Raw genomic sequence first — 227898 nt, 5'->3', positions numbered from 1 at the left:
CGGTCAACGCCAGCACCGAGGAGCCGCTCGGCCAGGTCCCCGAGGGCGCCGAGGCCGACATCGACGCGGCCGTCGCCGCCGCCCGGCGGGCCTTCGACGACCCGTCCGGCTGGGCGAGCTGGGAGCCCGCCCGGCGCGCCGACGTCATGGACCGCCTGGCCGACGCCATCGACCGGCGGGCCGACGGCTTCGTGGAGCGGGTCAGCGCCCAGAACGGCATGCCGGTCGCCGTCGCCCGCCAGCTGGAGACCGGCTACCCCAGCGCCGTACTGCGGTACTACGCCGGACTGGCCCGCGCGGCCGAGTTCACCGAGACCAGGGACGGACTGTTCGGCGGCTCGATCCAGGTGCGGCGGGTGCCGGTCGGGGTCGTGGCAGCCATCGTGCCGTGGAACTTCCCGCAGGCGCTGACCATGTTCAAGATCGCGCCGGCGATGGCGACCGGGTGCACGCTCGTCATCAAGCCGTCGCCGGAGACCGTCCTGGACGCCTACCTGCTGGCCGAGGCCATGGAGGAGGCCGGCGTCCCCGCCGGGGTCGTCAACATCGTCCCCGGCGGACGCGAGGTCGGAGCCTATCTGGTCGCCCACCCGGACGTGGACAAGGTGGCCTTCACCGGCTCCACAGCGGCCGGCCGGATGATCGCCGAGACCTGCGGGCGGCTGCTGCGCCCGGTCACTCTGGAGCTCGGCGGCAAGTCCGCGGCGATCGTGCTCGACGACGCCGACCTGGACCTGGCCAAGATCGGCGAAGGGCTGTTCGGGTCCACGCTGCTCAACAACGGCCAGACGTGCTTCCTCGGCACGCGGGTCCTGGCCCCGCGCAGCCGGTACACCGAGGTCGTCGACGCCTTCACGGCCCTGGCCGGCTCGCTGACCGTGGGCGACGCCGGTGACCCCGCGACCCAGATCGGGCCGATGGCCACCGCCCGGCAGCGCGACCGGGTCGAGTCGTACATCGCCAAGGGGCGTGGCGAAGGGGCCCGGATCACGGTCGGCGGCGGACGTCCGGCCGGACTGGACCGGGGCTGGTTCGTGCAGCCGACCGTCTTCGCCGACGTGGACAACGGCTCCGTCATCGCCCAGGAGGAGATCTTCGGCCCCGTCCTGTCCCTCATCCCGTACGACGACGTCGACCACGCCGTCCGCATCGCCAACGACTCCGACTTCGGGCTCGGCGGCACGGTGTGGACCAGCGACCCCGAACGCGGCGCCGCCGTCGCCCACCGGGTCCGTACCGGCACCATCGGGGTCAACCGCTACATCCCCGACCCCGCCGCCCCCTTCGGCGGCGTCAAGGCCAGCGGCCTCGGCCGCGAGCTGGGCCCGGAGGGACTGGCCGGCTACCAGCAGATCCAGACCGTGTACGTGTAACCCCCTGCCCACGCCGCCCGCCTGCTCGCCGGCGGGCGGCCACGGTCGGGCGGGCTCAGACCGGCACCCAACCTATTGGTGAGTCACGTCTGAGGCGGGCAGCGGCGACTAGCTTGGGAATGTGCGAACCGTCGCTTGAGACCACCTTCGCAGGTCCGCTGCCCCTTGCCGCGGAGGCCACTACCAAGGCATCTACCACGCACTCGTGCCCGTCCAAGCCGGCGTCATCCAGCAACAAGCCGGCCAGGTCCGCAACTCCTTCCGTCATGGGCAGCACGGTCAGGTGCACGCGCTGCCAGATGAGACGCTTTCCGACCACTCCGGTACGACGCACCTCAGCCAGCGTCACGGCGCTGATCGCCGGGATGAAACCTTCATCCCTGGCAATGGCTATCCGGGCAACGATTCGGGCATCGTCCTCACCGAGCAGGGAGAACGGCTGGGCGTCGAGCACGAGCATGGGCGTGGGGAACTGAACGTCCGCGCGCCTTACTCTGCGGACCACGCCCGCCTGGCTTCCTCCATGACATCGTCGGACAGTGGGCCGACCCTCCGCTCATGGTCGGCCACAATCTCTTCGGCCTTCAACAACGCCAAGCCGTACTCGGCGGCCTGATCAACAAAACGTGAGAACCCCCGGGGACCGGTCCGGCTCTCGATCTCCTCGGCGAGCGAGCGGCGAAGGGTCACCGACTTCTTGATCGTCGGATCTGTGGGCTGTGTCAAGGCCATGGCCTCATTATGCTACTTGAAGTCGCATAATGAGGCCATGGATCACACCAGGTCCCGCAGATGAGCGCCCGCCGTAGCCCAAGCCAAGCCGAACGGGCGGCAGGGCGTGCGTGCCTCGTTAGCGCGCGGACACCCTGTACGTGCGGCCCGGCCTGGTCGGGAAGGAGAACGTCGTCTCGCCGGTGTCGGCGTCCCGGCCGAAGGTGAGCGGCACGGGACGGTTGGTGGAGCGGTCGATCACGACCGGCCGCCCCGTACGCCACGGGCTGGCGAGCGTGGCCGTGCCGCCCTTCTCGCTGGTCACCTCGATCTCCGAGACCTCCCTGCCCGCCTTGCGCTCGGCGGACACCAGGAAGGCGCCCTTCGCGCGCAGCCGGACGAACTTGCCGTCGCGGCCGGCCGGCCAAGCCGGGAAGACCCGGATGACGTTCTCGAACGTCTGCAGGAACATCGAGTTGACCGTCTCCAGCGACCCCGAGGTCTCCTGGGCGCCGCCGCCCTGCCGGACGGTCAGGTTCGGCCGCCACAGGCGGTTGATCACGGCCGAGAACTTGCCGATCAGGTCCTCCGGGTCCCAGCCCGCACGTGCGGCGATGGTGAACGTCTTCGGGAAGCCGTTGATGGACGAGCCGCGCGAACCGGGCAGGAACGGGTCGACCCACTGCAGGGTGTCGCGGACCTTCCGCAGCTGCTCAGGGTCGCCGCCGATGGCGAGGTTGTCGCTGGGGTGGACGACGCCCTCAAGATTGATCGGCTGGTCGTTCTTGTTGAGCAGCGCGTTCCCCTTGATCGAGTTCTCGATCTTGCTGGCGAGGAGGATGACGTCCAGTCCGTCCATGGTCGCCGTCGGGTAGGGGGCCAGGTCGTCGAGGTAACTCTGCCAGAGCGGCCGCAGCTCCGCGTCCACGCCGAGCACCTTGCTGTATTCGATCAGCGCGGTGAGCGTACGCCGGATGTAGCCGAGGTCGTAGACCGAGTCGACGTCATCGCCGCCCTCGTTCACGGCGCTGTGCAGAACGTGGTACTTGCCGTCCTCGCCCTTCACCACGAAGTCCATCCAGAACTCGCCGAGCTCCTTCAGGAACGGGTAGGTCCGGGTGCGCAGGAACTCCTCATCGCGGGTGTACTCCCAGTTCCACATGAACGGGATCGCGGCGAAGGTGCCGTTGGTCTTCTGGTCGCTGAGCTTGCCCGGCGACTTCGGCCCGCTCACCGGGACCTCGGCCGGCGCAGGACGGGTCGCGTTGTACGGGGAGAAGGTCCGGCTGAAGGTCATGCCTTTGTATCCGGCCGCGTGGGTCGTGTTGCGGACATACGGGAGCTCGGCCCACACCGCCTTGTAGTACGGCGCGGCCAGCTCGGGCCGGTTCGACGAGTACACGCCGTAGTACTGGGATTCGGTGTTGTAGTTCATCCAGTACCGGTTCGCGCCGCCGGTCTGGTCCATTGTGCGCCACGGCGAGTAAGTGCCTGGCAGGAAGAAGCCTTCGCGGCTGGCCGCGCCCATGGCGTACAGGGCGCCGTAGTAGAACTTGTTCAGGGTCGAGTCGCCAGTGTCCACGTACGACTTCAACCAGAACTGCTTCCACCACTCGCGGTGCGCGCCCCTGGCTCGGTCGAGGGCGCGGTCGTCGAGCGCGGCCACGCGGTCCACCGCCTTGGTGACGAAGTCGGCCAGCGGCGTGGGATTCGCGTAGCCGCCGTTGCCGTGGATCGAGGTGACCAGCCGCACGGGCCTGCCGGGAGCCAGCTCGAAGGATAGGCGGGCGAGGTTGCTCGCCGGTGTGCCGGCGGTGACCGGGGTGCGCGAGCCGACGATCTTGACGGACGCGGCGGCCTTGGACGCCCAGCCGGTCGAGCCGTCGGCGCCGGTCGTGCGGGTGATCCACACCTGACCGTCGGCGGCTACGCCTGTCGTCCCGGCCGTGGCGACGGTCAGGTCGATCTGGAGCGGCAGGGGTTGTGCGTCGTCGGGGATCGACAGCTCGGTGACCAGGAGGTTCTCGCCGTCGGCGGTCCACGAGCGGGTGCTCAGCACCTGGCCGCCGACCGTCTGGGAACCCTGAACCTCGGCGTTGAGTAAGTCCTGCCGCTGAAGGTAGTTCGGGTCGACGCCGGTCGTGCCGTCGATGACGTTCGTCTGCCCGTTGAACACCATCAGGTCGCGGATGTAAGCCTTCTGGTTCGGGTCGGCGGGGTCGCGTACCGCGCCGGCGATGTGGAGCCGGACGTACCGGGCGGTGAAGGCGGGCACGGTGCGGTCGGTCGACTCGGCCGTGTTGCCCGTGACGACGTCCACGTCGGTCCAGGTGGCGCCGTCGGCGCTCTTCTGGAGGGCGAAGTTCTGCGTGTTGAGCTTCTGGAAGTTGTCGGCTCTGCCCTGGTAGCCGTTGTGCCTGACGACCCAGCGGTCGATCGTCTTGGCCTGGCCCAGGTCGACCGTGACCCATTGCGGGTCGGGGGCGCTCGCATTGGTCTGCGAGACCCAGCGGGTCTCGGGGTCGCCGTCGATCACGCAGGCCGCCGTGCATTCCAGCGCGTCCTTGACCGCGGCGGCGGCGGTGGCCTGCTGCGCCGGGCTGATGGAAATCTTGCCGAAGGGCATCTGCCCGTTGCCGCTGTGCCAGAAGTCGGACTTGGACAGGTAGTACGTCTGCCGCTGGTCGCGGGCGTCGGCGGCGACGTGCAGGTCGCCGTTGCCGAGGAGCAGGCCCGAGGTGTAGCCCGTGGTCTGCACGGTGTTGATCGCGGGCGGAGCGGTGTAGGCGTCGTCGATGGCCGACAGGAGCCTGCGGATGTCCTGCCACTGCGACGAGTCGGCCTGGGCGGGAGCCGGGCTGACGGCGACCATGGTGGAGGCCAGGAGGGCGAGGGCGAGCAGGGAACGTTGCCTCATGGGGGGTGTCTCTCCGTTCAGAAGGGATCAGAGGGTCTGTACGGTGGCCGTGCGCCGGGCCTGTTCGGCGGCGAAGACGACACGGTGGCTGTCGACGCTTTCCTGGATGCCGGACAAGATCAGCTCGGGCCGGCCCTCGTGGAGGGCGGTGACGAACGACTCGATCAGCGCGGCGTCACCGCCGGCGTGGCCCTCGGCCGCGCTGGAGCCGTCCAACGAGGTGTCGATGGTGGTCGTTTCTTCCGACAAGAAGTCATAAATGCGGATAAAGCGGCCGTCGCCGGTCAGCTGCCCTTGGGTGCCGAACAGCTTGGTGTGCCGGTTCTCCAGCGGCGTGAAGGCGGTCATCGTGAACGCTGCGGTGATCCCGCCCTCGTACTCGATGGTCACCACTTGGTGGTCCACCACGTCGTTGTCGCTGGCGTACACGCAGCGCCCGTAGGGGCCCTCGGCGAGTGCCCTGGTGACCGCCTCCTCGGTGAGCACGCCGCCGGTCGCGACGCGGGTGAAGTACTGCTTGGTGCCGCCATGACGCAGCCCGTCGCGGTAGAGCCGCACGGCCGAGTACGCGCATGCGCGCTCGATCGGGCACTCCAGGCACCGGTCCGCGGCACCGGCCGGCCGGCGGTCGGCGCGGAAGTGGCGCAGTCCGCCGAAGGAGGAGACCCGCTCGGCCCTGCGGCCCACGACGTGGCCGAGCCAGTCGATGTCGTGGCAGGACTTGGCCAGCAACGCGAAGGTGGTCTCGTCCTCGCGCCGCCAGTTGCCGCGGACGAAGGAGTGGGCAAAGTGGTACCAGCCGATGGGCTCCAGGTGCTCAATGCTGACGATGTCGCCGATCCTGGGCAGCACCTCGCGCAGTTTGCGCGTGTAGGGGGTGTAGCGCATGACGTGACAAACCGCGATCATGGCGCCGGTGCGGGCGGCCGCCTCGCCGATCGCCACGGTCTCCGACTCGGTGGGGGCGATGGGCTTCTCCAACAGGATGTCGTAGCCCTGCCCGGCGAAGACCTCCGTGGGCGCCAGATGGTCGGCGTCCAGCGTCGCCACGATCACCGCGTCGGCGATCCTGCCGAGGTCGGCCAGCTCCTTCCAGCACCGGAAGACCCGCTCGGGCGGCAGCTCGTGCCGGGCCGCGAACTCCTGGCGGACGCCGGCCCGCGGCTCTGCCACGGCCACCACCCGCACCCGGTCGGGCCACCGCGCGGCCAGTTCGGCGTAGGCCGTGCCGCGTGCGCCCGCCCCCACCACGGCCAGGGTGATCGGCCGGTCGAGGGCCTCCCCGATGTGGTCCCTCAGGTTGATCATCCTTTGACCGCTCCCCCGGTGAGTCCTTTGACGAAGTGCTTCTGCAGCAGGAAGTAGAAAATGAGGATGGGCAGGGCCGACAGCACCATCAGGCCGAACATGCCGCCGTAGTCCCGCTGGAACTGGCCGAGCGCGCGGTAGACGCCCACGGTGACCGTGGTGCCGCCGGCCGGGCCGAGAATGATGAGCGGGTTGAGGAAGTCGTTCCAGATCCACACGCCCAGGAAGATCAGCACGCTGGCCGTGGCCGGCCGCAGCAGCGGGAAGACCACCCGCCAGAACGTGCCGAACCGGCCCGCCCCGTCGATCGAGGCGGCCTGCTCGAGCTCGACCGGGATGGCCCTGATGAAGCCGGAGAAGACGAACACCCCGAACGGCACGTAATAGCCGACGTTGAACAGCACCAGCCCGCTGATCGTGCCCATCAGCCCGGTCACGTTGAGCACCTGCGTGACCGGCACCAGGATCACCTGGGGCGGGATCATGAGCCCGGCCAGCAACACCAACAGGGTGATCCGGGCGAAACGCGACGGCGTGCGGCAGATGTAGTGGCCGAGCATGGCCGAGACGACCGTGAGGAGCACGATCGACAACAACGTCACGGTGACGCTGTTGATCAGGCCGTTCCAGAACAGGTTGTCCGGGCGGGTGAGCGCCTGCGTGATGTTGTCCAGCGTCGGCGGGATCGGCAGCGCGGCCGGCGACGCGGTGATGTCCGGGCCGTGCTTGAAGACGTTCGCCGCGACCAGGTAGAGCGGCAGGAAGAAGGCACTGGCCACGGCGATCGCGACCAGCGGGCGCAGCTGCCTCATAGGTCCACCTCCCGGCGGTTGAGCACGCGCAGCACGATGCTGGACACCGTCGCGATGATCACCAGCATGAGGATGGCCATCGCCGACGACTCGCCCGTGCGGTTGGCGGTGAAGCCGATCTGGATGACGTTGAAGGCCACGGTCGCCGTGGTCCCCAGCCCGGGCCCGCCTGCGGTCAGGACCTGGATGTGGTCGTACGCCTTGAAGCCGGTGATCAGCAGCATCACCGTGTTGGTGGTCAGCGCGGGCGCCAGCAGCGGCCAGGTGACCTTGCGGAAGCGGGTCCACGTGCCGGCGCCGTCGATCGAGGCGGCCTCCAGCAACGACTGCGGCACGCCCTGCAGCGCGGCCAGGTAGACCACCGAGCAGAAGCCGAGCATCTGCCAGCTGATGATGAAGCCGATCGAGTACAGGGCCAGATCGGGGTCGGACAGCCAGCCGACGCGGACGCCGAGAAGCTGGTTGATCAGGCCTTCGTCCTGCAGCATGGCCATCCAGACCACGCTGACGACCACCGAGCTGAGCACGACGGGGATGAAGAAGACGCTGCGCAGCACGCGGTAGAGCCAGCCGGTGCGGTCGAGCAGCACGGCCACGCCCACGCCGGCCACGTTCGGCACGATCACGATGATCAGCGTCAGGATCGTGGTGACCTTGAGCGAGGTCAGGAAGGCGGGGTCGCCGAGCAGGCGCACGTAGTTGTCCAGCCCGACGAAGCGGGTCCGCGTCGCGAAGAGGCTGGCGTTGGTGAGGCTGTAGCCGAAGCTGAGCAGGATCGGCGCGAGCACGAAGCAGGCGTAGACCAGCACGCCGGGCGCGACGAAGCTCAGCAGGTACGGCAGCCGTCCCGACGAGGCGGCCGCCCGCAGGTGGCGCAGGGGCATTTACTGGCCGCCCGCCTTGACCCACTCCTCGTCGAGCGCCTTGGCCGCGGCGGCGCCGTCGGTCTTGCCCGCGATGATCTCCTGTGCCAGCGCGAACACCTTGTCGCCCACCCCGGGCAGCAGGGAGTCGTCGCCCGTCTCGACCGTGAAGGCGTTGACGACCTGGCCCGACTTGAACACCTCGAGCGTGGCGTTGTAGACCGGGCCCATCTGCGGCGGCTGGTAGCCGTTGATCGCGATGATGGCCGCGTCGGTCTTGACGAGCACGTCGTTGTTGGCCGCGTTCTGGTTGAACTCCAGGGCGAAGGTCCTGGCCGCCTCCAAGTTCTTGGACTTGGCGTTCACGATGGGCCCGCCTCCGGTGTACGACGGCACGACGACCTTGCCGTCGTCCGTGGGCCAGGCGAACACCCCGATGTCGAACGGCGGCTTGTTGGCGTCGGCCGAGGCGGCGAACCACGACCCCATCGGGTACATCGCGCCCTTGCCGTCCAGGAACGCCTTCTCCGTCGACGGGTAGTCGCGCGACAGCCCGGCTTTGTCGATGTAGCCCTTGCCAACCAGGTCGGCGAACTTCTGCGTGGCCTTGGCGAAGACCGGATCGCTGAACTTCGCCTGCCCGCCACGCCGCTTGACCAGGAAGTCCGGCTGCTGGGCGTAGACGTCGGCGCCGACGAGCGCGATCCAGATGTAGCCGGCCGCGAACGCGTCCTTGCCGCCGCCGCCCACCACGAATGGGTTGACGCCCTTGGCCTTGAGCTTGGCGGACACCTCCAGCAGCTCGGCGTACGTCTTCGGCGGCGCGGTGACGCCGGCCTCGGCGAACAGCGTCTTGTTGTAGTAGACCAGCGGGGTCGGCTGGGAGTTGTAGGGCAGCTGGTAGATCTTGCCGCCCAGCGGGTTGGAGCGCGGGTAGGTGTAGTTCTTCAGCTCCTCCTCGCTCCAGGCGTACAGGTTGCCGCTCTCGGCGAGCCCGCTGGGCGCGATGGCCTGCAGGACGTCGGGGAGCTGGCCGGAGGCCAGCAGCTGCTTGGCGTAGGCGTTGCGCTCGCCCGCGCTCGGCGCCACCAGCTTCTTGACCGCGATGTCCGGGTGCTTGTCGGTGACGCGCTTGATGGCCGCGTCCCAGTACTCCGGCGTCAGGTTGGGTGTCTCGAACACCAGGAAGGAGATCTCCTTCTTGCCGCTCGCCGCGGGTTGTTGCGACCCTGCCGGCGCACACGCGACAAGCGCCAAGGCAGCGGTGGTCAGCACTATGGCCTTCTTCACCTGGGGGTCCTCTCTCAAGGGGTGCAGATATATTTTTAGGGGTTCCTCTAATAATTCGCAATGCCCTACCATCACTTCGTGACCTTGACCGGACAGGACCCGGCGCTCCTTCGCCGCCTCAACTCCGCAGCCGTGCTGCGCGCGCTGCACGGCGCGGACGAGCTGACGCTCACGCAGCTCGTGAAGACCACCTCCATCTCCCGCGCGACCGTCGAGGACGTGATCGCCGGGCTCGACGACCTCGTCGAGGAGGTAGGGCGCAAGGAGGGGGATCCCCGTCCGGTCGGCCGGCCGGCCAGGCGCTACCGATTCCGCGCCGATGCGGGACACGTCGTCGGCCTCGACATCGGCCCCCACAAGGTGCTGGCGCTCACCGCCGACCTCAAAGGGCGCATCGTCGACCGCAGGCGCACCGTCGTCACGCCCGAGACCAGCACCGGCGACCGCATCGCCGCGGCGAAGTCGGTGGTGCGCAGGACCCTGCGTGCCGCCGGTGTCGAGCCAGGCGGGGTGCGGGCGCTGGGCGTAGCCACGACCGGCGTGGTCGACCCCGCCACCGGCACGATACTGATCAGTGACCGGCTGCCCGGCTGGGCAGGTGTCGATCTGCCTGCCACGCTCTCCGGCCTGGCCGACGGGCCCGTCCTGGTGGGCAACGACACCAACCTGGCCGCGCTGGCCGAGCACTGGTGCGGCGCCGCGGTCGGGGCCAAGGACGTGATCTGCATCCTGGCCGGGCGCAGCATCGCGGCCGGGCTGCTCATCGGCGGCAAGCTCCACCTGGGCCGCAACGGCGCCGCCGGCGAGATCGGCGTCATGCGGGCCTTCGGGTGGTACACCGCGTTCGACCGTTTCCTCGCCTACGGCGGCGACGTCCCGGCGGCGGAGGCGGCCGAGCGGGTGTTCGAGGCCGTGCGGCAGGGCGACGCCGAGGCGGCGGCCATCGTCCGCGCCTTCGCCCGTGACCTGGCCAAGGGCGTGGGCGCGGCCGTGCTCACGATGGACCCCGAGCTGGTCGTCCTGGGCGGCGGGCTCTCAGGCGCCGGTGAGCTGCTCGCCAAGCCGCTGCGCGAGGAGCTCGCCGAGCTCTGCCTCTTCCCGGTGCGGGTGGAGACCTCCGAGCTGGGCGGGGAATCCGTGGCGCTCGGCGCCGTGCGTCTGGCCCTCGATCACGTCGAGCACACGCTCTTCGACGTTTGACCAAATCCCCATGACGAAGGGCACATGATCACGGCGCCGGACGGTGTGCTGAGGCCGGTATAACGTGCCGGCGCCGAGAAGGTGATTACGGGAGGCCCCAGGCGGGGGCTGTGCCGTTTGCCGGCACGTCGCGCGGGCCGGACGGGCGCCGGCCTTGCCGGGTGATCACCGCCATCTCCCCTCTGCGCAGCGGAATCTCGATGGTGTCCGTCCCCCGATACTGCAGCGTCCTGCCGTTCTCGTCGCGGACCTCGAACGGCCCCTCGATGCCGTGCCGCAGCCGCAACGGCTCCCCCGCCTCACTCCGCACCCTGACCCAGTCCGTACGCCCCGCACTCCGCGAGGCGTCCACCACGAACGCCCCCTGCGTGCGCAGCCGTTCGACCGAGACGTCGGCCCAGGTCGCGGAGACGGCGGGGAACACCTTGACCACCCCGCCATGGCTCTGGGTCAGCATGTCGAGCATCGACTGGGCGGCGGCCAGTGGGCTCTCGATGGCGAAGTTGCTGCCCTCCCGGTACATGGTGTTCGGGGTGATGGCGCAGTTGTCCACGACGTTGCCGTCGATGAAGAACCGCAGGTAGGACAGCGCCTCTTCCGGGTTGCCGAACAACGTCTCCATGGAGGAGGCCGCCGCGAAGCTGTAACCGTGCCACCGTTCGCGCATGCTCGTCCAGTGGTCGAAGCTGCGCCTGTCGAGCGACTCCTGCAGCGGGTACAACCACAGCAGGTGCGAGTAGTGCCGGTGCGAGTCGGCCAGCGGCACGCTTGCCCCGATCATCACCCCCTGATCGTTTCTGTGGTACGGCACGAGCCGCGCGAGGATCTCCTGCCACCGGCCCTTGCGCGGGTCGTCGATGCGCAGTCGCTCGGCGCTGTCGAGGAGGGTGCGGCAACCCCACCGGATGAGCGAGAGGTCGTAGGTGGCGTCGGAGGCGTTCGCGTACTCGGGTGAGCGGGTCTCGGGCAGGTGCAGCCGGCCGTCCGCCCCCTCGACGAGGAAGCGCTCGTAGTAGGTGATCGCCCCGGTGAGGATCGGGAACAGCACGTCGCGCAGCACCTGATCGTCCATGTTGTGGCGGTACGCGAGCCAGACGTTGTGCATGCCCCACGTGAGGTTGCCGGTGTGGTCGTTCGGGCTCACCCCGGGCACGCCGACGTAGCGTGGGCCCGGGCGGAGCATGCGGTCGCCTGGATGGCACAGCGCGTACGACTTCCCGTCGCGGTAGGCCGGGTTGACATTGAGCTCAAGATTCTCGTGATATTTCCGGAATGTCGTCGTCACGGCGTCCAGTTCCGGGTGGTTCGAGCCGTTGATCAGCGGATAGGCGACCTGGACGTTGAGGTTCCACCAGATGTTGGTCCAGCTGTTGCCCACCTCGGGGAACCACGGTCCCCACTCGGTCACCACCGGCGCTCCGTCCCTGGTGGCCGAGGCCATCTTGTAGAGCTGGATCCAGTAGAAGCGCTGCAGCTTCTTGTCCGGGACCGACAGCAGGCTGCGCCGGTAGAAGCGTTGCCACCAGAGCCGGTGGACGACGACCTGCGCCTCCGGGTTGCCGTCGAGGACCTGGCGTACGGCCCGTACCGCCTCCTCGACGCCCGTGGAGTCCGGGTACCCATACGCGATGGTGGCCGCGAGCACCCGCGCGCTGCCGTTCCTGACCTCCCGCCAGGCCGTGGTGTAGCCCCCTCCGGCGTGCATGGGTTGCTCCACGTGCCCGTCGGCGACCGTCGGCTCGGGGTTGCCGGTGTAGTCAGGCGGGCGCCGGATCGTCCTGGTGGTGTGGGACGGCAGCGGGGTGAAGCCCCACGCCACCGCCTCCTCCCCCGGGGTCGGCGTCATGGACACCAGCAGCAGGCTGCGGTGGTTGAGCACGAGCGCGCTGAACTCGACGCCGCCCTGCGTGGTCGTCACGGTCCCGGTCAGCTCGGCCCGCTCCAGGTCGAGCCGCCAGTCCACCGCCGTGATGGTCCCGGCGAAGGTCAGCGTCAGGTAGCCGATGGGCAGCCGCGAGTACCCGATCGCCGCCTCCCACTGTCCTCGCTGGTCCTGCACGACGGAGTGGTTCAGCATGAAGCGCAGGACGTTTCCCTCGCCGCCCTTGTTGTAGAGGTGCACGCCGAGGAAGCCGTTGCCCAGGAACGGCCCGCTCTGCCAGCCGGTGGGCAGCCGCTTCCACACCATGGCGGCGTCCCGCAGCACGTCACCGTGCACGTCGTCCTTGCCGTCCGCCGTGGCGTGAGCCCATGCGGTGGGCGAGGTCGCGACCACGGCGGAGGCTCCTGCGGCGGCTCCGGCGGCGACGACGAACGCGCGCCGCGTGATTCCGGTCATCGGGAGGGTCCTTCCAGGGAGAGGGCGAAGAGGTGGAGCTGGGGACGGGCGAGAACCGGCAGGGTCAGCGAACGCAGCTCCTTGGACGGGTCCACGGTGACGGGCACGGCGAAGAGCGCGACCTTCGACGTACTGGCCCCCGCCTGGCCGTGCCGGTGCGTGCAGCGCACGGCCTCGAATCCGCCCGCCGGCGGCTGGCCGGTCCAGTTGGGCACGGTGAACGGCACCTGACCGGTCGAGCCGTCCGCGTAGGTCGCGGTCAGCGTCCCGGAGGCGTCGCCGAAGGTAGCCGACCCGAGCAGCCAGGCCCTGGCGTAGCGGCCCGGCGGGACGGCGATGGTCTGCCCCTGGGCGGTCACGTTGTTCTTGGCGCCGTCGCCGTGGGCCGGGAAGGTGAAGGTCAACCCCTGCAGCGTGTACGGCCCCGCGGGCGGGAGCTCCTCTCCCGGGTAGGTGTAGCCCGACCCGTCGTAGTCCCCGTCGGTCATGGACTCGTGGGCCGAGACGCCGTCGTTGTCGAAATGGGACGACAGGTCGGCGGGTGTGGTGGGGCCGGGCGGCGGGATCGGCGGCAGGCCCCAGGGTTCACCGGGGACGGTGATCTTCACGGGGGCGATGGTGAAGTCGCGGACTCCCTGGGCGGACACCAGCGCCTCCTGGTCCTTGGGAAGGTCCAGGTCGATGACGCCGTCGCCCAGATCCTTCCAGCGTGCGCCGAGCACGGTGACCCGGCCGCCGATGCCGTGCCGGAGCCGGCACGGTTGCCCCGCCAGGCTGCGGACCCGCACCCATCGGGTGACGCCGTCCTCCCGTACCGCTGAGACGAGGAACGCGCCTTCGGTGCGGAAGTTGTGCACGGTGACGTCGGCCCACTCACCGGGCACGGCGGGAAAAACGCGGATCAGTCCGCCCCAGCTCTGCACCAGCATGTCGTGCATCGACTGGGCGGCCGACAGCGGGGTCTCGATGACGGGCCCGCCGCCCTCCCGGTACATGGTGTTGGGCCTGATGAAGCCCTGGCGCATGAGCTCGCGCAGGTAGTGCAGGCTGTCCTCGCCCTTGCCCTGCTGGGCGGCGATCGAGGCGGCGCCGGTGAAGCTGTAGCCCTGGAGCGCGCCGGTGAAGCCGATCCAGTGCTTGAGCGACTTCTCGATGAGGTCGCGTTTGTCCGGCTGCTCCCAGGTGATCTCGTAGAGCGGATAGATCTGCAGCAGATGCGAGTAGTGCCGGTGGGACTTGGCGAACGGCACCCCAGTGCCGATCATGTAGCCGTTCTGGTCCACCGGGTAGTCGGCGAGCGTGTCGAGGACCTCCCGCCAGCGGCTCTTGAGCGGGTCGTCGATCTTCAGCGTCTCCGCCGACTCCAGCAGCGTCTTGCAGCCCCACCTGATGAGCGCGAGGTCGTAGGTGCAGTCGGGCGCGCCGCCGTACTCGGGAGAGAAGGTCGTCGGCAGGTGCAGCCTGCCGTCCGCTCCGGGGGCGAGGAAGTGCAGGTAGTAGTTGATCGACCGGCGCAGCAGCGGGAACAGCACGTCACGGAGCACGTCGGTGTCCATGGTGTGCCGGTAGGACAGCCAGACGTTGTGCAGGGCCCAGGTGAGGTTGCCGATCTCGGGCGCGCCCTGGCCGGGGATGCCGAGCCGGGCGCCACGGGCGTACATGTCGGAGCTGCGCGAGACGCCGGCCGAGTCGGATCGGTACGGCTCGGGCACGTGGTCGATGAGCACCCGCCGGTTCTCGTCGAGCGTGCGGGTGAGCGCGTCGAGTTCGAGGTGGTTGGAGCCGTTGATCATCCAGTATTCGAGCTGGACGTTGAGGTTCCACCAGATGTTGGGCCAGCCGGTGGGCTGCAGCCACGGCCCGGTGGTGGCCATGACGGGGGCGTGCTCGCGGGTGGCTGAGGCGATTTTGTACAGCTGGATCCAGTAGAAGCTCTGCAGCCGTTGGTCCGGCAGCGAGATGAAGCTCTTGGGGTAGAACGCGTGCCACCAGTCGCGGTGCGTCTTCGCCAGCAGGCTGGGCGGGCGGCTCAGGGCGCTCTTGATCGTCTGTACGGCGGGGGCCTCGGCGGTCTCCTCGGGGTGAGAGTGGGCGACGGTGACGTACAGGCAGCGTTCGTCGTCGCGGGTGACCTCCTGGTAGGCGGTGACGTAGTGGCCGCCGACGAGCAAGGGCTGGACGCAGAGGTGGACGTCGCCGTCCTGCTTGAGCGTGCTGGGCGGGTTCGGCTGGTAGTTCGGATCCGGGTTGGTGATCTGGCGGGGACTGATCGAGGGCAGCGGGGTGAACGTCCAGGCCGTCTCCCGCTCGGCGGCGTCCGGCTTGACGCGGATCAGCATGATTTCGCGCTCGGCGTGCACGAAGGCAGTGAACGCGATCGTGCCGAGGTCCGTGGTGACGGTGCCCTTGAGCTCGACGTTCCACAGGTCCAGGCGCCAGTCGACGGCCTTGATCGTGCCCTTGGGCTGGAGGGTCAGATAGCCGATGGGTAAGCGGCACAGGCCGTATTTGGCGTCGATGTCGGGGCGGTGGTCCTGCACCTCGCTGTGCTGGACGTCGAAGCGGACCCCGTTCTGACCGTCGGGGATGTAGATCGTGGAGGCCAGCAGACCGTTGCCGAGGAACGGGCCCTCGTGCCACTGGCGCGGCAGGCGTGCCCACACCAGGTCCTGGTCACGGAGGAACTTTGCCCAAGGGCCGTCGTTGCGCATCTCATCGCGAATCGGCAGGAGACCAGTCCGCTCGAACAGCTCGGTGGTGGACGCGGCGGCGGGCGATGCGGGAGAGAGTGCGGCTGCGGCGCCTCCTAACACCAGACCTCCGAGGAATGTACGTCGAGAGCCAGGATTTTCCGACATCGCTCCTCCGAGGGGCTGTCGTGACGGGGCGATACAACCGATGACTGAGAACATCTAATCGGACGACCGCCTCTGTCAAGACCCTTCTCACCACTTGACTACGCCTGTGTGAACCGCCTAGGGACTAGGAAAACGTTGTCTGGATCGGTGCGGCAGCACGAGCCGCCCCGTTCCCGCCCACAGTAGAAAACGTTGTCTATACTGCGGGCGCACGCCACCCGGCAGCGGTGCAATGGGCCGTCAAGGAGCTCAACTACGTCGCGAACACGCATGCCCGGGCGCTGGTGGCGGGCAGCACCCAGACGGTGGCGTTCATCATCAACGACGTGCGCGGGCCCGCCTTCGCCGCCGCCGTGCACGGCGCCGAGCAGGAGGCGGGCCGCCCGCGTTCACCACGACCGCGGGCAGGCTCGCGGGATACCGGCGGGCGCTGGAGGACAACGGCGTGCCTGTCGACGTCGCGGGCGGCGCCATGGCGGCGATCTTCGAGGCGGGCCTGAGCGTGCCCGAGGACATCTCGCTCGTGGCTACGACGACATACCGCTGGAGACGGACCTGCGGCCGCAGCTGACCACTGTACGCGTGCCGTACGAGGAGCTGGGCCGCAGCGCCGTGCGGCTGGCGTTGGAGCTGAAGGAGGGGCGGGCGCGCAGCGGCTCGGAGCAGCACGTCGTGTTCGGCACCCACGTCGTGGTGCGCCAGTCCGTCGCGCCACCCGCCCGCGAACCGGTCAGGCCCAGGCGGTGACGGCCGTGAAGGAGCTGTCGTCGCGGAAGCCGCTCGTGCCGTCGTCGGCGTCCACCCAGAGCTCGTAGTTGCGGTGCCGCAGGTAGCGGCCGGGGTAGTTGCTCGATTCGAGGCGCACCGAGCCGCTCGTGACGCCGGGGACGGCGTAGAAGGTGGCGTCGCTCTTGAATGTGGCCGTCCCGTCGTCGGCGGCCAGGCGCACCCGGAAGTCGTAGTGGCGCAGATATTGCCCGTTGGCCGCGCGCAAGGAGTAGCCGTTCGGCGCGGCCAGGCCGGGCACGAGGGTGAAGGTGGCGTCCTGCCGGGTCTGGGCGTCGCTGGAGGCGCTCACCTCGTGCAGGTAGCCGAGGTAGTTCTGGTGCCTGATGAAGCGGGCCGGATAGTTGACCGACCGTAATGATCGCGTCGTCCCCGTCGGGAGGGTGGCGGCGCCGGCGGCTCTCGCGTGCGTGAGCGTGCCGAACCCGAGCTGGTCGAAGCCGCCGCTGGTGGTCCCGTAGTCACCGCCGCCGCCTTCGGGCCGCAGCTGGGCGACGAACGAGGCCGCGTAGGGCATGGGCAGGCCGCGCCTGACCGCGTAGTGGTTGTAGACCGTCTCCCAGACGGGGCGCACGTGGCCGCGGCCCGCCGAGGAGATGACGGTGTGCGTCTGCTGGGCGCAGTTCTGGCCGGTGCCCCAGGTGTAGGCGGTGAACGGGACGTCCTCCCCCAGGTTGTACTTGGCAATGTACTCGCACGCCTTCATGAACCGGTTGTCGGCGTAGCCGTACAGGTCGATGCCCTGGTTCCAGGCCATCTCGCAGAAGGCGCCCATCTGGCCGACGCCCATCACGGTGTGGCCCTGGTCGCGCCCGCTCTCCTGCCACTGCGCGAGACCGCCGCTGTGCAGGAACGGCATGGCGTGCATGATCGAGCCGTTGCCCGCGCCGGTCCTGAAGTACGTGACCGCCCGGTCGATGAGGTCCTGCCGGTCGCACAGCACGCCGATGGCCAGAACCGAGTTCATGGTGCACAGGTCCCAGTTGGCCCAGTAGTTGGTGATGCAGGCGTCGTTGTGGTTGCGCAGGAAGGAGTCGTTGAGCGGGTAGAAGACGTTGAGCATCATGCGCTGGAAGCGGGCCAGGTCGAAGCCGCTGTATCCGCGCATGATCTCGCCGACGTTGGCGAACTGGTAGCCGTAGATGCCCGCGGCCAGGAACCTGTCGGCGTTGCCGGTGATCGTGGTGAGCGTTCCCGACCAGGCGTTGAGGATGTCGCGGGCCTTGTTGCCGTGCGCCGTGCTGCCGCTGATCTTCCAGCGCAGCGCGTTCTGGTAGGCGGCGTGGATGTCGTTGTAGAGCTGCGGGTAGTTCTGGCCGTCCCCGCCCCGGATGATCGTCGCGGTGGGGCGGGGCGTCCAGGTGCTCTGGGAGTGGGCGTTGGCCACGAGCCGGTCCCAGCCCGCCTTCCACGGCTGGGCGCCGGCGTTGACCTGGGCCCGCATACGGTCGAAGTCGGCTTGCGTGTGCAGCAGGCCGGGGTGGGTGGCCGCGGCGGCGGGCTCGGCGCGGGTGAGCAGGGCCGCGCCGACACCGGCGGCGAGCCCCGTCTTGAGCGCTGTCCGGCGGCTGATGTGGGGCGTGCGAGCGGACATGATCTCTCTCCTTCGGACGTGCTCCTTAGGGGTGTGGAGTGGCGGTACGGCCCGGAGCGGGCCGTACCGCCGGTGGATCACAGGTTCGCGAGCGCGACGCGCAGCCGCTCGGCCGCCGCGTCGATCTGGTCCTGGCCGGCCAGGTCGGAGCGGGCGTGCTCGAGTGCGGCGGTCAGCTCGGCGGTGCGCCGGCTCGGGTCGATGGCCTCGGCCTCCTCGACGAGCAGGTCGAGCAGGGTACGGTCGTCGGTCATGGACAGGAACTCGATCTCGGCCACGTTCGTGTTGCCGGTCGGGAAGGCGAGGCGCAGCCACGGGTAGGCGGCGGTCCGCGGGATGGCGACCGTGTACCACTGCGCGGCGGCGACCCCGCTCACCGTGTGCAGGTCGGTCCAGGTGGCGCCGCCGTCGGGGGATGCCCTCAACACGGCCCCGTTCAGCCTGGTGACGTGCGTGACCCGGGGGTGGTAGCGGAGGGCGTCCAGGGCCACGGCCTTCGGCAGGCGCACGTCGATCCAGCCCGACGACGTGGTCGTGTCGGTGGCGGTGGCGAGGTCTCCGTCGAAGGCGCGCCAGCCGTTCTGGGCCTTGGTGCCGCCGCCTCCCCACGCCTCGGTGGACGCCTCCACCATGGACGGCTCGACGGTCACCTTCTGCAGCAACGCACCGATGGGCACGAGTTGCTCGACGGCGGCGTAGAGCCGGTCGATCAGCTCGTCCTCATCGCCGCCCGCCTTGGCCTCGGCGATCGCCTTGGTCAGCAGGTAGTGGCTGCCCTTGGTGTAGTCGGCCGCGGGCAGCTTCTCCGCCTCGGCGATCACCGCGGCGAGCGGCTCGGCCGTGGCCATGAGCAGGCCCGTGCCCGGTCGCTCGACGCCGTCCGCGCCGATCGTCGTGATCCGGTAGAAGCGGGTGCCGTGCCGCAGCGGCTCGTCGGTGAAGGAGAAGGTCAGCGCGTTGGACAGGATCGGGCGCCAGGCGGCGGCCGCGCCGTCCTTGCGGTAGACCATGAACCGGGCGGCGGTGTCCGGCTTGCTCCAGTGCAGCGTCACCTGGTCCCTGACCCGCTCCACCCGGGCGTACAGGGTGCCGTCGCGGTCGGGCGAGACCGTGACGTCGGTGAACGTGGCCGCGGTGGCCGCCACGACCCCGGCGTACACGCCTTCGGGGAAGGGAGTGAACAGCTCGGCCACGAACGACCACGACCGGCCGTCTTTGCTCGCCCACGCCCGCACGATGTGGGCGTCGGCGTCGCGCACCAGCTTGACGAACGGGTACTCGGCCGCGGTGTAGCCCTGGATGTCGGGGTTAATGGGGCTGCGCCGGTCGTCCTGCCAGTCGTGGCGGGAGTCGCGGGTACGGTTCTGCAGGACGAGCCGGCCTTCGGCGTCGGCGCCGAAGTAGATGTAGCGGGCGTCGGCCCGGAGCATGACCCCGCTGGCCGGCCCCTGCGCCTGCTCGATCCTGGCGCTGACCGAGCCGCTGCCGGTGAGCACCTCGTTGGAGAACAGCAGGGTGTCCTGGATATCGCGCTTGTCCAGGTAGTAGTCGTCGCCTTCGCCGAGCCCCTTGCCGTTGCCGCCGGTGAGCTCGACGCGCTGCTTGCTCGCCTTGACGTGGCCCGTGATCTCGCCGATGCGATCGACCGGCTCGGCGGGCGGCTCGACGGCCTGCGACGCCCACCCTTCGCCGTACCGATCCACCCCGGTCACGGTGTAGACGCCCTGTTTGTCAGCCGGGAACGTCGTGCCGCGGACGCCGGTGGCGATCACCTTGCCGTCGCGCCTGATCGTGTACGACTCCGCGCCGGCGGCGGGCTTCCAGGTGAGGGTGACGCCGTCGCGGTCGCGCAGCGCCTGCACGAAGTCCACGTGGTGCGGCCTTGGCCGCTCGGCCGAGTCCAGCTTCAGCACCATCGCGGTCTCGGGTGACACGCTCACCGCGCCCTTGGCCACCTGCTTGCCGGACACCAGGTCCACCGCGTCGCCGGGCACGTCCAGGGTGAACGACCGCTCGTTCCCGTAGACGTCCCTGGTGGTGTTGAACGCGAACAGGTAGCTCCCGTAGCGGGCGGTCAGGAAGTCGGCGTAGCCGGAGTAGGGGGTGTCGAACTCGTAGTTCTCCCGCCGCACGGTGCCGACGCCCGGCTGGTGGGCGGCGGGCAGGATCTCGCCGGCCAGGGCCTGGGGCAGCCCGCCGTCACCCTTCTGCTGGTCCTCCATGAAGTCGACGTCGATGTTGTCCATCCGCAGGTTGTAGTCGCGGAAGGTGAACTGGGTGTCCGTGGCGACCTGCACGATGGCGTGGTGGTCCTGGTGCAGGACGTGTAGCCGGCCGTTGCCGGCGACGCCGCGCTGCCGTTCGAACAGCGAGCCGAAGATCCTGGTGTCGCCGTCGCGGAGGGAGACGAACATGTTGTCCACGTCCGCGAAGGCGAACCGCTCGTAGCGGGCCGGATTGACGCCCAGCGCGGCGAGCTGCTCGGACGTGTACGCGGCGAAGTCCGTCTGCGGGAGCACGACCCCGGCCGCGGGCCTGCCGCGCAGGTAGGCGTAGGTCTCGGGCAGCCACAGGTCGTACTTCCGCTTGGCCTCCACGGAGGAGAACGTGTTGAAGTACTGGTTGTCGGCGAGCTGCTGCTGGACGAATCCGACCGCCTCGTTCGCGTAGCGCCGGTACGGCTCCCACTCCGCGCCCGCGTAACGCTCGGCGTGCTCGGCCATGTGCTTGTCGAGCGTGACGTACTCCATCGTGCGGCCCTCGGTGTTGCGCAGGGCGTAGGCCGGCCAGCCGGGGTAGCTCGCGTTGCGCTCGTCGACGACCATCTCGGCCAGGGCCACGCGCTTGCCGACCGTGTCGACGCCGGTGTAGCGGGTGTAGCCGCGGGCGTGCAGGTTCTTCAGCGCCAGCTTGAGTATCTCGTCGTTGAGCTTCTCGTCGCCCTTGTGCCCCCAGGTGCGGAAGAACCACTCCGGCAGGTAGTTGGTGGCCTCGCCGTAGTTGGCGACGAAGGTGTTCTCCCTGGTCAAGCCCGCTTTGGTCATGCCGGTGTAGTGCTCGCCGTACGGCAGCCGGCGCACCACCTCGCCCTTCGCGTCCAGCTTCGACTTGGCCAGGCCCTTCGCGACGATCTGCGCGAAGTCGTCGGTGAAGCGGGCGGTCTGATCGTGGTAGAAGAGCGAGTGGTAGAGGTCCAGGTCCTTGCCGTCAGGCCCCACCAGCACCTCTTCACCGAGGAAGGGCTCGGCGCCGAGCGACTCCAGCAGGATCCGGTGGCTCCTGGCCTTGCCCTCGTAGAACCGCGACCCGATGACCCGCAGGCCTTCGTGCGCCTCCCACGCGCCCTCGTAGGTGTACATGACCTGGTTGTAGATGTAGGACAGGCGGGCCCGGGCGAAGTCGAAGTTGGCCTTGAGCACCCGCTCGTACGCCTCGCGCCGGGACAACTCCCCGCCGTCCCAGTCCACGCCCTTGAGCGAGGACGGCCCGTCCTGCGTGCCGGTGACGAAGGGCTCGTCCAGGAACGCCGCGAACTCCTGCGTGCCGTAGACCTCGGGGATCAGGTTCTCCACGATGTAGAGGGCCTCGCCGAGTGCCCCGTAGTAGCCGCCCCAGTCACCCTGGTGGCCGCCCCGCAGCAGCAGCCGGGTGTTGGCGTAGTAGTCCTTGACGTGGTTGTCGATGGCCTTGAACAGCCGACGCAGCGCCGCCTTCCTGGGCTCGGGCGTGTTCGCCGGCACCCACGGCTCCAGCAGCGCCGAGGCGTAGAAGCGCAGGTCCTCCTGGTAGCGGACGATCGACAACTTGGCGCCCGGCGAGGCGTCGAGCTGCGTGCTGTACTGGTTGAACAGATCGATCTGGCTCTTGCGGTAACGATCGACCAGCGCCTGCTTCTCGGCGTCGGACGAACCATCCGCGGGCGTGGTGTCCGGAGCGTCGGTCCCCTGCTTCTCCCCGGAGACGTCCAGGTGAGCGGTGGTGTGCGTGTAGGCCTTGTAGTAGCCGCGCGAGTCGGCGGTCACCGGCTGGCTGAACCCGCCGTCATAGGTCCTGACGGTCATCTCCGCCACCCGCCGGCCCCGCGTGTGCTCCAGCGGCAACATGATCGTGTTGTAGGAGAACCGGCCGGGCAGCGGTCTGCTGGAGCCGAGATTGATCGCTTCGTAGTCGCCGGAGCGGCGGTAGCCGATCTGCTCGCCGTTGATGTAGGCGATCGTCTTGTACGGCGAGACGTCGCCGCCCCAGAACTTCAGCGTGAAGTAGTTCTGCGCGACCGGGTCGACCGCCACCCTGAACCGCAGCTCACCACCCTTCACGCTCGGCGGGTCGGTCGGCTTGGCGACCCTGGCCGGCTCTCCCAGGGCCCCGTCCACCACCGCGGTGGACGCCGCCTGCAGCGCGTGCGCGCTCTCGGACGCGGTGTCGCCGAACGTGACCACGTCCACGTATCCGGCGGGCAACGGGGCGGTGGTTGTGGCCGCGGCGGGTGCCGGGACATGAAAGGGCAGCAGCAGGATCGCGGCCAGGAGGCCGCGTAAAGGGTGCCGTAGGCGCATGGGGGTGCTTTCGGGCTAGATAGAAACCGTTCTCCTGGAGATTAGGCCGGAAGTTAGCCGACCGACAAGAATACGTTACCTAGGCGTTACATAGATGCATGGCCGACATAGCCGCGTTTTCGCAGCTAGCCGCACGGGTATGGGCCACAGGTCGCGGTCGAATATGTCCACCCTCTTACCACCCTGCCCCGCTGACGCCTGCTCGAGCGCACTCCCGATAGAGACCGATAACTACACTGCGGCGATCCGCCCGAAGGCGGCGAGGTGGAGCCGGCGCGCGACGTGGAGGCTGCTCTCGGCGATGACTCACGGTGCCACCCATGGCCGCATCGGCGCCGGCAAATCCGGCACGCCCATCTGGACACCGGAGTGGGTGTCGACCTGCGGTATCAGATCTCATGGACATGTGTCCGACAAGTACTGGACATGTGTCCGATACCTTTCTAGAGTGTCCGGCATGGCTCTCACCGGAGTTCCCCCGGCGGCGTTCATGCGCACCGGCGACCTGGCCGATCCTCGGGCACAACGGACCCGCGCTTTACTCCTGGCCGAGTTCGAGCGCCAGCTCGCCCTCACGGGTCAGGTGCCGACCGTGGCCTCTCTCGTGCGCGAAGCCGGGGTGAGCCGCAGCGCCTTCTACTGCCACTTCACCTCCATCGAGGAGCTCGGCATCGCCGCGGTCCGCACCGCGCTGGATGAGCTGGGCGAGCGGGACACCGCGATGCGGCGGGCCAACGACCTGTCCGGCGCGAGCGTCACCCGGATGACGTACGGCGCCTTCTTCGCGCACATCGCCGGGCATCGGCACCTGTACGCGACGCTGGTGGCCGCGGCCGGCGACGGCTCGGCCCGCGATGAGCTGCGCGAGGCGCTGGTACGCCAGACCCAGCAGTCGATCGAGGCGGTGCCAGGACGCCCGGAGAGGCTCGACAGCCGGCGGGCGGCAGCGTTCGTCATCGGCGGCGTCCTGGCCGTGCTGTCGGAGTGGCTGGCCGATCCCGACCCGTGCAGTCCCCATGAGCTGGCCGAAGCGATCACGGCGCTGATGCCGCCGTGGCTGGTCGGCAGCGGCAACGCCCTGCCGGCGCTCCAGGTCGACGTCGGCCCGCAAACACCCGCCACCCAAGCCGACATCGCCACACAGACACTCCCCACCCCAGCCGACATCGCCGCACAGACACCCCCCGCTCCGCCACCCCCCACAGGAGGAACCCATGACGATGACGCTTGACCCGGAGATCGCGGCCGTATTGATGGCCCAGGCGCAGACCATGGCCGACGTCACCCTGCCCGAGCGGGGTGACGCCATCGGCCTGCGGGCGATGATCGACGAGACGTTGAAGATGGCCTTCGACGCCCTGCCGGACACCCCCGACGTGACCATGACGCCGTGCACCGCGACCGCCACGGACGGCGCCGCCATCCCCATGCGCTGGTACACCCACGCCGGGTCGCGTACCGGCGCCGCCGTGGTCTACATCCACGGCGGCGGCATGATCTGCGGGTCGCTGGACAACTACGACCGGCTGGTGCGGCACTACGTCCAGCTCACCGGGGTTCCGTTCCTCGCCGTCGGCTACCGCCTGGCGCCGGAGTTCCCCGGCACCACGCCTGCCGAGGACTCCTTCGCCGGGGTCAGGTGGCTGTTCGACCACGCCGGCGAGCTGGGAGTCGATCACGCGCGCATCGCGCTGATGGGCGACAGCGGCGGTGGCGGCGTCGGCGCGGCCGCGGCCATCCTGGCCCGCGACAACGGCGTGCGGCTGGCCAGGCAGATCCTGATCTACCCGATGCTCGACGACCGCAACACCAAGCCCGACCCGGTGCTGGCGCCCATGGCGGTGTGGACCTACGACAACAACTACACCGGCTGGAAGGCCCTGCTGGGCGACGCGCTCGGCACGCCGTCGGTGCCCCCGGTGGCGGCGCCGGCCCGCCTGCGCGACTTCGCCGGGCTGGCGCCTGCCTACATCGAGGTGGGCGACCTGGACATCTTCCGCGACGAGAGCATCGTGTACGCCGGGAAGCTGCTGGCCGCGGGCATCTCCTGCGAGCTGCACGTCCACCCCGGCGCCCCGCACGCGCACGACTGGCTCAACCCGAACGCGGACATCAGCAAGCGCGTGGTCGCCGACCGCGTACGGGTCATCGCCGCCCTCTAGGGGCAACCGCACTGAGCTCACCTTTCCCCGCCCGCCCCGATGACCGTGCCGAAACCCATTTAGAACACACGACCTGATCACTGGCAACAAAACACTCGCAGACTCACCTCCGACCAATCATGGAGGTGCGTGTTGGGGAACAGCAGACGCGAGTTCCTGTCCGCAGTGGGGTTGTCCGGCGGAGCAGGCGCGCTCTTCGCAACCATGGGGGCGCTCGGGCTCGCGCCGACCGCCGAGGCGTCCGCGAAGGCCGCCTTCGACCCACCGCAGTCATCCGACTTCTCGCTCACCGGGCGGGCTGCGAAGAAGGTGGTGATCCTCGGCGCGGGAGTGGCCGGGCTGGCCACGGCATACGAATTGGGCAAGGCGGGCTACGACTGCACGATCCTGGAGGCCCTCGACCGGGTCGGCGGGCGCAACTGGACCATCCGCGGCGGCGACCGCGTCACCGAGTTGGACGGCTCCACGCAGGTCGCGCGCTTCCGGGACGGCGCCTACCTCAACGCGGGACCGGCGCGGCTGGCGCAGTGGATGGTCACCATGGACTACTGCCGCGAGTTGGGCGTGGACCTGGAGGTGTTCACGAACTCCAACGCGCAGTCGTACATCTATCACCAGGGCATGCCGGCTCCCGTCCGCTGGCGCACGGCCAAGGCCGACGTCTACGGGTACGTGTCGGAGCTGCTGTCGCGGGCGACCGACGCGGGCGCGCTGGACGGGGCGCTGACCGCGCAGGACAAGGAGCGGCTGATCGCGTTCCTGTCGAGCTTCGGGGCGGTGGGCAACAAGGCGAGCGGGTTCAAGTACTCCGGGAGCTCACGCCGCGGCTACGGCGTGAACCCGGGAGCGGGCGAGCAGCCGGGCACGGTGCTCGGGCCGGTGCCGTCGCTGTCGGAGGTGTTGTCGAGCGGCATCGGGCAGCGCTTCGCGTTCGAGTTCGGCTACGACCAGGCGATGCTGATGTTCCAGCCGGTGGGCGGCATGGACCAGATCCCGCGGGCGTTCGCCGACAAGATCGGGCGGCAGCGGATCAAGCTGCGGGCCGCCGTCACCAAGATCACCGACCTGCCGGACGGCGTGGAGGTGGAGTACACCGACCGGCACGGCCGTACGCAGAAGATCAAGGCGGACATGTGCGTGGCCGCGATGCCGCCACACATCCTGGCCAAGACCCCGCACAATCTGGGTGCGGAGGTGCAGGCCGCGCTCACCACGCCGACCGTGGCCAGCTCGGGCAAAATCGGGCTGGAATACCGCCGCCGCTGGTGGGAGACCGACGAGGACATCTACGGCGGCATCACCAGCACCGACCTCGACCTCGCCACGATCTGGTACCCCTCCTACGGGTACGGCTCGGCCCGCGGCCTGGTCGTCGGCTACTACAACTTCGGCGCGCAGGCCGACGCGTACGCCGCGCTCAAGCACGCCGACCGCGAGCGCCGCGCGGTCGAGCAGGGCATGCTCATCCACGGTGCGAAGTACCGCGACGAGCTGGCGTCGTCGGTGTCCGTCGCCTGGAAGCTCCAGCCGCACATCGAGGGCGCCTGGGTGGGGTGGCCGTCCAGGCAGGGCGCATACCAGCTGCTCAACAAGCCCGCCGGCCATGTGTACTTCGCGGGCGACTGGCTGAGCTACATGATCGCCTGGCAGTCGGGTGCTCTGGAGTCGGCCCGCAAGGTCGTCACCGAGCTGCACCAGCGCGTCCTGAGCACCTCCTGAGAGGAAACCCTCCCCTATGAAGATCCGCACCGCCGCTCTCGCCGCGGCCGCCGTCCTCGTCCTGGGCTCGGGTACGGCCGCCGCCACCACGTGGTGGTCACCCAAGCCCACCGAGGTCAAGCCCTTCCTCCCGGCGGGCAACACCAACCCGGCGATCGCCGACGGCGTGGCACTCGGCAAGCTCGTCGCCACGTACACCGCCAGCGGGCTGGGCCCGGCGGCGGCCAACCCCGCGGCCCCGGCCGACTCCCCCGAGCGCTACATCGACTTCCCCGGCGCAGCGCTCCCGCCCGGCGTCACGATCACCGAGGCGCAGGCCCTCAACGTGCTCAAGCGCATCAAGGCCAACCTCACCGCGGCCGGCCTGGGCCTCGGCGACGTGGTCTCGATGCGCGCCTACCTGGAGAAGCCGCCGGGCGCGGCGGAGGCGGACTTCGCCGGCTGGAACCGCGCCTACCGCCAGTTCTTCGCCAACGTGGACCTGGCCACCGGCAAGCCCGTCCCCGTCCCGCTGGGCACGGCGCCGCCCGCCCCGCCGATGGAGGCCAACGCCGCCCGCCCGGCCCGCGTGACGATCGAGATCGCGAACCTCCCCGTGGCGGGGTGGCTCGTCGAGGTGGAGGTCGTCGCCGCCTACAACCGCTGACCCAGCCGTCCCGGGACCCCGGTCCTGTCCTGGCAGGACCGGGACCCGCGCCTCATGTGCTCAGGACCGCCGGCCTGGTGGAGTGCTCGGCATGAACCGACAGCTCACCACCTTCGCCGTGGCGCTCCCCGCGCTGGTCCTGCCCAGTGTTGCCCTGGCCATCGCCCAGGGTGCGAACATCGCCCACCTTGACCAGGCCCCCGTCCCCGCCCAGATCGCCCTCTTCGGTCAGGCGTTCCTCCCTGCCCTGGCCGCTCCGATCGCCACCCGCCGCCTCGACTGGGGCTTCCGCCGGGTCCCGCTGCGCGTGCTGGCCCTGGCCTGGCTCCTGCCGATGCTCTGCGTCGGCGCCGGGTACGGCGTCGCCTGGGTAACCGGCCTGGCCGCATTCGTCCCCGGGTCGCCGCTGGACGTGCTGATCGGCCTGGTCCCCGGCGTCGTGCCCTTCCTGGTGCTGGCGCTCGGCGAGCAGCTCGGCTGGAGCTCCCTGCTGACCGTGCGCCTGGCCGAGACCCGTGGCCCCGACGCCACCGCACTGATCGTCGGGCTTGCCTGGGCCGCGTTTCACTATCCGCTGATGCTGTTCGTGCCCGGCGCGGTCGAGCCCGGCGTGCCCGCCGCCTACGCCATGGCGATCTTCACCGTCGAGGCCGTGGCGCTGGCGTTCCCGCTGGTGTGGCTGCGGCTGCGGACCGGCAGCATCTGGCCGGTCCTGCTCTTCCACGCCACGCTGAACGCCTCCATCTACTTCGTCGCCCAGCCGATGACCGGCCCCGGCACGGCATCGGCATGGCTGCTGGGCGAGGGCGGCCTGCTCACCTCCGCGGCCACAGTGCTCGTCGTGCTCGCCACGGCTCGTCTGTGGCGGATCAAGACAACGGCAGCGGAACGTCGAGCTTCAGGGGCTGGGGTGTGACGATCAGCTTGACCACCCTGTCGCTCTGCGACACCGCCCGCCACACCAGCCAGTCCGAGCCCACCGCGTCGGCGGCGATGGGTTCGTACCTGACGAAGGCGCCCTTCCTCCCGTCGGCGAAGAACGTCGAGGAGCGGGGGGTCGTCCTCACCAGCTCATAGACGACCTGCAGGTCACGCTTGCGTACCTCGTCGAGCACCTCGCCGACGGTGCGATCCTCCAGCCGCACGCCCTCGAGCGCCTCCCCCGGCATCGTAGCCTTGGCCGCCGCCTGGTAGACCTCGCCGGACTCCGCCGGCCGACCGAGCTGGGCACGTACGTCGCCCTCGAAACCGACGGGAACCCGGAATGCCAGATGACATCCCGCCTCGCCGATCCTGCAACCGCTGGGTTCGAGGCCGCCCTCGAACGTCCCCTCGGGCGTCGGTCCGGGCCGTGCCCGGACCAGATCACCGACGAAGCTGGGCGAGACGGGCACGAGCTGCAGGTCGACGTTCAGCCCGACGGCACGGAAGGCCTTGGCGTATTCGGCATGCTCGGCCAGCGGATCCTTGATCCTGGCCACCCACTTCCCGTTCTCCTGCCTGACGTCGATGGCCGAGCTGGCATAGGACGTGGCGCTTCCCCCGATCCCGGCCACGACGCTCGGGCCGACCACGGCGGCCGCTGCGAGCCCGGCCGTCACGACCGCGCCGGTAACCAGCCGACGCCACCGATGAGGTCGCCGCGTCTTCGCCGGCTCCCCCGGCCGCCAGCCAATGGCCAGGGCGAGCTCGTCGGGGTCCCGCAGGGCGATCTGCGATCTCATCTTCTCCAGCAGTTCAGTCTCGTTCATCGAGCGCCTTCCGAACTTTGGTGCGGGCGCGGTTCAGCCGCGACCGCACGGTGCCCACGGGAATGTCCAGGACGTCGGCCACCTGCTGGTAGCTGAGCTCGCCCCAGGCGATCAGCAGCAGCACGTCACGATCTCCTTTGCGCAGCCCGGCCAGCGCTGCCGCCAGGTCCGAGGTCCCCGCGGCGGCGGTGACCTGTTCGGCGACCAGGTCGGCGTGGCCTTCCAGCACGGGGTCCACACCGGTGCGGGCCAGCGCGCGGTACATCCGCGACTCCGACCGGTGGTGACGGCGCATCAGGTTCGTCGCGATGCGCCACAACCACGGCAAGGCATCACTCCGCGCCTGGTCGTAGCTCTCCCGCTTGCTGAACGCCACGTGGAACGTCTCCGCCACGATGTCGTCGGCGAGATCGCCACCGAGCCGGCGGGCGGCGTAGCGGTGCAGGGGCGGGGCGTGTCTCCTGAACAGCTCACCGAAGTATTGGGGGTCGTCGAAGGAGCGCGCGATTAACGTCGCGTCGTCACTCTCCGAACGCATCACATCAGGTAGGGGCATACGCGTCCTTCTCACCGTGACCGGCTTACACCCAGTACTAGCCCGGTATGGCGCCAAGAGTTCACGCCTGCTGAACATCCTGGGGCCGGCCCGCGTATCTCCCCATGGATCGGCACCACAGTCCACTCGGACGAGGAGGCATGGTCGTGGCCGCGGCGACATGGCGTGGGCGAACAGCAGCAGCATTAGCGCTGGCCTCGGTCGCGCTGGCCGCCACCCCTGGGGTCGCGCGGGCCGATCCGTCGCCCGCCCAGGCCAGGGCCCGGCTGGTGAAGCTGAACGAGCAGGCCGACCAGCTGGTCGAGAAGTACAACCAGGCCACCGAGACCTACAAGACGGCCAAGAAGAAGTACGACGTGCTCAAGACCGAGCTCGCCGGCAAGGACGCCCGAGCCGACGCCCTGCGCCGGGACCTCGTCACCCTTGCCGTGAACGACTACAAGTTCGGCCCGTTCGGGAGCTGGGCGCCGCTGACCGCCCCGAGCAACCCCGAGGCGATCCTGGGCACGATGGCCTCGCTCGAGGAGATGGCGCGAGCGCGGGCGGCGAAGGCGGACGCCTACGAGGCGGCCATCAAGGAATTGCGCGACCGGCACGCCGAGGCCAAGACCGTCCTGGCGGCGGCCGAGGCCGCCCGCGACAAGGTCCGCGCGGAGAAGTCCAAGGTCGACAAGATGGTCACGGCGCAGACCAGGCTCATGCGCCGGCTGGGCCTCTTCCGGACCGGCAACCCCGAAAGCCCTGGGATCCAGTACACCGGCCCGGCCTCCGGGAACGCCCGATCAGCACTCGAGTTCGCCTTCGCCCAGGTGGGCAAGCCGTACCGGTTCGGCGGCACCGGGCCGGGCTCCTTCGACTGCTCCGGCCTCGTCCAGGCCGCCTGGCGCACTGCCGGCGTCTCCTTGCCGCGCACGACCTATGACCAGTGGAGCTGGGGCGCCGGCCGTCGTGTCTCCATGGACACGATCGAGCCGGGAGATCTGCTCTTCAGTAAAGGGCTCGGGCACATGGGCATGTACGCCGGCGACGGGAAAATGGTCCACGCGCCCCAGACCGGGGACGTCGTCAAGGTGGTCGACCTCGACGACTACTGGCGTACGCGCCTGCTCGGCGCCGTGCGCCCATGACGGGCCGGCCGTCTTGACCTGGAGTGCGCTCCAGCAGACAGGGTGGACCCATGAGAACACGTGCCTTGGGAAATCACAGCGTGGGCGTCATCGGGCTTGGGGCCATGCCCATGTCCGTGGCCGGTCACATGCCGGACGAAGCCCAGTCGATCCGTACCATTTTGGCGGCCCTGGACGCGGGCGTGACGTTGATAGACACGGCTGATGCGTATACGCCGTCGCACACCGACGTCGGACACAATGAGCGGCTGGTCGCCCGGGCGCTGTCCTTGTGGGCCGGGGACGCCGGCACGGTGCTGGTCGCGACCAAGGGCGGGCACACCCGCGTGCCGGACGGCTGGGACGTGGACGGCCGCCCGTCGTACCTGAAGGAGGCCTGCGACCGGTCGCTCAAGGCGCTCGGCGTCGACAGCATCGGGCTCTACCAGCACCATCGGCCGGACCCGCGGGTGCCGTACGAGGAGACGATCGGCGCGCTGAAGGACCTGCACGACGCCGGCAAGATCCAGATGGCGGGCATCTCGAACGCTAACCCGGAGCAGATCAGGCTCGCCCACGAGATCCTCGGTGACCGTCTGGTGAGCGTCCAGAACGAGTACTCACCGCGGTTCCGCTCCAGCGAGCCCGAGATCGACGTCTGCGCCGAGCTCGGCCTGGCCTTCCTGCCGTGGTCGCCGCTGGGCGGCATCAGCCGTACCGGGGAGCTCGGCCGGCACAACACCGCCTTCAACGAGATCGCCGAGGAGCGGGGCGTGTCGCCGCAGCAGGTCTGCCTCGCGTGGGAGCTGGCCCGCAGCCCCGTCGTCATCCCCATTCCCGGCGCCAGCCGCCCGGAGACGATCCTCGACTCCGTCGGCGCCGCCACTCTGGAGCTCAGTAAGGAGGAGCTCGCCCGCCTCGGCTGACCCAGGGGCACGACGTGACGGTACCTGCCGTGGCGAGGTTGGGGCACGTGTCGGACACCGGTCGCGGGGTAGGCCGGGGTGCATGATCGGACAGCGACTTCCCCCGCACGTCCGGTGTTGTGGCCACTGCGCCCCGCCGAGTCGGCGAAGGTGTCCCGCACCGCCCATGACGGTCAGGTCGTGGTCAGCATCGAGCACGCCCCGCTCAGCGGGGTCACGCCGGACATGCTCGCCTGGTGGTACGCCCACGTCCCGGGAACCATGGCCTACGCTGGCGACGTCTACCCCCGCTACCTGGTCTGGCACCCGCTGGACCACATCTTGTACCAGGTGATCCGGCCGGCGGCGGGCGGCGGCGTCGGCCCGGGCGCGCAGCTGCACATCACCGAGGCCCTCGGGCGCGACCCCGGCCGGCTGATCGACATCCGCGTCCAGGTCGAGGAGCTGGGCGCGGCGGGCGCGATCATCGCCAAGCGGGTCGCGGGCACCCACCTGGTTCGCTTGGAGAACGAGTTCGCCGCCGCACCCGAGGGCGTGCGGTACGTGACCCGGATGCGCCTGGGTGACCATTCGCCGCTCGGCCGCCTGGCGTTGAACCGGGTCGCGACGACCCGGGCTTTCCCTCCGGCGAAGCTGCAGGCGTGGACCCGCCACCACATCGAAGAGATCGGCAATCTGGAGCACTTCCTGCCCGCGCTCTACGCCGAACGCGCCCCCCACGAGTCATGAGGCCGATCGCCACCGGGCGAGCCGCAGGACACCGGCGCCGGCGAAGTAGGCGATCAAGGTCGTGGCGGGCCAGCCGTGCGCGCCCGGGCCGGTCAGCGCGACCCCGAGCAGGCCCGCGAGCACCCCGCCCACACCGAGGACCGTGAGGGCGCCAGCTATCGCGCCGGCCACGGCGCCCGCCGCGGGGCGAGGGCCGGCGCGCCGTTCGACACGACCGAACACCAGCACCAGCACGCCGAGGATCAGCGTCAGCACGACCAGCCAGGGCAGCCGCATCAGCACCCACGCGGACGACCCGGGCGGCTCCGCCAGCACGGCCGTCCGGTGCAGCGCCAGGGCGCCGAGCACGGCGGCCGTCATGTGCCACAGGAACAGCGTCATGATGACCAAGTTGACCGCCACGATCACCGTCCAGGGCCGCGGCCGTCGCAGCCACCGGGTCGCCGGAGCGCGGAACGCCAGGGCGAGCCCCGTCTGCGTCACCGCCAGCGCCAGCAGCGCCACGGTGGGAGGCGAGGTGTTCTGGATCTCCTCTCCCGCGATCCCCACCATGCTGATCGGGTAGGGGCCCGCCACGGTGAGCACCACCAGCGCGATCAGCCCGGCGGCGGCCATCGGCAACCCCACAGCGGGCCTGGCCGGCAGCCGCCCGTCCTGCCAGGCGAAGCCGAGCTGGTGAACGGCCAGCCAGGCGAGCAGGAAGTTCCCGTCGGCCGCGACGGGCATCTTCAGCGCCAGCCGGGCCGCGTCGCCGACGCCGACCAGAACCGTCAGCGCGATCGGGACGGCCAGGCCGTAGCGGCGGTGGAGGGCGTGGGTCAGCGGGGTGAGGACGACCACGGCCAGGTAGGCGACCAGGAACCACAGCGGGATCCCGGCCGCCCACACCGCGGTGCCGACCAGTGCGGGATCGGCCCCCAGTGCCCGCGCTGCCAGGGCGGATCCGGCCAGCACGGCCAGCACGACGGTGGTGGGCCGCACGAGCCGGTCGGTACGGCGCAGCACCCATGCGGCCGCGTCGCCGCCGCGGTCACGGTGGGCGGTCAGCGAGACGGCGTTGGCGTAGCCGCCGACCAGGAAGAAGACGGGCATGACCTGGAACAGCCAGGTCAGGGGACGCGTCCACGGCACGATCTCCAGCACGGTGCCGGCTTGGACGCCCCCGGCGGGGGTTGCCTGCACGTGCACCGCCAGCCAGTGCCCGACGACGACGGCCGTGATGGCGATCGCGCGGAGCAGATCGACATGGCGCTCCCGCTCCGGTGGCGTCCCCTCCGCCAGCCGCCGCATTTCCCGCGATCAGCCCTGGATCCCGGCCATGGACTCCAGCCGGCGGATCCGATCGGCGATGGGCGGGTGCGTGGAGAACAGCCGCCCGAGACCGCCACCGCGGAACGGGTTGGCGATCATGAGGTGGGAAGTCGACTCCAGCCGGGCGTTCTGCGGAAGCGGCACCTGCCGCGTACCGGCATCGATCTTCCGCAGCGCGCTGGCCAGCCCCAGCGGGTCCTGCGTCAGCCGGGCGCCCGATTCGTCCGCCTGGTACTCCCGCGCCCGCGAGATGGCCATCTGGATCATCGCGGCGGCCATCGGCCCGAGAATCATCAGCGCCAGCACCCCGAACACCCCCGGCCCGTTGTTGTTGCGGCCGCCGCCCCCGAAGAACCCCACCATGTAAGCCAGGTAGGTGATCATCGTGGCCAGCGCGCCCGCGACCGAGGAGATCAGGATGTCGCGGTTGTACACGTGCGACAGCTCGTGACCAATGACGGCGCGCAGCTCGCGTTCGTTCAGCATGTGGGTGATCCCGTAGGTCACGCAGACGGCCGCGTGCTCAGGATTGCGGCCGGTGGCGAACGCGTTGGGCTGCAGCATCGGCGACATGTACAGCCGTGGCATGGGCTGGCCCGCCCGGTCCGACAGCTCGCGGACCATCCTGTGCAGTTCCGGCCAGTCGGACTGTCCGACCGGCTGCGCGCGCATGGCCGACAGTGCGATCTTGTCCGAGAAGAAGTAGGCGACGGCGTTGCTCGCGAGCGCGACGAGGACCGCAATCTGCACCCCGCGCCCGCCGCCGAGCCACCACCCCACCAGAATGATCAAAGCGGACAGCGCACCGAGGAGAACCGCGGTACGCAGGCCGTTGTGCTGCATGACGGCCTCCTTTCCCCCTGCGCACCCCCTACCCCCTCCGGGCCCGCGGATGCCGGGCCCGGAGAGGGCAGGGTCCCGAGACCGCCTCCATCGGCTCGGGCCCCGCGCCGTCTACCGGCCGGCCGGGACGATCGGGTGCCGTCTACCGGCCGGCCGGCACGATCCGGTAGTCCCCGCCGGGCCGGGTACGGAAGGTCACGATGTCGCCATCCGTGGTGTGCGCGACCGGCCGCCCGCGATCCGTCGTGACCCGGACCCCGCCGCGGAACGCGTCACTCCGCAGGGTGACCGTGCCGCCCTCATCGGCCGTCAGCCGCGCCTCGGACAACCGCTTCGACGCCCACGTCAGCCCGAGGGTGTGGCCGCCGCGGGCACGCAGCCCGGAAACGCTGCCGTCGGCCCAGGCGGCGGGCAGCGCGGGCAGCACGTCGATCACCCCGAGGTGGCTCTGCAGCAACAGCTCCGTCATGCCGGAGGTGGCGCCGAAGTTGCCGTCGATCTGGAACGGCGGGTGCGTATCCCAGAGGTTGGCCAGCGTGCTGGTCTTCAGCTGGTCGGCCAGCAGCTTGTGCGCCCGGTCGCCGTCGAGCAGCCGCGCCCAGAAGTTGATCTTCCAGGCCTTGCTCCAGCCGGTGCCCGCGTCGGTGCGGGCGTTGAGCGAGACCTTGGCCGCCTGCGCCAGCTCCGGCGTCGTACGCGGCGAGACCTGCCGCCCCGGGTGCACCGAGAACAGGTGGGAGACGTGCCGGTGGGTCTCCGCCGGGTCGTCGATGTCCTCCTTCCACTCCTGCAGCTGCCCCCACTTCCCGATCCGCAGGCCGGGGTCGAGCTTGGCCAGCACGTCGGCGGCGGCGGCCGCCTCCTTCTCGTCGCCCACCAGCTCCGCGGCCTCGCGCAGGTCGGTGAACAGGTGCCAGAGGATCTGCTGCGACATCGCCGCCCCCGCCGTGGTGGGGCCGATCTCGGGAGATCGGCTGGGGATGGCGACGAGCTTGCCGTCCCTGGGGTCGGTCTGCAGGAAGTCGTGCCAGAACGCCGCGGTCTCCTTCATGACCGGGTACGCGGTCCGCTTCAGGAACCGCTTGTCCAGCGTGAACCGGTAGTGGTCGTAGAGCTGGAGGGACAACCAGGCGCCCGACTCGGGGAAGAAGTAGGCGGGATGGTCCCATGCCCCGGTGTGGCCGAAGATATTCGAGGCGTGGTGGGCGACCCAGCCGTCCGCCCCGAACATCTGCTTGGCGGTGACCCGGCCGGGTTCGCGTAGCCCGTCCACGTATGTGTGCAGGGGTTCGGCCAGCTCGGCCAGGTTGGTCATCTCGGCCGGCCAGTAGTTCATCTGCAGGTTGATGTTGAGGTGGTAGTCCGCCTGCCATGGCGGGGCCTCGAGCACGTTCCACACGCCCTGGAGGTTGGCCGGCAGCGACCCGGGGCGGGAGGAGGCGATCAGCAGGTAGCGGCCGTACTGGTAGAAGAGCTGCTCCAGCGCCCGGTCCGCGGCCGGGGCGGTGCCGTACTGGGCGAGCAGGTCGTCGGTCGGCACGGCGGGCAGGCTGCCGCCGAGGTCCAGCCGTACCCGGTCGAACAGGGCGGCGTGGTCCGCCCGGTGCGCGGACAACAGCTTGGCGTAGCCGCGTGCGGCGGCGGCGTCGACCCGTGCCGTGAGCTTGGCGTGCGGGTCCTCGCCCTTGTAGGTGGGGTAGTCGGGGGCGTAGTCGGTGCCGGTGCCGAGGATGAGGACCACGGAGTCCGCGCCGGCCACGGAGACGGTCCCGTCGGAGTTGTCGGTCCTGGTCCCGCCCTGGTTGAGGACCTGGAGCTGGGCCTCGTACGCCATCGCGTTGCTGGTCAGCGCCCCCTTGACGGTGACCCGGCCGCCGGCGGCCGTGGCGGTCGCCGAGCGGTTGGCGGGCACGGCGATCCTGGCGGTGAACGTCACCCCGCCGGGCCGGTCGGCGGTGACCCGGGCCACGACCACGCCGGCCGGCGCGGAGGCGAAGTACTCGCGGGTGTGGCGCACGCCGCCGGCCGTGAACGACACGCCGGCCACGCCGCGCGCGATGTCCAGCTCCCTGCGGTAGTCCGCCACCTGCGCCGGCAGTTCGGGGAAGGCGAGGCGCACGTCGCCGAAGCTCTGGTACGCGCCGAACCTGCGGTGTCGCGGCGTGTCCGACTTGTGCCCGAGCGCGGCCAGCACGTCATTGGGCGAGATGCCGCCTTCCTTCCAGATCCGCTCCCTGATGGCCTCCAGCGCGCCGGGCCGAGGGGCGTCCCAGTTGCCGTAGGTGTAGTCGGAGACGCCGGGGCCGCCGGTCCACAGGGTCTTGTCGTTGAATTGGAGCCGCTCGGCCTGCACGCCGCCGAACACGGTGGCGCCCATGGCGCCGTTGCCGATCGGCAGCGACCTGGTCTCCCAGCCTTGGTTGGAGTCGGGGGCCGGCTCGTCGTACCACAGCGTGTACGGCTGCGCCGCGTGCCCGGCCTGCGCCTGCGTGGCCGGGACCACGGTCAGCGCCGCGCCGAGTGCGAGGGCGATCGGCCCTGCCAGTAACCGTTTCTTCATGAGGGTGCACCTATACATCGGATGTGTGTCGGATGGCAGATCGGAGGTCTATCGGTCGCACGTGGTGATCGCGGCGTGCCGGCGGCAGGCGATCGCCGCGTACCCGCCCTCGGCGGGCACCGCCACGCTCAGCCGGTCGCGCGGCCCGTCGATCACGTGGCTCTCCCGTACCAGGCCGTTCGCGCCGTCGCGGACGACCTCGACCAGCCACCGGCCGTGGAGCATGCTCAGCGGGACGTCCAGCGTGCGGGCCGCGCCGGACACTCCGGCCCCGATGAACCACCGGTCGCCGCTGCGCCGGGCCAGCACCACGTGGTCGGCCGGGCGGCCGGACAGCAACCGCGTCTCGTCCCAGGCGGTGGGCACCTGCTCGAGGAACCGTTCGGCCTCGGGCCTGGCCTCGTAGGACTCGACGGTGCCGGCCAGGTTCTGCAGGCCGGACTCGTACGTCACCGCCAGCCCCAGCTCGTGCGCGTCGGACGTGGGCCGGCTCGGCCGGTGGAAGGCCATCGGCGTGTAGTCCATGGAGCCGATCACGTTCCTGGTGAAGGGCAGGGTGGTCACGTGCGCGGTGGTGAGCGTGCGCTTCTCGCCGCCGTGCACGCCTTCCATGGTCATCACGTGCGGCCAGGTGCGGTGGATGCCCTTGGGGACGGTCGAGCCGTGGAAGTTGACCAGGAGCCGGTTCGCGGCGGTGGCGGGCAGGATCTCGTCGTACCAGCGCAGCCGCTCCTGCGACTCGGCGTCCATGAAGTCGATCTTGACGCCGCGTACGCCCCAGCGGTTCAGCGTGGGCAGCCACAGGGCGCGTTCCTCGGGGGTGTCCAGGTCGCGGAAGTGCACCCAGACCAGGATCTCCACGCCCTTGCCGCGGCCGTACTCGACGAGTTGCGGCATCCAGCTGGTCGTCGGCCAGTCGGGGTCGGTGACGTCCCACTGGTCCCGCAGGAAGTACCAGCCTGCGTCCACCGCCACGTAGGGCCAGCCGCGCTGGGCGGCGTAGTCGACGTACCCCTTCTGGATCTCCAGGCTCTGCCCGGCCTCCCTGCCGCCCGCCAGCCACGTCCAGAGCACCTGGCCGGGCCGGATCCACGAGGTGTCGCGCACCTCGGAGTCAGGAGCGAGGTCGTCGACCAGCGTGGACGCGGTGACCGTGGCCAGGTCCCCCATGACCAGCACCCGCCACGGAGTCTCCCCCGCGGCCTGGACCTGCTGGTCCCACAGTTGCAGCCGGTAGGTGCCGGTGCCCTCCTCATGCGTCAGCCGCGGCCCCGAGTAGCCCCCGTCCAGGGCCGACTCGATGATCAGGAGGTGGCCGCCGCCGGTCTCGAACAGGGCGGGCACCATGAAGTCGGCCGCGGGCGCGCTCTGCGCCGTGTACTGGACGAAGGGGTTCTCGTAGTCGCGGCGGTGCCGGGCCAACCAGGCGGTGGCGTCCGGGCGGAGGGTGAACGCCGATGTCTCGCGCAGGACCGGCCCGTGGTCGCCCGGCCACTGATACCGGTAGGCGACGCCGTCCCCGGCGACCCTGACGACCAGGTCGAGCCGGGCGCCGACAGCGTTCTCGAAGGCGAACGTGGCCTCCCGCATGAGCGCCGACCGCTTGAGCCGCTTGCCGACGGTGGTGGTGTAGTGCTCGGTCACCACGCGTTCGCTGCGGTGCAAGAAGCGCAGCCCTTGGGACAGGTCGGCCCGCTCGGTGACGAGGCCGACCGGGCTGGGCTCCAGGACCCGGGCGCCGTGGCGCTCGGCGGCCAGGGTGAGCGTGCCCGCGTCCGAGTCGAGCGCGAGCTCCGCCGCCGGGCCGCCGGGGAGACCTGAGATCTTCCAGCTCTGTTCGGCGGCCCGGGCGGGAGAGGCGGGGAGGAGGAAGAAGGAAAGGAGAAGTGCGGCGCACAGACGTAACGGCGTGGCGGTCGGCATGAGGGCTCCTGCAGCCGGATACATCGGACCTGTTTCCGGATCGTAAACCCTCCGTTTCGGTATGGCCAGGAGGAGATCCGATCTCTTTCGCCGATCAAACAGGCCGTCAGAGGGTGAACAGCAGCTCGGCGAGCTCCGTCCGGTTGCTCAGGCCGGTCCGCTCGTAAACCTGAACCAGCGTGTTGGCGACGGTCCGCCGGGAGAGCACCAGCTGGTCGGCGATGTCCTGGTTGCTCATCCCGGACGCGGCCAGGTGGGCGATCTGCCGCTGCCTGGGGGTCAGCTCCGGCGTGGCCAGGCCTGTCAACACCGGAGTACGCGCGCCTGCGCAGCGGCGGGCCAGCTTCCAAGCGCGGGTCTCCGCGGCTCGCTGCTGCCGCACCATCCCTTGCCGCCCGTACGCCGCCGCCGACTGGGCGGCCGCCTCCGCCGCGTGCAGCAGCATGCCGAGCCCTTCGAAGGCGAGCGACACCGCCTCCAGCTCCTGGGGATCATCCATGGCACCCGCGTGCCGGGCGAACAGCGGGGCCAGGTCGCCTTCGACGGTCGCGGCCAGCCGGGTGAGCCGCTCCGCGGCCCGGTCCGCGGCACCGAGCCGGACGGCGTCGTGCAGGGCGTGCAGCTCGTAACCCGGCAGCCCGTCCGCCGCGTCGGCGGCCTCCAGCGCCGCCTCGACCGCTCCGGCCACGTCACCGGCGGCGGCGAGCATCCACGTCCGGGCCGACCGGAAGGCGAAGTCGACCTGGTAGCCGATGCGCCGGCCCAGCTCGCCGGCCAGCTCCATGGCGGCCCGCGCCGCGGCCACGTCACCGGTCAGGGCGTACGCGTGAGCCAGCTCGGCCAGGCACAACGCGCCCTGCGGCGTCCGGCCGCGCAGCCGCACCGCCGCCTGCCTGCACAGCCGGACGGCCTCGGCAGGCCGGCCCTGGAGCCTGCACACCCAGGCGCGTAACGTGCCGAACAAGACCAGTGCGCGGTCCCAGCTCACATAATCCTCGCCGATGCGGTATCCGGCGTCTGCGAACCTGCGCGCCGCCACCAGATCACCTGCCGCCACGGCGGCGACGACGCCGGCGTCCGCCACGGCGGCCGTGAGTGCCGGCAGCCCCGCCGGCTGCGCGTCGACGGCGTCGAGCCCTTCGCCGGCGCGGGCCATGGCCTGGCGAACCCGTCCCTCGTGGATGAGGAGGCGCGCATCCAGTGACCCCAGGCCGATCTCGAGCCGGGTGCTGAGCGGGCCTATCCGGCGGATCTGCTCCACGGTCGCCCTGACCTCGTCGAACATGCCCATCGCCTGCTCGACGGAGGTTCTGATCACCAGGACGCCCTGGCGCGGCTCCGGCTCGGTCATCGTGTCGTACGCGTCCGTCAGCGCGGCCCGCGCCTCGGCCTCCCGGCCGAACCCCCAGAAGAGGTTGAGCCCGTGCACGGACACCAGCTCGGCACGCGTCATGTCGTCGAGCGGCTCGCCCGCGACCTCACGCAGGACCGCCTCCGACTCTTCGTACCGGTCGGCGTAGTTGAGCACGGCGGCCAGCGCGGTGACCGCCGCGAGCCCTCCTCCGGCCGCCAGCGCGGCCCGCCCGAGTCTGGCGGCCAGATCGAGCGCGCGTACGCTCCGCGCGACCTGGCAGGCCTCGATGAGCAAGGCAGGGTCGCCGGCCGTCCCACTGTCGAGCCGCCAGAGCGCGACCCGGAGCACGTCCTCGCCGCCGCGGGACTCGGCCTCCTCGACCGCGTCGGCCAGACTCCGCAGCACTTCACGGGTGCGCAACGTGCCGCACCCGGCCCGGATCACCTCGCTGTAGAGGGGGTGCGCGAGCCGTACCATCATCCGCTGCCTGGACACGGTCACGAGCTGACGATCCTCCAGCCGCCCCAGCGTCGCCGGCGGGACCAGCGTGGTCAGCACGTCCGCGGCCAGCGGCTCACCGTGGGCGAGCAGTTCGAGCGCCGCCCGTTCACCGGCGTCGACATCGCCGATCCGGCCCTCGATCAGCTCGCGCAGCCGCATCGTCACCGGGACCTCGCCCACCCAGTGCCACACCCCGTGCCGCTCGGCGAGCACGCCGCCCGCCTCGCCGGCCAGCACGAGCTCACGCAGGAACAGCGCGTTGCCGTCGCTCGCCCGCCACAGGCGCCTGACCGTCGGGGCCTCCACCTGCCCGCCCAGCGCTCCGGCCAGGACGAGCCCCGTCTCCTTGAGCGTCATCGGGGCCAGATCCAGGCGCGGCAGCAGGTCGTCCTTCCACAGCGCCGTCACCGCGTCGGGTGCTCGCTCGCCGCTGCGCGTCGTCGCCAGCACGCGTGCCCGGCCACCGGCCACCATGTGGTGCACCAGCGCGGCCGACACCGGATCCAGCAGGTGGGCGTCGTCCACCATGAGCACCTGGTGCTCGCGCCGCAGGACGTCGGCGGCCCAGCGGATCACGTTGCCGCTGGGCGGCTGGTCGGGCAGCAGATGTGCCATCGCGCCCAACGGGACCTCCGAGGCCGCGGCCGTGGCCATGATCCAGGCCACGCCGCCGGTGTCGCGCAGCGCCTCGGCCGCCAGGCGGCTCTTGCCCGCGCCGGCCGGCCCGGCCACGACGGCGCCTCCGGATTCCAGCGCCGATCGGATGGCCGCGAGCTGGGTTTCCCGGCCGGCGAAAGGCCACGAGGAGCGCACATGGGGATGGTACGGGGGATGATTTGAGTAGGCCATGCTCTACCCGGGATCGTGCCGAGCAAGAGACCGTGGTGCCCATGACCCCGATCACCCCGCTTGTACGGAAATATCTGGACGATGAGCGTGCAGAGGTGGCCTCCGTCCGGGTGGAGACGATGGACCACGCGGCCGGCACACCGTCCAGCGGCGGGCTGCGCCGGGTCAGCGGCACCACCACCTGCGGCCGTCCGTGGTCCTTCGTCGTCAAATCCATCCATTCCGCCCGGCACTGGCCGCACATCGACTCCCTCCCCGAGCCTTTCCGTACGGAGTTCATCGGCGAGTTCCCGTGGCGAACCGAGGCCGACGTCTACACCGCACGCCTCCGGATGCCGGCCGGGCTGCGACTGCCCCGCCTGTTCCTCGTGGAGGACCTCGGGGACGACCGTCTCGACCTGTGGCTGGAGGACGTGCGCCCCGCGCCCGGCGGATGGGACCTGACGAGGTACGCCGGCGCGGCACGGGCCTTGGGCCGGCTCGCCGGCCTGCGACCGGCCGGCGGGCCGCACACCGACACGGCGCTACGGATCTACGTCACCAAGCGGATCATGAACCATGCGGTGCCCGCCCTGCTCGAGCCCGCCGTCTGGCGGCATCCCCTCGTCGCCTCGCACGCCGACCCGCTGCTCCAGATGGATCTGGACGCCTTGGCCCGCCGCATCCCCGCGCTCCTCGCAGCCGCCGCGTCCCTGCCTCACACGATGGCCCACGGCGACGCCAGCCCGCAGAACCTGATGGTGCCCGCGGACGCACCCGATGAGTTCGTGGCCATCGACTGGGGGTGGCAGGATCCCGTGCCGATCGGCTTCGACCTCGGACAGCTGCTCGTCGGCCTGGCCCATCTGGGAGCCACCGAGCCCGGAGAGCTGCCGGTGATCCATCGGACGATCCAGGAGGCGTACACACGGGGCCTGGCGGACGAAGGAGTCGCCAGCGATCACGTCGCCGCCGGGTACGTCACCACGCTGGTGCTGCGCAGCGCCTTCACGGCCATCCCCGTGGAGCGCCTCGGCGACCCGGTCACCGACGGCCTGCAGGACCTGTTCCGCAAACGTGTCGGCCTCGCCCGCTTCATCGCCGATCTCGGCCTCGCCCTCTGATCCGGGGCTCGTCACCGCCCGGCCGCGAACGGCGGCAGGGCACGGGAGATGGCGCGGGCGCTGGTGCGGACGAGGTGGGCGAGCGCCTGCGTCGAGGCGGAGCCGTGGTGGACGACCAGGGACACGGCCGCGACGACCTCGCCCTCGGAGTCGTGGATCGGGGCCGCGACCGACAGGGCGTCCATGGTCACCTGGCGGTCGCTGACGGCGTAGCCGCGGGCTCGGGTGTCGGCGAGCGCGGCACGCACCTGGCGCGGGTCGGTCATGGTGCGTTCCGTGTAGCGCTGGATCGGGCAGTCCAGGACGAGTTCCTGCACGTCGGAGGGTGCGTACGCGAGCAGGACCAGGCCGACGCCGGTGGCCGTGAGCGCGAAGCGGCCGCCCACCCTGGTCAGCACCGGCACCGCCCCGCTGCCCGCGATCCGCTCCACGAACACGACCTCGGTGCCTTCGCGTACTGCGAGCTGCACGTTCTCGCGGGTCACCTGCGACAGGTCCTCCAGGTACGGCAGCGCCGCCTCGCGCAGGCCGAGGCCGCGCGGGGCGAGCGAGCCGATCTCCCACAGCCGCAGGCCGATGTGGTAACAGCCGGCCGGGTCCCGTTCCAGCGCACCCCAGGCCACGAGCTCAGCCGCCAGCCGGTGCACGGTGGACACCGGCAGCCCCGAGTGCCGGGACAGGTCGCTGAGCGTCAGCGAGCGCCGGTCGGGCGTGAACGCGCCGAGGATCTGCAGGGCGCGCGCCACGACCGGCCCGGTCCGGGCGACGGCTGACGGCATCGGCGGCTCCATGGTCAGAGCTCGAGGACCAGCTTGGGGCAGGCGGCGCGGGAGACGCAGATGAACATGACGTCGTTCGCCGCCTCCTCTTCGGGCGTGAGGAGCGAGTCGCGGTGGTCCACGACGCCCTCGAGGACGGGCGTCTCGCAGGTGCCGCAGGTGCCCTCCCGGCACGAGGTCAGGACCTGTACGCCCGCCTCCTCCACGACCTCCAGGATCGACCGGTCCGGCGGGACCGTCAGGGTGAGACCGGAGGTGGCCAGCTCGACCTCGAACGACCCGGTCATGATCGGGTCGCCCGCGTCCTTGGGGGTGAAGCGCTCCACGTGCAGCGGGCGGTTCGCGCAGCGCTCCTCGACGGCCTGCAGGAGCGGGGCGGGGCCGCAGCAGTAGACGAGGGTGTCCTGCGGCTCCTCCGTCAGCAGGGCGTCTAGGTCGAGCAGGCCGTGCTCGTCCTGCGGCCACAGCAGCACCTGGTCACCGTGGGCGGCGCGCAGCTCGCTCGCGAACGCCATCGACGCGGCGGTCCGGCCACCATAGGCCAGCCGCCACTCGGCCCCGCAGGCGGCGATCATCGGAAGGATGGGGGTGATCCCGATCCCACCGGCGATGAACAGGTAGCGGGAGGCGGGGTGCAGCGGAAAGTTGTTGCGCGGGCCGCGCGTCAGGATCGTGGCGCCCGGGTGGAGCTCGTCGTGCACGTAGGCCGAACCGCCGCGGCCGGCGGGCTCCCGCAGGACGGCGATCCGCCATGTGGTCCGGTCGGCCGGATCGCCGCACAACGAGTACTGGCGGACGAGGTCGTCGCCCAGCACCAGGTCGATGTGCGCCCCCGGCGTCCATGCGGGCAGCTCGCCGCCGGCCGGATCGCGCAGCTCGATCGCCACGACGCCGTCGGCCACCTGCTCACGAGAGTGCACGACGAGCTTCCGCTCGGCACTCAAGTCGGCGCCCGTCATAGCGCCGCTCCCGCACCGGACAGGGCCGCCTGACCGGGAGCCGTCGCTGGGCCCGGGACGGCCGCCGAGCCGGGAGCGGTCTCCGCGGTGTGGCCGACCGGGTGGGCGAGCAGCCACTCCCACACCTCGATCGGGCCCTCGGCGAGGTGCGTGGCGCCGCAGTGGCAGGTGCCCTGCAGCAGGTCGCTGCCGGGCAGCCACACCACACGCAGCACCTCGCGGCCGGGAAGCATGCGCGTCGGTTCCATGCCCGTCACACCCGGCTGCCCGCGCTCTGCCCGGCGACCAGCTTGGCCAGCATGCGCCGCGCCGCCAGCCCGCCGGTGTCGATGTTGATCGACAGCTCCTGGTAACCCTCGGCCTCGGTGGCGATCACCTGCTCCAGCACGTCCAGCGCGACGACGTCCTGCAGCACCACGGTCCGGTTGTTCTCGGCCAGGAAGTCCGACACGCCCTGGTCGTCGAGGGCGAAGTCACGGGCCACGGCCCAGAAGTCGTGCGTGGTGTGCTCGGTCTCGGGCGTGATGGCGTACACGACCTCGACGTGGAAGGCGTCCGGGTCGCTCCCGTCGGCGTTCGGCAGCACCCCGAGCGGCGCGATGCGCGAGTGCAGCTTGTACAGGCACGGCGGGGTGTACTCGATGTCCTGCCAACGCATGATCCGCCCGGTGAGCCCGGTGGACTTGGCGTAGAACGGCGGGCACTCGGCGTCGTCCATGTGCCGGCTGACATAGACGATCCCGGCCTCCTCGTCCACCTCGGTCGTGATCGGGGTGGCGGCCACCTCGGGGGTGCCGATGTAGCCGCCGTGCAGGTACGTCTCGTGCGACAGGTCGAGCAGGTTGTCCACCAGCAGCCCGAACCGGGCCTTCAGCGGCTCCATCCCGGAGACGGTGGTGTAGTCCGGCGAGTCCAGCCAGGGCGCCCGCGGGATGCGGGTGGCGTCGGCCTTGGCCGGGTCGCCGATCCAGACCCACACGAACGAGTCCTGCTCGACGATCGGGTAGCTCTTCAGTCGCGCGGTCCGCGGCACCCGGGTCTGGCCGGGCACGGCCACGCAGCCGCCGTCGGCGCCGTAGGTGAATCCGTGGTAGCCGCACACCACCTGGTCGTCGAGCAGCCGGCTCGGCGCCTGGGACAGCGGGAAGCGGCGGTGCACGCAGCGGTCCGACATGGCGGTGACGGTCCCGGCGCGGGTCCGCCAGAACAGGATGGACTCACCGCAGATGGTGCGGCTGAACAGCTCGCGGGCGATCTCGCGCCCGTACGCGGCGACGTACCACTGGTCGCGGGGGATGCTTGACATGGGCGACTCCTTCTCAGTGGAACGATGGTGACGTCGGTCACGCAGGGCGCGGAACCGCACTTCCCGGATGCCGGAAAACGAATGTCCTCAGAACCGAAGGACAGGCTTGATCGTCGCGCCGGAGACGATGTCGCCGATCGCGCTCTGGATCTCCTCGAACTTGTAGTGCCTGATCAGCCGGTCGATCGGCAGCCGCCCGGCGGCCACCAGCTCGGCCAGCACCGGGATCAGCGACTCCGTCTCGCTGTCGCCCAGCGTCAGGCCCACGACCGTGCGGCCCGGCAACATGAAGTTGACGTCCACGGGGATCGACGAGCCGAACGGCGGGGCGCCGACCAGCACCGCGGTCCCCCGGGCGGCGAGCACGCCGACGGCGGCCCCCGCGACGCCCACGTTGCCCGTCGTCTCGACCACGCCGTCGGCGCCCTGGCCGCCGGTGATCTCCCCGATCGCCTCGGCCAGGTCGGCCGTGGTGGTGTCGACGGTGTGGGTGGCGCCGAGCTCGCGGGCCAGCTCCAGCCGGGCAGGCACCCGGTCGACCGCGATGATGCGGGTGGCCGGGGTGAGCCTGGCCGCCATGACCGCGGACAGGCCCACCGCGCCCGCGCCGGTCACGACGAGGGAGGCGCCGGGGCGGGGGCGCAGGACATTCCATACCGCCCCGGCGCCGGTCTGCACGCCGCAGCCGAGCGGCGCCAGCAGATCGAGCGGCGCGTCGGCGGGCAGCTTGACCAGGCTGCGCTCGTCGACCAGGGCATGCCTGGCGAAGGAGGACTGGCCGAAGAAGTGCCCCCCGAGTGCCGCGCCGTCCCTGGTCACGGTGGGTGAGCCGTCCGCGCGGGCGCCGCCGAGCAGGTTCAGCGGCAGCCAGGCCGCGCAGTAGGCGGGGTGCCCGTCACGGCAATTGGCACACCTGCCGCACGAGGTGAAGGAGAGCAGCACATGGTCGCCGGGGCTGACCCGCGTCACCGCGGAGCCGACCGCCTCCACGACGCCCGCGCCCTCGTGGCCGAGGACTCCGGGCAGCGGGAACGGCAGGCCGCCGGCGGCGACGCCCAGGTCGGTGTGGCAGATCCCGGCGGCGACCATGCGGACCAGCACCTCGTCCGGGCGCGGGTCGGCCAGTTCTACTTCGCTCAGCTGGAAGCCCGCGCCGGCGGACTCGACGACGGCTGCTGACGTGGTGGTGGTCATGGCTTACCTCTCACAGTGCCGATTCACAGGGCGATGACGACGGACTTGACCTTGGTGTACGACTCCAGCACCTCGGGGCCGTACTCCCGCCCGTAGCCGGACTGCTTGACCCCGCCGAACGGGATCGCCGGGTCGAGCATCGCCCAGTCGTTCACCCACACGATGCCGGCCTCCAGCCGCGCCGCCACCCGGTGCGCGCGGGCCAGGTCGGTGGTCTGCAGGCCGGCCGCGAGCCCGTACGGGGTGCCGTTGGCCATGGCCACGGCCTCGTCCTCGGTGTCGAACGGCTGGACGGTCAGGACCGGGCCGAAGATCTCCTCCTGCACGACGCGGGAATCGTCGCTGAGGCCGGCGATGACGGTCGGCTTGTAGTAGTAGCCGCCGCCGACCTCCAGCCGCTCGCCACCGGTGACGATCCGGCCGCCCTGCTCCTTGGCGATCCGCACGTACTCCTCGACCTTGGCGAGATGCCGCTCGGCGGCCATGGGGCCGACGACGGTGGCCGGGTCGAAGGGGTCGCCGACCGGCACGCCGGCGACGGCGCCGGCCAGGATCTCCAGGACGGTGTCGTACAGGGAGCGGTGGACGAGCAGGCGCGGGCCGCCCATGCAGAACTGGCCGGTGTTGAAGACGAACGCCTTGATGGCCGAGCCGATCGCCTTGTCCAGGTCGGCGTCCTCGAACACGATCTGCGCGGCGTTGCCGCCCAGCTCCATCGTGACGGGCTTGAGGCCTTCGCCGGCCGTGGCGGCCGCGTACCGGCCGATCTTGGTGGAGCCCGTGAAGGCGATCTTGTCGATGCCGGGGTGGCGCAGCAGCGCCTCGCCGGCCACCGCGCCGCCGCCGGTGACCACGTTGAGCACGCCGTCCGGCACCCCCGCCTCGGCCAGGATCTCGGCCATCAGCAGGGCGCTGAGCGGGGTGTCCTCGGCGGGCTTGTGCACCAGGACGTTGCCCGCGGCCAGCGCCGGGGCGATCTTCGAGCTGCTGAGGATCAGCGGGAAGTTGAACGGGGTGATCGCGCCGACCACGCCGATCGGCTCGCGGCGCGTGTAGGCGTGCGACGGGATCGGGATGTGCCGGGTCGCCCCTTGGATGGTCTGCGCGAGCCCGGAGTAGTACTCGTAGATCTCGGCGGCCGTGGCCACGTCGACGGCGCGGCACAGGCTGACCGGCTTGCCGACGTCGACGCTCTCGACCGCGACGAGCTCGTCCTCGCGCCGCCGGATGATGTCGGCGACGCGGTGCAGGATGCGTGCCCGCTCGCGACCGGACGTCTGCGACCACGCGCCGAACGCCTTGCGCCCGGCGGCGACGGCCGCGTCCACGTCGGCGGCGTCGGCCTCGGCGACGGTGGTGATCACCTGTCCGGTGGACGGGTCGGTGATGTCCCTCCTGCCCTTGGCGACCGCCTCGGCCCACTCGCCGCCGATGAACAACTTGCCCGGCTCGATGTGCGGCCGGCTCACGGAATCCGTCATGACCCGCTCGCTTCCCGGTGCGGTCGCACGCCGCACCGTCCTGGTCCCGACCTGTTCAACCAACAGGTTTCCTGATAATTACGCTTATATGGCCAAGAATGCAAGAGGGCTGAGATACTCAGGAAACCTGACTGTCCAGAGCAAAGGAGCGCACGTGACAAGCACCACCGGCAGCGACGGAGCCGTGGAGAGCGCCACCTCGCGCCCGTCGCTGCTGTACGTCGTGAAGCAGGTCGAGCTCGCCGCGCGCTCCCACATGGACGAGCTGCTCAAGCCGACCGGCATCACCGCGCTGCAGTACACCGCGCTCACCGTGCTGCGCCGCCGGGACGGGCTCAGCTCAGCCCAGCTCGCCCGCAACTCCTTCGTCACCGCCCAGTCCATGGCCGACATGATCACCGCACTGGAGCGGCGCGGCCTCATCGTCCGCCGCCGCGACCCGGACAACCGCCGCGTCCTGCTGATCAGCCTCACCGACGCGGGCCACGAACTGCTCGCGGCCCACGACGAGGCGATGGAGGCCCTGGAGGGGCGCATGCTCGCCGGACTCACCGCCCGGCAGCGCCGCGACCTGGAGGTCTACCTCAACCGCTGCCGGACGGCGCTGTCCGACCTGCCGCCGCACTGACGGCCGGTGCGGACAGGTTCCGGAGCTTGAGCTTCTGGATCTTGCCCGAGCCGGTCTTCGGCAGGTCCTCCACGAACGTGACGTACCTGGGGATCTTGTATTTGGCCAGCCGGGTCCGCAGGAACGATTGCAGCTCCTCCCCCGTGACGGCGTGCCCGGGACGGGCGACCACGAACGCGCGGCCGGTCTCCCCCCAGGTCTCGTCCGCCACGCCGACCACCGCCACCTCGGCCACCGCGGGATGCTCGAAGATCGCCGCCTCCACCTCGGCCGGGTAGACGTTCTCACCGCCGGAGATGTACATGTCCTTGACGCGGTCCACGATGTACAGGTGGCCCTCCTCGTCGCGGTAGGCGACGTCGCCGGAGCGGAACCAGCCGCCCTCGGCGAAGGCCGCGGCGGTGGCCCCGGTGTCGTTCCAGTAGCCGGGGGTGACGTTCGGCCCCTGGATGAGGACCTCGCCGGGCTCGCCGGGCGGGGCGTCGCTGAGGTCCGGCCGGACGACCCGGACGTCGGCGAAGAGGACGGGCACACCGGCCGAGCCGGCCTTGCGTTCGCTCTCGCTCGCCTCCAGGAACGTCGCCCCCGGCGAGGTCTCGGTCATCCCGTACCCCTGGCAGAACACCAGCCCCCGCTCCTGGTAGGTGCGGATCAGCGCGGGCGGGATCGACGCGCCCCCGGACATCAGCGTGCGCAGCGAGGACAGATCCGCACCGGCCCAGCGCGGCGAGGCGGCGAACGCGGCGAACATCGTGGTGACCCCGAACATCCACGTCACGCCGAACTTCTCGATCAGGTCGTAACACGCGTCCACGTCCCACGACGGCATGATCACCGAGCGAGCGCCCTTGGCGAAGGTCGGCAGCAGCGTCTGGTTCAGCGCCGCGACGTGGAACAACGGGGCGCTGACCAGCGTCGTCTCGTCACTGGCCACGTCCACCCCGACGAACATGTTGTAGGTGTTCCAGATCAGGTTGGCGTGGCTGAGCATGGCGCCCTTGGGGCGCCCGGTGGTGCCCGACGTGTAGAGGATGAGCGCGATGTCGTCCTGCGCCACCGGCACGTCGATCGGCATCGGGTCACCCTGCGCGAGCCAGTCCTCGTAGGCCTCGAGCGGGATGATCTCGTCCAGGTCCGGCGTGCCGGTCAGCGCCTCCACCACGCCGGCGCACTGCGGCGCGTGGATCAGCACCTTCGCGCCGGAGTGCCCCAGCATGTAGTCGATCTCCGGTGCCGCGAGCCTGAAGTTCAGCGGGACGAAGATCCCGCCGAGCATGTGCGTGGCGAACATGGTCTCGGCGAACGCGACGTGGTTCGGGCCCAGGTAGGCGACCCGGTCCCCGGCCCGCACGCCGCTGTCCCGCAGCCGATGTGCCAGCCTCGTCACCCGCTCGTGGACCTCGGCGTAGGTCAGCGAGCGGTCCTCGTAGACGAAGGCCGTGCGGTCCGGCGTCATCATGGCCCGCCGCGCCGGCCAGCCGCCGATCCCGGAGTTGTGCATGAGCGTGTCTTTCCTGTCAGGAGGCGACGGTCTTGGAGGCGCTCGCGGGGATCGGCTCCTCGGCCAGGTCGCCGCGGCTGGTTTCCTTGAGCGCCAGCGTGCAGGCCACGGCCAGCAGGCACGCGGCGGCGATGACGATGGACACCACGAGGGTCCCGCCGCCGCCGGCCTGGATCTGGGCGAACACCACCGGCGCCAGCCCGGCCCCGAGCCCGGCCAGCTGGTATCCGAGGGACGCGCCGGTGTAGCGGGTGCGGGTGCTGAACAGCTCGGTGTAGAGCGCGGCCAGCGGGCCGTACATCATCGGGTGCACGACGGCCTGGCCGAAGACGAGCGCGACGGTGAGCAGGGCGACGCTGCCCGTGTTCACCAGCGGGAACAGGGCGAACGCGAACACCGCCATGATCAGCGCGCCGGTGATGACGACCGGCCGGCGCCCGACCCGGTCCGACAGGGCCGACCAGCCGAGGATGCCGAGCACGGCCAGCGCCGAGGAGAGCGTCAGCCCGTTCAGCACGTCCTGCCGCTCGAAACCGGCGCCGACGCCGTACGCGATGAGGAAGGTGGTGAGCGTGCCCTGCGCCACGAACGCCGCCAGCCCCACACCGACGCCGAGCAGCAGCGTCCTGGGCTGGCCGCGCAGCACGTCCAGCAGCGGGACCCTGGAGGCGCTCTCCTTGACGGCGGCGCTGAACACGGGGGTCTCCTCCACCCGCGTCCGGACGAACAGGCCGATCGCGAGCAGGACGATGCTGATCAGGAACGGGACCCGCCATCCCCACGCCAGGAAGGCCTCGTTGCCGACGACGGCGGCGGTGCCGGTGAGCGCGCCCGTCGACAACACCATGCCGAACGGCGCCCCGGCATTGGTGAAGCTCGCCCACAGGCCGCGGCGGGCGGTGGCGTGCTCGGCCGACATCAGCACCGCACCGCCCCACTCGCCGCCGACCGCGACTCCCTGCACGATCCTGAGCAGGACGAGCGCGATCGGCGCGAGCACTCCGGCCTGCTCGTACGTGGGCAGCACCCCGATGAGGAAGCTGGCCACGCCCATCAGCACCATGGTGAGCACCAGCATGCGCTTGCGGCCCAGCCGGTCGCCGAAGTGGCCGAAGACGACGCCGCCGATCGGCCTGGCCAGATACCCGGTGGCGAACGTGCCCAGGCTGGCCACCGTGGCGATCAGCGGGTCGAGGTTGGAGAAGAAGACCTTGTTGAATACGACGGCCGAGGCCGTGGCGTACAGGAGGAAGTCGTAGTACTCGATGACGCTGCCGAGGAAGCTCGAGGCCACCGCGCGGCGCAGCTGGACGGGGTTGGACATGAGTGGGGGGCTCCTTCACATCTGGAAGGGGGGATCAGGCGTAGTGCCGGTAGACGGCACGGGCGACGCACGCGGGCTTGGCCGCGCCGTCGATCTCCACGGTGAAGTCGAGCAACATCTGGACGCCGTCGCCGGGGACGTCCTCGACCTCGGCGACCTTGCCGGCGAGGCGGATCTTGCTGCCGACCTTGACGGGACTCGGGAAGCGGACCTTGTCCAGGCCGTAGTTGATGCTCATCTTCATGCCCTGGATGTCGAGCAGCTCGTTGAACAAGGGGATAAGCAGGGCGAGGGTCAGGTAGCCGTGCGCGATCGTGCCGCCGAACGGCCCGTCCTTCGCCCGCTCCGGGTCCACGTGGATCCACTGGTGGTCGTTGGTGGCGTCGGCGAAGGTGTTCACCCGCTCCTGGGTGATCTCCAGCCAGCCGCTGTGGCCGAGGTCCTGGCCGGCCAGCGCCTTCAGCTCGGCGAGACCGTTCGCGACGGTGGTCATGACTGCGTCTCCTTGGGGGTGAGGCCGAGCAGGCGCGCGGCGTTGTCTTTGAGGATCTTGGGGCGGACCTCGGGCTTGATGTCGAGCTTGGCGAAGTCGGCCAGCCACCGGTCGGGGGTGATCACCGGGTAGTCGGAGCCGAACAGCACCTTGTCCTTGAGCAGCGTGTTGGCGTACCGGACGAGCTGCGGCGGGAAGTACTTCGGCGACCAGCCGGACAGGTCGATGTGCACCGACGGCTTGTGTGTGGCCACCGCCAGCGCTTCGTCCTGCCAGGGGAACGACGGGTGCGCCAGGATGATCTTCAGGTGCGGGAAGTCCACGGCGACGTCGTCGACCAGCATCGGGTTGGAGTACTTGAGCCGGATTCCGCCGCCACCCGGGACGCCCGCGCCGATGCCGGTCTGGCCGGTGTGGAACAGGGAGATCGCACCCAGCTCCTCGATCACCTCGTACAACGGGTAGGCCAGCGGGTCGTTCGGGGCGAAGCCCTGGATGCTGGGGTGGAACTTGAAGCCGCGCACCCCGTAGTCGGTGATCAGGCGGCGGGCCTCGCGGGCGCCCGCCCGGCCCTTCCACGGGTCGACGCTGGCGAACGGGATCAGCACGTCGGCGTGCTCGGCGCAGCTCTCGGCGATCTCCTCGTTGGAGATGCGGGGATGGCCGGTGGCGTGCTCGGCGTCCACCGTGAACACCACCGCGGCCATCTGCCGCTCCCGGTAGTAGGCGGCCATCTGCGGGATGGTCGGCTGCTCGTGCGCGCCGAAGTACTCCTCCGACGCCCCGAACAACGCCGGGCTGAGCGAGCCGTGCCCGTCCTTGGAGACCTCCGCATGCGTGTGGACGTCGATCGCGACCAGTTCGTCGACGTTCATGAGGTGGGCGCCTTCGGCGCGGGGATCCCGTACGTCTCGGGCTCGGCCCCGATACCCGCCTCCCACGAGGCGGCGATGGCGTCGGCGGACCAGCCGCCGTCGGCGTAGGCGACGGCCTTCTCCTGGGGGTGCGACCAGAGCGCCAGCTTGTCGCCGCCGATGCCGACGGCCTGCCCGGTGACGCCGGCGGAGGCGTCCGAGGCGAGGTAGACGATCAGCCCGGCCACGTCCTCGACCGTGCCGAGGCCCTCGTCCTTGCGCAGCCAGTCCGGCAGCGGGTCACCGGTGCGCTCGGCCTCCTCCAGGATCGGCGCGAACACCGGGATGGTCTTGGTCATCTCGGTGGCCGCGACCGGGACGACGGCGTTGACGGTGATGTTGGCCCGGCCCAGCTCCATGGCCCAGGTGCGGGCCATCGCCACGATGCCCGCCTTGGCGGCGGCGTAGTTGGTCTGACCGAAGTTGCCCCGCTGCCCGGCCGGGGAGGAGATCAGGATCAGCCGGCCGCCGTCGCCCTGCTCGCGCATGCGTACGGCGGCCGCGCGGGCGCAGGTGAACGTGCCCCGCAGGTGCACCCCCACGACCGCGTCGAAGTCCTCGTCGGACATCTTCCACAGGACCCGGTCCCGCAGGATGCCCGCGTTGGTCACCATGACGTCGAGCCGGCCGAACTCCTTGACCGCGGTGTCCACCAGCCGCTGCGCGACCTCGGTCCCGCCGACCGCGCCCACCTCGGCCACGGCCTTGCCACCCGCCGCGACGACGGCCTCGACCACCTGGGCCGCTGCCTCAGCGTCCACGTCGTTGACGACGACCGCCGCCCCGGCGGCGCCGAGCGCCTCCGCGTACGCCCGGCCGAGCCCACGACCGGCCCCTGTGACCACGGCCACCTTGCCCGACAAATCCATCTATTCCACCCCAAACACCGCAGGAGTCCACCGATGCCGGTCAATGTAGGGCACTTTTGTGACTCAGGTCAAAGTTCTGCCCAACATCGGCCTCACAAACCCGACGCCCTCTACGTTGGGCATATTTCCAACCTGCGTCAAGAGTTTGCCCGACATCTGTGCTCCGTCTACGCTCATGCCTGTGAAGCACGAGGACGAGCAGGACCAGCCGCATCAGCTGCCTTCGGCGCGCCCGCAGTCGCTGATGTTCAGCTTTCTCGGCATCTACGTGCTGGGGCGCGACACCGCGGTCTACTCCGGCAGCGTCATCGACGTCTTCGCCCGCCTGGGCGTCTCCGAGGAGGCGGTGCGCTCCACGCTCACCCGCATGGCCAAGCGCAACCTGCTGACCAGGCACCGCCAGGGCAAGAAGGTCTATTTCGGCCTCACCGAGCACGCCACCGACGTGCTCGACGACGGGCGCCGGCATGTTTGGGAGACCGGCGCGGTCAACCGCGACTGGGACGGCACCTGGACTCTGGTCGGCTTCTCCCTGCCGGGCAATGAGCGCAGCACCCGCCACGACCTGCGTTCCCAGCTCATCTGGGCCGGGTTCGGGCCGCTCCAGGGCGGGCTCTGGATCGCTCCCGGCGTGAAGGACGTGGAGTCGATGCTCGCCCCGCTCGGCCTCGGCGACAACGTCACCGTGCTCATGGCGCAGGCGTACAAGCCGACCGAATCAGCCGACCTGGTCCGCAAGGCGTTCGACACCGACCAGATCGCCGAGCGCTACCGGGTCTTCCTCGACCGCTGGGACACCGCGCACCCGCTGCCGTCCGCCACCGACGACCTGGCCAGACAGCTGTTCCTGCACACCGACTGGCTGCAACTCGTCCGCCAGGACCCGCGCCTCCCGGCCGAGCACCTGCCCGCCGACTGGCCGGCGATCCGCGCGGAGAAGCTCTTCCACACGCTGGCCCACCGCTACGAGCGCAGCGCCGCGCAGCTCGCCGAGTCCGTGCTCGACGAGCTTCCGCTGCGCCCCTAAGCGGGATCACGCATATGCGGCGAGCGTCCTCCCGGTCGCGTAGTGGTAGGAGGCCGCGATCACGGTCTTGGCCACCTCCAGCTCGTCCGCCGTCCGGGGACCGTACACCATCACCACGTTGACGGCGGGCGAGTAGAGCGGATGACGTTCGCCCCAGCCCTTGGCGACGAGCTCCTGCTGATCGTCCGGTGACAGGGACACGTGCAGGCTGCCGTCCACGTGGATGTGAGCGAACTCCGCGGTGAGTCGCGGCGGCAGGAGCACCGCGCCGCGCGGCGGCAGCGTTCCTCCTTCCAGGAAGAATGCGGTGGCGCCCGGCTCGGAGATCTCGCTGGGCCTGATCCGGGTGCCGGGCAGCCCGCCGGTCATCCAGCGCTTCAGCTGCTCGCGGATCTCATCGGGGCTGTTCTGGCTGAGCTGGACGTGGGGTACGGAGGGCCCGGTGCGCGGACGGTCGCCGGCGCGGGTGGGCAGGATCATGGTGGCGCTCCTCTCAGAAGCCGGATATCCACAGCCTCGGCGCCACAGGCCGCCGGGCTCACCGCCCGTTCGGGCAGTGTTCGCCACCCGAACGGCCAGCCCGCCCCCTGACCGAGCGCACCTAGCATGAGATTCATGGACCTGCCCGACCCGCGTGTCGTTCTGGCCGCCGCCGCCTCGATCCTCCAAGCTCCGATCGGCGCCATGCTGGAGCCCTTGTCCCAGGCGCTGTCGGGGTTCCTGCCGCACCGGGCGCTGGCCATGCTCACCGGCGACTGCGCCCGGCATCCCATGAAGACATACGGCGACCCCGCGCTCACCGAGAAGATCACCAGCGCCGAACTGGCCCGCATGGGCGGCGCCGTCGACGTGGGCGAGCCGTGGTTCGGCGAGATGCGCCTCGCGGGCGGGCAGCTCCCGGCGCTGGCCGTCGCGGCCCGCCCGCCCGGGGCCTCCGGCGCCCTGCTCGTGGTGGTAACCGCCGGAGGGACCGCACCTGCCGCCCCGGTGCGCGATCTGGTGCGGCGGCTGTGGGACCTGGTCGCCGTGGAGCTGTCGCACCGGGCCGCGAACCTCCCGCCCGCCGGCCTCAGCGGCAGCCGGGTGGCCGCCGGCGAGCGCGCCCGCGCCATAGCCGAGCTCACGGGGGCCCACGCCGCCACGCTCAAGGCGCTGCTCGGCGCGTTGCGCAGCCGCTCGCTCGACGACGGCGCCGCGCGCCGGGCCGCCATCGACCTGGCGGTGTCGGCGCTGATCGAGTTGCGTGCCGCAGGCGACCTCGACCGGTCGCTGAGCGAGGAGCCGGCCGGGACGGCGTTCGACCGGCTGGCCGACAAACTCGCGCCGCTGACCCGCTACAGCGAGGTGTCGCTGGAACTCGTCGGCCCGCGCGAGCGCGACCACGCCCTCCCGGGCGATCTGGCGAGCGCGGCCCAGGCTCTGGTCCGCGGCACCATCGTGACCATGCTCGAGTACGAGGGCCTCACCAGGATCCGGGCGACCTGGGAGCTGTCCGATGCGGAGCTGCTCGTCGCGGTTCGCGACGACGGTCCCGGCGTGCTCACCGCCGACGCCCTGCCCGTGCGCCGCCTGGCCGAGCTGGCCGCCGCCGTCGGAGGGCGCCTGACGCTGGACTCCGTTCCCGGGTGGGGCACCACGGTGACCGCCGTGCTGCCGCTCGCGCCGGCCGCACCCGGGAGCCAGGGCGACGCGCTGGCCGCGCTCAAGCCGCGCGAGCTGGAGGTGCTCGAACGGCTGGCGCGCGGACTGCGTAACCGGCAGATCGCCGAGGAGCTGCTGATCAGCGAGCACACCGTGAAGTTCCACGTGGCGAACATCCTGGACAAGCTGGGCGTGGGAACCCGCACCGAAGCGGCGGCCCTCGCGCACTCCTCGGGCCTGTCAACGGTCGCCTGACCTCAAGGCTTTCCTTGCGCCTCCGGTCCCATCTCCTCTACATTGAATAAACGTTTACTCAATGAGGAGTCATGGCGAGAACGCGGAAGGAACAGGCGGAATGGCGGCGCGAGCAGTTGCTCGACGCGGCGCAGACGGTTTTCGCCAGGAAAGGCGTGGACGGCGCGTCGGTCAAGGATCTTGCCGCGGCGGCAGGAGTGACGCCCGGCCTGCTCTATCGCTACTTCGACAGCAAGGAGGCCCTGGTCAAGGCGTTGCTGGCGGAGCGCGGCTTCCTGCCGCAGCTGCGCGAGCTCCTGACCGCCGACCACGGCACGCGACCGGCCAGGCAGGTGCTCACCGAGTTGCTGGAGGCGTTCGACCACCTGCTCGCCGGCAACGCCGACCTCATGGCCGTGTTCTTCAGCGCCACCCAGGCGCGCGCCGAGCTGGCCGAGCTGATGACCGAAGGGCAGCGGCTGATCGGCGATTTCCTGGCCGCCCGCGTCGCGGCCGGCGAGTTGCGCCCCCACGACGTCGCGACCGCCGCCAAGACCCTGCTCGCCACCGTGGCCGTGAACCGCAGGACGGGCACCCCGGTCGGCGTCGAACGCCTGGTCGAGCTGCTGTTCCCCGAGGAAGGATGAGACGTCATGCGTACCGAGAGCACGAGATGTTGCGTGGTCGGCGGCGGCCCCGCCGGGATGATGGCCGGGCTGCTGCTGGCCCGTCAGGGTGTCGAGGTGACCGTCCTGGAGAAGCACGCCGACTTCCTCAGGGACTTCCGGGGTGACACCGTCCATCCCTCCACGCTGGAGCTGATCGCCGAGCTGGGCTGGATCGAGGAGTTCCTGAAGCTGCCGCACACCAGGATGCGCGACGTCACCGTGAGCATCGGCGGCCGGGACGTCACCTTCGCCGATTTCACCCGGCTGCGCGTGCGCTGCCCGTATATCGCCTTCATGCCCCAGTGGGACGTGCTGGACTTCCTGGCCGGCAAGGCCGCCGCGTACCCCTCCTTCCGCCTGCTGCGCAGCACCAGGGCGACAGGACTGATCATGGAGGAGGGGCGCGTCACGGGGGTCCGGGCGGCCACCGCCGACGGTCCGCTCGACATACGGGCCGACCTGGTGATCGCTGCCGACGGCCGCCATTCCACGCTCCGCGACGTGGCCGGACTGGAGTCCACGGCGAGCTCGCCGCCCATGGACGTGTTGTGGTTCCGCCTGCCTCGCCGCGACGGCGACCATATGCCCTTCTTCCAGCGTGGCCAGGGCGCGCTGGTCGCCATCGACCGGGGCGAGTACTGGCAGCTCGCCTACACGATCCCGCCAGGGGCGTTCGCGGAGCTCAGGGAGGCCGGGCTGCCCGCGTTCCGCGAGCGGGTGGCAGGCCTGGCGCCGGCCCTGCGCGATCGTGTCGGGCTGATCGACGACTGGGATCACGTCCACCAGTTGACCGTCAGGGTCGACCGGCTGCCGCGGTGGCACCGGCCGGGGTTACTCTGCATCGGGGACGCCGCCCACGCCATGTCGCCCGCGGGCGGCGTCGGCATCAACCTGGCCGTGCAGGACGCCGTCGCCACCGCCAACCTGCTCGGTCCCGTCCTCCGTCGTCAGGCGGGCGTCCCGGACGAAGACGCCCTCGCCAGAGTGCAGGCACGCAGGGAACGGGCCGTCAGAGTGACCCAGGCCTTCCAGGTCCGCATCCTCCGCGACCTGTATCCGAAGGAAACGGCGGACGACACGGCCGGGCACGTGCCACCGATCTTCACTGCCTTCAAGGCGCTGCCACCGCTGCGGCATCTGGTGGGGCGCTTCATCGGAATGGGAGTGCGTCCCGAGCACATCGAGCACCCCTGACCTGTGCGCAAGGACCGGCTCGAAAACACGATGCGCACAGGCCAGATGACCGCCCATACTGAGCCGCGTGGATCTCGTGGCGTACGTGCGGGAAGCATTCGGCTGGGATCAGGACGTCGTGGCGTCCCGAGGTCCGCGGGGGGCGCTGGGGCAGATCTGGCGGCTGGAGGTCGGGCCGGCGTGCTACGCGCTGAAGGAGATCTTCGCCGAGCCGCCGTCACGGGCGTTGATCGACGCGGAGCTGGCGTTCGCGCGGCAGGCCGCCGCGGCCGGGGTGCGGCTGCCGGCCAGCCACGCCGACCGCGAGGGGCGCTATCTGCTCACGACGCCCGATGGGACGTGGCTGCGCTTGTATGACTGGGCCGACCTGCGGCCGGTCGAGCTGACGGCGCCCGCCACGCCGACAGAGCTCGGTGCGCTGCTGGCGCGCCTGCACCGGTGTGCCCAGCCCATGGCCGTCGAGCCGGACGGCCGGCCACCCGACCCCTGGTACGACCGAGTCCCCGCCACGCACGAGTTGGCGAAGCTGTCCGCGTCGGACGCGTCGTGGGCGGCGGGCCTGGCCGATCGGCTGGCCATCGTGCCCGAGTTGTGTGCGGCGGTCACGCCGGCCGATCCCGCCGGCCTGATCCTCTGCCACCGCGACCTGCACCCCGAGAACGTCCTGGCCGATCCCGCCGACGATGGGTTGGTGGTCGTCGACTGGGACAACCTCGGGCCCGCCGCGCCGAGCCGGGAGTTGGCCCGGGCGCTGTTCGACTGGTTCTGCGACAACTCGGTCGCCGACCTCGACGCCATGCGCGCCATGTATGAGGCCTACGTGCGCTCGGACGGCCCTGGGCGCATCACCCAGCCGGCGGACTTCTCGATGCTGGTCGCCTCCAGGCTCAACTTCCTGCTGGTCCAGGCACGCCACGCCCTCGATCCGGACGCCGAGCCGCGCCACCGCGCGTGGGCGGAACGCGAGATCGACGAGGCGCTGCGGATCCTGCCGACCCCGCGGCAGCTGGCGGACGTGCTGGAGATGGCCCTCAGGGCTCCTTGACCGCCAGCACGGGGCAGGACGAGTCCAGCAGGATGCGCTGAGCCGTGCTGCCCATGATGAGCTTTCCGACCGGGGAGCGGCGCGGCACGCCGATCACGACGAGGCTCGCCGACTCCCGCTGCGCCACATCCAGCACCGCGGCGGCCGGGTCGTTGTCCTGCACCTGCCGCACCTCGTGCCCGTCGCCCACCCGGCGTTCGAGCTCGGCCACCACCGCGGTGTCGGGGTCGACGTACGAGCCGGGGCGGGAGACGTTCACCACCACGAGCCGGGCCTTCCTGAGCTCGGCCTCGGCCAGGGCCTGGTCGAGGACGGCCTGGCCGAGCGCCGTGGGGACGTATCCGGCGACGACGACTGTCATGCTTCCACCTTCTCTCGGGAGGAGTCCTTGCGCTTGGTCAGGCGCAGGACCGGGGGCACGACGATGATCAGGACGATCACGGCGAGCAGGGTGGCGGTGATGGGCTGGGTGAGGAAGCCGGTCACGTCGCCGCCGAAGATGCGCATCGACCGGCGGAACGACGACTCCAGCAGGCTGCCGAGCACGAACGCGAGCACGAGCGGCCCCGGCTCGAAGCCGGCCTTCTTCATCAGGTAGCCGAGCACCCCGAGGCCGACCATGAGGAACATGTCGAAGACGCTCATCCTGACCGTGTAGACGCCGATCATGGTGACGAGGATCGTCAGGGGGGCCAGGATGGCCTGCCGCACCCGCAGGATGCGGACGAACACCCCGATCAGCGGCATGCTCATGGCCAGCAGCAGCAGGTTGCCGACGTACATGGAGTTGACCACGCCCCAGAACAGGTCGGGCTTCTCCGCCACCAGCGCCGGGCCGGGTGTGATGCCCTGGATGAGCAGGGCGCCGAACATGATCGCCATGGTGGCGTTCGCCGGGATGCCCAGTGTCAGCAGCGGGATGAACGACGACGTCGCGGCGGCGTTGTTGGCGCTCTCGGGCCCGGCCACGCCCTGGATGGCGCCCTTGCCGAACTTCTCCGGCTGCTTGCCGGCCCGCTTCTCCACGGCGTAGGCGACCATGGACGCCATGGTCGCGCCGCCGCCCGGCAGGATGCCGAGCAGGAAGCCGAGGAACGAGCCTCGGGTGATCGCGCCCTTGGACTCGCTGAGCTCGGCGCGGGAGGGGTAGACCGAGCCGACGGGCGCGGCCGCCTCCGGGGGCCGGCGCAGCGACTCCAGGTTGTAGAGGATCTCGCCGACGCCGAACAGGCCCATCGCGACGATGACGAAGTCGATCCCGTCAAGCAGCTGGTCGACGCCGAAGGTCAGCCGGGAGACGCCTTCCAGCGGGTCCTGCCCGACGGTGGCCAGCAGCAGCCCGACCGTGGCCATGAGGATGCTCTTGAGCGGCGAACCGGTGCCGAGCGTGGTGATCAGCAGGATGCCGAGCAGGGCCAGCGCGGTGTACTCCGACGGCCCGAAGTCCAGGGCGAAGCCGGCGACCAGCGGCGCCACGAACGTCAGGCCGATGATCGCGACGGTGCCGCCGATGAAGGAGCCGATGGCGGCGATGCCGAGCGCGGAGCCGGCCCGGCCCTGCTTGGCCAGCGCGTGCCCGTCGATGGCGGTGACCACGCTGGACGCCTCGCCGGGCAGGCGCAGCAGCACCGAGGTGATGGTGCCGCCGTACTGGGCGCCGTAGAAGATGCCGGCCAGCATGATGATGGCCGCGGTCGGCTCGATGTTGTACGTGATCGGCAGCAGCACCGCGATGGTGGCCGCGGGCCCGAGCCCGGGCAGAACCCCGATCAGCATGCCGAGGGTGACCCCGAGCAGGCAGTAGAAGAGGTTCTCCGGCTGGAAGACCACGCCGAAGCCGTCGATCACCGGGGAGAGGAAGTCCATGTCCAGTCTCACAGTTGGATGATGTGGGGCAGGGACACCCCGAGCCCTGTGATGAACAGCAGGTAGAGCGCCGCCGTCGCGACGACCGCGACCACGGCGGTCACCCGCCAGCTCTCCCGGCCGAGGCCCTTGAGCCACAGCACGAGCAGCGCGATGGTCGGCACCTCGAAGCCGACGAGCTCGAACAGGAACGCGTAGGCGATCAGCGAGGCGGCCGCGATGGCGACCGTCACGACGTCCTTGGTGAAGCGTTCCTCGTCGCCGCGGGGCCGCGACTGGAGCACGAGCACCGCGGCGACGACCACCATGGCGACACTGACCACCAGCGGCCACATGCCGGGCCCGGGGGCCGACAGACTGCCGACCCCCAGGTTCCACGACATGAGCGCGGCCACCACGCCGATGACCAGCGGCACCAGGGCGGCCACCACGTTCAGCCGACGCTCGTAGCTCACTGCTGCTGGGCCTTCAGGTCGATGCCGAGATCCTTGGCCAGCTTGTCGAAGCGCTGCAGGCTCTCGTTCAGCTGAGCACCGACCTGGTCGCCGTTGGCGTCCCAGCGACCGATGTAGTTGGTCTTCAGGATCTCGTCGTACTCGGGCGAGGCGATGGCCTTGTCGATGGCCGCGGCCAGCTTGTCACGAACCTCGGCGGGCAGCCCGGCCGGTCCCGCGACGAACCTGCGCTGGTCGACCACGACGTCGTAGCCGGACTCCTTGGCGGTCGGCACCTCCGGCAGGGCCTCGTGCCGCTTGTCGCCGAAGACCGCGAGCGCCCGCATCTTGCCGGCCTGGACATGCTTGAAGCCCTCCGCGATCTGCACGGACGCGGCGTCGACCTTGCCGCCGAGCACCGCGGTCACGGTCGGCGCGCCGCCGTCGAAGGGCACCGGGGCGGCGTCCGTCTTGGCCAGGCCGAACAGCAGGGTCTGCGACAGCTGGCTGCCGGTGCCGGGGCCGGTGGTGCCGTACTTGACGCTGGAGGCCTCGACCAGGTCCTTCAGCGTCTTGTACTTGGAATCGGCGGGCACGACCAGGACGTAGTCCTCGACCGCCAGGCCCTTGATGAAGGTCATGTCGGTGAGCTTGACCGGGTCGGCGTCGTCGAGCATGAGCGGGCCGATGGCGAAGAGCGACTGCGGCATCACCGCGATGCGGTAACCGTCCGGCTTGCTGCCGAACACGTCCTTACCAGCGATCTTGCCGTTGGCGCCCGGCTTGTTCACGACCACGGCCTTGACACCGAGCGGTTCCTCGATGCTCTTGGCGAGGGCGCGGGTGAGCAGGTCGGTGCTGCCGCCCGGGTCCGTCGGAACGGTGAACTCGACGGGCTTGTTGGGGTAGCCGGACGCGGCGGCGCTCTTGTCACCGCTGCCGCCCTGCACGGAGCAGGCGGAGGCGGCCAGCGCGACGGCGGCCAGGAGTACTCCGATTCTCATGATTCTTCTTTCGTTGTCACCAGCGGGGGAGTGCGGGCTGGATCCAGTCGGGGTGGACCTTGCGCATGGCGGCGACGTCGTCGCGGTCACGCATGTCGGGGCGGGCGAGCCAGCGCTCGTGCAGCGCGGCCAGCGCGTCCCTGTCGAGCTCGACACCGAGGCCGGGGGCGTCGCTCACCTCGATCGCGCCGCCGGTGAAGCGGTGCGGCTCGGTGATGACGTCCTCGGTCTGCCAGGGCCGGTGGCTGTCGCAGGCGTAGCTCAGCTGGGGGATGACGCTGGCGACGTGGGTCATCGCCGCCAGGCTGATTCCGAGGTGGGTGTTGGAGTGCATGGACAGGCCCACGCCGTACGTGCGGCACAGCGCCGCCAGCTCACGGGTGGCCTGCAGGCCGCCCCAGTAGTGGTGGTCCGACAGCACGACCTGGACGGCGTCCTTGGCGAACGCCTCCGGCACCTCGGCGAACGTGGTGACGCACATGTTGGTGGCCAGCACCGCGCCGGTGCGCTTGCGTACCTCGGCCATGCCGTCCACGCCCGCGGTCGGGTCCTCCATGTACTCCAGCAGGTCGCCGACTTCCTCGGCAACGCGCACGCTGGCCTCGACCGACCAGCCGCCGTTGGGGTCCAGCCGCAGCGGGTAGCCGGGGAACGCCTTGGCCAGCGCCTTGATGGCGGCGATCTCCTGCTCGGGCTCGAACACGCCGCCCTTGAGCTTGAAGGAGGTGAAGCCGTAGTCGTCGGCGAAGCGCTGGGCCTGCCGGACGACACCGTCGGGGTCGAGGGCGGAGCCCCAGTCGTCGGGGGCCTCGCCGTCGGGGTGCTCGGCCCAGCGGTAGAACAGGTAGCCGCTGTAGTCGACGCGGTCGCGTACCTTGCCGCCGAGCAGGCAGTGCACCGGCAGCCCGGTCGTCTTGCCGAGCGCGTCGAGCGAGGCCACCTCGAAGGCGGACACCACGCTGCGGATCAACTTCTCGTTGTTGCGGGTGCCGCGCAGGCCGGCCGGGTCGAACTCCTTGACGTTGTCCGCGGCCCCGGTCAGCGCGGCGGACGCCAGGGTGTACAGGCCGTTCACGGCGGTCAGGTCGCGGCCGGGGAGGACCTCGGCGAGCTTGCGGGCCACGTCCAGGTAGTCGGTGTCGCCGTAGGTCTCGCCGATGCCGGTGACGCCGTCGTCGGTCTCGATCTCGATGATCGTGCGCGGCGTGTACGGCTGGTGCACGCCGAGCACGTTGAGCAGCGGCGGGTCGCTGATCAGGATGGGCGTGACGGTCGCCCGGATGATTCGTGACATGTGGGGATTCCTTCTAGGCGGCGGCGAGGGCGAGTCCGGTGCTCAGCAGGCCTTCCAGGGTCCGCAGGTGCTCAGGCGTGGGGTCGGTCAGCGGGGCGCGTACCGAGCCGACGTTCGCGCCACGCAGCCGGGCCCCTGCCTTGACCAGGGAGACCGCGTAACCACTGCCCTGGTCGCGCAGCTCTACCAGCGGGACGTAGAACTCCTTGAGCAGCCGGTCCACCCGCGCGTCGTCACCGGCGTGGAACGCCCGGAAGAAGGCGCCGGCGATCTCGGGGGCGAAGGCGTGCACCGCCGAGGAGTAGGCCGGCACGCCGATGCTGCGGTAGGCGCGTGCCTGCATCTCGGCGGTAGCCGCGCCGTTGAAGAACAGCCACTCACTGGGGGCGGCGAGCTTGATGCGCTGCAGCCGGTCGAGGTCGGAGTGGCCGTCCTTGACGCCGATCACGTTCGGGATCTCGGCGAGGGCGGGCACGGTGGCGACGTCGATCCTGACCTGGGCGCGCTGGTAGACGATGATCGGCAGCGCGGTGCTCGCGGCGACGCGGCGCACGTGCTCGACCAGTCCCCGCTGCGGGGTCTCGGCCAGGTACGGCGGCAGCAGGAGCAGGGCGTCGGCCCCGGCCCGCTCGGCGGCGGCGGCGAACCTGGCGGCCTGGGCCCAGCCGTAGCCCACGCCCGCGACCACCGGCACCGCGCCGCCCGCCTCCTCGACGGCAGTCTTGATCAAACTCGCGTACTCGTCCTCGGCGAGCGAGAAGAACTCACCGGTGCCGCAGCACGGGAACAGCGCGCCGGGACCGGCCCCGATCTGCGTGCGCAGATGCGCGCGGAAGCCGTCCAGATCGACGCGCCCGTCGGGGTCGAAGGCAGTCAGCGGGAACGACAGCACGCCTGTGTCCATCCCCCGGCGCAGCCGTTCGGATATCTCCTCGCTCGTATACGTGGCAGGCAAGCTGTCTCCATATGTAGATTGCTGAGCATGTGGCTGGCAGTTAAGCTCCATTTTGGTAATGTGTCAACACTTTGACCGAGGCGCGCAGACTCCTGTGAGGTGCAATGACCCATCCCGAGAGCGGGGTGCGTAGCGTCAAGTCCGCGGCGAGGACCATCGAACTCCTCGAACTCCTGGCCTCCCGCCAAAACCGCCCCGCCCGTCTGCGTGAGCTGAGCGAGGCCCTGGGAGCCCCCCGCAGCAGCCTGTACGCCCTGATCCGCACCCTCGTGGAGCACGGCTGGGTGCGCACCGACGAGACGGGCAGCCTCTACAGCATCGGCATCCGCGCCCTGCTGGCCGGCACCACTTACCTCGACACCGACCCCTACCTGCGCATCGCGCAGCCGCACATCAACGACCTCAGCGCCCAGCTGGACGAGACCATCCACTTCGGCCGCCTCGACCGCACCTACATCGTCTACCTGGCCACCAAGGAGTCGAGCCGCTACGTGCGCCCTTTCAGCCGCGTGGGCCGCCGGCTGCCCGCCTTCAGCACCGCCATGGGCAAGTCGCTGCTGGCCGAGCGCATCGGCACCCCGCACGAGGTGCCGATCCCGCAGCCGATCGTGCCGCTGACCCCCAACACCCTCGTGGACCAGGACGCCCTGCGGCGCGACCTGGAGCTGACCCGCGAGCGCGGCTACGCCATCGACAACGAGGAAAACTACGTCGGCGTGAAATGCTTCGGCTTCGCGCTGCGCTACCACTCCCCCGCGACCGACGCGATCAGCTGCTCGGTGCCCATCGCCAGCCTGACCGACGAGCGGGAGCAGGAGATCGTCGAGGCGATGGGGAAGGTCAGGCTGGCGATCGAGCGCATGGCGCCGGTCGATCTGTCCGCACCCGGGTGGGTCTGACGGTTGGATCTTCTCTCCGTGGCCCTGCTGGTCGCAGCGGGGCTGGGCTCGGGCCTGGCGGGCTCCATCGGCGGGCTCGCCTCCCTCGTCAGCTATCCGGCGCTGCTCGCCTTCGGCCTGCCGCCTGTCGTCGCCAACGTCACCAACACCGTGGCGATGTTCTCCACCACCGTCGGCACCGCCGCGGGCTCCCGCCAGGAGCTGCGCGGCCACGGCCGGCGCGTCGCCAAGCTGGTCGCGGTGGCCGCGGTGGGCGGCACGGCCGGGGCCTGGCTGCTGCTGGCCACCCCGGCCAAGGCGTTCGAGCTCGCCGCGCCGTTGCTCATCGCGTTCGGCTCTGTGCTGCTGCTGGCCAGGGACCCGCTGCGGCGTCTGGCCGACGCGCGGGCGCCCAAGACCGCGTCCTTCCTGCCGCTGGCCGTGGCGGTGGCGCTGGTCGGCGTGTACGGCGGCTACTTCGGCGCGGCCTCCGGCGTCATCATGCTGGCCGTGCTTTGCGCCAGCGTCACCGAGCCGCTGCCGGTCACCAACGCGGTCAAGAACATGGCCACCGGCGCGGCCAACATCACGGCCGCCGTCGCGTACGCCTTCCTGGCCCCGGTTCACTGGCTGGCCGCCGGCGCGCTGTCGTGCGGGTGCCTGGTGGGCAGCTGGCTCGGGCCGAAGGTCGTGCGGCGGCTGCCGGAGCGCCCGCTGCGCTTCGCGATCGCCGTGGCCGGCCTCGGCCTGGCCGTCAGCCTGTGGATGGCGTGACTACTTCACCGCCCCGCCCGTGATCCCGGAGATGATCTTCCGCTGCGCGACCGCGAAGACCACCAGCAGCGGCAGGCTCATCAGGATGATGTAGGCGAAGATCAGGTGCCAGTTGTTGAGGTAGAGCCCGGCGTTGGCGACCTGGAACAGGTTCAGCGGCAGCGTGTCGAGCCGGCCGCCGATGACGAAGAAGGCGTAGAAGACGTCGTTCCACACGTACAGGCAGATGAGGATGGTCGCGGTGGCCAGCACCGGTCGCAGCAGCGGCAGGATGACCGACACGAACACCCGCACCGGGCCCGCGCCGTCCATGCGGGCGGCCTCCTCCAGTGACAGCGGCACGGTGCGGACGAAGCCGGTGACGAAGAAGATCACGGTGGACATGTAGATGCCGGCGTAGACGCCGATCATGCCGACCGAGGTGCCGGCCAGGCCGAGCTGGCGCAGCAGGAGCACGATGGTGACGACGGCGGGCGGCAGCACGATGCCGCTGATCGCCAGAGCGTACAGCACGGCGTTGAGCCTGGTGGCGCGGCGGGCGAGGACCCAGGAGGCCATTGAGCCGAGCGTCAGCACCAGCGCCACGGACGGCGCGACGACGAGCAGGCTGCCGAAGAACGCGGAGGGAACCTCGCCCTGCTGCCAGACCTGTACCAGGTTGTCCCACAACTGCCAGCGCGACGGCAGGGACAGGTCCGGCGACAGGGCCTCGCCCTGCGACTTGCCGGCGGTGACGACGACCAGCCACAGCGGCACGCCCATCACGAGGGCGACGAGCACGACGACGGCGAAGGGCCGCAGCCGTGCCGCGATCCCGCGCGAGCCGGGTGCGGGCACGCGTCTCCGCACCTTACTTCCGAAGGCCTGGACTGTCACAGGATTTCCTCCCTCTTGCGCAGGATCCGGATGACGGGGAACGCCAGCAGGGCGACCATGAGGAACAACACCAGGCTCATGGTCGTGGCCTGGGCGAACAGTCCCTGGCCGAACGTGCGGTAGATGAAGATGTTCAGGATCTCGGTGCTGCGCGCGGGCCCGCCGCCGGTGAGCGCCTGGACGATGTCGAAGCCGTTCATGGAGCCGAGCAGCGAGGTGGCCACGTTGAAGGTGACCGCCGGGGCCAGCAGCGGAAAGCGGACCGACCAGAACGCCTGCCAGCCGGTGGCGCCGTCGATGCGGGCGGCCTCGGTGACGTCCTCGGGGATGGTCTTGAGCCCGGCCAGGTAGATGAGCATGGACAGGCCCATCCACTTCCAGGCGTGGATGATCGCGGCCAGCACGAGCGTCCAGGTGGTGCTGCCGAGCCAGGCGATGCTCACCTGCTGCCCGGTCAGCGCCGACAGCAGGTCGTTGAGGCTGCCGTCCGGCTTGAGCAGGGCCTGGAAGACGTAGCCGACGGCCAGCGCGGACATCAGCACGGGGATGACGAAGATCAGGCGCGCGGCGCGGTTGAGCCAGGTGTCCTTCTCCAGCAGCACGGCCAGGCCGAACCCGAACAGGTTCTGGAAGAGCGCGACGAGGACGGCGTAGATCACGGTGATCCGCAGCGCGCTGAACAGCGTGCCGTCCGACAGCAGGAAGCTGAAGTTGTCGAAGCCGACGGGGCGGATGTCGCTCTTGAAGCTGGACCAGTCGGTGAAGGCGTAGATGAAGTTGAAGAGGGTCGGCAGGAAGAAGAAGACGAAAAGGATCGCGAACGCCGGGATCAGGAACCACATCGGGTGGTTCTGACGCCTGGCGGCCGCCGCGGGGGTGCGGCGGCGGGCGACAGGGAGCGTGAGCGTCTCCTGACCGGTGGGCACGAGGCGGCTCCTAGAAGGGAGGGCGGGAGGCCGTGCGAGCCTCCCGCCGGGCGGTACGTGGGTCAGAAGCCGGAGGCTCCGGCGGCCTTGGCGAGCTGGGCGAACTGCTTCTGAGTGGCGGCGGCCACCTGCTCGGGCGTCAGGCTACCGGTGATCATGTCGGCCAGGTTGAGGTACAGGTCGGGGTTGGCCACGGCCAGCGCCTGCATGGACCCGACCGAGGTGCCGACCGACTTGTGCACGTCCAGCAGCGCCTGCGGCACGCCGGCGGGGGTCGGCACGTCGCTGCGCAGCGACACGGTCTTCCGGTCGGCGACGAAGCCCTGGTAGCCGGGGCCCATCCAGTAGGAGAGCAGCTGCCGCGCGGCGGCCTCCCGCTTGGCGTCGCCGGTGCGGAAGGCGACCAGCGCGTTCGACTGGTCGGGGATGAACGTGCCGACGTTGCCGGACGGCGAGATCGGGAAGAAGCCGATCTTCTTGTCCAGCTCCGCCGTGTCGGCCTTGGCCTGGAGCTGGCCGAAGAACGAGTTCACCTGCATGGCCATGGCGGCCTTGCCGGAGAGCAGCGCCTCGCCCTGGTCCTCGAACTTCGCCGTCTTGATGTCGGAGTTGAACAGCCCCTCGTCGATCAGCGACTTGTACTTCTTGATCGCATCGAGGATGGTCTTGTCCTCGAACGTCTCCTTGCCGGTGTTGACCCGGTCCCACAGGCCGCTCTTGGCGGCGTCGGCGAGCTGCACCTGCACCCACCACTGGGTGGCCCACTTGTCGCCGGCCATCTCGAAGAACGGGGTGACGCCCTTAGCCTTGAGCGTGCGCCCGGCCTCCAGCAGCTCGTCGAAGTTCTTCGGCGTCTCGGTGATGCCGTTGGCCGCGAAGACCTCCTTGTTGTAGTAGACGCCCTCGACGGCCGGGCTCGTGATCAGCGCGGCGTAGCGGGTCTTGTCCAGCAGGCCCGTGATGTCACGCAGCTCCGGCGCCAGGGTCGACACCCACGGCGCGCCGTCGAGCGGCTGCAGGTTGGAGCGGGCGTTGAGCGCGGTGAGCATGGACGCGGTGGGCTGCCAGAAGGCCAGGTCGGGCTTGTCGCCGGTGGCCACCTTGGTCTGCACGCCCTGCTCGTACGGGTCCGGGATGGTGACGACCTCGACCTTGGCCCCGGTGGCCTGGGTGAAGGCGTCGGTCACGGCCTTGGGCATGGTGTTGCTGTTCTGGGCGGCCCAGATGGTGAGCGTGACCCCGTCCAGGCGGGCGGTGGGCGAGGGCCAGGCGGCGGGGGCGTCGCCGGCGGCGGGCGTGGCGGGCCCCGCGGCGGGATCGCTGCAGGCGGTGAGTGCCAGGGCGGCGGCGGTCGCGACCGCGGTGAAGGCTGCGAGTCTCACGGTGAGCTCCTTTGCGGGTCAGAGAGGGCGGAGCCGGAGGATGCGGGCGGTGGGTGCGGGGCGGGTGGCGGTGAGGGTGAGCTCGGCGGTCCGCGGGTTCCACGTGTGCGTCCAGCCGTTCGCCGCCGCAGGGTAGACGACCTCCACGCTCAGGTCCCGTCCCGCGAGGTGGGGCAGGGGGAGCACGGTGGTGTCGATGGCGCCGGGGCGGCGCCAGATCCCCAGGTGGGTGCTGTCCCCGGCGCGCAGGCCGAGGGCGAGCCAGGGGTCGTTCCAGCCGGGCAGGCCCAGCGGCCAGCACGGCGTGGCTCGGATCAGGTCCGGGCGGAGGCTCTGGTGGAGCCCGACACCCTCTTTGACCAGCGAGAACTGCTGCGGAGTCATCCTATGCAGGTTGCCGGACAAGTAGAGGCGGCCCAGGATGCCGGTGCACAGGGTGAAGGCGATTTCCTCGTCCGTCATCTCGGGCTGGGGGTAGGCCCAGTTGGCGGCCTGCTCGGGCAGTACCGACAGCGGCGCGGCCACCGCGATCGGCGGGTAGCGCAGGAAGTCCTGCTGGTCGCTGGTGGACTGCAGCTGCATGCGGGTCAGCAGCGCGTAGTCCATGCGCATCGCGCCGGAGCCGCAGTTCTCCAGCACCAGGTGGGGGTGCCGGTCCAGGACGCCCTCCAGCCAGGCGAGGTGGGCCCGGTTGTGGGCGAGCAGCCCGGCGCCGACGCTGGTGGCGTCGCGGTCGGTGCCGGCGCCGGGGTTGATGTTGTAGTCCAGCTTGAAGTAGCCGACGCCCAGCTCTTCCACCAGCCGGTCCACGACCTGGTCCAGGTGCGCGACGGCGGCGGGGTGGCGCAGGTCCAGGTGGTAGCGGCCGTGCTCGGCGACGCGCTCGCCGCCGCGCTGCAGGAACGCCTCGGTGGGCAGCTTGTCGGCCATCGGGCTGCGGACGCCGATCACCTCGGGCTCCAGCCACAGGCCGGGCGTCAGGCCGCGGCCGGCGATGTGGGTCAGCACCTCTTCCAGCCCGTTGGGGAAGCGGGTCTGGGAGGGCTGCCACTCGCCGACGCTGTCCCACCAGTCGCCGCCGTCGTCGTACCAGCCGGCGTCGACGCAGAAGACCTCCGCCCCCGCCGCGGCGGCCGCGTCGATCAGCGGCAGCAGCTTGGCCGTCGTGGGGTCGCCCATCAGCGTGTTCATGTAGTCGTTGAACACCACCGGCAGCGCGGCCAGGTCGGGGTGCGGGCGCCGCAGCGCCCGCCGGTGCGCGGTCAGGGCCGCCGCTGCGCCCTCCACACCGTCGTCCGAGACGGCGATCGAGACGGGCACGGAGGTGAACGACGCGCCGGGCGCGAGCAACTCGCTCCACTGGTGGTCCAGGTCGGTCGGCCCGGACAGGGCGACGTAGACGCCGTCCATCCGGTCGCCGGCCTCCCACCGCCAGGGGCCGTTGTGCTCGATCTGCCACAACCAGGTCTGGCCGGTGCCGCGGTCGGTCAGCCCGCCCATCGGCACGTGCTCCCCGCTGGACCAGGTGCCGGTGCTGGTCAGGGCGAACACGCCCTTCCCGTGCTGGCCGTGCCCGTCCAGGCCGAGGTCGGGGACGTGCTCGCTCAACGGCCGCCGGGACCAGCGGCTCTCCCCCAGCCATTCGCTGCTCGCCCGCAACACGTCGAGCTCGCTCACCGGGCGGCCGAGGAAACCCGCCGCGAACGAGGTGACGGCCAGCAGCAGCACGGGCCTGTCGCTCAGGTTGGTCACCTTGACCTGGGTCTGGACCGCGGCCACGCCCTCGTGCGAGCGCATCGTCACCTCGGCGCCCAGCCCCGACGTCTCATCCCGCAACCGCACGCGCAGCTCGCGCCAGTCGCCGTCGCTCGACTGGTCGGAGCCCGCGTACCGCAGCCGGCAGCCCACCGCCGTCTCCGACAGCCGCTGCGAGGCGCGGGCCCGGCCCTCGCCGGGGATCAGCACCTCCACCAGCGGCTGCGACACCCGCGCCGGCGAGCCCGCCGGACCGGCCGACAGCTCGCGGAGCGCCACCGGGCGATCCGGGTGGATCTCCACGACGGCGGCGAGGCCGGCATGGCCCCAGCGCAGGGTCTGGGCAACGTCAGCAGGCTTCAAGATCTCTCCTCAGATCACGCACGTCCTCAGCCGAGTGCCGTTTGTGACCGGTCACATCGGCTGTAGGCGTTAGTGTGAGCGGTCACACGACCAGAAGAGAAGTCTCTTTGCGGGATCGTTACGCGCCGATTTCAGGAGTGAGGCGGCGGCGCGGTCGACTCGCGCACCACGAGCGCGGGCGGCACGAGGGCGGGCCGGGCGTTGTCAGACTGCGCCTGGCCGGTCAGCTCGGCCACGGCCGCGTGGAAGCAGGCCCGGCCCAGGCCGGCGAAGTCCATCCGCACCGTGGTCAGGGCAGGAGTCCAGTACGCCGACCCCGGGATGTCGTCGAACCCGACGATGCTCACGTCGCCGGGAACGTCCTTGCCCGCGTCGTACAGCGCGCGCCGAACCCCCTGGGCGATGTCGTCGTTGCCGCACAGGATCGCGGTGACCTCCCGCTCGGCGGCCAGTCGCCGCCCCGCCGCGTAGGCCGACTTGATGTCCCACCCGCAGCTCAGCACCTTGGGGATCTCCGCCCCGGCCTGCGCCAGCGCGTCCTGCCAGCCCGCCAGCCGGCCGCCGGGGCCGCCCTCGGACGGGATCGCCACGTGATGGACGGTGCGATGGCCCAGCTCCAGCAGATGCCGGGTGGCATCGGCGGCGGCCCGGCGCTCGTCCAGAGCGATCGCGACGCGGCCCCGGTCGGGCGCGGCCGGCTCGACCACGGCGACGGCGGGTACGTCCGGCGGCAGCGCCTCCAGCACCGCGATGCCCAGCGGATCCCACGCGATCACCACCACGCCGCCCGCGCTGGCGTCGCTGACGTAGTCCACGGCCTGCTTCACCTCGGCGGGGGCGGCCGACTCCACGACCCTGATGCCCATGGCCAGGCCCTCGGCGCGGGCCGCCTCCTCCAGGCCCTGCAGCGTGGTGGCGTAGCCGTACAGCACGGTGTTGGACGTGACCACGGTGATGCCGCGGGCGCGGCCGAGGCTCAGGGCACGAGCCGCCCGGCTGGGCCGGAAGCCGAGCCGCTCGATGGCCGCCAGCACGGCGGTGCGGGTTTCCGGCCGCACCCGAGGGGAGTCGTTGAGCACGCGGGAGACGGTCTGGTAAGAGACCCCCGCGGCGGCGGCGACGTCCCGGATGCTGGGCACGGATCGAGGGCTTGGGCTCACGGTCACATGGTAGGGCGGGGCGCGAACGAGGTGGCCGATACCATGCGCGCATGACCACGCACGGCTTCACGCTCAGCGCCGAGGGCCCGTTCGACTTCGGCGCCTCGCTGCGGTTCGTCGAGGACTGGCCGGCCACCAGCGTGCTGCCCTCGGACGGGCGGGCGCTGCGCTTCGCCTACTGCGCGGAGTCCGACTGGCTGCCGATCGGCGTGACCGTCACGGGCGTGCCGGGCGGGGTGAGCGTGGCCACGACGCGGGCCGCGGGGCCCGGGATCCGGGGCGAGGTGGCGCGGATCCTCTCCCTGGACGTGGACGGCGCCGGCTTCGCCAAGCTGGGCGAGGCCGACCCGGTGCTGGGCGACCTGCAACGACGCCGCCCAGGGCTGCGGCCGGTGTGTTTCTGGAGCCCGTGGGAGGCGGCGTGCTGGGCGGTGATCGTGCAGCGCTCGTCGATGATCATCGCCTCCCGGATCAAGCAGCGCATCGCCGAGCGGTACGGCGCGCCGGTGACCGTGGACGGGCGGACCTACGCGGCTTTTCCCCCGCCCGTGACGCTGCTGGAAGCAGGCGGCCTGGGCCTGCCCGCGCAGAAGGAGGAGTGGGTGCGCGGCCTGGCCCGAGCGGCGCTCGACGGGCTGCTCACCGCCGAGCACCTGCGTTCGCTCGGCCCGGAGGAGGCGCTGGCCGAGCTGCGTGGCCTGCCCGGCGTGGGGCCGTTCTCCGCGGGGCTGATCCTGATCCGCGGCGCGGGCGCGCCGGACGCGTTCCCCGGCGACGAGCCGCGCCTGTTCGCGATCCTGCGCGAGGTGTACGGGCTGCCGGAGGACGCGCCGCCGGCCGCCTACCGGAGGCTGGCCGACTCGTGGCGGCCCTACCGGTCCTGGGCGTCCTTCCTGTTCCGGGCCTCCACGTACGGCGTCATGGACCCGTGAATCCGGCACCGGAAGTTACGCCGGGCCCGCGGTGTTGCCCAGGACATGGACAATCGTTACGCGGATGAGAAGGTCATCAAGCGGCTGCTCGGACAGGCACAGACGTGGGCTTTCGTGGGCCTCGGCAACCAGCCGCACCGTACGGCGTACGAGCAGGCTCGTCTGCTCCAAGTGCGAGGCAGGCGGATCATCCCCGTCCATCCTGCCGCCGAGACCGTGCTGGGCGAGCCGGGATACGCGTCGTTGTCCGACGTGCCGGCCAAGGTGGACGTCGTCGCCGTCTACCGGCGCTCCGAGCACGCGGGAAAGGCCGTGGACGAGGCGATCGCCACGGGCGCCGGGGCGGTGTGGCTGCCCCTTGACGTGATCGACGTGGCCGCGGCTCAGCGTGCTCGCGACGCCGGCCTCGATGTCGTCATGGATCGTTGCCCAGGAGTCGAATGGGCATTGCGCCGCCCTTCTTAGGTTCAAACTCGGTTTGCGATCCCCCTTCGCTGGGATTATTGGGTTATTTTAGGAGATAAGCCGAAATTCACACCAGGGATGCACATCACAGCTCCCCTCGGTTGCTCCACACTTCTCAAGAGGAGCGAAGCCATGACTATTAACCGCACTATGACGGCCGCACAGGTCTGCATGTCGCTGGTCCGTCTACCGGAGCCGGGTGAAGGCGACAGCTCCGACCGTTCGCGAAGACGCCGTCGTCGCCGGTGACCTGATCACTTCTTGGAGATGATGCGGCCCTTGAACATCGGGTGCTTGGTCTCCCAGTAGCGCCAGCCTTCGACCCTGGCGGGCACGTTGGCGATACCGGAGTCGATCTTGACGTGGCGACAGGTACGCAGCACCGACCACGCGGACCAGCCGATACGGTAACCGAGCACCCGGTACCACATGTTGCCGTACTTGCCGTCGCTGATCTCCTGGGTGTATTCGTGCCCAGTGAAGACCATGTGCCGCTCTTCGAGGTGAGGAAGGCCCAGCTTCCGCAGTTCGTCGACGACCTCAGTGGTACCGAACGTACGTGTGACCTCGTGTCGCTTCGACAACTCTGTCTCCAGGAACGCGAGGACTTCGTGTTCCCGCGTGACGGACACCGTCATGGAGCCGCCAGGGCCGTCGATGAAGCGGGTGCGGGGAACGAAGAAGTTCCTGGGCGACAGCCAGTGACGTTTCCAGAAGATGCGCGGTTCGCACCACCCGTGATCGCGAAAAACATGCTGATCGTGCTTCTGCTTCTGCACCTGCTCGTGATCATCGTCGGCTCCCGCACTGGTCGTCAAGGAGGCGACCAACACGACCGAGAGCGAGCCACTCATGGCCAGCCTCGTCGCCCTCCTCACCGAGTGACGGGGCTTCGGCCGGTCGGGAAGGGGCGTGAACATGTCCGTTCCTTTCAAGAAAAATGCGGCCACGCAGCCGCAGCGCGAAATGCGACCCGCAGCAGGCGAGCCGATCAGACCAGCACGATGCTTACAGTTGACGTGGTTCGGGTTGGAGCGCCACACCGCAGCCGGACCTCTCGCATCGAATAAAGAATTGGCGAAGAATCGTCAATTTGCTTTTCCCGCCGCCGATTGATCTGCTCTCGCTCGGCCTCCCGGGTAGCCGAAAACTGATGGGGGCGTGCCACTTCCTCCTGGTCTGTCCGATCCGCGATGCTGGATCGGGTAACCGGCGAAAGGAACCGATCCATGCGAGAGACCGGACGTGTGCTGCCCCCACATGCCTCGGCGGTCATCATCGGAGGCGGCGCCATGGGCGTCAGCTCGGCGTACGCCCTGGCGGCGGCCGGGGTGCACGACGTGGTCCTGATCGACAAGGGGCCGCTGGGCTCCGGCTCCACCTCGAAGGCGGCCGGAGGCGTGCGCGCGCAGTTCTCCGACCGGGTCAACATCGAGCTCGCCGTACGCAGCCTGGAGACGTTCGAGACCTTCGCCGACCGCTTCGGGCAGGAGATCGACCTGCACAAGCCGGGCTACCTGTTCCTGCTCGACTCGCCGGAGTCGGTGGCGGAGTTCGAGAAGAACGTGGCGATCCAGAACGACCTGGGCGTGCCCAGCCGGATGATCTCCGCGCGGGAGGCCGCCGAGCTGTCGCCGTTGATCGACACCGACGGGCTGCTCGCCGCCGCCTACTCCCCCAGCGACGGCCACTGCACCCCCGAATCCGTGGTGCTCGGGTACGCGGGTGCGGCCCGGCGACTGGGCGCGCTCCTGCTGCCCAACTGCGCCGCGACCGGCATCGAGACCGTGGACGGCCGCATCGTCGCGGTCCAGACCGACGGCGGCCGCATCGAGACCGACACCGTGATCTGCGCGGCCGGCGCCTGGTCGCGGGAGATCGGCGCGTGGGTGGGCGTCGACCTGCCGGTGACCCCGCTGCGCAGGCAGATCCTCGTCACCGAGCCGATTCCCGATCTGCCCCCGACCGCGTTCACCATCGACTTCGGCACCACGTTCTACTTCCACCGCGAGGGCCCGGGGCTGCTGCTCGGCATGTCCGACCCGGACGAGACCCCTGGGTTCAAGCTGGACCGGTCCGACGCCTGGCTGCCGCGCCTCGGCGAGGCCATGGCCCGCCGCGCCCCGGCCCTGATGGAGACCGGCATCGCCACCGGCTGGGCCGGCCTGTACGAGGTGACGCCGGACCACAACGCGCTCATCGGGACCGCTCCGGACGTCGACCGGTTCCTTTACGCCACCGGCTTCTCCGGCCACGGTTTCCTCATGAGCCCGGCCGTCGGGGAGGTGGTCCGGGACCTCTACCTGGGCCGGGCCCCGTTCGTGGACGTCACCGGCTTCGACGCCGGCCGCTTCGCCCTGGCCGGGGCCAGGCCGGAGCTGAACATCGTCTGACCGTTCAGCCGCCGATGTCGAGCAGGATTTTCAGGAGGTCCTGCGGGGCGTCCCGCATGAGGTTGTGCCCGCTGTCGAGCGCGTACGTGGTCCAGGAGGGGTCCGCGCGCAGCCGCTGGTAGATGGGGGTGAACGGCGATTGGTCCGCCCACCCCGCCGCGTACACGTAGACCCGCCGCCGGACGTGCGCCGCGTGCTCAGTGATCGGGAGAGGTTGGAGGAGCGAGGCGAGTGGGTGGGGCGTGGCTCGCGGATCGAAGAAGGGCAGGGGACGCACGGCGTCGCCGCTCTCCACCACGTCCACGTACCACTGCCGCTCGCGATCGGAGACCAGGCTCCACATGGAATCGCCGGGCTGCGGCACGACGGCGTCCAGGTAGACCAGCGAGTCCACCCGGCCCGGCACACGATCGGCGACCCCGGTGATCACCATTCCCCCGTAGCTGTGGCCGACCAGAACCGCGTCCTGGATGTTCTCGGCCGCCAGCACGCCGGTCACGTCCTGGATGTGGGTCTCCAGGTTCACCCCGCCATGCAGCAGATGGCTGCGCTCACTGAGCCCGGTCAAGGTCAGCGGGTGTACGCGGTGCCCATGACGGCGCAGCTCTTCAGTGAGCTGCTCGAAGCACCAGCCGCCATGGCACATGCCAGGAATCAGGACAAAGGTGGTCACTGCCGTTCTCCTTCTCTCGTGGTCGTGGGTGCGAGGCGTGGACGGCCTAGGGTGGCGGCGGCCGCCGCGCACAGGATCGCGGTCCAGGCCAGCGTGGCCTCGGTGGAGGTGTGATCGGCGAGGATGCCGGCGATCCACGGCCCGGCGGTCTGACCGGCCGCGAACAAGGTGGTGAAGGCGGCCAGCGTGGCCGTCCAGTCGGCGGGCGGGGTGCCGTTCCTGATGAGCGCGGTCACGGCGGCGGGAACGGCCATGAACGTCGCCCCGTAGACGACCGCGGAGGCGAGGATGACCGGCAACTCCGAGGAGGCCAGGGCCAGTGCGGCTCCCCCGGCGAGGACGGTGAGCAGCGCGGCGAGGGCTCGCTCACCGGGCCACTGGGTGATGGGGCGGCTCCACAGCGAGGGCGCCGCAATGACGGCCACCCCCAGGACCGTCCAGGTGAGTGTCACCTGCGCGATCGGGAGGTGCCGCTCGGCGAGGTAGGCGGACAGGAAGGTGATGTAGGTGATGTAGCCGGCGGCGAACAGCAGATACGCCAGGGCGGTCCGCCAGAGCGGGCGCACCCGGGCCCGCCCGGCGGTGGCGGCCGGCGCCTCCCTGTCCTCGCCGGTGTCCGCGGCGGCCCAACTCACCAGAGTCGCCAGCCCGGCGGCGACGCTGAGGCCGGCCCAGGCGAGCTGCCAGCGATCCCCCAGTGCCGGGATGGTCGCGCCGCTGACCACGATGCCCAGCCCGGTGCCGGCGAAGTAGACGGTGATGGGCAGGCCGGAGGAGATGCCGGTGGCGATACGCGCCGCGATCACACCGCCCGCGATGAACACCAGCGCCCCCGCAACCCCGGCGGCGGCCCGTGCGGTCAGCAGCACCAGGTGGTCAGCGCTCACCGCGGTGGCGGCGAGCGCCACCACGATGAGGATCATCCCCCAGCGGAAGGTGCCGGCGGTGCCCAGCCGGCGCCGGACGACGGGGGTCACCAGCGCGCCGAGCAGGTAGCCGAGCCCGTTGGCGGCGCTCATCACCCCTGCTTCGGCCAGGCTCCAGTGCAGGCCGTCCCGCATGGCCGGGACGAGCAGTCCGTACGCGAAGCGCGCGAGCCCGAGCGCCGAAGCGGTACCGAGCGCCAGCCTCACTGCCTGCCACAGCGCCGGGCTCACGGGCATCGCGCCAGGAAGCCCAAGATCGTACGCGCCAGCGTCACGCGATGGTCCGACAGAGCGTGGTCGGTGGCGAAGACATGATGTTCGAGCTGCTTGACGGGCTGCGCCTGGTACGCCGTGACCAGCGGTTCGTGATGCACTTTGTGCGGGGTGACGGTGTCGAGGCTGGTGCCGATGAGCAGCACCGGGCGGTCCGCCAGCAGCGGCGCGAGCCCGGCCAGCCGCCACGAGTCGCCGGCCGCCTCCATCTCGGCGACGAGCGCCTCCCCGCTGGCGCCCCGAAGCGGTCCGAGCTCCCCGGCGAACGCATCCACATAGCCCTCCCGCAGGCTCGGGTCAGCCCGGCAGAGCGCCGCCACCGTACCGAAGTCGAACCCCGCCACCGAGGCGACCGCGGCGATGGACGGGTCCGCCGCCGCGGTCATCAGCGCGGCGAATCCACCGAGGCTGTTGCCGATCAACATCACCCGTCGCGGATCGAGCCGGTACGCGGCGGCGAGCTCCTCCTCCCGCAGACCGGCCACGACCGCGGCCGTGTCCTCGAGCACATGCCCCCACGACCACGAACCCCCGGTGCCCCACGAGCCGCGATAGTGGAACACCAAGGACGCATAGCCCGCACGGCGCAGCACCTGTGCGAGGTCGAAGTTGCGTTCGTTGCCGGGGAATCCGTGCAGCAGCACGACGACCGGGTGCGGCCCGCTGCCTGCCGGAACGTGCAGGACGCCCGGCAAGGCCGCGCCGCCGCTGTCGAAGGTCAATGCGGGTGTGGCGGCGGGAAAGCGGGGATCGCCAGGAGGGTCGGTGGCAAGCGGGTCCGTCATCGAAGGCTCCAGAGATCGAACCGATCGGTACGATCCAAGACGCTAGCAGCCAATCGAACCGATCGGTACCATCTATGGCATGCCAGTCGCCAAAGGCTCGACGATCGACCCGGCCCGCACCCGCGCCGCCATCATCGAAGCGGCCACCCCGGTCCTGTACGAACGCGGACTCGACGGCATCGGCGTCGCCGAGTTGTGCGCCCGCCTAGAAGTGTCCAAAGAGACGCTCTACCGCCACTTTGGCACCAAGGACGGCCTCGTCCAGGCTGTGCTGGAAGCGCGCAGCGCGCGACTGACCGGCTGGCTGACGGAGGCCGTCGCGGCGGCCGGAGACGACCCCCACGACCAGCTGACCGCGGTCTTCGACGCCCTCCAGCGGTGGTACGACAGGCCGGCCTTCCGCGGCTGCGCGATGGTGAACGCGTCCGCCCAGCACCACGACGAGACCGTGCGTGCCCTCACCGCACGGCATCTGAACCGCTACCTCGACCTGCTCACCGGCATCGCCACGCGCGCCGGAGCCGCAGACCCGGGCACGCTGGGGCGCCAGCTGCTCATGCTGATCGAGGGCGCGACCGTTGTCGCCGCACATCACGGCACGGCCGGCACGGCCGGACAGGCCCGCGACGCCGCCCTCGCCCTACTGGGATCCCCTCAAGGGCCGGTGAGGTAGCCGTGGGCGACGATGTGCGAGGCGCGGCGCGCGTAGAGACCCGGGTCGTCGGGCGCGACGGTGGATAGACCGTCCACGTAACGGTTGTACATGCAGAACGCGGCCGCGATCAGCACCGTGTCGTGGATTTCGACGTCGGTGGCTCCGGCCTTCCTGGCTGCCTCGACGTCCTCGGGGGTGACCGCGGTCCCGCCGTGCCGCACGGCGGCCGCGATCGCCAGCAGGGCCCGGAGCTTGTCGGAGATGGGTGCGGTGCCGGGCTCCTCGCACGCGTGAGTGACCACGGGCTCACCGCCGGGAAGCTGAGCGGCGGCGAACGCTCCGTGCGACATCGCGCAGAAGCGGCACTCGTTGAGCGTGGACACGTACGAGGCGATGAGCTCGCGCTCGCCTCTCGACAGGCTGCTGTCGCCACGCAGCAACACCTCGGCCAGCTCCATCAGCACCTTGCCGGTCTCGGGACGGTACTGCAACAGCCCGACGATGCCCGGGGCGTCGTTCCCCAGCTCGATGTACGGCATCCGTTTCCTCCTGAGGATCGGCGGTCAGGCGGCGTAGTTGCGGACGACACGCAGAGCGTCGGCGGCGCGCGGGCCCACGGCGGTCAGGCCGGTCTGCTCGGGCACGAGCCGGCGAGCGCCGACCCGGCAGAACTCCGAGGCCAGGCCGGTGATCCGGTCCGGGGCGGCTGGGTCGCCGAAGGTCCAGCGGGTTCCGTCCGGTGCGGTGAGATCACAGAACACCGGGGCGTCGGGAAGGCCGGCGACGGCGAAGGCGTACGGCAGCGTACGGTGGGCCAGCCAGGCCACATGCCGCAGCCGGTCCGTGTCGGGGTAGGCGATGCCCAGCGGCACCGTGATGTCCAGGGCGTGCGCCCAGTGCTCGGCGATCCTGGTCGTGGCCAGGGTGCGCGGGGACAGCGGCGTCCTGACCCAGGACAGGCGCGTGCCCGGCGGATGGGCGCGCAGCGCGTCAGGAGTGGCGAAGGCGGCTTTGCGCCAGCGGGCCAGCAGGTCCGACGGCGGCATCCCGCGCTCCGCGGCGACCATCTCGTCGGCCAGGCCGTCCACGGTGGCCTCGGCGGAGGGAAGGAAGGCCGTCCCTTCCGTGATGGACTGACCGGTGACCGTTTCCTCGGTCTGGGCGAGATGCAGGACGACATCGGCAACGGTCCAGCCCGCCGCCGCCGATGGGTGGGACCACTGGTCCGGGGTCAGGGACTCCAATACCGCGTCCAGCTGACGGTATTCCGCAGCCAGATCATCGAAGATGTCCGTCATCGCCCCATCGTACGGAACTTTGTTCTGCGGGTTCCAGGCGCTGCCATATCCAGATACGCATACCTTGAGTCGGATCGACACCTCCGTACGTACCTCTGAGCGCAACTATCCGGTTTCGGGAGGTACGTATGCACCGCAGAGTCGCCCTGCTCTCCGCCGTCGCGCTCACCGTGGCAGGCGCCCTGGTCCCCGCGGGCGCCGCCCAGTCCAGTGCCTCGACCGGCCTCGACCCCAGGCGGCCCGTCGGCTGGTCGGGCGCCGACTCCTGGTCGGAGCGCAGGACCGTCCTGCAGTACTGGACGCCGCAGCGCATGCTGGCGGCGCAAGCGCTGGATGCGCCCGCGCCGCGACGCACGAGCCAGTGGGACGACCCGTCCCAGGGCACCCCGTGGGCGACCCGCGGCGCCGCGTCGACGACGGCCCGGCGTACTCCGTGGACCACCCAGGGCGCCGCCTGGTCGGTCCGGGGCGTGGCGGCCCAGCAGCGGACCCTAGTGCCCAACAGCCCCGGGCTGCGCTGGACCGACGGGGGCGGGGTCGTGCGCACCGTCGGGCGGGTGTTCTTCACCACGGCGGAAGGCCGCAACTCCGCCTGCTCCGGCACGGCCGTGACCAGCGCCAACGAAAGCGTCGTGATCACTGCGGGGCACTGCGTGAAGCTGAACGGCGCCGCGCACCGCAACTGGGTGTTCGTCCCGGGGTTCGACAACGGCCGCCGCCCCTTCGGCACCTGGGTCGCCACCACGCTGCTGACCACCCAGCAGTGGAACGCCCGAGAGGACATCAACTTCGACGTCGCCGCGGCCGTGGTCGCGCCGCTGCAGGGGCGGACGCTGACCGACGTCGTGGGCGGGCAGGGAGTGGCGTTCAACCAGCCCAGGCGGCGACAGATGTACTCCTTCGGCTTCCCGGCGGCGGCGCCGTTCAACGGGCAGCGGCTGATCTACTGCAGCGGGCGCGCGATCGACGACACCGTCATGACCAGCGACCTGGGGCTGCGCTGCAACATGACCGGCGGGTCCAGCGGCGGGCCCTGGTTCCAGGGTTTCGACGAGTCCACCGGGCAGGGCTGGCTGAACTCGGTCAACAGCTTCAAGTACAACTTCGCGCCGAACTTCATGTTCGGCCCCTTCTTCGGGAACGAGGCCATGGCCGTCTACCAGGCGGCGCAGAACACCAACGCGCTGTGAGCCGTCATGCCCGGGGTGTCTGGCTGCGGTAGGAGTGGCCGAGCTCCGGGCCGAGCCCGAAGTAGTGGCGGAAGTTGTAGATGAGCGGGCTCCAGGCGGCCGGGTCCACGTGGTCGGTGCCGGGCACGACGATGCGCGGGTCCGCGTGGACCTTGCCGACGACGGCCTCGGCGATGACGAACCAGCCCGCGACGCCCGGCCGTACCCGTTCGGCGCGGGCCTCCAGCTGGAGCGGGCACTCGGCGACCCGCGGCGGCCGTACGGTGTCGGACGGCTCGGCCCGCAGCCCCGCCGCGCCGAACTTGTCCGGCTCGAAGCGGCAGCCGTGCGGCTTGCTCGTGGGCACCGGATGGCGGCCGGTGAGCGGCGCCAGCCGCTCCACCGCCGCCCACTGGTGCGGCGCGGGCAGGTTGATCACCACCTCGGGGCGGCGCCCGAGGTTGTACGCGGTCTGGCCCTCCGCGCCCAGCCCGAGCACGATCACCTGGCCGAGTGCCCACGCCGAGGAGATGGGGGCGAGATTGGCCGACCCGTCGTCGTTCTCGGTCGACAGGAGCACGACCGGGGTGCCGAAGTACAGGATGGCGGGCTCGATGGCGATCATGGACTGAAGCCTAGGAGGCGGACGTTCAAACGGCGGTCGAAGGGTCGCGGGCGGGCGGGGACAGGCCGAGTGAGGCGATCAGGCCGATCATCTCGTCGCGGTAGATGGCGGCCGGCGAGTGAGTGAGCATTCGCAGATGACCGTAGATCTCCAAGGCCACGAGTCCGTGCATGCGGCCCCACACGCGCAGCGTGAGCGCGACGGCGGCAGGCGGCAAGCCGGGAAAGGCCGCCTGCACGTCCGTGGCCAGGCCGGGGTCGAAGGCGGACCAGTCGTAGTCGCCGCCGCCCGCGTGGCGTCCCGCCTCCGGCCAGGCCGCGGCCACCAAGCCGGTGAGTCCGGTGCAGGCGCGATGCTCCGCCTCCCGCGCCGGGCTCTCCTCCGGCGGCCGATATCCGGGGACGGGGTCCCCATAGATCAGCCGAAAGCCCTCCGGATTGGCCAGCGCCCACTCGCGCACGGTCTGGGCCCAGGCCAGGATCCGCCCGCCGGGGTCTGCGGCGGGCACGGTGTCGCGCGCGGCCTCCGCCGCGTCCACCAGCTCGGTGTAGAGCTCGCCGATGAGCGTGCTGACCAGGTCGTCGCGGGTGGCGAAGTAGCTGTAGATCGCACCGGCCGTCATGCCCATCTCCCGGGCGATGGCACGCAGCGAGATGGCGTCGGGTCCGCCGGCGGCCATGAGCTCGAGCGCGATCGACTTGATCTCGGCCGCGGTCTGTGCACGCAGCCGGTCGCGCCGGCTCATCGTTCGATCACTCACCCTTGACACTCTACAGCGTTACGCTACTGTTCGCCGTATGAAATTTGAACGCTGTGTAGAAACCAATCACTGTGTAGGTAGGTCGTGATCGCACGGCCCGGGCTCCGGCTGGCGCTGCTGGCGTTCACGCAGCTCATCGTGGCTCTCGACTACAACATCGTGTACGTGGCGCTGCCGGACATCGGCTCGGCCCTGGGCTTCACCGCCCAGTCCGTGCAGTGGGTGGTCAGCGCGTACGCCATCGGCCTCGGCGGGTTGTTGCTGCTCGGCGGCAGGGCCGTCGACAAACTCGGAGCTCGGCGCATGTTCGTGCTCGGCCTCACGTTGTACGGCGTCGCGTCGCTGGCCGGCGGCCTGGCAGCGGACTCGGGGGTGCTGATCGCCGCCCGCGCCGTCCAGGGCGTCGGCGGGGCCCTGCTCACGCCGGCCACGCTCGCGTTGATTTACCGCGGGTTCGCGGAGGGCGCGGACCGCAACCGGGCGCTGGGCGCCTGGGGCATGGCAGGCAGCGCGGGGCTGGCCGCGGGATCTCTGCTGGGCGGCGTGCTGACCAACTACCTGGGGTGGGAGTGGGTGTTCTTCGTGAACGTCCCGCTGGCGGCCGGGGCCGCTCTGGCCGCGCCACGACTGCTTCCTGCCGACTCCGGCCGTGTCTCCGGCTTCGGTGGTTTCGACGTGCCGGGCGCGCTGCTGGCCACGGCGGGCTCGACGCTGCTGGTGTTCGGCCTGGCGAGCGGGCCGGAGGCCGGCTGGGGCACGGTGCGCGGGGCCGGGGCGCTGGTCGCCGGGGCGGCACTGCTGGGCCTGTTGTGCCTGGTCGAGTGGCGCAGCCGCGATCCGCTGATCCCCTTGCGGCTGGTCCGCAGCCGTGGACCTGCCACCACGATGGTCGTCATCGGCGTGTTCCAGGGCACCCTGGGCGGCGGCTACTACGTGCTGACCTCGTACCTGCAGCCGGTGCTCGGCTACAGCGCGCTCCACGCCGGGCTGACGTTCCTGCCTCTCACCCTCGTCTGCATGGCCGCCGCGCTGCGGGCGGCGCCGATGATGCTGAGCCGGTGGGGCATCCGTACGACGCTCAGCGCCGGGATGCTCGGTACCGGAGCCGGGATCGCGATCCTGACCGCCGGCATGCCGATGGGCGGCGGCTTCTGGACACTCCTCCCTGGCAGCCTCGTCTGGGGCTTCTTCGGCGGCGTCGCCTTCGTCGCGCTGTTCGCCGCGGCCGGGGCCGGGGTCGCGCCGCAGGAGCAGGGCGTGGCGTCGGGCCTGGCCACCACCGCCAAGGAGGTCGGCGGCGCGATCGGCCTGGCGATCCTCGTCGCCGTCGCCACCGCGGGAGTGAACGCGGGCGCACCGGCGGCCGAGATGCTCGACGGCCTGCATGCGGCCGGATGGGCGGCCGCGGCCGTCACCGCACTCGGCGGCCTCGTCGCCCTGGCACTCAAACCCGCCCCTCAGCAGCAGCAGTCCACGACCACCCCTTTGGAAGGAATCACCTCATGAACGACCTCATTCTCCGGTACCTCGACGTCTGGAACGAGCGCGACGCCGCCACGCGTCAGGTCCTCATCAAGGACGTCCTCACCGAGGACTCTGTCTACAGCGACCCCGACCACGCCGGCCTGCACGGGCACGCCGAGCTCTCGGAGGCGATCGGCCGGGCGCACGAGAAGCTCGGCGACCTGATGTTCAGCCTGGGCACCTTGATCGGCGCCCATCACGACACGGCGTTGTTCACCTGGAAGCTCGGCGCTCCTGACGCCCCCGTGGCCACCGGGTACGACGTCGTGGAGTTCGCGGGAGATCGTATCCGCCGGGTGATCGGCTTCTTCGAGTAGCCCCGGTCAGCCGGCGGCGGCGCGGCCGGCCTGGCGGCCGGAGAACAGGCAGCCCCCGAGGAACGTGCCCTCCAGCGCGTTGCACCCGTGCACGCCGCCGCCGCCGAACCCGGCCACCTCCCCCGCCGCGAACAACCCCTCGACCGGCCGCCCGTCCCGGCCCAGCGCCCGCGAGTCCAGGTCGGTCTGGATGCCGCCGAGCGTCTTGCGGGTCAGCACGTGCAGCATGACACCGATCAGCGGACCGGCGGCCGGATCGAGGAGCCGGTGCGGCGTGGCGACGCGGCCCAGCCGGTCGCCGACGTAGCGGCGCGCGTTGCGGATGCCCTGGACCTGGGCGTCCTTGCTGTAGGGGTTGGCCAGCTGCAGGTCGCGGGCCACGATCTGGCGGCGGACGAGGGCGGGGTCGAGCAGCGGCGCCTTGGTCAGCTCGTTCATCCGCGCCACCAAGTCCTCCACGGTGGAGGCGACGACGAAATCCGCGCCGTGCCGTTTGAAGGCCTCCACTGGGGCGGGCGCGCCCTTGCCGACCAGCCGCTCCTTGAGGAAGGCCCGCCGGTCCTTCCGGGTGATGTCGGGATTCTGCTCCGAACCCGACAGCGCGAACTCCTTCTCGATGATCTTCTGGGTGAGCACGAACCAGGAGTGGTCGTGCCCGGTGCTCCGCAGATGCCGCAGCGTGCTCATCGTGTCGTAGCCGGGCAGGCACGGGTCGGGCAGCCGCCGGCCCAGCGCGTCCAGCCACAGGGAGGAGGGGCCGGGCAGGATCCGGATGCCGTGTCCCGGCCAGATGGGATCCCAGTTGCGGACGCCCTCGGTGTAGTGCCACATGCGGTCGCGGTTGACCAGCCGCGCCCCGGCCTGGGCGCTGATCTCCAGCATGCGCCCGTCGACGTGGGCGGGCACGCCCGTGAGCATGCTCTCCGGCGCGGGTCCGAGGCTCTCGGGCCAGTAGCGGCGTACCAGCTCGTGGTCGCCGCCGATCCCGCCGCTCGTGACGATCACGGCGGGGGCGGCGAGCTCGAACTCGCCGACCGGCTCGCGGCTGGAGGTGACACCGCGCGGCGAGTCGTCCGCGGCCAGCAGCGTCCCGCGCACGCCCTGGACGGCGCCGCCGGACACGACGAGCTCGTCGACCCGGTGACGGTGGCGGAAGGTGACCAGCCCCTCGTCGGCGGCCTGCCGGACCCGGCGGACGAACGGCTCCAGCACGCCCGGCCCGGTCCCCCACGCGATGTGGAAACGCGGCACGGAGTTGCCGTGCCCGTCCGCGCGCAACCCGCCGCGTTCGGCCCAGCCGACGGTGGGCAGCAGCTTGACGCCGAGGCGCTCGAGCCAGGCCCGCTTCTCCCCGGAGGCGAACTCCACGTATGCCCGCGCCCACTGGACCGCCCAGGAGTCCTCGTCGTCGAGGCGGTCGAACCCGGCACTGCCCTGCCAGTCGTGCCAGGCCAGTTCGAAGGAGTCGCGTACGCCGAGCCGGCGCTGCTCCGGCGAGTTGACCAGAAACAGGCCGCCGAAGGACCAGTGGGCCTGGCCGCCGAGGTTGGCCGCGTTCTCCTGGTCGAGCAGAAGAACCTTCTTGCCTGCGTCGACGAGCTCACAGGTCGCCACCAACCCGGCCAGGCCGGCTCCGACGACGATGACATCAGCGTTCATGCAGGGGGATCCGTCCGGGAGAGCTTTCACACGATGGACATGGAGACTACCGAGCGGTCCTTGGGGGACCAAGGTTGGCATGAGCGACATGTACGACCTGGTAGCCATCGTCACCGGGGCCGATTCCGGCATCGGCAAGGCCACTGCCGTGGCGCTGGCCGAGCAGGGGTTCGACGTCGGCATCACCTACCACAGCGATCGCGACGGCGCGGAGGACACGGCCGGGCTGGTACGCGGGCTCGGCAGGGCCCCGGCCGTGCGCCGGCACGATCTGACCGACCCCGAGCGGGCCGCGGCGGTCGTGGACGAGCTGGCCGCGGTCCGTCCTGGCGGTGGACCTCGACGGCGCCTTCCTGTGCGCGCAGCGGGCCGCCAAACGCATGATCGCCTCCGGCCGGGGCGGCCGCATCGTCAACGTCACCAGCGTGCACGAGGAGTATCCGCGGGTGGGCGCGGGCCCGTACTGCGCGGCCAAGGGCGGGCTGCGCCTGCTCAGCCGCGTCCTGGCGCTGGAACTGGCCGAATACGGCATCACCGTGGCGCCCGGCGAGATCGCCGCGGTCATCGCCTTCCTCGCCGGCCCTGCCGCCTCGTACGTCACGGGGGCGACCGTCTACGTCGACGGCGGCCTGGGACTGATGGGCCCGCAGGCCGCCGGGGCGCTCGGCTCGGGCGACTGGCGTACCGGATAGGCCGCTCAGTCCTGCAGCTGAGCGCGCAGCTTGGCCAGCACGGCGCGCAGGATGCGGGACACGTGCATCTGCGAGATGCCGAACTCGGCGGCGATCTCGGATTGGGTCATGTTGCCGTAGAAGCGCATGAGGAGGATGTTGCGTTCCCTGTCCGGCAGCGCGTCGATGAGCGGCTTGATCGCGTAGGCGCCCAGCAGGTCGTCCAGCGTGTCGTCCTGCGCGGGCAGGAAGTCGCCCAGGTCGGCCGCGTCCTCCTCGCCGCCGACCGGCGCGTCCAGCGACAGCGTGTTGTACGCCGCCGACGCGTCGAGCGTGAGCAGCACGTCCTCCTGCGAGATGCCCATCTTGGCGGCCAGCTCCCCGACGGTCGGCGCGTGGCCGAGCGTCTGCGTGAGCTCGGCGGTCGCCTTGTTGAGCTCCAACCGGCGCTCCTGGAAGACGCGCGGCACCCTGATGGCCCAGGTACGGTCGCGGAAGTGCCGCTTGACCTCGCCCACCATCGTGATCATCGCGTAGCCGCGGAACTCGTGCCCGAGGTCCGGGTCGAAGCCGTTGATGGCCTTCATCAGTCCGACGTACGCGGCCTGGCGCAGGTCCTCCATGGGTTCGCCGCGGTGGTAGTAGCGTCGCGTGACGTCGTTGACCAGACCTGCGTACATCTCCACCAGACGCTCACGGATGCGGATCTTCTGCAGGTCCGAGGTCTCCGGCCGCTTCATCTCGGCCAGCAGCTGCTCGGCGGTCATCTCTTCGAACGCGATTTCCAGGACTGCCATCGGATACTCCAAGAGTAAGTCTCAGGCGCCCCTGCACACCAAAAAAGTCCAGGCAGAGGCACACCACGCCGTTCGCGTGAGTCGAAGCCCTCTGCTGGACTTCGGGATCAGTAATTCCCACCCAATCCCCACTTATCGCCATTCTAGATCACGAAACGATCACACTGCAAGAAACATCTCAGGGGTGGACGACCTTGCCCCTGTGGCGGACAGTGGCGGGTGGACTCTCTCACCTCACGGCGGACGCGGCCCCCCGATCTCCCGCGTCCCTGACACCGAGGAGGAAGTATGCCCGCGATCCACCACGCCGAGCACGTCGGGAGCCTGCTGCGGCCGCCCGAGCTGCTGCAGGCCAGGCAGGCGCGCGAAAAGGGCGAGGTGAGCGGCGAGGAACTGGCCAAGCTGGAGGACGACGCGGTGCTGGCCGCGATCCGGCTCCAGCGTGAGGCCGGGATCGAGGTCTTCACCGACGGCGAGATGCGGCGGGCCACCTGGATGGCGGGCCTGCTGGAGTCGCTGGGCGGGGTGGTGCCGGTCGAGGTGCCCACGGCGGCGTGGTTCAGGGAGGACGGCATGCCGCCGCCCGAGGAGACCGCGTTCCAGATGGTGGCCGCGAATGCCAAGCTCACTCAGAAGGCGCATCTCACCGCCGTCGAGGCCGGTTTCATGGCCCGGCACGCATCCGGTCAGTTCAAGATCACGATGATGAGCTCCTCGATGGGGAACCTCCTGTGGCGGCCGGAGCTCAGCCAGGCCGTCTACCCCACGCCCGGCGACATGATGCGCGACCTCGTCTCGCTGCGGATCAAGGAGATCGAGGAGCTGCTGGGCCTGGGGGTCAACTGGATCCAGCTGGACTCCCTGAGCTACAACATGGTGTTCGACGCCGACTTCCGCGCGCGCCTCATGGGACCCGGCGCCCCCGGCCCTGAGGCGATACTCGACGCGACGGTCGCGGTGGACGCCGAGCTGGTGCGCGCCACCAAGGCCATGAACCCCGACGTCACGGTCGGGATGCACATCTGCAGGGGCAACAACCGCAGCGCGTGGATGTCCACGGGAGGCTACGAGCCGATCGCCGAGCGGTTGTTCGGCGAGGTGCCGGTGGACCGGTTCCTGCTCGAGTACGACACCGAGCGGGCCGGCGGGTTCGAGCCGCTGCGGTTCGTGGCCCAGGGCACCACCGTCGTCCTCGGACTCGTCTCCTCCAAGGTCCCGACGTTGGAGTCGCAGGACGACCTGCGCCGCCGGATCGACGAGGCCGCCAAGTACGTGCCGCCGGAGAACCTCGCGATCAGCCCGCAGTGCGGCTTCGCCTCCACGGCCAGGGGCAACCTGCTGACCGTGGACGACGAGCGGCGCAAGCTGGAGTTGGTCGTCGACACCGCCCAGAGGGTGTGGGGCTGAGCCGCGTCCGGCGGGGCACTGGCCGGTTCAGCCGGTCAGTGCGACTCGAGCGACTGGTCCTGGGAGAGGTCGTGCCGGGTGAACAGGTCGATGAGGAGGCGGACGGGCAGGTTGGCCTCGGTCGGGTAGCGGAAGGACTGATCGAGGTGGAGGATGTAGCGGTTGCGCCGCCCCACCCGCTCGCGCGCCACGTAGCCGGCCTCGTGCAGGTCGGTCACGATGCCCTGTACGGCGCGTTCGGTGATGCCGATGCTGGCGGCGATGTCGCGCAGCCGGACCTCGGGATCGCGGGCGATCTCCAGCAGAACCCGGGCATGGTGGGTGAGGAAGGTCCAGGAGGAAGAAGAAGAACGATCGTGGTAAGTGCTCACCGATTCTCACGCTCCTGGCCGCAGACTAGTGTCCCCTTCGACAGCGTAGGGCCCGCGGATGTTTCGGTACCCAAAGCCGGGTATGACCTTGTTCCGGGTGACGATCGTACCGGGCGGAAAGGAGCCCCATATGGAACAGCCGGGTATCGACAGCCGGCGGACCGCCGTGCCCACCGGGCACGTCTCCTGCACTCCGGCTCCGGCCGCCCAGCTTTTCGAGATCGCCGTGCTGGACTCCACCGGCGAGGACGGGCTGGGCCGCTGGCACACGATCGGCTGGGGCGTCGACCGGGTGCATGCTGACAGCATCGCTGAGTCATTCGTCACCCGGCCGGTCCGCCCGTACGACGCGGCGCAGATCCGGCAGAACGGCCACCTGGTCGGCGAGCACCGCCGCCCGGCCGAATAGCCCTACGAGGAGGGGTTTTCCGGCTCACCGAAGGGCCGCAGCCGCATGAGCCGCATCAAGCGGCGCATCTGGTACGGGGTGTCGCGGATGGGCGCGCCGGTCCGCTCGGCGAAGGCCACCAGTGCCCTGACTGCCGTGACGTCGGCGAAGCCGACCTGGCCGACGTCGAGGACGAGCGGATGGTCGATCCGCCGGGACCGTTCCAGCATGCGCAGCACCTCGGCGCTGTTGGTCTTGTCGAGCTCGCCGATGATGCGGATCAGCGCCGAGCCGGGCGTCACAGCGCAGGTGACGCGAACGAGATGATCGACGTAAAGCAACTGGCTGACGGTGGTCATGGGCTCGCCGTCCGCCTTGCTTACGCGGCGCATACGGCAGCTCACCCCTCCCTGCTGCCCGCGACGGAAGGATTGTTCTGGCCGGACAGGTTCACCGTAACATGCGATGAGAAATACCGGAATAGATTTTCTGTAGAAACTCTTCCCCTGTGGGCTCGCCTCACTCCGCGGCTTTTGACGGGTGCGGCTCGTCGTACTCGACCGCGTAGTCGTAGTGCGAGCGATCCTTCAGCGCGAACGCCGCCACCACGCTGATCAACGCGCAGATCGCCATGTAGATCGCGATGGACAGCGAGCTCTGGTAGGTCGCGTACAGCCAGACGGCGATCAGCGGCGCCGGCCCGCCGGCCGTCACCGAGGCCAGCTGGTAGCCGAGCGAGGCGCCGCTGTAACGCAGCCGGCCGGTGAAGCTCTCGGCGATGAACGTGGCCTGCGGGCCGTATTGGATGTCGTGGATCGGCGCGGCCAGCACGATGGCCAGGAAGACCAGCGACGGGACGCGGGTGTCCAGCAGCGGCCAGTAGATGAAGGACCAGACGGCCATGGCGGCGGCGCCCACGATGTACAGGCGCCTGCGGCCCACGAGGTCGGAGATGTAACCCCAGAACGGAACCGTGAAGAGCGAGACGATGCCCGCGACGATCACGTACGTGTAGACGTCGCTGGCCTCGAAGCCCAGCGTCTTGGTGGCGTAGGTGAGGACGAAGACGGTGAAGATGTAGAACGGCGCCTGCTGCCCGGTGCGCAGCAGCGCGCTCAGCACGATCTCCCGCCAGTTCCTGACGATGACCTCGCGCACGGGGACCCGCTCGACCTTGTTCTCCGCGAGGACCTTGGCGAAGACCGGAGTCTCCAGGATGCCGAGCCTGATGTAGAGCCCGACTGCGGCCATCACGATGCTGAGCAGGAACGGGATGCGCCAGCCCCAGTAGGGGTCGACCGGCTGGAAGGTCTGCAGCGCCAGGTAGCCGAGCACGAGACCGACGGGGACGCCGAACTGCGGCCAGCTTCCGAGGAAGCCGCGCCGCCCGCCGCGCGACTGGCCCCACTCGGTGGCGAGCAGGACGGAGCCACCCCATTCGCCGCCGACGCTGATGCCCTGCAGCAGGCGCAGGAGGGTCAGCAGGATGCCGCCCCAGATGCCGATCTGCTCGTAGGTCGGCACCAGGCCCACGAGCGCGGTGGCGACGCCCATGGCCAGCAGCGTGATGATCAGGGTGGCCTTGCGGCCGATGCGGTCACCGTAGTGGCCGAAGATCGCCGCGCCGATCGGGCGGGCGGCGAAACCGCCGAAGTAGGTGCCGAGCGCGAGCAGCAGGCCCGTGGTCGGATCGCTCGTGGGGAAGAACAGCTGCGCGAAGATGGTGCTGGCCGCGAAGCCGTACAGGAAGAAGTCATACCATTCGATCGAGGTGCCGACGGCCGAGGCGATCACCGCCCGGACCAGCTGTCGTCTCTTTTCCTGGCCAGTGGCGTCGAGCGCCCACTCCTCTACCATCTACCGCTCCTCGGTAGGCCTTGCTTTCCCGTGACGTTACCTGAAGTGGTGGTGACGGTCACGAGGCAGATTTCGCGGGAAAGGGAGTGACCGGCTCGGCCGGTGCGATCGTGGCTTCCGTACGTGCTGGGTTCAGTGGTGTGTTCACGGGTAGCGGGAGGCCAACGCCGAGAGGAGGGCCGAGCGATGCGTCCTATCGCCTCTGCCGTGATCGTCATGGCCCTGGCGGCCGCCGTCGGTTGTCAAGGCCATGCTGGATTCGACACCAGCGCGAAGGACATCCCCCAGAATGAGGGGGCCAACGTCGATGTGGGGTCCACCCTGCATCTGCGTAACGTCTTCCTGCTGGGTGGCGCCGACCCGGCCTCGCCCGCCCCGCAGCAGGCCCTGTACGCGGTGCTGATCAACGAAGGCAATCAGCCGGCGCGGCTCGAACGCATCACCATCGAAGGCGGCGGGTCGGCCCAGCTCCCCGGGCCTGTCGCCCTGCCTCCGAACCAGCTCGTCGGCTCCGGCGAGAAGCCACTCTGCACGGTCACCGGGGTGCGCCCGCGTGGCACCACGGTGCCGATGACGTTCGTCTTCAGCGGCGCCGAGCCTGTCCGCGTGAATGTGCCGATCAAGGAGAAGACCGGCGTCTACACCCGGCTGACACCCCCGCCGACCGGCTCGCCCTCCCCCACCGCCCCGGGCGCCGGCTCGCCCTCCCCTGCTCCGACGGGCACCGCGTCACCGACTCCGTCCTGACCTATACACCGAACCAAGCGCTTGCTACGCTCCGGCCATGGTGTCCACGGTGATCTGGGGTACCGGCAACGTCGGCCGTGCGGCCATCCGCGCCGTCGAGGCGCATCCCGCACTGAAGCTCGCCGGCGTGCTGGTCCACGACCCGGCCAAAGCCGGCCGCGACGCCGGCGACCTGGCCGTACTCGGCTACGAGGTCGGCGTGGCGGCGACCACCGACGTCGACGCCGTCTTATCCGCCTCCCCGCGCGCCGTCGTCTACGCCGCCTCCGGCGATCTGCGCCCCGACGCGGCCCTGGCCGACGTCATCAGGGTGCTCCGCACGGGGGCCGTGGTCGTCACCCCCTCCCTCTACGCGCTCTACGACCAGCGCAGCGCCCCGCCCGCATTACAGGCCGAGGTCCGGGCCGCCATCGCGGAGGGCGGCGGCTCGTTGTTCGTCTCGGGCGTCGACCCGGGCTGGGGCAACGACGTGCTGCCCCTGCTGATCAGCGGACTGGGGTCCGTCATTGACGCCGTCCGCTGCCAGGAGATCTTCGACTACTCCACGTACGACCAGCCGGACTCTGTCCGCTACCTGGTCGGCATGGGCCAGCCGATGGACTACGAGCCGCCGATGCTCGCGCCGAGCGTCCCCTCTATGGTGTGGGGCGGCCAGGTGCGGCTGATGGCCCGTGCCTTGGGCGTGGAGCTCGACGACCTCCGCGAGAGCGTGCAGCGGCGCCCGCTCGAGACCACCGTGACCACGCCGGAGATGGGCGAGTTCGCGGCGGGCACGCAGGGTGCGGTGCGGTTCGAGGTGCAGGGGGTGGTCGGGGGCGAGCCGCGCATCGTCGTCGAGCACGTCACCCGCATCCACCCGTCCTGCGCGCCCGACTGGCCGTCGCCTCCGAGCGGCGAGGGCGCCCACCGGGTGATCATCGAGGGCCGCCCGCGCATCGAGGTCACGGTCGAGGCCACCGACGAGGGCGGCAACCGCTCCGCGGGCGGCAACGCCACCGCGGCCGGCCGTCTGGTGAACGCCATCGACTGGCTCGTGACGGCCGAACCAGGACTGTACGACGCGCTCGACGTGCCGTTGCGCCCCGCGACCGGCAGACTCGGAAGGAAGCATCCGTGATCATCGACGTTCCCGAGGGCAAGGACCCGATCGCGTACGTGTGGGGCGAGATGGTCCCCGGCATCGGCGCCGCCGCCTCCCGATTCTCGTTGTCGGTCTACGCGAACACGACGCTCGGCCTGCGGGAGTTCGAGGCGGCCCGGCTGCGCGTCGCCCAGCTCAACGGCTGCGTCTTCTGCCTGGACTGGCGGACGGAACGCGACGGCCAGAAGGTCGAGGACGGCTTCGCCGACGCGGTGGCCGAGTGGCGCACCACCACCGCCTTCGACGAGCGCACCCGCCTGGCCGCCGAGTACGCCGAGCGCTACGCCCTGGACCACCACGGCCTCGACGAGGAGTTCTGGTCCCGGATGACCGCGCACTACAGCCAGGCCGAGATCGTGGAGCTGAGCATGAGCATCGGCTCCTGGTGGGCGTTCGGCCGGCTCAACCGCGTGCTGGGCCTGGACACCGCCTGCGTGTTGCCCGGCGGCCCATCCCCGGCCGGCGACCAGCATCGATTAGAGCGTCGATGAGAGCGAGGAACCCCCCATGAGCGACACCATCTCTCGCCGCGGCTTCATCGCCGGCGCCGGCACCCTCCTGGGCGCCGCCGCACTCGCCGCCCCGGCCCGGGCGGCGGCCGGCCCGATCGCCTCGGGGGCGCACGTCCCCGCCCTGGTGATCGGGACCGGGTACGGCGGCGCCGTCGCCGCCCTGCGCCTGGCCGAGGCCGGCGTGGACGTCCACATGATCGAGATGGGCATGGCCTGGGACACGCCCGGCTCCGACGGCAAGATCTTCTGCAATACGCGGGAGCCGGACTACCGGTCGTACTGGCTGCGGACCAGGACCAAGGCGCCGCTCAACTACTTCCTCGGCTTCCCCATCGACCGGGACATCCCGCGCCACACCGGCGTGCTGGACGCCGAGGAGTTCGGCGGGATCACGGTCTACCAGGGCCGCGGCGTCGGCGGCGGCTCGCTCGTCAACGGCGGCATGGCGGTCACGCCCAGGCGCGAGAACTTCGGCTCCGTGCTCCCGTCGGTGAACGCCGACGAGATGTACAACGTCTACTACCCACGCGCCAACGCCGGGCTGGGCGTCGCCACCATCGACCCGGCCTGGTTCGACACGACGCCCTACTACCAGTACGGCCGCGTCGGCCGTAAGCACGCCCAGCGCTCCGGCTTCCCGTTCGTCTTCGTGCCCGACGTGTACGACTGGAACTACATGAGACAGGAGGAGGCCGGCACCGTCACGAAGTCCGCGCTGGCCGGCGAGATCCTCTACGGCAACAACCACGGCAAGAAGACGCTGCAGAAGACCTACCTCGCCCGCGCCAAGGCCACCGGCAGGGTGGCGATCTCACCGCTCCACAAGGTCACCGCGGTCGCCCCCGCGTCCGGCGGCCGCTACACGGTGACCATCGAGCAGATCGACACCTCCGGGAACGTCACCGCGACCAAGACCGTGACCGCGGACCGGGTGTTCTTCGCCGCCGGCAGCGTCGGCACCAGCAAGCTGCTGGTCCGGCTGAAGGCCACCGGCGTGCTGCCGAACCTGAACGGCGAGGTCGGCAAGGGCTGGGGCGACAACGGCAACGTCATGTGCGGCCGCGCCAACCACCTGTGGGATCCGACCGGCAGCCTCCAGTCGGCGATCCCATGCTGCGGCATCGACAACTGGGCCGCAGGGGGCGCGTTCGCCGAGGTCGCGCCGCTGCCGACCGGGATCGAGACCTTCGCCTCGTTCTACCTGTCGATCACCAAGAACCCGAACCGGGCCCAGTTCTCCTGGAACGCGGCGGCGGGCAAGGTGGAGCTGAACTGGCAGACCGCGTGGAAGCAGCCGTCCATCGACATGGCGAAGACGATCTTCGACAAGATCAACGCCAAGGAGGGGACGATCTACCGCACCGACCTGTTCGGGGTCTACAAGATCTGGGGCGATCACCTGACGTACCACCCGCTCGGCGGCGCGGTGCTGAACAAGGCCACCGACAACCACGGCCGCCTGCACGGTTATCCGGGCCTGTACGTCATCGACGGCTCGCTCATCCCCGGCAACACCACGGTCAACCCGTTCGTCACCATCACGGCGCTGGCCGAGCGGAACATCGACACCATCATCGCCTCCGACCTGTGAGGCACAAGGACCTCCCTTGCGGACAAGCGTCCGTGTAACGACCACTCGGAAACGCCACCGTCACATTCCCTCCTGATCAGGCCCCGTATCCGCGGCTGGGGCGGGCAGCGCTATGCTCGCCCCAGCCGCCGCTATGCGGACACAGGGCTCCGCCCGACGGTCTAGAGTCGGATCGGCGGGATCCGAGCAGGGAGGCGTTCCATGGCACGTGCTGACACCGGCCCCGATTTCATCGAGGCGCTGGCCCGCGGCCTCGATGTGATCAGGGTGTTCCGGCCCGGCCGGCCCGTCATGTCGCTGACCGAGGTCGCCGCCGCCGCGGGCCTGGCCCGGCCCACGGCCCGCCGGATCCTGCTCACCCTGCAGGAGCTGGGTTACGCCAGGAGCGAGCCCGGCGGATACGCGCTCACGCCCCGGGTGCTGGAGCTGGGGGTGTCCTACGTGCGCTCGATGGGGTTGTGGGAGGTGGCGAGGCCGCACATGGAGCGGCTGGTGGCGCAGACCCACGAGTCGTCGTCCATCGCGCAGCTCGACGGGTCCGACATCGTCTACGTCGCGCGCGTGGCCGTACCGAAGATCGTCACCCTGTCGGTGCAGATCGGGACCCGGTTCCCCGCCCTGCAGACGTCGCTGGGGAAGGTGCTGCTGGCCGCGCTGCCGCCGGACGAGGTGGACCGGGTCCTCGCCGAGCCCAGCCGCTCGGGGGTGGAGCCGCGCTGGCGGCCGGACGTGGCCGAGCGCGACGCGGCGCTGCGGGAGGTGCGGGCGAAGGGCTGGGCGCTGACGGACGAGGAGCTCGCCCTGGGCATCCGCAGCGTGGCGGCGCCGCTCAGGGACGGCATGGGAAACGTGATCGCGGCGATCAACGTCAACGCGCACGCGGCGGAGACGCCGGTGGAGCGGCTGGCCGAAGTGCACCTGCCGTTGTTGCTGAAGACGGCCGGCGCCATCAGCGCCGACTGGGCCCTGTACGAAACCGTCCCCCACGTCACACTGCCGGTCCAGGCGCCGGTCCGGTGAGCGGGCGGGGTCAGGAGGGTTGCGGGGTCAGGACGATGCGGCCGGAGGTGGCGCCCGCGGATTGGCGGCTCCACGCGGCCTCGATCTCGTCGAGCGGCACGACCTCATGCGACACCTCAAGGCGCCCCAGCGTCGCCAACTCCGCGATCCGCCCCATGGCGGTGGCGCGTTGTTCCCTGGTCAGCTCGTTGTTGGTGTAGCCGAGCACCCGCAGGGACCGGCTGCGCAGGGTCGCGGAGTCCAGCGGGCACGTCTCCCCCGCCGAGCTGCCCAGATTCACCAGCCGCCCGTAGGCCCGCAAGGCGCGGGCGGCCGCGGCGGCCGGCACGCCGAAGAGCGGATCGAGCACCAGGTCAAGCGGCCCGTCAGAGGCGGCCGCGAAGCGTGCGGCCAGCTCGGTCACATCGTCCGTGTCGAGCGCGACCACGGCGTCCGCGCCCGCCTGCTCGGCCCGTTCCCGCGCGGCCGCGGAGCGGGCCGCCGCGATCACCCGCCGGGCGCCCGCGACCCGGGCCAGCTGCACGGCGGCCTGCCCGACCACGCCCCCCGCCCCCAGGACCAGCACTTGCTCACCGGCGGCGAGCTCGCCGCGCCAGGTCAGCGCCATGTGGGCGGCGACCGCCGACAACCCCAGCGCGGCGACGGCGACCGGGTCGGCCCCGGCAGGCAGCTCCACAAGGTCGTCCGCGGGTATGGAGGCCAGCTCGGCCATGCTCCCGTCGCCGGGCGCCATCCCCGCGGACGTCGAGAACCACACGAGCGTGCCGTCCCCCACCGTCCCGACGCCCTGGACGCCCGGCACGTAGGGGGTGGCCGGGACGCCGAAATAGGAGGAGCCGCCGGCGCACAGCACGTCGAGCGGGGTGATGGGCGCGGCGAGCACCCCCACCAGCCGTTCCTCCGGCCCCGGCTCCGGCGCCGGGCGCTCGGCCACCCGGGGCGGCTTTCCGCAGGTCTCGATCTGCGCGGCACGCATCAGCGGCTCCCTTCGCATCCCGTTCAGGTGGCGATGTCCGGGTAGGGCAGGTTGTGGTGGGCCAGGCGTCGGGCGTACTCCAGCTGGAACCCGAGCGGCTCGGCGTAGTCCCGCTCGAACATCGCGATGAACAGCGTAAGCGTCAGGAACGGGTGCGCCCCCAGCTCGAACAATTTGGGATAGTCGTGCGTGGCGAGCGCCTCCCGCTCGGTGTCGTCGAACCGCAGCCAGGTGGACGACTCACCGGTGTGGCAGCCGAGGATCCGGTTGGCGTACTCGGCCTCCCACCACTCGACGGTGGCCCGCGGCTGCTCCCGGTAACGTTCGACCAGCTCGGGATCGCGGTCGACGGTGAACAGGAACTTGTCGAGCAGATACTTACTCACGACCGGCCGCCTCCGTTCGGATACCAGGTGAAGTACGCCTCCATGGTGTGGAACAGGTCGTAGGTGTCGACGTAGTCGGCCTTTCGCCCCTCGCCCGCGACGCCCATCATCAGCATGAAGTCCATGAACCCGTGGGTGGCGTTGCCGGGTGCGTGCAGGCTGTCGAGCGTCACCTCGGCCAGGCAGCCTTCGATGTCCCCTGAGGAGATCCATTCGACGGCCCGCCGGTCGAACTCGGGGTCGGGCCCGTGCGGGCCGAACTGGCGGGGACCGCCGAGCTCGAGCGACAGATGCCCGGTCCCGATGACCGCGACCCGCTGATCCGACGGCCAGGATTCGACCAGCTCCCGGATCGTCCGCCCAAGCTGCACGAACCGCTTGGGCCGCGGCAGCGGCGGGGCGAAGATGTTGGTGTAGATCGGCACGATCGGCAGGTCGTTCTGCGGGCGCAGGGTGATGATCGGGCAGGTGATCGAGTGGTCGATCCGCAGCTCGTTGGAGAAGGCCAGGTCGAAGCCGGCGTCCAGGCCCTCACGCAGGATGTACGCCGACAGGTCCTCCTGTCCGGTGAAGAACATCCTGGGCAGGCCGAACTCGCGTTCCTCGTTGTAGAAGTTCGCGTCATAGAAGGGGGCCTTGCCGACCAGGAACTGTGGCATGTTGTCCAGCCAGAGCTGGTGGAAGTGGTCGGAGCCGACCATGACCAGCACGTCGGGCCTGGCCTTGGTCAGGGTCTCGCGGAACGCCTCGACCTTGCGTACCCACTCGTCGGCGAACGGCGGCCGGTCCTCGCCGGTGCTGGTGGAGGCGCGGTAGTAGAAGGGATGGTGGGTGGACGCGATGACCGCGACGAGTTCAGCCATGCAAGCCTCCGTTGGCGTACGGCTCGGGCGGGATGGATTGGTTGTTGAGGTCCACGGACAGGAAGATGTCGGCCGCGACCGGATGGCGCAGCTCCTCGGCCAGCTGGCCGATCAGGCCGGCGGTCCTGGCCAACAGCGCGAACGCCCGCAGCAGCTCCAGCGGCAGGCCCAGGTCGGCCAGCGCCGCCCCGCACACGCCGGCCCCGTTGAGCGGCAGTGTGCGGCCCAGGACCTGCGGGTGGACACGGCCGATGGCGGCGAACAGCGACAGGTGCGGCCCGTACAGGCCCTCCTCGGCGGCGATCTGGAACAGCCGCGGCGTGCGCGGGTCGCCGTCCTTGTGCACGTGGTGGCCGAGGCCGGGGATGAGCTTGCGTTCCGCGCGCCGGGCGCGGACGGTCTCCAGGGCGAGCGCGTCCCAGCCGGCGTCGTCGTCGGGGATCGGGTGCTCCCGCAGCACCTCGTTGAGGAAGCGGCCGCAGTCCTCGGTGACGCCGAGGAAGCGCGAGCCGCCGCCGAGCAGGCCGGCCGCGAGCGCGCCCTGCACGGAGTCGGGCGCGGACAGGTACGTCAGCCGGGTCACGATCGCGGTCGGGGTAAACCCGTGGTCGGCGAGGGCGGCCAGGATCGCCTCGAACACCCGGATCTCGCCGGACGTCGGGCGGCGCTGCGTGGCCAGCCAGAACGCCAGCTCGCCGAAGCCGACCTGGCCCATGACATCCTCGGCCAGATCCTGCCCCAGCAGCGTGATCGTCGTCGGCGACGACGCCCCGAGCGCCGTGGGGTACTGCCGCTCCGTGCCGGACTCGGGCATATCAGACTGCGTGCCGGACTCGGGCATATCAGACTGCGTGCCGGACTCGGGCATATCAGACTGCGTGCCGGACTCGGGCATATCAGACTGCGTGCCGGACTCGGGCACATTGGACTGCGTGCCGGGTTCCGGCATCACGCCCCATCTCCTTCCACGGAGCCGGCGGGGCCGGCGAGCCACTTACGCAGCTCCGCGCCGTGCTCGTCGAGTTCCGGTGGCGGCAGCGTATAGCTGACGGGCGTCTCTGAGAACCGGATCGGATGCCGCGTGGTCGGAACCGCCCGCTCCCCTGCCCCCACCTCGACGACGGGGTCGAGCCCGAACCGCTCGGCCATCGCGAACCCGCCGTCGATCGTGTTGATCGGCCCGCTCGGAACCCCGGCCTCGACCAGCAACTCGAACCACTCGACCGCGCCCCGGGTGGCGAGCCGCTCGACCAGGATCGGCCGCAGCTCGTCCCGGCGCGCGGTGCGGTCGGCGTTGCGGGCGAAGCGCGGGTCGTCGGCGATCTCGGGGATGCCGAGCACCTCGCACAACTTGCGGAACTGGCCGTCGTTGGCGGCGGTGACGATGAGGTCGTTGTCGGCGGTCGGCAGCGGCTCGTACGGGAACACGCTCGGATGCGCGTTCCCCATCCGATACGGCACGACCCCGCCGGCGACGTACGCGGAGCTGTGGTTGACCAGCCCGGTCAGCGCCGACGACAAGAGATTGACCTCGACCTGCTGCCCCTGCCCCGTGGCCTCGCGGTGGCGCAGCGCGGCGAGGATGCCGATGACGGCGTGGTTGCCGGCCATCACGTCGAACACCGAGATCCCGGCCCGGTACGGCGGCCCGTCAGGATCGCCGGTGAGGCTCATCAGCCCCGACATGGCCTGCACCATGAGGTCGTAGCCGGGCACCCGGGCCCCGGCGCCCGACCCGAACCCGCTGATGGAGGCGTACACGACGCCGGGGTTCGCGGTCCTGACCGAGGCGTAGTCGAGGCCGTACTTGGCCAGCCCGCCGGGCCGGAAGTTCTCGATCAGCACGTCGGCGCGCCGGGCCAGCTCCCGGGCCGCCTCGGCGTCGGTCTCGTCCCGCAGGTCGAGCGCGATCGACCGTTTGCCCCGGTTGACCCCGAGATAGTACGTCGACACCTCGCCCCGCACCGGCGGTGTCCAGGATCGCGTGTCGTCCCCGGTGGGCCCCTCGACCTTGACCACGTCGGCGCCCAGGTCGGCCAGCAACATCGTGGCGTACGGCCCGGCCAGGATCCGGGAGAAGTCGGCCACCAGCACGCCGGACAGCGGCCCTCCCCCGGCCGGTCCGTTCGCCGCTACGGCGTCGTCTGTCATCCGGCTCCCTCCAACACCTGCGTTCACTACACGGACGATTGTCCGCAATCGCGATTCTGGCACAAGCCCGGACCGGGGCCCAAGGGCGGCGGAGGCTCTTGACACCGTTCCCGGCAACCGTAGAGTTACGGCGAACAGCATGACCGTGTAGCGGACAACCGTTCGGAAGATCGGAGTTCAGCGATGAGCGAGCGGACCGAGTTCGAGGCCGGGCGGCCTGTGGTGCTGCGCGGCGGCACCGTGCTGCCGATGGACGGCGGGCGCACGGTGCTCGAACGCACCGACGTCCTGGTGACCGGCGACCGGATCGCCGCGGTCGGGCCCGATCTTGAGGCGCCCGAGGACGCTGTCACGATCGACGCGTCGGACGGCATCGTCATGCCCGGCATGATCGACACTCACCGGCACATGTGGCAGACCGCGTTGCGCGGGTACGGCGCCGACTGGACGCTCACGCAGTATTTCGTCTGGTTCTACCTGGAGCACGGCAAGCTGTTCCGGCCGGAGGACATTTACGCGGGCAACACCCTCGCCGCGATCGAGGCGCTCGACGCCGGCGTCACGACCGTCGTCGACTGGTCGCACGGCCTGCAGACGGTGGACCACGCCGACGCCGCCGTCGACGCGCTGCAGGAGGTGCCGGGCCGGTACGTACTCGCGTACGGCAACATTCAGCAGCCGCCCGCCGAGTGGACGGCCGCGCCCGAGTTCCGCGACTTCGTGGCCCGCCGGATCACCGGCGACGACCTGCTCGGCTTCCAGCTCGCCTTCGACGTGCTGGGCGACCCCGCATTCCCGGAGAAGCCCGCGTTCGAGGTGGCGCGGGAGCTGGACGTGCCCGTCACCACGCACGCCGGCGTATGGGGCGCGACCAGCGACGACGGCATCCGGCTCATGTACGAGCACGGCTTCATGACCCCGCGGACCATCTACGTGCACGCTGCGTCGTTGTCGGCCGACTCCTACCACCGCATCGCCGCCACCGGCGGCTCCGTCTCGGTCTCCACGGAGAGCGAGCAGAGCGCCGGCCAGGGCTACCCGCCCACCTGGGCGGTACGCGCCCACGGCATCCCGGTGTCGCTGTCCATGGACACCAGCGTGTGGTGGAGCGGCGACCTGTTCTCCGCCATGCGCACCACCCTCGGCGCCGACCGCTCCCGCGAGCACCTGGAGGCGCACGCCAAGGGCGACACCGTCACCCACTGTGGCCTGCGCGCCGACCAGGTCGTCGACTGGGCCACCCGCGGCGGCGCCCACGCACTCGGCCGCGACGACCTCGGCGTGATCGCGCCAGGCAAGAAGGCCGACCTGGTGCTCATCAAGAACGACCGTTCGCCGGTCTCGTTCCCGGTGCTCAACCCGTACGGCCACGTCGCCTTCCAGGCCCAGCGCGGCGACGTGCACACCGTCCTGGTCAACGGGCGGGTGGTCAAGCACGAGCACGAGCTGCTCGGCGTCGACCTGACGGCGGCGCGCCGCCAGGTCGAGCGCACGGTCGAATATCTTCGTTCGGAAATGGGCGAGGATGCCTGGAACAAGGGCATGAACCCAGACATCCCCGCGACGAAGATCCTCGACAATCCTTACACCTACACCGACTACCGCAGCGACGCGACACACCGCCTGTAGCGACACCGCAGCACGCCGAGGCCATTTCGCTTCATTCTGCCCAGGGGAACAGTTCCTCGTTCACGAGCAGCGCGAGGTCTGGATCCTTCGCCAGCACATACCCGGCGTCGCCAGCGACCGGGATCCACGCTTTCCGGCGCCATTCCGGGTGGAGACCAAGATGCGTGGTGATGTCGAGATTTCCGTTCGCGGTGCCGATTCCAAATATGCCGCCCGGCCCTGCCGTGCTGCCCCGGCAGATCTGGAGCCACTCGCGCAACTCTTGGGGAAGGGGCTGCGCGAGGCGGGTGGCGAGATACTCCAACTCTCCGGGGGCGGCGCCTGAGATCGCCCCCTTCGCTTCCTTGCTGAGTGGCCCGCATATCGGTGCGTTGTGGACCGGCGTACCCTACCAAGTGCGCTTCAACGACAGGGAGCCGTCGAGCGGCGCGGCACCAAGGTCGGCGTGAGGGAGAAGTCGACCGCCGCCGTACGGCCCTGGATGCGTTCAAGGAGCAGGCGGCCCGCCGTTCTGCCCATGATCGTGCCGTCTTGATCGACGGTGGTCAGGGAGATGTGGGCGAGGCCGGACATGCGAGTGTTGTCGTAGCCGGCCAGAGAGATGTCGGCGGGGACGGCGAGCCCGGCCTCGTAGAGGGCCGCGAGTGCGCCGAAGGCGGCCAGGTCGGCGCCGGCGAAGATGGCGGTGGGGCGCGGCTCGCGGGCCAGCAGGACACGCGCCGCCGCATAGCCGCCCTCCTCCGTGTAGGCGGTGGCGGCGACGGCGATCTCGCCGGCCAGGCCGTGCTCGGCCATGACCCGCCGGTAGGTCCGTTCTCTGATGGTGTGCAGCAGCGCCGCGGGCCTGCCGCGGCTGGCGTCACGCTGCCCGATGTGCGCGATGCGGCGGTGCCCCAGTGCGATCAGATGTCTCACGACCAGTTCGGCCCCCGCCTCGTCGTCGTCGTGGACCGAGTCGTAGAGGGCCGACTTCTCGTGTGGGCCGAGCACGATGGTCGGCGTGCCCGCCGCCACCTCTTCCAGCTCCCCTTTGGAGCCGAGCGGCGCGATCATCAGGATGCCGTCCACCTGGCGGTCCACCAGCGCGTCGATCGCCCGGCGCTCCCCCTCCGGATCCTTGCCACCCTGGACGAGGATGGCCTGGTAGTCGGTGCCGCCGAGCTGCGTCATGAGGCCGTCGAGGATCTCGGCGAAGAACGGGTTGCTGATGTGCGGCAGGAGCACGCCGATGGTGAACGTGTGGCCGCGCATCGCCCGCGCCGCGTTACGCGGGCGGTAGCCGAGCTCGTCGATGGCGGCCCGGACGCGGTCTCGCATGGCCGCGCTGACGCCGTAGGCGTTACGCAGCACCTTCGACACCGCGGTGGTGGAGACTTGAGCGCGGCTCGCCACGTCGGCGATCGTGATCCGGCGCCCTCGAGCGGCCCCGCCCATACGCCCGCCTTCCCGTCGGATCCGTTCGGACAGTACGGTTCAACCATCGGAAAGTCGTGGATAACGTTACCCATTCCTGGTCCCGAAAACCCTCCGGGGAAGCACTTTCCCCGAGTCACGATTGGGGATCGTTCCCCAAAGTCAGTCTTGACGGCCCCCTTATGTGACGCCTACGTTAACTGGCATCGGGGGCGTTTAAAACGTTTCAACGGACCCGGAGGGGCGTTGTGAAGACCTCGCACCGCGTACTGGGAGCGGCCGTGGCCGTTCTCGCGACAGCTGCCCTGACCTCCTGCGGCTCGGGCTCAGGCGCCGAGCCAGCCGCCGACGGCACGACCACCCTGACGTTCCTTGTGGACAACGGCGCGGGAACCGTCAACACGGCCAAGGCGCTCACGGATGCCTTCATGAAGGCCAACCCCAAGATCAAGATCGAGACCGAGACGCGGCCTGGCGGCAGCGAGGGCGACAACATCGTCAAGACCAGGCTCTCGACCGGCGACATGACCGACGTGTTCTGGTACAACTCCGGATCGCTGCTCCAGGCGCTCAACCCCGCCCAGACCCTCGTCGACCTCACCGGCGACCCTGTGCTGCAGAACGTGCAGAAGGATTTCCTGCCGGTGGTGAGCCAAGCGGGCAAGGCGTACGGCGTGCCCGGCGGCACCGCCTTGGGCGGCGGCATCCTCTACAACCGCAAGATCTACGACAAGCTCAGCCTGCAGGTGCCCAAGACCTGGGCCGAGTTCATGGCCAACAACGACAAGATCAAGGCGGCCGGGATCACGCCGATGATCGGCACCTTCAAGGACACCTGGACCTCGCAGCTGCTCGTGCTCGGCGACTTCTACAACGTCCAGTCGGCGGACGCGAGCTTCGCGCAGAACTACACCGCCAACAAGGCCAAGTTCGCCACCAGCCCGGCCGCGCTGGCCGGCTTCCAGCATCTGGCGGAGGTGCACGCCAAGGGCTACCTCAACAAGGGCTTCGGCTCGGCCACCAACGACCAGGGCATGAAGATGCTGATCGAAGGCGAGGGCGCGCACTACCCGATGCTCAGCGCCACGTTGCCGCCCCTGGTGGCCACCATGCCGCAGGCCGCCACCGACGTCGGCTTCTTCGCCATCCCCGGCACCGACGCGGCCAAGAACGGCGCCACGCTCTGGGAGCCGGCCGGCGTCTACATCCCCAAGACCACCAAGAACCTGGACGCGGCCAAGAAGTTCCTGGCCTTCATCGCCTCGACCGCGGGCGCCGACGCCGTCAGCAAGGTCGTCCAGCCGTCCGGGCCGTACCGGATCCAGGGCGCCAAGCTGCCCGATGACGCCATCCAAGTGGCCAAGGACCTGCAGGTGTACGTCGACCAGGGCGCGACCGCGCCCGCGTTGGAGTTCGTCTCCCCGGTCAAGGGCCCGTCCCTGGAGCAGATCACCGTCGCCGTCGGCTCCGGGCTGACGCCGCCCGCCGAGGGCGCGGCCCAGTACGACAAGGACGTGGAGAAGCAGGCTCAGCAGCTGGGGCTCGCGGGATGGTGACCAAGCAGCACGCCGGGCCCCGCACGGGGCCCGGCCCGGCCCGCGAGAACAAGCAGGTCCGCGCCTCGAAGCAGCGCGCGGCCTACCCGTACGCGCTGTACGCGCCGGCCGCCCTCGTCTACCTGGTGATCTTCCTGGTGCCGACGGTCATGGCCTTCTACTTCGCGCTGACCCGCTGGACGTTGTTCGACAGCACCTTCGTCGGGCTGCAGAACTTCGGCGACTTCTTCGCCGAGCAGAACCTGCGTATCGGCTTCGCCAACACCCTCATCTACGCGGTGGTCACCAGCGGTCTGAAGGTGGTGCTCGGATTGCTGCTGGGTGTGCTGCTCACCTCGAAGCTGCGGCTGCGCGGCTTCCTGCGCTCGGTGGTGTTCTTCCCCGTGCTGGTGTCCACCGTGGCGGTCGGCTTCACCTTCAGCGCGTTGCTGCGACCGGACACGGGGCTGGTCAACAAGGCCCTCGCCCTGGTCGGCATCGACGGCCCGGACTGGCTGGGCGACGCCAACACGGCGCTGCTGTCGGTGGCGCTGGTGGACGTGTGGAAGGGCGTGGGCATCGCCACCGTCATCTACATCGCGGGCATCATGTCCATCCCACGCGACTACTACCAGGCGGTGGCCGTGGACGGCGGCGGCGCCTGGCACCGCTTCCGGCACGTCACGCTGCCCTTGAGCTGGCCGGCCACGTATTCGGTGATTCTGCTGTCGTTCATAGGCGGGCTGCGCTCGTTCGACCTGATCTGGACGATGACGCGCGGCGGGCCCGGCTTCACCAGCGACACCATCGCCTCGATCATCTACAAGCAATACCAGGCCGGTTTCTTCGGCCTGTCCACTGCGGGCAACGTCATCCTGTTCGTCGTCGTCACCGCCATCGTCGTGCCGCTCAACTACGTCCTCGGCAAGAGGCAGGTCGCCGCATGAGAGCTCTCAAGAGATTCAGCGCGGAGACGATCGCGCTCCTCGTGGCCACCGTGGTCTTCCTGATCCCGTTCTCGTTCATGCTGCTGACCGCGGTCAAGGACCAGGTGCAGTCCGCCGACCTGGACTTCGCCTGGCCCACCAGCTGGCCCGTCGTCCAGAACCTCATCGAGGTCATCGAGGCACGCGACTACCTGCTGCTGCGGGCCTACGTCAACAGCACGATCCTCACCGTCGCGTCCGTCGCGCTGATCGTGGTGTTCGCCGCGATGGCCGCGTTCGTGCTGCAGCGCCGCGTCGGCAAGGTCGGCAAGGTGGCCGACTTCCTGGTGCTGTCAGGGCTGGTCATCCCGCCCGCGATCGTCCCCACGATCTGGCTGCTGCAGGGGCTCGGCCTGTTCAAGACCCTGCACGGACTGATCCTGGTCGAGGTCGCCTACGGCCTGTCGTACGCGGTGCTGCTGTTCCGCGCCTTCATCGCGGCCATCCCGCGCGAGCTGGACGAGGCCGCCCAGATCGACGGCTGCGCGGGGTTCACGCTCTTCTTCCGCGTCATCTTCCCGCTGCTCCGGCCCGTCACCATCACGGTGATTCTCACCACGTCGGTCGCCGTGTTCAACGACTTCGTCAACCCCCTGTACTTCACCCCGGGCGACGAGAACGCCACCGTGCAGCTCACCCTCTACAACTTCCAGAGCCAGTACAGCACCCAGTGGAACCTGCTGTTCATGGACATCGTCCTGATCACGATCCCGCCGCTGCTGCTGTTCGTCTTCTTCAACCGCAAGATCGTCGACGGGATGACCGCCGGTGCCATCAAGGGATGACATGACTTCTTCGTTGCACGTCCACGCTCCAACCTTCGAACATCACCGCCACCCGCTCGGCATCGGCGAACCCGCCCCTCGCCTTTCCTGGGGCGTCACCACCGGCCTCCCCGGCTGGCGGCAGCAGGCGTACGAGGTCGAGCTGAGCGACGGCACGGCGACCGGCCGCGTGGAGTCCGGCGAGTCGGTGCTGGTGCCCTGGCCGGGCGCGGAGCTCGGCTCACGCGAGCGGCGCGGCGCGCGGGTGCGCGTGTACGGCGCCGACGGCTCGGCCAGCGACTGGAGCCCGTGGTCGTACGTGGAGGCGGGGCTGCTCGACCCCGGCGAATGGCGTGCGCAGGCGGCGGCACCACCCCTCGACCTGCTGGGCGTGCCGGACGGGCCCGCCCTGCTGCTCCGCCGTGACTTCACCCTGCGCGGCCCTGTCGAGCGGGCCCGCCTGTACGTCACCGCACACGGCACGTACGAGGTCGAGCTCAACGGCCGCGTCGTCGGCGACGACGTGCTCGCCCCCGGCTGGAGCAGCTACGGACACCGCCTGCGCTACCACACCCACGACGTCACGGACCTGCTGCGCGAGGGCGGCAACGCCATCGGCGCCACCGTGGCCGACGGCTGGTACCGGGGCCGTGTCGGCTTCGGGAGCGGCAAGACCGATGTGTACGGCGACCGCACGGCCCTGATCGCCCAGCTGGAGATCACCTACGCCGACGGCAGCCACGACACCGTCGTGACGGACGGCGCCTGGCGCTGCGCCACCGGCCCCGTCACGGCCGCGAGCCTGTACGACGGCGAGAAGCACGACGCCCGCCTCCTGCCCCGGGGCTGGTCGGAGCCCGGCTTCGACGACTCCTCCTGGCCGCCCGCCGACGTACTGCACCACGACCCGGCCCGGCTCGTGGCCCCGACCGGCCCACCCGTGCGCCGCGTGGAGACGCTCAGCCCGGTCGAGGTGCTGACCGGCCCGTCCGGGGAAACGATCCTCGACTTCGGCCAGAACGTCTCCGGCCGCCTGCGCATCCGCGTCCAGGGCCCGGCCGGCCACACCGTCACCCTGCGGCACGCCGAGGTCCTGGAGGGCGGCGCGCTGGCGGTGCGGCCGCTGCGCAACGCGGCGGCCCTCGACCAGTACACGCTGCGCGGCGACGCCGAGCCCGAGGAGTGGGAGCCGCGCTTCACCATGCACGGCTTCCGCTATGCGCACGTGGACGACTGGCCGGGCGAGCTGGACCCGGCCGACGTCCAGGCCGTCGTCTGCCACACCGACATGCGGCCCATCGGCACGTTCGACTGCTCCGACCCCCTGCTTAACCGTCTGCACGAGAACGTCACGTGGAGCATGCGCGGCAACTTCGTCGACCTGCCCACCGACTGCCCGCAGCGGGACGAGCGGCTCGGCTGGACCGGCGACATCCAGGTCTTCGCCCCCGCCGCCGCCTTCCTGTACGACTGCACAGGGCCGCTGTCGTCCTGGCTCGCCGACCTGGCCGCCGAACAGGCCGAGCTCGGCACGGTCCCGCCGTACGTGCCGTGGGTGTCGCTGTTGTTCCCGCCTGCTCCGGCCGCGGCCTGGGGCGATGCCGCGGTGATCGTCCCGTGGGTGCTCTACCAGCGCTCCGGCGACCTCGCCCTGCTGCGCGCGCAGTACACGAGCATGACGGCTTGGGTGGACGAGGTGGCCGGGTTGACCGGCGATGCCCACCTGTGGGACCGGGGCTTCCAGTTCGGCGACTGGCTCGACCCCGCCGCTCCCCCGGACAATCCGGGCAAGGCGCGGACCGACCACGCGCTCGTCGCCACCGCGTACCACGCCTGGACCGCCCGCATCGTGGCCGACACCGCGGCGCTGCTCGGCCGCTCCTCCGACGCCGAGCACTACACCACGCTGGCGAGGGAGGTGCGCGCGGCCTTCCACCGCGAGTTCGTCACCCCGTCGGGGCGGCTGGCCTGCGACACCCAGACGGCCTACGCCCTCGCCCTGTGCCTGGATCTGCTGGACGGGCCCGAGCAGCGGGAGCGGGCCGGACGCCGGCTGGTCCAGCTCGTCGCCCAGGACGACCATCGCATCGGCACGGGTTTCGTCGGCACGCCGCTCATCTGTGACGCGTTGTGCTCCGTGGGCGCCTACGACACCGCGTACGCCCTGCTCACCCAGCGCAACTGCCCCTCCTGGCTGTATCCGGTGACCATGGGCGCCACCACCATCTGGGAGCGCTGGGACAGCATGTTGCCCGACGGCACGGTCAACCCGGGCGAGATGACCTCTTTCAACCACTACGCCCTCGGCGCGGTGGCTGACTTCCTTCACCGCACGGTCGCGGGCCTGGCGCCGGCCGCGCCCGGCTACCGTGAGCTGCTGGTACGGCCGCGCCCCGGAGGCGGCCTGACCCGCGCGAGCGCCGCACTGGAGACACCCTTCGGCCGAGCGGAGGCAGGCTGGGAACGCGCCGGCGGCCGGCTGGAGCTGCGCGTGGTCGTCCCGCCGAACGCCACGGCCACGATTTACCTGCCCGCGGAGCCTTCCCGCCCGATCGCCGTCGGGTCCGGGGAGCACGTCTACACGTGCGCGTTCCGTGACCCGGCCGATGACCCCACACCGCCGCCGGCACCCCGATTCGGCTAAGGGGACCGCGCCGACCGAGCCGGATCGGCCTGCCGGAGCGCCATCATAGAAATTTAATGATGACCGCTTAGGTTCGTGGGCGTGCTTGTACAGGAGGCCGCCGCGAACGAGGCGGTGCCGGGCCGGCCCCGGCGCAAGTGGGCCGCGCGCCTGACCACAGGGGTCGCGGTGTTGTTCGCCGTGGGGACGGCCGTGCGGCTGGGCGGGCTGGAGTCGGGGGTCCTGCTCGTCCCGCTGGTCTCCTTCACGCCGTACTTCGCGCTCGCGGCGCTGGTCGTGCTGGCGGTGGCGCTCGCCACCCGCAGCCGTGCCGCGATCGCGGTCATGCTGGCGGTGTGCGCCTGTCTCGCCTCGTGCGTCGTCCCGCGGGCGATCGCGACGTCCGGCTCGGCCGAGGGCCGGCCGCTGCGGGTGCTGACCGCCAACCTCAACGGCGGGCGCGGGGACGCCCAGGTGATCGTCGACCTGGTGCGCAGGTTGAACGTGGACGTGCTCAGCCTGCAGGAGCTGACGTGGTCGGCCCGCGACCGGCTGGCCGCGGCGGGGCTCGACGCTCTGCTGCCGTATCAGGTGGCCAAGCCGGAAACCTGGGGCCCGGTGGGCAGCGGTGTGTACGCGCGCTACCCGCTGCGGGAACGTTCCGGGGTGTTCCAGCCGGTGGGGCACCACATGCCGGTGGCGGAGGTGGCGCTGCCCGGCGGGTCGGCCGTGGAGGTCGTGGTCGTGCACCCGGTGGCGCCGGTGCCGAGGACGGTGCCGGAGTGGGAGGCGGGCGTGGGCACGCTGCCGCCCGCGCCGTCGTCGGGCCCGCCGCGGATCCTGGCGGGCGACTTCAACGCCACGCTCGACCACGCCGTGTTCCGGCGGCTGCTCGCCACCGGTTACACGGACGCGGCGGCGGCCACCGGCCAGGGATTGGTGCCGACCTGGCCGATGCGCAGGCTCCCGCCGCTGGTGGCCATCGACCACGTGCTCACCGACGGCCGGGCCGGCGCGACCGCCGTGGAGATCCACGACGTGCCGGGCTCCGACCATCGGGCGCTCTTCGCCGACCTGCGGGTGCGGTCCTGAGCCGCGGCCGACGGTAACGCTTCACTGAGAATCATGTCCGCGATCACCGCTCGGGCGGCCGCCCGTGCGATGCTCTCAGCCAGACGAATCATGAGGAGCACAGGTGTCTTCGGATAGCGGGAAGTCGATGTGGGGACGGCCGATCCGGATGATCGCCGTCGCCGCGGTCGCGGTGGTCTTAGCAAGCTGTGGATCCGCCGCCTCCCCCGGCGCGGATCCCGCGACCTCGGCGGCGCAGGAGTCGCCGGCGCAGTCGCCTTCCGAGGTCCAGAAGCCGCCGGCCGTGGAGCCCGGCTGGCCGCGCTGGGGGTTCACGCACACGGGGACCAGCGCCAACAACATCACCCCGCAGTTCGAGCAGACCGTGGCCCAGTCGCTGGCCCGCACGCCGATGCTGCAGAACCAGCACATCATGGGCTTCGGGGCGCTCAACCCCCAGCCCACGCGGCAGCAGTACTTCTGGGAGGATCTCGACAGCCGCACGAGCTTCATGAAGCAGTCCGGCGGCACGCCGATCATCACCCTCTGCTGCGCCCCCGACTGGATGAAGGGCGGCCCCGAGGGACCGACCTCGCAGGAGGGCTGGGCGGAGCACCTGGAGGACGCCCCCTACCCGCAGCACTTCGACGACTTCGCCAAGCTGGCGGCAACCGTGGCCGAGCGGTACAAGGACGTCGACTACTTCCTGGTCTGGAACGAGTTCAAGGGCTTCTGGAAGGACCACGCCAAGCCCGCGGACTACAAGGGCTACACGGAGCTGTACAACAAGGTCTACGACGCGGTGAAGGCGGTCCGTCCCGACGCCAAGATCGGCGGCCCGTACCTCGGGTTCGACAGCAACGGGAGCGGCGACTCCGAGCTGCGCGGCGACTGGGGCGTGGTCAACCAGAACGTCCTGGACGCCTTCAACTACTGGTACGAGAACAAGAAGGGCGCCGACTTCATCGTCGTCGACGGCGCCTCGCCGACCGATGCCCACGAGCTGCTGCCTGACGAGTTCGGCGCGCTGAGCAAGTTCAGCGCGGTCACCGAGTGGCTGCGGAAGAAGACCGACGACATGCCGATCTGGTGGTCGGAGTGGTATTTCGTGCCCGAGGACGGCACCACGTGGCCCGAGGACAAGCGACTCGCCGTCCAGGCCGCCTCCATGATCGAGTTCGCCAAGAGCGGCGCCGCCACCGCCCTGTACTGGAACCCGCAGGCCAAGGAGGGCGCCTGCCGGGGCTGCCTGTGGAACCCGAAGTCCGGCGCCCCGCTCCCGACCATGGAGCTGGTGAGCAATTTCGCCAAGTGGTTCCCGGCGGGGGCCGAGCTCGAGGACCTCGCCTCCTCGGAGCCGAAGGTCCGGGTGCTGGCCCAGCCCGACCAACTGCTGCTGGTCAACACCACGGACGGTCAGGTCACCACGACGGTGGATGGCAAGGAGCAGACGCTGAAGCCGTACGAGATCAAGTGGAGCGATCGCTAGGTCTCACGGCGGGGAGAGGGCCCTGGACGGGCCCTCCCCCACGCGTCGCTATACCTCCTTCAACCGGGCGATCAGCGCCTGGGCGTCCCGGACGAGGGCGGCGCGTACGGTGGCGTTCCGGACGTTGTCCCGCTTCTCGGCGATTTTGATGAACTGCTGCAGCGCGTCGATCGCCGGCGCCGGTCTGCCTCGCTTGTCGTGCCATTCGGCCAGGTCGAGCTGCTTCAGCAGCTCGGCGGCGGCCTTGTGGGTCACCGAGCCGTTCTTGGCGAAACGGGCCACGAGCGTCCGCAGGTCGGCGTACGACGTCGTGGTCGAGAACGTCACCGTCTGCGTCCTGCTCCGGCCCGCCTTGTCCGTGGCGGTCCCGGTGAGCTGGTGCTCGCCGAGCGGCAGCGTCCACAGTTCGGTCGCCGTGCCGGACGGGACCTCGGTGCCGTCGAGCTTGGCGGTGACGGCGTCCACACCCGAGACCGCGTCCGTGGCCGTGAGGACCGGGGTGATCGAGGCCGAGTCGCCGTACGGCTTGGCCTCGACCCCGCTCATCGTCAGCACCGGGTCCGACTTGTCGATCTTGACGGTGACGCTGCCGACCTGGGACACGTTGCCGCCGTTGTCGGTGGCCCGGTAGCGGACCTCCTTGGCGCCCTCGGCGCTGAGCGTCACGGGGTTGTTGGCGTTGGCCCAGGTGGCGCCGCCGTCAAGGGAGTACTGGCGGCTCGCGACGGTGCCGTCGTCGGTGGCGGTGACGGTGAGCGTCACGTTGCCGGTGTACCAGCCGTTCTGGCCGTTCGGCTGGGCCGGGTTGAGCGCGGCCGTGACGGTGGGCGGGCTGGTGTCGGCCACGCCGTCGCCGAGGAACGTGAAGACGTCCACGGCCACGCCGCCGGTCGAGGTGACGTACAGCCGCCCGCTTCCTGACGGAGCCGCCCCGAACGAGGTCGTCACCGTCTGCCAGCCGTCACCGGCCGGCACCTCGACGGTGGCGAACGGCTCGGCGGTGGCCGAGCCCCAGCGGAGCGAGAGCGTCCCGGCGCCGGTGGCCCTGGTCCGCACCCCGCTGATCCCGGTGAAGTTGACCGGGTCGTAGGCAATCCAGTCGCCGGCGTCGAACGAGGTGACCTTCGCCCTGCCGGACGCGCCGTCGTCCGGGGTGGTCGTCACGCCGCTGCTCTGTTTGGCGTGCTCGGCCTGCGCCTGCTTCGGGTTGAGCACCAGAGCGGCCTCGCCGAGCGCGCCGGGGATGTCGCCATTGCCGTTGTCGCGGTAGGTGACGACCACGACGCCGTAGATGTTCTCCGTCTCGCCGTGTTCCGGCGCGTTCGCCGGGGTGGGCCAGGCGCCCGCGCAGCCGGTGCCGGTGGTCTCCGGGTGCGCGTGCGTGTCGTGGCCGAGCCCGAACGTCCACTGCACCCGGCCGCACACGGGTGTGTTCCCGTCCTCGGCGTCCGACACCCCGATCTTGTACGGCACCGCGTCGCCCCAGTCGAAGAACGCCCCGTCCGGCGGCGTCTGAACGGTCACCTTGGGCGCGGTGTTGCCCACGGTGACCTCGGTCGAGGTGAGCCCTGCCCGGCCGCCGGAGTCGGTGACCCGCAGCCGCGCCACGTACTGCCCCAGTTCGGTGTACGTGTGCGTGGCCGTCGCCCCGGTGGCGTCGAACGTCCCGTCGCCGTCGAAGTCCCACTCGTACGTCAGCGCCCCCGGCTCGGCGTCGGTCGAGCCGCTCGCGTCGAACGCGACCGTGAGCGGCGCCCCGCTGCTCGACGTCGGCTCGGCCGCCATCCGCGCCTGGGGTGTCTTGTTGTCGGGCGTGTAGTCGATGCGGTAGAGCCCGGCGTCCGGGTTGGCGCGGAAGAACCCGTCGCCGTAGTCCAGGACGTACAGGGAGCCGTCGGGGCCGAACTCGATGTCCATCGGGCTGTCGGTGATCGGCTGCACCGCCGTCCGCAGCGCGCTGTTAGGCAGGAAGTGCTCCAGCGCGGTCACGGGCCCGTCCGGGTAGGTGACGGTGAAGGCCGCCAGGTAGTCCTGCGAGAACTCGGCGAAGAACGCCTTGCCGTCCCAGTACTGCGGGAACTTCCCGGCCGCCGGGTTCGCCGGGTCGTAGTGATAGATCGGGCCGCCCATCGGCCCCTGGCCGCCCTGCGGCTCGAAGTCGGTCAGCCCGGCCCATGCGGCGGGCTGGTGGGTGTTGTTGTCGCCGTAGTACAGGTCGGCCGGCACGGCGGCCGGGATCTGGGTGAGGCCGGTGTTCCAGCGCGAGGTGTTCTGCGGCCCTGCCGCGCAGTCGAACCATGGCCCCGGCTGCGCGGTCGCGAAGTCCCAGTCGTTGTAGTTGAACTGGTTGCCCGTGCAGTACGGCCAGCCGCTGTTCATGGGCTTGGTGAGCGGTGTGATGTTCCACTCCACGTAGCCCAGGGGGCCCCGGTTGGGGTCCCCGGCGCCGGCGTCGGGCCCGTAGTCGGCCCACGACAGGGTGCCGGTCGCCGGGTCGACGTCGATGCGGAAGGGGTTCCGTACCCCCATGACGAAGATCTCCGGCCGGGTCTTGTCCGTCCCCGGTGGGAACAGGTTGCCCTCGGGGATCGTGTACGTGCCGTCGCCAGCCACCTTGAACCGCAGGATCTTGCCGCGCAGGTCGTTGGTGTTGCCCGCGCCGCGCCGCGCGTCGAAGCCGGGGTTCATGCCGGGCGCGTCGTTGTTGGGCGCGTACCCGTTGGCGCCGGGCGTGCCGGCCGGCGTGTTGTCGCCGGTGGCGAGGTAGAGGTTGCCGTCGGCGTCCCAGTCGAGGTCGCCGGCGACATGACAGCACTGCCCGCGCTGCGTCTCGACCTTGATGATGACCTGCTCGGTGGACAGGTCCAGGGCGTTGCCCGTCCACTTGAAGCGGGACAGCTGGTTGTAGCCCTTCCACTGGTTCCAGTACGTGTCGTCGGCGCCGGCGGGCAGCGAGTTGGGGGCCGAGCCGGTCGGGGTCGTCTCCGGGTACGGCGCGGTCATGGTCTTGGGCGCGTAGTAGACGTACACCCACTTGTTGGCGGCGAAGTCCGGGTCGATCGCGATCGTCTGGAGCCCGTCCTCGGAGTTGCCGTAGACCGGGATGGTGTTGATGATCTTCGTGACGCCCGTGGCGGGGTCGGTCAGGCGGATGTCGCCGTTGCGGGCGGTGTGCAGGACCCGCCGGTCCGGCAGGACCGCGAGGTCGATGGGCTCGCCCACGTTCTTGGTGAGGGTGATCTTCTCGTAGCTCGACCACTCGGTGGCCGGGTCCTGTGCCCGCGCGGGCGCGGCGGGTAACGCGAGGGTCGCGGCGGCCACCAGGGCGGCCGTCATCGCTCGGGTAAAGTGCATGATGATGCTGCTCCTTGGACGGAGGAGTGTCGAGACCCGGACCGCTATGCCTGCCGCTGCAACGGCAGGGGATCACGTAGCGGTCCGGCTGTGTTCAGGCGCGCAGCTCGGCCATGTTGGCGTAGCTCAGCTCCGCGTACCGCAGGGATTGGGCCGGGTCGGCCCCGGGTGCGTTGTCCTGCTCGTACATCGGGTTGTGGAAGCCCATGTGCCGCAGCCGGGCGAAGAAGCGGCGGTAGTCGATGTCTCCGGTGCCGAACGGCACCATGTCGTACCCGTTGGGCACGGCCGGGTTGGACGTGCCGTCCTTGGCGTGGAACAGCGGGAACCGCAGCTCCCGTGCGCGCACGGTGGCCAGCGGGTCGAAGATGTTGGTCTGCGTCGAGCCGTCGGGCGCGGTGAAGGTGCGGTGTTTGTACTGGGCGACGTGCGCCCAGAAGATGTCCATCTCGAAGTGCACGAACCTGGGGTCGCTGATCCCGAAGAAATACTCCAGCTTGCGCACGCCGGAGGACCGGGTGGGCCGTCCCTGCGCGTCGAGCGGGCCGCTGTCCAGCAGGAACGCGTACGCCGCGTCGTGATTGTGGGTGTAGAGCTTGATCCCGGCCTCGCCCGCGATCCGGCCCAGCTCGTTCCACTTCTCCGCCGCGACGTCCCAGTCGCTCTTGTACGGGCTGTTCGTGGGATCGGCGCCGGTGCCCATGTGCCCCAGGCCGAGGATGTTGGCGATCTCCAGGACCTGCTTGAACCGGTCGAGGTCGGCGGTGCTCAGCGGCCACGAACCGGGGATGAACCCGTGGTTGCCCTCGGCCTCGAGCCCGTTGTCGTCGAGCCAGGCACGCAGCAACTGGGCGCCTGCGACGCTCTCCAGGTTCGCGCCGCCTTCCGAGCCGGCGTGCTGGCGGTAGCCGGCGAACTCGACCCGCTTGTAGCCGATGTCGGCGAGCGTCTCCAGCACCCGGCGGAAGCCGGACGGCAGGGGCGTGGAGGCCGGGTCGCGGGAGATCGCGTCGCGGACGGTGTAGAGGATGATGCCGCGTTTGCCCGGCGGGATCAGCGGCTGCCGGGTGGCGGCCTGCGCGGGCTGGGCCAGCGGGATGGCGGCCGCGGCGGCGACGCCGGTGGTGGCCGCGAACAACTGGCGGCGGTTGAGTCCTAAGCGGCGGCCAAGCGCCTCTTCGTGCTCATGGAGGTGGCTCACGCGGGGTTTCCCTTCCTTGAAGGACGCGTGCGCCGACCACGTCACTGCGGATCCGTGCCCAGCCCTCGCCGGCATGCCACCGCCGCGTGAGCCAGGAACGATCTCATTGGTACTACGCCCGCGTGACGCGGTCAATGGCGGTCATTTAGTGACGATTCGGTCGATCGTGTCGGGCGAGAGCACATGCTCGACCACCATGACGGCGGCGCCGATCACGCCCGCCCGGTCGCCGAGCTCGCTCACCCTGATGCCGAGATGCTGTGTGGCCAGGGGTAGCGACCGGCTGTAGATCGTCTCCCGCACGCCCGCGAGCACCTGCTCCCCCGCCTCTGCGAGGTCGCCGCCGATCACGATGATGGACGGGTTGAAGAAGTTCACGATCGACGCCATGACGGTGCCGACCTCGCGGCCCGCCTGCCTGACCAGCCGGGTGGCCCTGAGGTCGCCGGCCCGCATGAGCGCCACCACGTCCCTGCTGCCCCGCGCCTCGACTCCGGCGGCACGCAGCGCCGCCGCCATCGACGCACCGCCGGCCACCGCCTCCAGGCAGCCGGTGTTGCCGCACCGGCACGGCGCGTCCGAGGCCGGCACGCGTACGTGGCCGACGTCTCCCGCCGCACCCTGCGCGCCCCGGTGCAGCCGGCGGCCGGAGATGATGCCGCAGCCGATGCCGGTGCCCATCTTGATGAAGATCAAGTGATCGGCTTCCGGCCGCGCGGCCCAGTGCTCGCCGAGAGCCATGATGTTCACGTCGTTGTCGACCAGGACGGGAGCGCCCAGCCGCGCGCCGAGCCACTCCGGCACGGCGAAGCCGTCCCAGCCTGGCATGATCGGCGGGTTCGCCGGCCGTCCCGAGGCGTGCTCGACCGGCCCCGGCAGGCCGACGCCCACCCCGCACACCTGCACCGGCTCGCGACCCGTCGCGGCGAGCAGCTCGTGGAAGGCGTCCACGACGCAGCCGAGCGTGCGCTCGGGCCCCTGGTCGACGGGCAGCTCCACGGCCCGCTCCGCGAGCACGGTCATGCCGAGGTCGAGCACGGCCAGGCGGGCATGCGTGGCGCCGAGGTCGGCCGCCAGCACGACCCGCGCTCCCCCGTTGAAGGCGAACATCGTGGCGGGCCGGCCCCCTGAGGAGATCGAGCCCTCTCCGGCCACCACCCAGCGGTGATCCATCAGCCCGTCCAGCCGCTGCGACACCGTGGACCTGGACAGACCGGTGAGCTGGGCGAGCTCCCCGCGGGTGCGGGCCTGCCCGTCCCTGAGGATGGCCAGCAGCGCGCCCGCCCCCCGAACCTGACCCTGTGCTCCACTTGGCATGCGGCCTACCTTACTTCGGATATCAGCGGACTTCTGTTGACAAGAATTAAAAGTCAGATCTATCGTCGCGAAACATGCGGGACATATGCGGTCCTCGCCCATAAAGCCCCGGCCGATCGGTCAACGATTCCGGAGCTGCATGTGCCGCAGAGCGCGAAACCGGAGGTGATGCCCGTCCCGCAGGTGGAACCTGAGGAGCCCTCTGGAGGCTTCGGGCCCGGTCCCCGCCCGCCGTCGCGCCGAGACGCGGGAGTTCGGGAATGCCACCCGGGCCGAGCCCTCCAGCGGGGTGAACGACGCTCGAAATCCACTTGCCACAGCGGCGGGAAAGCCCTTACCTTGCACGCGGTCGGAAGGAGCGCGGGGTGGGGGCATTGGCCCAATTCGTTCGGGAGCGATTACGGCTGCTCCGGCTGCTGACCGCGTCACATGCCGTCGTCCTCGGCGCGATCAGCGTGTGCCTCGCCGCGCTGCCGACCCTTCTCGCGCTGGCCAGCGGCCGGCTGATCACGCGGATGGCCGAGGGCGAGGCGAAAGCGGCCCTGGCGGCGTTGGCCGCCCTCCTCATCGCGGAAGGGCTCGCAGTCGCGGCCCAGGAGGCGTTCCGGCAAGTGGCGGCCACGCGGGTGGACGGCGAGATACGCCGCAGGCTACGCGGCATGGCGAGCGCTCCCCACGGGATCGCCCATCTCGAAGACCCCGCCTACGCCGACGATCTGTCCCGCGCGTCGAACCTGGGCGGGTGGCAGCACCTCTCAGCAGGTTCCGCCGCGGTGGCGCAGGTCGTGCTCATGTCCAGGATGACCGGGGCGTTCCTCGCGGCCGGAGTGGTGGCCGTCCATTCGCCCGTCACGGCGTTCGCGTTGCTGGCCGCGGCGCTGACCGTCCGATCCATCGTCCGGCGCCAGCAGCTCCGCCTCCACAAGCTGGTGTACATCCAGGCGCGGCCCTGGAGGCAGACCGACTACTGGTCGGAGGTGAGTGCGGGCGGGGCGGCGGGCAAGGAGATCCGCGTCTTCGGCTTGGCGGGCTGGGCGGTGCGCCAGCGTACCGCCCAGGCCCGGCACCTGGCGTCGGTGATCTGGCAGACCCGCCGGGAGATCCTCCTGCATCAGCGGCTGGCGTTCCTATTGTCGTTCAGCGCGGTCCTGCTGGCCTTCCTCCTGCTCGGCCTCGCCGTCCAGCAGGGCGCCCTGACCCGGGGCGAGCTGGTCACCTGTCTGGTGGCCTCTTTCGTGGTGCTCGGCATGACGGCGATGGGGATGGAGGAGTACGAGATCGAGACGGGTCTCGGCGCCGTACGGGCGATGGACTCCCTCGCCGCCCGCGCACCCGCGCAGCTCGTCAGGCCGAAACCCGGGGCGGGAGTCCGGTTCGAGAACGTGTCCTTCGGCTATCCGGACTCCGGCACCGTCCTCGACGGCCTGAACCTGCGGATCGAGCCCGGTGAGGTCCTGGCCATCGTCGGCGACAACGGCGCCGGCAAGACCACGATGATCAAACTGATGGCCGGGCTGTACGAGCCTGGCGCGGGCCAGGTCGTCTCCGACCCGAGCCGGATGGCCGTGATGTTCCAGGACTTCAACCGCTATCCGCTGTCCGTGGCCGACAACGTCGCCATGGGCGCCCCCGAGCATCGCGACGACCGTGCGGGCATCGAGCGGGCTCTGCGCAGAGCGGGGCGGGACGGCGGCCGCCTGCCGCACGGGATCGAGACCGTGGTCAGCCGCGAGGTGCACGACGGCGTGGATCTGTCCGGGGGCCAGTGGCAGCGCCTGGCGCTGGCCCGCATCTTCTTCGCCGCGAGCCACGGCCGCGACCTGATCGTCCTGGACGAGCCCACCGCGCACCTGGACGTCCGCGCGGAGGCCGACTTCAACCGCGACGTCGTCTCCGGGGTGGAGGGCGCCACCATCGTGCTGATCTCGCACCGGCTGTCGACGGTACGGCACGCGAGCCGGATCGTCGTCATGCGTGGCGGCACGATTCTCGAGGAGGGCGACCACGACTCCCTGATGGCGGCGGGCGGTCACTACGCCCGCATGTTCGAGCTCCAGGCCGCCCGATTCGTGGAGAGTGGATGAAGGTCCTCCGGCGTACCCTCCGGCTCACCTGGCAGGCAAGTCCGCGGATCACCTTGCTGGTCGCCGTGCTCGTGGCAGCCCAGTCGGCGGCCGTCGCCCTTCTCGCGCTGAGTCAGCGCTGGCTGGTCGACGCGGCGGGTCTGGGCACCGTCGGCGGCCTGCTGGCGGCGGGCGTTCTGGGTGCGGCGGCCTACACCGCGTCCACCGCGGGCCGTACGATCCTGCACAGTCTCATGCTCGAGCTGGTCCTCCGCGTCGACATCCTGGTCAACGACGAGATCCTCGGCCTGGTCGCGGGCCTGCCCGGCGTGGCGCACCTGGAGCATCCCGAGCACCTGGACCGCATCTTCCTGCTCCGCCGCGGCTCCCGCTCCCTGGCGCAGCTGGCACTGGGCCTGTCGGCGGCGGTGGCCGGGGTGCTCAGCATCGCCCTGTCGGTGTGGCTGCTCGTCGCGGTCGATCCCTGGCTGGCGCTGCTCGCCCCGCTGGCCCTGGTGCCGCTGTGGATCAACTCCCGGACGCTGCGCCGTTTGCGGGAGGCGGAGAAGGAGGCCGCCAGGCACAGCCGCCTGGAGGAGATGTTGCACCGCATGTGCACCGAGGCGAGCACGGCGAAGGAGCTGCGAGTCAGCGGCGCGGCGGCGGCGATCGACGAGGAGGCCGCCCGTGCCTGGGACCGGCACGCCACCCTGATCTCCCGGGCGCGGCTAGGCGCGAGCGGCTGGAACGCCCTGGGCTGGCTTATTTTCAGCGCCGGATATCTCCTCGTCCTGGCCATCACCGCGGATCTCGCCGCCCGCGGTCTGGCCACGCTCGGTGACGCGGTCCTGGTCCTGGTCCTGGGTGCCCGGCTGCGCGGGCAGATCCAGGAGGCGGTCGAGCAGATCGGCCGCATCATCCAGACCGGGCAGGTCACCGAGCACTACGCGTGGCTCCACGACTACGCCGCCGCGCACGGCCCGACAGGCGACAGGGAACCCACGAGCGGCGGCATCACCTTCGACCACGTGAGCTTCGCCTATCCCGGCTCCAAAGACCCGGTTCTCCGTGACGTCAGCTTCCACCTGCGCCGGGGCAGCGTCGTCGCCCTGGTCGGCGTGAACGGCGCGGGCAAGACGACCCTGGTCAAGCTCCTCACCGGCATGTACCAGCCGGTGTCCGGCACGGTCAGGGTGGACGGCCAGGACCTCGCCGCGACCGATCTGGCCGCCTGGCGGCAGCGGACCTCCGCCGCGTTCCAGGACTTCGTCAAGTTCCAGCTCCCGGTCCGGCACGCGGGTCGGCATCGGCCACCTGTCCCGGATGGACGAGGTCGGGGAGGCGCTGCACGCGGCGGGAGCCGACTTCGTGGAGCGGCTCCCGAACGGCGTGGACACCCAGCTGGGGCCCCTCTTCGACGGTGTGGAGCTGTCGCAGGGGCAGTGGCAGCGCCTGGCCCTGGCCCGCGCGCTCATGCGGGACAAGCCCGAGGTGCTGATCCTCGACGAGCCCACCGCCGCCCTCGACCCGGCCAGCGAGCACGACCTCTACGAGCGCTTCACCGCGACGACCCGGACCGCCGGCGACGGGATCACTGTCCTGGTCTCCCACCGCTTCTCCACCGTGCGCATGGCCGACCACATCATCGTGGTCGCCGACGGCACCATCGCCGAACAGGGCTCCCACGAGGAGCTCATGGCGGCGAACGGCCCGTACGCCCAGCTCTTCAGCATTCAGGCGGCCGCCTACAGCAATGGGCCCAACTAGCAATGCGAGAGGCTCGGCTCCCGGCTACCATCGGCGGCGCGTTGATCAGTCCTCCCGGACACCGCCGACCGCGTTGATCTGCTCGGCGCACCCGTAGCTCCAGACAAACCGGGACTGACACCCTCACGCTCGCAGAACGGTGACCTGCCGCCCCGCCGCGGTGTGGTCCTGATCGAACCGCACGCGCTCCTCCATCGGCAACGCTTCAGGACGGCGATCGAAGATCACCAGGTAGCCGGTCTCGAGATCCAGCCGGTCCAGATAGCGGTCGAGCTGCGCGAGCCCCTCGTCCAGCGGATCCCGTTGGCCAGGCCGCCACACCTTGAGCTCCATGGCCTCCCGCTGCACCTGCCGCTCGCCGTACGGCCAGCGCAGATAGACGTCCAGCCGCCCGGTGCCCGCCGCGTATTCCCTGTCGAGGAAGCCGCCGCCGTTGACGATCCGGTGCAGGTAAGCCATGAGGACGATCTGGCAGGCGGCCTCGTGATAGGTGGTGCCACGGACCATCATCTCGCCGTGCTGCTTCCAGAAGGCGGTGAACTCACGCAACAGCTTGAGCACGTCCAGACGGCCGTCAGGGAGGACGAAAGACCGCGAATCTTCTAGGACAACATTGGCTTCCACACCGAAGCCCAGCACGCGGAGGATGACCTCGCGGTAGATGGGGTTGGCGATTTCGACGGAGGATCCCATGGCCACCAGGCCGAGATCACGCACGTAGGAGAAGTCGTCCGTGAAGATTGCGTCGAAGTCGACCGACGTGCCTGCGAGCACCGGTTCGATCACGCGCTTGACCCGCGGTTCGTACAGCTTGGCGACGAGCGAATCCAGGTGGGTGGCGCGGGCGCGAATGAGTCGTTCCTTGGCCTGCTCCATGTGCTCGACGGTGATCGATTCCTCTGGAGGGACCCGCATCTCAAAGGTGATCTCCCAACCCAGGGCGTTGACCAGCCAGGGTTGTCCGCGGGTGAAATCCCAGGCCGCGGCAAGGGCTTCCTTGGTGAACTCCTGCCCCGTCTCGGCGGTGTGCTGGCCGTACAGCTCCTCCATGTCCTCCCGAGTGAAGTCGCCCAGGCGAAGCGACTTGACCGAGATGTTGAAGGGACTGATCGCGCCGAGCCGGGCGGGGTCGCCACCTGAGGCGATCTTGTATTCGCGCACGTCCCGCAGCCCGCACAACACCACGGAGTTGGCGAACGGAACGCCTCTGGATCGATTGTTGTGGCCGGTGCGTAGTTGCCGCAGGACCGCTTTCAGGCTCTCCCCGCTCAGCGCGTCGATCTCGTCGATGAGCAACACGAGCGGGAGCTCGCACTGAGCTGCCCACGCCTGGAGAGCGGCGCCCAGCCGTCCACCCGGTGGGGCCTCAGGCCAGGGGTCGGGCACCGAGACGGTGGACCACCGGAGCTCGTTCAGCAGGATCAACTCCGCGGCCTCGTAGTCGTCGCCCGCCACGGAGGCCGCCTCGCAGGAGATCGTCACCGCCACGGCGGCGCCTTCTTGGGTGAGCTCATACTCAAGGGAATGGAGCAAGGTCGTCTTGCCCGACTGACGTGGCGCGTGGATCACGAAGAAGCGATCCAGGTCGATCAACTGGCGCGCCTCCGGCAGCCGGGGCTGCGACGGCAACACGTAGTGGACCCGGGGGTGGCACGGTCCGGTGGTGTTGAAGTACCTGGCCTTGGTCACCGTTACAGTGTGCCATCGAACGGTGACAGATTCGATGCTGTCGAGGATTTGGTGGCCGATCCGCGTGGGCTGCCTCGCCTGGTGGGTTCGTTCATCCGTGATGTGATCGCGAGCGCTGACCGGCGATGATCCTTATCGGTTCGGTCGCCGGCTTCGTCCGGCTGCGTGCTATCGGGCTCCCTGAGCGAACTCGCCTAGCGTCGTCGGTGGGCGGCCTCCGATGCGTTCGATGGCCTCGGTGACCTGGTAGAGGGGGTGGTGCTCCGACCCGATGAAGCGGAAGATCGCCCACAGGTGGGTGAGGTGCTCGACTGCGTACGGGTCCTGGTAGATGTCGATGGCGCGTGCTTCCCATGCCTCGGGAGGCACGTCCACGTACGGGATGCCGAACGCGTCGGCGACCTCGCCGATGGTCGCCATCTGCCCGTTCACCAGGCACACCGGGTCCGCAGGGCCGGGGTCGAGCAGGAGCCCGGCCCCGACCCTCGCCACGTCGGCGGCGGCGACGAGCGGGATGAGCGTGTCCCTGCCGCCGAGCGGCAGCGCCAGCTCGCGGTTGCCGGACGCGGCCGCCACCACGGCCAGGTTCTCGAAGAACACCCCCGCACGCAGATGAACCGCGCCCACCCCGGCCCAGTCGAAGACCTGCTCCGACAGCCAGTGGCGGCGCATGCGCGGGGTGCCCGCCTCGGGGGAGGCGTCCAGCTGGGACACCTCGACGACCCGATCCACCCCCTCCTCCTTGGCCGCCGCCGCGAACGCCGCGGTGGCGTCGAGCAGCCCGGCCGTCACCGGATAGGTGAAGTACGCCCGCCTGACTCCGCGCATGGCGGGGCGCACCGTGGTGATCTCGCGCAGGTCGCCGACGACCACCTCCGCGCCGATCTTGCGGAGCTCCTCGGCCCGGTGGTCGTCGGCGCGCACAAAGGCCCTGACCTGCTCGCCGCGCTCCAGCAGCAAGTCCACGACCTGCCGCCCCGTCGCTCCCTGCTGCCCGCCGGCCGCGCCGGTCACGAGGATCATGCTTCCGCCTTTCCTGGGAGAGTCAGGGTGAACAGGCCGAGCCGTTCCAGGTCGCGCAGGAACGGGCCCGGCGTGAAGGCCTCGGCTGGGCCGTAGACGCCCGGGCGGCCGTGGCCGTCGGCCAGTCGTACCGCGGCTTCCACCGATGCCAGGGCGCTCAGGCGCCACAGGTCGTGCCCGCTGACCTGTCCCGCGCTGCCGCCGTCCGCGGTGATCACCTGGGCGGCGACGGTGAAGCGGGAGCCCGCCCTGGTGGCGGCGTCCACGTGCTCGCTGGTGAACGCCTGCTCCTCCTCGAACGTCTGCGCCGTCAGCTGCGCCTCGACGCGAGGCGTCCGCACGTGCCTGGGCACGGTGACGACCTCGGAGAACGGGACGGGGGCGATCATCGTGCGCGGCCCGAGCGGCGGCGGGAACGGGAAGACGGCGTTACGCGGCTCGACGTAGCCGACGTGCTGCTTGCCGTCCTCGTACGTGATCCGCCGGGTGTCGGCGAACAGCAGCTCGGCGGTCTGCTTGGCCCCCGTCGTCAGCCGCCAGTCCGACACCGCGTAGGCGGTGATCACCCGGTCGATCCCGGTCAGGCCCTCGGCCACGGCGCCGGCGAGCAGGTCCCCCATCCCGCCGTAGAAGCTCATCGCGGTGACCATGGTGATGCCGGCCTGCCTGGCGGGCTCCTGCAGGGTGTCGAACATCCACTTGGTGTGGTGCTGCTCGAGCGCGTGATCGACGTAGTGGCAGCCGGCCTCGGCTGCGGCCGTGGCGACGGGCCTGCCGGTGTGCGTGAACGGTCCCGCGCAGTGGATCAGCACGCCCGCCTGCCCGGCCAGCTCCCGTAACGCGGCCGGGTCGTCGAGCGTGGCCTGGTGTACGCGGGCCCCGCCGAGCTCGTCGGACAGGGCCTTGAGCGCGCCGGCGTCTCTGCCGGACAGGATGATCTCCCGCCCGCGGGCGCGGAGCTCGGCCGACACCAGGCGTCCGGTGTGGCCGGTGGCGCCGTAGACGGCGATGTGCGGTGAGGACACGACTCACCTCCATGATTCATACTGTGGGTATGTAACTGTTCTTCGAAGTTACGTACCGCGAGTATGTAAGTCAATAGGGAGCACGATGATCCGCCGTACCCAGGCAGAGCGTTCGGACGAGACCACGGCGGCGTTGGTCCTGGCCGCACGGGAGTTGTTCGGTGACAAGGGTTATGCGGGGATCTCGATCGACGCGGTGGCCGCGGCGGCGGGGGTGACCAAGGGGGCCGCGTATCACCACTTCAGGGGGAAGGCGCTGTTGTTCCGGGCGGCGTTCGAGAGTGAGCTGGCGGAGGCCTCCGCCAAGCTGGAGCGCGTGGCCGCCGAGGAGAGCGACGTGTGGGCGGCCTTGCACCGGGGCGCCCGCACGTTCCTGGAGCACTGCCTCTATCCGAGATTCCGGCAGATTGTGCTGCTGGACGCGCCGTCGGTGCTGGGCTGGGAGACGGCGCGCGCGATCGAGCACCGGTGCCTGCTGCGCATCCTGCTCGCCGGATTCACGCTGGCGGCCGAAGGGGAGGACGCCGCGGCCGTGCCCGCCCGCGCGCAGTTGGTGTTCGGCGCGTTGTGCGAGGGCGGGATGCTGCTGGCCCGCTCCCCGGACCCGGCCGCCGACCTGCCGCGCCTGGCCGCCGAGGCCGACCGCCTCCTCGACGCCCTCCGCTCCTGACCACCGGCCGGCCCCACATCCCACACCGGCCGGCCCGCCCGGCCAAGCGCCAACTCGCCTCAGGCGCCCGCCCGCCGGGGGCTAGGCGACGCTGATCTTGCCGACGCCCGCACCCGCGCGCACCGCCGACGGGACGTTCTGCGGTGGATCGACCGTGTAGCCGTAGTAGGTGCCGGGCTCGACGACGGTCCCGTTGGTCTCGGGGGCGCCGGAGTTCACGAAGATGTTGTTGCGCTGCACGGCCCGGCCGGGGTCGCTGTCGGCGTAACCGCTGCGGGAGTAGAGCGGGTGCGGCACATTCTCGAAGTAGTTGCCCTCGACCACCGCGCCGGCGTTCATCGTGGAGGCCACGCCGTAGAGCTCGTTGCCCAGGTAGTGGTTGTTGTAGATGTGGACCGGCTCGCCGAACCTGATGCGCGGGTGACGCTGGCGGCTGTGGTCGAAGAAGTTGTGGTGGATGGTCACCTTGAGGTGGCCGACGTCCGTGCCGGCGGCGCCGTCGGAGTGGCCGATCAGCATGGACTTGTCGGAGTGGTCGAAGTGGTTCCACGAGACGGTGACGTAGTCCGCGCCCCGCACGATGTCCACCGAGCCGTCCACCGCGCCCGAGAACGTGTTGTGGTCGATCCAGATGTGGTGGGAGTTCTGGCCGACGTTGACGGCGTCGTCCTCGGCGTTGGTGAATCGGAGGTTGCGCACGATCACGTTGTACGACCGGTAGAAGTCCAGGCCGCCACCTGTGATGTGCCCCGATGTGCCGACGCCGACGATGGTCTTGTTGGGTCGCACCCCTTGCTTGCTGGTGATCGAGATCGTCCCGGACACCCGGATGATCAGGGGTTCAATGCTGTCGATGTACTCCAGGAACTGCTCGGCGTTGGTGGCGGTCACCGTGCGGCCTCCTGCTCCGCCGGTGGTGCCGTTCTGGCCGAGCGCGTTGACGGCCGCGAAGCCGGTGGGTCCGTCCGCGGCCACGGCGGCGTTCGAGGGGATGACGAGTGCGGCGACGAGGACGGCCGTCCACCGCGCGAGCCGTTGTGACGTAAAGGGCATGGTTTGCTCTCCGCTTGGCAGGTGGCCTCCAGAAAGATGGCCGGAAAGCGCTTTCCTCGCTGAATTATGGGCGCTGCCTCACCAGCGGTAAAGCGGCGCTGAAAGTTTCATCCGGCGGAGCGCTTCCAGTGAATTTTCACCGGATTTCAGCTCCGGCTATGACGTGGGTGCGTGTCCCCGTCGGGGGAGAGCGCGGTCGCCGCCTCCACGACCACCTCGGCCGCCGTCACAGGCCTCGCCCCAAGCACGTCCTATACGTTCGCCGTCTAGGCCGAGGACGCCGCGGGCGCCGGTCGGTCATTGTTGACCGATTCGGGATAGGTTGCCGCGATGGATGGGCCGCGCTCGCGTTCTTTCCTCTCGGCTGCTGATCAATCCTGCTCGATGGCCACGTCTCCCCGGCCACTGGGTCGGCCTCACTGAGGCCGCGGGCGTGAATGGCTGGAACTCCAGGTTTCGCTCATATGTTCTATCCGGCATGGTCAGATATGGTAATCTGCCGATCACTCAATGTGACGGCTTGAGAAGGGATGGGAAAGCCATGCAGGTGTACTGGCTCGCTGCTGACCCGGACGGGCTGCTCCCGTCCCGTGCTCGGTCGGCGCGCAGCCTGGCGAAGGTGTAACGGATGGGTCGGCGTCAGAGGACTGGGAAGAGGCTGCGGGCGATCGCGACGTCGTTCACCGTCGCGGCGCCCGCGGGGGCGCGGATCCGGGATCGTCTGCGGCTGTCCGAGCGTGACGTCGAGGTCCTGACCGCCGTCGGCCGTCATCTGGGCCGCCATGCTCGTGCTGATCTGGCCGAGCGCATCCGTATCGGGGACGTCGCGATCGTGCAAAACCGGGCCGAGCGGAAGAAGGGGCTCACCGCGGTGTCCTCGTCGCGGTGGGCCGGGGCGATGACCCGCACGTCGGAGGATCAATACCAGCTGTCCCTGCGATCCCTGCACGACCAACGCGCCGGCCTGCGCCGCGCCATCGCCACGATCAGCAAACGGTTGGCGGTGCCGTGCGGCAAGCGCGAAGGCCGGGTACGCGGCTACGCCGATCAGGAAGAGCGGTGGCAAAAGCAGCGCCGACTGCAGGTGCTCACCGCCCGGCTGGCCCGCGTGGAGGACCGCATCGCACGAGGCCGGCCGGCGATCGTGGCCGGCGGGCGCCAGCTGGCCAAACTCCGGCACAACCTCACCGACGCCGAGCTCACCGAGCAGCAGTGGCGCCAGCGGTGGGATGCGCGGCGGATGTTCCTGACCGCCGACGGGGAGACGGGAGCGCCGTTCGGGAACTACACCATCACCGTCGATCCCGGCGACAGCACGGTGACGATCGTGCTGCCGGAGCCGCTACGGCACCTGGCCAACGCCCCGCGGGGCCGCTACCGGCTGGCCGGCACGGTGCGTTTTCACCACCGGCGCGATGAGTGGCTGGACCGTGTGCAGGCCAATCGGGCGGTGCGCTACGACATCGCCTACCACCCGGAGCGGGATCGGTGGTATCTGGACGCCTCCTGGTCGACCGACGCCCCGGCCGTGCCGTCCCCGGACCAGCTGGCCGCCTCCGGGGCGCGGCTGCTGAGCGTGGACCTCAACGGCGACCACTTGGCCGCCTGCGTCGTCGACGGCTGCGGCAATCCGATCGGCGAGCCCATCACCATCCCGACCGCGCTGAGCGGCCCTGCCGCCCAGCGCGACGGTCGGCTGCGGCAGGCGATCAGCGAGCTGATCGACCTCGCCCACCAGCATGGCTGCACGGGGATCGCGATCGAGAACCTGGGCTTCGACGACGCCCGCGCCACCGGCCGGGAAACCATGGGACGCGGCAAGCGGGGCAAGAGTTTCCGCCGCACCGTCGCCGGCATCCCCACCGCACGCTTCCGGGAACGGCTGCGCGGCATGGCCTACCACCGCGGGCTGGTCGTGGTCGCCGTCGATCCGGCCTACACCTCCCGATGGGGCGCCCAGCACTGGCAACGCCCGCTTCAGCAGCAAACCAAACAGAACGCTAAGCAGAACACGGCCACCCGGCATCATGGCGCTGCGGTGGCGATCGGACGACGCGCTTTCGGACACGGGATCCGGCGTCGGCCAGGTGTGACCGCCCGCCACCAGAGGATGGCGGCGCGGAGAGCTACCGGCCAGACCGCATCCCGCCCGCCGGCGCACGGGGCCACGAGCCCGCCCAGGACCGCAGGCACGCCCACCGGGGGCGGCAAGACCTGCCGGAGCCCAAGCGACCAGCTCACGGTGTTCCCCGCACCCAAGACCGTTCGGGGTGCACCCGGACCCAGCCCGGGCCCGGTTCACGGCGATGCGGCCCACGTCGGCCAACTCGCCTAGGAACGGTGCCCTGGAAGCCGAAGGCACCCACCGATGATCTGGTGGCCGGACGGCACCGTGAACGTGACCGTCCGCCTTCCATCCGGCTACACGTGCACCTGACTCTCGAGTCGGTCGGCTTGGCCGCTGTTGTCCGGTTGGGCGTCCGTGCCCGGTGGCGGGGCGCCGAAAGTCGGTGGGACGCGGATGGGCGCGCCGCCGCCCCCGGCACCGGCTCAGCAGATGCTCTGGGTGCTGTTGACCAGAGTGTTGTTCCTGAACGTGGTGTTGACCCCGCACGGGCTCTCCCGGATGGCGGAGTTGGTCACGCGCAGGTTCTGGATGATGATGTCGGAGGTGTTGGGGAACTCCGAGCGGGCTGCGAGCCGGATGTCGCCGGGTCCGGTGACGCTGCCGCTCTGCGCGGCGATGGTCACGTTGTAGCAGTTTTCGATCAGGATGGCGTTGTTGCCGGTCTGCGCGATGTCCACCCGGTCGATGACGGCGCCGCCGCTCTCCGACACGCAGAAGACGCCGCGCCCGCCGCCCCGTGCGATCACCTGGCCGACCCGGATGTTGGTGGGGTAGGAGCTGCCGATCCGGCCGTTCCTGTTCGCCATGCGGAAGGCCGCGTAGCCGGTGCCGGTGCCGGCGCCCTGCGCGTCCACCGTGGTCACGGTCGCGTTGATGGTGTCGTTCAGCAGCAGCCCGGAGTGGCCGGTATTGCGGGCCACGACGGTGCCCACGGTGAGGCCGTCCAGGCCGTACGTCTCCACGCCGTGGGTGCTGGCGCCGGAGACGTAGACGTTGTCGATCCTGACATTCCTGGTTCGTACGGTGCGGTCGCCGTGGTTGTCGATGCGGATGCCGAGGCCGCCGGACAGGCGCATGTCGATCTGGCCGAGCGTGATGTTGGTGCCGTTGCGCACGAAGATGCCGTACAGCGGGGCACCGGTGACGGTCAGATGCTGGACCTCGACGTCCCGGACGCCGCGCGCGTACACGACCGCCTGGTCACCCGAGCCGGAGCCGGTCACGTTGACGGTGCCGCAGACGTCGAGCACCGTGTAGCTCGGCAGGGACAGCCGCGAGCCGGCGCTCATCGTGCCCGAGCCCCGGACGACGACGCGCTGCTTCGAGGTGCGTCCCGCGGTGAGGCTGTTCACCGCGGCCTGCATGGCCGACAACATGCTGGTGCCGGTGTAGACGGTCCTGCTGCCGTTGCGGGCGGTCCACGTGCTGCCGCTCAGCACGGCCTCCGCGTTCGCCGTGCCGTCGCCGCAGGCCAGCGCGGAGTGTCGCGCGGCCACGCCGGCGGTGGCGGACTGCGCCTCGGCCGGGGCGGACAGCGCGGTGGCCGTGAGGGCTAGCGTCGCGAGGCCGGTGCCGAGCCTGGTGATGGGCCTGACCTGTCTGGTTCCCATACATCGCTCCTGTGATAGGCCCGCATCCGGCTGGCCATGCTGATGAATCGATTCATGCATGGACAAGCCGCTGACGTGCGGAAATATCGGTATCTAGGGGTTCAGATGCGGGCGAGCTGGGCCGATTCGACTGGGAGTATTGCAACGTTCAAATCAGCTAGTCAACCATCGGTGAAACTTACATCCGGCTTGCCGGGGAAGGCCGTTCCGCTGGAGTTCAGTGATGACTAAACTGATTGGCAATGGATGAACAACTTGGGGACAAGGAGCTGCTGGCCTGGGTGGAGCAGGTCGCGGCGTTCTTCGCCAGGAACAACGGGCTGCCGCTGATCACGGGGCGGGTGCTGGGGTGGTTGATGGTCTGCGACCCGCCCGAGCAGACCGCCGCCGAGATCGCGGCGGCGATCGGTGCCAGCAAGGGCTCGCTGAGCACGGCGGTGCGGGTGCTGGAGGCCGGCGGGTTCGTACGTGCGGTGACCCGGCCCGCCGAGCGCGGGGTGCGCCTGCGCGTCGTGGACGACGTGTGGGAGCGGGTCGCGCGGCGCAAGCTGGAGGCGCTGGGCCAGTTCAGCGAGATCACCGCGGAGGGGCTGGAGCTCCTGCGGGACGACCCCGAGCGGGCCGGCCGGGTGCGCGACGCCCACCGGCTGTTCGCCTGGCTGGAGCGCGAGATCCCGCCGCTGTTCCAGCGCTGGGAGGAGGAGGATTCGTCGTGACCGGGGAACGGAATCCGTACGAGGGCGGGCAGGCGCCCATCAAGATCAGGAAGGTGCGGCGGGCGGGTTTCACGGAGCGGGAGTTCGACACCGGCACGGTGCGGATCAACTATGCCGTGGGCCCGGACAACGGGCCGCCGCTGGTGCTCGTCCCCGCGCAGACCGGCGTCTGGCAGAGCTATCAGCGGGTCATGCCCGCGCTGTCGACCCGGTTCCGGGTGTACGCGGTGGACGTGCGCGGACATGGCAGGTCCACCTGGACGCCGGGCGACTACTGCTGGCGGAGCCTCGGCGAGGACATGCGCGCGTTCCTGCGGGGCGTGGTCGGGCGGCCGGCGATCGTGGCGGGCAACTCCTCGGGCGGGATCATCGCGTTGTGGTGCGCGGCCAACGCCCCCGAGCTCGTCTCCGCGGTGGTGCTGGAGGACGCTCCCGTGTTCTCGGCGGAGATGCCCCGGTTCAAGGAGCACGACCGTTACGTCTACGAGGGTTTGGTGCACGCCGCGGCGGTGCTGGGGGACCTCGGCGGGCGCGACCTCGCCGATTACCTCAGAGGTGTGACGAAGCCGGAGCCCGACGGGTCCGAGCGCAAGATGCCCGAATGGTTCCTCAACTACCTCTCCCGGCGGATCACGAAATTTCAGCACAAACACCCCGGGGAGCCGGTCGATCTCCGCTTCATGCCGCTGGTCGCGCGGGTCATGTTCATGTCGCTGTCGATGTTCGACCCGGACTTCGCGCGCGCCTTCCTCGACGGCCGCATGTACGAGGGCCTGGATCACGCCGAGGCGCTGGCCCGCGTCCGCTGCCCCCTGCTGGTCATGCACGCCGACTGGTTCCGCGATCCCCGCCGCGGCCTGGTGGGCGCCATGGACGACCAGGACGCCGCCCGAATCATGGAGCTGGTCCCGCACGCCCGCTACCTACGCGTCCACGCCAACCACGTGATCCACTTCTTCAAACCCGCACAGTACGTCCGGGCGCTCGGCGAGTTCCGTGACACGATCGAGAGCCTTCCCGCGGTGAGCTGACTCGGTTACGGAGCGAAACTGTCAGTGCTCGCGGGCACACTCACGGTATGCCCGACGAGCCCCTGGAACTCGGCGAAATCTCTCTCCCCGACTGGCACGCCCACAGCGACAAGATGGCGGAGGTCGGCTTCCTGGCCATCGCCAGGCGGTTGCCCTCGCTCATCGCCCAGGCAATGCGCATGGCCTGGCAAGCCAGCCCGCGCGACACCGTGGCAACGATCTCGCTCAACCTCCTCGGCGGGGTGTTCACGGCGTTCGGCCTGCTGGCCACGACCGGCGTGCTCACCGCGCTCTTCAATGAGGGCCCGACGCCCGACCGCGTGATGGCTGCGCTGCCCAGCCTGCTGCTGGTGGGCGCGGCAGCGGTCGTGCGCACGGTGACGCAGGCAGGCGCCGGCTGGGCCGAGGCGCGCCTCACGCCCCAGATCCAACGGGCCTCCGAAGAGCGGCTCTACGGCCTGACCAGCCGGGTGGAGCTCGTGTCCTTCGACGACCCGGAGTTCCACGACGCCCTGGAACGCGCCAGAGGCCGGGGCCTGGCCACGGCCGACTGGGTGGTGTCCGCGGCGGTGGACGTGGTCACGGCCGCGGTCGGCATCGCCGCGGCGGCCGGCGTGCTGGGCATCCTCCACCCGGTGCTGCTCCCGCTGCTCCTGCTGGCGGTGCTGCCGGACGCGTGGGCCGCGGTCCGCAGCGCACGCATGCGCTACTCCACGATGTACGGCCTCATCCCGGCCCGCCGCCGCAAGTGGATCATCGCCGAGCTCCTGGCCGACCGCGAGCCCGCCGCCGAGGTGCGCTCGTTCACCATGCGCCGTTTCCTGCTGCGCATGTACGACGCTGTGGCCACGGCCGAGCAGGATGTGATGCTCAAGCTGGTCAAGCGGCAGACGATCACCAGGCTCGCCGGCGAGGCGTTCGGCGGCCTCGGCACCGCCCTGGTCTACGTCGCGCTCGGTGTGCTCCTGGCGATCGCCGCGATCCCGCTGGCCGTGGCCGGCACGGCGGTCCTGGCCATCAGGTCGGGGCAGACCTCGCTCGCCAGCCTGATGTTCGCCACCAACCGCCTCTACGAGCAGGGGCTCTACTTCACCGACTTCCTGGAGTTCTGCGCCGAGGCGGAGCGCCGCCTGAGCGCCCCGCGCCCGGCCGCGACCCCGGACGGCTTCGAGCGCATCACCGCCAGAGATGTGACGTTCACCTACCCCGGCGCGGAAGAGCCGGCCCTGCGGGAGGTGAGCGTCGAGATCAAGCAGGGCGAGGTGATCGCCTTCGTCGGCGAGAACGGCTCAGGCAAGACCACCCTCGCCAAGATCCTCTCAGGCCTCTACGAGCCGGACTCCGGCACGGTCTTCTGGGACGACACCGACCTCAGACAGGTCGACCCGGAGCAGTTGCGCCGGCGCACGGCCGTGATCGCCCAGGACCACACCCGCTGGCCCCTGACCGCCCGCTACAACATCACGATGGGCACCGACATGGGTGAGCCCGCCCTGCACGCGGCCGCCGCGGTCGCGGGTGCGGACGAGGTCGTCGCCGGACTGCCGCACGGCTACCGCACCCTGCTCGACCGCCGCTTCAAGGACGGCCACGAGCTGTCCGGCGGCCAATGGCAGCGCATCGCCGTCGCCCGCGGCTTCCACCGCGACGCCGACCTGCTCATCTGCGACGAGCCCACCGCCGCACTCGACGCCCGCGCCGAACACGCCCTCTTCGAGCGCATCCGAAGCCATGCCGACGGCCGCACCGTCCTGCTCATCACCCACCGCCTGGCCAGCGTCCGCTACGCCGACCGCATCTACGTCCTCGATCACGGAAAGGTGGTGGAGCAGGGCGACCACGCGACGCTGATGTCGGTCGACGGGCTCTACGCCGACCTCTACACCCTCCAAGCCAGCGCGTATCGATGACGTCTCTCCCGGGCGCCTGGCCGTTGCCCGGGACGACGGGCACCGCTGCTGCCGCCGCTGACCGGCGCCGTGGCGCACCGGCCGCCCCGCTATGTCGCGGGGCCGGCCGGCGGGCCTGGTCAGCTGTCTGCCTGACCGGCGGTCACTTCCCGAACCCGGCGGTCAGGCCGGCCAGCAGCTGGCGGCGGCCCACCACGTACAGGACCAGGATGGGCAGCGTGGTGAGGACGACGGAGGCGAGCACCGCGGGCACGTTGATGCCGTACTGACCCTGGAAGCTCCACAACGCCAGCGGCAGCGTGCGCTGCTCGGGGCTCTGCGTGAGGATCAGTGGCAGCAGGAATCCGTTCCAGATCGCCAGCGCGTTGTAGACGACCACCGTCACCACGGCCGGCCTGGTCAGGGGGAGCGCCAGGTTCCAGAGCGTGCCGAGCTCGCTGGCGCCGTCCAGCCGCATCGACTCGAACAGCTCCTTGGGCACGTCCCTGATGAAGTTCGACAACACCAGCACCGACAGCGGGATCGAGAACGCGATCGACGGCAGGATCATCGCCATGGGTGTGTCGTAGAGGCCGAGCTTGATGATGATCAGGTAGATCGGGATGATCGTGGCCTGATGCGGGATGGCCAGGCCCATGAGGAGCAGCGAGTTCGTGTAGCGCAGGAACCGCCCCCTGCCGCTGCGGACGATCGCGTACGCCGCCATGAACGACACCGCGACGGTCGGTACCACCGCGCCGACCGTGACGACGACGCTGTTAATGAAGTACCGGATGAAGCCCGCCTCGATGACCATCTGGTAGTTGGCGAGTGTGGGCTCGGACGGCGGCACGAGAGGGTTCTCGGAGTAGTAGTTGGTCTGCAACTTGAAGCTGGTGATGACGATCCAGTAGATCGGCACGATCACGATCGCCAGCCAGAACAAGGACACCGCGCCGGCCAGCCAGTTGGGGCGGCGGGTCACTCCCTTGGGGCCGGGACCGGAGTGCTCCACCGCCACCCGCGAGGGGTCATTGGTGAGGGTCGTCGCCATGTTAGGCCCCTTCCAGCTGGCTGTGGCTCGCATCGCGGCCGCCGAGCCGGCGCAGCAGCAGCGCCAGCGCCAGGCCCACCAGGACGAGGATCACGGCGATCGCGCTCGCGGGGCCCATCAGGTTGGCCTGGAATCCCTTCTTGTACATCTCCAGCGCCAGCACTCGGGTGGCGTCCCCGGGCCCACCCACGGTGAGCACGAAGATCAGGTCGAAGAAGACCAGCGAGCCCACGACCATCAGAGTCGAGGACGTGATGATCGTGTACTTGAGCTGGGGCAGGGTGATGCTGAAGAACATGCGGACCCGGCCGGCGCCGTCGATCTCGGCGGCCTCGTACATCGAGCGCGGGATCTGGCGTACGCCGCCTTGGTAGATCAGCGAATGGAACGGGATGAACTGCCACGACACCACGAAGATCACGACGCTGAAGGCGAGGACGGGCTCACCGAGCCAGTCCTGCACGAGGATCGGGATCCCCAGCCCGGCGCCGAGCCCGAAGTTCGGGTCCAGCAGCGCCTTGTAGGTGATCGCGATGGCCGCCGAGCTGAGTAGCAGCGGGATGAAGTACAGCACCGCGAGCACCGCGCGATAGCGCTGGAAGCCGGCCAGGAACGTGCCGAGCAGGATGCTCGCCGGCGTCTGCACCGCCCACGACAGGGCGGTGACCAGGAACGTCACCCACAACGCGTGCGGCAGTCCAGGATCGGTGAGCACGGCCCGCCAGCTGTCGAACCCGGACAGCCGGATCTCGCCGAGCCCGTCCCAGGTGGTGAAGCTGAGCGCGAAGACCCCGATGAGCGGGATGACGCCGAAGGCGATGAAGAACAGCAGCGCCGGCAGGGCCAGCCAGGCCAGGCCGCGTCCCTGACCGCCCGGCACGGCGGTCAGGGACGCGCTCCCCCTGGCGGGGATCGGGGGAACAGTCACTTGCCGATGACCTCGTTGAGGTTCGTGGCGAACTGCTGGGGCGAGATCGACAGCTGGAAGAGTTTGGCGATGTTGTCCAGGAGGACCTCGGCCGCGGTCGGGCTGAGCGCCTGGTCCCAGGACTGCTGGAAGGACTTGGCGTTGCTGGCGGTGTCGTAGACGAACTTCTGCCACGGCCCCTCCTTGGAGGAGCCGAACTGCGCGTCGATGCCCTTGACGATCGGCACCTGGGTGATGCTGACCCAGTCCTTGGACTGCGCATCGGAGTTCATCTCTTCGAGGAAGAACTTCTTGGCGATCTCCTTCGCCTCCGGCGTCGCCTTGGAGGAGATCGACACGTACTGGGCCGGGTTGCCCACGGTGTTGCCGGGGTCGCCCTTGCCGCCCTGCACCGGCGGGAAGTTCATGTAGCCGAGGCTGCCGCCGGAGACGAAGTCGCCGCCGTCGGTGTTCATCGAGCCGTACGTCCAGCCGCCGTGCACCATCATCGCGGCCTTGCCGGTGTAGAGCAGCGCCTGGTCGGCGTTGGAGTCGGCGGTGATCGACGAGAAGCCCTTGACGAAGCCGTTCGCCTTGATCAGCTCCTGAATCTTGGTCAGGCCATCAATGGCGGCCGGGTTGTTCCACGCGTCCTTCTCGCCGTCGTAGATGGCCTGGAAGACCTCGGGGCCGCCGATGCGGTCGAAGAGGAACTCCAGCCACATCATGTTCGTCCAGCGCGACTGCCCGCCGAGGGAGAACGGCGCGATGCCCGCGGCGTTGAACTTCTTGACCAGGTCCATCATGTCGCCCCACTCCTGCGGGGGCTGCGCGCCGATCTTGTCGAAGAGCTTCTTGTTGTAGAAGAAGACGATCGGTGTCACGGCCTCGACCGGCACCGCGTAGATCTTGCCGTCGACCGTGGCCGCGCCGAAGGAGGACGGGAACAGCCGGTCCTTGTAGGCCTGGTTCTGGTCGAACCACGAGGTGAGGTCGTCGACCTGGCCCGCCTGCACGTAGCTGCGCAGGCCACCGCCGCCCCAGCCCCAGATGATGGTGGGGGCCTCGCCCGCGCCGATCGCGGTCTTGATCTTCGTCTTGAAGGCGTCGTTCTGGAGGGTGGTCGTCGCGATCGTGCTGCTGGGGTTGGCCTTGTTGAAGCGCTCGACCGCGCGTCGGCGCACGCCCTCGTTCGGCTCAACGCTGAGGTACCAGTAAGTGGCCTTGCCAGCGCCGCCACCCGTTCCGCCGGTCGAGCCGGTGCCCCCACCGGCGCCCGTTTGGGTGGGTCCGGAGCTGCCACAGGCCGCCAGAGCGGCCCCCAAGGGAAGGCCCATGGAGAGGCTAAGGAAGGTACGGCGAGAGGTTGTCCTGGGCTCCACGCTGATCTCCGTAACTGAACGCCGGGGGGGTTGGCCGCGCGGCTCCTGAATCGTCGGATGGGGTGGGCGGCCGGCCGGGGGAGCCGTCGCCTGCGCTTCTCCTTCAGAGTTAGCTTGTCGAAACATTTGCGACATGCCGCGTGGTCCGCCAATCTAAGTTTCGGGTCTGTGCCTGTCAAGACCCGCCGGAGCTGGCGCTCTCCCTATTCACAAAGGGCCTGTGTAAAGTACTCTGGCGCGGCGTTCAACTGGTCATCTGGTGCCGAGGAGGTCTCGCTCACAGGTCACTCACAACGCCGAAACATTTCGAAAACATCACGGTGGACATCGCCTTGAAGGAGCAGCAGATGACGGCTGTAGATCGGACGCCCGCGGTGGACGGTGTGCTGCGTCCGTGGCAGGACCCGACCATTTCCGTGGCCGACCGGGTCGATGCCCTCCTTCAGGAGATGACCCTGGAGGAGAAGGTCGGCCAGCTCGGCAGCCGGTGGATCGGCAACGACATGCGGCATGAGCCGGTGGATGACGACGCCGAGACGTTGAACGTCGCGCCGATGCAGGACGTGTTCGCGGCCTCGGGGACGGTTCCCTTCGACGAGGCGATCCGCCACGGGCTTGGTCACATCACCCGGGTGCACGGCAGTGCCCCGGTGACGGCGCAGGAGGGCGCGGCCGAGGTGGTCCGGCTGCAGCACGCCGTCGTCGAGCGGTCCAGGCTCGGCATCCCGGCCATCGTGCACGAGGAGTGCCTGACCGGGTTCACGACGTACGGGGCGACCGTCTATCCCGCGGCCATCGCGTGGGCGGCGACGTTCGACCCCGGCCTGGTGGAGCGGATGGCCACCGCGATCGGGCGGGACATGGCGGCCGTGGGCGTGCACCAGGGCCTGTCGCCGGTCCTGGACGTGGTGCGCGACTACCGGTGGGGGCGGGTCGAGGAGACGATGGGCGAGGACCCGTACCTCGTCTCGATGCTCGCCGCCGCCTACGTGCGCGGGCTGGAGAACGCCGGGGTCATCGCCACGCTGAAGCACTTCGCCGGATACTCGGCCTCGCGGGCGGCCCGCAACCACGGCCCCGTCCCCATGGGACGGCGCGAGCTGATGGACATGATCCTGCCGCCGTTTGAGACGGCCATCGCGCTCGGCGGCGCGCGGTCGGTGATGAACTCCTACTCCGACGTGGACGGCGTGCCGGCCGGGGCGGACCCCTGGCTGCTGACCGAGGTGTTGCGCGAGGAGTGGGGCTTCACCGGGACCGTCGTGTCGGACTACTGGGCGGTCCCGTTCCTGGCGACCATGCACAAGATCGCCGCCGACACCGAAGAAGCCGGCGTGCGGGCGCTGAGCGCCGGCATCGACGTCGAGCTGCCCGACACGCTCGGCTTCGGGCAGCACCTGGCTGACCGGGTGCGCAGCGGGGAGATCCCCGAGTCGCTGATCGACCGGGCGGCACGCCGCCTGCTCACCCAGAAGGTCCAGCTCGGCCTGCTCGACCCCGACTGGACGCCGGAGAAGTCCGTCGCCGGGGCCGCCGCCGTGGACCTCGACTCACCGGGCAACCGGGCGCTGGCGCGTGAGCTGGCCGAGCGGTCGATCGTGCTGCTCGACGCCGGTGACGCGCTGCCGCTCCGTCCCGGGCTCCGGCGGGTCGCGGTCATCGGGCCGTGCGCGGACGAACCGCGGACGTTCATGGGCTGCTACTCCTACCCCAACCACGTGCTCACCCGCCACCCCGGCCTCGGGCTCGGCGTCGAGGCGCCCAGCCTCCTCGACGCGCTGCGCGCCGAGCTGCCGGACGCGGAGATCGTCCACGAGCGCGGCTGCGACGTGCGGGGCGAGGACCGCTCAGGGTTCGCCGCCGCGGCGGCCGCGGTCCGCGGGGCGGACCTGTGCGTGGTGGCCGTGGGCGACCTCGCCGGGATGTTCGGCCACGGGACGTCCGGGGAGGGCTGCGACGCCGACGACCTGCGGCTGCCCGGGGTGCAGGAGGACCTGCTGACCGAGCTGGCCGCCACCGGCACGCCGGTCGTCGTGGTCGTCGTGTCCGGCCGCCCGTACGCGCTGGGCGAGGCGCACGAGCTCGGCGCCGGGCTGGTGCAGGCGTTCATGCCGGGCGAAGAGGGCGGCGCCGCCCTCGCCGGCGTGTTGTCCGGCCGGATCCAGCCCTCCGGCAAGCTTCCCGTGCAGATCCCGCGCGGGCACGGCGGCCAGCCGGGCACCTACCTGCAGCCGCCGCTGGGCGCCGACAGCCAGGGCATCAGCAACCTCGACCCGACGCCGCTGTTCCCGTTCGGCCACGGGGCCTCCTACACCACGTTCGAGGTCGACGACCTGCGGATCAGCGACGCCGAGGTGCCGACGGACGGCGAGTTCACGGTGAGCGTACGGGTGCGCAACACCGGCGGGCGGGCCGGCGACGAGGTCGTCCAGCTTTACCTGCACGACGTCGTCGCCCAGGTGACCCGGCCGGTCCGGCAGCTGACCGGTTTCGCGCGGGTCCCGCTGGAGCCAGGAGGCGAAACCCGCGTGAGCTTCCGCGTGCACGCCGACCGGACGGCCTTCACCGGACGCGACTTGAGGCGCATCGTGGAGCCGGGGGACGTCGAGGTGTTCGTCGGTAGGTCGGCGGCCGACCTGCCGTGCCGGGGCGTCGTGCGCCTGACGGGTGCGACGCGGATCGTCGGGCACGACCGGCGCCTCGTCACCCCCGTATCGGTCGATGAGTAGGAGGGATTTGATGGCGGCCAGTCCCAGACGCGCCACGCTGGCCACCGTCGCGGCCTCGGCCGGCGTGTCGGTGGCGACCGTGTCCAAGGTTCTCAACGGCCGCAGCGACGTGGCGCCGGCGACCCGTACTCTGGTGGAGTCGCTGCTGCGGGAGCACGACTATGTCGCGCTGTCGCCGCGCCGGGGCGAGACCGCCGTGACGGACACCGTCGAGGTGCAGTTCGACGACGACTTCAACGCCTACTCCACAGAGATCATCCAGGGCGTGGTCACGGCCGGGGCCGAGCTCGGCGTCGGGGTCGTCGTCAGCGTCAGGAAGAAGATCGACCACCCCGCCGCGTGGGCCCGCCACCTGGCCGACGCCGGGCGCCGGGCGCTGATCTCCGTCACGTGCCACGAGCTGACCACGCGGCAGCTGACCGCTCTGTCCCGCGTTCAGCTGCCGCTGGTCATGATCGACCCGCTCAACCTGCCGGATACCAGCGCGACCAGCGTCGGCTCGACCAACTTCGCCGGCGGGGTGGCCGCGACCCAGCACCTGCTCTCCCTTGGGCACCGGCGCATCGCCTACTTCGGCGGCCCCACCACCGCGGCCTGCAACCAGGCGCGGCTGCACGGCTACCGGGCCGCCATGGAGGCCGAAGGGGCGCCCGTGCTGCCCGGCTACACGCGGTTCGGGCAGTTTCGCTACCAGGTCGGACTGGAGCACGGCGCGGCCGTGCTCGGCCTGCCTGAGCCGCCGACGGCGATCTTCGCCGGCTGCGACGAGATGGCGCTCGGTGTCATGGAGGCCGCCAGGGCGCGGGGCCTGCGCATCCCTGAGGACCTCAGCATCGTGGGCTTTGACGACACCCAGATCGCCCGGATGGCCTCGCCGCCGCTGACCACCGTACGCCAGCCGCTGCGGGAGATGGGCGGCGTCGCCCTGCGCACCGCGCTGCGCCTGGCGGCCGGGGAACGGGTCGACTCCCACCACGTCGAGCTGGCCACCGAACTGATCGTCCGCGGCTCCACGGCGGACGTGACCTGCTCAGAGCATGCCTGAGAGGCCTCCGGCCGGGTAAGACGTCCTTGATCGGGGGTGGGACGTCATGCGGGGCGAGGAGGGGGCGCAGACCGGCCCGCTACGAGACCGGGACGCGGGACCGCCGGACGGTCCGTCAGAGGACCGTGCCGGAGGGCCGCCGTGCGGCACGCCGGGTGTGGACGAGGAGATGCTCGGCGGGTTGCTGCGTGCCAACCACCTGGCCTCGCTGGAGGACCTGCCCGCCCTGGTCGCCGAGTTCGCCGGCCGGGCCGGGCTCGCGCACGCCATGCTCTACGTGGCCGACTTGCAGCAGCAGTTCCTCGTGCCGCTGCCGGGCCAGCACGACGAGGCCGGCAACCCGCTGGAGCGCATCCCCATCGACACCACCGTCGCCGGCAAGGCCTTCCGCGGCGTGGAGCCGGTCCAGGCCCGCACCGCCACCGCCGCGGCCGAGACCGGCGAGCCCTTGGACGACGGGCCCCGGCGGTTGTGGATGCCACTGCTGGACGGCACGGACCGGATCGGCGTGCTCGGCGTGATCGTCCCCCACGCCGGCGAGGCCGTCCTGGCGCGGGTGAGCCGGCTGGCCGCCCTCGTCGCCCTGCTGATCGAGAGCAAGCGCCCCTTCAGCGACGTGTACGCCCAGCTCGTGCGGACCAGGCCGATGGCCCTGTCCGCCGAGGTCTTGTGGAACCTGATGCCCGGCGCGACGTTCGCCAACGACCGGGTCGTGGTCAGCGCCGCGCTGGAGCCGGCGTACGAGGTGGGCGGCGACGCCTACGATTTCGCGCTCAACGGCGACGTGCTACGGCTGGCGATCTTCGACGCGATGGGGCACGACACCTCGGCCGGCCTCACCGCCACCATCGCCATGGGCTGCTTCCGCAAACACCGCCGTGAGGGGGCCGATGTCCTTGCCGCGGGTGAGGCCATCGATGAGGCGATCGCCGACCACTTCATCGCCACCCGGTTCGCCACCGGCATCCTGGCCGACCTGGACACCCGTACCGGGCGGTTGACCTGGGCCAACCGAGGCCATCCCCCGCCGGTGGTGCTGCGCCGCGGCCAGCCGGTCGCCACGCTGGACGGTGTGTTCGGGACGCCGATGGGGCTCAGCCTCGGTCTGCCCACCGAGCTCGGCCGCTACCAGCTGGAGCCGGGTGACCGGCTGCTGCTCTACACCGACGGCGTGATCGAGGCCCAGGATCCGCAGGGCGAGCTGTTCGGGCTGGGACGTTTCATCGACTTCGTCATCAAGCGGGAGGCCGACGGCGTGCCGGCTCCCGAGACGCTGCGCCGGTTGATCAACACCATCCTCGACCACCAGCACGGCTGGCTCCAGGACGACGCCACGGTGCTCCTGGTGGAGTGGCGCCCCGGAACGGCGACGCGCGGCGATGGAGTCCGTGACTATCTGAAGAGTGCCTGATCGCGGCACCGCACAAGAGCGACGACCCGCGCACGCCAATCGCCTACAACCTGTGGAGTACGCCGGATGCGGTGCTCGCGCTCCTCCAGGCGCACCCTGGAATGCGCCCTGTGCCCGATGCCGCGAGCCTTGGGGTGAGAGAGCGTGGACTCCTCAGGCAGAACGGGGTGCGATGATGATGTATCCGGATCTTCAGGGCAAGGTGGCGCTGGTCACCGGCGGTTCAGGCGGCATCGGCCGGGAGTCCGCCAAGGTCTTTGCCGAGCAGGGCATGCGGGTCGCCGTCAACGGGCGTGACCCCGCCGCCATCGACTCCGCGGTCAAACACGTCGGTGACGCGGCCATCGGTGTGGCCGCAGACGGCACCGACTTCGCGGCCGTGGAAGCGATGCGCGAGGAGGTGGAGCGGCGGCTCGGCCGCGTCGACGTGCTGGCGATCTTCGCCGGCGGCGGCACCGGCATACCGCGACCGATCGATCAGATCAGCGAGGATGACTGGCATGCCACCGTGCATGCCAACCTGACCTCGACGTTCCTGGTGCTGAAGAGTTTTCTGCCGGGGATGCGCGAGCGCGCGAGCGGCTCCATCATCACGATGTCGTCGCTGGCCGCCCGCACCCCGACCGGCGCCTCGGCGGCCTACACAGTGGCCAAGGCCGGTGTCGTCGCGCTGACCAGGCAGTTGGCGCACGAGCTGGGGCCCGTGGGGATCCGGGTCAACGGCGTCTCCCCCTCGGCGATCATGACGGAGCGGTTGGAGGGCCGGATGCCGCCGGAGTTCAAGGAGCGCATGTTGGCCGAGCATCCGCTGGGACGGCTCGGCACGCCGCTCGACGTGGCCAACCTGGCGGCCTTCCTCGCCTCTGACGCCTCCTCGTGGATCACGGGGCTTACGATCGACGTGGCGGGCGGCAAATGGATGCCGTGAGCCCTCGGCCTGGGTGCCGGCCAAGGGCTTCTCGGCGGCCGGCCGCCGAGAAGCCCTTGCGCGAGTTCGCTCAGGGCTCGCGGTAGTCGGCCGCCACCCCGATCAGTGAGATCAGGCCGGTGGCGAACTCCAGCGCCTCTTCGTGGCCCTCGCTGAACGGCGGCTGGAAGCCGACGCCCTCCCACGTGCGCGTCTGCGGGTCCCACAGGTCGGCGCCGACCTCGAAGTCCCAGCCGAACACGCCGTAGTCGTACCAGAGCTCGTCCGCGGAGTTGCCCGCCGCCGAGTAGAGCACGTCGGTCACCGGTCCGGTCTGCTGCGGCCAGATGACCGTGCCCCGCTCTGCGGCGATGGCCTGTTCGATGGTGCGGGCCGAGCGCAGGAAGTACGCCTCCTCCTGCGGGGTCGGGCGGGGCAGGGTGACGCGGCCGTCGAGCTTGTACGCGCCGGGCGGCCACATGAAGTACCCGCCGTAGCTGTGCACGTTCATCGCGAACCTGATGTTGCGGTACTTCTGCGCCAGCCAGATGACGTTGCGGCTCTCGGGCTCGGAGTGCTCACCGGGCCCGGCGTACGTGCCGCTCTGGCAGTTGGCCGAGGCGCCGAAGTAGCCGTCGAACAGCGATCCCACGGCGTAGTTGCGGTTGACGTCCACGCCCCAGGTGTTGCGCAGCGCCGGGTCGGCCTGCTGGGGCGGGCAGTGGTTGGTCATGTTCTTCCGCTGGGCGGCGAAGTCGTAGAAGCTGTAGTTCGCGCCGTCGGGGTTGACGGTGGGCACGATGAAGATGTCGGTGCGTTCGAGCAGCCGGCGCGTGGCCGTGTCGCGAGCGTGGTTGCGCAGCAGCCGCTCGGCGGCCTCGATCGTGACCAGCGGTGTCACCCATTCCCTGGCGTGCTCCTGGGCGTAGGCGAGCACGCCGGTGCGCGAGCCGTCGCGGTGCGCGCCGATCCGCAGGGCCAGCACCGTCGCCGGTCCCCGCGCGACGTCGGCCGGGGCCTTGAGGAAGTCGCTGAGCTGGGTGAGCGGCGCGGGCGCCATGACTCCCGCGCCGGGGTCGGTGCGGTAGGTGGAGGCGCGGACGGGAATTCCGGGCATCGCGTTGATCGCGGCGGCCACCTGGGCGGCGGTGCTGGTCAAGGCGCCCGAGCCGTCGGTGGCCAGGCTGACGGTGATCAGCTTGCCGTTCACCGTCACCTGCAGGGCGCGGCCGGGAGCGCCGGGGTCGACCAGCTCGACGGCCAGATCGTTGCCGCCCTCGGAGCCGTAGGCGGCCGAGGTGATCACGACGGCGGCCGCGGGCGGGGTGCCCAGCTGGGCTTGGGCGTGCCGCCGGTAGCCGTTCGTCGGGTACGGCAGCGTGATGAGCTCCGTCAGCTTGGGATAGCGCCGGTGCAGGGCCTTGATGCGCTCATTGAGCTGGGCCGGCGGCATGTACTGGGTGACGAAGTCCTTCTGGTAGCCGGGTCCGGTGGGGTCGGGCCGCTCTCCGTCGGGCCATGTGCTGACCCGGGCCTCGGCCTTGCCGCCGCCTGCCGACGTGACGGTGATCCAGCGCGGCAGGGCCGTGACCGGGACCGGCGTGCTGAGCTGATGGCCAAGGTACGCGCCCGCGTCCACGTACGCCACCATCTCGGCCTGGCCGCCCTGCCAGGTGACGGTGAGCGCGGCGGCCTGGGCGAGGCTGCTGGACGCCTCAACGGACAGGAAGTACCCGTCGCGGGACTTGTACCAGACGGCCCGCTCGATCACGATCTGATCCACCGCCGTCGCAGGCGTCGACCGGGTCTGGGGCGGGGTCTGCGGTGCGAGGGCCGCGCCGAGGGCACGGAGCGCGGTCAGCTGGCTGGGGGTGACGACCGCGTCGACCTGGACGCTGCCGTCGAGTTGCGGGCGTACCCGGTGGGTGAGGTCGGCGCCGGAGGCGACGAGCCGCTCCATCGCGGCCCGGTCCGGGACGGAGAGCGTGACCAGGGAGGCCGGCTCGGGATCGCCCGGCCCGGCGACCGCCGGGGCGGACGGCTCCGCGACGGTCAGGGTCGCGATGACGAGGGTCAGAACGGCTGCGGACGCACGTAGGCCACGCATCGGCTCCTCCAATGATCGCCTTTATGAGGCCCACTCATTGAAAGCCGACTGCACGCCGACGGCAAGAACCCCGGCCGGAGAACCGGCCGGGGTTCTGCGCACTACGCACGGATCAGCCGGTGAAGCCGATCGTCGTGAAGTCGTAGTACTGGTAGCCGCGAGAGCCGTAGTTGGCCAGCGTCTTCTTGACCGCGTAGATGTCAGGACGCTGGTACAGCGGGATGGTGTGCACCATGTCCCAGATCAGCTTGTCCGCGGCGTTGGCCTTCTCGATGGCCTTGGCCGGGTCCATCTCATCCACCGCGGCATCGATGGCCGCGTCGACGGCCGGGTCGCTGGCCTTCGGGAAGTTGCTCTCCGAGCCGGTGTAGTAGATCTGCTTCAGGCCGCCGATCGGCAGGGGGTTCCCGATCCACGAGAACGGCACCAGGTCGAAGTCGCCCTTGATGATGTAGTCGTTGAAGAACTTGTCCAGGGGGACGGGGCGGATCGTCACCTTGATCCCGGCCTCCTTGAGCATGGCCTGGGTGAGCTCGCCCTCCGTCTGCGACACCGGCGTGCCGGTGGGGATGACGAAGTTCAGCGCGAACTCCTTGCCGTCCTTCTTGCGGTACTCGCCCTCCTGCTTCCAGCCAGCCGCGTCGAGCAGCTGCTTGGCCTTCTCCAGGTTGTACTTGCCGAGGTCGCCGGAATTGTCGACGTAGCCCTTGTGGTTGTTCATGAAGGTGTGGTTGCCGAGCGTCTGCAGCGGCCACTCCATGTCCTTGAGGTCGGACTGCGTGATCACGTCACGGTTGATCGCGTACTGGACGGCCTGCCGGACCGACTTGTCCTTCAGGAACTCGCTCTGGTTGTTGACGGTGAAGTGCCGCCAGTTCGGGCTGAGCGCCTTGCGGATCTCCGCGCCGGGGACCTCCTTGGCCCGCTTCAGCTCGGCCGGGGCGCCCGACGGGATCTCCACGGCGTCGATCTCGCCGTTGGCGAACGCGTTCACCTGCGCCGCCGGCGACTCGATCGCACGGAAGATGACCTTGTCGAGCTTGGGCTTCCTGCCCCACCACTTGTCGTCACGCACGAGCGTGAGCGTCTTGGTGCCCTCGTCGAGCTTCTCCACCTTGAAGGGGCCCGCGGTGGCGGGGATCTTCTGCAGGTAGTCCTTGTCGTACGCCTCGGGCGTCTCGAGGTGCTTGCCCGGGAAAAGGTGCGAGGTGGTCCGGTTGAACATGCCCTGCCAGTCCCGGTACGGCTTGGCGAAGGTGATAACGGCGACCTTGTCCGAGTCGCCCTTCTCCACCGACTCGATCTTGTCCCAGCCGTCGACGGAGGCTGGCTTGAACGCCTTGTTCTTGCCGCTGTTGGCCTTCCACGTGGCCTCGAGGTCCTTCCACGTGATCGGCGTGCCGTCGGACCACGTGGCCTTGTCGTTCAGCGTGTAGGTGACGACCTGCTTGCCCGACGACATGTCGTTCTTGACGTCGGTCACGTAGTCCTTGTTCGGCGTGAAGTTGGCCTCCGCGTCGGCCACCATCAGCTGGGGCATGAACACGTCGAGCATTTCGGCCGTGTCCGCCTGGTTGCCGTCGACGTGGTTGCCGTTCCACTGGCTGGGCCACTGGCCGACCACGAGGGTCAGCGTCCCGCCGTCCTTCACCTGCTCGTAGGCGACCGGGTTGATGCTGATGGCCGGGGTCTCCGCCATCTGCTGCTGCGCCTCCTGCGACTTCTGCGCAGTGGGCTGCTTGCTCTCGCCGGCGCCCCCGCCGCAGGCCGCGACGGCCAGGGCCAGGACCGCGATCCCCGCGGCTGCCCGGTATCGAACCTTCACTTTTCCTCCTGATCGTCCGAGGCCGTGATGACCTCGATCTCCTCCGCGTAGTGGCAGGCTGCGCCGTGATCCACAGCGTTCGCGAGCCGAGCAACCGGGGGCTCTTCGTCGACACACAGCTGCTGCTCGCCCTCGGTGAGCCGGGCGAACTTGGGGCAGCGGGTGCGGAACCGGCAACCCGATGGCGGGTCGGCCGGGCTGGGCAGGTCGCCTTCGAGCAGGATCCGCTTCCGGGTGCGTTCCATTTCCGGGTCCGGCAGCGGGATCGCCGACAACAGCGCCTGCGTGTAGGGGTGTGCTGGATGGTCGTAGACGTTCTCGACCGTGCCGATCTCGGCGATTTTGCCGAGGTACATCACGGCCACCCGGTCTGCCAGGTGCCTGACGACGGCCAGGTCGTGCGCCACGAACAGGTACGACAGCCCCAGTGTGTTCTTCAGCTCCTCCAGCAGGTTGATCACACCTGCCTGGATGGAGACGTCGAGTGCCGAGACCGGCTCGTCCAGGACGAGCAGCTTCGGCTCCAGCGCGAGCGCGCGGGCGATGCCGATGCGCTGGCGCTGCCCGCCGGAGAACTGCTGCGGGTAGCGCTCGGCGTGCTCGGGCGAGAGCCCGACCAGCTCCAGCAGCTCGGCGACCCGGGCCCGCACGTCCTTCCTGCCGTGCGCGCGCAGCGGCTCGGCGATGATGTCGCCGACCGGCATGCGCGGGTCGAGCGCGGCCATGGGGTCCTGGAAGACGATCTGCAGGTCGCGGCGGAGCGCCTTGCGCGCGCCGTTGTCGAGCTTGGCGCTGTCCTTGCCGAGCACGACGACCCGGCCGCCCTGCGGCGGCGCCAGCTGCATGATCTGCTGCAGCGTGGTGGTCTTGCCGCAACCCGACTCGCCGACCAGGGCCAGCGTCTCGCCTTCCGCGATGTCGAAGCTGATGCCGTCGACCGCGTACACGGTGCCGACGCGGCGCTTGAAGACCGCGCCCTTCATCAGCGGGTAGTGCCTGATCATGCTGTCCAGCTGCAGCACCGTGGGACGCTCGGCGCGCGGCACGCGGACCACGTCGCTCGGCGGGATGACCGGCACGGGGAACACGTCGGCCCCGCTCAGGCCCTTGTGCTCGATCTCGTGGGAGCGGATGCAGGCGACGTGCCGCCCGCCGGCGAACGGCGTGAGCGGCGGCTCCTCGTCGTCGCACATGTCCACCTTCATCGGGCAGCGCGGCGCGAACGGGCAGCCGGGCGGCAGCGCCGACGGCGAGGGCGGGTTGCCCTCGATCGGCACCAGCGGCCCCTCCTCGCCGTCGACCCTGGGGATCGAGGCGAGCAGGCCCATCGTGTACGGCATCCGCGGCCGGTAGTAGATGTCGTCCACCGGCCCCTGCTCGACCGGCCGGCCCGCGTACATGACGAGCACCCGGTCGGCCATGCCCGCGATGACGCCCAGGTCATGGGTGATCATCACGATGCCGGCGCCCGTCTCCTGCTGCGCGGTCTTGAGCACCTCCAGCACCTGCGCCTGGATGGTCACGTCCAGCGCCGTGGTGGGCTCGTCGCAGATCAGCAGGTCGGGGTCGTTGGCGATGGCCATGGCGATCATCGCGCGCTGGCGCATGCCGCCGGAGAACTCGTGCGGGAACGCCTTGGCCCGCAGGTGCGGGTTCGGGATGCCGACCAGGTCGAGCAGCTCCACGGCGCGCTTGGCGGCCTTGTCTTTGGCCATCTTCTGGTGCACGCGCACGGCCTCGGCGACCTGGTCGCCGATGGTGTAGACGGGCGTGAACGCCGACAGCGGATCCTGGAAGATCATGCTGATCGTCTTGCCGCGCACCTTGATGAGCTCGTCCTCGTCCATGCCGATCAGCTCGCGGCCGTGCAGCTTGACCGAGCCGCTGACCACCGCGCCCTTCGGCAGCAGGCCCATGATGGCCAGCGAGGTGACCGATTTGCCGGAGCCTGACTCGCCGACGATGCCGAGGACCTCGCCGCGCTCGACCTCGTACGACACCCCGCGCACCGCCTGGATGCCGCCGGGGAAGGTGACGGTGAGGTCGCGGACCTCCAAGATGCTCACGAGTTGCTCCCCGGGTCGAGTGCGTCACGCAGGCCGTCGCCGATCAGGTTGATGCTCAGCACGAGGAGCACCAGCAGACCTGCGGGGAAGACGAACAACCACGGGTAGCCGGTGGCGTTGCGCGAGCCCTCCGCGATGAGCGTGCCGAGCGAGACGTCGGGCGGCTGGATGCCGAACCCGAAGAAGGACAGCGCCGCCTCGCCGATGATCGCGCCGCTGACGTTGAGCGTCGCGTCGATGATCAGCAAGGAGGACAGGTTGGGGACGATGTGCCGGAAGATGATCTTCCAGCGCGGGATGCCCATGTAGACGGCGGCCTGGACGTATTCACGCTCGCGGAGCGAGAGCGTCATGCTGCGGACCACCCTGGAGGTGACCATCCAGGTGAACGCGGCCAGCAGCACCACGAACCAGAGCCAGGAGCCGCCCCTCAACCTCGGCGAGATGATCGCGATGATCAGGAAGCTGGGCAGGACGAGCAGCAGCTCCACGCCCCACATGAGCACCTTGTCCCACCAGCCGCCGAAATATCCGGCGAACGCGCCCACCACCGCGGCGAGGCCGGTGGCGATCAGCGCCACGAGCAGGCCGATGATGATGGACTTCTGCATGCCGCGGAGCGTGACCGCGTACATGTCCTGCCCGATGGCGCCGGTGCCCCACCAGTGGTCGCCGTCAGGGGGCGACATGAAGGCCAGGAAGTCCTTGTCGGTCCAGTCGTAGGAGCCGATGTACGGGCCGACGTACGCCAGGAGGATCAGCAGGATCAGGGCGGCGATGCCATAGCGGGCCTGCCTGTTGCGGAACAGGCGCCGGAGAACGACTTTGGAGCGCATGTCAGCTCACCCGCACCCGAGGATCGAGGGCCGCCACCAGCAGGTCCGACAGGAAGGCGGCGAACAGGACGCAGACGGCGGTGAAGAAGGTCACCGCGGCCACGGAATTGACGTCGTTGGCGTTGATCGCGTCGACCAGCCAGGCGCCCATGCCGTGCCAGGCGAAGATCTTCTCGGTGAAGATGGCTCCGGTGAACATCGTTCCGAACGCGAAGGCGAAGTACGTGGCAGAGGGGATCAGCGCGGTGCGCAGCGCGTGCTTGGTCAGCGCGGTCCTGCGGCGCAGGCCCTTGGCCATGGCGGTGCGGACGAAGTCCTGGCCGAGCACGTCGAGCATCATGTTGCGCTGGATGCGGCTGTAGAAGGCGATCGAGCCGAGGCTGAGGGAGATGGTCGGCAGGATCAGGTGGTTGAGCCGGTTGACGAACTGCTCCCAGCCCGACAGCTTCGGGTTGTACTCGCCGGTGTACTCGATCAGCGTGAACCCGAGCCCGTCGTTCAGCGTGTACGTCGCCATCGCCAGCAGCGTGGCCAGGAGGAAGACGGGAAGGGCCATGATCACGAAGGAGCTGACGCCGATTAACCGGTCGCTGAGCTTGTACTGCCGCACCGCCGAGAGGGCTCCGAAGGCCACCCCGAGGGCGAAGCCCACCACCGTGCCGATCAGCAGCAACCGCAGGCTGACGAAGATCCGCCGGCCCATCTCCGCGTTGACCGAGCCGCCGTTCCAGGTCTTGCCGAAGTCTCCCGTGATGACGCCCTTGGCCCAGGTCCCGTAGCGCACGAGCACAGGGGTCTTGTCGTTCAGGTTGTAGGCGTCGAGCGTGGCGTCGATGACCGACTCGGCGATGGGAGGCTGGCGTGCCTGGTACGCGGCCCGCGGGTTCATGGTGCTGGCGGCAAGCGTGTACGCGAGACTGGCCGCGATCGCTACCAAGATCACATTCATTGCCAACCTGCGAAGCAGGTACTTGCCCATTACTCTCCGTTCGCGCTGTCCCATACCGCGTCGTGAAAACTCAATGACGCGGTGATGGCGATCAGCCGGAGAATATCTGCCACCATATAACGTCAGAAACGAGTCAACATAACATTCAGGTCACTCACAATAGATCGCAAGAGGTCGTGTGATGCACTGAAAAAGCGGCCTGCACCTGCGGAAACACCAGCAATTCAGAGGCTTCTTTGCCGCTTCGGTAAGCGGTAGTGTCACAAAACCCGGACAATAATTGACGGTGGACCGGCGTGATCCACATCATTGTGCAGAGCCTTAGAATCCGGGCTTTCTTGTCTCTCGGCCGATTCGCGGGGGTCCTCGACCCGTCGCCGCGACGGCCCACAGCTCGCGCGAGACGCCGGCGCGGCCCACGCCCCGTCTCGAGGCCACCCGCCACAACGTATCGCTTCATCTGATGAAACTTCAGCTTCATCTGATGAAGGGCTAGGAAAAATCCGGCTCCCGAGCTAACGTGCGGGACGTGGCAACTGATCCTCAGCGGGACGCCGCCCGGCACGTCCAGGTGGTCCAGGCCCTCGGCACCCGCATCGTCGGCGGTTCTCTGCCCCCTGGCACGTCCATCCCCGTCGAAGAGCATCTCGTCGGCGAGCTGGGCGTGGGCCGGTCGGCGGTGCGGGAGGGCGTCAAGGTCCTGGCCGGCAAGGGCCTGCTGGAGACCAGGAGGAGCGCGGGCACCCGGGTGCGCCCCCGTGAGTCCTGGAACCTGCTCGACGCCGACGTGCTGAGCTGGCGGTTCGAGCTGGAGCCGCGCCCCGAGGACATCCGGGTGCTGGCCGACCTCCGCGTGGCGCTGGAGCCGGGCGCGGCCAGGGTGGCGGCCGAGCGGGCCGACGCGAGCGCGGTGCGGCGCGTCGACGAGGCCCTGGCCGCCCTCTACGCCACCGCTGACGACCCCGAGCCGTTCATCGAAGCCGACCTGGCCTTCCACAAGGCGGTGTTCGCCGCGGCGGACAACGACCTGCTGCTCTACATCTACGACATGATCAGCATCGCCCTGCGGTCCGTGCGCCAGGTGCACACCCGCTCGGTGGCGCACAACAAGGAGACGCTGCCCGGCCACGAGCGGGTGGCGGTGGCGATCAGGCGCCGTCACCACCGCAAGGCCGAAGAGGCCATGCGCGAGGTGGTCGAGGTCGCCCGCGCCGACGCCGAGCAGCACATCCGCCTCTGTTGCTAGGAGCCCTCATTTGGACGTCCTCCTCGACGTCGACGGCCCGGTGGCCGTCGTCACCCTCAACAGACCCGCCAAACTCAACGCCATCACCCCCGGCATGGCCGCCGCGCTGCGTGCCTGCCTGGACCGGATCGACGCCGACCCGGCCCTGCGGGTGGCCGTGCTCACGGGCGCGGGCGAGCGCTCGTTCTGCGTGGGCAGCGACATCCGGGAGCTGGACGCGTATGACACGCCGTGGGAGTTCCGCAACCGCGGCGACTACGGCGACGCGGTCCGGGCCCTGCGTAAGCCGATCGTCGCGGCCGTCAACGGCTACGCCTACGGCGGCGGCCTGGAGCTGGCCCTGGCCTGCGACATCCGGCTGGCCGCCGGCACGGCGACGTTCGCCGCGCCCGAGATCAAGCTCGGCTGGATCGGCGGCAGCGGCCAGTCCGCGCTGCTGGCCCACTCGGTCGGCCCGGGCAACGCGGCCAGCATGTTGCTGACCGGCGACCCCATCGATGCCGCCCGCGCCCTGGCGTGGGGGCTGGTCACCGACGTGTTCCCGCGGGAGAAGCTGCTGCCCGCCGCCGTCGAGCTCGCCGGGAGGATCGCGGCACGCCCCCCGATCGCCGCGCAGACCGCCAAGGCCAACCTGAAGGCCGCTTATTCGATGCCGCTCGACCAGGCCATCCAGTACGAGCGCGACCTGCAGACCGTCTGCTTCGCCACCGCCGACGCCGCCGAGGGCCGGGCCGCGTTCACCGCCCGCCGCGAGCCCGTCTTCGAGGGGCGCTGATGGGCGCGCTCGACGGCTACCGCGTCATCGACCTGTCCATCGCGATGGCGGGACCGCTGGCCGCCATGCGGCTGGGGGATCTGGGCGCGGACGTGGTCAAGGTGGAGCCGGTGACCGGCGAGTGGCAGCGGCACGCCCCCGCGGGCGGCGCCACGGGCAACCAGGTCAACGCCTCGTTCCTGTCACTCAACCGCAACAAGCGCAGCCTCGCCGTCGACCTGAAGTCCGAAGAGGGCCGCGAGATCGTGCACCGGCTGGCCGCGACGGGCGATGTGTTCCTCCAGAACTACCGGCCCGGGGTGGCCGAGCGGCTCGGCATGGACTACGAGACGATCAGCGCCGTCAACCCCGCCATCATCTATGTCTCCATGTCGGGATACGGGGAGAGCGGTCCCTACGTGTCGAGGCCGGGGCAGGACATCCTGCTGCAGGCCATGAGCGGGGCCATGTTCAGCACGGGCCGCGACGGCGACCCACCGGCGCCGGCCGGGACGTACGCGATCGACGCCGTCACCGCCTACAGCGCGTTCGAGGGCGCGCTGGCCGCGCTGCTGCACCGCGAGCGCACCGGCGAGGGCCAGCGGGTGAGCGTCAACATGCTGGACGCAGCCATCGCCGTGCAGATGCAGGAGCTGTCGATCTTCACGGTTGGCAAGGTGCCGCAGCGGCGCGGGCGCGAGCCGCACGGCCACACCTACATTCGCGCGCCGTACGGCGTGTTCGCCACCAAGGACGGTTACCTCGCGCTCGGCATGCCCAGGCTCGACGTGCTGGCGGTCGCGTTCGATCTGCCCGAGGTGGCCGGCATGGACGGCCACGCCGGCCGCGACGAGATCACCGCGGCCGTGGCCCGCCGCCTGCCGGACCGCACCACGGCCGAGTGGCTGGAGATCTGCGCCCGCCATGACCTGTGGGCGGGGCCCGTGTACGGCTATGCGGACCTGGTGGCCGATCCGCAGGTGCGGCACAACGGCTCGTTCGTCACCTACGAGCACCGCACCGAGGGCACGGTCACGACGCCCGGCTTCCCGTACCGCATGAGCGCCAGCCCGCCATCGGTGCGCCGGGGCGCGCCGCTGGTCGGCGAGCACACGCGTGAGCTGCTCGACGAGCTCGGCTACCCGGCCGAGCGCACGGCCGAGCTGGTGGCGAAGGGCGTGCTGGCGTGCGCGGACTGACCTGGGACCATCCGCGCGGGTACACGCCGCTGGACGAGCTGACCCGGCTCGACCTGGCAGGACACAACCCGTATGGCGACGTGCCCGAGCCGATCGCGTGGGACCGGCAGCCGCTCGAGGGGTTCGAGTCTGAGCCGATCGCGAGGTTGTGCGAGAGGTACGACGTGCTCGTGATCGATCACCCCGGTCTTGGCGCGGCCGTGGACGCGCTGGTGCCGATGGAGGAGCTGTTCGAGCCGGACGAGCTGGCCAGGCTCGAGGCCGGCACGGTCGGCCGCACCTGGGACAGCTACCACCTGGAGGGACGCCAGTGGGCGCTGCCGCTCGACGCGGCCACCCAGGTCGCCGTCGCCCGGCCCGGCGTCGAGGCGCCGAAGACCTGGCCGGAGGTCGCGGAGTTCGCCCGGGGCACGCGGATGGCGCTGTGCCTGGGCGGGCCGCACGCCTTCCTCATGCACTGCGCGCTCTGCTCGGGCGACTTCCTTGACGACAAGGCCGGCACCAGGGCGCTGGAGCTCATGGCCGAGCTGTTCGCGCTCGCCGACCGGGAGGTGTCGCTGCGCAACCCGATCGGCGTGCTCGACGCCATGGCCGCGGGCGGGCCTGAGTACTGCCCGCTGGTGTACGGCTACGTCACCTACCCGCTGATTTTCTCCGACGCGCCCTCATGGCCGGGACGGCCGCCGGGGAGCGTGCTCGGCGGCACGGGGCTGGCGGTCTCGCGGCGGCGCGTCGAGACGACCGGCGAGTCCGCCGGCACGGCCGGCCAGTCCGCCGGCACGATCGGCGCGGCCGTCCGCGCGCACCTGCGCCGGCTGACGTCCGCGCCGGTGCAGGCCACGCTCTTTCCCGCCACCGGCGGGCAGCCGGCCGCCCGGGCCGTCTGGCAGGCCCAGGGCGCCGCACCGTTCTACCGCGGCACCGGCGCCACGATGGAGGCCGCCTGGGTCAGGCCGCGGTTCCCTGGCTACATCGCCCTGCAGGACAGGTCGTCCGCGCTGCTCCGCGACGGGCTGCTCGCCCGCGTGCCGGCTCGCGACCTGCTCGAGAACCTGCGTAAGGAATGGAGGCACGCATGACCACGGCGCTCGTCACCGGCGCGGCGGGAGCGCTCGGCAAGGCGATCGTCCGCCGACTGACGGCCGACGGCCACCAGGTGGCGGCACTCGACCTCGACGCCGGCGCGCTCGACGGCACGCTCAACCTCAAGGTGGATCTGCGCGACCCGGCCGCCATCGAGGAGGCGTTCGCCGAGACGGCCGCGCGGCTCGGCCCGGTCGGCATCCTCGTCAACAACGCGGCCGTCTATCCCAGCAGGCCTTTCCTGGAGGTGCCGCTGGCCGAGTACGACGACGTGCACGCCGTCAACCAGCGCGCCTACTGGCTGGCCGCCCAGCACGCCGCCCGGCAGATGACCGGAGGCGGCGCGATCGTCAACATCGCCTCGATCACCATGCACGGCGGCTGGTCCGACCTGGCCGCCTACGTCGCCACGAAAGGCGCGGCGGCCGCGCTGACCAGGGCGCTGGCCCGCGAACTCGGCCCGCGTGAGATCCGGGTCAACTGCGTGTCGCCGGGCGCGTTCCCCACGGCGGCCGAAGAGATCCATCCGGATCCGGAGGCGTACAACCGGTTCGTCCTGGAACGGCAGTCGCTGCAGCGGCGCGGCACCCCGGAGGAGCTGGCCGCCGTGGTGTCGTTCCTCACCGGCCCGGACGCCTCGTTCGTGACCGGCCAGACCATCGAAGTCAACGGAGGGTGGGTGATGGCATGACGCCGGACCGCAGGCGGCTTGCCGAGCTGACCGGAGACCTGAGCGCGGCCGGCGGGGTCCGGCTGGTGACGCTCGGCGACGGGCTCGAACGCGGTATCAGGACCCTGGAGTTCCGCACCGGCTCTGGGCTGGCGTTCGACGTGCTGGTCGACCGGTGCATGGACATCGGGCACGCCGAGCACGCCGGGCGGGCGTTCGGCTGGCGCTCCCCCACCGGCTTCCGCCATCCGGGGCTGCACGAGAACGCCGACGAGGACGGCCTGTCGTGGCTGCGCTCGTTCTCCGGGCTCATCGTCACGGCCGGGCTCGACCACACGCTGTTCGGCGGCGAGGTGCCCGCCGACGACTACCGCTACCCGCCCCGCCAGAGCGTGCGGCACGGATTGCACGGCCGCGTCGGCAACATCCCGGCCCGGCTGACCGGGTACGGCGAGCGGTGGGAGGACGACCGCTGCGTGCTCTGGGCCGAGGGCGAGGTGCGCCAGGCCGCGGTGTTCGCCGAGAACCTGCGCCTGGTCCGGCGTATCGAGGCGGACCTGGGCGGTGACGAGATCAGGCTCGTGGACACGGTCACCAACGCCGGGTTCGAGCCGGCGCCGCACATGTTCCTCTACCACATCAACCTCGGCTGGCCGCTGCTCGACGAGGGCGCCAGGTTCGAGGCCGACATCCGCGAGACCCTCTGGCAGACCGACAGCGTGGCCGAGCAGAAGGCGGACCACATCACCTTCCCCGGGCCCGCTCCCGGGTTCGTGGAGCAGGTGTACGAGCACTCGCTGGTCCCCGGCGCCGACGGGACGCACCGGGTGGCGGTGGTCAACGACCGGCTCGGCATGAAGGTGAGCGTGGAGTGGCCGGCGGCGGAGTTCCCGTACTTCTTCGAATGGCTGAACCTGCGCTCCGGCAACTACGCGGTCGGCCTGGAGCCGTCCACCCACCACGTGTCCGGCAACGCGGCGGCCAGGGAGGACGGCAGCATGATCTGGCTAGGACCGCTGGAATCGCGGGTGTACCACACGACCTTCCGCGTCACCTAATGCAGGCCGTACGCGCGCCGGGCGGTGCCGGCGAACACCTCGGCGCGCTCACCCCCCGACAGCCCAGCGCACAACTCGTCCGCGGCCTGCGCGACGCGCTGGTATTCGGCCGCGAGCAGGCACACCGGCCAGTCGGAGCCGAACATCACCCGATCAGGCCCGAACGCCTCCAGCACGACCTCCGCGTACGGCCGCAGGTCGGACACCCGCCAGGCCGCCCAGTCGGCCTCGGTGACCATGCCGGACAACTTGCAGAAGACGTTGGGGTGCGCGGCCAGCTCCTTGATCCGGCTCCGCCACGGCTCCAGCTCCCCGGCCGCGATCGGCGGCTTGGACAGGTGGTCGAGCACGAACGTCAGTCCCGGCATGGCCCTGACCGTGTCGATGGCGGCGGGCAGCTGGTGCGGCAGCGTCAGCAGGTCGTAGGCCAGGCCGGCGGCCTCCACCGCGGCGAGCCCGCGCCGCACGTCGGGCCGGTTGAGCCACTCCGGGTCAGGCTCGGACTGCACGCCGTGGCGCACGCCCACCAGCCCGCCGGGCAGGGCGGCCAGCGTGTCGGCGGCATCCGGCGCGGTCAGGTCGATCCAGCCGACCACGCCCGCGACCAGGTCGGACGCGGCCGCGAGGGCCAGGAACTCGCGGGTCTCGTCAAGATCGGACAGCACCTGCACGAGCACGGTGCGGGTCACCCCGGCCGCGGCGGCGGGCCCGGCCAGGTCGTCGAGCGTGAACGTGCGCCGGACGGGCGCCATCGGCTCCGGGTCCAGCCAGGTGTGCGGGCGGACGGCGAGGTCCCAGACGTGGTGGTGTGCGTCGATGCGATCCATAGGTCAGTCGAGCTCTGCTCTCGGGCGGGAGATCGTTTGCAGACCGAAACCTAGCAGAGACCTCCAAGGGGCTGAGCGCATTCGGGCGCCCCTGACGGCGCGATCTTCCTCCCATCGCTCCCGAGTTTCCCTCCATGCTCTGGAACAGGAGTAACGATGATCAACGACGGCTACACACGACGCGGCGTGCTGGCGACCGGGTTAGGCGCCGCCGCCGGAACCCTGCTGACGAGCGGCGTCCCCGCACGGGCCGCCGCCACCGACGGAAACCCCCTTACCCTCTGGTACACGCGCCCCGCCGCCGCCTGGCTGGAGGCGTTGCCGGTCGGCTGCGGGCGGCTCGGCGCGATGGTGTTCGGCGGCGTGGCCACCGAACGGTTCCAGCTCAACGAGGACAGTATCTGGGCCGGTGGGCCGCACACCTACGACAGTCCCGAGGCGCTGGCCGCGCTCCCCGAGATCAGGCGGCTGGTCTGGGAGGACAAGTGGCAGGCGGCGCAGAACCTGGCCGACCGGACGTTCCTCGGCAGGCCCAGCGAGCAGGCGCCGTACCAGGTGCTCGGCGACCTCACCCTGACGTTCCCCGGCTCGGCCGAGTTCACGGAGTACCGCCGCGAGCTGGACCTGACGCGGGCGGTCACCAGTGTGACGTACGTCCGCGACGGCGTGCGCCACACGCGCGAGGTCTTCGCCAGCAACCCCGACCAGGTCGTCGTCGTCCGGCTGGCGGCCGACAAGCCCGGCTCCGTGACCTTCCAGGCGGCCTTCTCCAGCCCGCAGTCCTCCGGCGTCGCCGCTGCCGGGCGGGACACGATCGCCCTCGACGGAGTCAGCGGCGACACCCAGGGGCTCAAGGGCGAGGTGCGTTTCCGCGCCCTGGCCAAGGCCCAGGCGAAGGGCGGCACGGTCCGGGTGGACGGCGGCACGCTGGTCGTCGAGGGCGCCGACGAGGTCACGCTGCTGATCTCCATGGGCTCCAGCTACCGCAGCTACAAGGACGTCGGCGGTGACCCGGCCGAGGTCGCGGGGCGGCATCTCGAGCGGGCGAGCGGGCAGCCGTACGAGGTGCTGCGGCGTAAGCACGTCCACGACTACCAGCGGCTCTTCGGCCGGGTCGAGATCGACCTGGGCACCTCGGAGGCGGTCGCGCTGCCGACCGACGAGCGCATCGCGCGCCGGCGGCTCGACACCGACCCGCAGCTGGCCGCCCTGTACTTCCAGTACGGCCGCTATCTGCTGATCTCCTGCTCCCGCTCCCCCGGCTACGCCGCGAACCTGCAGGGCATCTGGAACGACTCGCTGACGCCCGCGTGGGAGTCGAAGTACACCATCAACATCAACTGCGAGATGAACTACTGGCCGGCCGGGCCCGCCAACCTCATCGAGTGCATGGACCCGCTGTTCGACCTGATCAAGGATCTGTCGGAGACGGGGGCCGGCACCGCGCGGACACAGTACGGCGCGGGCGGCTGGGTGGCGCACCACAACACCGACGGCTGGCGCGGCACGGCGCCCGTGGACTTCGCCTTCTACGGCGTGTGGCCCACCGGCGGCGCGTGGTTGTGCCTGACGTTGTGGGAGCACTACCTCTACACCGGGGACGAGCGGCGGCTGCGCGAGCACTTCCCGCTGATCAAGGGGTCGGTGGAGTTCTTCCTCGACACGTTGCAGACCGATCCCAGGACCGGCTACCTGGTGACCAACCCGTCGCACTCGCCCGAGGTGGGGCACCACGAGGACGGCGATGAGAACGTCAGCATCTGTGCCGGGCCGACCATGGACATGCAGATCCTGCGGGACCTGTTCGAGGCCTTCGCCTCCGCGTCCGAGGTCCTGGGGCGGGAGCCGGAGATACGGGAGAAGGCGCTGGAGGCGCGTTCCCGGCTCGTGCCCAACCAGGTCGGCCACCTCGGGCAGATCCAGGAGTGGCAGGAGGACTACCGCGGTGACGCGGCGCTGTCGCGCAGCCGGCACATCTCGCACCTGTGGGGCCTGTTCCCCGGGCACCAGATCGACCCGCGCCTGTCGCCGGAGCTGGCCGCGGCCGCCCGCCGGACCTTGCAACTGCGCGGGGAGGCGGGGGCCGGGTGGTCGCTGGCCTGGAAGATCAACTTCTGGGCGCGGCTGCTGGACGCGGCGGAGGCGTACAAGCGGCTGGGGAACCTGCTGGTGCCGGCCAGGACCGCGCCGAACATGTTCGACCTGCACCCGCCCTTTCAGATCGACGGCAACTTCGGCGGCACGTCGGGGATCACCGAGATGTTGCTGCAGAGCCACGCGGACCAGGTGCATGTGCTGCCCGCCCTGCCGGCCGCCTGGCCTTCCGGGTCGTTCCGTGGGCTGCGGGCGCGGGGCGGCTTCGAGGTGTCCCTGGAGTGGGCCGGCGGGGCACTGACGCACGGCCGGATCCGCTCGGACCTGGGCCGGCGGCTGACGCTCCGCACCGCGAAGCCGGTCACGGTGACGCGCGACGGCCGCCCGGTCGAAGCCGGCCGCCCGGAGCCCACCGTGCTCGTCCTCGACACCCGCCGCCACGCCCACTACGACGTCGCGCCGTCCCCTTGACCCAGTTGTGCACGCACCCATGCGGGATCGGGGTTCACGTACGGCCGGCCCGCCACCACGACGGTCGGCACCGTCTCGTCGCCGCCGGTGGCGGCCCGCACCACCTCCGCACCGTCCGGGTCGCGCCAGATGTCGACCCAATGCAGCCGGCGGGCGTCGCGACCCAACCGGGTCCGCAGCCGCAGGCAGTATTTGCAGCCCGCCCGCCAGTAGACGATCGGCCGGCCGTCGGCGGCGCTGCGGCGTTGCGCCTCCGCCGCACCGATCGACCTAGGGAAGGCCAGTGGCGAATACCGTACGGCGAGCAGGAGAAACACCACCAGGATAACGGCGGCGACGCCCGGGGAGCCCGCGGCGATCTGCCCGGCCGCCACGAGCGCGCCGCCCACGACGAGCAGCATCGGCAACATCCAAGCCCGCGCCATGACGACACATGCTAGCTGTGGCGCAGGCTCGTCGCGTCGGCGCGGGTGCGGGGGCGGGTGCGGGAGGCCTCGCCGCGGGCGTGGGCGGCGAACAGGCGGGCCGCCTCGTCCGGGTCACCCGACGCCAGCGCGGCGACCAGGTCGTCGTGGTGCCCGGCCATCGCCGTCCAGTCCCCGTCGTACAGCGGGTTGCCCACCACGTGCAGGCTCCACAGATTCGACTCGATCGTCCGCCACACCCTCAGCAGGAAGGAGTTGCCGCACGCGGCGCACACCCGCCGATGGAACGCCAGGTCCGCGTCCCTGAACGCCCCGATGTCACCGTCCTTCGCCGCCTTCCGCATGGCGAGGACGTCAGCCGACAACTGCCGCAACGTCTCGCTCCGGATGCGCACGGCCGCGCCCCGAGCGGCGTACTCCTCCAGCAGGACCCGGATCTCGCGCACCTCCCGGGCCTGTTCGTCGGAGATCTCCGCGACGTAGCTCCCCCGGTTGGGATAGGAGATGACCAGCCCTTCGTGCGCCAGCCGCTTGATGGCCTCCCGGGCAGGGGCCTGGCTGGTGCCGACCCGCCGCGCGATCTCGGCCTCCACGAGCCGCTGCCCCGGCAGCAGCTCCCCCGACACGATCCAGCCGCGCAGCAGCGCGTAGACCCGGTCGGACAGCAGCTCCCTCGGCAGCAGCCGGTCGGCGGGCGGGGCGATCTGCTGCTCCTGCCAGATGCGCGCGACCGTGGACTGCGACAGCCCGAGCTGCCTGGCCATGGTACGGGTGGACGGCACGGCGGCGCCGCCGGCCGCGGCCGCGATCACCCGCTCGGCCTCCTCACGCTCGGGGCTCCGAGGCCGCCCGGGCCGCGGCGCGTCCGACAGCCCGTCCAGACCTCGCTCCACGAACCTGGCCCGCCACTTGGCGACCGTCGCCGGGCTCACCGCCAGCCGCGTCGCGATCTCCTTGGGCGGCAGCCCGTCGGCGCACGCCAGCACGATGCGGCTGCGCAGCGCCAGCCCACCGCCCGGCTCCTTCGCCTGCGCCCGCAGCGCGGACAGCTCCTCCGCGCTCAGCACCAGCCGCTTGTCGTCCTCGCGTCCGAGTCCTGCCACAGGCCCACCTTAACGTATTTATGACTCAGTCACCGGCCGGAAATGGATTTGTCACGGCGTAAAACCCCTTGACCGACCCAGGTTACCAACGTATTAAATAATCGCTAATCGAGTAACGACCCATTAAAAGGCGTCGCAGATCTCGCCCCCTTGGAGGTGCGATGCGTTCCCCCCGCCCATCACTCGCCCTGCCCGCGATCGGCTGTCTCTTCCTGCTCACCGCGTGCGGCGGAGGCGGATTCGCCGGCGACTCCCAAGCCCAGCAGAGCAAGGGCGGCCAGGTCACGGTCAGGATGCTGGTCAACATCAGCCCCAACCTCACCCAGGCCTACTGGGACGGCCTCGTCAAGCCGTTCGAGCAGGCCAACCCGGGCATCGACGTCAAGATCGAGGCCCCGACCGGCAAGGGCGTGGCCGACACGCTGCCGCAGCAGCTCGCCGCGGGCAACGCCCCTGACGTCGTCGAGACACTGATGGCGGACGAGACGCTGGCCAAGCAGATGCTCGAGCTGACCGATCAGCCGTGGGCCAAGGACACGCCGCTCGCCGAGCAGGCCAAGCTGGGCGGCAAGATCTACACAGTGGGCGTCGGCGTGCAGGCGCAGTCGCTGGTCTTCTACAACAAGACGGCCTTCGAGAAGGCCGGGATCGCCAAGCCGCCGACGACGTTCGACGAGCTGGACGCGGCCATGGGCAAGCTCAAGGACGCCGGTTTCCTGCCGCTGCAGACCGGGGGCGACTTCCTCACGGGGTTGCAGCTGCTCCAGCTCTCCAACCCCTCGCGTGGGCAGACGCATCCCGCCTGGCAGCAGGACGTCAAGGCCGGCAAGCTCAAGGCCGGCGAGACGCTGCTGCCCTATCTGGAGCGCTACCGCACCTGGATCGACAAGGGGTACGTCGACAAGAACGCGCTCGGCATGAAGTACGCCGACGCCGAGACCGCGTTCCTGTCCGGCAAGTCGGCCATGTACGTCATGGGGAGCTGGTTCACCGCCGCCGAGGCCAAGGCCAAGAAGGACTTCGAGGTGGGCGTCTTCGCCGCCCCGGTCGACAAGGGGCAGACCTACCCCGGTCCGCAGGGCGCCACGCTCGCGGCCCCGTACATGATCCTGAAGTCCACCCCGAACAAGGACGCGGCGCTCAAGCTGGTCCAGTGGCTGGTCACCGACCCGGCCGCGGTCAAGAGCCAGCTCAAGCAGGACGGCAACTTCCGCACCGGCGTCGAGCGCGAGTTCACGCCGCTGGAGAAGCAGGTGCAGGAGATCCTCGACGGCGCGCCGTCCGGGGTCCCGCAGGGCGAGGGCTACGGAGACGCGACCCTGCCCAAGGGTTTCAACGCCGCGTGGAACACCGAGGTCCAGGGCCTGTACGTGGGCAAGTCGCCCAAGGAGGCGGCCGAGGGCGTGGACCGCTGGCTGGCCGGCCGCTCATGACCCTCACCCGAGAAGCACCCCCGATCGTGACCCGGGCCGTCGCCGAGCAGCCGAAGAAGCGCCATGACGGGCTCGTCACCGCGATCATGGTCGGTCCCGCCACCGCGCTCTACACGGTGATGCTGATCGTCCCGGTCGGGCTGGCGCTCTACTTGAGCCTGACCGACTGGGACGGCTTCAGCGCCAACCCGGCCTTCGTCGGCGCCGCCAACTACGCCGACCTGCTCGACGACCCCGACCTGCGCCGCGCCGCCCTGGTCACGCTGCTGGTCGCGGCGGCCGGCACGGCGGGGCTGAACCTCCTGGGACTCGGCTTCGCGCTGCTGGTGAACGGCGCCTCGCGGGCCAACACGTTCTTCCGCATCGTGCTGTTCTACCCGCACGTGCTGAGCGCGCTGGTCGTCGGCTTCCTCTGGTCGGCCATCCTGGGGACCGGCGGGGCGGTCAACAACCTCATCACCACCTGGGGCGGGGAGGTCATCCCGTTCCTGTCCGACCCGGCGTGGGCCACGGTCACCATGATCGCGGTGCTGGTGTGGGCCGGGTTCGGCGTCAACGTGGTGCTCTACCTGGCGGGACTGCAGGCGGTGCCGCACTCGCTGATCGAGGCGGCGCGGATCGACGGGGCGACGCGGTGGCAGGTGTTCAAGCACGTGACGCTGCCGGCGCTCGGCCCGTCGGTGACGGTCAACATCGTGTTGTCGCTGGTGACGCTGCTGAAGACGTACGACCTGGTGGTGTCGCTGACGGCGGGTGGCCCGGCCGGGCAGACGCAGACCGTCGCCTACCTCATCCTGTGGAACTCCTTCCACGACGCCCGGCTCGGGTTCGGCTCGGCGCAGTCGGTGATCCTCATGCTGGTGACGGCGGCGCTGGCCTTCGTGGTGACGCGGCTGCGCAGGCGCGGCGAGCTGGCAGTGCACCAATGAGAGGGGCACCAATGAGAAGGACCTTCCTCTGGGCGACCGTCGCGTTCATGCTCGTGCCGCTCTACGTGCTGACGGTCAACGCCTTCAAGGGCCAGCAGCACATCCTGGCCGACCCGTTCGGCCTCGGCGGGCTCACGCTCGAACCGCTGGGCAGGGCGCTGACGAACCCGCAGTTCAACGTGGTCAAGGGGTACGCGGTCACGCTGCTGTTCGTGGTGGCGGTCAACGTGCTGTCGGTGTTGCTGGCCGCGCCCGCCGCGTACGTGATCGCGCGCAGCCCCAAGCGCAGGTTCCGCGTGCTGATGTTGTTCTTCCTGGCCGGGACGTTCATCCCGGGTCAGGTGCTGGTCATCCCGGTCGTGTACGTGCTCAAGACCCTCGGCCTGATGGGCACCATCAGGGGGTTCGTCCTGTTCGAGACCGTGTTAACGCTACCCTTCTCGATCTTCCTGTACGCCGGCTACATCGCCACCATCCCGGCCGTGCTCGACCAGGCGGCGGCCGTGGACGGGGCGGGCAGGCTGCGGACGTTCTGGCGGATCGTCTTCCCGCTGATGCGGCCCGCGGTGGCCACGATGGTCATCCTCAACACCTTCTCGGTGTGGAACGACTTCGTGAACCCGCAGATCATCCTGGGCCCCGGCAGCGGCCTCTACACGGTGACCACCGGCGTGTACGCGGCGGTCAGCCAGTACTCCACCGACTACACGGTGGTCTTCCCGACGCTGCTGCTGGCCATTGCCCCGCTGCTGGTCTTCTTCGTCTTCATGCAACGGCACATCATCAGCGGCCTCACCACCGGTGCGACGAAAGGTTGACGATGCGGGAAATCAAGGCGACCGTCCCGCTCGGCGAGCCTCCGGCCTGGGCGGTGCTCGAGCGCAGGCTGTTCGACACGCTCGACGAGGCCTGGCGGGCCTTCGCGGCCTGCTACTGCGGGCCCGACGGGCGGCTCATCTACCACGGTCCCGCCGCCGACCGGGACGGTGCCGACGACTTCTACGAGGCGTTCTTCAACTGGCCGGTGCTCTACCAGCTGGGCGGCGCCGACGACCTGCTCGAGGCGGCCAAGCACCACTGGGAGGGGGTCACCGCGCAGCTCACCGAGCTGGGCTATCTGGTGGACGAGTTCGAGCGCGGCTACGACTGGTTCCATCAGGGCGAGTCGCTGCTGCTGCTCTACGGCATCTGCGCCGCGGACCCGCGCGACGAGCGTTTCCGCGATCGCGCGTACCGCTTCGCCGACCTGTACCTGCCGGGCTCGGCGAACTACGACGCCGAGCACGACATCATCCGCGCCCCGCACAATGGCGCCGGCGGCCCTCGCTACGGCCTGCAGTGGGAGTGGGCGTCCTACCACACGGACCTGGTCAGCATGCGGCCGTACGGGCTGCCGCTACGCGACCTGCCGGGCATCACCGAGTGGGAGGACCTGGGCGACCCGCACAACGCCGCCCGCATGGGCGCGGCGATGAGCGAGCGCCTCGGCCGTGGCGACGTCGCCGTCAACCTGGCCGCGACGAGCCTGGCCGTCAACGCCTGGCTGTACGACGGCGACGACCGCTACCGCGACTGGGCGCTGCGTTACATCGGCGCCTGGCAGCGGCGGGCTACGGCCAACAACGGTATCCTGCCCGACAACGTGGGCCCGTCGGGAGTGGTCGGCGAGTTGCACGGCGGCCGCTGGTACGGCGGCAACTACGGCTGGCAGTGGCCGCACGGCCTCTACAGCGTGGGCGCCGCCGCCGCGATCGCCGCGGTCAACGCCCACCTGCTGACCGGCGACGACGACGCGCTGGCGATCGGCCGCGACCCTCTGGAGACCGTGTACGGCCGGGCGATCCAGGCCGGCGTCACCGAGACGGACATGAGCATCAGCGATCGCTGGCTGGCCGAGCTGGGCGACGAGGCGGGCAAGCCGACCATGCTGGTGCCCAACCGGCACGACGACCAGGGCTGGTTCGACTTCCAGCCGCCGCAGCTGGGCCTGCCGGTCTGGCTCTGGCACATGTCGCTGGGGCGCGCGGACGCCGCCAGGATCGACCGGCTCCGGGCCGCCGCCGGCTACGACTGGGCCACGGTGCGGCCGTTCCGCAACAAGGAGGAGGCCGGTCACGAGGCGCCCTGGCTGGAGTTCCTGCGCGGCGCGAACCCCGGCTTCCCCGAGGCGATGCTGACCACCGCGCTCGGCCAGGTGCGGCGGCGGATGGCGCTCATCGAGGCCGACGACGCCGACCCGGCCGCCATCCACGTGCACCACTGGCAGCGGCTCAACCCGGTGCTCACCGAGGCGCTGCTGCAGCTGGTCACCGGCACCCCGCAGGTGCTCTACAACGGCGGGGTGCTGCCGGCCAGGCTGGCGTACTTCGACGCCGACCGCCACCGCCCGGGCCTGCCGCCGGACGTGGCCGCGCTGGTCGATTCGGTACGGCCCGGTGGCGTCCGCGTCGAGCTGGCCAACCTGGGCCTGACCCGCACCCGCCGGGTCGTGGTGCAGGCGGGCGCGTTCGGCGAGCACCGCATCGACCGCGTGGTCGCCTCCCAGGCCGGCGACGGCGACTACCCGGGCGACCCGCGTTCCTACACCTCTCCCCCGATCACCGAGACCGAGCGGGAGGTGACGGTGGGCGGGCCGCGGCTGCTCGTGGAGCTGCCGCCCGGCCGCCGCATCCGGCTCGACCTGCACACGACCGCGCGCGTCCGCACGCCGTCGCACCAGCACTACTGAGGAGATACATGGACGACGCCATCTGGGATCTGCCTGTTCGCGGGTCGCTGCCCGCCGAGCCCGATCCCGCCCTCGTGGAGGGGCTGTCACGGATCAGCTCGGCCACCGCCTGCGCCAAGCTGCACGCCCAGGGCATCCGGCGGACTTTCATCGAGGGACCGCGTCCCATCGCCCAAGGACAGAAGATCGCCGGCCGGGTGCGCACGCTGCAGTTCATGCCGCAGCGGGAAGACGTCGCCTCGGGGCTCGGCCAGGAGTATGTGGAGCGGCACACCGCCCTGTGGGCCGTGCTGGAGCGGATCGAGCCCGGCGACGTGCTGGTCGTGCAGGCGTACGGCAGCGCGTACACCGGCTGCTTCGGCGACATGCTGGTGCGCTACTTCAAGCGCAAGGGCGGCGCGGGCCTCGTCGTGGACGGCCGGATCAGGGACCTGCCCAGGGTACGCGGGCTGAACGTGCCGATCTGGTCCACGGGGGCCACGCCGCACTACGCCTCGCAGGCGGAGCTGTTCCCGTGGGCGTACGACGTGCCCGTGGCGGTCGGCGGGACGCTCGCCCTGCCCGGCGACCTGGTCGTGGCCGACGACGACGGCGCCGTGGTGGTGCCGCGCCGCCGCGCGCAGTCGGTGCTGGAGGCGGCGGCCGACCACGAGCAGTGGGAGCGCTACAGCCGCGCCCGCATCGAAGAGGGCGGCGCCCTGTCGGACTACTACCCCCTCACCCCCGAGACCCGCGCCGAGTACGAACGGTGGCGGGAAGTTAAGGAGAGCCAGTGATCCTCAGGTCCTTGGGCGCGATCGTCTTACTCCTCGGCGGGGTGACGACGCCCACCCCGGCGGCCAGGCCCTCGTGCGACTACTACGTCTCCCCCGCGGGCGGCGACCAGGGCGACGGCAGCGCCCAGCGCCCGTGGACGTCCATCGAGCAGGCCCGCGACCAGCTGCGGTCGAAGAAGCGGCAGCAGAAGTGCGACATCGTCGTCAATCTCAAGGCCGGCGACTACGTCGTGGACAAAACGATCACCTTCACCGAGGCCGACTCCGGCGAGAACGGTCACAAGATCATCTACCGCAGCGCGGACGGCCCCGGCAAGGCCCGCCTGCTCGGCGCCAAGCCGCTGACCGGCTGGCAGAAGCACACCGACACCATCTACAAGACCAAGCTCGACCGGGCCTTCTACACGCTCTTCGAGGACGGCAAGCGCGCCACGACCGCCCGTCACCCGAACCGGACGAGCGACGACCTCTGGTCGCCTTACCTGTTCTCCGTGCTGGGCGAGCCGGAGAAGGAGGCGGTGCGCCAGTGGTTGTACTTCAAGCCCGAGGACGTGCCGAAGGAGTGGGACGCCGACTTCGACAAGAACTCCCAGATCGTGGTCTGGTCGGGCGGCTCGTGGAGCTGGTTCACCGACACCGTGCCGCTGGGCGGCGCCGACTTCCGCAAGAACTTCTTCACGCTCAACCACTGGGCGCGCTACTCGTTCGTCAACAGCCGCAGCGGCTCGCGCTACTTCCTGCAGAACACGCTGCGGTTCCTGGACCAGCCGGGCGAGTATTACTTCGACTTCGCCAACAGTGAGGTCTACTACTGGCCGCGCACGTCGATCGACAAGGTCATGGCCCCGACCGTGAAGACGATCATCTCGTTGGCCGGGTCCTCCCCCGACCGGCGCGTGCAGAACGTCACCTTCGACGGGCTGGCGTTGCAGTACTCCGACTTCGTGGACTGGTATCGGGCCGGGTGGATCAGCGAGGGCGACTCCGGCTACGAGCACAAGTATCCGGTCTACGACCGGCAGATCGAGATGCCGCGCAACCGGTTCGGCATGATCACGCTGACCAACACCCGGGACATCGACCTGACCAGGCTGCGGCTGTCCGACAGCGGCTTCATGGGCGTCTACATGTTGTTCGCGAACGAGCGCGTCAAGGTGTCCGACAGCCTGCTGGAGAATGTCGGCGCCGACGGCGTCAAGGTCGAGGGCGGATATCCGGGCGAGGGCGACATTTCTGGACATCATACGATCTCCAATACCTACATCTCCCACGTCGGCGAGCTGGTCCCCGGCGACGCGGCCGGCATCGAGCTGCTGAGCACCGGCAACAACGTGGTCAGCAACATCGTCGTCAAGCACAGCGCCCGCTACGGCATCAGCCTCGAGGTCCGTCCCGAGGTCAAGGACGAGGACAACTACGCGCGCAACAACCGGTTCTCCTACATCCGCATCGAGGAGGCGGGGCTGGACAGCGGGGACATGGGCGCCTTCTACACCTACGGCGTCTCCAATTCCGACCCGCACCCGATCGACAACCACGTCTCGCAGATGGTGATCGGCGACGTCATCAACGACCCCGGTGGCGCGATGCCGGACAGCGGGACCCGCGGGGTGCACATGGACGCCGGCGGCTGCGGGTTCTCCTTCGAGAACATCGAGGTCGGCAAGGTCAGCGACGACAAGTACCAGAGCTACCAGTGCAACGAGGTCAAGAACGCCAACTGGGCAACCGGCTTCGACGCCTCCAAGATGGAGTACGACAAGATCGGCGTCACCAGCGCCTTCCCTTATCCGATCCCCAGCTAGGCGAGGCCTGGACGGCGGGGTGCCGGCCGAGCGGGCGGCGCCCCGCCGGCCGGCGCCGTCCTCACCCCCTGGAGCGCCCGTTGAACGACCTCACGCGTCGCGGCTTCCTCTTCTCGGCCGCCGCCGCCTCCACCACGCTCGCCCTCGCCTCCCCGGCCGCCTCCGCCTCGGCGGGCTCCTCTGGCCCGCCTGACGCCGCCGGCGCAGGCTGGTTCGCCCGGCCGCGACGAGCCGTCCGCCCGATGGTGCGCTGGTGGTGGCCGGACGCGCACGTCGACCCCGCCGAGATCCGGCGGGAGGTCGACCAGCTCGCCGACGCCGGGTTCGGCGGCGCTGAGATCGCGGCGGTGCACCACAGCATCCGCGACAAGTCCGTGCTCGACCCGGCCGGGCACGGCTGGGGCACACCCGCGTGGAACGCCGGCGTCGAGGCCGCGCTCGACCAGGCGGCCAGGCGCGGTCTCACGATCGACCTCACCATCGGCCCGTCCTGGCCGGCGGCCGTCCCCACGATCACGCCCGAGAGCGAGGCGGCGGTCAAGGAGCTGGCCTACGGGTCGATGACGGTGGCCGCGGGCGCGACCTACACGGGCGAGGTGCCGCCGCCCGCCGTGGCCGGCCATCCGGTCCGTAAGCTGCTGCTCGTCCAGGCGGCCAGGATCGAGCCCGCCCACTCCACCCGCGACGAGACCGGCCTCGACCCCGCTTCCGTGGTCGAGGTGGCCGTAACCGGCGGGCAGGTCACCTGGAGCGCACCGGCCGACGGCGAGTGGGTGCTGATCGCGTACTGGGAGCGCGGCTCGGGCCAGCGCCCCGAGTCCGGCCCGCACACCGAGCCGGAAGCGTATGTCATCGACCACTTCAGCCGGGCGGGCACCCACGCGGTGATCGACTACTGGGAGTCCACGCTGCTGACGCCTGCTCTGCGCAGGCTGCTGAAACGTTCGGGGGGCGCGCTGTTCGAGGACTCCATCGAGATCGAGACGGATGCGCTGCCGTGGACGCCCGGGCTGCCGGCGGAGTTCAAGCGGCGGCGGGGCTACGACGTGGCGCCCTTCCTGCCCGTCATCGTCCTGAAGGAAGAGGACCCGGTCTTCGCCTACAACGCGGCGCTGACCCGGCACGCGCGTAAGGACTACTGGGACACCGTGTCCGAGCTGTTCAACGAGCACCACTTCGGGATGCTGCGCGACTGGGCGCATTCGATCGGCCTGGAGCTGCGGGCGCAGCCGTACGGGCTGCAGACGGACGCCATCGCCGCGGCGGCGATCATCGACGTGCCCGAGGGCGAGTCGCTCGGGTTCAAGAACCTCGACGACTACCGCTGCCTGGCCGGGGGCCGGGACCTCGCCGGGCGGGAGGTGATGTCCTGCGAGGCAGGGGCGTACCAGGGCGGGGCGTACACCACCACCTGGAAGAAGCTGCTACGTACCATGGGCGGCGCGTACGCGGCGGGGCTCAACCAGACCGTGCTGCACGGTTTCTCCTACGCCTCCGCCCCGGGCGCCGGCTGGCCCGGCTTCGCCGCGTTCACGCCGTACAACGGGACGGCGGGCTACGCGGAGTCCTGGGGGCCGCGCCAGCCGACCTGGCGGCACATGAGCGATTTATCGGGATATTTCGCCCGAGTGCATGCGGTCATGCGGGCCGGCGCGCCGCGCGCCGACGTAGCGGTCCTGCGGCAGACCGGCTACACCAAGACCGGCATCGGAGCCTCCTGGTTCACCTCGAGCGGCGTGCCCGCCGGGTGGACGCATCAGTTCATCAGCGAGCCGCTGCTCGATCTTCCAGCCGCCCGGGTCGCGCGGGGGCGGCTGGCACCGGGCGGGCCGGCGTACAAGGCGCTGTTCGTCGAAGGCGACAAGTTCTACGCCGCCGAATGCACGATGGCCCTCCGGGTCGCGCGGCGGCTGCTGGAGTACGCCGGGGCCGGGCTGCCCATCGTGCTGCTCGGGGCCTGGCGGGCCGCCGCTGTGCCCGGCGTCGCCCGCGACGGCGAGAACGAGCAGCTCAGGGCCATGATCGCAGACCTGCTCACCCGCCCCACCGTGCGCATGGTCGCCGCCCAGGCGGACGTCCCCGCCGCGCTCGACGCGCTCGGTGTGCGCCCCGACGTGCGGTACGCCACCGCGTCCACGCTGCTCACGGCCCGCCGCGTGGCCGGGGACGTCGACTATTACTACCTGTGCAACGGCAAACACGTCGAGAACCCCAAACCGCCTGTGGCCCCCATCGACCACGACGTCACGCTGGCCCGAACGGCCCGGGACGGGGTGCCGTACCTGCTGGACCCGTGGACGGGGCGGGTCCAGCGGGCGGCGCTCTACACGGAGGAGGGCGACGGGATCCGGCTGCGGGTGGCGCTGCGGCCGGGCGAGTCGATGGTCGTGGCCATCGGCCGTCCCGGCCTGTTCGGGACCCCGGCGCGGACGGCGCCGCACGTGGTCGCGACGGACGCCGACCTGGTCAGGTACGACGGGAGCACTCTGGTGGTGCGCGCCTCCCGCGCGGGGACGTACACGACCACGCTGTCCGACGGCCGGACCGTCACCTCCGTCATCGGGCCGGTACCCGAGCCGACCGTGCTGTCGTCGTGGCGGCTGGAAGTGGAGGACTGGCGGCCGGAGGGCACGGTCGCGCACCTGCTGGATCTCGACCGGCTCGCCTCTTGGTCGACCATTCCGGAGCTGGCCGACGTCTCGGGCATCGGCCTGTACACCACTGACGTCCACGTGGAAGGCGGGGCGTACCTGGACCTCGGCGAGGTGACCGACACGTGCCGGGTCCTCGTCGAGGGCCGCCGCCTGCATCCCGTGAACCAGCTCAATCCGGTCGTTGACCTCGGGCGAGGCGCCAGGACCCTGCAGGTGGAGGTGGCGACGCCACTCGGCAACCGGCTCCGCGTCGCCGACCCGGCCGTCTACGGTGGTCTGGCCCGCCAGCCGTACGGCCTCGTGGGTCCGGTCAGGCTGGTGCCGTACGTCGAGGCCCGTGTGGACGCCCGATGAAACGCGTCAGTCGCGCGACCCCCGCACGCGCCTGGCGGCCACGGTCAGCACGGTCAACCCAGCCAGCGCGAGCACCGTGGTGAACATCCACTCCCCCGAGCCGCCCGGCCCGTAGACGCGGGACTCGCGCCCCGTATCCACGGCCTGGGTGGTCTGTCCGGCTGCGAGCACGGTGCGATCGCTGCCGTACAGTTCGACATCGCGCCGCAGGACGCGCCCGTCGCCGGAGGCGAAGTCCCCGGCCCAGACGCAGGACTCGTGCCCGGGATGCTGCACGCACCGCAACTGCTTGGCGGTGAACACCCCGCTCACCCCGTCGGCGCGCGCGGCCCGTATGGCCGGGCCGAGCGCGGGGACGGACACGAACAGCAACAAGAGTCCTACAACGGCCAGCGCCACCGTGAACCCGCTCAAACGCCGTTTCGTGACCGTCATGACCTAGTGTGCGATCGCGCAGGTGCAGGAGGCGCCCGACCGCTCAGCGGGGGTGGGGTGGCGGTGGAGGAGCATCGCCACCACCATGGGCGCGAAGACGAGGGCGTTGTAGAAGAGGTGCAGCTCCATCCTGGGCAGGACCAGCTGCAGAACGCTCGTCGGGACCGGACGGCCCGCCAGGTAGACGCCGCTGAGCTTCTGCACGAGCAGCAGCAGATGCTCCAGGTGGTGCCACACCTGGATGCCGAGAGAGATGTTCCACCATGTACGCGACCTGCCGGTGAAGCCCTTGCGCAGCATGATGAGGCCCACGAGCATGAGCAGCGCGTACCCGTAGTGCATCCACTCCGAGGTCACCAGCCAGGGGAAGGGCATGCCGAGCACGCCCCGGGCCTCGCTTAACGGCCAGCCCCAGGCATAGACCTGCACGGCCTGAGTCACGTGCTCGGCCCAGTGGGCCACCACGATGACCATGAAGATCGTGAGCGCGCTCTTGTGGTGGCGCCCGTTGAGCGTGGACGCGCTGATCGTCGTCGTGGCCATTTCTCACCTCGTGTTTCTTGCGATGACGCTGGCTGAAAGTGCCACAGTGACGCTGGGGGTACGCACAGCGATGAGCAGCACAGGCAAGACGATCTCCGATGGCACTGGCAATCTGGTTGCAAGCTCTTGCAGATGACTGACAACGGCAGCGACGCCTTCGTCGCCCAAGATCAAGGCGAGTTATAGTCGCATGTTGAACTAGATTTATAATAATCATACTTCTATATTGCTGGAGTGGACATCACCAAGCCTTCCGAGATCTTCGATCGCGAGGTGGAGTGGGCCGAACTGGTCGACTTCATCAACGACGACTCCCCATGTCCGACACTCGGCGTGGTGTCGGGGAGGCGACGCCAGGGCAAGACGCTTCTCCTCGGATCCATCTGCGACGCCGCTGGAGGGATCTATATCGAAGGCACCGAGGCACTTCCCGCCGAGCACTTCCACATGATCGGCGAGTTGCTGGCCGCCCGGCTCGGCAGCCCCGCACCGCTCCACTTCACCTCCTGGCGTGCGATTATCGAGGCGATCCTCGACCTGGATACGTCGTCACCGCTTCCTGTGGTGATCGACGAATTCCCTTACCTGGTGAAGGTCTCGCCCGAGCTGCCGTCCGTCCTCCAGGCAGCCCTGGACCTGCGGCGGCGCAAGGGTGGATCGCCGATCCGCCTGATCCTGTGCGGCTCCGCCCTCACTTTCATGGGCGGGCTGCTGGCAGGGAACGCGCCATTGCGCGGCAGAGCCGGTCTGGAACTGGTCGTGCCCACGCTCGATTACCGGCTGGCCGCCGAGTTCTGGCAGATCAGCGATCCGCGACTAGCCCTGCTGACGCACGCCGTGGTGGGCGGAACACCTGCTTACCGCCGCGAATACGTTCGCGACGACGTTCCGCGGTCGCTCGCCGACTTCGACGACTGGGTCAAGCGCGCGGTGCTGAATCCCGCCCGCCCGCTCTTCCGAGAGGCGCGCTATCTCCTCGCAGAGGAGCCGGACCTGCGCGATCCCGCTCTCTACCACTCCGTCTTGGCGGCGGTGGCGGAGGGGAACGCCTCGCGCGGTGGCATCGCCAACTACATAGGCCGCAAGGCCACGGAGATCAGTCACCCACTCGCCGTGCTCGAAGACGCCGGGCTGCTCGCCAAATCCCCTGACATGTTGCGTGCGGCCCGCCCTCTCTACCGGATCACAGAACCGCTGATCAGCTTCTACCACTCGGTGATGCGCCCGGCGTGGCGGGAACTCGAACGCAGGCGGGCCGAGCAGGTCTGGAAGCGCAGCCGTGACCGGTTCCTGAGCGGAGTGGTGGGGCCGCATTTCGAAGAGGTCTGCCGTACATGGGCCGCGGACTTCGCCGGAGCCGAGACCTTCGGCGACGTTCCCGCAGAGATCGGTCACGGGGTAGTCAACGATCCCGAACGCCGGACCAGCCACGAGATCGACGTCGTGGTCCTGGCAGAGCCGGACGGGGGGCCTCGCCGGGTGCTGTCCTTGGGAGAGGTCAAATGGGGAGACGTCATGTGCGAAGGGCATGTCGAGCGGCTCCGTCGCGTCCGCGACCTTCTCGCGGCCCGTGGGTATGACATGCGATCTACCCGCCTGGCCTGCTACAGCGCTGCCGGGTTCACAGCGGATCTACGCGCGGCGGAGAACGGCGCCGTCATGCTGATCGATCCTGAGCGGCTCTACTCCTGAGGCCGAGGACCTCCTCTAACCCTGCCGGGTGCTCGTCATGGCTCTTCCAGTGCGTAGGCGACCGCCCGGGACAGCCTGAGCCTCGCACCTTTCCGGAAGGCCGCCGTGTACGCCTGGGCCCCCAGTGCGCGCCGTGCCCGCTCGACGCACTCCTGGTGTGACTTCACCTGGAACCGCGGCCGCGACGGAGAGGCGGTGACCGCCCGCCACAGGTCGTGGGCGGCGCCCAGCAGCCAGGCGGCGCGCTCGTGCCGCCCGCGAGCCCCAGCGGTCCAGGCCAGCACCTCCAGGCACTGGAGGAGACCCCATCGGTCGTCGACGGCGCTCCAGAAGGCGGTCACCTCCCGCATCTTGGCCTCGGCCCGGCGCCAGTCGCCCTGTTCCCAGCGGGCGATGCCGAGCGCGTACAAGGCGTACGCGCGGAAGAGCGCCGCGTCCCGCTGTTCGCACATCGTCACCAGTTCCTCACCGTAGGCGGCGGCACGGTCCGGGCTCAGGTGGGCGGCGAAGAGCGTGGCGAAGTAGAGCGTGACCCCCACGGCGTGGACGTCGTCTCTCGCACGGTGACGGGTGAGAGCCTCCTCCACGAGCGCGAGCCCGCCCTGGGGGTCGCCCTCGGCCAGCGCCGCGATGCCGGACATCTGGGTGGCGAACGCGAGCACCGCCTCGTCCCTCGACTGCCGCGCGAGTGCCAGGCACTCCCGCAGGTCGGCTCCGGCCGCCGGATCGCCCTGGTAGAGGGCGAACAGCCCGCTGGCCCACAGGCCCATCGCCCGGGTGGCGTTCGGTCGTGACACGAGCGCGAGACCGCGTTTCAGCCAGTGCCGTCCTTCGCTGAGCGCGCCGGCGAGGAGCCAGTGGGCCCAGAGCGCGGAGGCGATCTCCAACCCGGCGGGCGCGTCACCGGGCCTGTCGAAGCAGAGGTCCAGGGCGACCCGCACGTTGGGGAGCTCCGCGTTCAGCGTCCGGTGGTGGTCGATCTGGCCGGGCTCCATCCGGTCCACGCGCACGCGCCCGGTCAGCCGGCGGTAGTGGTCGATGTAGCGCGCACGCAACGCCTGCGCGTCCGTGGAGGGCAGCCGCTCGCGACCGTACGCACGGATGGGCTCCAGCATGCGGTAGCGGACTCCGCCGTCGTGCTGCTCCGCTGTGCAGAGGATGGACTTGTCCACCAGGCCGGCCATGAGATCCAGCACGTCCTCGCGTGCCAGCCCCTGCCCGGGGCAGACGGTTTCGGCGGTCTCCAGGTCCACGCCCCCCGGGAACATCGACAGCCGCTCCCACAGTCGCCGCTCACCGGACGAGCACAACCCGAAGCTCCAGTCCATGGTCTTCCGCAGGGTCTGGTGGCGTGCCAGGGTGCCGGGGCCGGTCTCGGCCGGTAGGTCCAGGCACTTGTCGAGCTCATTCGCCAGATCCTCCACCGATGCCGTGCGTAGCCGTACCGCCGCCAACTCGATGGCCAGCGGAATCCCGTCGAGGCGCCGAGCCAGCCGGGCGACCGCCCGGGCGTTGGCCGCGTCGACGGCGAAACCCGGCCGGATGGTCGCCGCCCGCTCCGCGAAGAGGCGCACGGCGTCTCGCCGGGCGATGTCGCGCGTGGTGTCGCCGGGCTCGGGTACGGAGAGCGACGGCACACACAGCACTCGCTCCCCGTAGACCCCGAGTGACTGCCGGCTGGTGGCCAGGATCCGCAGCCACGGAGTGTCGCGCAGGAGCCGCTGCACCAGGCGAGCGCACGCATCCAGCAGATGCTCGCAGTTGTCCAGCACCAGCAGCACCCGTTTGTCGGCCAGACGCTCCACCAGCTGAGCCACGACGTCCGGTCCGGTGTCACGGACTCCCAGCGCGGCGGCCACGGCCGAGGCCAGCAGGTCCTCGTCGTCGATGGTGGCCAGCTCCACCAGCCGAACCCCGTCCCGGTACTTCTGCCGCGCGAGCTCGCTGACACGTCGCGCCAGCCGCGTCTTGCCGACACCACCCGCGCCGGTCAGGGTCAGCAGGCGGGTCTTGGGCAGGATCCGCCTGACTTCGGAGATCTCATGCCTTCGTCCGACGAAAGCAGAGGTGTCGGGCTGTGACCAGTCCGCCGCCGGCTGTTCGGCGGCCGGGACGTCCCGGATCGTGTCGTGGGCAGTCATGCTCGTGCTCCGCCGGGAGGTTCCTCTCCGGAGAGGCGGGCCTGCTCGGCGACCCAGCCGGCGATCTGGGCCCTGGAGGTGAAGCCGAGTTTGCGCAGGATGTGCTGGGTGTGGCCCTCGGCGGTGCGCTGAGCGATCACCAGCGTCGCCGCGATCTCCTTGTTGCTCATCCCCTGCGCGATGAGGCGGGCGATCTCCATCTCCCGTCGGGTGAGGGCCGAGTGCCCGCCGGTCTCGCCGGACCGGCCGCCGGACGGCGCCTCCTCCATGAGGGCGTAGGCGACCGCCTGCTCACGGGAGAGCCTGGTACCCCGCTCGATGGCGGCTTGGAAGGCCTGCTCGCCCAGGGCGCGACGCGTACGGGCCTCGCATTCGTCGTGGTAGCGGATGAGGTGGCCGATGCCCAGGAGTGGCACGCCGATCGGCTCCCAGATGTTGCGCAGGATGCCCAGCAGTTCGCCGGCCCGCGTGAAGTCCCTTTCCGAGGCGGCGATCCAGGCCAGCACCTCGATGTTGCCCCCGACCCCGACCGAGTCGTCCACTGCGTGGAAGAAGCGCAGGCTCTGCTGTTGCAGGGCCGTCGCGCGGTGCGTGTCGCCCTGGCGCCAGAACTCGACGCCGAGCGCCGTCATCGCGTACGACTTGTGCCAGCTCTCGCCATGGGCGTCGCAGACGGCGATAGCCGCCTCGGCGGCGGCGACGGCGTGTTCCGAGTCGCCGAGGACGGAGTACGCGAAGGTGAGCCAGGTCAACGCCTGGACCTCGCCCTCCGGGTCCGTGACGGCGCGATGACGGTCCAGCGCTTCCTGGAAGGAGCTGACAGCCGAGGCGGTGTCTCCCTCCTCCATCGCGATCATGCCCGAGTACTGGGCGACGTAGCCGAGGACCGGTTCGAGTCCGAGTCGCTCGCCGAGCTCTCTGCTCTCGGCGAGCCGCTCGACCGCCGAGGCCAGATCACCCTGGATGATGGCGAGCCGGCCACATGCCCACAACGCCCGAGCCCTGACCTCGCACAGGCCGGCGGTGTCCGCGAGTCCCCGCTCGAGCCAGTCGCGTCCTTCACCCAGGTGGCTGCTGGAGATCCAGTGGTAGAGGAGGTCGCTGGCCATGTCGATGCAGAGCCCGGCGTGCTCGGCATGGCAGTATTCCAGGGCCATGCGCAGGTTGGAATGCTCGACCCGCAGCCGGTTCAGCAGTTTGATCTGCGCGGGGCCGAAAAGCTGCGCCCGCGCGTCGCGCGACAGCTCCCGGTAGTAGTCGCGATAGCGGCGTTTCAGCTCCTGGTCCTGCCCGGAGGCGATCAGCCGCTCCTTCCCGTACTGCCGGATGGTGTCCAGCAGCCGGTATCGCACTCCCGAGGGATGCTCCTCCCTGATCAGGACGGACTTCTCCGTCAGGCCGCCCACAAGGTCGACGATCTCGTCACGGGCGATGCCGTCCCCGGCACAGACCGCTTCGGCCGCCTCCAGATCCAACGTGCCGCGGAACACCGAGATGCGTGCCCACAGCAGGCGCTCGTGCTCGGTGCACAGGTCGTAGCTCCAGTCGATCAAGGCGCGCAGCGTCCGGTGGCGCGGCGCAGTGACCGTCGATCTCGTGGTGATCAGCCGGAAGCGATCGTCCAGCCGCTCGAGCAGTTGGTGGACCGAGAGCGCGCGCAGCCGTACGGCGGCGAGTTCGATGGCGAGCGGCAGGCCGTCCAGGCGGCGGCAGATCCGCTCGACGATGTCCCGGTTCTCGTTCGTGACGGTGAAACCGGGCACGACGGCCTCGGCCCGCTCGGCGAAGAGCCGGGCCGCGTCGGATATGGGATGCGGCTCGCCGTGCTCGGAGTCGGGGCCTGGCAGCGTCGGCACTGCGAAAACGTGCTCGCTGGCGATGCCCAGCAACTGGCGGCTGGTGGCCAGGATGCGCAGCTCTGGGGCGGAGGTCAGCAGCGTCTGAGCCAGCATTGCGGACTCGTTGAGTACGTGTTCACAACTGTCCAGGAGGACCAGCACCCGCTGCTCGCGCAGACGATCCGTGAGCACCTGGATGGGCGGGCGGGCGGAGTGATCCTGGATCTTCAGCGCGGCGACCACGGCCTGAGGCAGCAACGCGGGGTGGTCGAGCTCGCCGAGTTCTACCAGCCAGACCCCGTCGGGGAAGGCCCGTCGCAGGTCGGCGGCGACGCGCAGGGCCAGCCGGGTCTTGCCGACGCCGCCGGGCCCGGTGAGGGTCACCATGCGGGCGTCGGCCATCAGGCGTTTGACCATCGCCACTTCGTGCCGGCGCCCGATGAAACTGGTCAGCTCGGCAGGTAGTCCGTCGGTGTACGTGTGCGCCGAGGCGCGCACTGTGGCATTGGTCATCGATGCCTCGCATCGGCTCTGGTGAGTAGGCGACCGCACGCGAGAACGAGCCGATGTAACCAACATATGCCCCATGGCGTGTACCGGTCACGGGGACGTTATGCCTGCTCATCGCGTATGCCGGGGTCACATGCCCGACCGTCGGCAACCCATGGTGAAGATCGGGCTCGCGCATGGGACAGATTTTGCGAGGACCTGCCACGCGGCCGGCCGAGCGCCCTGGCCGGCGCCGCGTGACGGCACCGTGGTCAGCTCTCCAGGAGGCGGGCGAGTGCCTGAAGCGTTTCCGCGGGAGTGCCCGGGGGCGGGGACACGCGCAGCACGGGCTCGCGCAGATCCAGGGGAGCCCGAGCGACGGGGGCGGCGCCCACGAGCAGGCCCGCCCGGGCCGCCCGCGACCTGACGTCATCGGCCGACCCGCCCTGTGGCGGCTTGAGGGTGACGAGGGCGGAGGGCTCGTCGAGCGGTTCGACCACCCGCCACCCGCCGGCGCCGTCGAGAACGCGCCGTGCCATGCCCCCGAGGCCCGCCAGGTGGGCGTGGACGGCGGCCGGGCCGAGGGCCTGGTGTTCCTGGACCGCCACGCCGAGCGCGATCCGCGCCGCGATCCCGCCCTCCGCGCCCTCGTAGCGGATCGCGCCGGGCCGCGGCGACGGCTCGTCCCCGGCCACGCCCAGGGGCGGCGGCTCGCTCCCGGCCGCGCCCACGGGCGGCGACGGCTCATCCGGGAGCGCACGACGCGCCCGCGTGCCCGCCGCCCACACGTGGCCGCCGAGCGTCGGGACGGCGGCGTCCATCTCCGCTGTGAGGCCGGGCACGATGAGGAATCCGACCCCGCGTGGCCCGGCCAGCCACTTGCGGGAGGTGCCCACATAGACGGTCGCGCCCACGCCGCCGGCGTGCACCTGGCCGAGCGACTGGCAGACGTCCAGCACCAGCGGCACCCCGGCGGCCCGGCACAGGGCGCCGATCTCCGCGGCAGGCTGCACGACGCCCCGGTGCGAGGCGACGTGCACCACGCTGACCAGGTCCAGCCCCGCGGCAAGCACCGACCGCAGCCCGTCCAGGTCGATGCGGGAGTCGTCGTCCACGGGCAGCTCGACGAGCTTCCATCCGCGTTCCGCGGCCAGGCGGCGCAGCAGCATCAGCGTGCTGCCGTACTCCGTACGGGCGAAGCCGACGCGGCTGCCCGGGGGCAGCCGCCAGCCGCCGAGCAGCGCCGCCATCGCCGCCGTCCCGCTCTCCGCGAACGCGACGTCGGCGGGCTCCGCCTCGACCAGGGCGGCCAGCGCCGACCGCGCCGGGGTGAGGTCCGGCTCGGCCGCGTAGCCGCCGCGCTCGCGCTCCAGCCGCAGGTGCGCGACCACGGCGTCGAACGTGCGGTCGCTGGGCACGTTGCACCCGGCCGCGTCCAGAAGCCCCGGCGGCACGACGGATCGCGCCGCCCGCCACGCCTTCGCGACGGTCTCCGCCGTCTCCCAGCCCGCTGTGGCCTCTTCCCGGGTCACGCCTCGGCCAGGAGGAGGGCGAAGTCGCCGGCAGGGTCGGTGTACCAGCGGCGCACCGCGAACCCCGCCGCCGCCAGCTCGCGGCGCAGGCCGTCCGGCCGGAACTTGGCGCTGATCTCGGTACGCGTCTCCTCCCCTTCGGCGAAGTCCACGGCCAGCCCGAGCCCGCCGAGCCGCACCCGCATGGCCCTGGAGGCACGCAGCCGCATCTCGATCCAGTCGTTGCGCTCGTCGTACAGGGCGACGTGCTCGAAGGCGTCCGGGTCGAAGCTGGCGTCCAGCTCCCGGTTGATCACGTGCAGCACGTTGCGGTTGAAGGCGGCCGTCACGCCGGCCGTGTCGTCGTAGGCGGCGACCAGCCGTCCCCGGTCCTTCACCAGGTCGGCCCCGAGCAGGAAGGTGTCACCGGGGCTGAGACTGTCGTGCAGTTCCTTCAGGAAGACCTCGCGGGCGGCGGGATCCAGATTCCCGATGGTGCCACCCAGGAAGGCCACCATACGCCGCCCCGTACGTGGCAGCAGGCGCAGATGCCGTTCGAAGTCGGCGCACACGGCCTGCACGGCGAGCCCGGGGTAGCGCTCTGCCAGCCGGTGCGCCGCCGACCGCAACGTGACCGCGTCCACGTCCACCGGCGTGTAACCGCGCAGCGTCCCGGCCGCGGTGAGGGCGTCGAGCAACAGGACGGTCTTCTCGCTGGTCCCCGACCCCAGCTCGACCAGCGTGTCCGCGCCGCTGGCCGCCGCGAGCTCGCCCGCCCGCGCCCGGAGGATGGCCAGCTCGCGTCGGGTCGGGTAGTACTCCGGCAACCGGGTGATCTGGGAGAACAGGTCACTGCCCACCTCGTCGTAGAACCACTTGGGCGGCAGCCATTTGGGGGTCGCGGTCAGGCCGGTTCTGACGTCGTGTTCGAGGGCGTTGCGCAGGTAGTCGCGGTCAAGATGGTTGATCAACCGCACGGTGGACTGGCTGATAGGCACAAGATCTCCCAGTAGTCACAAGGGCTGGACGCGTACGCCGTCGGCGGCGGTGGCGAGCAGCAGGCTCCGCTCCGGCACGGCCTGCCATCCAGGCAGGTCGTCAAGCGGCTCGCTCGCCACGAGAACGCCGTCCTCTAAAGGGCGGACGAAGAGGGTGTCGCCCCAGACGGTCGCGGCGAGCGACCCGCCATCGCAGGCGAGCAGGTTCAAGCGGGCGCCGGGGTCCCTCGCCCCGGCTTTCACGACGACCTCGGCGAGGGACTGGCCGAGGTCGAGCCCGGTACGCAGCCGCTGGAACACGGCGGCGGCGAGCCAGGCGGAGTCGCAGGCGCTCTCGGCGGCGTCGGCGAGGTCCCTGACCGCCTCCCGCGCGACGCGGCCGTTGTGGCTGAGCAGCCACGGCCCGTCGGTGAAGGGCGCGGTGGCGCTCTCCTCGACCGGCATGCCGGAGGTGGCGCAGCGGACGGCCGCCAGCAGGCAGCCGGAGCGGGCCACCTGCGCGAGCGCGGGCAGGTTGGCGTCCGCCCAGATCGGGATCGAACGGCGGTAACGGACGGGTTCGGGGCGGTCCGGGTCGTACCAGCCCATGCCGAAGCCGTCGGCGTTGACCGTGCCGTGCCGCTGCCGGCGGGGCGCGTACGACTGAGAGTGCAGGCCGTGCTCGGGCTCGTGGATCAGCGTGGCGGCGGGTCTCGGCGCGCCGAGCCAGGCCGCGTGGCGGCACACTAGCGCTGCTCCGCGGTGCGGGCGCAGCGGAACCCGGTGAAGATCTGCCGGCGGATCGGATAGTCCCAGTTCCTGAACGTGGTGCGGACCGCGGCGGGGTCGGCCGCCCACGAGCCGCCGCGCAGCACGCGGTAGTCGCGGCCGAAGAAGACCTCGCTGTACTCGCGGTAGGGGAAGGCGCTGAAGCCGGGGTAGCCGCCGAACCACGTGTCGGTCCACTCCCACACGTCTCCGACCATCTGCTCGGCCCCGTACGGGCTCGCCCCGCCGGGGTAGGCGCCGAGCGGCGCGGGCCGGGCCGCCCGGTGCCCGAGGTTGGCGAGCTCCGGCGTGGGATCCTGATCGCCCCACGGGTACTTGCGGGCCCGGCCCGCCGCGGCGTCCCAGCCGCACGCCTTCTCCCATTCCGCCTCGGTGGGCAGCCGCTTGCCCGCCCAGCGGGCGTAGGCGTCGGCCTCGTACCAGCACACGTGCTGGACGGGTTCGTCCATCGGCACGAGCTCGGTACGGCCGAAACGGCTGCGCCACCACGTGCCGCCGTCCTTGACCCAGAACAGCGGGGCGAAGACGCCGCTGTCCTGCCGCCACCGCCAGCCCTCGGGCGTCCACCAGCGCGGGTCGTGGTAGCCGCCGTCCTCGATGAACGCGGCGTAGGCGGCGTTGCCGACGGGCAGCCGATCGATCCAGTAGGCGGGCAGGTCGACCCGGTGGGCGGGGCGTTCGTTGTCGTAGGCCCAGGGCAGGGTGTCGGTGCCCATCAGGAACGAGCCGGCGGGGACGTACACCTCCTCCGCGCCCGCCGCGCGTCCGGGCGGCAGGGCGCCGTCCCGCACCATGCCGGGCCGCCGCGACAGCTGCAGCGTGGCGAGCATGGTCTCGTCGTGCTGGTGCTCGTGCTGGATCACCAGGCCGAACACGAACCCGTCGCGGCGCAGCGGGCTCGGGTCCTCCAGATCGACGGCGTCCAGGACGTCGAGCACGCGGCCGCGTACGCCGCCGATGTAGTCGCGGGCCTCGGCCGGGCGCAGGAACGGCAGCGTGGGCCGGTCCTTGCGCGGCGTCTTGAAGGCGTCGTAGATGTCGTCGATCTCGGGCCGGAGCGGCGTGATGCCCGCGGCGGCCCGCAGCACCCACAGCTCTTCGTAGTTGCCGACGTGCGCGAGGTCCCACACCAGGGGCGACATCAGCGGCGAGTGCTGGTGGACGAGCACATCGTCGTCCGCTTCCGTGTAGGTCAGCGACCGGTCGCGCACCGCGATCAGCTGGGCCGCGACGCGTTCCTTGAAGTCGTTCACACTCGTCCCCCTTCGGTCAGCCAGGCCCGGGGGCCCAGGTCTATGAGGTCGGCCGCCGGCGAGCGGCCGGGTGTCACATGCCGGTCGGCGAAGGCGGCCACCTCGCCGACCAGGGCGGGCGTCGCGCCCAGGCGGGGCAGCGCCTCGAGCGCGGCGCGGAAGCACGCCTCCGCGGCTTTGGCCAGCCGCGGGTCCGCCAGCCCGCACCGCGCGGCCTCCGGCCACATCGCCCGGTACGGCTCCGCGGCGGCCAGCGCCGCGTCGGCGGCCCGGTCGTCGGCGATGAGCGCGCAGGTCACGGCCACGCACACCGGCCAGGTCGCCGGGTGCTGGGCGTCGAGGTAGCGGATCTCCAGCCAGCCGCGGGGGCGTACCGGAGGGAACACCGTGGTGGCGTGGTACGCCAGATCCGCCGCGGTGGGCTCGCCGGTCGCCAGCCAGTCGCGGAAGGTCGAGCCGTCGCGGACCGGCCGGCAGCGGTCCCCGTCCTCCCGCACCAGCATGAGGCGGGCGTCGAGCAGATAGTCCGCCCAGTCCGCGGCCGGGTCGCCGGACACGGGGACGGGGACCGTTCTGGTCGGGTCGAGGTTGTCCCACACGGCCTGGCGGCCGGACATCCAGCCGCACGGGCGGCCGCCGCTGAGCGGGGAGTTGGCGAAGGCCGCGGTCAGGACGGGGCCCAGCAGGTGCGCCCGCTCCCAGCGGGTCTCAGGCCGCCATCCCAGGTCCAGGTTGACCTGGATGGAGGCCGTCGAACACATCATCAACGGCCCGTAGGGACCGCCGAAGAACTCCGCCATGGCCTCGTACCTGGGCAGGTTTAACTGCCGACGGGGCGGGCGCACCGGATCGAGGCCCACGCCCGCCAGCGCCAGGCCCGCGGCCTCGAGGGCGCGGCGGGCCACGGCCAGGTCGGCGGTGAGCCCGTCGATCGCGCCGGACAGCAGCCCTGCGGGCCCGGAGAGCTCCAGCTGGCCGCCCGGCTCGAACGTCACCCGGCTCCCGCCGGGCAGCGGCGGCAACGCCCGCGCGACCTGCTCCAGCGGCACGTGCCTGGCGACGTCGGCCCGGTCGAAGACGAGAAACTCCAGCTCGACACCCACCCGATCGCCGCCGCCCGCGCGGAAGCACCGGCGGGCGTATTCCTCCACCTCCGAGGCGTCCTCCAGCGGCGCGTCCGCGCTGTCCGCCGCTTCGGAGGCCTCCTGGGCCTCCGAGTCGTCCTGGGGTGGCGTCGGCCCGATCGTCACGTGGCGCATGGGTCTACAGACCCGCGAGCCACGCGAGCGTTACAGGAGAATTCTCAGGCGGGTCGCCGGCTCCTGAAGGCGGACATCAGCCGCTCCCGCGTGCGATGCGACAACTTCTCGGGAGGCTGGTCGCCGAGGGCCCGGATGGTCGAGCGGAATTGGTCGACGTAGTGCCCGCAGTCCTCACAGCAGGACAGATGGACCTCAATCCCGGCACGGGACGGCTGGTCGAGGGCGTCGTCGAGGTAGGCGGTGATGACTTCCACCAGTTCGCCGCACGTGAACCGCTTCACGACGTTGCCCGCCTTACCCTCTGCGATATGAACCGCTTCACCTATTCTGCCTGCTTCACCGACTCGAAGTAGTCCTCCAGCCGCCCGCGGACCACCGCACGCGCGCGATGCAGCAGGACCCGCTGGTTGGCTGCCGAGATCTCCAGGATCTCGCAGACCTCCTCGGAGGTACACCCCTCCACGTCACGCAGCGTGATCACGATCCGCTGCCGCGGCGGCAGCCCGGCCAGAGCCTCTCCGATGAGGCCGCGCACCTCCGCGGCGAGCGCCTGGCTCTCCGGGGTCGGCCAGACCGCGGGCGACTCCTTCCAGCTTCCCGGCAGGGCGGCGTCCGTGCCGTGGAACCGCGAGGGCTCGACGGTCGGTCCGGCGTCCAGTTCGAGGGCGCTCCACGGCAGTGTACGGCTCTCCCGCACGCTGCGCTTCTTCGCCGTGTTCACCAGGATGCGGTAAACCCACGTCTTGACCGACGAGCGGCCCTCGAAACCGTCGATGGCGCCGATCACCGCCAGCCAGGTGTCCTGCACCACCTCCTCCGCGGAGTCGTCGGTGGACACGTAGGTCCTGGCCACCCGCAGCATGCCCCGCGACCAGGTGTCGAGCAACGCCGCGAACATCGCCTCATCGCCCGCCCGCAGAGCCGAGACGACGATGTCATCCGGGGGCAGGGTGCTGCCCGCGAAAGACCCCACGATCGTTTTCCTCCCCCGTGCCGCTTGGGGACATCATCACATGGCCGCCGGAGCCGTCGTTGCTCCCCCTATCCTGCGGGCGGCACGGCGGTGAGGAAACCGCGCGGAGTCAGCGGAGTTGGATGGCCGGTTCCGGGCGGTGGATGCCGCGAGGCCGGTACGTGAGCGCGTCCGAGACCCCGAGATGGTCCGCGAGCAGCCAGATGATGGCCAGCCACATCTCGGTGCCCTGCAGTCCCGGGGTGCGGGTCGCACCGGTCCCCCGGGTCAAGGCGAAGCTGAAGCCCGCGCCGTCCTGCCAGCCGCCCACCGCGCGGACGAGCTGCTCCCTGGCCCAGGCCTCGCCCTCCTCGCGGCGGTGCCGCGTCTGCTTGCCCGCCAGCCAGAGCGGGTGGATGACGTCGAGCACGTTGCAGGCGTTCCCGATGTCCGGGCCGAAGTGGCGAGGGTCGCGCGCCTGGGCGAGCACGGTGTCGACAGCCCGCTCGGGGTGGGGCAGCGGCACCCCGAACTGCGCGAACGTCCCCCGCGTGAGCCGGTAGAAGCCGTTGACCACCTGCAGCCAGCCCGCGTCGGCATCCGGCTCGCCCCACATGCCGTGGGCCTGCGAGCACCTCGTCAGGAGCCACCCGTACAGGGTCTCGATCTCGCCGCGCAGGCCGAAGTCGGCGAGGTTGCGGTAGAGGCCGGTCCCGACGGTGTCCACCCACGAGCCGGCCGTCCACGCCTTGCGCTTCCAGTCGAGGGCGTCCAGGGCGGCGATCAGGTCCTGGGAGCCGAGGCCGGCGACGGCGTGGACCGGGTGGCGGAAGCGGGCGCCGAGCAGGTCGAGCGCGTAGCCGACACAGAGCACGTGGTAGGCGGCGGCTCCGTCGAGCGCCGGCGTTCCTGTATCGCCGAGCTCCGGGATCAGGCCGGTGGCGGCGTCCTGCCGGTCCTGGAGGAACCCGACGATCTCGTCCCGCGCGGGCATCGGCGGCGGGCCGCCGAGCAGCAGGTCGGCGATCTCGACCGCGTCGCACCAGGCCCGTACGGTCGGCTCGGCGTCCGGGCGGTCCACGTAGCGCTCGCCCGTCCAGCAGCGGCGCAGCACCGCCTCGGCCTGGTCCCTGGCCCGGTCGGCGAATTCGGCGAGCAGCCGCTCCAGATCGCCTTCCTTTCCAGCGCCGTGCCCGGCCGCTTCCTTCGCAGCGCCGTGCCCGGCCGCACGTGCGACAGCGGCCTGGCCCGAGGTCGCGACGTCATCCGGCAGGACGGCGGCCGCGCCCGGGGTGTGGCGGTCCGCCGCGTCTGGGGCCGGGGCGGTGGGGCGTGGGGTGCGGCGGTCGCGGATCAGGCGGGCCGGGTTGCCGGCGACCATGGCCCAGGCGGGCACGTCCTTGGTGACCACCGCGCCCGCCCCGACGACGGCATGATCGCCGATCGTCACCCCGTCCAGCACCACCACGTTCGACCCGATCCACACGTCGTCGCCGATGCGGATGCCCTTCGACGTGATCGCCTGCCGGAACACCGGCCGGTCGGGGGCGGCGCCGTGGTTGAAGCCGAGCAGGGAGGTGTGCGCCCCCACCCGCACGGCGTTCCCGAGCACCACACGCCCGCGCGCAACCGAGTACGGGTTGAGCGTGCAGTCGTCCCCCATCACCACGTCGTCCGTGACGTACGCGTGGGCCGCGATGTAGCTGCGCTCCCCCAGGGTGAGCCGATCCGCGTAGACGGCCGCCAGCGGCGAGATGAACACCTTCTCCGGCGCCCCCAGCTCCATCCGGCCGCGCAACCCCGCCACGTGGTCCGCCTGGGCCTGCCGGTCCTCCTCGGTCGCATGGGACCAGAACAACCACGGGCAGAAGTCGAACTCGCTCATGTGATCAGCATCCTCTCCGTCGTCCCCAGCATCATCGACCACCGGCCCGGCGGTCGTGCCGGCCGACCTGCTCGACCGGCACGACACGGAGAAGACCAGCGCTCGGCCGGCCTGCCTGGAGGCGCCGGCCGAGGCCGAAGAGGAGGCTGCGCTGTCGCGTGATCAGCGGCCGAGCAGGGTCCTGACGTACTCGCCGATCGGCTGCGTGGGGCGGCCGATGAGCTCACGAAGGGTGCCGGGCGTCTGGGCGAGCCAGCCATGGGAGATCTGGACGTCCACGTCGGCCAGCACCCCCGCCATCGGAGCCGGCACGCCCGCGCCGGCCAGGACGCCCGCGTAGTCGTCCTTCGGCAGGTCCTGGTAGGTGATCTCCTTGCCGGTGACCGCGGAGATCTCGGCGGCCAGCTCGGCGAGTGTCCAGGCGGTGTCGCCGGACAGCTCGTACACCTTGCCCTCATGGCCCTCACCGGCCAGCACGGCGGCCGCACCGGCGGCGTAGTCCGCGCGCGAGGCCGCGGCGATCCTGCCGTCGCCGGCGGCGCCGTACACGGCGCCCAGCTGGGGAGCAATCGTGATCGACTGCTCGTAGTTTTCGTGGTACCAGTTGTTGCGCAACAACGTGTACGCCACCCCGGACGCCTTGATGTACGCCTCGGTCGCCTTGTGGTCGGCGGCGAGGGCCGCCTCGGTGAGGTCGGCGTTGGGCGCGCTGGTGTAGGCGAGCACGGCCCCGGCCTCCTTGGCCGCGTCCACGACGGCCGCGTGCTGCTGCGCACGGTTGGCGTCCAGGCCCGAGATGAGCAGGACCCTGGTGGCGTCCCCCAGCGCGCCCTTCAGCGTCTCCGGCCGGTCGTAGTCGGCTTCGCGCACCTCGACGCCGAGGTCGGCGGCCTTCTCGGGGGTACGCGCCGCCGCGACGATCCGCTCGGCGGGAACCCGCTTCTTCAGCTCCTCGATCACCAGCCGGCCCAGGTGTCCGCTAGCCCCTGTCACCACGATCATGGTTACTCTCCTCCCAGTACAGGCAGTTCGGTTAGCACTTTCTATCAGAAAGTGCTGCGACCGCGTAAGCTGACCTCTATGGAGGACGACTTCGAGAATCTGGTGGCCGACGTCTTCTCGCGCCGGTGCACCTCGCGCTCGGTGCTGGAGTCGATCACGGGTCGCTGGGCGATCCTGGCGCTGGCGGCCCTGCACGAAGGGCCTTACCGGTTCAACGCGCTGCGCCGTCGCGTCGACGGCGTCAGCGAGAAGATGTTGTCCCAGACCCTCCAGGCCCTCGAACGCGACGGCATGGTGCTGCGGGAGGCCGAGCACACGATCCCGCCCAGGGTCGAATACAGCCTCACCGCGCTCGGCCGCGAGGCCGCCGAGTATCTGATCCCGCTGATCACCTGGGTGGAGGGGCGCATGCCCGACGTCATGTCCGCCCGCGAGACCTATCAGGGTCGGTAGCAGGGCATAGATTCATACCTTCGGTCTACCGGGTAGTCTCCTGGTATGACTTCAGATATGACGACCATCAAAGTCCCGAAGACGGTGCGCGACCGGCTGAACGCCATCGCCGACGAGCGGGGCCGTGGCACCACGCTGGCCGCCGTACTGACCGACCTGCTCGACCAGTATGAGACGAACAAGACACAGGCCCGGTTGGCCTACCTCGAGGTGCTCGCCAAGGCCGAAGAGGACGCGGAGGCCATGGCCAAAGCTGAGCGGCAGACCGAGAAGGCGATTCAGATCCTGCAAGCTCGTGAGACCGGCCGGTGACCCCGTTCGGGTATGTGCTGGACGACACCGTTCTGATCGAGCTGGGCCGCCGGGACATCGGGCTGCACCGGCTCATCGTCTCCTTCGACCGCGCCCACGTGCGCACCAGCGTGCCGTTCATCACCCTCGCCGCCGCAGAGGCAGTGCTGTCGCCTGATCAGCGGTTGGTCGTCCGCGGCGTGGTCGAGGTCCTGGAGCACGTGTATGTGGATCCGATCGCGGCGCATACCGAGGCCGCTCGGCTGGCCGAGGTGGTCGCGCGCATGGAACAGCCCGCCGACATGGCCGCCGCTCATGTCGTTGCGGTCTCCTACCACTTGGACTGGCCTGTCCTGACCGCCGACGCGAGTCGCTGGGACACGATCAAGGCACACCTGCCGTGGCGGGTCGAGCTGGTCGAGATCTCCGACCTGGATTGAGCCCGAGCGTCCAGCTCGACGCTGAGCACCCTAGCCGTGCAGAACGACATGTTTCGCCCCCGGAAGCGATCTTCATCAGGTACGCTCCCCTGCTGGCACTGCCGACTCGCGGAGGAGCTCTCACGATGCGACGCGTCACCCGCGGCTTAGCCGCCCTGGTCCTGGTCCTCGTGACAGCGGCGTGCTCCGGTGCCGCCGACGACGCGCCGCCGCCGAAGCCGGTGCTCGAGAAGGACACCATCAAGGTGGGCATCGTGCCGACCGCCGAGGTGGCGCCGCTGTTCATCGCGCTGAACAAGGGGTTTTTCACGCAGGAAGGGCTGACCGTCGAGCCGGTGGTCGTGACGGGCAGTGGAGCGGCGGCGCCGCCCTTGCAGACCGGCACCCTGGATCTCGCGCAGACCGACTACGTCACCACGTTCTTCACCGGGGACAGGGGCATGCCGTTCAAGGTCGTCGGGGCCATGTCCCAGGCCGGACCGGACTCCTTCGGCCTCGTCGCCAGGGACGGCGCGAAGATCGAATCGGTGAAGGACCTCAAGGGCAAGAAGATCGCAATCAACAACCTCAACGGGCTGGGCACGCTCATCATCACCGCCATGTTGCGGGATGCCGGCATGAAGGCGCGCGACGTCCTGTTCGTGGAGGTGCCCTTCCCCGAGATGCCGAGCAAACTCGCCGCGCGGCACGTGGACGCGGCGTGGGCGGCCGAGCCGTTCCTCACCTCCGGCGAGTCGCGGGCCAAGCTGCGCAGGGTCGCCGACACCATGGCGGGCCGGATCACGGACTGGCCGGTGGGTGGCTGGATGGCGAGCGACGACTGGGTGACGCAGAACCCGCAGACGCTGGCCGCCTTCCAGCGTGCCTTTACCAAGGCCCAGCGGCTCGCCTCGAGCGACCGCAAAGAGGTGGAGGCGGTGCTGCCGACGTACGTGAAAATCGACGCGGCGACCGCCACGCAGACGTCCCTGGGCGCTTACCCCACCGCCGTGGACCCGCAGGGGCTGCAGCGGGTGGCCGACCTCATGTTGCGGCACGGGTTCGTCCATCGCCACCTGGACGTGAAAACCGTCCTCGCCCCCTGACGCCGTCACGCCTGGACGCTGAAGATCACAGCGGCGCGCACCTACTCCTCAGGCAGCGACCTGCTCGGTGGCCGCCTCCGCGATGCGCCTTGCGCCTGCCCTTGGTCGCCTTCTCATGATCGACCTTCACCTTGACCTGCCCACTGTTGCGCCCTGCCTGCTCCGCAGTCGACACGTCGTGTTGGTCCTGGTTGGACCTGCCCTTTCCGGACCCGTCCGAAGTGCTGCCTCCTTCTTGCTCGGTCTGCCGGCCGGCCACGCTGCGCGGACGGTCGCCGCGGGTCACGCCACCCGTCACGCCACCCGTCACGTCACCGGTCGCGCCCACGGCCACATCGAGGGGTGAATCGCCGACGGCGATCGTTCTGATGACGGTATTCGTGGCGGCGCCGATCACCGAGATGCTGTTCGATCCTCCGTTGGCCGCGTAGACCCGGGTGCCGTTTCTTGAGATCGCCACCCCGACAGGACTCAGGCCCACCGGTACGGTGTTGCTGACGGTGTAGTCGGCGGTGGGGATCACCGACACCGTGTTCAAGGACGAATCGGTCACGTAGGCCAGGGTGCCGGCCGGGTTGACCACCACTCGCTGAGGATCAAGGCCCACCGGGATGATGGCGATGGGGGTGTTGTCGCTGATGCGGATCACCGACACGATCGCGGACCCGCGACTCACCACGTAGAGACGGGTGCCATCGGAGGTGACGTCCACCCCGGCGGGATTCAGTCCGACCGGGATGTCGGTGACGGCATAGGTGGCGGTGTCGATCATCGACACCTGGGTGGAGAATTGCCCCGCATTGCCCACATAGACACGCGTGCCATCCGGAGTGAATGTCACCCCGACGGGGAAGTCGCCGACCTGGATGGTGGCGATGACGGCATTGGTGGCGGTATCGATCACCGACACGGTGTTCGAGGACGCATTGCTCACATAGACGCGGTCGCCGCGGGGAGAGACCGCCACCCCCCAGGGGAGGGTTTCAACTTGAATGGTGGCGATGACCGCGCGGGCACCTGTGTCGATCACCGACACGGTATTCGAGTCTCCGTTGGTCACGTAGGCGCGGGTGCCGTCGGGGGAGACGGCGACCTCCTGAGGGTTGTTTCCCACGGCGATGGTGGCGACAACAGTGCTGGTAGCGGCATCGATCACCAACACGGTGTTCGACAGCGTATTGGTCACGTAGACGAATTCCCGGGGCTCAGCGGGAGCCGGCACAGGGGCGGCGACCGCCATCAGTGCCGTGAACCCGATCGCTACGGCCATCCCTGCCCCTGACGCCCGGATACGGGACCACCATCCCCGAGCATCACGTCGTCCCGGCAGCATCGAAGGACGATGTCCGGTCACACTCGGTCGAAGCCAGAGCATGAGAACCTCCATATCGACGATCACATGGTTCGGTTCTACATATGCATGACATTTCGCCGAGAGGCGCGGCGCGCAGGCTTGCCTCTTCCGGGCGATGAATTGGCACGTTTCTGGATTGACGGCCGGATCGGGATCAACGTTCCCAAAGGTGACTCAAGTCCTTTGTCTTGGATATCCCTTTTGAGTATTTGCTCAGGAAGCCGCCTCCGCGTCATGGCCGCTTACACCACCGGCAGGGCATCACACAATGCAATAGGTAAAGTTCTTTCTGCGAATCTTTACTTGGATCTGCGGAGAGTGTTCAATAAAGCTGTCAACAAGCGGTCCGGATCGAAGTAATGGAACCGACTCCAGATCATTCGAAGATCTGGGCTTCGATCAGCCGAGAAGAGAATCTTCTGGCGCGCTTGTCGCCATTTGCCGACTGCCTGATCCGCGAGATTCACATTTTCCCATCCCGTCGCTGCGAATCCTGCCATGCCCAGCCGAAGGGAGAACCTCTCATAGCGCATCTTTCATAGAAGCCCCGTCCGAGAGAAAGATCAGTCAAATGGCACCAGTCATCACGTCAATCAGCGTCGCGCCGCAGAACACCAATCAGGGAAGCTACGGCCAGATTCTCACCGTCAACGGCACCGGCCTCGGCACCACGGTGAATGCCACCATCAGGGTGGGAGCCAAGGGCGTCACTCCCACCACGAACACCGGCACAGTGGCCACGTGCACGCTTCCCGCCGGATGCGGGCCGGTCGGCGTCAGTGTCGTCGTCAGCGGCACCGGCGGCGGCACGAGCAGCTCGCTGCCGCTGTACTACATCGGGTCCCCGTTCGTCGCCGAGGTCGCGCCGTTCGAAGGTTCGGCCACCGCACCCTCCGCTGTCACGTTCACCGGCACGGGCCTGCTGACGACGAACCAGGTCCAGTTCGCGGGCGTGACCGCGACTCTCACACCTCCCACCGGCGACACCCAAGTCACGGCGACCCCCGTAGCGATAGCCGAACTCGCTGCCGCGCCATGGTTCCAGCTCAGGAGCGCCTCGGTGCGAACAGCGGGCGGCACGTTCACCATCGCCAACGCCGTGGCACTCTACGACGATCCCGTGATCACAGATCTCGACCCGGACACCGGCCCGGCGGGCACCGAGGTCCTCATCACGGGCACCGGATTCGCCGGCTCGACCATCAGCGTCACCTTTGGCGGCGTTGACGCCGACTTCACCTCCATTTCCGACACGCAAATCCTGGCCACCGCCCCCACAGGTCCCATCGCCGGCGCGCAGGACGTCATCGTCAGCACACCAGGCGGGGACAGCGTCGCCGCCACCTTCACCTACACCTGAGTCTCGGCGAGGAAACTCAACCGTCGGGGCAACGCGATAGGGCGCTGCCCCGACGTCCATCAGCGCTCAACCGGACGCTCCCGAGAGGACGTGACGACCATGGCCCCCGTCGTCAGCAGCGTGACTCCCCATCAGGGCTCTTTCGCGGGTGGCACGAGCGTGACCATCACCGGAAGCGGGTTCGGCGGGGCCTCCGCTGCGAGATTCGGCGGGACACAGGCCGCCGGTTTTGTGCTGGTCTCCAGCACCAAGATCACCGCTATCTCCCCGCCAGGCGCAGGAACGGTCAATGTGACGGTGACCGGCTCCTCTGGCTCCAGCACGCAAACGGTCCCGTTCACCTACGTGAACGCACCCGCCCCGATCATCACCGCTCTGGCGCCGAACACGGGTCCGGAAGCGGGCGGAACCACAGTCACGGTCACGGGCAGTGGGTTCACGGGCGCTACCCAGGTACGGTTCGGAGCGCTGGCGTCCAGCTTCACCGTCGTCTCCGGCAGCCAGCTCACCGCCACAGCCCCGGCCACCGGGCCGGCCCCCGTCCTCGTCACGGTCACCACCCCGGCAGGCACCAGCAATCCGGCGCCGTTCTGCTATTTCGCCACAACCGCGCCGGTCGTCACCGGCATAGCGCCCAGCGGCGGCCCTCTCGCCGGTGGCAACACCGCTACGATCACCGGGTCGGGATTCGCCGGCGCCACCCAGGTACGGTTCGGAGCAGTGGCGTCCGGCTTCACCGTGGTCTCCGACAGCGAGGTGACCGCCACCGCACCCGGCGGTTCCGGCACTGTCCCGATCACCGTGACCACGCCGGACGGATCGAGTGCGGGCGATGTTCACTACAGCTATGTCGCCGCCCCGACGATCGTGAGCCTGAACCCGAGTGAGGGACCGTCCTTCGGTGGTAACTCCGTCACCATCGTGGGGACCGGCTTCACCGACGTCACCGGTGTGCTCTTCGGCGCCTCCCCCGCTCCGTTCTCCATCGTCTCCGACACCCAGATCGTGGCCACTCCGTCCGCGGGGTCTGGGACGGTCATGGTCACGATGGTGTCAGCCGGCGGCTCGAGCTCTCCCGGCGTTCCTTACACCTACCTGGCATGAGCGCTTTCGGGACTGTGCTGCTGGTCATCACACCTGGACGCTGAAGATGACGGCGGCGCGCAGGGCCAGCACGCCGGCCAGCACCAGCAGGGGCACGGCCAGCGAATGACGCATGGCCGCCGCGCCGTCCGCCGACAGCCGTTCGGTGACGAGGCCGTACAGGCCCGGGGCCAGGCCTGCGAGGGCGACCAGCCACAGCACGAGCCAGGGCAGGCCGAACACGATGCCTTGCGTGCCCGCCGCGAACAACGTCACCGCGAACACCACGATCAGCGCCAACTCCAGCAGCGCGTACAGCCGCTCGGAGACCGACAACATCCCGGCGCTCGGGCGCGCCTCCGGGCGGTAGCGGGCCAGCAGGAGCATCAGCGCGGCCGAGCCGGCCAGGCCGGAGGCGAGAAAGAGGCCGCCGAGGGCCCAGGTGTCGCTCCACACCGGCTGGTTCGACACCGACAGCAGTACGCCTGTGTAACCGGCGATGAACAGGCCGAACAGCGATCCGAAGATGGTGAAGGGGCGGTTGTCGAGCCAGGTCACCAGGGGGAGGCGGAGCTTGCCGTCGCGGACGAGCGAGGCGGCGAAGGAGACCGTGGTGATCGCCCCGAACACGACCAGCGCCCAGGAGCCGATCGACATCGGCGACCAATATTTGAAGTTGAGCCCCGGGTGGCCTGGGGTGGTGTTCCACATCATGTGCCAGAAGCGCCACGGCTGGCCGAGGTCGAGGGCGAGCAGGAGCGGCGCGATGAGCATCGGCGGGAACGCGATGTAGTAGCCGATCCTCGCCATCGGCTCGTCGCCGGGGGCGTTGCGGAGCCTGAGCAGGGTGGCCAGGACGTACGAGCCGCCGGACAGGCCCGCGAGGAAGAAGTAGGCCAGGATGTACCACAGCCAGTCGGGTGGGCCGGCGAAGTGCTGGACGTTATCCATGGTCGGCCTCCGCCTTCCTATCCATCGCTCTCTCCCTCGGCCTCCGTCACGGTCTCCTTGCGGCGGCGCAGCGCGATCAGGCCGCCGAGGACGCCCAGGATCGCGGTGACCGCGGCGGTCAGGTAGCCGCCGACGTTGTTGCGGCTGGGCAGCACCGCGTTGCGCTCGTCCGGCAGGCCGTACTTCTCCGGCCGGTCCATGAGCAGGAAGAACGCGTTCAGGCCGCCGTACACCTTCTCGTCGTGGCCGTACAGGCGGGCCTCCGTGACGCCCTGGGCGTGCAGGGTCTCCAGGCGTTTGGCGGCCGTCTGGCGCAGCTCCGAGACCGGGCCGAACTTGATCGACTCGGTGGGGCAGGCCTTGGCGCAGGCGGGGGTCATGTCGTTCTGGAGGCGGTCGTAGCAGAGTGTGCATTTCTGTGCGATGCCGTTGGTGTGGCTGGCGCCGATCACGTCGTACGGGCAGGCCGCGATGCAGTTGCGGCACCCATTGCAGACGTCGGGCTGGATGAAGACGCTGTCGAACTCGGTGCGGATGATCGCGTTGGTCGGGCAGACCTCCATGCAGCTGGCCTGCTGGCAGTGTTTGCAGACGTCCGACATCATCAGCCACGCTTTGCCGTTGCCCTGGGTGAGGCTCTCGTCGGGCACGTTGTCGTGGAACTGCACGTGCCGCCAGTTCTCGGCGTCCAGCTTGCCGGTGTTGTCGAAGCCGTCCAGGAACGACGGTTCGTTGCCTTCCAGCTCGTTCCACTGCTTGCAGGCCACTTCGCAGGCCTTGCAGCCGATGCACACGCTGGTGTCGGTGAAGAACCCGTACGCCTGGCCCGGTGTGATGTGCGGCATCTTCAGAACCCCATCAGATTGGGCGTGATCTTGGTGTAGCCGTGATCGGCCATGTGCAGGTCGATGGGCACGGCGGCCAGCTCGTCCACGTGCGGTACGGCGTGGGGGTCGCGGCCGAGGTCGACGTCGATGAGGTAGCCGCGGCAGGCCTCGCACGATTCGGCCCTGAGGTGCGGGAACAGCGCGTCGCCCGCGGCGGTCCCCCGGCCGACCCGCGGTTCCTCGCTTCCGGACGGCGCGGCTTCGGCGTGGACGGTTCGCTTACCTGTTTCGCCGCATTGCGGGCACGTGGTGGCGGAGAAGGTCCACTCGTGGGCGCATCGGGCGCAGTGCAACATGCGGCGGCCGCTGACGAGCGGGTCGTCGCCGGCGGTGCGGTAGCTGAGCTGCGGCGCTCCGCCACACGCGGGGCAGCGCCGCCCCGCCTCGTGGCCGGTCGGCGCGGAGAGCGGGACGACGCGCATCGTGGCGCGCGCGAGATAGCGCTCGACGGGCGCGAGCTCCTCGCCCGCGAGCCAGGCGTCCAGCAGGCCGCCACCCGAGCCCCTGGCCGTCCCGAGCGGGCCGCCACCCGAGTCTCCGGCCGTCCTGAGCGGCCCGTTGAGAGCGGCGGGCGGACCGGCGCCCGAAGCCGGGGCCAGGAGGCCGTTGCCGACGGCTATGCGGACCGCGGCCGCCAGGAGCGGGGGGCCGTGAGCGGCGGTCGCCTCGATGACGCGGGGCAGCACGTGCACGTGCGCCCACTCCACGGCCCCATCGGACGGGACGCGGTCGCCCACCGACTCCCACGTCTCCACCAGCGCCAGGTACAGCCCGAACACCTCGGCCGCGTGCGGATACCGCTCGCGCAGCGCCCCCGCCCGTGCCCGGTCCCTGGCGAACATCAGAGCTTCTCGATGTTCACCAGGAACGCCTTGTACTCCGGCGTCCGCGCGCTCGCATCCCCCACGAACGGAGTGAGGGCGTTGGCCAGCCAGTGCTGCCCGGTGTTGATGCCCACGAACCCCCAGTGGATGGGGATGCCGATCTGGTAGACCCTGCGGCCGTCGATGTCGAGCGGCCCGAGCCGGCTGGTCACCACCGCCCGCACCTCGAGCTTGCCGCGCCGGGACGACACCCGCACGCGATCACCCGTCGAGATGCCCTTCTCGCGCGCCAGCGCGGCGGGCACCTCGACGAACGCCTCCGGCTGCAGCTGGACCAGGTGCTCGACGTTCTGGGTGACGTAGTGCTCGTGCTCGGTCAGCCGGTACGAGGTCGCCACGTACGGATAGTCGGCCACCGTGCCGAACCGGTTGGGCCGCCCGGCCCGCTCGTCGTACCTGAAAGCCACCGGCGTCGCCGACACCTGCGGGTGCAGCGGGTTGGCGATGGGCGACTCGATGGGCTCGTAGTGCTCGGGGAACGGCCCGTCCGCCACCGCGTTGCTGAACAGCCGGCCCACGCCCTCGCCGGTCATGATGAACGGCAGCGGCGCGTCAGGGCCGGGCCCTGTCGTCGGCGGGTAGTCGGGCACGTCGCCCACCCACTTGCCGTTCTCCCAGGCGATGCCGGGGCGCGAGGGGTCCCATGGCCGGCCGTTCTCGTCGGCGGAGGCGCGGTTGTAGAGGACGCGGCGGTTGGCGGGCCAGCTCCACGCCCAGTTCGGGTAGAAGCCCATGCCGCTGGGGTCGTTCTTGGCCGGGTCCTGCACGCCGTCGCGCCGCTTGGCCAGGTTGCCCTCCTCCGGGTAGTGGCCGGTGTAGATCCAGTCGCCGGCACTGGTGGTGCCGTCGTCCTTCAGGTCGACGAACGTGGCCAGCCGTTTGCCGGTCCGCAGGTCGCGGCCGTTGATCTCCTGCGCGATCTCGTCCAGCTCGGGTTTGCGCGGGTTGGCGTACGGCAGCGCCATCTTCAGCACCGGGTCGGGGAACTTCCCGCCCTGGGCCTCGTACAGGTCCCTGACCCGCAGGAACAGCTCGGAGAGTATCCAGTGGTCGTGCCTGGCCTCGCCCTCTGGCGGCAGCACCTGGTCCTTCCACTGCACCCAGCGGCCGCTGTTGGTGAACGAGCCGTCCTTCTCGATCCAGTGGGTGGCCGGGAGCATGAACACCTCGGTCTGGATCTTCGCCGGGTCCATGCCGGGGGCCTGCCAGAACTCGGAGCTGGTGGTGGCGAACGGGTCCATCACGCACAGCCACTTGAGGTTCGTCAGGGCCTGGAGCACCTGGTTGGAGTCGGGGCCGATGCTGGTCGCGGTCATCCCGGACAACATGATGCCCTGCATCTTGCCGCGCAGCGCCTGGTCGAAGATCGAGATCCAGGAGGCGTTGGCGGCGGGCTTGGGCAGGTAGTCGAAGGCGAACTCGTTGTCCTTCGTGGCGGCGTCGCCGTACCAGGCCTTGAGGAGGCTGACGAGGTAGCGGCGGTAGTTCTCGCCGAAGAAGTTCACCGCCCTGGGGTGCAGCTTGACGCTGGCGCTCTCGCCCAGGTAGGCGTTGATGTCCTCCTGGCCCGGGGCCGGGATGCGGAGGTAGCCGGGCAGGATGTCCCAGGAGATGGCGTGGTCGGTGTTGCCCTGGATGTTGGCGTGGCCGCGTTCGGCGTTCATGCCGCCGCCCGGGCGGCCCATGTTGCCGAGCAGCAGTTGCAGGAGGGCGCCCGAGCGGATGAGCTGCACGCCGGTGGTGTGGTGGGTGAGGCCGACGGCGTACACGATGGTCATGACCTTGTCCGGGCGGCCCATCTCGCCGACCTGCCTGGCCACCTGGAGGAACTGCTCGCGCGGGATGCCGGTGATGCGGGCGACGGTGTCCGGGTCGTAGCGCTGGTAGTGGGCGCGGAGCAGGTTGAGCACCGAGCGCGGGTGGTCGAGGTCGATCCTGGCGTGGCCCTCGTCATCGGTCTCGTACGCCCACAGCTTGGTGTTGTAGACGCCCTGCTCCTGGTCGAAGCCGTTGAACATGCCGTCCTGGAAGGCGTACCCGTCCTTGACCACGAAGCCGGCGTTGGTGGCCCACCTGACGTAGTCGTCGTGATAGAGCCGGTTCGTCAGGACGTAGTTGATGAGGCCGCCGAAGTAGGCCACGTCGGTGCCGGTCCGGATCCGGACATACGTGTCCGCCACCGCTGAGGTCCGCGTGAACCGCGGATCCGCATGGATGATCTTCGCGCCTCTGTCGAGCTTGGCGCGCATGAGCCAGCGGAAGCCCACTGGGTGGGCCTCGGCCGGGTTGGCGCCGTTGACGAGGATCAGATCGGCGTGCCTGATGTCACGCCAATGATTGGTCATGGCCCCTCGGCCGAACGTGGCAGCCAAACTGACCACCGTGGGACCGTGTCAAACACGGGCCTGTTGTTCGAGGTGAACCAGGCCCAACCCCCTCATCAGCTTCGTGGCGAGATAACCCTCTTCCGAGCTGAACGCCGCCCCGCCGGCGAAGGCGACGCCCTCGCAGCGGTTGACGACGTTGCCGTCGGCGTCCTGGGTGACGAACGTGGCGTCACGCGAGGCCTTGATGTTCCTGGCGAGCCGGTCGAGCGCGAACTCCCAGGAGACCTGTTTCCACTCCGCCGCTCCCGGCGCGCGGTAGAGCGGGTGTGGCACCCGCCTGCGCGAGATGGCCAGCTGCAGCGACGTCGCGCCCTTCGGGCACAGCGTGCCCTCGTTGACCGGGCTGTCCGGGTCGCCCTCGATCTGCAGCAGCTCCGTCTTGCCGTTCGCGGCCTTCTTGGTGTGGGCGATGAGCGAGCACCCGACCGCGCAGTACGGGCAGAGCGAGTGCGACAGGGTGGCCCCTTCGATGCGCAGCCGCTGCTTGACCCTGATCGACTCGGTCAGGTCGAACCCCAGAGCGGAGCCGCCGAGCACCCCTGCCGGTCCGATGCTCAGGAACTGCCTCCGGCTGACCTCCATGGCCGGAACTCCCCTCAGCTGAAGCTTTGGGTACCAACCTTTTGTTCACCGTATGATCTGACTCCCTGCGCGTCTAGCCCTGGGCCAGTTGAAGGTCGTGGCGGCCGCCCGGATCCTCCGGATTGCGCAAGAGGTCGAGCAGTCTCGCATCGGCCGGCACCAGCACGCCGTGATCGCCGCGTTCGGCCGCCAGACGCAGCGTCTCCCGCCAGGCGGCCCGCCCCGTCGGCACGGCGACGGACACCCACCGCCCCGCCCCGTCCTCTTCGTACGTGCCGTCGCCGCTGTGCCGCACGCGGCTCTCCCCGTCCGCCTCGGCACCGGCGATGAGAGTGAGCCGTCCGCGGCTCAACCGCTCCACCGTCGCCAGCACCTGCGGCGCGGGAGTGTGGGGCACGGCCACGACCAGGATCGATCGGTAGGTCAGCGCGGCGAGCGCGGCGGTCAGCGTGAGCGGATCGAGCGACGGCGCCGCACCGTGCTCCACCCACAGGGCGTCGGCCCCGGCCGCCTCGAACGCCACCGCGTCGGACAGCCACTCCCCCGGATCGTCCGGCGGCCTCGGCAGCACGACCCCGGCCTTCACCCGCTCAGTCATCGTGCCGCTCCCTGTCCACGACGACCCTCAGCCGGTCGTCGATCCTGCGGGTGAGGTGGAGCCTGTCGAGGTGCTCCAGCAGCGGGATCACGACCCGCCGGTTGGTCTGGAGCGCGGCCCGCGCATCGCTCGCCGTGAACGGCTGCGGCAGCTTCGCCAGCAGCCGTGCCGCCTCGGTGTCGGCGCCGGGCAGGAGCACCACGCCGTCGGCGAGGCGCAACACCAGTCCGGCCCGCGCGGCCAGCGCGACCGCCCGCCTGCCGAGGCCGAGATCGGGCAGCCGTGCGGCCTCCGGCGCCAGGTACGGCGCCCCGGCCAGCTCGGCACGCAACCGCTCGACGGCGCCGACGACGTCCGCGGGCACGCCCTCGCCGTCGATGCGGCCATCGGACACGTGCAGCGGCGGGCAGCTCTGGACCAGCGCCTCGACCAGGTCCCGCGCCGGGAGGCCGAGCGCGGTGCGCGCGGCGTCCACCGGGATGCCCGGCTGGTCGGCCACGACCGCCCTGAGCCGCTCCGCCAGGCTCGCCCACGACGCGGGGTCGACCATCCAGTCACCGGCGCCGGGCACGTCGAGCCCGGCCGGATCGCACCCCATCGCGGCCAGCTCGGACCGCCGCACCACCCCGCGCCAGCTCAGCACAGTGGCCGCATCGGGCACCCGGCTCGCCGGCTCATGTGCCCGGCCGCCGTGGTGCTCGGGGACGGCGAAGGGTGCGGGGTCCGCAGCGGGGACGGCGAAAGGCGCGAGCTCCGCGGCGGGAACGGCGAAAGGCGCGAGCTGCGCGGCCCGTTCCGCGGCCGCGCCTCGGCGGCGCAGCTCCGGTGGTCGCACGTCGAGCACCAGCACGCTCGTGATCGGCCGCCCTGAACAGCGCAGCAGGGCCCGGTCACCGACACGCAGCGGGAGCGCCCGCGCCAGCGTCAGCCGCGCGGCCCTCGTGCGATCGGAGAAGGGGCGGACGCGTACCGGCACGGAGGCCGACCCCATGTGCAGGACGGCCTCACGCGGCGGTGGCCAGCCGTCCAGTCGCGCGTCCACCACGCCGGTCTCGATCCAGGCGTCGGGCGTGAGCAGCGTCGTGCCGCGGAGCACGCGGTCGCGTTCGACGCCGCGCAGGTTGACCGCGACGCGGGCGGTGGCCGTGACCTCGTCCACCGGCTCGCCCGTGACCTGCACCGCCTTGACCCGTACCCGTTCGCCGTCCAGGACAAGGGTGTCACCGGCCCGCAGGGTTCCGGCGGCGAGCGTGCCGGTGACCACCGTGCCCGCGCCCGTGATCGTGAAGGCCCGGTCGATCCACAGCCGCACCGGCGCCCGGGGGTCGGGCGGCGGGAGGGAGGAGACCAGCAGGTCGAGCCCGCGGCGCAGGTCGTCGAGCCCTTCGCCCGTGGCGCCGCTCACCGTGACGACGGGCCAGGAGGGGATCCGCTCGCGGGCCTCCTCCACCGCCAGTGCGGGATCCATGAGGTCGCACCGGGTGACAACCAGCAGGCCCCGCTCCACGCCGAGCGCCTCGATCGCCTCCCAGTGCTCCTGGGACTGGGCCTGCCAGCCCTGGTCGGCGGCCAGGACGAACATCACGGCCGGCACCGGGCCCAGCCCGGCCAGCATGTTCGTGACGAACCGCTCGTGCCCCGGCACGTCCACGAAGGCGAGGCGGCGGCCCGACGGCAGCGTGGTCCAGGCGAAGCCGAGGTCGATGGTCATGCCGCGGCGGTGTTCCTCGGCCCACCGGTCGGGTTCGATGCCGGTGAGCGCGCGGACCAGCGTAGACTTGCCGTGGTCGACGTGCCCGGCCGTGGCGATCACGTACATGCGCGCACCGCCTCCGCCAGCTCCTCGTCCAGTTCGGGCGGCACGGAGCGCAGGTCGAGGAGGAGCCGGCCGCCTGCCACCCGGCCGACCACGGCGGGGGCGCCCACGCGGAGCGGGAGCGCCAGCCGTTCGGGCAGGGCGAGCGCGACACTCGGCAACTCGTGACCGGGTGCTCCCCCGCCGCCCACGACGGCCACGCTCTCGACCACCTCACACGCCACCCGCCCCGCCCCGCCCCGCTCGCGGCCATCGTGCCGATCACCCGTGCACAGGAGCGCAGCCAGGCGGTGGGCACGGCGGCGTAGCCCGTCGAGGTCGGCGTGGAGCGCGAGCCGTACCGGTGGGTCCGAGCGGAGCGTCGCCTCCAGGGCGGCCAGGGTCAGCTTGTCCACGCGCAAGGCGCGAGCGAGCGGATGGCGGCGCAGGCGCCGCACCAGGTCGGCGCGGCCCAGGATCAGCCCCGCCTGCGGCCCGCCGAGCAGCTTGTCGCCGCTGGCCGTCACCAGCGCGGCGCCGTCGCGCAGCGCCGTGCCGACGTCGGGCTCGTCCGGGAGCAGCGGGTCCGGGGCGAGCAGCCCCGAGCCGACGTCGACCACCACGGGCACCGGCAGCGTGCTCAGCTCGGCGACCGAGGCGGCGGCGGTGAAGCCCTCGACGCGGAAGTTGGACGGGTGGACCTTCAGCACGAACCCGGTTTCGTCGCCGATGGCGTCGGCGTAGTCGCGGGCATGGGTGCGGTTGGTGGTCCCGACCTCGCGCAGTCGAGCGCCCGTGGATTCGAGCAGGTCGGGGAGGCGGAATCCGTCCCCGATCTCCACCATCTCGCCGCGGCTGACGACGATCTCCCGCCCGGCCGCCAGCGCGGTCGCCGCCAGGACCAGCGCCGCCGCGTTGTTGTTGACGACGTGCACGTCCTCCGCGTCAGGAACAGCCGCCGCCAGCGCGGCCAGCGCCGCCCGCCCGCGCCGCGCCCGCTCCCCCGTCACCAGGTCGAACTCGACGTCCGTGTACCCGGCGACCGTGCTCATCGCCTCGACGGCGGCGGGCGAGAGCGGCGCCCGGCCCAGGTTGGTGTGCACGAGCACACCCGTGGCATTGATCACCCGGCGGGGGCCGTCGGCCAAGGCGGACACGGTGGCCGCGACGACGTCCTCTGGTGCGATCCGGCCCTCCCTGGCCCGCTGCTGCGCGGCGACGACCGCGGCCTTGGCGACGGCCCGTCCTGCGCCCCTGGCCGCCTGGACCACCCGGGGGTCGGCCAGGACGGTGTCGGTACGCGGGATCCGGCGGCGCGGATCATCGCCCATGGCGGCCTCGTGTCCTAGGGGAACCTGGAGCGGAGGCGCACGGGAATCGAACCCGCCGACGACGCCGCGCGCCGTCCACCGGTTTTGAAGACCGGGGTGCACACCAGAACACAAGCGCCTCCAAGGTCAATATTTCACGATATGACCCGTCCAGGTGACGGAGGACTTCAGGATCGTGACACCTCCGCGAAGGGAGGCAGCCGTTCACCGTCCGGGCCTGCCGGGTTACGTTGGGAAGAGCCTCCCACCGAGACCTGCGAAGGACGTGGTGCCCGTGCTTTACCTCTTCGGCTTCGAGCGGATCGGCGTGGCCGTGAGCGACATCTACTTCGTCGACCCCGACCCGATCCCGGGGCAGGAGAGCGCCGAGCGAGGCGTGCGGCTGGAGATCCGCCGGCTCGAAGCCGGTGAGTTGAAGGGGTCCATCTACTCGGCCCGGCCGATCACCGTGGATCGGCCGCTCTGGCGCATCGACCTGCTGGAGTCGGTCGACAGCCCGCCGGGGAGCTTCAATCGCACCCATCATCACCCGTCCATCGACGGGTGGGAGCCGGGGCCCCGGGTGTTCGACACGGAGTTGTCCGGCGAGCCGTTGAAGTGGCTCAGTGAGCGGCTGGCCGATCTGGAGGGGGTGCTGGAGGAGGTTGGATTCGACCGGAGCGAGGTGTCGCCGGCGGATGTGGCGGGGCTGCGTGACCGGGCTCCGGAGATCGTCGACACCGTCGGCCGGCTGCTGGAGCGCATCCGCACCGAGGAACTGGGCACCCCGCCGGACGCCGGGTCCGCCACCAGCATGCGGGTCAGCTGGCTCTGACCCCGGGCCACGGCACGGAAGACCGCCTAGATCCCCTCGGCCAGCTTCACCACGGCGCGGATCAGCTCGTCGCCGGTCAGCATGGACAAGTCGTTGTGCCCCGCGCCGGTCATCTCCACGGTCGTCACCCGGCCCCCGGCCGCCTCGGCGACCGCCCTGCTCAGCCGCGCCGGCACGATCGTGTCGCGGGTGCCGTACACGACCACCGTGGGCGCCCGCACGGCCGCGATCCGCTCCGCCACCGGGTACCGATCCCGCAGCAGCAGCCGCACCGGCAGGAACGGGTAGTTGGCCTGTCCCGCCGCCGCCAGGTCGGTGAACGGCGAGCGCAGCACCAGCCCCTCCGGCGGCTGCTCCAGCGCCAGCCGGGTCACCACCCCGGCGCCCAGGCTCTCGCCGAAGTAGATCACCCGGGCGTCTCCGAGGAAAGCGCGGGCGGCGCGGACGTCGAGGTGCAGCCCCTCCTCGGTCGGGGTGCCCGGGTTGCCGCCGTAGCCGCGGTAGTCCATGAGCAGCACCGGCAGCCCGTGCGCCGCCAGCGCCCTGGCCAGCGGCGCACGGTGCAGCCGGTTGCCCGCGTTCCCGCCCGCGATCAGCACGGTCACGTCGCGGTCGCCGGGCACGTACCAGGCGCCCAGGCGCAGCCCGTCGCCCGTCGTGAGCGAGACGTCCCGCGCACCCGGGATGACCTTCCCGGCCGGCGGCACAGAGGACCGGTCAGGCAGGTAGATCAGCTGCCGCTGGAACAACCACAGCAGTCCGAGCAGCAGGAACACCACCGCGACGATCACAAGAGCGGTCCGCGTCAGCGACGTCACGCAACAAACGGTACGCCCGCCCGGGTGCCGGGGGCTCGTCCTACGACACGACCGCGCCTGCCTGCCGGCGGCACGTCCTACGACACGACCGCGCCCGCCTGGACGACGTGGCGGATGTGCTTCGGGTCGGCCAGCACGCCGATGTCCTCCAAGGGGTCGCCGTCGAGCACCAGCAGGTCGGCGTGCGCGCCGACCGCCAGCGTGCCGATCTCGCCCGTCATCCCGGCCAGCTCGGCCGCGCCGGCCGTGGCGGCCCGCAGCACGTCGATCGGCTCCTGCACCTCCCGTCGCAGGCGGAACTCGTGGTTCTGGTGCCGCTGCATGCCGCCGAGCAGGTCCGTCCCGTACGCCAGCCGCACCCCGCCCCGCGCGGCCCGCTCCAGCGCGACCAGCCCGGCCTCGAGCACCTCGTCGACCTTGCGCCAGCTCGACTCCGAGAGCCCGAACGCCCGGCCCTCCTCCTTCAACGCCCAGTACGTCACCAGCGTCGGCACCAGGAACGCGTCGTGCTCGCGGAACAGCTCCACGCTGCGGTCGTCGATCAGGTTGCCGTGCTCGATGGAGCGCACCCCGGCCTCCAGGGCCCGGTTGACGGCGCGGGCGGTGTAGGCGTGCGCGGCCACATACCGGTTGGCGGCCCCGGCCTCCTCGACGGCCGCGCGCAGCTCCTCCATCGAGTATTGGGTCGAGTCGATGCGATCGGTCGGCGAGGCCACCCCGCCGGACGCCATGACCTTGATGTGGTGGGCGCCCTTGCGCAGCTCGTCGCGGGCGGCCACGCGGACCGCGTCGACCCCGTCCGCGACCCGCCCTACGCCCGCGCAACACGGGTGGTCGTCGCTCACGTGCTCGCCTCGGCCGCGGAAGTCGGCGTGGCCGCCGGTCTGGCTCAGCCCTTTGCCGCAGAACAGCAGCCGCGGCCCCCGGATCAGCCCTTCCGCCTGCGCGTCGGCCAGCCCGTGGTCGGCGCCGGACACGTCGCGGACCGTGGTGAAGCCGCGGCCGAGCATCTCGCCCATGATTCTGGCGCTGTGCGCGGCCACGTACGACGGGGACATGCGGCCGAGCGCACCGAGGTCCGCGGTCAGGGCCGTGACGTGCACGTGCGCGTCGATCAGCCCGGGCACGACGTACGCGCCCGCCACGTCGAGCACCCGGACGTCCGACGGCGCCCGCAGCCCGGGACCCGCCTCGACGACGCGGCCGTCCGAGCACCGCAGGTCCCCCTCGGCGTACTCACCCGAGTCGACGTCCAGCACCAAGGCGTTGCGCAGCAGCAGGTTCATCGCACACCCCGGCGCAGGGCGGGCGCCGCGAGCGGCGCGAGGGACTCGGCCACGGCGACCGACCCCTCGTCGTAGGCGCCCTCGGCGTCGAGGATGTTGAGCACTCCCAGCACCTGGCCTCCCTCGACCACCGGCACGTTGATGATGGACCCGCAGCCCAGGCTCTCGATCAGCTCATGATCGGCGAACACCTCTCGCACGGCCACCCGGTCCGGTCCGAAGAACGGCTTGCGCCCCTCAATGCACGTGGTCAGCCAGCCCTGCGCGACCTCCACGGTCTTCTCCCCGCCGACGGGGTATTCAGCGGGATGGCTCGTGTGGACGCGGCGCAGCGCCCGCCGTTCCGGCGCCCAGGCCAGCACGGTGAAGAGCCGCACACCCAACTCCTTCCGCACCCGTGTTTCCAGTTCCTCCAGTGCTGTCACTTGGCACCCTCCTTGGCCGGCTCGGTCAGCTCTTCCAGCGATCGCCCGGCCGTGGACAAGCCGAACACCACCACGCAGATGACGCCCGCCACCAGGACCGCCGTGGTCAGCCCGAACACCCCCGCGAAGCCCAGACTGGCGGCGGACAGGCCGATGATCGTCGGCGCGAGGATGCTGCCCACCCGCCCGAACGCACTCGACAGCCCGGTCCCCGTGGCGCGGATCCAGGTGGGGAACACCTCGGGCGTGTAGGAGTAGACGCCCGCGTACGTGCCGTTGAGGAAGAACGACAACACCGCGCCCGCCAGCGTGATCGTGACCGGCGAGTCCATCTGCGACAGCCAGAACGCGCTGACCGCGGACCCGGACAGGTAGAGCGCGATCGTGTTCTTGCGGTCCAGCCGCTCCGACAACCAGGCCGCCGAGAAGTAGCCCGGGACCTGCGCCAGGTAAATGATGATCGAGAACTCGAAGCTCTTCGTCACCGTGATGCCGCGCTGCACGAGCAGCGTCGGAATCCAGGAGAAGAACCCGTAGTACGAGAACGTGATCACGAACCAGATCAGCCAGATGACGGCGGTCCGCTTGGCCATGACCGGGCTCCACAGGTAGCGCAGCGCGCTGAGCAGGTTCACCTTGGGAGTGCTGGTCGCGGGCGGCGTGGCGGACTCGGGCACCGACGGCAGCGGACGGCCCGTGGCCCGCTCGACGCGGCGTTCGAGGTCGGTCACCACCGCCTCGGCCTCGTCCACCCGGCCGTGTTGCAGCAGGAACCGTGGTGACTCCGGCAATGATCGGCGCCACCACAACAACATCACGATCGGCAGCGCGGTGATCACCTGCGCCACCCGCCAGCCGTCCTCCATCGTCGGCACCACGAACCGCCCGATCAGCGCGGCCATGACGAACCCGAAGGAGAAGAACCCGGCCAGCGCGCCGATGAACCACCCACGCCGGTTGGCCGGCACGAACTCCGAGAGGAACGGCGCGATGATCGCACTCTCCGCGCCCGCGCCGGCTCCGGCCAGCACCCGGCTCGCCAGGAACACCTCGTAGTTGGGCGCGAACGCGGCGACCACGGAGAAGACGGCATAGAACGCGAGCGCGTACATCATGACCTTCTTGCGGCCGATGCGGTCGCCGAGCAGCCCGGCGGTGGCCGCGCCGAAGAGGAACCCGAACGGGGTCGCGGACCCGATCAGACCTAGCTGGCCGTTGTTCAGGCCCCAGGCTTCCTGCGCGCTCGGCAGCAGGAAGGCGACCACGGCCGAGTCCATGCCGTCGAACGTGTAGCCGAGGCCGCCGATCAGAAGGAGAAGGTAGTGCGGCCGGCTCAGGGGGAGCCGGTCCAGCCGGGCCAACAAGGTCATCGAACACACCCTTTCGACCGATTTCGCAGCAACATACAGTGCAGATTCCACGATCTGCAATAATCTTTGCAATGTGTTACGAGCACGTAGCATGTTTCCGGCCTGCAGCTCTGCCCGAGAGAAGGATGCGTTGACCGACAGCTTCGAGGACTGGCTCGGCGCCCGGACGCCGGACCGCGGCCTGCGCGGCAAGGCGGCCGCGGTGCTCCAGGTGCTGCTGTCGCAGCCGCGGCGCGCGTCGTTCGGATCGGCGGCGGAGCTGGCCCAGGTCGCGGGCGTCAACGTGGCGACCGTGACCCGCACGGCGCAGGCGCTCGGGTTCGCCGGCTGGCCGGCGCTCCAGCAGGAGTTGCGGGCCCGCTACCTCTCCTCGCTCAGTGCGGGCCAGGTCGCCGCCGAGCACCGCGGCACCGGCTCGCCCAGCTCCCGGTCGCTCCGCCGCGACCTCGACAGCCTCGCCCTGCTCAACCGGCGGGTGGACGAGGCGGTGCTGCTCACGATCGCCGAGGCGGTGGCCACCGCCCGGCGCACGGTGATCCTCGCCGAGGGCAGTTACGCCGCCGTCGGCCTGGCCCTGGCGCACAACGCCGGCCTCGCCGGCTACCCCGTCACGGCGGTGACCACGGGCGACGCCGAGCTGGCCAACACGATGGCCACCATGCGCTCCGGCGACGTGCTGATCGCCATCAGCTTCTGGCGCCTGTACGAGAACACCGTGCTGGCCGCCAACGAGGCCCGCTCGCGCGGGGTGCGGGTGTTCGCGCTGACGGACGCGGCCAGCCCCGCCCTGGCGAGCGCGGCCGAGGAGGTGGTCATGGTGCCGGCCGAGGGTGAGGCGTTCTTCCCCTCGCTGACGGCCGGGATGGCGGTCGCGCAGGCACTGGTCACGCAGCTGGCGGCCGTGGATCCGGCCCGTACGGGCGCCTCGATCGAGGCGGCGGAGGCCATGTGGGCGAAGTTCGACCTCCTCCACCGCCGCCCCACCGGCCGGCCCTAGAATTCCCGCGTGCCGGTGAACGGGTTACGGATTGCCGCAGGCGTCGTCGCTGCAGCGGGTTTACTGGTCGCGGGGTTTCTGGTGCTCCGCGACGGCGGGGACGAGCAGCGGCCGGTCCGCGACCGTTTGCCGATCCAGCCCACAGTCGTGGGCAAGAGCGTGCTGGTGGACGTCTCCGGCGCTGTCCTGGAGGAGTTCAACGGCGACTGCGTGAGCAGCCGGGTCTCCTATCTGTGCCTGCGGGTGCGCGACGAGCTGCTCGCGGCGGACGAGCACTTGCTGGCGCGCGGCGGCCTGACCATCAGGACGACGGTCGACCGGCGGCTGCAGCAGTCCGCCCAGCAGGCCATCGACCGTCGCGTGCGATCGGACGACAAGCCGATCGCCGCTCTGGCCATGGTCGTCCCGGGCACGGGCGACATCAGGGCGATGGCCACCAACCGCCCGCTGGTCGACAAGGTGGGCGCGCTCGCCTACCAGCAGGGGTCCACAGCGATGGTCTACACGCTGGCCGCCGCGCTGGAAAGCGGGCTGCGCTTCGAGGACGGCTTCCCCTATGCGGCCGCGTATCGCGCGCCCTCGTACAGCGCGTTCAAGAACTGCAAGGGAGAGAATGTCGCCGACCCCGTTCATTCGGTCGTCAACGCGAAACGGGATCACAGCGACTTCACGACCCTGCGGTCGGGCACCTGGGCCGCCGAGAACACGTTCTTCGTCCGGCTGACGGAAGAGGTCGGCCTGTGCGAGAGCGTGACCATGGCCCGTCGGCTCGGCCTGGCCCGCGCGGACGGGCAGAAGGTGATGGAGTACGAGACCTTCTCGCTGGGCGTCAACGAGGTGGACCCGGTGATGGCCGCGGGCACCTACGCCACACTCGCCGCCCGCGGCAAGCAGTGCGAGCCCAGGGCGGTCGCCGAGGTCAGCGGCGGTTCGAAGGTCCTGCGGTCCTTTCCTCCACGCTGCCGCGACGTGCTGGACCCGGCGGTCGCGGACGCGGTGACGAACGTGCTCGCGGACGGGCTGGCCCGCGGTCCGCTCAAGGGCCTCGGCCGGGACGCGGCGGGCATGGCGGGCGCCTCCGACGGCTACACCGCGGCCTGGTACGCCGGCTACACCCCTGACCTGGCCTCCGCCGTCGCGCTCGGCGTCCCTGGCAGGGACGCGTTCGACCAGAGGCTGGTCGACGTCATACTCGGCGGCCGCCGCTACGAACGCGTGGAGGGCACGTCGATCCCCGGCCCCATCTGGAAGGAGTCCATGACGGCGGCGCTGAGCGGCCTCCCGGGGACGGCGTTCACGAAACCCGACACGGCCCGGTTCGGCGGCTGCCGCGACAGGTGCGCGAACTGAGCCGGAGAGTACGATGAGCGCGTGGATCGTACTCACCATCCTGGGTACACTCCCGCGACCGAGACCCGGCGACTCATAGCTCACGGACTGCCGAAGGTTCTGCCGGAGACTCTCGGCGGACGGCACCGTTTCTCGCCGCTGTCCCTCTACGTGGGCGACCGACTCGCCGCGACGGCCTTCGCCCGGCTCGACGACGTCGGACTGTTCTGGCTCGACGTCTGGATCCTGTCGCAGAGCCGCGGCGGCCGCTGGACCCTGCGCGACGGCACCAGCACCGCCGCGGGACCCGCTGACGACCTGCTGGCCCCGAGCCCGGCGGCCGCCCTGCTCAACGGGCACGGCCGGGCGGACGGCACGGTCCGTTCCGACATCAACGCGGGCCGGTGGTTTCCGTGGCCGGCCAGGTGGGTGGCGTACGGCGTCGTGCGGTTGTCCGCGGAGGTGGGCGCCGTCAGGCTCGAGGGCCGGACCATCATGGTCCCGGAGCACGGCCTGCAGGCGCTTGCCTGGGCGCCGAGCCACAAGAAGGAGACCAGCGTGGAGCTGCTCGACCAGAAGGGCGAGCCGATCTGCGCCCTGCCCCTCACGGAGCCGGGGGAAGGAGGGACTCCAGCTCGGTGACCGCGTGTTCGCGGTGGACGTTGAGCGTCGCGACGGCCTCGTCGGCGGCGCGCCGGCGCAGGGCGTCCAGGGTGGCGCGATGTTCCTTGATCACTCGCTCCCGGTTGCCGGCGTCTCCGTAGTACATCGACCGGTAGGCGTCCGTCGTGTCCCAGAGCGTCCTGATCAGGCGGGCCAGCCGCGGCATGCCCGCGCAGTCGAACACCGTCATGTGGAACAGGCGATTGGCGGTGGCCATGGCCAGGACGTCGCCTGCCTCGGCGGCCTGCTCGACCTCGTCCTGGGCCGCCTCGAGCCGGTCGAGGTCGGCGTCGGTGAGGCGGTCGACGGCGCGCCGCACGGCCTCCTCCTCCAGTAGCTCGCGGATGCGATAGACCTCGCGCAGGTCGTCGAGCGACAGCGTCGCGACGCAATAACCCTTGTGAGCCTTGTAGGTGACCAGGCCCTCGCCCTCGAGCGTCTTGAGCGCCTCGCGCAGCGGGACGCGGCTGACCTGGAGCTCCTCTGCCAGGGCGTCCTGCCGGATCGGCGTGCCGGGGCGCAGGCGGCCGGTCGTGATGGCGCGGCGCAGCTCGCCCAGCACGAACTGCTGGGCCGTCGGCGGCCTGCGTCGTGCTTCGTCCGGGCTCACGGCCCCAATATCTCACGAAGCCATCCCTGGTCCTCACCGAGAGCCGGGGGCGGGCGGCGGTAGGAGGGCGGGGTGGCACTGAGCCGGATGGGGTTGGCCACCTGTCCCACGCCGCCCACCTCCACGGCGGGCTCCAGGCCGAGGTCCTCGGCTAGGGCGAAGGCCGCGGCCAGGTCGTTGATCGGGCCGCAGGGCACTCCGGCGGCGGTGAGCAGCTCGAACCACTCATCGGCCGGACGTTCCCTGAGCGCGGCGTTCAGCTCGGCGACCAGCGCCTCGCGGGCGGCCACCCGGGCGGCGTTGGTGGCGTAGCGGGTGTCCCGCGCGAGGTCCTCGCGGCCCAGCGTCGCGCAGAGGGCCTGGAACAGCCGGTCGTTGCCGGCCGCGATCACCAGCGGGCGGTCGGCGGTCTCGAACACCTCGTACGGGACGATGCTCGGATGCCGATTGCCCATGGCCCGCGGCACGACTCCGGCCGCCGCGTAGGCCGAGGAATGGTTGGTGAGCGCGGACAGGAGCGAAGACAGGAGCGAGACTTCGACGCGCTGGCCTTCGCCGCGACCCGGCGGCTGCCCGCCGCCGTCGAGGACGCGGCCGCCCTGGCCGGTCCGGTCGCGGTGGTGCAGGGCGGCCAGGATGCCGAGGGCGGCGTGCAGGCCGGTGATCACGTCCACCAGCGCCACGCCCGCCTTCGTCCCCGGCCCGCCGGGCTCGCCGGTGACGCTCATCAGCCCGCCCACCGCCTGCGCGATCAGATCGTACCCGGGCAGCCCGGCCCCGGCCCCGGACCCGAACCCGGTGATCGAGCAGTAGATGAGCCCCGGGTTCAGCTCGCGCAGCGCGTCGTACCCGAGCCCGAGCCGCTCCATCGTCCCCGGCCGGAAGTTCTCCACGAGCACGTCCGCGCGGGCCGCCAGGGCCCGCGCCACCTCCACGTCGGCCCGCAGGTCGAGCGCGATCGAGCGCTTGTTGCGGTTGACCCCGAGGAAGTAGGTGGCCTCGCCCCCGGGCCCGTACGGCGGCCCCCAGGCGCGGGTGTCGTCCCCGGCCCCGGGCCGCTCCACCTTGACCACGTCGGCCCCGAGGTCGGCCAGCAGCATGGTGGCGTAGGGCCCGGCCAGCACCCGGCTGAAATCGGCCACCAGCAGCCCCGACAGCGCCGCTGTCACGCGCCCTCCTTCGCCGGTCGCGTGACAGTAACAGTGCTGTGTCTATTTGTTCGCTCGCTACGCTCGCTCACGCGGCGCCCCGAGGTAGACGGTCATCGTCTGGGTGAAGAACTCGCGCGCGGCCCGCCCCTGCTCCTTCGGCCCGAACCCGCTCTGCTTGGTCCCGCCGAACGGCACGTACGGGAACGTCCCCGCCGACTCGGAGTTGATGTGCAGCACCCCCACCTCCAGCCGCTGAACGGCCTGCAACGCGACCCCAAGGTCCCGGGTGAAGACGGCGGCGGACAGGCCGTGGTCGCTGAGGTTCGCCAGCCCCAGCGCCTCCTCGGTCCCGTCCGCCCGCACGGCGCCGAGGACCGGCCCGAACAGCTCGGTGTGCCAGAACTCCACGCCCGTCCCCGGCAGGTCGAGCACGGTGGGCGGCGCGAACCAGCCTTCGCGATCGCCAAAGGCGCCGCCGGCCAGCTGCTTGGCCCCTTCCTCGACGGCCCGCACGACCCCGGCCGACACCCGGTCCCTGGCGGCCGAGCTGACCAGGGGGCCCATCTCGACTCCGGCTTCCAGCGGGTCGCCCACCACCAAGCGCGAGGCCCGGGTGACGACGCGTTCGAGCAGCTCGTCGGCCACCTCCGAGGCCACGATGAGCCGTGACGTGGCCGTGCACTTCTGTCCCGTGGAGCGGAACGCGCCCAGGCACACCTGCTCGGCGGCATGCTCCAGGTCGGCGTCGGCGAGCACGATGGAGGCGTTCTTGCCGCCCATCTCGGTCTGCACCGGCTTGCCCAGCTCACCGCAGCGGGCGATGACCGCCCGGCCGACCGCGGTGGAGCCGGTGAAGGAGACCGCGTTCACGCCGGGGTGCTCGACGATGGCGGAGCCCGCCTCCGCCTCGCCGTACACGAGGTTGAGCACCCCCGCGGGCAGGCCCGCGTCCGTCAGCGCCCGCGCCAGCCGGTACGCCAGCAGCGGCACCAGTGACGACGGCTTCCATACGACGGTGTTGCCGTAGCTGAGCGCGGGTCCGACCTTCCAGGCCGGGATGGCGATCGGGAAGTTGAACGGCGTGATCATGCCGATGACGCCGATCGGCTTGCGGACGACGAGGACGTTCTCGCCCGGCCGGGGCGAGGCGTAGATCTCGCCGCTCTCCCGGTCGGCCTCGCCCGCGTAATACCGCAGGATGCGGGCCGCGCCGCGCACCTCGGCGACCGCCTCGGGCAGCGTCTTGCCCTCCTCGCGGGCCAGCTCGGCGCCCCACGCGCCGGCCTCGCGGTCCACGATGTCCGCCGCGCCCAGCAGGACGGCCGCGCGGGCATGGTGCGGGGTGGCCGCCCAGCCGGGCGCGGCCTCGCGGGCCGCGGCGACGGCCCGCTCGACCTCCCGTGCCGAGGCGAACCGGCCGCGCGCCACCATTTCGGCCGGCCGGGCCGGGTTGGTGTCGGCGAACTCCTCGCCTTCCCCCTCGGCCCAGCGGCCGCCGATCAGATTCAGAACGTCCATGGTCAACGCACCCTAACTGTGCCATATTGGATTTTCAATATTGGATCCAAAATACGGGAGGCCACGACGATGATCGCCCCGACCGCGCTGTTCGCCCTGGACACCCTGCTCACCGACGAGGAACGCGAGATCAGGACCACGGTCAGGAAGGTGTGCGACCGCGAGATCCGGCCGCACGTCGCCGGCTGGTTCGACAGCGGCGAGCTGCCGGCCCGCGAGCTGGCCCGCGCCCTCGGCGAGGTCGGCGTGCTCGGCATGCACCTGGAGGGGTACGGCTGCGCCGGCCTCGGCGCGGTCGCGTACGGGCTGGCCTGCCTGGAGCTGGAGGCGGCCGACTCGGGCCTGCGCAGCCTGGTGTCGGTGCAGGGCTCGCTCGCGATGTACGCGATCTGGCAGTACGGCAGCGAGGAGCAGAAGCAGGAATGGCTGCCCGCGATGGCGGCCGGCGAGCGCATCGGCTGCTTCGGCCTGACCGAGCCGGACTTCGGCTCCGACCCGGGCGGCATGCGGACCACGGCCAAGCGCGAGGGCGGCGACTGGGTGCTCAACGGCACCAAGATGTGGATCACCAACGGCTCGGTCGCGGACGTGGCCGTGGTGTGGGCGCGCACGGACGAGGGGATCAGGGGGTTCCTGGTCCCGGCGGGCACGCCCGGCTTCACCGCCCACGACATCAAGCGCAAGGTGTCGCTGCGCGCGAGCGTGACGAGCGAACTCGTGTTGGACGGGGTGAGACTCCCTGACGCGGCCGTGCTGCCGGGCGCGCGCGGCCTGTCCGGGCCGCTGGGCTGCCTGAACGAGGCCAGGTTCGGGATCGTGTTCGGCGCGATGGGGGCGGCGCTCGACTGCCTGGAGACGGCCATCGCCTACGCGGGTGACCGTGAGGTGTTCGCCAGGCCCCTGACGTCGTATCAGCTCACCCAGGAGAAGCTCGCCGACATGGCGCTGGAGCTGGGCAAGGGCCTGCTGCTCGCCGTGCACCTCGGGCGGCTGAAGGAGGCGGGCACGCTCACGCCCGAGCAGGTGAGCGCCGGCAAGCTGAACAACGTGCGCGAGGCCCTGGAGATCGCCAGGACCTGCCGCACGTTGCTCGGCGCGAGCGGCATCACCCTCGAATACCCGGTGATCAGGCACGCCGTGAACCTCGAGTCGGTCCTGACCTACGAGGGCACCTCGGAGATCCACACGCTGGTCCTGGGCAAGGCGCTGACCGGGATCCCCGCCTTCCACTGAGCCGACTTTCCGGGCCGGCTCAGAAGGTCTGCCAGGTCTCCTCCGTGACCTGGCAGGGCCCGCCCTTGTGCACCCGCAGCCGCCCGGCGGGCACGTCGAGCGCGATCGTGGCGACGGTCTCCCACCGCTGGTTGATCGGCTGCGTCAGGTCGGGGTGGGCGCAGACAGGCGCGTCGGGGCCATGGCTGAGCATGGCCAGCGCCCGCGTGGTGTGGTCGTCGCTGCTCAGGCCCCCGGTATTGGCCTCCAGGTGCTGGAGCCTGGCGTACGTGCTGGGCCGGTCGGTGGCGTGCCGCTCCCCCGCCGCAAGGTGGGAGTTGAGGAAGTGGTTGCAGTGTTGCAACACGCCGCTCTCGGGCTCGATGACACCGACCCCGGCCGGGGAGATCTCGATCGAGGCGGCGTCGTCCGAGGTCACGGCGGTGATGACGGTGGAGGCGGAAACCTGCGCGGAGTAGGCGACGGCAATGGCGTCTTCGACGGTGGCGGCGTCCTCCAGGATCCTGCGGGCGATCAGGTGCACCGGCACGCCGAGATCGTCGTTGTCGGACTCGTGGCGCAGGATGTTGAAGTGGATGCCGAGCCCGGCCGTGTTGACCCCGATCTTGGCCAGCGCCCCGGCCTCCGTGAAGGTGCGCACCACGTGCCCGGGACTGCTCTCCAGCTCCCACAACATGGGCGCGTCACGCAGGTGGTCATGCCAGTCCCAGGTCTGCACCGTACGGGGCCCCGGCAGCACGACGGACGTGGAGCACTCCCCCTCGCCGACCGCGTCGATGGCGGCCAGGATCTCGGTGCGGGCGTTGACCACGGCCACCTGCCACGGCTCCAGCCCGGCGCCGGACGCGATCCCGGCGATCTCCTCCGCCAAGTGCGGCGCCCAGTCGGCGGCGCGGTCGAGCGCCTGCTCGCCCCACGTCCGGACCTGCGTGGCGGTGGCGCCCGCGACGGCGAACAGGTCGGAGTAGCCGGCGAGGTTGGCGACGATCGCCTCCCGCCGGTGTGTGCCGAGCTCTTTGCCGCGGGCGCGGGGATCGATCTGCGTCGAGGTGTAGCCGGGGAAACTCATGAACCACCCACTACCCCAGGTAACAGCGCTGCGAACCTGTCCCTCGACGCACGACGCCGCACATAGCGCCCCTGCCGCCGCACACGGCGCCGACCGCCGGACGCGCGAGGGTCGTCCGGCGGGCGGCTGGCTCCGTGTTCAGCCGGGGGTCCGGTGATCGGAGCGCTCCCGTCGAGGACGGTATCTGACTGCATAAATCCGCACAAATACCGGATCCATGTCAACGCCCATCTATGCTGTCGCCGATCCCCCTCCATAGGGGACGAGCAGCGGAAACGACCTCCCGCCGCCTGTGTGAGACCGCTGAAAGTTTCGACAGCCGCGACCGAAAAGCCGAGATTGTCATCCGATGTCGCCGGTTTCGACGAATAGGTCAAACGACATAGACGCCGACCAAGGACTGACACAGGGTGAAATTCACATCGCGGCGTCAAAGGAGGGAGAAGTCATGTCAACCCCGGCTGTCGTTGAGCGCTCCGGCTCCAGCGGCCTGGGTGACGTCGTCGAGCTCATTCTCGACAAAGGGCTCGTGATCGACGCATTCGTTCAGGTTTCACTGATCGGCATAGAAGTCCTCACCATCCAGGCGCGGGTCGTGGTGGCCAGCGTCGAAACGTACCTGCGGTACGCGCAGGCCATCGAACGGCTCGACATCCGCGGCGAGGAGATCTCCGTCGACGTACGCCACGGAGCTCTCCCCATCGGCCCAGCCGCGCAGAAGGAGACGCAGGTCGTCGTCAAAGGCGTGACCGTCGAGACGGATGGTGAAAAGTCATGACCAGCAAGTACATCTACGGTGTCACTCACAGCACCACAAACCTTCCGGCTCCGGTGACCGGGATCGGCGGCGCGCCCGTGACGCTGGTGACGCACGACCGGTGCTGCGCCCTGGTCAGCGACCTGCCGGCGGATCGCCCGCTCGGTACCCGCGACGACCTGCTCTCCCACGAGCGGGTGCTGGAGAACCTGGCCCGCCGTCGCGTCCCCGTGCTGCCGTTCCGCTTCGGCGCGGCCATGACGGGACCGCAGGAGATCGCCGAGGAGTTGCTCGCCGCCAATCAGGACGCGTTCCTCGCGGACCTGGAGCAGATCCGGGGGCGGGTCGAACTGGTCGTGAAGGGCCGGTACGAGAACGACTCCGCCTACCTGGAGGTGCTGCGCGAGGAGCCCGCGGTGCTGGAGCTGCGGGAGCGGATCCGTGGGGTGCCCGAAGAATCCAGCTACGACGAGCGCCTGCGACTCGGCGAGGTCATCGCCCGGGCCATGGCCCGCAAACAGGCCGGCGACAGCGACCGGCTGACGGCCGCGCTGTCCCCGTACGCCGAGCAGGTGGCGCCGCGCCCGCCCGCCAGGGAGGACGAGGTGGCGAACCTGGCGTTCCTCGTCGAGCAGGGGCAGGAGGACGGGTTCGAGCAGGCGATCGAGGAGCTCGGCCGGCAGTGGGCGGGCCGCGTGCGGCTGCGCCTCGTCGGTCCGTTGCCTCCGTACGACTTCGTGGGCTCGCTGCAAGGGCGGCAGTCGTGATCTCGGGCCTGGTGACGTGGCCGCTCGCGCCCGCGTTCGCGGTCATCCGGATGGCGGAGTTCCTGTGCGACCGCGCGGAGGAACAGCTCTACGACCCGGTCCGGATCAGGCGCGAGCTGGAGGACGTGGCAGCCGACCTGGCCGCCGGTGAGATCTCCGAGGAGGAGGCGGCCGCGCGGGAGGAGGAGCTGCTGGACCGGCTGCTGCGGGCGCCGAGGAGGTGAGGTCGTGGCCGACATCTCCTGGGTACGCTCCGGGCCCGCTGCCGAGCCTGCCCGCAGCGACCCCGCCAACCTGGCCGACATCCTGGAACGCGTCCTCGACAAAGGGATCGTGGTCGTCGGCGACGTCCGGGTGAACCTACTGGACATCGAGCTGCTCACCATCAAGATCCGCCTCCTGGTCGCCTCGGTGGACCGGGCGAAGGAGCTGGGCATCGACTGGTGGGAACACGACCCGTCGCTGTCCTCCCGCGCCCGCGGGGACGTCCTGGCGGAAAACCGCGAGCTGCGCGCTCGGCTCGCCGAGCTGGAGCGGACGCCGGGGAGGGATCCGCATGACTGACACCGCCGTCTACCTGTACGCCGTCACCAACGCACGCGATCCGGTGGTCGGCGAGGTGGCCGGAGTGTCCGGCAGCCGGGTTCGCGTGGTCGAGCACTCCGGGCTGACGGCGGTGGTCAGCACGGTGCCGCTGCCGGAGTACGGCGAGCGGGCGCTCCGCGAGAACCTTGAGGACCTGGCGTGGCTGGAGGCGATCGCCCGCGCGCACGACGCGGTGGTGCGGACGGTCGCCGGCCGCGGCCCCACCGCGCCGGTGCGGCTGGCCACGGTCTTCCATGACGACCGCCGGGTCAAGGAACTGCTGGAGGAGCGGCGGGGTGGAATCGAGCGGGCCCTGTCGAGAGTGGCGGGCCGCTCGGAATGGGGCGTCAAGGTGTACGGCACTGCCCCCACCGGCTCACCCGCCGACGACCACCAGGCCGGCCAGTCGCCACGGGACGTGCCTGAGGGCGCGTTCTCCCCCGCGCAACGGCCCGGCCCTGGTGTGGCATACCTGCGGCGGCGCGGCGCTCAGCGCCGCCGGCGCGAGGACGCGACCCAGGCGCTGGCGGGCCGGGCCGAGCAAGTGCACGCGCGGCTGGCGCCGCACGCGATCGCCAGCCACCGGCATCGTCTCCAGGATCGCCGGCTGTCGGGGCACGACGGCGTGATGGTTCTCAACGCGGCGTACCTGATCGAGGACCCCCACGCCTTCAGGGAGGCCGCGGCCGATCTGGCCGCCCGGTGGGACGACGTGCGCGTCGAGGTGACCGGCCCGTGGCCCGCCTACTCCTTCACCACGATCGACGGGGAGGAGCGGGCATGACCGCGGAGCTCGTCCAGCGGGAGGTGGCGCTCGTCGATCTGCTCGACCGGCTGCTGGCCGGCGGCGTCGTGCTGAGCGGCGACCTGGTGATCTCCATCGCCGAGGTCGACCTCGTACGCGTCTCCCTGCGTGCCCTGATCACCTCCGTCCGCGCGGAGCCGGCATGACCCGCCGCCTGGAAACCGACCCCGACCAGGTCGAGCACGACCTCGTCTGCCTGGTGCTGACCTTGGTCGAGCTGATCCGCCAGCTCATGGAGCGCCAGGCCCTGCGCCGCGCGGACGAGGGCGACCTCACCGGGGCGCAGGCCGAGGCGCTGGGCCTCGCCCTCATGCGCCTCGACCAGGCCATGACCGACCTGAAGGACCGCTTCGGCATCACGGAGGACGAGCTCAACCTCGACCTCGGCCCGCTTGGCACCCTCCTTCCTGACGCATAGCGCTCCGCCGGGCGCGCACACGAGGGCCGCGCCCGGCGGAGACACCACGTCAGTCAGGCTCAGGTGAAGTTGACGTCGCTGCAGAAGTAGTACGTCTGGTCCATGTGTGTGCGAGGCCTTCCAGATCGTTTGACGTGCTCCTTCCCATGAATATGAATGGGGAGGATTCTCATGGCCGCTACGCTGCCACCCGTTGCGGGGCGGCGTGGGTAGTCCCGCCATGAGGTGCTTGACGCTTCAGCGGCCCCAATACGGCAGGGCCTCCACGTCCGGTGACCGCCCGTCCGGCGGCTGAGTTGTACCGATACAACTGGGTGCGGGCGGCGTTGACGTCGGCGTTGCCGATCCACCCGCAGACGGTGTTCTTGCACACAAACCGGGACTGACTCTCCCGGGAGCCCTCGATGATCGTGTGGCAGGCGTGGCATTCCTGGCTAGTGCCCGGCGCCGGGACGAGGACGACCTTGCCGCCCTTGGCGGTGGCCTTGTAGGTGAGGAACTCGGCGGTGCGGCCCCACGCCTCGCCGGCGATGGCCCGATTCAGGCCCCGTTTTTGGGCGACGTTCCTGCCCGGCTGTTCGGGGGTGCCGGAGGCGCTCGCCATCATGTTCGTGACCTTGAGGTCTTCCAGCACGATGACGGAGAACCGGTCGGTGAGCTGGGTGGTGGTCTGGTGCTGCCAGTCGATGGCCCGGCGCTTGGCTTTGGCGCGCAGGCCGGCAATCTGGTCGTAGGTGTGCTTCAGCCGGTTACTGGCAGGCTGTCCGGGTGTCGCGGCTCGTTTCTGGCGGGCGGCTTTGCGTTCCAGGCGGAGCAGGCGCCGCTGTTCCCCGCCGGTCAGCCACTGGTCACGGTGGAAGATCTTCTCTCCGGTGGCCAGCGCCAACGGTACGGCGATGCCCCGGTCGATCGCGGTGTGCGGTCCCGGATGCGGGGCCGGCGCCGGCTCCTCGGTCTGGATACGGAACACGATGTGCCACCCATTGGCCTCCTTCACCAGCCGCGCCCCGGTGATCTTCCCGTCCAGGCCGCCCTTCGTGACCCCCGGCAGGTCTTTGGTCCACCGGAAGCGGACCCGGCCGAGTTTGGGGATGGTGACCGCGCCCCACCGCCGGTTGATCCGGGTGATGTTCAGGTCCCGCGCCTGGGGGACGTCCACCGCCATCCGGGAGCGCAATCGGCTCTTGAACGTGGGGCGCCCGGCCGGGTGGTCGGGGTTGAAGAAGTTCACCCACGCCTGCCGGTAGGTCTTCAGCACGGCCTGCGCCGCCTGGGCGGGCAGGTCGTTGAGCCAGTCGATCTCTTTGCGGGCGGCCCGGATGGCCTCGTCGCATTGGGCGAGGGAGGCGAACCGGCCCTGCCGGAAGGTGAAGAACTCGTGCAGCAGGTTCCACAGCAGGCGCGCGTTGTGCGCCTGGCCGTCCAACACGGCGCTCTGCCGCTGGTCCACCTCCAGGCGGGCGACCTGAGCACGGTTGCGCTTCTCCAACCCCACGCGGCCCATTCTATCGTTTGGTGTATGTCACCGCGATGGGAACCGAACCCCGGCATCAGAACAGGACGTCACTGCGTCCACGACCTGACCACGCATTTGGTGTTTGTCACGAAATATCGGCGAGACGCACTCACCGGCCCCATGCTGAAACGCTGCGAACAGATCATGAAAGAGGTGTGCGAGAAGTTCGACTGCGAACTGACCGACTTCAACGGCGCACACGACCACGTCCACCTCCTGGTCCGCTACCCGCCCAAGGTCGCCCTGTCCTCCCTGGACAACTCCCTCAAAGGCGTCTCGGCCCGCCACCTCCGCCAGGAATACAGCGCTCACGTCCACACACACCTGTGGGGCGGCCACTTCTGGTCCCGCTCCTACTACGCAGGATCGACCGGCGACGCGAGCGAGGCCACCGTCCGCACCTACCTCCAGTCCCAGGACCGGCCCCAGAAATGAGACAAGACCAGACGCGCTCACGACCGGTTCCAAGAGTACGGGTCAGGGCACGCTCAGGCCCTTGGAGGCCTTCCCGCACGGGCCTTCACCACCCGCCTGAAGGCGCGAGCACTGGCCCGCACCTCGGTAGACGCTGATGTAGTCCGCGCCGTGCCTGGCCTGGTCGGTCAGCCCGATGTCGAACGTGCTGGGCAGGTTCGCCATCGTCCAGGCGCCCGGCGTGTCCATCGAGCGGTACCGGCCGCCCTGCGTCTGGCCGGCGCTGCACAGCTGCCCGTTGGGGATGACGGCCTGGTGGTTGCCGCCGACGTTGTCCCGATAGAGCCCGTTCCAGTTCCACATGGCGTTGGTGTTGTCCTGCCACGCCTGCCAGCACATCGGGTCCCGCTGCTGCATGGTGGGTTCTGGAAGTCGTTGCCCCAGCGCAGGCAGCATCCGTAGTTGCGGGAGGCCGGGTCAGTGACCACCCGTGCGCGGAGGCGGTGTCGGCGAGGGGGACAGCAAAGATCATCGCCATGGACATCAGCACGGCCAGGGCGCGCAGCGCCCAGCGGTTGAGTGCGGCTTGGGGCATCGTGCGGTCTCCCTGTTCCGGTCGGGGTTCCGGTGAAGAGGAGCGCTCCCGGCGGGGGACGGTATCTGACCACATCGCACCGGCCAATTGACTTCCTATTGTCAATGTCGGGCATGGCCGCGCCATGCCTGGTCAATGCGGCGCATGAACAGCGAAAGAGGCATTCCGAGGACCAGCCGGGGTGAAAGTTTCACGGAAAGAAAGCGACCCGCTCTTCCGAAATGGACCGTCACTTTCGGCCGACCGCTTTCACTTGGCCGCGCGGACCTGCCTGACGACGCCATGAAAGCGCCGGCCGCTGCTGGTCGGGCACCAGGAGGAGAGCCCGGCGGAGGCGGCGGCGCCCGTCACATCGACGACTACGCCGCCCAAGCTCGACTTCCCCGGGCGTCGTGAAACTTGACACAAACCTACAGAAGCCCACGACCAAAGATCGCTAGAAGCAAATGCCCCGCCGCCCACCCTAAGTGATCAAGCTTTGACGTGCGTTGACGCCTCCCTCTGGGCCGGATCACTCCACTGAGCGGGGCAGGTTCACGCTCAGTCATAGACAGAACAAGATATCGATAGAATTCTTTTCTAGCTCTTGTGACTCCAGGTAAGTGTGAGAGGGCGTTGCGCGAGTTGATGTCCCTTTCGTCGCTTGGACTGAGTGGGGCGCGCTGGTCAGGAACGTCGCGGTCGTGCTACGGACGCGGCTGAGCGAACAATCCGGGCTCGGTCTCCACCAGGAT

Annotated in this window: 202 protein-coding genes, 1 tRNA gene and 2 pseudogenes (1 of these 205 only partly in view); 90 read left to right on the top strand and 115 right to left on the bottom strand. The window is 70.4% G+C overall.

Features of this window, described 5'->3' with window-relative positions; genetic code table 11:
• Positions 1-1373 carry the 3' portion of an aldehyde dehydrogenase gene (locus Q9G87_RS09850; RefSeq protein ID WP_305915936.1) on the top strand. Its footprint begins 73 nt before the window's first position, so the window shows 1373 of its 1446 coding nt (coding positions 74-1446); its start codon lies off the left edge, out of view; the stop codon is at positions 1371-1373.
• A gap of 55 nt (positions 1374-1428) precedes the next feature.
• Here the strand turns inward: Q9G87_RS09850 and Q9G87_RS09845 are convergent, their stop codons facing one another.
• From Q9G87_RS09845 to Q9G87_RS09815, 7 genes are all read right to left on the bottom strand, one after another.
• Complete coding sequence (locus Q9G87_RS09845) at positions 1429-1833, bottom strand: hypothetical protein (RefSeq protein ID WP_305915935.1); 405 nt, start codon at positions 1831-1833, stop codon at positions 1429-1431.
• A gap of 29 nt (positions 1834-1862) precedes the next feature.
• On the bottom strand, positions 1863-2105 hold the full coding sequence (locus Q9G87_RS09840; RefSeq protein ID WP_305915934.1) for a hypothetical protein: 243 nt from the start codon (positions 2103-2105) through the stop codon (positions 1863-1865).
• 118 nt (positions 2106-2223) lie between these two features.
• Positions 2224-5001, bottom strand: coding sequence for a galactose-binding domain-containing protein (locus tag Q9G87_RS09835; protein WP_305915933.1), 2778 nt, complete (start codon positions 4999-5001; stop codon positions 2224-2226).
• Between the two features lie 27 nt (positions 5002-5028).
• Entirely contained in the window at positions 5029-6309 is a 1281-nt protein-coding gene (locus Q9G87_RS09830) for a Gfo/Idh/MocA family protein (RefSeq protein ID WP_305915932.1), read from the bottom strand.
• Positions 6306-7121, bottom strand: a complete 816-nt coding sequence (locus Q9G87_RS09825; RefSeq protein WP_305915931.1) for a carbohydrate ABC transporter permease — start codon at positions 7119-7121, stop codon at positions 6306-6308. Before Q9G87_RS09825 ends, Q9G87_RS09830 begins: the two co-directional genes overlap by 4 nt.
• Entirely contained in the window at positions 7118-8005 is an 888-nt protein-coding gene (locus Q9G87_RS09820; protein ID WP_305915930.1) for a carbohydrate ABC transporter permease, read from the bottom strand. Before Q9G87_RS09820 ends, Q9G87_RS09825 begins: the two co-directional genes overlap by 4 nt.
• Positions 8006-9274: an ABC transporter substrate-binding protein gene (locus tag Q9G87_RS09815; protein ID WP_305915929.1), complete on the bottom strand. Its 1269-nt coding sequence runs from the start codon at positions 9272-9274 to the stop codon at positions 8006-8008. It abuts the gene before it with no gap.
• 78 nt (positions 9275-9352) lie between these two features.
• Here Q9G87_RS09815 and Q9G87_RS09810 point away from each other — a divergent pair, with 78 nt between their 5' ends.
• Positions 9353-10474: an ROK family protein gene (locus Q9G87_RS09810; RefSeq protein ID WP_305915928.1), complete on the top strand. Its 1122-nt coding sequence runs from the start codon at positions 9353-9355 to the stop codon at positions 10472-10474.
• Between the two features lie 85 nt (positions 10475-10559).
• On the opposite strand, the gene Q9G87_RS09805 is transcribed toward Q9G87_RS09810, so the two are convergent.
• Positions 10560-12812 (bottom strand): glycosyl hydrolase family 95 catalytic domain-containing protein, encoded by a 2253-nt coding sequence (locus Q9G87_RS09805; RefSeq protein ID WP_305915927.1) that lies wholly within the window; start codon positions 12810-12812, stop codon positions 10560-10562.
• Positions 12809-15625, bottom strand: coding sequence for a glycosyl hydrolase family 95 catalytic domain-containing protein (locus tag Q9G87_RS09800; protein WP_305915926.1), 2817 nt, complete (start codon positions 15623-15625; stop codon positions 12809-12811). Before Q9G87_RS09800 ends, Q9G87_RS09805 begins: the two co-directional genes overlap by 4 nt.
• A 272-nt stretch (positions 15626-15897) precedes the next feature.
• Here Q9G87_RS09800 and Q9G87_RS09795 point away from each other — a divergent pair, with 272 nt between their 5' ends.
• On the top strand, positions 15898-16170 hold the full coding sequence (locus Q9G87_RS09795; protein WP_305916345.1) for a hypothetical protein: 273 nt from the start codon (positions 15898-15900) through the stop codon (positions 16168-16170).
• Entirely contained in the window at positions 16088-16417 is a 330-nt protein-coding gene (locus Q9G87_RS09790; protein WP_305916338.1) for a substrate-binding domain-containing protein, read from the top strand. The genes Q9G87_RS09795 and Q9G87_RS09790 overlap by 83 nt, the downstream gene beginning before the upstream one ends.
• On the opposite strand, the gene Q9G87_RS09785 is transcribed toward Q9G87_RS09790, so the two are convergent.
• Together Q9G87_RS09785 and Q9G87_RS09780 are read right to left on the bottom strand one after the other, a co-directional pair.
• Positions 16401-18050 (bottom strand): AbfB domain-containing protein, encoded by a 1650-nt coding sequence (locus Q9G87_RS09785; protein WP_305915925.1) that lies wholly within the window; start codon positions 18048-18050, stop codon positions 16401-16403. The two genes, Q9G87_RS09790 and Q9G87_RS09785, sit on opposite strands and share 17 nt — an antisense overlap.
• 77 nt (positions 18051-18127) lie before the next feature.
• Positions 18128-22606, bottom strand: coding sequence for a hypothetical protein (locus tag Q9G87_RS09780; RefSeq protein ID WP_305915924.1), 4479 nt, complete (start codon positions 22604-22606; stop codon positions 18128-18130).
• Positions 22607-23063: 457 nt separating this feature from the next.
• Here Q9G87_RS09780 and Q9G87_RS09775 point away from each other — a divergent pair, with 457 nt between their 5' ends.
• The 5 genes from Q9G87_RS09775 (at position 23064) to Q9G87_RS09755 (ending at position 28049) form a co-directional block, all read left to right on the top strand.
• Positions 23064-23837 carry a TetR/AcrR family transcriptional regulator gene (locus Q9G87_RS09775; protein ID WP_305915923.1) on the top strand — a complete coding sequence of 258 codons (774 nt, stop codon included), beginning with the start codon at positions 23064-23066 and terminating at the stop codon, positions 23835-23837.
• Entirely contained in the window at positions 23821-24768 is a 948-nt protein-coding gene (locus Q9G87_RS09770) for an alpha/beta hydrolase (RefSeq protein WP_305915922.1), read from the top strand. Before Q9G87_RS09775 ends, Q9G87_RS09770 begins: the two co-directional genes overlap by 17 nt.
• A 132-nt stretch (positions 24769-24900) precedes the next feature.
• Entirely contained in the window at positions 24901-26487 is a 1587-nt protein-coding gene (locus Q9G87_RS09765) for a flavin monoamine oxidase family protein (RefSeq protein ID WP_371825757.1), read from the top strand.
• Between the two features lie 16 nt (positions 26488-26503).
• Entirely contained in the window at positions 26504-27133 is a 630-nt protein-coding gene (locus tag Q9G87_RS09760) for a Rid family hydrolase (protein WP_305915921.1), read from the top strand.
• A 91-nt stretch (positions 27134-27224) separates the two neighbouring features.
• Entirely contained in the window at positions 27225-28049 is an 825-nt protein-coding gene (locus Q9G87_RS09755; protein WP_305915920.1) for a CPBP family intramembrane glutamic endopeptidase, read from the top strand.
• Here Q9G87_RS09755 and Q9G87_RS09750 read toward each other — a convergent pair.
• Together Q9G87_RS09750 and Q9G87_RS09745 are read right to left on the bottom strand one after the other, a co-directional pair.
• Complete coding sequence (locus Q9G87_RS09750) at positions 28003-28884, bottom strand: hypothetical protein (protein ID WP_305915919.1); 882 nt, start codon at positions 28882-28884, stop codon at positions 28003-28005. The genes Q9G87_RS09755 and Q9G87_RS09750 overlap by 47 nt on opposite strands.
• On the bottom strand, positions 28871-29422 hold the full coding sequence (locus Q9G87_RS09745; protein ID WP_305915918.1) for an RNA polymerase sigma factor: 552 nt from the start codon (positions 29420-29422) through the stop codon (positions 28871-28873). Before Q9G87_RS09745 ends, Q9G87_RS09750 begins: the two co-directional genes overlap by 14 nt.
• A 164-nt stretch (positions 29423-29586) precedes the next feature.
• Between Q9G87_RS09745 and Q9G87_RS09740 the strand changes: the two genes are divergently transcribed.
• The 3 genes from Q9G87_RS09740 to Q9G87_RS09730 all read left to right on the top strand — a co-directional run bounded on the left by Q9G87_RS09740 (position 29587) and on the right by Q9G87_RS09730 (position 32201).
• A complete protein-coding gene (locus Q9G87_RS09740; RefSeq protein ID WP_305915917.1) occupies positions 29587-30567 on the top strand; it encodes a C40 family peptidase in 981 nt (326 codons plus the stop codon).
• Positions 30568-30617: 50 nt separating this feature from the next.
• Positions 30618-31472: an aldo/keto reductase gene (locus Q9G87_RS09735; RefSeq protein ID WP_305915916.1), complete on the top strand. Its 855-nt coding sequence runs from the start codon at positions 30618-30620 to the stop codon at positions 31470-31472.
• Between the two features lie 114 nt (positions 31473-31586).
• Complete coding sequence (locus tag Q9G87_RS09730; RefSeq protein ID WP_305915915.1) at positions 31587-32201, top strand: DAPG hydrolase family protein; 615 nt, start codon at positions 31587-31589, stop codon at positions 32199-32201.
• Here the strand turns inward: Q9G87_RS09730 and Q9G87_RS09725 are convergent.
• The 5 genes from Q9G87_RS09725 to Q9G87_RS09705 form a co-directional block, all read right to left on the bottom strand.
• Positions 32196-33491, bottom strand: a complete 1296-nt coding sequence (locus Q9G87_RS09725) for an acyltransferase family protein (RefSeq protein ID WP_305915914.1) — start codon at positions 33489-33491, stop codon at positions 32196-32198. The two genes, Q9G87_RS09730 and Q9G87_RS09725, sit on opposite strands and share 6 nt — an antisense overlap.
• Positions 33492-33500: 9 nt before the next feature.
• A complete protein-coding gene (htpX, locus tag Q9G87_RS09720; protein ID WP_305915913.1) occupies positions 33501-34355 on the bottom strand; it encodes a zinc metalloprotease HtpX in 855 nt (284 codons plus the stop codon).
• Positions 34356-34497: 142 nt separating this feature from the next.
• Positions 34498-36915 (bottom strand): glycoside hydrolase family 95 protein, encoded by a 2418-nt coding sequence (locus tag Q9G87_RS09715; RefSeq protein ID WP_305915912.1) that lies wholly within the window; start codon positions 36913-36915, stop codon positions 34498-34500.
• Positions 36916-36963: 48 nt separating this feature from the next.
• Positions 36964-38838 (bottom strand): glycoside hydrolase family 97 protein, encoded by a 1875-nt coding sequence (locus Q9G87_RS09710; RefSeq protein ID WP_305915911.1) that lies wholly within the window; start codon positions 38836-38838, stop codon positions 36964-36966.
• Positions 38839-38944: 106 nt separating this feature from the next.
• Positions 38945-41506 carry a helix-turn-helix transcriptional regulator gene (locus Q9G87_RS09705; protein ID WP_305915910.1) on the bottom strand — a complete coding sequence of 854 codons (2562 nt, stop codon included), beginning with the start codon at positions 41504-41506 and terminating at the stop codon, positions 38945-38947.
• Between the two features lie 77 nt (positions 41507-41583).
• On the opposite strand from Q9G87_RS09705, the gene Q9G87_RS09700 reads away from it, so the two are divergent.
• Positions 41584-42645: a phosphotransferase gene (locus Q9G87_RS09700; RefSeq protein WP_305915909.1), complete on the top strand. Its 1062-nt coding sequence runs from the start codon at positions 41584-41586 to the stop codon at positions 42643-42645.
• 11 nt (positions 42646-42656) lie between these two features.
• On the opposite strand, the gene Q9G87_RS09695 is transcribed toward Q9G87_RS09700, so the two are convergent.
• The 6 genes from Q9G87_RS09695 to Q9G87_RS09670 all read right to left on the bottom strand — a co-directional run bounded on the left by Q9G87_RS09695 (position 42657) and on the right by Q9G87_RS09670 (position 48364).
• The gene (locus tag Q9G87_RS09695; protein WP_305915908.1) at positions 42657-43424 is read right to left on the bottom strand and encodes an IclR family transcriptional regulator; all 768 of its coding nucleotides are present in this window, start codon (positions 43422-43424) and stop codon (positions 42657-42659) included.
• A 14-nt stretch (positions 43425-43438) separates the two neighbouring features.
• Complete coding sequence (locus Q9G87_RS09690) at positions 43439-44383, bottom strand: PDR/VanB family oxidoreductase (RefSeq protein ID WP_305915907.1); 945 nt, start codon at positions 44381-44383, stop codon at positions 43439-43441.
• Positions 44380-44631 carry a hypothetical protein gene (locus tag Q9G87_RS09685; protein ID WP_305915906.1) on the bottom strand — a complete coding sequence of 84 codons (252 nt, stop codon included), beginning with the start codon at positions 44629-44631 and terminating at the stop codon, positions 44380-44382. The genes Q9G87_RS09690 and Q9G87_RS09685 overlap by 4 nt, the downstream gene beginning before the upstream one ends.
• A gap of 5 nt (positions 44632-44636) precedes the next feature.
• Entirely contained in the window at positions 44637-45689 is a 1053-nt protein-coding gene (locus Q9G87_RS09680) for an aromatic ring-hydroxylating dioxygenase subunit alpha (RefSeq protein WP_305915905.1), read from the bottom strand.
• Between the two features lie 87 nt (positions 45690-45776).
• Positions 45777-46883, bottom strand: coding sequence for an NAD(P)-dependent alcohol dehydrogenase (locus Q9G87_RS09675; protein WP_305915904.1), 1107 nt, complete (start codon positions 46881-46883; stop codon positions 45777-45779).
• A gap of 23 nt (positions 46884-46906) precedes the next feature.
• Positions 46907-48364 carry an aldehyde dehydrogenase family protein gene (locus Q9G87_RS09670; protein ID WP_305915903.1) on the bottom strand — a complete coding sequence of 486 codons (1458 nt, stop codon included), beginning with the start codon at positions 48362-48364 and terminating at the stop codon, positions 46907-46909.
• A gap of 154 nt (positions 48365-48518) precedes the next feature.
• Between Q9G87_RS09670 and Q9G87_RS09665 the strand changes: the two genes are divergently transcribed.
• Complete coding sequence (locus Q9G87_RS09665; RefSeq protein ID WP_305915902.1) at positions 48519-48992, top strand: MarR family winged helix-turn-helix transcriptional regulator; 474 nt, start codon at positions 48519-48521, stop codon at positions 48990-48992.
• Here the strand turns inward: Q9G87_RS09665 and Q9G87_RS09660 are convergent.
• From Q9G87_RS09660 to Q9G87_RS09640, 5 genes are read right to left on the bottom strand one after another with little or no spacing between them, the layout of a single operon-like run.
• Positions 48949-50493, bottom strand: a complete 1545-nt coding sequence (locus Q9G87_RS09660; protein ID WP_305915901.1) for an acyl-CoA synthetase — start codon at positions 50491-50493, stop codon at positions 48949-48951. The genes Q9G87_RS09665 and Q9G87_RS09660 overlap by 44 nt on opposite strands.
• Before the next feature lie 16 nt (positions 50494-50509).
• Positions 50510-51817 (bottom strand): MFS transporter, encoded by a 1308-nt coding sequence (locus Q9G87_RS09655; RefSeq protein WP_305915900.1) that lies wholly within the window; start codon positions 51815-51817, stop codon positions 50510-50512.
• Between the two features lie 34 nt (positions 51818-51851).
• Complete coding sequence (locus Q9G87_RS09650; protein ID WP_305915899.1) at positions 51852-52310, bottom strand: MaoC family dehydratase; 459 nt, start codon at positions 52308-52310, stop codon at positions 51852-51854.
• Positions 52307-53185 carry an amidohydrolase family protein gene (locus tag Q9G87_RS09645; RefSeq protein ID WP_305915898.1) on the bottom strand — a complete coding sequence of 293 codons (879 nt, stop codon included), beginning with the start codon at positions 53183-53185 and terminating at the stop codon, positions 52307-52309. The genes Q9G87_RS09650 and Q9G87_RS09645 overlap by 4 nt, the downstream gene beginning before the upstream one ends.
• Entirely contained in the window at positions 53182-54093 is a 912-nt protein-coding gene (locus Q9G87_RS09640; protein WP_305915897.1) for an SDR family oxidoreductase, read from the bottom strand. The genes Q9G87_RS09645 and Q9G87_RS09640 overlap by 4 nt, the downstream gene beginning before the upstream one ends.
• Before the next feature lie 181 nt (positions 54094-54274).
• On the opposite strand from Q9G87_RS09640, the gene Q9G87_RS09635 reads away from it, so the two are divergent.
• Positions 54275-55120 carry a PaaX family transcriptional regulator gene (locus tag Q9G87_RS09635; protein ID WP_305915896.1) on the top strand — a complete coding sequence of 282 codons (846 nt, stop codon included), beginning with the start codon at positions 54275-54277 and terminating at the stop codon, positions 55118-55120.
• A 6-nt stretch (positions 55121-55126) separates the two neighbouring features.
• Here Q9G87_RS09635 and Q9G87_RS09630 read toward each other — a convergent pair whose 3' ends face one another.
• Positions 55127-55600 carry a luciferase domain-containing protein gene (locus Q9G87_RS09630; RefSeq protein ID WP_305915895.1) on the bottom strand — a complete coding sequence of 158 codons (474 nt, stop codon included), beginning with the start codon at positions 55598-55600 and terminating at the stop codon, positions 55127-55129.
• Between the two features lie 135 nt (positions 55601-55735).
• Here Q9G87_RS09630 and Q9G87_RS09625 point away from each other — a divergent pair, with 135 nt between their 5' ends.
• The 4 genes from Q9G87_RS09625 (at position 55736) to Q9G87_RS09610 (ending at position 59902) form a co-directional block, all read left to right on the top strand.
• The gene (locus tag Q9G87_RS09625) at positions 55736-57016 is read left to right on the top strand and encodes a helix-turn-helix transcriptional regulator (protein ID WP_305915894.1); all 1281 of its coding nucleotides are present in this window, start codon (positions 55736-55738) and stop codon (positions 57014-57016) included.
• A gap of 71 nt (positions 57017-57087) precedes the next feature.
• Positions 57088-57642 carry a TetR/AcrR family transcriptional regulator gene (locus Q9G87_RS09620; protein WP_305915893.1) on the top strand — a complete coding sequence of 185 codons (555 nt, stop codon included), beginning with the start codon at positions 57088-57090 and terminating at the stop codon, positions 57640-57642.
• Between the two features lie 6 nt (positions 57643-57648).
• On the top strand, positions 57649-58857 hold the full coding sequence (locus tag Q9G87_RS09615) for an FAD-dependent oxidoreductase (protein ID WP_305915892.1): 1209 nt from the start codon (positions 57649-57651) through the stop codon (positions 58855-58857).
• Between the two features lie 67 nt (positions 58858-58924).
• Positions 58925-59902 carry a phosphotransferase enzyme family protein gene (locus tag Q9G87_RS09610; RefSeq protein ID WP_305915891.1) on the top strand — a complete coding sequence of 326 codons (978 nt, stop codon included), beginning with the start codon at positions 58925-58927 and terminating at the stop codon, positions 59900-59902.
• Here the strand turns inward: Q9G87_RS09610 and Q9G87_RS09605 are convergent.
• Genes Q9G87_RS09605 through Q9G87_RS09580 form a run of 6 tightly spaced genes read right to left on the bottom strand, consistent with a single transcriptional unit; the run spans position 59889 to position 65455 of the window.
• Complete coding sequence (locus tag Q9G87_RS09605) at positions 59889-60263, bottom strand: universal stress protein (protein ID WP_305915890.1); 375 nt, start codon at positions 60261-60263, stop codon at positions 59889-59891. The two genes, Q9G87_RS09610 and Q9G87_RS09605, sit on opposite strands and share 14 nt — an antisense overlap.
• The gene (locus Q9G87_RS09600) at positions 60260-61780 is read right to left on the bottom strand and encodes a tripartite tricarboxylate transporter permease (protein ID WP_371825756.1); all 1521 of its coding nucleotides are present in this window, start codon (positions 61778-61780) and stop codon (positions 60260-60262) included. The genes Q9G87_RS09605 and Q9G87_RS09600 overlap by 4 nt, the downstream gene beginning before the upstream one ends.
• Complete coding sequence (locus tag Q9G87_RS09595; protein WP_305915889.1) at positions 61777-62223, bottom strand: tripartite tricarboxylate transporter TctB family protein; 447 nt, start codon at positions 62221-62223, stop codon at positions 61777-61779. The genes Q9G87_RS09600 and Q9G87_RS09595 overlap by 4 nt, the downstream gene beginning before the upstream one ends.
• On the bottom strand, positions 62220-63206 hold the full coding sequence (locus tag Q9G87_RS09590; protein WP_305915888.1) for a Bug family tripartite tricarboxylate transporter substrate binding protein: 987 nt from the start codon (positions 63204-63206) through the stop codon (positions 62220-62222). The genes Q9G87_RS09595 and Q9G87_RS09590 overlap by 4 nt, the downstream gene beginning before the upstream one ends.
• Before the next feature lie 16 nt (positions 63207-63222).
• Positions 63223-64500: an enolase C-terminal domain-like protein gene (locus Q9G87_RS09585; RefSeq protein WP_305915887.1), complete on the bottom strand. Its 1278-nt coding sequence runs from the start codon at positions 64498-64500 to the stop codon at positions 63223-63225.
• A gap of 13 nt (positions 64501-64513) precedes the next feature.
• A complete protein-coding gene (locus Q9G87_RS09580; RefSeq protein WP_305915886.1) occupies positions 64514-65455 on the bottom strand; it encodes a 5-dehydro-4-deoxyglucarate dehydratase in 942 nt (313 codons plus the stop codon).
• A gap of 104 nt (positions 65456-65559) precedes the next feature.
• Between Q9G87_RS09580 and Q9G87_RS09575 the strand changes: the two genes are divergently transcribed.
• Complete coding sequence (locus tag Q9G87_RS09575; RefSeq protein ID WP_305915885.1) at positions 65560-66354, top strand: IclR family transcriptional regulator; 795 nt, start codon at positions 65560-65562, stop codon at positions 66352-66354.
• Positions 66355-66372: 18 nt separating this feature from the next.
• Complete coding sequence (locus Q9G87_RS09570; protein WP_305915884.1) at positions 66373-67107, top strand: sulfite exporter TauE/SafE family protein; 735 nt, start codon at positions 66373-66375, stop codon at positions 67105-67107.
• Here Q9G87_RS09570 and Q9G87_RS09565 read toward each other — a convergent pair whose 3' ends face one another.
• The 5 genes from Q9G87_RS09565 to Q9G87_RS09545 all read right to left on the bottom strand — a co-directional run bounded on the left by Q9G87_RS09565 (position 67108) and on the right by Q9G87_RS09545 (position 73569).
• Positions 67108-67944: a carbohydrate ABC transporter permease gene (locus tag Q9G87_RS09565; RefSeq protein WP_305915883.1), complete on the bottom strand. Its 837-nt coding sequence runs from the start codon at positions 67942-67944 to the stop codon at positions 67108-67110. It lies immediately after the preceding gene.
• 35 nt (positions 67945-67979) lie between these two features.
• On the bottom strand, positions 67980-68909 hold the full coding sequence (locus tag Q9G87_RS09560) for a carbohydrate ABC transporter permease (RefSeq protein WP_305915882.1): 930 nt from the start codon (positions 68907-68909) through the stop codon (positions 67980-67982).
• A 62-nt stretch (positions 68910-68971) separates the two neighbouring features.
• On the bottom strand, positions 68972-70291 hold the full coding sequence (locus tag Q9G87_RS09555; RefSeq protein WP_305915881.1) for an extracellular solute-binding protein: 1320 nt from the start codon (positions 70289-70291) through the stop codon (positions 68972-68974).
• Positions 70292-70309: 18 nt separating this feature from the next.
• Complete coding sequence (locus Q9G87_RS09550; RefSeq protein WP_305915880.1) at positions 70310-72409, bottom strand: alpha-galactosidase; 2100 nt, start codon at positions 72407-72409, stop codon at positions 70310-70312.
• A gap of 131 nt (positions 72410-72540) precedes the next feature.
• Positions 72541-73569, bottom strand: coding sequence for a LacI family DNA-binding transcriptional regulator (locus Q9G87_RS09545; protein WP_305915879.1), 1029 nt, complete (start codon positions 73567-73569; stop codon positions 72541-72543).
• Positions 73570-73619: 50 nt separating this feature from the next.
• On the opposite strand from Q9G87_RS09545, the gene Q9G87_RS09540 reads away from it, so the two are divergent.
• Both Q9G87_RS09540 and Q9G87_RS09535 read left to right on the top strand, forming a co-directional pair.
• The gene (locus tag Q9G87_RS09540) at positions 73620-74501 is read left to right on the top strand and encodes a DNA-3-methyladenine glycosylase family protein (RefSeq protein WP_305915878.1); all 882 of its coding nucleotides are present in this window, start codon (positions 73620-73622) and stop codon (positions 74499-74501) included.
• A 45-nt stretch (positions 74502-74546) separates the two neighbouring features.
• Complete coding sequence (locus Q9G87_RS09535; RefSeq protein ID WP_305915877.1) at positions 74547-74966, top strand: CoA-binding protein; 420 nt, start codon at positions 74547-74549, stop codon at positions 74964-74966.
• A 254-nt stretch (positions 74967-75220) separates the two neighbouring features.
• Here Q9G87_RS09535 and Q9G87_RS09530 read toward each other — a convergent pair whose 3' ends face one another.
• Positions 75221-76009 carry a hypothetical protein gene (locus Q9G87_RS09530; RefSeq protein WP_305915876.1) on the bottom strand — a complete coding sequence of 263 codons (789 nt, stop codon included), beginning with the start codon at positions 76007-76009 and terminating at the stop codon, positions 75221-75223.
• Positions 76010-76195: 186 nt separating this feature from the next.
• On the opposite strand from Q9G87_RS09530, the gene Q9G87_RS09525 reads away from it, so the two are divergent.
• Positions 76196-77359 (top strand): NAD(P)/FAD-dependent oxidoreductase, encoded by a 1164-nt coding sequence (locus Q9G87_RS09525; RefSeq protein ID WP_305915875.1) that lies wholly within the window; start codon positions 76196-76198, stop codon positions 77357-77359.
• A 4-nt stretch (positions 77360-77363) separates the two neighbouring features.
• On the opposite strand, the gene Q9G87_RS09520 is transcribed toward Q9G87_RS09525, so the two are convergent.
• The 3 genes from Q9G87_RS09520 to Q9G87_RS09510 are packed head-to-tail and all read right to left on the bottom strand — an operon-like array spanning position 77364 to position 80016.
• Complete coding sequence (locus tag Q9G87_RS09520; RefSeq protein ID WP_305915874.1) at positions 77364-78032, bottom strand: alpha/beta fold hydrolase; 669 nt, start codon at positions 78030-78032, stop codon at positions 77364-77366.
• On the bottom strand, positions 78029-79195 hold the full coding sequence (locus Q9G87_RS09515) for a YbfB/YjiJ family MFS transporter (RefSeq protein ID WP_305915873.1): 1167 nt from the start codon (positions 79193-79195) through the stop codon (positions 78029-78031). Before Q9G87_RS09515 ends, Q9G87_RS09520 begins: the two co-directional genes overlap by 4 nt.
• Positions 79186-80016 carry an alpha/beta hydrolase family protein gene (locus Q9G87_RS09510; protein ID WP_305915872.1) on the bottom strand — a complete coding sequence of 277 codons (831 nt, stop codon included), beginning with the start codon at positions 80014-80016 and terminating at the stop codon, positions 79186-79188. Before Q9G87_RS09510 ends, Q9G87_RS09515 begins: the two co-directional genes overlap by 10 nt.
• 79 nt (positions 80017-80095) lie before the next feature.
• On the opposite strand from Q9G87_RS09510, the gene Q9G87_RS09505 reads away from it, so the two are divergent.
• Positions 80096-80689: a TetR/AcrR family transcriptional regulator gene (locus tag Q9G87_RS09505; protein ID WP_305915871.1), complete on the top strand. Its 594-nt coding sequence runs from the start codon at positions 80096-80098 to the stop codon at positions 80687-80689.
• On the opposite strand, the gene Q9G87_RS09500 is transcribed toward Q9G87_RS09505, so the two are convergent.
• Positions 80671-81210, bottom strand: coding sequence for a carboxymuconolactone decarboxylase family protein (locus Q9G87_RS09500; RefSeq protein ID WP_305915870.1), 540 nt, complete (start codon positions 81208-81210; stop codon positions 80671-80673). The two genes, Q9G87_RS09505 and Q9G87_RS09500, sit on opposite strands and share 19 nt — an antisense overlap.
• A 24-nt stretch (positions 81211-81234) precedes the next feature.
• On the bottom strand, positions 81235-81969 hold the full coding sequence (locus Q9G87_RS09495) for a maleylpyruvate isomerase family mycothiol-dependent enzyme (RefSeq protein WP_305915869.1): 735 nt from the start codon (positions 81967-81969) through the stop codon (positions 81235-81237).
• Positions 81970-82097: 128 nt separating this feature from the next.
• Here Q9G87_RS09495 and Q9G87_RS09490 point away from each other — a divergent pair, with 128 nt between their 5' ends.
• On the top strand, positions 82098-83159 hold the full coding sequence (locus Q9G87_RS09490; RefSeq protein WP_305915868.1) for a trypsin-like serine peptidase: 1062 nt from the start codon (positions 82098-82100) through the stop codon (positions 83157-83159).
• A gap of 4 nt (positions 83160-83163) precedes the next feature.
• On the opposite strand, the gene Q9G87_RS09485 is transcribed toward Q9G87_RS09490, so the two are convergent.
• Together Q9G87_RS09485 and Q9G87_RS09480 are read right to left on the bottom strand one after the other, a co-directional pair.
• A complete protein-coding gene (locus Q9G87_RS09485) occupies positions 83164-83763 on the bottom strand; it encodes a flavin reductase family protein (protein WP_305915867.1) in 600 nt (199 codons plus the stop codon).
• Between the two features lie 25 nt (positions 83764-83788).
• Positions 83789-84523: a TetR/AcrR family transcriptional regulator gene (locus Q9G87_RS09480; RefSeq protein ID WP_305915866.1), complete on the bottom strand. Its 735-nt coding sequence runs from the start codon at positions 84521-84523 to the stop codon at positions 83789-83791.
• Positions 84524-84607: 84 nt separating this feature from the next.
• Between Q9G87_RS09480 and Q9G87_RS09475 the strand changes: the two genes are divergently transcribed.
• Both Q9G87_RS09475 and Q9G87_RS09470 read left to right on the top strand, forming a co-directional pair.
• Positions 84608-86029: an MFS transporter gene (locus Q9G87_RS09475; RefSeq protein WP_305915865.1), complete on the top strand. Its 1422-nt coding sequence runs from the start codon at positions 84608-84610 to the stop codon at positions 86027-86029.
• Positions 86026-86364 carry a nuclear transport factor 2 family protein gene (locus tag Q9G87_RS09470; protein WP_305915864.1) on the top strand — a complete coding sequence of 113 codons (339 nt, stop codon included), beginning with the start codon at positions 86026-86028 and terminating at the stop codon, positions 86362-86364. The genes Q9G87_RS09475 and Q9G87_RS09470 overlap by 4 nt, the downstream gene beginning before the upstream one ends.
• A 6-nt stretch (positions 86365-86370) precedes the next feature.
• Here Q9G87_RS09470 and Q9G87_RS09465 read toward each other — a convergent pair whose 3' ends face one another.
• Entirely contained in the window at positions 86371-88023 is a 1653-nt protein-coding gene (locus tag Q9G87_RS09465) for an FAD-binding dehydrogenase (RefSeq protein WP_305915863.1), read from the bottom strand.
• On the opposite strand from Q9G87_RS09465, the pseudogene Q9G87_RS60625 reads away from it, so the two are divergent.
• Together Q9G87_RS60625 and Q9G87_RS09455 are read left to right on the top strand one after the other, a co-directional pair.
• A pseudogene (locus tag Q9G87_RS60625) lies at positions 88007-88279 on the top strand (SDR family NAD(P)-dependent oxidoreductase); the annotation flags it as partial. The gene Q9G87_RS09465 and the pseudogene Q9G87_RS60625 sit on opposite strands and share 17 nt — an antisense overlap.
• Before the next feature lie 76 nt (positions 88280-88355).
• Complete coding sequence (locus Q9G87_RS09455) at positions 88356-88715, top strand: SDR family oxidoreductase (RefSeq protein WP_305915862.1); 360 nt, start codon at positions 88356-88358, stop codon at positions 88713-88715.
• A gap of 5 nt (positions 88716-88720) precedes the next feature.
• Here the strand turns inward: Q9G87_RS09455 and Q9G87_RS09450 are convergent, their stop codons facing one another.
• Complete coding sequence (locus Q9G87_RS09450) at positions 88721-89491, bottom strand: SigB/SigF/SigG family RNA polymerase sigma factor (protein WP_305915861.1); 771 nt, start codon at positions 89489-89491, stop codon at positions 88721-88723.
• 288 nt (positions 89492-89779) lie between these two features.
• Between Q9G87_RS09450 and Q9G87_RS09445 the strand changes: the two genes are divergently transcribed.
• Positions 89780-90898, top strand: coding sequence for a uroporphyrinogen decarboxylase/cobalamine-independent methonine synthase family protein (locus Q9G87_RS09445; protein WP_305915860.1), 1119 nt, complete (start codon positions 89780-89782; stop codon positions 90896-90898).
• 35 nt (positions 90899-90933) lie between these two features.
• On the opposite strand, the gene Q9G87_RS09440 is transcribed toward Q9G87_RS09445, so the two are convergent.
• A complete protein-coding gene (locus Q9G87_RS09440) occupies positions 90934-91269 on the bottom strand; it encodes a helix-turn-helix transcriptional regulator (protein ID WP_305915859.1) in 336 nt (111 codons plus the stop codon).
• 130 nt (positions 91270-91399) lie between these two features.
• On the opposite strand from Q9G87_RS09440, the gene Q9G87_RS09435 reads away from it, so the two are divergent.
• Positions 91400-91678: a hypothetical protein gene (locus tag Q9G87_RS09435; protein WP_305915858.1), complete on the top strand. Its 279-nt coding sequence runs from the start codon at positions 91400-91402 to the stop codon at positions 91676-91678.
• 2 nt (positions 91679-91680) lie between these two features.
• Here the strand turns inward: Q9G87_RS09435 and Q9G87_RS09430 are convergent, their stop codons facing one another.
• Entirely contained in the window at positions 91681-92049 is a 369-nt protein-coding gene (locus tag Q9G87_RS09430) for an STAS domain-containing protein (RefSeq protein WP_305915857.1), read from the bottom strand.
• A 127-nt stretch (positions 92050-92176) separates the two neighbouring features.
• Positions 92177-93514 (bottom strand): MFS transporter, encoded by a 1338-nt coding sequence (locus tag Q9G87_RS09425; RefSeq protein ID WP_305915856.1) that lies wholly within the window; start codon positions 93512-93514, stop codon positions 92177-92179.
• A 186-nt stretch (positions 93515-93700) separates the two neighbouring features.
• Here Q9G87_RS09425 and Q9G87_RS09420 point away from each other — a divergent pair, with 186 nt between their 5' ends.
• The 5 genes from Q9G87_RS09420 to Q9G87_RS09400 all read left to right on the top strand — a co-directional run bounded on the left by Q9G87_RS09420 (position 93701) and on the right by Q9G87_RS09400 (position 98525).
• Positions 93701-94261 (top strand): hypothetical protein, encoded by a 561-nt coding sequence (locus Q9G87_RS09420; protein ID WP_305915855.1) that lies wholly within the window; start codon positions 93701-93703, stop codon positions 94259-94261.
• A 37-nt stretch (positions 94262-94298) separates the two neighbouring features.
• On the top strand, positions 94299-95378 hold the full coding sequence (locus Q9G87_RS09415) for an NAD(P)H-dependent amine dehydrogenase family protein (protein ID WP_305915854.1): 1080 nt from the start codon (positions 94299-94301) through the stop codon (positions 95376-95378).
• The gene (locus Q9G87_RS09410) at positions 95375-95893 is read left to right on the top strand and encodes a carboxymuconolactone decarboxylase family protein (protein WP_305915853.1); all 519 of its coding nucleotides are present in this window, start codon (positions 95375-95377) and stop codon (positions 95891-95893) included. Before Q9G87_RS09415 ends, Q9G87_RS09410 begins: the two co-directional genes overlap by 4 nt.
• A gap of 16 nt (positions 95894-95909) precedes the next feature.
• Entirely contained in the window at positions 95910-97505 is a 1596-nt protein-coding gene (locus Q9G87_RS09405; RefSeq protein WP_305915852.1) for a GMC oxidoreductase, read from the top strand.
• 201 nt (positions 97506-97706) lie between these two features.
• Entirely contained in the window at positions 97707-98525 is an 819-nt protein-coding gene (locus tag Q9G87_RS09400; protein ID WP_305915851.1) for an IclR family transcriptional regulator domain-containing protein, read from the top strand.
• Positions 98526-98535: 10 nt separating this feature from the next.
• On the opposite strand, the gene Q9G87_RS09395 is transcribed toward Q9G87_RS09400, so the two are convergent.
• The 5 genes from Q9G87_RS09395 to Q9G87_RS09375 are packed head-to-tail and all read right to left on the bottom strand — an operon-like array spanning position 98536 to position 102901.
• Positions 98536-99501, bottom strand: a complete 966-nt coding sequence (locus Q9G87_RS09395; protein ID WP_305915850.1) for a quinone oxidoreductase family protein — start codon at positions 99499-99501, stop codon at positions 98536-98538.
• A gap of 23 nt (positions 99502-99524) precedes the next feature.
• Positions 99525-99887 carry a hypothetical protein gene (locus Q9G87_RS09390; protein WP_305915849.1) on the bottom strand — a complete coding sequence of 121 codons (363 nt, stop codon included), beginning with the start codon at positions 99885-99887 and terminating at the stop codon, positions 99525-99527.
• Positions 99884-100750 carry a DODA-type extradiol aromatic ring-opening family dioxygenase gene (locus tag Q9G87_RS09385; protein WP_305915848.1) on the bottom strand — a complete coding sequence of 289 codons (867 nt, stop codon included), beginning with the start codon at positions 100748-100750 and terminating at the stop codon, positions 99884-99886. Before Q9G87_RS09385 ends, Q9G87_RS09390 begins: the two co-directional genes overlap by 4 nt.
• A complete protein-coding gene (locus Q9G87_RS09380; protein WP_305916335.1) occupies positions 100743-101699 on the bottom strand; it encodes a citryl-CoA lyase in 957 nt (318 codons plus the stop codon). Before Q9G87_RS09380 ends, Q9G87_RS09385 begins: the two co-directional genes overlap by 8 nt.
• Positions 101699-102901 (bottom strand): CaiB/BaiF CoA transferase family protein, encoded by a 1203-nt coding sequence (locus Q9G87_RS09375; RefSeq protein WP_305915847.1) that lies wholly within the window; start codon positions 102899-102901, stop codon positions 101699-101701. Before Q9G87_RS09375 ends, Q9G87_RS09380 begins: the two co-directional genes overlap by 1 nt.
• A 183-nt stretch (positions 102902-103084) precedes the next feature.
• On the opposite strand from Q9G87_RS09375, the gene Q9G87_RS09370 reads away from it, so the two are divergent.
• On the top strand, positions 103085-104530 hold the full coding sequence (locus Q9G87_RS09370; RefSeq protein ID WP_305915846.1) for an amidohydrolase family protein: 1446 nt from the start codon (positions 103085-103087) through the stop codon (positions 104528-104530).
• Between the two features lie 31 nt (positions 104531-104561).
• On the opposite strand, the gene Q9G87_RS09365 is transcribed toward Q9G87_RS09370, so the two are convergent.
• Positions 104562-104834 (bottom strand): hypothetical protein, encoded by a 273-nt coding sequence (locus Q9G87_RS09365; protein WP_305915845.1) that lies wholly within the window; start codon positions 104832-104834, stop codon positions 104562-104564.
• A 98-nt stretch (positions 104835-104932) separates the two neighbouring features.
• Positions 104933-105964, bottom strand: coding sequence for a LacI family DNA-binding transcriptional regulator (locus Q9G87_RS09360; RefSeq protein WP_305915844.1), 1032 nt, complete (start codon positions 105962-105964; stop codon positions 104933-104935).
• Positions 105965-106224: 260 nt separating this feature from the next.
• On the opposite strand from Q9G87_RS09360, the gene Q9G87_RS09355 reads away from it, so the two are divergent.
• From Q9G87_RS09355 to Q9G87_RS09330, 6 genes are all read left to right on the top strand, one after another.
• A complete protein-coding gene (locus tag Q9G87_RS09355; RefSeq protein WP_305915843.1) occupies positions 106225-107499 on the top strand; it encodes an ABC transporter substrate-binding protein in 1275 nt (424 codons plus the stop codon).
• Positions 107493-108425 carry a carbohydrate ABC transporter permease gene (locus Q9G87_RS09350; protein ID WP_305915842.1) on the top strand — a complete coding sequence of 311 codons (933 nt, stop codon included), beginning with the start codon at positions 107493-107495 and terminating at the stop codon, positions 108423-108425. The genes Q9G87_RS09355 and Q9G87_RS09350 overlap by 7 nt, the downstream gene beginning before the upstream one ends.
• A complete protein-coding gene (locus Q9G87_RS09345; protein WP_305915841.1) occupies positions 108422-109249 on the top strand; it encodes a carbohydrate ABC transporter permease in 828 nt (275 codons plus the stop codon). The genes Q9G87_RS09350 and Q9G87_RS09345 overlap by 4 nt, the downstream gene beginning before the upstream one ends.
• Before the next feature lies 1 nt (position 109250).
• Positions 109251-111872, top strand: coding sequence for an alpha-L-rhamnosidase (locus tag Q9G87_RS09340; protein ID WP_305915840.1), 2622 nt, complete (start codon positions 109251-109253; stop codon positions 111870-111872).
• Positions 111873-111953: 81 nt separating this feature from the next.
• Entirely contained in the window at positions 111954-112943 is a 990-nt protein-coding gene (locus tag Q9G87_RS09335; protein ID WP_305915839.1) for an endonuclease/exonuclease/phosphatase family protein, read from the top strand.
• Between the two features lie 103 nt (positions 112944-113046).
• Positions 113047-114411 (top strand): glycoside hydrolase family protein, encoded by a 1365-nt coding sequence (locus tag Q9G87_RS09330; RefSeq protein WP_305915838.1) that lies wholly within the window; start codon positions 113047-113049, stop codon positions 114409-114411.
• A gap of 48 nt (positions 114412-114459) precedes the next feature.
• On the opposite strand, the gene Q9G87_RS09325 is transcribed toward Q9G87_RS09330, so the two are convergent.
• The 3 genes from Q9G87_RS09325 to Q9G87_RS09315 all read right to left on the bottom strand — a co-directional run bounded on the left by Q9G87_RS09325 (position 114460) and on the right by Q9G87_RS09315 (position 120283).
• Positions 114460-117765, bottom strand: a complete 3306-nt coding sequence (locus tag Q9G87_RS09325) for a PQQ-dependent sugar dehydrogenase (RefSeq protein ID WP_305915837.1) — start codon at positions 117763-117765, stop codon at positions 114460-114462.
• A 94-nt stretch (positions 117766-117859) separates the two neighbouring features.
• Positions 117860-118966: a sugar phosphate isomerase/epimerase family protein gene (locus Q9G87_RS09320; protein ID WP_305915836.1), complete on the bottom strand. Its 1107-nt coding sequence runs from the start codon at positions 118964-118966 to the stop codon at positions 117860-117862.
• Positions 118967-119107: 141 nt separating this feature from the next.
• Positions 119108-120283: an ROK family transcriptional regulator gene (locus tag Q9G87_RS09315; RefSeq protein WP_305915835.1), complete on the bottom strand. Its 1176-nt coding sequence runs from the start codon at positions 120281-120283 to the stop codon at positions 119108-119110.
• Positions 120284-120648: 365 nt separating this feature from the next.
• On the opposite strand from Q9G87_RS09315, the gene Q9G87_RS09310 reads away from it, so the two are divergent.
• Positions 120649-122367 carry an ATP-binding cassette domain-containing protein gene (locus Q9G87_RS09310; protein WP_305915834.1) on the top strand — a complete coding sequence of 573 codons (1719 nt, stop codon included), beginning with the start codon at positions 120649-120651 and terminating at the stop codon, positions 122365-122367.
• A 190-nt stretch (positions 122368-122557) separates the two neighbouring features.
• Here the strand turns inward: Q9G87_RS09310 and Q9G87_RS09305 are convergent, their stop codons facing one another.
• The gene (locus Q9G87_RS09305) at positions 122558-123055 is read right to left on the bottom strand and encodes a hypothetical protein (protein WP_305915833.1); all 498 of its coding nucleotides are present in this window, start codon (positions 123053-123055) and stop codon (positions 122558-122560) included.
• Here Q9G87_RS09305 and Q9G87_RS60620 point away from each other — a divergent pair.
• Positions 122946-123557: pseudogene (locus Q9G87_RS60620) on the top strand (ATP-binding cassette domain-containing protein); the annotation flags it as partial. The gene Q9G87_RS09305 and the pseudogene Q9G87_RS60620 sit on opposite strands and share 110 nt — an antisense overlap.
• Positions 123558-123669: 112 nt before the next feature.
• The gene (locus Q9G87_RS09295; protein ID WP_305915831.1) at positions 123670-124113 is read left to right on the top strand and encodes an ATP-binding cassette domain-containing protein; all 444 of its coding nucleotides are present in this window, start codon (positions 123670-123672) and stop codon (positions 124111-124113) included.
• 123 nt (positions 124114-124236) lie between these two features.
• On the opposite strand, the gene Q9G87_RS09290 is transcribed toward Q9G87_RS09295, so the two are convergent.
• The 3 genes from Q9G87_RS09290 to Q9G87_RS09280 all read right to left on the bottom strand — a co-directional run bounded on the left by Q9G87_RS09290 (position 124237) and on the right by Q9G87_RS09280 (position 127850).
• The gene (locus tag Q9G87_RS09290) at positions 124237-125802 is read right to left on the bottom strand and encodes an ATP-binding protein (RefSeq protein ID WP_305915830.1); all 1566 of its coding nucleotides are present in this window, start codon (positions 125800-125802) and stop codon (positions 124237-124239) included.
• Between the two features lie 168 nt (positions 125803-125970).
• A complete protein-coding gene (locus Q9G87_RS09285) occupies positions 125971-126825 on the bottom strand; it encodes an NAD(P)H-binding protein (protein WP_305915829.1) in 855 nt (284 codons plus the stop codon).
• Positions 126822-127850: a saccharopine dehydrogenase NADP-binding domain-containing protein gene (locus Q9G87_RS09280; protein ID WP_305915828.1), complete on the bottom strand. Its 1029-nt coding sequence runs from the start codon at positions 127848-127850 to the stop codon at positions 126822-126824. Before Q9G87_RS09280 ends, Q9G87_RS09285 begins: the two co-directional genes overlap by 4 nt.
• 85 nt (positions 127851-127935) lie before the next feature.
• Here Q9G87_RS09280 and Q9G87_RS09275 point away from each other — a divergent pair, with 85 nt between their 5' ends.
• Positions 127936-128520 (top strand): TetR/AcrR family transcriptional regulator, encoded by a 585-nt coding sequence (locus Q9G87_RS09275; RefSeq protein WP_305915827.1) that lies wholly within the window; start codon positions 127936-127938, stop codon positions 128518-128520.
• 81 nt (positions 128521-128601) lie between these two features.
• Here the strand turns inward: Q9G87_RS09275 and Q9G87_RS09270 are convergent, their stop codons facing one another.
• Positions 128602-129573, bottom strand: coding sequence for a pectate lyase family protein (locus Q9G87_RS09270; protein ID WP_305915826.1), 972 nt, complete (start codon positions 129571-129573; stop codon positions 128602-128604).
• 628 nt (positions 129574-130201) lie between these two features.
• Between Q9G87_RS09270 and Q9G87_RS09265 the strand changes: the two genes are divergently transcribed.
• Positions 130202-131908, top strand: coding sequence for a transposase (locus Q9G87_RS09265; protein WP_305915825.1), 1707 nt, complete (start codon positions 130202-130204; stop codon positions 131906-131908).
• Positions 131909-132123: 215 nt separating this feature from the next.
• Here the strand turns inward: Q9G87_RS09265 and Q9G87_RS09260 are convergent, their stop codons facing one another.
• The gene (locus tag Q9G87_RS09260) at positions 132124-133311 is read right to left on the bottom strand and encodes a right-handed parallel beta-helix repeat-containing protein (protein ID WP_305915824.1); all 1188 of its coding nucleotides are present in this window, start codon (positions 133309-133311) and stop codon (positions 132124-132126) included.
• A gap of 242 nt (positions 133312-133553) precedes the next feature.
• Here Q9G87_RS09260 and Q9G87_RS09255 point away from each other — a divergent pair, with 242 nt between their 5' ends.
• Genes Q9G87_RS09255 through Q9G87_RS09245 form a run of 3 tightly spaced genes read left to right on the top strand, consistent with a single transcriptional unit; the run spans position 133554 to position 136968 of the window.
• The gene (locus tag Q9G87_RS09255) at positions 133554-134027 is read left to right on the top strand and encodes a GbsR/MarR family transcriptional regulator (RefSeq protein WP_305915823.1); all 474 of its coding nucleotides are present in this window, start codon (positions 133554-133556) and stop codon (positions 134025-134027) included.
• The gene (locus Q9G87_RS09250) at positions 134024-135058 is read left to right on the top strand and encodes an alpha/beta fold hydrolase (RefSeq protein ID WP_305915822.1); all 1035 of its coding nucleotides are present in this window, start codon (positions 134024-134026) and stop codon (positions 135056-135058) included. Before Q9G87_RS09255 ends, Q9G87_RS09250 begins: the two co-directional genes overlap by 4 nt.
• Positions 135059-135105: 47 nt before the next feature.
• Positions 135106-136968 carry an ABC transporter ATP-binding protein gene (locus Q9G87_RS09245; protein ID WP_305915821.1) on the top strand — a complete coding sequence of 621 codons (1863 nt, stop codon included), beginning with the start codon at positions 135106-135108 and terminating at the stop codon, positions 136966-136968.
• A gap of 142 nt (positions 136969-137110) precedes the next feature.
• On the opposite strand, the gene Q9G87_RS09240 is transcribed toward Q9G87_RS09245, so the two are convergent.
• Genes Q9G87_RS09240 through Q9G87_RS09230 form a run of 3 tightly spaced genes read right to left on the bottom strand, consistent with a single transcriptional unit; the run spans position 137111 to position 140092 of the window.
• The gene (locus Q9G87_RS09240) at positions 137111-138001 is read right to left on the bottom strand and encodes a carbohydrate ABC transporter permease (protein ID WP_305915820.1); all 891 of its coding nucleotides are present in this window, start codon (positions 137999-138001) and stop codon (positions 137111-137113) included.
• A gap of 1 nt (position 138002) precedes the next feature.
• Positions 138003-138929, bottom strand: coding sequence for a carbohydrate ABC transporter permease (locus Q9G87_RS09235; RefSeq protein WP_305915819.1), 927 nt, complete (start codon positions 138927-138929; stop codon positions 138003-138005).
• Positions 138926-140092, bottom strand: a complete 1167-nt coding sequence (locus Q9G87_RS09230) for an extracellular solute-binding protein (protein WP_305915818.1) — start codon at positions 140090-140092, stop codon at positions 138926-138928. The genes Q9G87_RS09235 and Q9G87_RS09230 overlap by 4 nt, the downstream gene beginning before the upstream one ends.
• A gap of 545 nt (positions 140093-140637) precedes the next feature.
• Here Q9G87_RS09230 and Q9G87_RS09225 point away from each other — a divergent pair.
• The 4 genes from Q9G87_RS09225 to Q9G87_RS09210 all read left to right on the top strand — a co-directional run bounded on the left by Q9G87_RS09225 (position 140638) and on the right by Q9G87_RS09210 (position 146403).
• Entirely contained in the window at positions 140638-143019 is a 2382-nt protein-coding gene (locus Q9G87_RS09225; protein WP_305915817.1) for a glycoside hydrolase family 3 N-terminal domain-containing protein, read from the top strand.
• A 10-nt stretch (positions 143020-143029) separates the two neighbouring features.
• The gene (locus Q9G87_RS09220; RefSeq protein WP_305915816.1) at positions 143030-144064 is read left to right on the top strand and encodes a LacI family DNA-binding transcriptional regulator; all 1035 of its coding nucleotides are present in this window, start codon (positions 143030-143032) and stop codon (positions 144062-144064) included.
• A 46-nt stretch (positions 144065-144110) separates the two neighbouring features.
• On the top strand, positions 144111-145475 hold the full coding sequence (locus Q9G87_RS09215) for a PP2C family protein-serine/threonine phosphatase (RefSeq protein ID WP_305915815.1): 1365 nt from the start codon (positions 144111-144113) through the stop codon (positions 145473-145475).
• 172 nt (positions 145476-145647) lie between these two features.
• Positions 145648-146403, top strand: coding sequence for an SDR family NAD(P)-dependent oxidoreductase (locus Q9G87_RS09210; RefSeq protein WP_305915814.1), 756 nt, complete (start codon positions 145648-145650; stop codon positions 146401-146403).
• 70 nt (positions 146404-146473) lie between these two features.
• Here the strand turns inward: Q9G87_RS09210 and Q9G87_RS09205 are convergent, their stop codons facing one another.
• The 5 genes from Q9G87_RS09205 to Q9G87_RS09185 all read right to left on the bottom strand — a co-directional run bounded on the left by Q9G87_RS09205 (position 146474) and on the right by Q9G87_RS09185 (position 154195).
• A complete protein-coding gene (locus tag Q9G87_RS09205; protein WP_305915813.1) occupies positions 146474-148489 on the bottom strand; it encodes a M14 family zinc carboxypeptidase in 2016 nt (671 codons plus the stop codon).
• Positions 148490-148601: 112 nt separating this feature from the next.
• A complete protein-coding gene (locus Q9G87_RS09200; protein ID WP_305915812.1) occupies positions 148602-150314 on the bottom strand; it encodes an ABC transporter family substrate-binding protein in 1713 nt (570 codons plus the stop codon).
• Positions 150311-152380, bottom strand: a complete 2070-nt coding sequence (locus tag Q9G87_RS09195; RefSeq protein ID WP_305915811.1) for an ABC transporter ATP-binding protein — start codon at positions 152378-152380, stop codon at positions 150311-150313. The genes Q9G87_RS09200 and Q9G87_RS09195 overlap by 4 nt, the downstream gene beginning before the upstream one ends.
• Positions 152377-153216: an ABC transporter permease gene (locus Q9G87_RS09190; protein ID WP_305915810.1), complete on the bottom strand. Its 840-nt coding sequence runs from the start codon at positions 153214-153216 to the stop codon at positions 152377-152379. The genes Q9G87_RS09195 and Q9G87_RS09190 overlap by 4 nt, the downstream gene beginning before the upstream one ends.
• Before the next feature lies 1 nt (position 153217).
• On the bottom strand, positions 153218-154195 hold the full coding sequence (locus Q9G87_RS09185) for an ABC transporter permease (protein WP_305915809.1): 978 nt from the start codon (positions 154193-154195) through the stop codon (positions 153218-153220).
• A gap of 499 nt (positions 154196-154694) precedes the next feature.
• Between Q9G87_RS09185 and Q9G87_RS09180 the strand changes: the two genes are divergently transcribed.
• Genes Q9G87_RS09180 through Q9G87_RS09155 form a run of 6 tightly spaced genes read left to right on the top strand, consistent with a single transcriptional unit; the run spans position 154695 to position 160175 of the window.
• A complete protein-coding gene (locus Q9G87_RS09180; RefSeq protein ID WP_305915808.1) occupies positions 154695-155411 on the top strand; it encodes a FadR/GntR family transcriptional regulator in 717 nt (238 codons plus the stop codon).
• 10 nt (positions 155412-155421) lie between these two features.
• Positions 155422-156186 (top strand): enoyl-CoA hydratase/isomerase family protein, encoded by a 765-nt coding sequence (locus tag Q9G87_RS09175; RefSeq protein WP_305915807.1) that lies wholly within the window; start codon positions 155422-155424, stop codon positions 156184-156186.
• Positions 156186-157364 carry a CaiB/BaiF CoA transferase family protein gene (locus Q9G87_RS09170; RefSeq protein ID WP_305915806.1) on the top strand — a complete coding sequence of 393 codons (1179 nt, stop codon included), beginning with the start codon at positions 156186-156188 and terminating at the stop codon, positions 157362-157364. Before Q9G87_RS09175 ends, Q9G87_RS09170 begins: the two co-directional genes overlap by 1 nt.
• Positions 157352-158443 (top strand): type 2 periplasmic-binding domain-containing protein, encoded by a 1092-nt coding sequence (locus tag Q9G87_RS09165; RefSeq protein WP_305915805.1) that lies wholly within the window; start codon positions 157352-157354, stop codon positions 158441-158443. The genes Q9G87_RS09170 and Q9G87_RS09165 overlap by 13 nt, the downstream gene beginning before the upstream one ends.
• Entirely contained in the window at positions 158440-159138 is a 699-nt protein-coding gene (locus Q9G87_RS09160) for an SDR family NAD(P)-dependent oxidoreductase (protein ID WP_305915804.1), read from the top strand. The genes Q9G87_RS09165 and Q9G87_RS09160 overlap by 4 nt, the downstream gene beginning before the upstream one ends.
• Positions 159135-160175: an aldose 1-epimerase family protein gene (locus Q9G87_RS09155; RefSeq protein WP_305915803.1), complete on the top strand. Its 1041-nt coding sequence runs from the start codon at positions 159135-159137 to the stop codon at positions 160173-160175. The genes Q9G87_RS09160 and Q9G87_RS09155 overlap by 4 nt, the downstream gene beginning before the upstream one ends.
• Here Q9G87_RS09155 and Q9G87_RS09150 read toward each other — a convergent pair.
• Positions 160172-161002 (bottom strand): amidohydrolase family protein, encoded by an 831-nt coding sequence (locus Q9G87_RS09150; protein WP_305915802.1) that lies wholly within the window; start codon positions 161000-161002, stop codon positions 160172-160174. The two genes, Q9G87_RS09155 and Q9G87_RS09150, sit on opposite strands and share 4 nt — an antisense overlap.
• Positions 161003-161158: 156 nt before the next feature.
• On the opposite strand from Q9G87_RS09150, the gene Q9G87_RS09145 reads away from it, so the two are divergent.
• Complete coding sequence (locus tag Q9G87_RS09145) at positions 161159-163567, top strand: glycoside hydrolase family 95 protein (protein WP_305915801.1); 2409 nt, start codon at positions 161159-161161, stop codon at positions 163565-163567.
• On the opposite strand, the gene Q9G87_RS09140 is transcribed toward Q9G87_RS09145, so the two are convergent.
• Together Q9G87_RS09140 and Q9G87_RS09135 are read right to left on the bottom strand one after the other, a co-directional pair.
• Positions 163543-163992: a glutaredoxin domain-containing protein gene (locus Q9G87_RS09140; RefSeq protein ID WP_305915800.1), complete on the bottom strand. Its 450-nt coding sequence runs from the start codon at positions 163990-163992 to the stop codon at positions 163543-163545. The genes Q9G87_RS09145 and Q9G87_RS09140 overlap by 25 nt on opposite strands.
• Positions 163993-164003: 11 nt before the next feature.
• Entirely contained in the window at positions 164004-165095 is a 1092-nt protein-coding gene (locus tag Q9G87_RS09135) for an FCD domain-containing protein (RefSeq protein ID WP_305915799.1), read from the bottom strand.
• 161 nt (positions 165096-165256) lie between these two features.
• On the opposite strand from Q9G87_RS09135, the gene Q9G87_RS09130 reads away from it, so the two are divergent.
• The 7 genes from Q9G87_RS09130 (at position 165257) to Q9G87_RS09100 (ending at position 175774) form a co-directional block, all read left to right on the top strand.
• Positions 165257-166528, top strand: coding sequence for an ABC transporter substrate-binding protein (locus Q9G87_RS09130; RefSeq protein WP_305915798.1), 1272 nt, complete (start codon positions 165257-165259; stop codon positions 166526-166528).
• Entirely contained in the window at positions 166525-167457 is a 933-nt protein-coding gene (locus tag Q9G87_RS09125; RefSeq protein WP_305915797.1) for a carbohydrate ABC transporter permease, read from the top strand. Before Q9G87_RS09130 ends, Q9G87_RS09125 begins: the two co-directional genes overlap by 4 nt.
• Before the next feature lie 11 nt (positions 167458-167468).
• Positions 167469-168275: a carbohydrate ABC transporter permease gene (locus Q9G87_RS09120; RefSeq protein ID WP_305915796.1), complete on the top strand. Its 807-nt coding sequence runs from the start codon at positions 167469-167471 to the stop codon at positions 168273-168275.
• A 2-nt stretch (positions 168276-168277) separates the two neighbouring features.
• Positions 168278-170185, top strand: a complete 1908-nt coding sequence (locus tag Q9G87_RS09115) for a hypothetical protein (RefSeq protein WP_305915795.1) — start codon at positions 168278-168280, stop codon at positions 170183-170185.
• A gap of 8 nt (positions 170186-170193) precedes the next feature.
• Positions 170194-170961 carry an RraA family protein gene (locus Q9G87_RS09110; protein WP_305915794.1) on the top strand — a complete coding sequence of 256 codons (768 nt, stop codon included), beginning with the start codon at positions 170194-170196 and terminating at the stop codon, positions 170959-170961.
• Complete coding sequence (locus tag Q9G87_RS09105; RefSeq protein ID WP_305915793.1) at positions 170958-172766, top strand: right-handed parallel beta-helix repeat-containing protein; 1809 nt, start codon at positions 170958-170960, stop codon at positions 172764-172766. The genes Q9G87_RS09110 and Q9G87_RS09105 overlap by 4 nt, the downstream gene beginning before the upstream one ends.
• An 80-nt stretch (positions 172767-172846) precedes the next feature.
• The gene (locus Q9G87_RS09100) at positions 172847-175774 is read left to right on the top strand and encodes a glycosyl hydrolase (RefSeq protein WP_305915792.1); all 2928 of its coding nucleotides are present in this window, start codon (positions 172847-172849) and stop codon (positions 175772-175774) included.
• A 6-nt stretch (positions 175775-175780) separates the two neighbouring features.
• On the opposite strand, the gene Q9G87_RS09095 is transcribed toward Q9G87_RS09100, so the two are convergent.
• Positions 175781-176188, bottom strand: a complete 408-nt coding sequence (locus tag Q9G87_RS09095; RefSeq protein WP_305915791.1) for a hypothetical protein — start codon at positions 176186-176188, stop codon at positions 175781-175783.
• A 24-nt stretch (positions 176189-176212) separates the two neighbouring features.
• Complete coding sequence (locus Q9G87_RS09090) at positions 176213-176752, bottom strand: hypothetical protein (protein WP_305915790.1); 540 nt, start codon at positions 176750-176752, stop codon at positions 176213-176215.
• Between the two features lie 234 nt (positions 176753-176986).
• Here Q9G87_RS09090 and Q9G87_RS09085 point away from each other — a divergent pair, with 234 nt between their 5' ends.
• Entirely contained in the window at positions 176987-178444 is a 1458-nt protein-coding gene (locus Q9G87_RS09085) for an ATP-binding protein (protein WP_305915789.1), read from the top strand.
• A gap of 35 nt (positions 178445-178479) precedes the next feature.
• Here the strand turns inward: Q9G87_RS09085 and Q9G87_RS09080 are convergent, their stop codons facing one another.
• From Q9G87_RS09080 to Q9G87_RS09030, 11 genes are all read right to left on the bottom strand, one after another.
• A complete protein-coding gene (locus Q9G87_RS09080) occupies positions 178480-180585 on the bottom strand; it encodes an ATP-binding protein (protein ID WP_305915788.1) in 2106 nt (701 codons plus the stop codon).
• Positions 180582-182936, bottom strand: a complete 2355-nt coding sequence (locus Q9G87_RS09075; protein WP_305915787.1) for an ATP-binding protein — start codon at positions 182934-182936, stop codon at positions 180582-180584. The genes Q9G87_RS09080 and Q9G87_RS09075 overlap by 4 nt, the downstream gene beginning before the upstream one ends.
• 248 nt (positions 182937-183184) lie before the next feature.
• Positions 183185-184444 carry an ergothioneine biosynthesis PLP-dependent enzyme EgtE gene (gene egtE, locus Q9G87_RS09070; protein WP_305915786.1) on the bottom strand — a complete coding sequence of 420 codons (1260 nt, stop codon included), beginning with the start codon at positions 184442-184444 and terminating at the stop codon, positions 183185-183187.
• Positions 184441-185421, bottom strand: a complete 981-nt coding sequence (egtD, locus tag Q9G87_RS09065; RefSeq protein WP_371825755.1) for an L-histidine N(alpha)-methyltransferase — start codon at positions 185419-185421, stop codon at positions 184441-184443. Before egtD ends, egtE begins: the two co-directional genes overlap by 4 nt.
• Before the next feature lie 15 nt (positions 185422-185436).
• Positions 185437-186147, bottom strand: coding sequence for an ergothioneine biosynthesis protein EgtC (gene egtC / locus Q9G87_RS09060; protein WP_305915785.1), 711 nt, complete (start codon positions 186145-186147; stop codon positions 185437-185439).
• Positions 186147-187442: an ergothioneine biosynthesis protein EgtB gene (egtB, locus tag Q9G87_RS09055; protein ID WP_305915784.1), complete on the bottom strand. Its 1296-nt coding sequence runs from the start codon at positions 187440-187442 to the stop codon at positions 186147-186149. The genes egtC and egtB overlap by 1 nt, the downstream gene beginning before the upstream one ends.
• The gene (gene egtA / locus Q9G87_RS09050) at positions 187439-188593 is read right to left on the bottom strand and encodes an ergothioneine biosynthesis glutamate--cysteine ligase EgtA (RefSeq protein ID WP_305916333.1); all 1155 of its coding nucleotides are present in this window, start codon (positions 188591-188593) and stop codon (positions 187439-187441) included. The genes egtB and egtA overlap by 4 nt, the downstream gene beginning before the upstream one ends.
• 152 nt (positions 188594-188745) lie before the next feature.
• Positions 188746-188985, bottom strand: coding sequence for an anti-sigma factor family protein (locus Q9G87_RS09045; protein WP_305915783.1), 240 nt, complete (start codon positions 188983-188985; stop codon positions 188746-188748).
• A gap of 41 nt (positions 188986-189026) precedes the next feature.
• A complete protein-coding gene (locus Q9G87_RS09040; protein WP_305915782.1) occupies positions 189027-189677 on the bottom strand; it encodes an RNA polymerase sigma factor in 651 nt (216 codons plus the stop codon).
• Between the two features lie 109 nt (positions 189678-189786).
• A complete protein-coding gene (locus Q9G87_RS09035) occupies positions 189787-191541 on the bottom strand; it encodes an acyltransferase (protein ID WP_305915781.1) in 1755 nt (584 codons plus the stop codon).
• Between the two features lie 162 nt (positions 191542-191703).
• Positions 191704-192543, bottom strand: a complete 840-nt coding sequence (locus Q9G87_RS09030) for an SDR family oxidoreductase (RefSeq protein ID WP_305915780.1) — start codon at positions 192541-192543, stop codon at positions 191704-191706.
• 78 nt (positions 192544-192621) lie between these two features.
• Here Q9G87_RS09030 and Q9G87_RS09025 point away from each other — a divergent pair, with 78 nt between their 5' ends.
• The 4 genes from Q9G87_RS09025 (at position 192622) to Q9G87_RS09010 (ending at position 194812) form a co-directional block, all read left to right on the top strand.
• The gene (locus Q9G87_RS09025) at positions 192622-192996 is read left to right on the top strand and encodes a winged helix-turn-helix transcriptional regulator (RefSeq protein ID WP_305915779.1); all 375 of its coding nucleotides are present in this window, start codon (positions 192622-192624) and stop codon (positions 192994-192996) included.
• A gap of 57 nt (positions 192997-193053) precedes the next feature.
• Positions 193054-193308, top strand: coding sequence for a hypothetical protein (locus tag Q9G87_RS09020; RefSeq protein ID WP_305915778.1), 255 nt, complete (start codon positions 193054-193056; stop codon positions 193306-193308).
• A complete protein-coding gene (locus Q9G87_RS09015; protein ID WP_305915777.1) occupies positions 193305-193727 on the top strand; it encodes a hypothetical protein in 423 nt (140 codons plus the stop codon). Before Q9G87_RS09020 ends, Q9G87_RS09015 begins: the two co-directional genes overlap by 4 nt.
• A 125-nt stretch (positions 193728-193852) precedes the next feature.
• A complete protein-coding gene (locus tag Q9G87_RS09010) occupies positions 193853-194812 on the top strand; it encodes an ABC transporter substrate-binding protein (RefSeq protein ID WP_305915776.1) in 960 nt (319 codons plus the stop codon).
• Between the two features lie 25 nt (positions 194813-194837).
• Here the strand turns inward: Q9G87_RS09010 and Q9G87_RS09005 are convergent, their stop codons facing one another.
• Entirely contained in the window at positions 194838-196082 is a 1245-nt protein-coding gene (locus tag Q9G87_RS09005; RefSeq protein ID WP_305915775.1) for a beta-propeller fold lactonase family protein, read from the bottom strand.
• Positions 196083-196737: 655 nt separating this feature from the next.
• Here Q9G87_RS09005 and Q9G87_RS09000 point away from each other — a divergent pair.
• Together Q9G87_RS09000 and Q9G87_RS08995 are read left to right on the top strand one after the other, a co-directional pair.
• The gene (locus tag Q9G87_RS09000) at positions 196738-197526 is read left to right on the top strand and encodes an IPT/TIG domain-containing protein (protein ID WP_305915774.1); all 789 of its coding nucleotides are present in this window, start codon (positions 196738-196740) and stop codon (positions 197524-197526) included.
• A gap of 99 nt (positions 197527-197625) precedes the next feature.
• Positions 197626-198630: an IPT/TIG domain-containing protein gene (locus tag Q9G87_RS08995; protein WP_305915773.1), complete on the top strand. Its 1005-nt coding sequence runs from the start codon at positions 197626-197628 to the stop codon at positions 198628-198630.
• Positions 198631-198657: 27 nt separating this feature from the next.
• Here the strand turns inward: Q9G87_RS08995 and nrfD are convergent, their stop codons facing one another.
• From nrfD to Q9G87_RS08950, 9 genes are all read right to left on the bottom strand, one after another.
• Positions 198658-199560, bottom strand: coding sequence for an NrfD/PsrC family molybdoenzyme membrane anchor subunit (nrfD, locus tag Q9G87_RS08990; RefSeq protein ID WP_305915772.1), 903 nt, complete (start codon positions 199558-199560; stop codon positions 198658-198660).
• Between the two features lie 17 nt (positions 199561-199577).
• Entirely contained in the window at positions 199578-200405 is an 828-nt protein-coding gene (locus Q9G87_RS08985; protein WP_305915771.1) for a 4Fe-4S dicluster domain-containing protein, read from the bottom strand.
• A gap of 2 nt (positions 200406-200407) precedes the next feature.
• Positions 200408-201289, bottom strand: a complete 882-nt coding sequence (locus Q9G87_RS08980) for a formate dehydrogenase accessory protein FdhE domain-containing protein (RefSeq protein WP_305915770.1) — start codon at positions 201287-201289, stop codon at positions 200408-200410.
• Complete coding sequence (fdnG, locus tag Q9G87_RS08975; RefSeq protein ID WP_305915769.1) at positions 201289-203712, bottom strand: formate dehydrogenase-N subunit alpha; 2424 nt, start codon at positions 203710-203712, stop codon at positions 201289-201291. The genes Q9G87_RS08980 and fdnG overlap by 1 nt, the downstream gene beginning before the upstream one ends.
• 12 nt (positions 203713-203724) lie before the next feature.
• Positions 203725-204300 carry a hypothetical protein gene (locus tag Q9G87_RS08970; protein WP_305915768.1) on the bottom strand — a complete coding sequence of 192 codons (576 nt, stop codon included), beginning with the start codon at positions 204298-204300 and terminating at the stop codon, positions 203725-203727.
• 73 nt (positions 204301-204373) lie between these two features.
• Positions 204374-204898: an LLM class flavin-dependent oxidoreductase gene (locus tag Q9G87_RS08965; RefSeq protein WP_305915767.1), complete on the bottom strand. Its 525-nt coding sequence runs from the start codon at positions 204896-204898 to the stop codon at positions 204374-204376.
• Positions 204891-206717 carry a selenocysteine-specific translation elongation factor gene (gene selB, locus Q9G87_RS08960; RefSeq protein WP_305915766.1) on the bottom strand — a complete coding sequence of 609 codons (1827 nt, stop codon included), beginning with the start codon at positions 206715-206717 and terminating at the stop codon, positions 204891-204893. Before selB ends, Q9G87_RS08965 begins: the two co-directional genes overlap by 8 nt.
• The gene (gene selA, locus Q9G87_RS08955) at positions 206708-208024 is read right to left on the bottom strand and encodes an L-seryl-tRNA(Sec) selenium transferase (protein ID WP_305915765.1); all 1317 of its coding nucleotides are present in this window, start codon (positions 208022-208024) and stop codon (positions 206708-206710) included. The genes selB and selA overlap by 10 nt, the downstream gene beginning before the upstream one ends.
• A 25-nt stretch (positions 208025-208049) precedes the next feature.
• Positions 208050-208146, bottom strand: a tRNA-Sec gene (locus Q9G87_RS08950).
• A gap of 146 nt (positions 208147-208292) precedes the next feature.
• Here Q9G87_RS08950 and Q9G87_RS08945 point away from each other — a divergent pair.
• Positions 208293-208838 carry a hypothetical protein gene (locus Q9G87_RS08945; RefSeq protein ID WP_305915764.1) on the top strand — a complete coding sequence of 182 codons (546 nt, stop codon included), beginning with the start codon at positions 208293-208295 and terminating at the stop codon, positions 208836-208838.
• Positions 208839-208864: 26 nt separating this feature from the next.
• Here Q9G87_RS08945 and Q9G87_RS08940 read toward each other — a convergent pair whose 3' ends face one another.
• The 4 genes from Q9G87_RS08940 to Q9G87_RS08925 all read right to left on the bottom strand — a co-directional run bounded on the left by Q9G87_RS08940 (position 208865) and on the right by Q9G87_RS08925 (position 212737).
• Complete coding sequence (locus Q9G87_RS08940; RefSeq protein WP_305915763.1) at positions 208865-209656, bottom strand: alpha/beta hydrolase; 792 nt, start codon at positions 209654-209656, stop codon at positions 208865-208867.
• Positions 209657-209733: 77 nt separating this feature from the next.
• The gene (locus Q9G87_RS08935) at positions 209734-210942 is read right to left on the bottom strand and encodes a metal-dependent hydrolase family protein (protein ID WP_305915762.1); all 1209 of its coding nucleotides are present in this window, start codon (positions 210940-210942) and stop codon (positions 209734-209736) included.
• Positions 210939-211367, bottom strand: a complete 429-nt coding sequence (locus tag Q9G87_RS08930; protein WP_305915761.1) for a GAF domain-containing protein — start codon at positions 211365-211367, stop codon at positions 210939-210941. Before Q9G87_RS08930 ends, Q9G87_RS08935 begins: the two co-directional genes overlap by 4 nt.
• Positions 211364-212737, bottom strand: coding sequence for an MFS transporter (locus Q9G87_RS08925; protein WP_305915760.1), 1374 nt, complete (start codon positions 212735-212737; stop codon positions 211364-211366). The genes Q9G87_RS08930 and Q9G87_RS08925 overlap by 4 nt, the downstream gene beginning before the upstream one ends.
• Before the next feature lie 130 nt (positions 212738-212867).
• Here Q9G87_RS08925 and Q9G87_RS08920 point away from each other — a divergent pair, with 130 nt between their 5' ends.
• The 3 genes from Q9G87_RS08920 to Q9G87_RS08910 are packed head-to-tail and all read left to right on the top strand — an operon-like array spanning position 212868 to position 215705.
• A complete protein-coding gene (locus Q9G87_RS08920) occupies positions 212868-213734 on the top strand; it encodes a MurR/RpiR family transcriptional regulator (RefSeq protein WP_305915759.1) in 867 nt (288 codons plus the stop codon).
• A gap of 9 nt (positions 213735-213743) precedes the next feature.
• A complete protein-coding gene (locus Q9G87_RS08915) occupies positions 213744-215084 on the top strand; it encodes a hypothetical protein (protein WP_305915758.1) in 1341 nt (446 codons plus the stop codon).
• 21 nt (positions 215085-215105) lie between these two features.
• Positions 215106-215705 (top strand): hypothetical protein, encoded by a 600-nt coding sequence (locus tag Q9G87_RS08910; protein ID WP_305915757.1) that lies wholly within the window; start codon positions 215106-215108, stop codon positions 215703-215705.
• Here the strand turns inward: Q9G87_RS08910 and Q9G87_RS08905 are convergent.
• The 3 genes from Q9G87_RS08905 to Q9G87_RS08895 are packed head-to-tail and all read right to left on the bottom strand — an operon-like array spanning position 215668 to position 219005.
• On the bottom strand, positions 215668-216336 hold the full coding sequence (locus tag Q9G87_RS08905; protein ID WP_305915756.1) for a GntR family transcriptional regulator: 669 nt from the start codon (positions 216334-216336) through the stop codon (positions 215668-215670). The genes Q9G87_RS08910 and Q9G87_RS08905 overlap by 38 nt on opposite strands.
• On the bottom strand, positions 216333-217505 hold the full coding sequence (locus tag Q9G87_RS08900; protein WP_305915755.1) for a CaiB/BaiF CoA transferase family protein: 1173 nt from the start codon (positions 217503-217505) through the stop codon (positions 216333-216335). Before Q9G87_RS08900 ends, Q9G87_RS08905 begins: the two co-directional genes overlap by 4 nt.
• Positions 217506-217562: 57 nt before the next feature.
• Entirely contained in the window at positions 217563-219005 is a 1443-nt protein-coding gene (locus Q9G87_RS08895) for an aldehyde dehydrogenase family protein (protein ID WP_305915754.1), read from the bottom strand.
• A gap of 69 nt (positions 219006-219074) precedes the next feature.
• Here Q9G87_RS08895 and Q9G87_RS08890 point away from each other — a divergent pair, with 69 nt between their 5' ends.
• Positions 219075-220238 (top strand): acyl-CoA dehydrogenase family protein, encoded by a 1164-nt coding sequence (locus Q9G87_RS08890; RefSeq protein ID WP_305915753.1) that lies wholly within the window; start codon positions 219075-219077, stop codon positions 220236-220238.
• A gap of 19 nt (positions 220239-220257) precedes the next feature.
• Here the strand turns inward: Q9G87_RS08890 and Q9G87_RS08885 are convergent, their stop codons facing one another.
• Entirely contained in the window at positions 220258-221307 is a 1050-nt protein-coding gene (locus Q9G87_RS08885) for a C45 family autoproteolytic acyltransferase/hydolase (RefSeq protein WP_305915752.1), read from the bottom strand.
• Positions 221308-221656: 349 nt separating this feature from the next.
• Between Q9G87_RS08885 and gvpJ the strand changes: the two genes are divergently transcribed.
• From gvpJ to Q9G87_RS08850, 7 genes are read left to right on the top strand one after another with little or no spacing between them, the layout of a single operon-like run.
• Entirely contained in the window at positions 221657-222085 is a 429-nt protein-coding gene (gvpJ, locus tag Q9G87_RS08880) for a gas vesicle protein GvpJ (protein ID WP_305915751.1), read from the top strand.
• Positions 222082-222831, top strand: coding sequence for a GvpL/GvpF family gas vesicle protein (locus Q9G87_RS08875; protein ID WP_305915750.1), 750 nt, complete (start codon positions 222082-222084; stop codon positions 222829-222831). The genes gvpJ and Q9G87_RS08875 overlap by 4 nt, the downstream gene beginning before the upstream one ends.
• Complete coding sequence (locus Q9G87_RS08870) at positions 222828-223055, top strand: gas vesicle protein GvpG (RefSeq protein ID WP_305915749.1); 228 nt, start codon at positions 222828-222830, stop codon at positions 223053-223055. Before Q9G87_RS08875 ends, Q9G87_RS08870 begins: the two co-directional genes overlap by 4 nt.
• Before the next feature lie 4 nt (positions 223056-223059).
• The gene (locus tag Q9G87_RS08865; RefSeq protein ID WP_371825754.1) at positions 223060-223395 is read left to right on the top strand and encodes a gas vesicle protein; all 336 of its coding nucleotides are present in this window, start codon (positions 223060-223062) and stop codon (positions 223393-223395) included.
• A complete protein-coding gene (locus Q9G87_RS08860) occupies positions 223388-224200 on the top strand; it encodes a GvpL/GvpF family gas vesicle protein (RefSeq protein ID WP_305915748.1) in 813 nt (270 codons plus the stop codon). Before Q9G87_RS08865 ends, Q9G87_RS08860 begins: the two co-directional genes overlap by 8 nt.
• Positions 224197-224367 carry a gas vesicle protein gene (locus Q9G87_RS08855; RefSeq protein ID WP_305915747.1) on the top strand — a complete coding sequence of 57 codons (171 nt, stop codon included), beginning with the start codon at positions 224197-224199 and terminating at the stop codon, positions 224365-224367. Before Q9G87_RS08860 ends, Q9G87_RS08855 begins: the two co-directional genes overlap by 4 nt.
• The gene (locus tag Q9G87_RS08850; RefSeq protein WP_305915746.1) at positions 224364-224639 is read left to right on the top strand and encodes a gas vesicle protein K; all 276 of its coding nucleotides are present in this window, start codon (positions 224364-224366) and stop codon (positions 224637-224639) included. The genes Q9G87_RS08855 and Q9G87_RS08850 overlap by 4 nt, the downstream gene beginning before the upstream one ends.
• A gap of 178 nt (positions 224640-224817) precedes the next feature.
• Here the strand turns inward: Q9G87_RS08850 and Q9G87_RS08845 are convergent, their stop codons facing one another.
• Positions 224818-226134 carry an RNA-guided endonuclease InsQ/TnpB family protein gene (locus tag Q9G87_RS08845; protein WP_305915745.1) on the bottom strand — a complete coding sequence of 439 codons (1317 nt, stop codon included), beginning with the start codon at positions 226132-226134 and terminating at the stop codon, positions 224818-224820.
• A gap of 24 nt (positions 226135-226158) precedes the next feature.
• Between Q9G87_RS08845 and tnpA the strand changes: the two genes are divergently transcribed.
• Entirely contained in the window at positions 226159-226590 is a 432-nt protein-coding gene (gene tnpA, locus Q9G87_RS08840; RefSeq protein WP_305915744.1) for an IS200/IS605 family transposase, read from the top strand.
• A gap of 42 nt (positions 226591-226632) precedes the next feature.
• Here the strand turns inward: tnpA and Q9G87_RS08835 are convergent, their stop codons facing one another.
• Both Q9G87_RS08835 and Q9G87_RS08830 read right to left on the bottom strand, forming a co-directional pair.
• Positions 226633-226986, bottom strand: a complete 354-nt coding sequence (locus Q9G87_RS08835) for a lytic polysaccharide monooxygenase (RefSeq protein ID WP_305915743.1) — start codon at positions 226984-226986, stop codon at positions 226633-226635.
• A gap of 427 nt (positions 226987-227413) precedes the next feature.
• The gene (locus Q9G87_RS08830) at positions 227414-227536 is read right to left on the bottom strand and encodes a hypothetical protein (RefSeq protein WP_305915742.1); all 123 of its coding nucleotides are present in this window, start codon (positions 227534-227536) and stop codon (positions 227414-227416) included.
• Positions 227537-227898 lie beyond the last annotated feature (362 nt).

Origin of the sequence: Nonomuraea turcica (assembly GCF_030718205.1) — a bacterium.
Lineage (GTDB): Bacteria > Actinomycetota > Actinomycetes > Streptosporangiales > Streptosporangiaceae > Nonomuraea.
The sequence above is the reverse complement of the archived record's forward strand: the minus strand, read 5'-3'. Positions and strand labels throughout refer to the sequence as shown.

What these genes read in the sequence shown, in the direction of transcription:
- Q9G87_RS09385 (WP_305915848.1), bottom strand. Translation starts at nt 100,750, where the DNA reads ATGGCTGAACTCGTCGCGGTCATCGCGTCCACCCACCATCCCTTCTAC.
- selB (WP_305915766.1), bottom strand. Translation starts at nt 206,717, where the DNA reads ATGTACGTGATCGCCACGGCCGGGCACGTCGACCACGGCAAGTCTACG.
- Q9G87_RS09150 (WP_305915802.1), bottom strand. Translation starts at nt 161,002, where the DNA reads ATGGATCGCATCGACGCACACCACCACGTCTGGGACCTCGCCGTCCGC.
- Q9G87_RS09775 (WP_305915923.1), top strand. Translation starts at nt 23,064, where the DNA reads ATGGCTCTCACCGGAGTTCCCCCGGCGGCGTTCATGCGCACCGGCGAC.
- Q9G87_RS09755 (WP_305915920.1), top strand. Translation starts at nt 27,225, where the DNA reads ATGAACCGACAGCTCACCACCTTCGCCGTGGCGCTCCCCGCGCTGGTC.
- Q9G87_RS09675 (WP_305915904.1), bottom strand. Translation starts at nt 46,883, where the DNA reads ATGACCACCACCACGTCAGCAGCCGTCGTCGAGTCCGCCGGCGCGGGC.
- Q9G87_RS09285 (WP_305915829.1), bottom strand. Translation starts at nt 126,825, where the DNA reads ATGATCCTCGTGACCGGCGCGGCCGGCGGGCAGCAGGGAGCGACGGGG.
- Q9G87_RS09340 (WP_305915840.1), top strand. Translation starts at nt 109,251, where the DNA reads ATGACTTCTTCGTTGCACGTCCACGCTCCAACCTTCGAACATCACCGC.
- Q9G87_RS09205 (WP_305915813.1), bottom strand. Translation starts at nt 148,489, where the DNA reads ATGCGTGGCCTACGTGCGTCCGCAGCCGTTCTGACCCTCGTCATCGCG.
- Q9G87_RS09605 (WP_305915890.1), bottom strand. Translation starts at nt 60,263, where the DNA reads ATGACAGTCGTCGTCGCCGGATACGTCCCCACGGCGCTCGGCCAGGCC.
- Q9G87_RS09840 (WP_305915934.1), bottom strand. Translation starts at nt 2,105, where the DNA reads ATGGCCTTGACACAGCCCACAGATCCGACGATCAAGAAGTCGGTGACC.
- Q9G87_RS09760 (WP_305915921.1), top strand. Translation starts at nt 26,504, where the DNA reads ATGAAGATCCGCACCGCCGCTCTCGCCGCGGCCGCCGTCCTCGTCCTG.
- Q9G87_RS09190 (WP_305915810.1), bottom strand. Translation starts at nt 153,216, where the DNA reads ATGCGCTCCAAAGTCGTTCTCCGGCGCCTGTTCCGCAACAGGCAGGCC.
- Q9G87_RS09490 (WP_305915868.1), top strand. Translation starts at nt 82,098, where the DNA reads ATGCACCGCAGAGTCGCCCTGCTCTCCGCCGTCGCGCTCACCGTGGCA.
- Q9G87_RS09780 (WP_305915924.1), bottom strand. Translation starts at nt 22,606, where the DNA reads ATGCGCCTACGGCACCCTTTACGCGGCCTCCTGGCCGCGATCCTGCTG.
- Q9G87_RS09525 (WP_305915875.1), top strand. Translation starts at nt 76,196, where the DNA reads ATGCGAGAGACCGGACGTGTGCTGCCCCCACATGCCTCGGCGGTCATC.
- Q9G87_RS09010 (WP_305915776.1), top strand. Translation starts at nt 193,853, where the DNA reads ATGCGACGCGTCACCCGCGGCTTAGCCGCCCTGGTCCTGGTCCTCGTG.
- Q9G87_RS09270 (WP_305915826.1), bottom strand. Translation starts at nt 129,573, where the DNA reads ATGCCCTTTACGTCACAACGGCTCGCGCGGTGGACGGCCGTCCTCGTC.
- Q9G87_RS09805 (WP_305915927.1), bottom strand. Translation starts at nt 12,812, where the DNA reads ATGACCGGAATCACGCGGCGCGCGTTCGTCGTCGCCGCCGGAGCCGCC.
- Q9G87_RS08925 (WP_305915760.1), bottom strand. Translation starts at nt 212,737, where the DNA reads ATGACCTTGTTGGCCCGGCTGGACCGGCTCCCCCTGAGCCGGCCGCAC.
- Q9G87_RS09615 (WP_305915892.1), top strand. Translation starts at nt 57,649, where the DNA reads ATGCGTACCGAGAGCACGAGATGTTGCGTGGTCGGCGGCGGCCCCGCC.
- Q9G87_RS09215 (WP_305915815.1), top strand. Translation starts at nt 144,111, where the DNA reads ATGCGGGGCGAGGAGGGGGCGCAGACCGGCCCGCTACGAGACCGGGAC.
- Q9G87_RS09075 (WP_305915787.1), bottom strand. Translation starts at nt 182,936, where the DNA reads ATGACCAATGCCACAGTGCGCGCCTCGGCGCACACGTACACCGACGGA.
- Q9G87_RS09170 (WP_305915806.1), top strand. Translation starts at nt 156,186, where the DNA reads ATGGGCGCGCTCGACGGCTACCGCGTCATCGACCTGTCCATCGCGATG.
- Q9G87_RS09255 (WP_305915823.1), top strand. Translation starts at nt 133,554, where the DNA reads ATGGATGAACAACTTGGGGACAAGGAGCTGCTGGCCTGGGTGGAGCAG.
- Q9G87_RS09115 (WP_305915795.1), top strand. Translation starts at nt 168,278, where the DNA reads ATGCGGGAAATCAAGGCGACCGTCCCGCTCGGCGAGCCTCCGGCCTGG.
- Q9G87_RS09430 (WP_305915857.1), bottom strand. Translation starts at nt 92,049, where the DNA reads ATGCGCCGCGTAAGCAAGGCGGACGGCGAGCCCATGACCACCGTCAGC.
- Q9G87_RS09485 (WP_305915867.1), bottom strand. Translation starts at nt 83,763, where the DNA reads ATGATCGCCATCGAGCCCGCCATCCTGTACTTCGGCACCCCGGTCGTG.
- Q9G87_RS09680 (WP_305915905.1), bottom strand. Translation starts at nt 45,689, where the DNA reads ATGTCAAGCATCCCCCGCGACCAGTGGTACGTCGCCGCGTACGGGCGC.
- Q9G87_RS09160 (WP_305915804.1), top strand. Translation starts at nt 158,440, where the DNA reads ATGACCACGGCGCTCGTCACCGGCGCGGCGGGAGCGCTCGGCAAGGCG.
- Q9G87_RS09345 (WP_305915841.1), top strand. Translation starts at nt 108,422, where the DNA reads ATGAGAGCTCTCAAGAGATTCAGCGCGGAGACGATCGCGCTCCTCGTG.
- Q9G87_RS09295 (WP_305915831.1), top strand. Translation starts at nt 123,670, where the DNA reads ATGGACGAGGTCGGGGAGGCGCTGCACGCGGCGGGAGCCGACTTCGTG.
- Q9G87_RS09785 (WP_305915925.1), bottom strand. Translation starts at nt 18,050, where the DNA reads ATGTCCGCTCGCACGCCCCACATCAGCCGCCGGACAGCGCTCAAGACG.
- Q9G87_RS09590 (WP_305915888.1), bottom strand. Translation starts at nt 63,206, where the DNA reads ATGAGAATCGGAGTACTCCTGGCCGCCGTCGCGCTGGCCGCCTCCGCC.
- Q9G87_RS09445 (WP_305915860.1), top strand. Translation starts at nt 89,780, where the DNA reads ATGCCCGCGATCCACCACGCCGAGCACGTCGGGAGCCTGCTGCGGCCG.
- Q9G87_RS09495 (WP_305915869.1), bottom strand. Translation starts at nt 81,969, where the DNA reads ATGACGGACATCTTCGATGATCTGGCTGCGGAATACCGTCAGCTGGAC.
- Q9G87_RS09620 (WP_305915893.1), top strand. Translation starts at nt 57,088, where the DNA reads ATGGCGAGAACGCGGAAGGAACAGGCGGAATGGCGGCGCGAGCAGTTG.
- Q9G87_RS08835 (WP_305915743.1), bottom strand. Translation starts at nt 226,986, where the DNA reads ATGCAGCAGCGGGACCCGATGTGCTGGCAGGCGTGGCAGGACAACACC.
- Q9G87_RS09825 (WP_305915931.1), bottom strand. Translation starts at nt 7,121, where the DNA reads ATGAGGCAGCTGCGCCCGCTGGTCGCGATCGCCGTGGCCAGTGCCTTC.
- Q9G87_RS09735 (WP_305915916.1), top strand. Translation starts at nt 30,618, where the DNA reads ATGAGAACACGTGCCTTGGGAAATCACAGCGTGGGCGTCATCGGGCTT.
- Q9G87_RS09260 (WP_305915824.1), bottom strand. Translation starts at nt 133,311, where the DNA reads ATGGGAACCAGACAGGTCAGGCCCATCACCAGGCTCGGCACCGGCCTC.
- nrfD (WP_305915772.1), bottom strand. Translation starts at nt 199,560, where the DNA reads ATGGATAACGTCCAGCACTTCGCCGGCCCACCCGACTGGCTGTGGTAC.
- Q9G87_RS09500 (WP_305915870.1), bottom strand. Translation starts at nt 81,210, where the DNA reads ATGCCGTACATCGAGCTGGGGAACGACGCCCCGGGCATCGTCGGGCTG.
- Q9G87_RS09660 (WP_305915901.1), bottom strand. Translation starts at nt 50,493, where the DNA reads ATGCACAACTCCGGGATCGGCGGCTGGCCGGCGCGGCGGGCCATGATG.
- Q9G87_RS09120 (WP_305915796.1), top strand. Translation starts at nt 167,469, where the DNA reads ATGAGAAGGACCTTCCTCTGGGCGACCGTCGCGTTCATGCTCGTGCCG.
- Q9G87_RS09000 (WP_305915774.1), top strand. Translation starts at nt 196,738, where the DNA reads ATGGCACCAGTCATCACGTCAATCAGCGTCGCGCCGCAGAACACCAAT.
- Q9G87_RS09505 (WP_305915871.1), top strand. Translation starts at nt 80,096, where the DNA reads ATGCCAGTCGCCAAAGGCTCGACGATCGACCCGGCCCGCACCCGCGCC.
- Q9G87_RS09510 (WP_305915872.1), bottom strand. Translation starts at nt 80,016, where the DNA reads ATGACGGACCCGCTTGCCACCGACCCTCCTGGCGATCCCCGCTTTCCC.
- Q9G87_RS09110 (WP_305915794.1), top strand. Translation starts at nt 170,194, where the DNA reads ATGGACGACGCCATCTGGGATCTGCCTGTTCGCGGGTCGCTGCCCGCC.
- Q9G87_RS09130 (WP_305915798.1), top strand. Translation starts at nt 165,257, where the DNA reads ATGCGTTCCCCCCGCCCATCACTCGCCCTGCCCGCGATCGGCTGTCTC.
- Q9G87_RS09690 (WP_305915907.1), bottom strand. Translation starts at nt 44,383, where the DNA reads ATGACGGGCGCCGACTTGAGTGCCGAGCGGAAGCTCGTCGTGCACTCT.
- Q9G87_RS08970 (WP_305915768.1), bottom strand. Translation starts at nt 204,300, where the DNA reads ATGGAGGTCAGCCGGAGGCAGTTCCTGAGCATCGGACCGGCAGGGGTG.
- Q9G87_RS09185 (WP_305915809.1), bottom strand. Translation starts at nt 154,195, where the DNA reads ATGGGCAAGTACCTGCTTCGCAGGTTGGCAATGAATGTGATCTTGGTA.
- Q9G87_RS09685 (WP_305915906.1), bottom strand. Translation starts at nt 44,631, where the DNA reads ATGGAACCGACGCGCATGCTTCCCGGCCGCGAGGTGCTGCGTGTGGTG.
- Q9G87_RS09415 (WP_305915854.1), top strand. Translation starts at nt 94,299, where the DNA reads ATGGTGTCCACGGTGATCTGGGGTACCGGCAACGTCGGCCGTGCGGCC.
- Q9G87_RS09835 (WP_305915933.1), bottom strand. Translation starts at nt 5,001, where the DNA reads ATGAGGCAACGTTCCCTGCTCGCCCTCGCCCTCCTGGCCTCCACCATG.
- Q9G87_RS09450 (WP_305915861.1), bottom strand. Translation starts at nt 89,491, where the DNA reads ATGGCAGTCCTGGAAATCGCGTTCGAAGAGATGACCGCCGAGCAGCTG.
- Q9G87_RS09210 (WP_305915814.1), top strand. Translation starts at nt 145,648, where the DNA reads ATGATGATGTATCCGGATCTTCAGGGCAAGGTGGCGCTGGTCACCGGC.
- Q9G87_RS09645 (WP_305915898.1), bottom strand. Translation starts at nt 53,185, where the DNA reads ATGAACGTCGACGAACTGGTCGCGATCGACGTCCACACGCATGCGGAG.
- Q9G87_RS08850 (WP_305915746.1), top strand. Translation starts at nt 224,364, where the DNA reads ATGACCCGCCGCCTGGAAACCGACCCCGACCAGGTCGAGCACGACCTC.
- Q9G87_RS08995 (WP_305915773.1), top strand. Translation starts at nt 197,626, where the DNA reads ATGGCCCCCGTCGTCAGCAGCGTGACTCCCCATCAGGGCTCTTTCGCG.
- Q9G87_RS09315 (WP_305915835.1), bottom strand. Translation starts at nt 120,283, where the DNA reads ATGCCAAGTGGAGCACAGGGTCAGGTTCGGGGGGCGGGCGCGCTGCTG.
- Q9G87_RS09245 (WP_305915821.1), top strand. Translation starts at nt 135,106, where the DNA reads ATGCCCGACGAGCCCCTGGAACTCGGCGAAATCTCTCTCCCCGACTGG.
- Q9G87_RS09425 (WP_305915856.1), bottom strand. Translation starts at nt 93,514, where the DNA reads ATGGTAGAGGAGTGGGCGCTCGACGCCACTGGCCAGGAAAAGAGACGA.
- Q9G87_RS09360 (WP_305915844.1), bottom strand. Translation starts at nt 105,964, where the DNA reads ATGGGCGGGGCCGCTCGAGGGCGCCGGATCACGATCGCCGACGTGGCG.
- Q9G87_RS09770 (WP_305915922.1), top strand. Translation starts at nt 23,821, where the DNA reads ATGACGATGACGCTTGACCCGGAGATCGCGGCCGTATTGATGGCCCAG.
- Q9G87_RS09375 (WP_305915847.1), bottom strand. Translation starts at nt 102,901, where the DNA reads ATGACAGACGACGCCGTAGCGGCGAACGGACCGGCCGGGGGAGGGCCG.
- Q9G87_RS09370 (WP_305915846.1), top strand. Translation starts at nt 103,085, where the DNA reads ATGAGCGAGCGGACCGAGTTCGAGGCCGGGCGGCCTGTGGTGCTGCGC.
- Q9G87_RS09090 (WP_305915790.1), bottom strand. Translation starts at nt 176,752, where the DNA reads ATGGCCACGACGACGATCAGCGCGTCCACGCTCAACGGGCGCCACCAC.
- Q9G87_RS08855 (WP_305915747.1), top strand. Translation starts at nt 224,197, where the DNA reads ATGACCGCGGAGCTCGTCCAGCGGGAGGTGGCGCTCGTCGATCTGCTC.
- Q9G87_RS09125 (WP_305915797.1), top strand. Translation starts at nt 166,525, where the DNA reads ATGACCCTCACCCGAGAAGCACCCCCGATCGTGACCCGGGCCGTCGCC.
- Q9G87_RS09695 (WP_305915908.1), bottom strand. Translation starts at nt 43,424, where the DNA reads ATGCCGTCAGCCGTCGCCCGGACCGGGCCGGTCGTGGCGCGCGCCCTG.
- Q9G87_RS09715 (WP_305915912.1), bottom strand. Translation starts at nt 36,915, where the DNA reads ATGAAGAAACGGTTACTGGCAGGGCCGATCGCCCTCGCACTCGGCGCG.
- Q9G87_RS09820 (WP_305915930.1), bottom strand. Translation starts at nt 8,005, where the DNA reads ATGCCCCTGCGCCACCTGCGGGCGGCCGCCTCGTCGGGACGGCTGCCG.
- Q9G87_RS09655 (WP_305915900.1), bottom strand. Translation starts at nt 51,817, where the DNA reads ATGTCCAACCCCGTCCAGCTGCGCCGCGCGGTGGCCTCGAGCTTCCTC.
- Q9G87_RS09155 (WP_305915803.1), top strand. Translation starts at nt 159,135, where the DNA reads ATGACGCCGGACCGCAGGCGGCTTGCCGAGCTGACCGGAGACCTGAGC.
- Q9G87_RS08890 (WP_305915753.1), top strand. Translation starts at nt 219,075, where the DNA reads ATGATCGCCCCGACCGCGCTGTTCGCCCTGGACACCCTGCTCACCGAC.
- Q9G87_RS09650 (WP_305915899.1), bottom strand. Translation starts at nt 52,310, where the DNA reads ATGACCACCGTCGCGAACGGTCTCGCCGAGCTGAAGGCGCTGGCCGGC.
- Q9G87_RS08965 (WP_305915767.1), bottom strand. Translation starts at nt 204,898, where the DNA reads ATGACTGAGCGGGTGAAGGCCGGGGTCGTGCTGCCGAGGCCGCCGGAC.
- Q9G87_RS09515 (WP_305915873.1), bottom strand. Translation starts at nt 79,195, where the DNA reads ATGCCCGTGAGCCCGGCGCTGTGGCAGGCAGTGAGGCTGGCGCTCGGT.
- Q9G87_RS09625 (WP_305915894.1), top strand. Translation starts at nt 55,736, where the DNA reads ATGGACCTGCCCGACCCGCGTGTCGTTCTGGCCGCCGCCGCCTCGATC.
- Q9G87_RS09470 (WP_305915864.1), top strand. Translation starts at nt 86,026, where the DNA reads ATGAACGACCTCATTCTCCGGTACCTCGACGTCTGGAACGAGCGCGAC.
- Q9G87_RS09830 (WP_305915932.1), bottom strand. Translation starts at nt 6,309, where the DNA reads ATGATCAACCTGAGGGACCACATCGGGGAGGCCCTCGACCGGCCGATC.
- Q9G87_RS08935 (WP_305915762.1), bottom strand. Translation starts at nt 210,942, where the DNA reads ATGAACCTGCTGCTGCGCAACGCCTTGGTGCTGGACGTCGACTCGGGT.
- Q9G87_RS08875 (WP_305915750.1), top strand. Translation starts at nt 222,082, where the DNA reads ATGACCAGCAAGTACATCTACGGTGTCACTCACAGCACCACAAACCTT.
- Q9G87_RS08980 (WP_305915770.1), bottom strand. Translation starts at nt 201,289, where the DNA reads ATGTTCGCCAGGGACCGGGCACGGGCGGGGGCGCTGCGCGAGCGGTAT.
- Q9G87_RS09225 (WP_305915817.1), top strand. Translation starts at nt 140,638, where the DNA reads ATGACGGCTGTAGATCGGACGCCCGCGGTGGACGGTGTGCTGCGTCCG.
- Q9G87_RS09535 (WP_305915877.1), top strand. Translation starts at nt 74,547, where the DNA reads ATGGACAATCGTTACGCGGATGAGAAGGTCATCAAGCGGCTGCTCGGA.
- Q9G87_RS09145 (WP_305915801.1), top strand. Translation starts at nt 161,159, where the DNA reads ATGATCAACGACGGCTACACACGACGCGGCGTGCTGGCGACCGGGTTA.
- Q9G87_RS09240 (WP_305915820.1), bottom strand. Translation starts at nt 138,001, where the DNA reads ATGGCGACGACCCTCACCAATGACCCCTCGCGGGTGGCGGTGGAGCAC.
- Q9G87_RS09400 (WP_305915851.1), top strand. Translation starts at nt 97,707, where the DNA reads ATGGCACGTGCTGACACCGGCCCCGATTTCATCGAGGCGCTGGCCCGC.
- Q9G87_RS09405 (WP_305915852.1), top strand. Translation starts at nt 95,910, where the DNA reads ATGAGCGACACCATCTCTCGCCGCGGCTTCATCGCCGGCGCCGGCACC.
- Q9G87_RS09420 (WP_305915855.1), top strand. Translation starts at nt 93,701, where the DNA reads ATGCGTCCTATCGCCTCTGCCGTGATCGTCATGGCCCTGGCGGCCGCC.
- Q9G87_RS08885 (WP_305915752.1), bottom strand. Translation starts at nt 221,307, where the DNA reads ATGAGTTTCCCCGGCTACACCTCGACGCAGATCGATCCCCGCGCCCGC.
- Q9G87_RS09265 (WP_305915825.1), top strand. Translation starts at nt 130,202, where the DNA reads ATGGGTCGGCGTCAGAGGACTGGGAAGAGGCTGCGGGCGATCGCGACG.
- Q9G87_RS08895 (WP_305915754.1), bottom strand. Translation starts at nt 219,005, where the DNA reads ATGGACGTTCTGAATCTGATCGGCGGCCGCTGGGCCGAGGGGGAAGGC.
- tnpA (WP_305915744.1), top strand. Translation starts at nt 226,159, where the DNA reads ATGTCACCGCGATGGGAACCGAACCCCGGCATCAGAACAGGACGTCAC.
- Q9G87_RS09540 (WP_305915878.1), top strand. Translation starts at nt 73,620, where the DNA reads ATGACCACGCACGGCTTCACGCTCAGCGCCGAGGGCCCGTTCGACTTC.
- Q9G87_RS09745 (WP_305915918.1), bottom strand. Translation starts at nt 29,422, where the DNA reads ATGCGTTCGGAGAGTGACGACGCGACGTTAATCGCGCGCTCCTTCGAC.
- Q9G87_RS09030 (WP_305915780.1), bottom strand. Translation starts at nt 192,543, where the DNA reads ATGATCGTGGTGACAGGGGCTAGCGGACACCTGGGCCGGCTGGTGATC.
- Q9G87_RS09080 (WP_305915788.1), bottom strand. Translation starts at nt 180,585, where the DNA reads ATGACTGCCCACGACACGATCCGGGACGTCCCGGCCGCCGAACAGCCG.
- Q9G87_RS09670 (WP_305915903.1), bottom strand. Translation starts at nt 48,364, where the DNA reads ATGACGGATTCCGTGAGCCGGCCGCACATCGAGCCGGGCAAGTTGTTC.
- Q9G87_RS09140 (WP_305915800.1), bottom strand. Translation starts at nt 163,992, where the DNA reads ATGGCGCGGGCTTGGATGTTGCCGATGCTGCTCGTCGTGGGCGGCGCG.
- selA (WP_305915765.1), bottom strand. Translation starts at nt 208,024, where the DNA reads ATGGGCGATGATCCGCGCCGCCGGATCCCGCGTACCGACACCGTCCTG.
- Q9G87_RS09325 (WP_305915837.1), bottom strand. Translation starts at nt 117,765, where the DNA reads ATGCACTTTACCCGAGCGATGACGGCCGCCCTGGTGGCCGCCGCGACC.
- Q9G87_RS09380 (WP_305916335.1), bottom strand. Translation starts at nt 101,699, where the DNA reads ATGCCGGAACCCGGCACGCAGTCCAATGTGCCCGAGTCCGGCACGCAG.
- Q9G87_RS09220 (WP_305915816.1), top strand. Translation starts at nt 143,030, where the DNA reads ATGGCGGCCAGTCCCAGACGCGCCACGCTGGCCACCGTCGCGGCCTCG.
- Q9G87_RS09395 (WP_305915850.1), bottom strand. Translation starts at nt 99,501, where the DNA reads ATGCGTGCCGCGCAGATCGAGACCTGCGGAAAGCCGCCCCGGGTGGCC.
- Q9G87_RS09585 (WP_305915887.1), bottom strand. Translation starts at nt 64,500, where the DNA reads ATGTCACGAATCATCCGGGCGACCGTCACGCCCATCCTGATCAGCGAC.
- Q9G87_RS09725 (WP_305915914.1), bottom strand. Translation starts at nt 33,491, where the DNA reads ATGCGGCGGCTGGCGGAGGGGACGCCACCGGAGCGGGAGCGCCATGTC.
- Q9G87_RS09845 (WP_305915935.1), bottom strand. Translation starts at nt 1,833, where the DNA reads ATGCTCGTGCTCGACGCCCAGCCGTTCTCCCTGCTCGGTGAGGACGAT.
- Q9G87_RS09025 (WP_305915779.1), top strand. Translation starts at nt 192,622, where the DNA reads ATGGAGGACGACTTCGAGAATCTGGTGGCCGACGTCTTCTCGCGCCGG.
- Q9G87_RS08860 (WP_305915748.1), top strand. Translation starts at nt 223,388, where the DNA reads ATGACTGACACCGCCGTCTACCTGTACGCCGTCACCAACGCACGCGAT.
- Q9G87_RS09575 (WP_305915885.1), top strand. Translation starts at nt 65,560, where the DNA reads ATGACCCATCCCGAGAGCGGGGTGCGTAGCGTCAAGTCCGCGGCGAGG.
- Q9G87_RS09465 (WP_305915863.1), bottom strand. Translation starts at nt 88,023, where the DNA reads ATGAACGCTGATGTCATCGTCGTCGGAGCCGGCCTGGCCGGGTTGGTG.
- htpX (WP_305915913.1), bottom strand. Translation starts at nt 34,355, where the DNA reads ATGCAGCACAACGGCCTGCGTACCGCGGTTCTCCTCGGTGCGCTGTCC.
- Q9G87_RS09710 (WP_305915911.1), bottom strand. Translation starts at nt 38,838, where the DNA reads ATGCCGACCGCCACGCCGTTACGTCTGTGCGCCGCACTTCTCCTTTCC.
- Q9G87_RS09035 (WP_305915781.1), bottom strand. Translation starts at nt 191,541, where the DNA reads ATGAGCGAGTTCGACTTCTGCCCGTGGTTGTTCTGGTCCCATGCGACC.
- Q9G87_RS09020 (WP_305915778.1), top strand. Translation starts at nt 193,054, where the DNA reads ATGACGACCATCAAAGTCCCGAAGACGGTGCGCGACCGGCTGAACGCC.
- Q9G87_RS09630 (WP_305915895.1), bottom strand. Translation starts at nt 55,600, where the DNA reads ATGATCCTGCCCACCCGCGCCGGCGACCGTCCGCGCACCGGGCCCTCC.
- Q9G87_RS09005 (WP_305915775.1), bottom strand. Translation starts at nt 196,082, where the DNA reads ATGGCCGTAGCGATCGGGTTCACGGCACTGATGGCGGTCGCCGCCCCT.
- Q9G87_RS09350 (WP_305915842.1), top strand. Translation starts at nt 107,493, where the DNA reads ATGGTGACCAAGCAGCACGCCGGGCCCCGCACGGGGCCCGGCCCGGCC.
- Q9G87_RS09435 (WP_305915858.1), top strand. Translation starts at nt 91,400, where the DNA reads ATGGAACAGCCGGGTATCGACAGCCGGCGGACCGCCGTGCCCACCGGG.
- Q9G87_RS09275 (WP_305915827.1), top strand. Translation starts at nt 127,936, where the DNA reads ATGATCCGCCGTACCCAGGCAGAGCGTTCGGACGAGACCACGGCGGCG.
- Q9G87_RS09750 (WP_305915919.1), bottom strand. Translation starts at nt 28,884, where the DNA reads ATGAACGAGACTGAACTGCTGGAGAAGATGAGATCGCAGATCGCCCTG.
- Q9G87_RS09640 (WP_305915897.1), bottom strand. Translation starts at nt 54,093, where the DNA reads ATGGATTTGTCGGGCAAGGTGGCCGTGGTCACAGGGGCCGGTCGTGGG.
- Q9G87_RS09700 (WP_305915909.1), top strand. Translation starts at nt 41,584, where the DNA reads ATGACCCCGATCACCCCGCTTGTACGGAAATATCTGGACGATGAGCGT.
- gvpJ (WP_305915751.1), top strand. Translation starts at nt 221,657, where the DNA reads ATGTCGCCGGTTTCGACGAATAGGTCAAACGACATAGACGCCGACCAA.
- Q9G87_RS08985 (WP_305915771.1), bottom strand. Translation starts at nt 200,405, where the DNA reads ATGCCGCACATCACACCGGGCCAGGCGTACGGGTTCTTCACCGACACC.